The 230,686-nt window shown below is 65.3% G+C and carries 193 protein-coding genes, 5 tRNA genes and 1 pseudogene (1 of these 199 cut by a window edge); 140 read left to right on the top strand and 59 right to left on the bottom strand.

Going from position 1 to position 230,686, the window contains the following annotated elements; translation table 11 throughout:
* From C0541_RS07875 to C0541_RS07865, 3 genes are all read left to right on the top strand, one after another.
* Nucleotides 1–1,432, top strand: partial view of a putative bifunctional diguanylate cyclase/phosphodiesterase gene (locus tag C0541_RS07875; RefSeq protein ID WP_161959944.1) — the 3' portion only. Its footprint begins 974 nt before the window's first position; the window shows 1,432 of its 2,406 coding nt (coding positions 975–2,406); the start codon falls outside the window, past its left edge; the stop codon is at nucleotides 1,430–1,432.
* 48 nt (nucleotides 1,433–1,480) lie between these two features.
* Nucleotides 1,481–2,203: a pseudouridine synthase gene (locus tag C0541_RS07870; RefSeq protein WP_115047211.1), complete on the top strand. Its 723-nt coding sequence runs from the start codon at nucleotides 1,481–1,483 to the stop codon at nucleotides 2,201–2,203.
* A 128-nt stretch (nucleotides 2,204–2,331) separates the two neighbouring features.
* On the top strand, nucleotides 2,332–3,402 hold the full coding sequence (locus C0541_RS07865) for a GGDEF domain-containing protein (protein ID WP_115047210.1): 1,071 nt from the start codon (nucleotides 2,332–2,334) through the stop codon (nucleotides 3,400–3,402).
* A gap of 87 nt (nucleotides 3,403–3,489) precedes the next feature.
* On the opposite strand, the gene C0541_RS07860 is transcribed toward C0541_RS07865, so the two are convergent.
* Entirely contained in the window at nucleotides 3,490–4,437 is a 948-nt protein-coding gene (locus tag C0541_RS07860) for a DMT family transporter (RefSeq protein ID WP_115047208.1), read from the bottom strand.
* A gap of 37 nt (nucleotides 4,438–4,474) precedes the next feature.
* Nucleotides 4,475–5,308, bottom strand: a complete 834-nt coding sequence (locus tag C0541_RS07855; protein WP_115047206.1) for a DUF72 domain-containing protein — start codon at nucleotides 5,306–5,308, stop codon at nucleotides 4,475–4,477.
* Nucleotides 5,309–5,603: 295 nt separating this feature from the next.
* Between C0541_RS07855 and rraA the strand changes: the two genes are divergently transcribed.
* From rraA to C0541_RS07830, 5 genes are all read left to right on the top strand, one after another.
* The gene (gene rraA / locus C0541_RS07850) at nucleotides 5,604–6,104 is read left to right on the top strand and encodes a ribonuclease E activity regulator RraA (protein WP_115047204.1); all 501 of its coding nucleotides are present in this window, start codon (nucleotides 5,604–5,606) and stop codon (nucleotides 6,102–6,104) included.
* 53 nt (nucleotides 6,105–6,157) lie between these two features.
* Nucleotides 6,158–7,723 carry a serine hydrolase gene (locus C0541_RS07845; protein ID WP_115047202.1) on the top strand — a complete coding sequence of 522 codons (1,566 nt, stop codon included), beginning with the start codon at nucleotides 6,158–6,160 and terminating at the stop codon, nucleotides 7,721–7,723.
* Between the two features lie 284 nt (nucleotides 7,724–8,007).
* Entirely contained in the window at nucleotides 8,008–9,273 is a 1,266-nt protein-coding gene (locus C0541_RS07840; protein ID WP_115047200.1) for a cation:proton antiporter, read from the top strand.
* A 50-nt stretch (nucleotides 9,274–9,323) separates the two neighbouring features.
* The gene (locus C0541_RS07835) at nucleotides 9,324–9,926 is read left to right on the top strand and encodes a plasmid pRiA4b ORF-3 family protein (protein ID WP_115047198.1); all 603 of its coding nucleotides are present in this window, start codon (nucleotides 9,324–9,326) and stop codon (nucleotides 9,924–9,926) included.
* Nucleotides 9,927–10,187: 261 nt separating this feature from the next.
* On the top strand, nucleotides 10,188–12,020 hold the full coding sequence (locus tag C0541_RS07830; protein ID WP_115047196.1) for an ABC transporter ATP-binding protein: 1,833 nt from the start codon (nucleotides 10,188–10,190) through the stop codon (nucleotides 12,018–12,020).
* Nucleotides 12,021–12,883: 863 nt separating this feature from the next.
* Here C0541_RS07830 and C0541_RS07825 read toward each other — a convergent pair.
* A complete protein-coding gene (locus C0541_RS07825; protein ID WP_115047194.1) occupies nucleotides 12,884–14,689 on the bottom strand; it encodes a DUF885 domain-containing protein in 1,806 nt (601 codons plus the stop codon).
* 97 nt (nucleotides 14,690–14,786) lie between these two features.
* On the opposite strand from C0541_RS07825, the gene C0541_RS07820 reads away from it, so the two are divergent.
* Together C0541_RS07820 and C0541_RS07815 are read left to right on the top strand one after the other, a co-directional pair.
* Nucleotides 14,787–15,143, top strand: coding sequence for a GFA family protein (locus C0541_RS07820; RefSeq protein ID WP_115047192.1), 357 nt, complete (start codon nucleotides 14,787–14,789; stop codon nucleotides 15,141–15,143).
* Nucleotides 15,140–15,943 (top strand): DUF4349 domain-containing protein, encoded by an 804-nt coding sequence (locus tag C0541_RS07815; RefSeq protein WP_161959943.1) that lies wholly within the window; start codon nucleotides 15,140–15,142, stop codon nucleotides 15,941–15,943. Before C0541_RS07820 ends, C0541_RS07815 begins: the two co-directional genes overlap by 4 nt.
* 203 nt (nucleotides 15,944–16,146) lie before the next feature.
* Here C0541_RS07815 and C0541_RS07810 read toward each other — a convergent pair whose 3' ends face one another.
* Nucleotides 16,147–16,440: a hypothetical protein gene (locus tag C0541_RS07810; protein WP_046964921.1), complete on the bottom strand. Its 294-nt coding sequence runs from the start codon at nucleotides 16,438–16,440 to the stop codon at nucleotides 16,147–16,149.
* A 463-nt stretch (nucleotides 16,441–16,903) separates the two neighbouring features.
* Nucleotides 16,904–17,896, bottom strand: a complete 993-nt coding sequence (locus tag C0541_RS07805) for a LysR substrate-binding domain-containing protein (RefSeq protein WP_115047188.1) — start codon at nucleotides 17,894–17,896, stop codon at nucleotides 16,904–16,906.
* A 170-nt stretch (nucleotides 17,897–18,066) separates the two neighbouring features.
* On the opposite strand from C0541_RS07805, the gene C0541_RS07800 reads away from it, so the two are divergent.
* Complete coding sequence (locus C0541_RS07800; RefSeq protein ID WP_115047186.1) at nucleotides 18,067–18,954, top strand: DMT family transporter; 888 nt, start codon at nucleotides 18,067–18,069, stop codon at nucleotides 18,952–18,954.
* Between the two features lie 67 nt (nucleotides 18,955–19,021).
* Here C0541_RS07800 and C0541_RS07795 read toward each other — a convergent pair whose 3' ends face one another.
* From C0541_RS07795 to trxA, 4 genes are all read right to left on the bottom strand, one after another.
* Nucleotides 19,022–19,927: a peptidylprolyl isomerase gene (locus C0541_RS07795; RefSeq protein WP_115047184.1), complete on the bottom strand. Its 906-nt coding sequence runs from the start codon at nucleotides 19,925–19,927 to the stop codon at nucleotides 19,022–19,024.
* 136 nt (nucleotides 19,928–20,063) lie between these two features.
* Nucleotides 20,064–20,306 (bottom strand): DUF378 domain-containing protein, encoded by a 243-nt coding sequence (locus tag C0541_RS07790; RefSeq protein WP_115047183.1) that lies wholly within the window; start codon nucleotides 20,304–20,306, stop codon nucleotides 20,064–20,066.
* 170 nt (nucleotides 20,307–20,476) lie between these two features.
* Nucleotides 20,477–20,926, bottom strand: coding sequence for a DUF4442 domain-containing protein (locus C0541_RS07785; protein ID WP_115047181.1), 450 nt, complete (start codon nucleotides 20,924–20,926; stop codon nucleotides 20,477–20,479).
* Nucleotides 20,927–21,711: 785 nt separating this feature from the next.
* A complete protein-coding gene (gene trxA / locus C0541_RS07780; RefSeq protein WP_115047179.1) occupies nucleotides 21,712–22,569 on the bottom strand; it encodes a thioredoxin in 858 nt (285 codons plus the stop codon).
* Nucleotides 22,570–22,757: 188 nt separating this feature from the next.
* On the opposite strand from trxA, the gene C0541_RS07775 reads away from it, so the two are divergent.
* The 7 genes from C0541_RS07775 to C0541_RS07745 all read left to right on the top strand — a co-directional run bounded on the left by C0541_RS07775 (nucleotide 22,758) and on the right by C0541_RS07745 (nucleotide 30,798).
* On the top strand, nucleotides 22,758–23,375 hold the full coding sequence (locus tag C0541_RS07775; RefSeq protein WP_115047177.1) for a DUF998 domain-containing protein: 618 nt from the start codon (nucleotides 22,758–22,760) through the stop codon (nucleotides 23,373–23,375).
* 67 nt (nucleotides 23,376–23,442) lie between these two features.
* The gene (gene leuS / locus C0541_RS07770; RefSeq protein WP_115047175.1) at nucleotides 23,443–26,085 is read left to right on the top strand and encodes a leucine--tRNA ligase; all 2,643 of its coding nucleotides are present in this window, start codon (nucleotides 23,443–23,445) and stop codon (nucleotides 26,083–26,085) included.
* A gap of 396 nt (nucleotides 26,086–26,481) precedes the next feature.
* Complete coding sequence (lptE, locus tag C0541_RS07765; protein ID WP_115047173.1) at nucleotides 26,482–27,123, top strand: LPS assembly lipoprotein LptE; 642 nt, start codon at nucleotides 26,482–26,484, stop codon at nucleotides 27,121–27,123.
* 179 nt (nucleotides 27,124–27,302) lie between these two features.
* Nucleotides 27,303–28,331 carry a DNA polymerase III subunit delta gene (gene holA / locus C0541_RS07760; RefSeq protein ID WP_115047171.1) on the top strand — a complete coding sequence of 343 codons (1,029 nt, stop codon included), beginning with the start codon at nucleotides 27,303–27,305 and terminating at the stop codon, nucleotides 28,329–28,331.
* A 179-nt stretch (nucleotides 28,332–28,510) separates the two neighbouring features.
* The gene (nadD, locus tag C0541_RS07755; protein WP_238601284.1) at nucleotides 28,511–29,194 is read left to right on the top strand and encodes a nicotinate-nucleotide adenylyltransferase; all 684 of its coding nucleotides are present in this window, start codon (nucleotides 28,511–28,513) and stop codon (nucleotides 29,192–29,194) included.
* Nucleotides 29,195–29,251: 57 nt separating this feature from the next.
* Nucleotides 29,252–29,662 (top strand): ribosome silencing factor, encoded by a 411-nt coding sequence (gene rsfS, locus C0541_RS07750; protein WP_024939731.1) that lies wholly within the window; start codon nucleotides 29,252–29,254, stop codon nucleotides 29,660–29,662.
* Between the two features lie 11 nt (nucleotides 29,663–29,673).
* Entirely contained in the window at nucleotides 29,674–30,798 is a 1,125-nt protein-coding gene (locus tag C0541_RS07745; RefSeq protein ID WP_115047169.1) for a J domain-containing protein, read from the top strand.
* Nucleotides 30,799–30,996: 198 nt separating this feature from the next.
* Here C0541_RS07745 and C0541_RS07740 read toward each other — a convergent pair whose 3' ends face one another.
* On the bottom strand, nucleotides 30,997–32,538 hold the full coding sequence (locus tag C0541_RS07740) for an alkaline phosphatase PhoX (RefSeq protein WP_115047167.1): 1,542 nt from the start codon (nucleotides 32,536–32,538) through the stop codon (nucleotides 30,997–30,999).
* A gap of 122 nt (nucleotides 32,539–32,660) precedes the next feature.
* On the opposite strand from C0541_RS07740, the gene rlmH reads away from it, so the two are divergent.
* Nucleotides 32,661–33,131, top strand: coding sequence for a 23S rRNA (pseudouridine(1915)-N(3))-methyltransferase RlmH (gene rlmH / locus C0541_RS07735; protein ID WP_115047165.1), 471 nt, complete (start codon nucleotides 32,661–32,663; stop codon nucleotides 33,129–33,131).
* Nucleotides 33,132–33,481: 350 nt separating this feature from the next.
* On the opposite strand, the gene C0541_RS07730 is transcribed toward rlmH, so the two are convergent.
* Both C0541_RS07730 and C0541_RS07725 read right to left on the bottom strand, forming a co-directional pair.
* On the bottom strand, nucleotides 33,482–34,153 hold the full coding sequence (locus C0541_RS07730) for an energy transducer TonB (RefSeq protein ID WP_115047163.1): 672 nt from the start codon (nucleotides 34,151–34,153) through the stop codon (nucleotides 33,482–33,484).
* Nucleotides 34,154–34,453: 300 nt separating this feature from the next.
* Nucleotides 34,454–35,185, bottom strand: coding sequence for an SIMPL domain-containing protein (locus C0541_RS07725; RefSeq protein WP_115047161.1), 732 nt, complete (start codon nucleotides 35,183–35,185; stop codon nucleotides 34,454–34,456).
* Between the two features lie 122 nt (nucleotides 35,186–35,307).
* Between C0541_RS07725 and C0541_RS07720 the strand changes: the two genes are divergently transcribed.
* The 3 genes from C0541_RS07720 to C0541_RS07710 all read left to right on the top strand — a co-directional run bounded on the left by C0541_RS07720 (nucleotide 35,308) and on the right by C0541_RS07710 (nucleotide 41,459).
* On the top strand, nucleotides 35,308–35,880 hold the full coding sequence (locus tag C0541_RS07720) for a Maf-like protein (protein ID WP_115047159.1): 573 nt from the start codon (nucleotides 35,308–35,310) through the stop codon (nucleotides 35,878–35,880).
* A complete protein-coding gene (gene rng / locus C0541_RS07715) occupies nucleotides 35,880–37,379 on the top strand; it encodes a ribonuclease G (RefSeq protein WP_104534149.1) in 1,500 nt (499 codons plus the stop codon). Before C0541_RS07720 ends, rng begins: the two co-directional genes overlap by 1 nt.
* Before the next feature lie 150 nt (nucleotides 37,380–37,529).
* Nucleotides 37,530–41,459, top strand: coding sequence for a YhdP family protein (locus C0541_RS07710; RefSeq protein ID WP_115047157.1), 3,930 nt, complete (start codon nucleotides 37,530–37,532; stop codon nucleotides 41,457–41,459).
* Nucleotides 41,460–41,585: 126 nt separating this feature from the next.
* Here the strand turns inward: C0541_RS07710 and C0541_RS07705 are convergent, their stop codons facing one another.
* Nucleotides 41,586–42,341: a DUF6065 family protein gene (locus C0541_RS07705; RefSeq protein WP_115047155.1), complete on the bottom strand. Its 756-nt coding sequence runs from the start codon at nucleotides 42,339–42,341 to the stop codon at nucleotides 41,586–41,588.
* A 99-nt stretch (nucleotides 42,342–42,440) separates the two neighbouring features.
* On the opposite strand from C0541_RS07705, the gene tldD reads away from it, so the two are divergent.
* A complete protein-coding gene (gene tldD, locus C0541_RS07700; protein ID WP_115047153.1) occupies nucleotides 42,441–43,886 on the top strand; it encodes a metalloprotease TldD in 1,446 nt (481 codons plus the stop codon).
* 169 nt (nucleotides 43,887–44,055) lie between these two features.
* Here the strand turns inward: tldD and yjgA are convergent, their stop codons facing one another.
* Nucleotides 44,056–44,637: a ribosome biogenesis factor YjgA gene (gene yjgA, locus C0541_RS07695; protein WP_115047151.1), complete on the bottom strand. Its 582-nt coding sequence runs from the start codon at nucleotides 44,635–44,637 to the stop codon at nucleotides 44,056–44,058.
* A gap of 199 nt (nucleotides 44,638–44,836) precedes the next feature.
* Between yjgA and pmbA the strand changes: the two genes are divergently transcribed.
* Together pmbA and C0541_RS07685 are read left to right on the top strand one after the other, a co-directional pair.
* The gene (gene pmbA, locus C0541_RS07690; protein WP_115047149.1) at nucleotides 44,837–46,204 is read left to right on the top strand and encodes a metalloprotease PmbA; all 1,368 of its coding nucleotides are present in this window, start codon (nucleotides 44,837–44,839) and stop codon (nucleotides 46,202–46,204) included.
* An 88-nt stretch (nucleotides 46,205–46,292) separates the two neighbouring features.
* Nucleotides 46,293–46,757: a DUF4870 domain-containing protein gene (locus C0541_RS07685; RefSeq protein ID WP_161959941.1), complete on the top strand. Its 465-nt coding sequence runs from the start codon at nucleotides 46,293–46,295 to the stop codon at nucleotides 46,755–46,757.
* 70 nt (nucleotides 46,758–46,827) lie between these two features.
* Here the strand turns inward: C0541_RS07685 and C0541_RS07680 are convergent, their stop codons facing one another.
* The 5 genes from C0541_RS07680 to C0541_RS07660 form a co-directional block, all read right to left on the bottom strand.
* Nucleotides 46,828–47,916, bottom strand: coding sequence for a M35 family metallo-endopeptidase (locus C0541_RS07680; protein ID WP_115047145.1), 1,089 nt, complete (start codon nucleotides 47,914–47,916; stop codon nucleotides 46,828–46,830).
* A gap of 674 nt (nucleotides 47,917–48,590) precedes the next feature.
* Entirely contained in the window at nucleotides 48,591–49,466 is an 876-nt protein-coding gene (locus tag C0541_RS07675) for a polyprenyl synthetase family protein (protein WP_115047143.1), read from the bottom strand.
* The gene (locus tag C0541_RS07670; RefSeq protein ID WP_115047141.1) at nucleotides 49,467–49,730 is read right to left on the bottom strand and encodes an exodeoxyribonuclease VII small subunit; all 264 of its coding nucleotides are present in this window, start codon (nucleotides 49,728–49,730) and stop codon (nucleotides 49,467–49,469) included.
* Between the two features lie 31 nt (nucleotides 49,731–49,761).
* Entirely contained in the window at nucleotides 49,762–51,057 is a 1,296-nt protein-coding gene (gene tilS, locus C0541_RS07665) for a tRNA lysidine(34) synthetase TilS (RefSeq protein ID WP_115047398.1), read from the bottom strand.
* Nucleotides 51,058–51,151: 94 nt separating this feature from the next.
* On the bottom strand, nucleotides 51,152–52,858 hold the full coding sequence (locus C0541_RS07660; protein WP_115047139.1) for an alkaline phosphatase: 1,707 nt from the start codon (nucleotides 52,856–52,858) through the stop codon (nucleotides 51,152–51,154).
* Between the two features lie 142 nt (nucleotides 52,859–53,000).
* Here C0541_RS07660 and C0541_RS07655 point away from each other — a divergent pair, with 142 nt between their 5' ends.
* The 3 genes from C0541_RS07655 (at nucleotide 53,001) to C0541_RS07645 (ending at nucleotide 55,928) form a co-directional block, all read left to right on the top strand.
* Complete coding sequence (locus C0541_RS07655) at nucleotides 53,001–54,341, top strand: dicarboxylate/amino acid:cation symporter (RefSeq protein ID WP_115047137.1); 1,341 nt, start codon at nucleotides 53,001–53,003, stop codon at nucleotides 54,339–54,341.
* 9 nt (nucleotides 54,342–54,350) lie between these two features.
* A complete protein-coding gene (locus tag C0541_RS07650; RefSeq protein ID WP_161959940.1) occupies nucleotides 54,351–55,187 on the top strand; it encodes a class I SAM-dependent methyltransferase in 837 nt (278 codons plus the stop codon).
* 249 nt (nucleotides 55,188–55,436) lie between these two features.
* Complete coding sequence (locus tag C0541_RS07645; RefSeq protein WP_115047135.1) at nucleotides 55,437–55,928, top strand: acyl-CoA thioesterase; 492 nt, start codon at nucleotides 55,437–55,439, stop codon at nucleotides 55,926–55,928.
* Between the two features lie 211 nt (nucleotides 55,929–56,139).
* Here the strand turns inward: C0541_RS07645 and C0541_RS07640 are convergent, their stop codons facing one another.
* Together C0541_RS07640 and C0541_RS07635 are read right to left on the bottom strand one after the other, a co-directional pair.
* Nucleotides 56,140–56,889, bottom strand: coding sequence for a C40 family peptidase (locus C0541_RS07640; protein WP_115047133.1), 750 nt, complete (start codon nucleotides 56,887–56,889; stop codon nucleotides 56,140–56,142).
* Between the two features lie 109 nt (nucleotides 56,890–56,998).
* A complete protein-coding gene (locus C0541_RS07635) occupies nucleotides 56,999–57,607 on the bottom strand; it encodes a C40 family peptidase (RefSeq protein ID WP_193725881.1) in 609 nt (202 codons plus the stop codon).
* A 46-nt stretch (nucleotides 57,608–57,653) separates the two neighbouring features.
* Between C0541_RS07635 and C0541_RS07630 the strand changes: the two genes are divergently transcribed.
* The 6 genes from C0541_RS07630 (at nucleotide 57,654) to C0541_RS07600 (ending at nucleotide 63,671) form a co-directional block, all read left to right on the top strand.
* Entirely contained in the window at nucleotides 57,654–58,133 is a 480-nt protein-coding gene (locus tag C0541_RS07630; protein ID WP_104535809.1) for an FKBP-type peptidyl-prolyl cis-trans isomerase, read from the top strand.
* Nucleotides 58,134–58,340: 207 nt separating this feature from the next.
* A complete protein-coding gene (locus C0541_RS07620) occupies nucleotides 58,341–59,585 on the top strand; it encodes a DUF418 domain-containing protein (protein WP_115047129.1) in 1,245 nt (414 codons plus the stop codon).
* Between the two features lie 7 nt (nucleotides 59,586–59,592).
* Nucleotides 59,593–60,843, top strand: a complete 1,251-nt coding sequence (locus C0541_RS07615; protein ID WP_115047127.1) for an NAD(P)/FAD-dependent oxidoreductase — start codon at nucleotides 59,593–59,595, stop codon at nucleotides 60,841–60,843.
* Nucleotides 60,840–62,210 carry a glutathione-disulfide reductase gene (gorA, locus tag C0541_RS07610; RefSeq protein WP_115047125.1) on the top strand — a complete coding sequence of 457 codons (1,371 nt, stop codon included), beginning with the start codon at nucleotides 60,840–60,842 and terminating at the stop codon, nucleotides 62,208–62,210. The genes C0541_RS07615 and gorA overlap by 4 nt, the downstream gene beginning before the upstream one ends.
* A gap of 314 nt (nucleotides 62,211–62,524) precedes the next feature.
* Nucleotides 62,525–62,932, top strand: a complete 408-nt coding sequence (locus C0541_RS07605; protein ID WP_115047124.1) for an MGMT family protein — start codon at nucleotides 62,525–62,527, stop codon at nucleotides 62,930–62,932.
* A gap of 40 nt (nucleotides 62,933–62,972) precedes the next feature.
* Nucleotides 62,973–63,671 (top strand): rhomboid family intramembrane serine protease, encoded by a 699-nt coding sequence (locus C0541_RS07600; protein WP_115047392.1) that lies wholly within the window; start codon nucleotides 62,973–62,975, stop codon nucleotides 63,669–63,671.
* A 1,504-nt stretch (nucleotides 63,672–65,175) separates the two neighbouring features.
* On the opposite strand, the gene C0541_RS07595 is transcribed toward C0541_RS07600, so the two are convergent.
* The 3 genes from C0541_RS07595 to C0541_RS07585 all read right to left on the bottom strand — a co-directional run bounded on the left by C0541_RS07595 (nucleotide 65,176) and on the right by C0541_RS07585 (nucleotide 71,940).
* Nucleotides 65,176–67,188, bottom strand: coding sequence for a M13 family metallopeptidase (locus C0541_RS07595; RefSeq protein ID WP_115047122.1), 2,013 nt, complete (start codon nucleotides 67,186–67,188; stop codon nucleotides 65,176–65,178).
* Between the two features lie 169 nt (nucleotides 67,189–67,357).
* Nucleotides 67,358–69,457 (bottom strand): M13 family metallopeptidase, encoded by a 2,100-nt coding sequence (locus C0541_RS07590; protein WP_115047119.1) that lies wholly within the window; start codon nucleotides 69,455–69,457, stop codon nucleotides 67,358–67,360.
* Between the two features lie 380 nt (nucleotides 69,458–69,837).
* Nucleotides 69,838–71,940 (bottom strand): M13 family metallopeptidase, encoded by a 2,103-nt coding sequence (locus C0541_RS07585; protein ID WP_161959939.1) that lies wholly within the window; start codon nucleotides 71,938–71,940, stop codon nucleotides 69,838–69,840.
* Nucleotides 71,941–72,287: 347 nt separating this feature from the next.
* On the opposite strand from C0541_RS07585, the gene C0541_RS07580 reads away from it, so the two are divergent.
* Nucleotides 72,288–73,883 carry a phytoene desaturase family protein gene (locus C0541_RS07580; protein WP_115047117.1) on the top strand — a complete coding sequence of 532 codons (1,596 nt, stop codon included), beginning with the start codon at nucleotides 72,288–72,290 and terminating at the stop codon, nucleotides 73,881–73,883.
* A 115-nt stretch (nucleotides 73,884–73,998) separates the two neighbouring features.
* On the opposite strand, the gene C0541_RS07575 is transcribed toward C0541_RS07580, so the two are convergent.
* Together C0541_RS07575 and C0541_RS07570 are read right to left on the bottom strand one after the other, a co-directional pair.
* Nucleotides 73,999–77,076, bottom strand: coding sequence for a TonB-dependent receptor (locus tag C0541_RS07575; RefSeq protein ID WP_115047115.1), 3,078 nt, complete (start codon nucleotides 77,074–77,076; stop codon nucleotides 73,999–74,001).
* 378 nt (nucleotides 77,077–77,454) lie between these two features.
* Nucleotides 77,455–80,445 (bottom strand): TonB-dependent receptor plug domain-containing protein, encoded by a 2,991-nt coding sequence (locus tag C0541_RS07570; RefSeq protein WP_115047113.1) that lies wholly within the window; start codon nucleotides 80,443–80,445, stop codon nucleotides 77,455–77,457.
* Nucleotides 80,446–80,783: 338 nt separating this feature from the next.
* On the opposite strand from C0541_RS07570, the gene apbC reads away from it, so the two are divergent.
* Both apbC and dcd read left to right on the top strand, forming a co-directional pair.
* The gene (gene apbC / locus C0541_RS07565; RefSeq protein WP_115047388.1) at nucleotides 80,784–81,635 is read left to right on the top strand and encodes an iron-sulfur cluster carrier protein ApbC; all 852 of its coding nucleotides are present in this window, start codon (nucleotides 80,784–80,786) and stop codon (nucleotides 81,633–81,635) included.
* Between the two features lie 97 nt (nucleotides 81,636–81,732).
* Complete coding sequence (gene dcd, locus C0541_RS07555) at nucleotides 81,733–82,302, top strand: dCTP deaminase (RefSeq protein WP_010366727.1); 570 nt, start codon at nucleotides 81,733–81,735, stop codon at nucleotides 82,300–82,302.
* A gap of 22 nt (nucleotides 82,303–82,324) precedes the next feature.
* Here the strand turns inward: dcd and C0541_RS07550 are convergent, their stop codons facing one another.
* The 4 genes from C0541_RS07550 to C0541_RS07535 all read right to left on the bottom strand — a co-directional run bounded on the left by C0541_RS07550 (nucleotide 82,325) and on the right by C0541_RS07535 (nucleotide 84,283).
* On the bottom strand, nucleotides 82,325–82,510 hold the full coding sequence (locus C0541_RS07550) for a LiaI-LiaF-like domain-containing protein (protein WP_115047112.1): 186 nt from the start codon (nucleotides 82,508–82,510) through the stop codon (nucleotides 82,325–82,327).
* Between the two features lie 484 nt (nucleotides 82,511–82,994).
* Entirely contained in the window at nucleotides 82,995–83,162 is a 168-nt protein-coding gene (locus C0541_RS21020) for a LiaI-LiaF-like domain-containing protein (protein ID WP_006452352.1), read from the bottom strand.
* A gap of 27 nt (nucleotides 83,163–83,189) precedes the next feature.
* The gene (locus tag C0541_RS07540) at nucleotides 83,190–83,624 is read right to left on the bottom strand and encodes an HIT domain-containing protein (RefSeq protein ID WP_115047110.1); all 435 of its coding nucleotides are present in this window, start codon (nucleotides 83,622–83,624) and stop codon (nucleotides 83,190–83,192) included.
* Nucleotides 83,621–84,283 carry a dienelactone hydrolase family protein gene (locus tag C0541_RS07535; protein WP_115047108.1) on the bottom strand — a complete coding sequence of 221 codons (663 nt, stop codon included), beginning with the start codon at nucleotides 84,281–84,283 and terminating at the stop codon, nucleotides 83,621–83,623. Before C0541_RS07535 ends, C0541_RS07540 begins: the two co-directional genes overlap by 4 nt.
* 181 nt (nucleotides 84,284–84,464) lie before the next feature.
* Between C0541_RS07535 and rimO the strand changes: the two genes are divergently transcribed.
* The gene (rimO, locus tag C0541_RS07530) at nucleotides 84,465–85,838 is read left to right on the top strand and encodes a 30S ribosomal protein S12 methylthiotransferase RimO (RefSeq protein WP_115047106.1); all 1,374 of its coding nucleotides are present in this window, start codon (nucleotides 84,465–84,467) and stop codon (nucleotides 85,836–85,838) included.
* Nucleotides 85,839–85,959: 121 nt separating this feature from the next.
* Here the strand turns inward: rimO and greB are convergent, their stop codons facing one another.
* The gene (greB, locus tag C0541_RS07525) at nucleotides 85,960–86,466 is read right to left on the bottom strand and encodes a transcription elongation factor GreB (protein WP_115047105.1); all 507 of its coding nucleotides are present in this window, start codon (nucleotides 86,464–86,466) and stop codon (nucleotides 85,960–85,962) included.
* Between the two features lie 106 nt (nucleotides 86,467–86,572).
* On the opposite strand from greB, the gene C0541_RS07520 reads away from it, so the two are divergent.
* Nucleotides 86,573–88,039 (top strand): rhomboid family intramembrane serine protease, encoded by a 1,467-nt coding sequence (locus tag C0541_RS07520; protein ID WP_161959938.1) that lies wholly within the window; start codon nucleotides 86,573–86,575, stop codon nucleotides 88,037–88,039.
* A 154-nt stretch (nucleotides 88,040–88,193) separates the two neighbouring features.
* Here the strand turns inward: C0541_RS07520 and C0541_RS07510 are convergent, their stop codons facing one another.
* Entirely contained in the window at nucleotides 88,194–89,468 is a 1,275-nt protein-coding gene (locus C0541_RS07510; protein ID WP_161959937.1) for a DUF4013 domain-containing protein, read from the bottom strand.
* 427 nt (nucleotides 89,469–89,895) lie between these two features.
* On the opposite strand from C0541_RS07510, the gene C0541_RS07505 reads away from it, so the two are divergent.
* Entirely contained in the window at nucleotides 89,896–90,507 is a 612-nt protein-coding gene (locus C0541_RS07505; RefSeq protein WP_115047101.1) for an NUDIX domain-containing protein, read from the top strand.
* Nucleotides 90,508–90,571: 64 nt separating this feature from the next.
* On the opposite strand, the gene C0541_RS07500 is transcribed toward C0541_RS07505, so the two are convergent.
* Together C0541_RS07500 and C0541_RS07495 are read right to left on the bottom strand one after the other, a co-directional pair.
* Nucleotides 90,572–91,180: a hypothetical protein gene (locus tag C0541_RS07500; RefSeq protein ID WP_115047099.1), complete on the bottom strand. Its 609-nt coding sequence runs from the start codon at nucleotides 91,178–91,180 to the stop codon at nucleotides 90,572–90,574.
* A gap of 36 nt (nucleotides 91,181–91,216) precedes the next feature.
* Nucleotides 91,217–92,722, bottom strand: coding sequence for a helicase HerA-like domain-containing protein (locus C0541_RS07495; RefSeq protein ID WP_115047097.1), 1,506 nt, complete (start codon nucleotides 92,720–92,722; stop codon nucleotides 91,217–91,219).
* 283 nt (nucleotides 92,723–93,005) lie between these two features.
* Here C0541_RS07495 and C0541_RS07490 point away from each other — a divergent pair, with 283 nt between their 5' ends.
* The gene (locus tag C0541_RS07490) at nucleotides 93,006–94,589 is read left to right on the top strand and encodes a transglycosylase SLT domain-containing protein (protein ID WP_161959936.1); all 1,584 of its coding nucleotides are present in this window, start codon (nucleotides 93,006–93,008) and stop codon (nucleotides 94,587–94,589) included.
* Nucleotides 94,590–95,561: 972 nt separating this feature from the next.
* On the opposite strand, the gene asd is transcribed toward C0541_RS07490, so the two are convergent.
* Together asd and C0541_RS07480 are read right to left on the bottom strand one after the other, a co-directional pair.
* Nucleotides 95,562–96,410, bottom strand: coding sequence for an archaetidylserine decarboxylase (gene asd, locus C0541_RS07485; protein ID WP_115047095.1), 849 nt, complete (start codon nucleotides 96,408–96,410; stop codon nucleotides 95,562–95,564).
* Nucleotides 96,407–97,057 carry an SCO family protein gene (locus tag C0541_RS07480; protein WP_115047093.1) on the bottom strand — a complete coding sequence of 217 codons (651 nt, stop codon included), beginning with the start codon at nucleotides 97,055–97,057 and terminating at the stop codon, nucleotides 96,407–96,409. The genes asd and C0541_RS07480 overlap by 4 nt, the downstream gene beginning before the upstream one ends.
* 80 nt (nucleotides 97,058–97,137) lie before the next feature.
* Here C0541_RS07480 and prmB point away from each other — a divergent pair, with 80 nt between their 5' ends.
* From prmB to C0541_RS07435, 9 genes and pseudogenes are all read left to right on the top strand, one after another.
* Entirely contained in the window at nucleotides 97,138–98,064 is a 927-nt protein-coding gene (gene prmB, locus C0541_RS07475; protein ID WP_115047091.1) for a 50S ribosomal protein L3 N(5)-glutamine methyltransferase, read from the top strand.
* On the top strand, nucleotides 98,054–98,542 hold the full coding sequence (locus tag C0541_RS07470) for a hypothetical protein (RefSeq protein WP_115047089.1): 489 nt from the start codon (nucleotides 98,054–98,056) through the stop codon (nucleotides 98,540–98,542). The genes prmB and C0541_RS07470 overlap by 11 nt, the downstream gene beginning before the upstream one ends.
* Nucleotides 98,532–99,635, top strand: coding sequence for a chorismate synthase (aroC, locus tag C0541_RS07465; protein ID WP_115047087.1), 1,104 nt, complete (start codon nucleotides 98,532–98,534; stop codon nucleotides 99,633–99,635). Before C0541_RS07470 ends, aroC begins: the two co-directional genes overlap by 11 nt.
* Complete coding sequence (locus C0541_RS07460) at nucleotides 99,628–100,704, top strand: 2-hydroxyacid dehydrogenase (protein WP_115047085.1); 1,077 nt, start codon at nucleotides 99,628–99,630, stop codon at nucleotides 100,702–100,704. Before aroC ends, C0541_RS07460 begins: the two co-directional genes overlap by 8 nt.
* Nucleotides 100,705–100,790: 86 nt before the next feature.
* A pseudogene (locus tag C0541_RS07455) lies at nucleotides 100,791–101,790 on the top strand (aspartate-semialdehyde dehydrogenase).
* A 756-nt stretch (nucleotides 101,791–102,546) separates the two neighbouring features.
* On the top strand, nucleotides 102,547–104,535 hold the full coding sequence (locus C0541_RS07450) for a FimV/HubP family polar landmark protein (RefSeq protein ID WP_161959935.1): 1,989 nt from the start codon (nucleotides 102,547–102,549) through the stop codon (nucleotides 104,533–104,535).
* Nucleotides 104,532–104,918 (top strand): VOC family protein, encoded by a 387-nt coding sequence (locus C0541_RS07445; RefSeq protein ID WP_115047081.1) that lies wholly within the window; start codon nucleotides 104,532–104,534, stop codon nucleotides 104,916–104,918. Before C0541_RS07450 ends, C0541_RS07445 begins: the two co-directional genes overlap by 4 nt.
* 38 nt (nucleotides 104,919–104,956) lie before the next feature.
* Entirely contained in the window at nucleotides 104,957–105,730 is a 774-nt protein-coding gene (truA, locus tag C0541_RS07440) for a tRNA pseudouridine(38-40) synthase TruA (RefSeq protein WP_115047078.1), read from the top strand.
* Nucleotides 105,727–106,395 carry a phosphoribosylanthranilate isomerase gene (locus C0541_RS07435; RefSeq protein WP_115047076.1) on the top strand — a complete coding sequence of 223 codons (669 nt, stop codon included), beginning with the start codon at nucleotides 105,727–105,729 and terminating at the stop codon, nucleotides 106,393–106,395. Before truA ends, C0541_RS07435 begins: the two co-directional genes overlap by 4 nt.
* Before the next feature lie 138 nt (nucleotides 106,396–106,533).
* On the opposite strand, the gene C0541_RS07430 is transcribed toward C0541_RS07435, so the two are convergent.
* Complete coding sequence (locus C0541_RS07430; RefSeq protein ID WP_115047074.1) at nucleotides 106,534–107,454, bottom strand: LysR family transcriptional regulator; 921 nt, start codon at nucleotides 107,452–107,454, stop codon at nucleotides 106,534–106,536.
* A gap of 105 nt (nucleotides 107,455–107,559) precedes the next feature.
* Here C0541_RS07430 and trpB point away from each other — a divergent pair, with 105 nt between their 5' ends.
* From trpB to C0541_RS07380, 10 genes are all read left to right on the top strand, one after another.
* On the top strand, nucleotides 107,560–108,777 hold the full coding sequence (gene trpB, locus C0541_RS07425) for a tryptophan synthase subunit beta (RefSeq protein WP_115047068.1): 1,218 nt from the start codon (nucleotides 107,560–107,562) through the stop codon (nucleotides 108,775–108,777).
* An 11-nt stretch (nucleotides 108,778–108,788) separates the two neighbouring features.
* Entirely contained in the window at nucleotides 108,789–109,289 is a 501-nt protein-coding gene (locus C0541_RS07420) for a hypothetical protein (RefSeq protein WP_429001335.1), read from the top strand.
* Complete coding sequence (gene trpA / locus C0541_RS07415; protein ID WP_115047063.1) at nucleotides 109,286–110,104, top strand: tryptophan synthase subunit alpha; 819 nt, start codon at nucleotides 109,286–109,288, stop codon at nucleotides 110,102–110,104. Before C0541_RS07420 ends, trpA begins: the two co-directional genes overlap by 4 nt.
* 207 nt (nucleotides 110,105–110,311) lie before the next feature.
* A complete protein-coding gene (accD, locus tag C0541_RS07410) occupies nucleotides 110,312–111,196 on the top strand; it encodes an acetyl-CoA carboxylase, carboxyltransferase subunit beta (RefSeq protein WP_046343350.1) in 885 nt (294 codons plus the stop codon).
* Between the two features lie 82 nt (nucleotides 111,197–111,278).
* Nucleotides 111,279–112,628, top strand: coding sequence for a phosphoglucosamine mutase (gene glmM / locus C0541_RS07405; RefSeq protein WP_115047061.1), 1,350 nt, complete (start codon nucleotides 111,279–111,281; stop codon nucleotides 112,626–112,628).
* 124 nt (nucleotides 112,629–112,752) lie between these two features.
* Nucleotides 112,753–113,691, top strand: a complete 939-nt coding sequence (locus tag C0541_RS07400; RefSeq protein ID WP_115047059.1) for an isopenicillin N synthase family dioxygenase — start codon at nucleotides 112,753–112,755, stop codon at nucleotides 113,689–113,691.
* A gap of 200 nt (nucleotides 113,692–113,891) precedes the next feature.
* Nucleotides 113,892–114,590, top strand: a complete 699-nt coding sequence (locus C0541_RS07395) for a methylamine utilization protein (RefSeq protein WP_161959933.1) — start codon at nucleotides 113,892–113,894, stop codon at nucleotides 114,588–114,590.
* Nucleotides 114,587–116,953 (top strand): putative bifunctional diguanylate cyclase/phosphodiesterase, encoded by a 2,367-nt coding sequence (locus tag C0541_RS07390; RefSeq protein ID WP_115047057.1) that lies wholly within the window; start codon nucleotides 114,587–114,589, stop codon nucleotides 116,951–116,953. Before C0541_RS07395 ends, C0541_RS07390 begins: the two co-directional genes overlap by 4 nt.
* Nucleotides 116,950–117,822, top strand: coding sequence for a DUF3034 family protein (locus C0541_RS07385; protein ID WP_115047055.1), 873 nt, complete (start codon nucleotides 116,950–116,952; stop codon nucleotides 117,820–117,822). Before C0541_RS07390 ends, C0541_RS07385 begins: the two co-directional genes overlap by 4 nt.
* Complete coding sequence (locus tag C0541_RS07380; RefSeq protein WP_115047053.1) at nucleotides 117,822–118,250, top strand: group I truncated hemoglobin; 429 nt, start codon at nucleotides 117,822–117,824, stop codon at nucleotides 118,248–118,250. Before C0541_RS07385 ends, C0541_RS07380 begins: the two co-directional genes overlap by 1 nt.
* A 54-nt stretch (nucleotides 118,251–118,304) precedes the next feature.
* Here the strand turns inward: C0541_RS07380 and C0541_RS07375 are convergent, their stop codons facing one another.
* Both C0541_RS07375 and C0541_RS07370 read right to left on the bottom strand, forming a co-directional pair.
* Entirely contained in the window at nucleotides 118,305–119,702 is a 1,398-nt protein-coding gene (locus tag C0541_RS07375) for a hypothetical protein (RefSeq protein ID WP_238601278.1), read from the bottom strand.
* 108 nt (nucleotides 119,703–119,810) lie between these two features.
* Nucleotides 119,811–120,611, bottom strand: coding sequence for an SDR family NAD(P)-dependent oxidoreductase (locus C0541_RS07370; protein WP_115047050.1), 801 nt, complete (start codon nucleotides 120,609–120,611; stop codon nucleotides 119,811–119,813).
* Between the two features lie 113 nt (nucleotides 120,612–120,724).
* On the opposite strand from C0541_RS07370, the gene tpiA reads away from it, so the two are divergent.
* The 25 genes from tpiA (at nucleotide 120,725) to pnp (ending at nucleotide 146,709) form a co-directional block, all read left to right on the top strand.
* Nucleotides 120,725–121,480, top strand: coding sequence for a triose-phosphate isomerase (gene tpiA, locus C0541_RS07365; protein ID WP_115047048.1), 756 nt, complete (start codon nucleotides 120,725–120,727; stop codon nucleotides 121,478–121,480).
* A 33-nt stretch (nucleotides 121,481–121,513) separates the two neighbouring features.
* A complete protein-coding gene (gene secG / locus C0541_RS07360) occupies nucleotides 121,514–121,987 on the top strand; it encodes a preprotein translocase subunit SecG (RefSeq protein ID WP_115047046.1) in 474 nt (157 codons plus the stop codon).
* Between the two features lie 49 nt (nucleotides 121,988–122,036).
* Nucleotides 122,037–122,121, top strand: a tRNA-Leu gene (locus C0541_RS07355).
* Between the two features lie 102 nt (nucleotides 122,122–122,223).
* Complete coding sequence (locus C0541_RS07350) at nucleotides 122,224–122,580, top strand: NADH-quinone oxidoreductase subunit A (RefSeq protein WP_010371162.1); 357 nt, start codon at nucleotides 122,224–122,226, stop codon at nucleotides 122,578–122,580.
* A complete protein-coding gene (locus C0541_RS07345) occupies nucleotides 122,571–123,125 on the top strand; it encodes a NuoB/complex I 20 kDa subunit family protein (RefSeq protein WP_016944318.1) in 555 nt (184 codons plus the stop codon). Before C0541_RS07350 ends, C0541_RS07345 begins: the two co-directional genes overlap by 10 nt.
* Before the next feature lie 36 nt (nucleotides 123,126–123,161).
* On the top strand, nucleotides 123,162–123,914 hold the full coding sequence (locus C0541_RS07340; RefSeq protein WP_024937980.1) for an NADH-quinone oxidoreductase subunit C: 753 nt from the start codon (nucleotides 123,162–123,164) through the stop codon (nucleotides 123,912–123,914).
* Complete coding sequence (locus C0541_RS07335) at nucleotides 123,911–125,218, top strand: NADH-quinone oxidoreductase subunit D (RefSeq protein ID WP_016902995.1); 1,308 nt, start codon at nucleotides 123,911–123,913, stop codon at nucleotides 125,216–125,218. Before C0541_RS07340 ends, C0541_RS07335 begins: the two co-directional genes overlap by 4 nt.
* The gene (gene nuoE, locus C0541_RS07330) at nucleotides 125,215–125,742 is read left to right on the top strand and encodes an NADH-quinone oxidoreductase subunit NuoE (protein WP_115047044.1); all 528 of its coding nucleotides are present in this window, start codon (nucleotides 125,215–125,217) and stop codon (nucleotides 125,740–125,742) included. The genes C0541_RS07335 and nuoE overlap by 4 nt, the downstream gene beginning before the upstream one ends.
* Nucleotides 125,743–125,745: 3 nt before the next feature.
* Entirely contained in the window at nucleotides 125,746–127,080 is a 1,335-nt protein-coding gene (nuoF, locus tag C0541_RS07325; protein WP_115047042.1) for an NADH-quinone oxidoreductase subunit NuoF, read from the top strand.
* A complete protein-coding gene (nuoG, locus tag C0541_RS07320; protein ID WP_115047040.1) occupies nucleotides 127,077–129,311 on the top strand; it encodes an NADH-quinone oxidoreductase subunit NuoG in 2,235 nt (744 codons plus the stop codon). Before nuoF ends, nuoG begins: the two co-directional genes overlap by 4 nt.
* The gene (nuoH, locus tag C0541_RS07315; protein WP_115047038.1) at nucleotides 129,308–130,399 is read left to right on the top strand and encodes an NADH-quinone oxidoreductase subunit NuoH; all 1,092 of its coding nucleotides are present in this window, start codon (nucleotides 129,308–129,310) and stop codon (nucleotides 130,397–130,399) included. The genes nuoG and nuoH overlap by 4 nt, the downstream gene beginning before the upstream one ends.
* A gap of 3 nt (nucleotides 130,400–130,402) precedes the next feature.
* Nucleotides 130,403–130,891: an NADH-quinone oxidoreductase subunit NuoI gene (gene nuoI / locus C0541_RS07310; RefSeq protein ID WP_014508211.1), complete on the top strand. Its 489-nt coding sequence runs from the start codon at nucleotides 130,403–130,405 to the stop codon at nucleotides 130,889–130,891.
* A 4-nt stretch (nucleotides 130,892–130,895) separates the two neighbouring features.
* A complete protein-coding gene (locus C0541_RS07305; RefSeq protein WP_193725894.1) occupies nucleotides 130,896–131,558 on the top strand; it encodes an NADH-quinone oxidoreductase subunit J in 663 nt (220 codons plus the stop codon).
* Nucleotides 131,555–131,860, top strand: a complete 306-nt coding sequence (gene nuoK / locus C0541_RS07300; protein ID WP_006450557.1) for an NADH-quinone oxidoreductase subunit NuoK — start codon at nucleotides 131,555–131,557, stop codon at nucleotides 131,858–131,860. Before C0541_RS07305 ends, nuoK begins: the two co-directional genes overlap by 4 nt.
* A gap of 7 nt (nucleotides 131,861–131,867) precedes the next feature.
* The gene (nuoL, locus tag C0541_RS07295; protein WP_115047036.1) at nucleotides 131,868–134,042 is read left to right on the top strand and encodes an NADH-quinone oxidoreductase subunit L; all 2,175 of its coding nucleotides are present in this window, start codon (nucleotides 131,868–131,870) and stop codon (nucleotides 134,040–134,042) included.
* Nucleotides 134,043–134,062: 20 nt separating this feature from the next.
* Nucleotides 134,063–135,565 carry an NADH-quinone oxidoreductase subunit M gene (locus tag C0541_RS07290; RefSeq protein WP_115047034.1) on the top strand — a complete coding sequence of 501 codons (1,503 nt, stop codon included), beginning with the start codon at nucleotides 134,063–134,065 and terminating at the stop codon, nucleotides 135,563–135,565.
* Nucleotides 135,566–135,601: 36 nt separating this feature from the next.
* Complete coding sequence (gene nuoN, locus C0541_RS07285; RefSeq protein ID WP_115047375.1) at nucleotides 135,602–137,062, top strand: NADH-quinone oxidoreductase subunit NuoN; 1,461 nt, start codon at nucleotides 135,602–135,604, stop codon at nucleotides 137,060–137,062.
* A gap of 204 nt (nucleotides 137,063–137,266) precedes the next feature.
* Nucleotides 137,267–137,343, top strand: a tRNA-Met gene (locus tag C0541_RS07280).
* Between the two features lie 210 nt (nucleotides 137,344–137,553).
* A complete protein-coding gene (gene rimP / locus C0541_RS07275) occupies nucleotides 137,554–138,144 on the top strand; it encodes a ribosome maturation factor RimP (RefSeq protein WP_115047032.1) in 591 nt (196 codons plus the stop codon).
* Nucleotides 138,145–138,148: 4 nt separating this feature from the next.
* Nucleotides 138,149–139,660 carry a transcription termination factor NusA gene (gene nusA, locus C0541_RS07270; RefSeq protein ID WP_016903006.1) on the top strand — a complete coding sequence of 504 codons (1,512 nt, stop codon included), beginning with the start codon at nucleotides 138,149–138,151 and terminating at the stop codon, nucleotides 139,658–139,660.
* Nucleotides 139,661–139,755: 95 nt separating this feature from the next.
* Nucleotides 139,756–142,464, top strand: coding sequence for a translation initiation factor IF-2 (gene infB / locus C0541_RS07265; protein WP_161959932.1), 2,709 nt, complete (start codon nucleotides 139,756–139,758; stop codon nucleotides 142,462–142,464).
* 144 nt (nucleotides 142,465–142,608) lie between these two features.
* Complete coding sequence (rbfA, locus tag C0541_RS07260) at nucleotides 142,609–143,001, top strand: 30S ribosome-binding factor RbfA (protein WP_024937968.1); 393 nt, start codon at nucleotides 142,609–142,611, stop codon at nucleotides 142,999–143,001.
* 80 nt (nucleotides 143,002–143,081) lie between these two features.
* Nucleotides 143,082–144,008, top strand: coding sequence for a tRNA pseudouridine(55) synthase TruB (truB, locus tag C0541_RS07255; RefSeq protein ID WP_115047028.1), 927 nt, complete (start codon nucleotides 143,082–143,084; stop codon nucleotides 144,006–144,008).
* Between the two features lie 156 nt (nucleotides 144,009–144,164).
* Nucleotides 144,165–144,425 (top strand): 30S ribosomal protein S15, encoded by a 261-nt coding sequence (rpsO, locus tag C0541_RS07250; protein ID WP_003485583.1) that lies wholly within the window; start codon nucleotides 144,165–144,167, stop codon nucleotides 144,423–144,425.
* 169 nt (nucleotides 144,426–144,594) lie between these two features.
* Nucleotides 144,595–146,709 carry a polyribonucleotide nucleotidyltransferase gene (gene pnp / locus C0541_RS07245; RefSeq protein ID WP_115047026.1) on the top strand — a complete coding sequence of 705 codons (2,115 nt, stop codon included), beginning with the start codon at nucleotides 144,595–144,597 and terminating at the stop codon, nucleotides 146,707–146,709.
* 352 nt (nucleotides 146,710–147,061) lie between these two features.
* Here the strand turns inward: pnp and C0541_RS07240 are convergent, their stop codons facing one another.
* The 3 genes from C0541_RS07240 to C0541_RS07230 all read right to left on the bottom strand — a co-directional run bounded on the left by C0541_RS07240 (nucleotide 147,062) and on the right by C0541_RS07230 (nucleotide 149,321).
* The gene (locus tag C0541_RS07240; protein WP_115047024.1) at nucleotides 147,062–148,108 is read right to left on the bottom strand and encodes a DUF2272 domain-containing protein; all 1,047 of its coding nucleotides are present in this window, start codon (nucleotides 148,106–148,108) and stop codon (nucleotides 147,062–147,064) included.
* A 62-nt stretch (nucleotides 148,109–148,170) separates the two neighbouring features.
* The gene (nadC, locus tag C0541_RS07235) at nucleotides 148,171–149,055 is read right to left on the bottom strand and encodes a carboxylating nicotinate-nucleotide diphosphorylase (RefSeq protein WP_161959931.1); all 885 of its coding nucleotides are present in this window, start codon (nucleotides 149,053–149,055) and stop codon (nucleotides 148,171–148,173) included.
* Entirely contained in the window at nucleotides 149,052–149,321 is a 270-nt protein-coding gene (locus tag C0541_RS07230; protein ID WP_104648003.1) for a Trm112 family protein, read from the bottom strand. Before C0541_RS07230 ends, nadC begins: the two co-directional genes overlap by 4 nt.
* Before the next feature lie 58 nt (nucleotides 149,322–149,379).
* Here C0541_RS07230 and purE point away from each other — a divergent pair, with 58 nt between their 5' ends.
* Both purE and C0541_RS07220 read left to right on the top strand, forming a co-directional pair.
* Nucleotides 149,380–149,883 (top strand): 5-(carboxyamino)imidazole ribonucleotide mutase, encoded by a 504-nt coding sequence (gene purE, locus C0541_RS07225; RefSeq protein WP_016901088.1) that lies wholly within the window; start codon nucleotides 149,380–149,382, stop codon nucleotides 149,881–149,883.
* Nucleotides 149,880–151,037 carry a 5-(carboxyamino)imidazole ribonucleotide synthase gene (locus C0541_RS07220; RefSeq protein ID WP_115047020.1) on the top strand — a complete coding sequence of 386 codons (1,158 nt, stop codon included), beginning with the start codon at nucleotides 149,880–149,882 and terminating at the stop codon, nucleotides 151,035–151,037. Before purE ends, C0541_RS07220 begins: the two co-directional genes overlap by 4 nt.
* Before the next feature lie 129 nt (nucleotides 151,038–151,166).
* Here the strand turns inward: C0541_RS07220 and C0541_RS07215 are convergent, their stop codons facing one another.
* Nucleotides 151,167–151,745, bottom strand: a complete 579-nt coding sequence (locus C0541_RS07215; protein ID WP_115047018.1) for a superoxide dismutase — start codon at nucleotides 151,743–151,745, stop codon at nucleotides 151,167–151,169.
* Nucleotides 151,746–151,866: 121 nt separating this feature from the next.
* On the opposite strand from C0541_RS07215, the gene grxD reads away from it, so the two are divergent.
* The 12 genes from grxD to C0541_RS07155 all read left to right on the top strand — a co-directional run bounded on the left by grxD (nucleotide 151,867) and on the right by C0541_RS07155 (nucleotide 166,072).
* Nucleotides 151,867–152,187 (top strand): Grx4 family monothiol glutaredoxin, encoded by a 321-nt coding sequence (grxD, locus tag C0541_RS07210; RefSeq protein ID WP_006450539.1) that lies wholly within the window; start codon nucleotides 151,867–151,869, stop codon nucleotides 152,185–152,187.
* On the top strand, nucleotides 152,184–152,927 hold the full coding sequence (locus C0541_RS07205; protein WP_161959930.1) for an SDR family NAD(P)-dependent oxidoreductase: 744 nt from the start codon (nucleotides 152,184–152,186) through the stop codon (nucleotides 152,925–152,927). Before grxD ends, C0541_RS07205 begins: the two co-directional genes overlap by 4 nt.
* On the top strand, nucleotides 152,924–153,523 hold the full coding sequence (locus C0541_RS07200; protein ID WP_064508074.1) for a YhgN family NAAT transporter: 600 nt from the start codon (nucleotides 152,924–152,926) through the stop codon (nucleotides 153,521–153,523). Before C0541_RS07205 ends, C0541_RS07200 begins: the two co-directional genes overlap by 4 nt.
* A gap of 456 nt (nucleotides 153,524–153,979) precedes the next feature.
* Entirely contained in the window at nucleotides 153,980–157,225 is a 3,246-nt protein-coding gene (locus C0541_RS07195) for a TonB-dependent receptor (RefSeq protein WP_115047016.1), read from the top strand.
* A gap of 106 nt (nucleotides 157,226–157,331) precedes the next feature.
* Nucleotides 157,332–158,717 carry a nucleotide 5'-monophosphate nucleosidase PpnN gene (ppnN, locus tag C0541_RS07190; RefSeq protein ID WP_115047014.1) on the top strand — a complete coding sequence of 462 codons (1,386 nt, stop codon included), beginning with the start codon at nucleotides 157,332–157,334 and terminating at the stop codon, nucleotides 158,715–158,717.
* Between the two features lie 181 nt (nucleotides 158,718–158,898).
* Nucleotides 158,899–159,414: a GspH/FimT family pseudopilin gene (locus C0541_RS07185; RefSeq protein WP_115047012.1), complete on the top strand. Its 516-nt coding sequence runs from the start codon at nucleotides 158,899–158,901 to the stop codon at nucleotides 159,412–159,414.
* Nucleotides 159,414–159,887, top strand: coding sequence for a type IV pilus modification protein PilV (gene pilV, locus C0541_RS07180; protein WP_115047373.1), 474 nt, complete (start codon nucleotides 159,414–159,416; stop codon nucleotides 159,885–159,887). The genes C0541_RS07185 and pilV overlap by 1 nt, the downstream gene beginning before the upstream one ends.
* Nucleotides 159,884–161,050: a PilW family protein gene (locus C0541_RS07175; RefSeq protein WP_115047010.1), complete on the top strand. Its 1,167-nt coding sequence runs from the start codon at nucleotides 159,884–159,886 to the stop codon at nucleotides 161,048–161,050. The genes pilV and C0541_RS07175 overlap by 4 nt, the downstream gene beginning before the upstream one ends.
* Before the next feature lie 3 nt (nucleotides 161,051–161,053).
* Nucleotides 161,054–161,563, top strand: coding sequence for a pilus assembly PilX family protein (locus tag C0541_RS07170; RefSeq protein WP_115047008.1), 510 nt, complete (start codon nucleotides 161,054–161,056; stop codon nucleotides 161,561–161,563).
* A 10-nt stretch (nucleotides 161,564–161,573) separates the two neighbouring features.
* Nucleotides 161,574–165,479, top strand: coding sequence for a pilus assembly protein (locus C0541_RS07165; RefSeq protein ID WP_238601277.1), 3,906 nt, complete (start codon nucleotides 161,574–161,576; stop codon nucleotides 165,477–165,479).
* A gap of 6 nt (nucleotides 165,480–165,485) precedes the next feature.
* Nucleotides 165,486–165,941, top strand: coding sequence for a type IV pilin protein (locus C0541_RS07160; RefSeq protein WP_429001334.1), 456 nt, complete (start codon nucleotides 165,486–165,488; stop codon nucleotides 165,939–165,941).
* Between the two features lie 54 nt (nucleotides 165,942–165,995).
* Nucleotides 165,996–166,072: transfer RNA gene (locus tag C0541_RS07155), tRNA-Asn, on the top strand.
* A 51-nt stretch (nucleotides 166,073–166,123) separates the two neighbouring features.
* On the opposite strand, the gene C0541_RS07150 is transcribed toward C0541_RS07155, so the two are convergent.
* Nucleotides 166,124–166,666, bottom strand: a complete 543-nt coding sequence (locus tag C0541_RS07150) for a GspH/FimT family pseudopilin (RefSeq protein ID WP_161959929.1) — start codon at nucleotides 166,664–166,666, stop codon at nucleotides 166,124–166,126.
* Nucleotides 166,667–166,805: 139 nt separating this feature from the next.
* On the opposite strand from C0541_RS07150, the gene uvrB reads away from it, so the two are divergent.
* Both uvrB and C0541_RS07140 read left to right on the top strand, forming a co-directional pair.
* Nucleotides 166,806–168,827 (top strand): excinuclease ABC subunit UvrB, encoded by a 2,022-nt coding sequence (uvrB, locus tag C0541_RS07145; protein ID WP_115046999.1) that lies wholly within the window; start codon nucleotides 166,806–166,808, stop codon nucleotides 168,825–168,827.
* Between the two features lie 104 nt (nucleotides 168,828–168,931).
* A tRNA-Val gene (locus C0541_RS07140) sits at nucleotides 168,932–169,006 on the top strand.
* Nucleotides 169,007–169,108: 102 nt separating this feature from the next.
* On the opposite strand, the gene C0541_RS07135 is transcribed toward C0541_RS07140, so the two are convergent.
* From C0541_RS07135 to C0541_RS07095, 11 genes are all read right to left on the bottom strand, one after another.
* On the bottom strand, nucleotides 169,109–171,382 hold the full coding sequence (locus C0541_RS07135; protein ID WP_153064968.1) for a hypothetical protein: 2,274 nt from the start codon (nucleotides 171,380–171,382) through the stop codon (nucleotides 169,109–169,111).
* A complete protein-coding gene (locus C0541_RS07130) occupies nucleotides 171,382–171,978 on the bottom strand; it encodes a tail assembly protein (protein WP_115046995.1) in 597 nt (198 codons plus the stop codon). Before C0541_RS07130 ends, C0541_RS07135 begins: the two co-directional genes overlap by 1 nt.
* Nucleotides 171,975–173,417 carry a phage portal protein gene (locus C0541_RS07125; RefSeq protein ID WP_161959928.1) on the bottom strand — a complete coding sequence of 481 codons (1,443 nt, stop codon included), beginning with the start codon at nucleotides 173,415–173,417 and terminating at the stop codon, nucleotides 171,975–171,977. The genes C0541_RS07130 and C0541_RS07125 overlap by 4 nt, the downstream gene beginning before the upstream one ends.
* Nucleotides 173,418–173,424: 7 nt before the next feature.
* The gene (locus tag C0541_RS07120; RefSeq protein ID WP_115046991.1) at nucleotides 173,425–173,751 is read right to left on the bottom strand and encodes a hypothetical protein; all 327 of its coding nucleotides are present in this window, start codon (nucleotides 173,749–173,751) and stop codon (nucleotides 173,425–173,427) included.
* Nucleotides 173,748–174,740, bottom strand: coding sequence for a hypothetical protein (locus C0541_RS07115; RefSeq protein ID WP_115046989.1), 993 nt, complete (start codon nucleotides 174,738–174,740; stop codon nucleotides 173,748–173,750). Before C0541_RS07115 ends, C0541_RS07120 begins: the two co-directional genes overlap by 4 nt.
* Before the next feature lie 58 nt (nucleotides 174,741–174,798).
* Complete coding sequence (locus C0541_RS07110) at nucleotides 174,799–175,209, bottom strand: hypothetical protein (protein WP_115046986.1); 411 nt, start codon at nucleotides 175,207–175,209, stop codon at nucleotides 174,799–174,801.
* Nucleotides 175,210–175,347: 138 nt separating this feature from the next.
* The gene (locus tag C0541_RS07105; RefSeq protein WP_153064967.1) at nucleotides 175,348–175,674 is read right to left on the bottom strand and encodes a hypothetical protein; all 327 of its coding nucleotides are present in this window, start codon (nucleotides 175,672–175,674) and stop codon (nucleotides 175,348–175,350) included.
* Nucleotides 175,671–175,952, bottom strand: a complete 282-nt coding sequence (locus tag C0541_RS20690; RefSeq protein ID WP_153064966.1) for a hypothetical protein — start codon at nucleotides 175,950–175,952, stop codon at nucleotides 175,671–175,673. Before C0541_RS20690 ends, C0541_RS07105 begins: the two co-directional genes overlap by 4 nt.
* Nucleotides 175,953–176,156: 204 nt before the next feature.
* Nucleotides 176,157–176,582, bottom strand: coding sequence for a hypothetical protein (locus C0541_RS07100; protein WP_115046982.1), 426 nt, complete (start codon nucleotides 176,580–176,582; stop codon nucleotides 176,157–176,159).
* Between the two features lie 183 nt (nucleotides 176,583–176,765).
* On the bottom strand, nucleotides 176,766–176,927 hold the full coding sequence (locus C0541_RS20875; protein WP_161959927.1) for a hypothetical protein: 162 nt from the start codon (nucleotides 176,925–176,927) through the stop codon (nucleotides 176,766–176,768).
* A gap of 155 nt (nucleotides 176,928–177,082) precedes the next feature.
* Nucleotides 177,083–177,295: a helix-turn-helix domain-containing protein gene (locus C0541_RS07095; RefSeq protein WP_193725879.1), complete on the bottom strand. Its 213-nt coding sequence runs from the start codon at nucleotides 177,293–177,295 to the stop codon at nucleotides 177,083–177,085.
* 76 nt (nucleotides 177,296–177,371) lie between these two features.
* Here C0541_RS07095 and C0541_RS07090 point away from each other — a divergent pair, with 76 nt between their 5' ends.
* On the top strand, nucleotides 177,372–177,980 hold the full coding sequence (locus tag C0541_RS07090) for a hypothetical protein (RefSeq protein ID WP_153064965.1): 609 nt from the start codon (nucleotides 177,372–177,374) through the stop codon (nucleotides 177,978–177,980).
* 309 nt (nucleotides 177,981–178,289) lie between these two features.
* On the opposite strand, the gene C0541_RS07085 is transcribed toward C0541_RS07090, so the two are convergent.
* Nucleotides 178,290–179,435 (bottom strand): site-specific integrase, encoded by a 1,146-nt coding sequence (locus C0541_RS07085; RefSeq protein WP_161959926.1) that lies wholly within the window; start codon nucleotides 179,433–179,435, stop codon nucleotides 178,290–178,292.
* A gap of 702 nt (nucleotides 179,436–180,137) precedes the next feature.
* Here C0541_RS07085 and C0541_RS07080 point away from each other — a divergent pair.
* The 12 genes from C0541_RS07080 to C0541_RS07025 all read left to right on the top strand — a co-directional run bounded on the left by C0541_RS07080 (nucleotide 180,138) and on the right by C0541_RS07025 (nucleotide 193,204).
* Nucleotides 180,138–180,380, top strand: coding sequence for a hypothetical protein (locus C0541_RS07080; protein ID WP_016901079.1), 243 nt, complete (start codon nucleotides 180,138–180,140; stop codon nucleotides 180,378–180,380).
* A gap of 35 nt (nucleotides 180,381–180,415) precedes the next feature.
* Entirely contained in the window at nucleotides 180,416–182,089 is a 1,674-nt protein-coding gene (locus C0541_RS07075; protein ID WP_115046976.1) for a type IV secretory system conjugative DNA transfer family protein, read from the top strand.
* Between the two features lie 348 nt (nucleotides 182,090–182,437).
* Nucleotides 182,438–182,848 (top strand): TcpQ domain-containing protein, encoded by a 411-nt coding sequence (locus C0541_RS07070; protein WP_115046974.1) that lies wholly within the window; start codon nucleotides 182,438–182,440, stop codon nucleotides 182,846–182,848.
* A gap of 126 nt (nucleotides 182,849–182,974) precedes the next feature.
* Nucleotides 182,975–184,000 carry a virB8 family protein gene (locus C0541_RS07065; RefSeq protein WP_161959966.1) on the top strand — a complete coding sequence of 342 codons (1,026 nt, stop codon included), beginning with the start codon at nucleotides 182,975–182,977 and terminating at the stop codon, nucleotides 183,998–184,000.
* Nucleotides 183,997–184,764, top strand: coding sequence for a TrbG/VirB9 family P-type conjugative transfer protein (locus C0541_RS07060; protein WP_115046970.1), 768 nt, complete (start codon nucleotides 183,997–183,999; stop codon nucleotides 184,762–184,764). The genes C0541_RS07065 and C0541_RS07060 overlap by 4 nt, the downstream gene beginning before the upstream one ends.
* Nucleotides 184,761–185,951 carry a TrbI/VirB10 family protein gene (locus tag C0541_RS07055; RefSeq protein ID WP_115046968.1) on the top strand — a complete coding sequence of 397 codons (1,191 nt, stop codon included), beginning with the start codon at nucleotides 184,761–184,763 and terminating at the stop codon, nucleotides 185,949–185,951. The genes C0541_RS07060 and C0541_RS07055 overlap by 4 nt, the downstream gene beginning before the upstream one ends.
* On the top strand, nucleotides 185,948–187,006 hold the full coding sequence (virB11, locus tag C0541_RS07050; RefSeq protein WP_115046966.1) for a P-type DNA transfer ATPase VirB11: 1,059 nt from the start codon (nucleotides 185,948–185,950) through the stop codon (nucleotides 187,004–187,006). Before C0541_RS07055 ends, virB11 begins: the two co-directional genes overlap by 4 nt.
* A gap of 57 nt (nucleotides 187,007–187,063) precedes the next feature.
* Complete coding sequence (locus C0541_RS07045; RefSeq protein ID WP_161959965.1) at nucleotides 187,064–187,888, top strand: lytic transglycosylase domain-containing protein; 825 nt, start codon at nucleotides 187,064–187,066, stop codon at nucleotides 187,886–187,888.
* 61 nt (nucleotides 187,889–187,949) lie between these two features.
* Complete coding sequence (locus tag C0541_RS07040; RefSeq protein WP_115046962.1) at nucleotides 187,950–188,354, top strand: TrbC/VirB2 family protein; 405 nt, start codon at nucleotides 187,950–187,952, stop codon at nucleotides 188,352–188,354.
* Nucleotides 188,347–188,658, top strand: a complete 312-nt coding sequence (locus C0541_RS07035) for a type IV secretion system protein VirB3 (RefSeq protein ID WP_115046960.1) — start codon at nucleotides 188,347–188,349, stop codon at nucleotides 188,656–188,658. The genes C0541_RS07040 and C0541_RS07035 overlap by 8 nt, the downstream gene beginning before the upstream one ends.
* Nucleotides 188,659–188,758: 100 nt before the next feature.
* Nucleotides 188,759–191,215 carry a VirB4 family type IV secretion/conjugal transfer ATPase gene (locus C0541_RS07030; protein ID WP_115046958.1) on the top strand — a complete coding sequence of 819 codons (2,457 nt, stop codon included), beginning with the start codon at nucleotides 188,759–188,761 and terminating at the stop codon, nucleotides 191,213–191,215.
* Between the two features lie 372 nt (nucleotides 191,216–191,587).
* Nucleotides 191,588–193,204 carry an alpha-glucosidase gene (locus tag C0541_RS07025; protein WP_115046956.1) on the top strand — a complete coding sequence of 539 codons (1,617 nt, stop codon included), beginning with the start codon at nucleotides 191,588–191,590 and terminating at the stop codon, nucleotides 193,202–193,204.
* Between the two features lie 973 nt (nucleotides 193,205–194,177).
* Here C0541_RS07025 and C0541_RS07020 read toward each other — a convergent pair.
* Both C0541_RS07020 and C0541_RS07015 read right to left on the bottom strand, forming a co-directional pair.
* Nucleotides 194,178–196,952, bottom strand: a complete 2,775-nt coding sequence (locus C0541_RS07020) for a TonB-dependent receptor (protein WP_115046954.1) — start codon at nucleotides 196,950–196,952, stop codon at nucleotides 194,178–194,180.
* A gap of 314 nt (nucleotides 196,953–197,266) precedes the next feature.
* Nucleotides 197,267–199,345, bottom strand: a complete 2,079-nt coding sequence (locus C0541_RS07015) for a glycoside hydrolase family 97 protein (RefSeq protein ID WP_115046952.1) — start codon at nucleotides 199,343–199,345, stop codon at nucleotides 197,267–197,269.
* Nucleotides 199,346–199,587: 242 nt separating this feature from the next.
* On the opposite strand from C0541_RS07015, the gene C0541_RS07010 reads away from it, so the two are divergent.
* From C0541_RS07010 to C0541_RS07000, 3 genes are read left to right on the top strand one after another with little or no spacing between them, the layout of a single operon-like run.
* Nucleotides 199,588–201,774 (top strand): Six-hairpin glycosidase-like protein, encoded by a 2,187-nt coding sequence (locus C0541_RS07010; protein WP_115046950.1) that lies wholly within the window; start codon nucleotides 199,588–199,590, stop codon nucleotides 201,772–201,774.
* Nucleotides 201,771–203,249 (top strand): MFS transporter, encoded by a 1,479-nt coding sequence (locus tag C0541_RS07005; protein ID WP_115046948.1) that lies wholly within the window; start codon nucleotides 201,771–201,773, stop codon nucleotides 203,247–203,249. Before C0541_RS07010 ends, C0541_RS07005 begins: the two co-directional genes overlap by 4 nt.
* A 26-nt stretch (nucleotides 203,250–203,275) precedes the next feature.
* Nucleotides 203,276–204,919: an alpha-amylase family glycosyl hydrolase gene (locus C0541_RS07000; protein WP_238601275.1), complete on the top strand. Its 1,644-nt coding sequence runs from the start codon at nucleotides 203,276–203,278 to the stop codon at nucleotides 204,917–204,919.
* A gap of 277 nt (nucleotides 204,920–205,196) precedes the next feature.
* On the opposite strand, the gene C0541_RS06995 is transcribed toward C0541_RS07000, so the two are convergent.
* Nucleotides 205,197–206,321: a LacI family DNA-binding transcriptional regulator gene (locus C0541_RS06995; RefSeq protein ID WP_161959925.1), complete on the bottom strand. Its 1,125-nt coding sequence runs from the start codon at nucleotides 206,319–206,321 to the stop codon at nucleotides 205,197–205,199.
* A gap of 325 nt (nucleotides 206,322–206,646) precedes the next feature.
* On the opposite strand from C0541_RS06995, the gene thrS reads away from it, so the two are divergent.
* From thrS to C0541_RS06880, 23 genes are all read left to right on the top strand, one after another.
* Nucleotides 206,647–208,551: a threonine--tRNA ligase gene (gene thrS / locus C0541_RS06990; protein WP_115046946.1), complete on the top strand. Its 1,905-nt coding sequence runs from the start codon at nucleotides 206,647–206,649 to the stop codon at nucleotides 208,549–208,551.
* A 48-nt stretch (nucleotides 208,552–208,599) separates the two neighbouring features.
* Nucleotides 208,600–209,142: a translation initiation factor IF-3 gene (infC, locus tag C0541_RS06985; RefSeq protein WP_080591364.1), complete on the top strand. Its 543-nt coding sequence runs from the start codon at nucleotides 208,600–208,602 to the stop codon at nucleotides 209,140–209,142.
* Nucleotides 209,143–209,381: 239 nt separating this feature from the next.
* Nucleotides 209,382–209,579, top strand: a complete 198-nt coding sequence (rpmI, locus tag C0541_RS06980; protein WP_002811096.1) for a 50S ribosomal protein L35 — start codon at nucleotides 209,382–209,384, stop codon at nucleotides 209,577–209,579.
* 10 nt (nucleotides 209,580–209,589) lie between these two features.
* Nucleotides 209,590–209,949, top strand: a complete 360-nt coding sequence (gene rplT, locus C0541_RS06975) for a 50S ribosomal protein L20 (protein ID WP_003484828.1) — start codon at nucleotides 209,590–209,592, stop codon at nucleotides 209,947–209,949.
* Nucleotides 209,950–210,212: 263 nt separating this feature from the next.
* Nucleotides 210,213–211,208, top strand: a complete 996-nt coding sequence (pheS, locus tag C0541_RS06970) for a phenylalanine--tRNA ligase subunit alpha (protein WP_115046944.1) — start codon at nucleotides 210,213–210,215, stop codon at nucleotides 211,206–211,208.
* A gap of 115 nt (nucleotides 211,209–211,323) precedes the next feature.
* Nucleotides 211,324–213,702 carry a phenylalanine--tRNA ligase subunit beta gene (gene pheT, locus C0541_RS06965; RefSeq protein WP_115046941.1) on the top strand — a complete coding sequence of 793 codons (2,379 nt, stop codon included), beginning with the start codon at nucleotides 211,324–211,326 and terminating at the stop codon, nucleotides 213,700–213,702.
* Nucleotides 213,703–213,723: 21 nt separating this feature from the next.
* A complete protein-coding gene (locus C0541_RS06960; RefSeq protein ID WP_002811076.1) occupies nucleotides 213,724–214,023 on the top strand; it encodes an integration host factor subunit alpha in 300 nt (99 codons plus the stop codon).
* Nucleotides 214,004–214,360 (top strand): MerR family transcriptional regulator, encoded by a 357-nt coding sequence (locus C0541_RS06955; protein ID WP_005995911.1) that lies wholly within the window; start codon nucleotides 214,004–214,006, stop codon nucleotides 214,358–214,360. Before C0541_RS06960 ends, C0541_RS06955 begins: the two co-directional genes overlap by 20 nt.
* Nucleotides 214,361–214,420: 60 nt before the next feature.
* A tRNA-Pro gene (locus C0541_RS06950) sits at nucleotides 214,421–214,497 on the top strand.
* A 472-nt stretch (nucleotides 214,498–214,969) separates the two neighbouring features.
* Complete coding sequence (locus C0541_RS06945; RefSeq protein ID WP_161959924.1) at nucleotides 214,970–215,668, top strand: polysaccharide biosynthesis/export family protein; 699 nt, start codon at nucleotides 214,970–214,972, stop codon at nucleotides 215,666–215,668.
* Nucleotides 215,650–217,089: a GumC family protein gene (locus C0541_RS06940; RefSeq protein WP_193725878.1), complete on the top strand. Its 1,440-nt coding sequence runs from the start codon at nucleotides 215,650–215,652 to the stop codon at nucleotides 217,087–217,089. Before C0541_RS06945 ends, C0541_RS06940 begins: the two co-directional genes overlap by 19 nt.
* 244 nt (nucleotides 217,090–217,333) lie before the next feature.
* Nucleotides 217,334–218,788 carry an undecaprenyl-phosphate glucose phosphotransferase gene (locus tag C0541_RS06935; RefSeq protein ID WP_115047364.1) on the top strand — a complete coding sequence of 485 codons (1,455 nt, stop codon included), beginning with the start codon at nucleotides 217,334–217,336 and terminating at the stop codon, nucleotides 218,786–218,788.
* Between the two features lie 94 nt (nucleotides 218,789–218,882).
* The gene (locus C0541_RS06930; RefSeq protein WP_161959962.1) at nucleotides 218,883–220,169 is read left to right on the top strand and encodes a polysaccharide biosynthesis protein GumE; all 1,287 of its coding nucleotides are present in this window, start codon (nucleotides 218,883–218,885) and stop codon (nucleotides 220,167–220,169) included.
* On the top strand, nucleotides 220,166–221,242 hold the full coding sequence (locus C0541_RS06925; protein ID WP_115046937.1) for an acyltransferase family protein: 1,077 nt from the start codon (nucleotides 220,166–220,168) through the stop codon (nucleotides 221,240–221,242). The genes C0541_RS06930 and C0541_RS06925 overlap by 4 nt, the downstream gene beginning before the upstream one ends.
* A gap of 13 nt (nucleotides 221,243–221,255) precedes the next feature.
* Nucleotides 221,256–222,344 (top strand): acyltransferase family protein, encoded by a 1,089-nt coding sequence (locus C0541_RS06920; RefSeq protein WP_115046935.1) that lies wholly within the window; start codon nucleotides 221,256–221,258, stop codon nucleotides 222,342–222,344.
* A gap of 67 nt (nucleotides 222,345–222,411) precedes the next feature.
* Complete coding sequence (locus C0541_RS06915; protein WP_115046933.1) at nucleotides 222,412–223,554, top strand: glycosyltransferase family 4 protein; 1,143 nt, start codon at nucleotides 222,412–222,414, stop codon at nucleotides 223,552–223,554.
* The gene (locus C0541_RS06910; RefSeq protein WP_115046931.1) at nucleotides 223,551–224,600 is read left to right on the top strand and encodes a glycosyltransferase; all 1,050 of its coding nucleotides are present in this window, start codon (nucleotides 223,551–223,553) and stop codon (nucleotides 224,598–224,600) included. Before C0541_RS06915 ends, C0541_RS06910 begins: the two co-directional genes overlap by 4 nt.
* Before the next feature lie 17 nt (nucleotides 224,601–224,617).
* Nucleotides 224,618–226,102, top strand: a complete 1,485-nt coding sequence (locus C0541_RS06905) for a lipopolysaccharide biosynthesis protein (protein ID WP_161959923.1) — start codon at nucleotides 224,618–224,620, stop codon at nucleotides 226,100–226,102.
* A 64-nt stretch (nucleotides 226,103–226,166) separates the two neighbouring features.
* Complete coding sequence (locus tag C0541_RS06900) at nucleotides 226,167–227,366, top strand: glycosyltransferase (protein ID WP_115046927.1); 1,200 nt, start codon at nucleotides 226,167–226,169, stop codon at nucleotides 227,364–227,366.
* A 36-nt stretch (nucleotides 227,367–227,402) separates the two neighbouring features.
* Nucleotides 227,403–228,197 (top strand): polysaccharide pyruvyl transferase family protein, encoded by a 795-nt coding sequence (locus C0541_RS06895; protein WP_115046924.1) that lies wholly within the window; start codon nucleotides 227,403–227,405, stop codon nucleotides 228,195–228,197.
* A 4-nt stretch (nucleotides 228,198–228,201) separates the two neighbouring features.
* A complete protein-coding gene (locus tag C0541_RS06890; RefSeq protein WP_115046922.1) occupies nucleotides 228,202–228,996 on the top strand; it encodes a WecB/TagA/CpsF family glycosyltransferase in 795 nt (264 codons plus the stop codon).
* 35 nt (nucleotides 228,997–229,031) lie between these two features.
* Nucleotides 229,032–229,493, top strand: a complete 462-nt coding sequence (locus tag C0541_RS06885) for a cupin domain-containing protein (RefSeq protein WP_115046920.1) — start codon at nucleotides 229,032–229,034, stop codon at nucleotides 229,491–229,493.
* 91 nt (nucleotides 229,494–229,584) lie between these two features.
* Nucleotides 229,585–230,604: a TraB/GumN family protein gene (locus C0541_RS06880; RefSeq protein ID WP_161959922.1), complete on the top strand. Its 1,020-nt coding sequence runs from the start codon at nucleotides 229,585–229,587 to the stop codon at nucleotides 230,602–230,604.
* Nucleotides 230,605–230,686: the final 82 nt, after the last annotated feature.

The raw sequence follows: 230,686 nt of genomic DNA, 5'->3' as shown, positions 1-230,686 counted from the left end.
CGACGGCGGGGTGATGTGGGGGCGCTGGAGTGCCTCGCTGGTGGAGCCCGGCCCGGAAGAGCCGTCCCTGGTGCTGGCAGTGATCGAAGACGTCTCGCAGGCGCACGAGCTGGCCGACGAAGTCGCCTTCCATGCGCGCCACGACGCGCTGACCGGCCTGATCAACCGCCGCGAGATCGAACGCCGGCTGCTGCGCCTGATCGAGCCGCCGCAATCGCCGCAGCTCCGCCATGCGCTGTGCTTCGTCGACCTGGATCATTTCAAGCTGGTCAACGACACCTTCGGGCATGCGGTGGGCGACAAGTTCCTGTGCCACTTCGCCGACGTGATCACCATGCAGTTGCGTCCCGGCGACTGGCTGGGGCGACTGGGGGGCGATGAGTTCGCGATCCTGCTGGCCGATACCGACCTGGCGCAGGCGCAAACCGTGCTTGAGCGCATGCACGCGGTGCTGGGCCAGCCGTGGAGCCATCAGGGCGGCCGGCCGCTGACGCCCAGTTGCAGCTTCGGCGTGGTGGAAATCCGCCAGGGCGCCAGCGACGTCAATGCCCTGATGACCGCCGCCGACCTGGCCTGCTATGCGGCCAAGGAAGAGGGGCGCAACCGGATTCGCTGTTTCGGCGAGAACGATCTGGCGCTGGCGCGGCGCCGCCACGACGGCGGCTGGATCAGCGCGGTGCAGCAGGCCATCGCCGAGGACCGCCTGCTGCTGTATGCGCAGAAGATCCAGGTGTTGCGCGATCCGGCACGCCTGCAGTACGAAGTGCTGGTGCGCATGCGCGCGCACGATGGGCGGGTGCTGAGCCCTGGCGAATTCCTGCCTGCGGTGGAGCGCTACGGGCTGGGGCGCATGGTCGATGTGCATGTGCTGGAAACGCTGTGCGCGCAGCTGGCGGCCAACCCGATGCATGTGGCAGCGCTGGACCTGTGCCACGTCAACCTGTCCGCGCAGTCGATCGCGCAACCGGATTTCCTCGATTTCGTGTGGTCCCTGTTCGAGCGCTACCCGAAGCTGGTGCCCAAGCTGTGCATGGAGATCACCGAGACCGCCGTCATCGGCGACCTGGAGCACGCGCGGCGCTTCGTGCAGAGCGTGCGCGCGCGCGGCTGCCATGTGGCGCTGGACGATTTCGGCAGTGGCCTGGCCTCGTTCGGCTATCTCAAGCAGTTCACCGTGGATGTGCTCAAGATCGATTGCGGCTTCGTGCGCAACTACGCGCATGACGCGGTGGACCGTGCGGCGGTGCATTCGATCGCACAGGTCGGCCTGGCACTGGGCATCGAGGTGGTGGCCGAGGGCGTGGAGTCGGAAGCGGACATCCCCGGCCTGCACGAGGCCGGGGTCGGCCAGGTGCAGGGTTTCAGCCTGCACCGTCCGTGCCCGCTGGACGAGTTGCTGCATGCCGGGCAACCGCAGCCGGCGCTGTCCTGATCGCACCTGGATGCACGCGGGCCGCCGCAAATCGCCGATAATCGGCCGATGACGACCCGACTCAACAAATACATCGCCGAAACCGGCTTCTGCTCCCGCCGCGAGGCCGATCGCCTGATCGGCGAACGCCGGGTCACCGTCAATGGCGTGGCCGCCGGCACCGGTGCGGTGGTGGGCGAGGACGACACCGTGCTGGTGGACGGCCAGCCGCTGCGCACGCGCACCGCCAGCAAGCCCGGTGGTCGCACGCATGTCTACATCGCGCTCAACAAGCCGGTGGGCATCACCTGCACCACCGAGAGTTCGGTCAAGGGCAACATCGTCGAATTCGTCGGCCACGAGCAGCGCATCTTTCCGGTCGGCCGGCTCGACAAGGAGTCCGAGGGGCTGATCCTGATGACCAGCAACGGCAACATCGTCAACGAGATCCTGCGCGCGGAGAACCGCCACCAGAAGGAGTATCTGGTCGCAGTCAACAAGCCGGTCACCGACGAGTTCCTGCGTGGCATGGCGCGCGGCGTGCGCATCCACAACGAGACCACGTTGCCGTGCCGCACCGCGCGCATCGCCAAGTTCGGCTTCCGCATCGTGCTGGAGCAGGGCTTGAACCGGCAGATCCGCCTGATGTCTGCCGAATTCGGCTACCGCGTGACCCAGCTGCGCCGTGTGCGCATCGACAACATCAAGCTGGCCGCGCTCAAGCCGGGCCAGTGGCGCAACCTCAGCGATGCGGAACTGCGTGGTTTGCTGCCGCAACGTACCGAGTGGTGAGTTCGTCCGGCGCGCTGGGCTGAACCGCAGCGACACGGTGCGTCGGCTGCCGATGGGCAACCCGATGGTCGCGCATCACCTGCTCGGTCATACTTGCGCAGCTGACAGCCAGCTGGGGAGCGGGCAGGGTGATCAAACCGACATTGCCGGACAACGAAGCCGAACGGCTGGCCGCGCTACGTCAGTACGAGGTGCTGGATTCGCCGCCCGAACGTGCCTTCGACGACCTCACCATGATCGCGTCCACGCTGTGCCAGACGCAGATGGCGGCGGTGGTGCTGGTGGACGAAGACCGGCAATGGTTCAAGTCCGCACACGGCGCGCCGCGCAGCGAGGCATCGCGCGACATCTCGTTCTGCGCGCATGCGATCCTGCGCCCGGACGAGGTGATGATGGTCGACGACACCTTGCTCGACCCGCGCTTCTACGACAATCCGATGGTGACCGGCAGCGCTGCGGTGCGCTTCTATGCCGGCGCGCCGCTGGTGACCAGCGAGGGCATGGCGCTGGGCTCGCTGTGCGTGTTCGACCAGACCCCGGCGCATCTGCGCCAGGAGCAGCGCCAGGCCCTGCAGGCATTGTCGCGGCAGGCCGCGCATCTGCTGGAACTGCGCCTGGCCGGAAAGCGCCTGCGCCAGCAACTGCATGAGCGTGAGTGGTACGAGCAGCAGCTGGCCGGCTACTACGCGCAAATGGATGCATTGAATGCCGATCTGGTCGAGCAGACCCGCACCGATCCATTGACCGGCCTGCCCAACCGGCGAGCATTCGCCGCGGCGCTGGCTGCGGCCATGGAACAGACACGTGCGGCGGGCCAGCCGTTGTCGGTGGCGTTGCTGGACGTGGACCACTTCAAGACCGTCAACGACGTGCACGGGCACGACCAGGGCGATGTGGTGCTGCGCGAGCTGTCGGCGTTGCTGCGCGCGCATGTGGCCGGTGCCGGCACCATTGCCCGTTATGGCGGCGAGGAATTCGTGCTGCTGCTGCCCAATGTGGACCTGCTGCAGGCACGCGTGCAGTGCGAATCCCTGCGCCAGGGCGTGGCGGTGATGACGATCGCGCTGTCGGTGACGGTGAGTATCGGCGTGGCCACGCTGCATGTGCTGGAAAGCGCCGATGCGGTGATCAAGCGCGCCGACCAGGCGCTGTATGCGGCCAAGCGGGGCGGGCGCGACCAGGTGGTGGCGTTGGGGTAGGGGTGTGCGCACGCGGGTGCGTCATCGACAAGGCCGGTCGCGACCTGGACCGCTGCGACGGTGATGTTCGTTGGTTGCGCCGTGCGGTCACTCGACGATGGTCTTCGCCTCGGCGGTGCCGAGCAGTTCCGGATGCACGATCGTGCGTCGGCGTTCCAGCACCGGATGCAGGAACACCGCGCCGAGAATGATCGCCACACCGAGATAGAACTGCACGGTCAGCTCGCGTTGCTCGCCGAGCAGGGCGATCGCCAGCACGATGGCGTAGACCGGTTCCAGGTTGGTCACCAGTTGCACCGAGTACGCGCTGAGATGGCGCAACGCCACCAGCGCCAGCGCAAACGGCAGCAACGTGCAGGCCAGCGACAGCACCAGCAGCAGGACGCCATCGTGCAGGCTGGGGATAATCATCAGGTCGCCATGCAGCGACGGCAGCAACATCGGCATGGCCGGCGCCAGCAAGGTCAAGGTCAGCGTGCCGGCGCCCAGTTCCAGTGCGGTGACCGTGAGCGGGTCGGCATGCGCGACCATGCGCTTGTTGAGCGAGCCGAACAGGCCGACGAACACCGCAGAGATTGCGCCGACCACCACCCCGGCCCGCATGCCATCGGGCACCCCGCCAACCACCAGCGCCACGCCGGGCAGTACCGCCAGGCCGAACAGCAATTCGCGCGGGCGGAACGGGCGCTGCGTCACCCATGGCTCGATCACTGCAGTGAACACCGGCGCCAGCGCGATGCAGGTCGCCGCCACCGAGGCATTGGCCAGCTTGATCGCGCCGTAGAAGGTCAGCCAGTGCAGCGCCACCAACGCACCGATGCCGCAATAGCCCAGCACCACGTGCGCGGACAGGCCGCGCAGCCCGCGCCATACCCGCGGCAACAGCGCCAGTGCCACCACCACGATCACCATGCGCCACCACACCAGCGGCAACGCCGGCAGCGTGATCAGCTTGCCCAGGATCGCGGTGATGCCCCAGAGCAGGACGCAGAAATGGATTTGCAGTTGCGCCTTGCGCAGGTCGGTCGTGGGCATGCGCCATTGTCGCGCAAGACGCGCTGCAACGCCCCTGCTAGCGCGACCCCAGCGCCTGCAATAACGCCATTGCCGCCGCCGGATTGCGCTCCTTGGCGGCGCTGATGAAAAACACGAACACTTCGCGCGGGGTGGACTTGTCTGGCGTGGCCGCATCGATGTGCGGCAGGTCCGCCGGGTCCTCGCCGCGCCGCCAGGCCTGGATGCGTTCGGCCCAGCGTGCCAGTGCCGGTGCCGGATAACCTGCAGTCAGACGCGCCTGGCTGCGCATCAATCGCGCATAGACAAAACCGGTGGACAGATCGGCAAAGGACGGATGCGCGTCCGAGTCGGTGAATACCGTGGCCACTCCATGCCGGCGCACCAAGGCCAGCAACGAGGCATCCACCGCGGCGTGGTCGCGGATTTCCAGCACATGGCGCAGCACGCGCTTGCCGGCGCGTCTGGGCAGCAACGACAGGAACGCGTCCAGGTCGTCGGCCTGCAGCCGGTGCCCCTGTTCGAACTGCCACACCAGCGGCCCCAGCGTGTCGCCGAGCTCGACAATGCCACCGACGAAGTCGTCCACCTGCGCCTGGGTGCCGGCCAGTTTGCGTGACTGGGTGATGCGGCGCGGTGCCTTGGCCGAGAACACGAACCCGGGCGGCACCTGGTCGCGCCACTTCGCGTAGGTGGCCGGTTTCTGCGCCCCGTAGTAAGTGCCGTTGATCTCGATGGCGGTGAGGTGGCGGCTTGCGTAGTCCAGCTCGCGGCGTTGTACCAGCCCTTCCGGATAGAACATTCCCGCCCGCCATGGCGCATACACCCAGCCGCCGATACCGACGTGGATGCCATCGAGCGCGGGCGGGGTGGCGGCGAACAGATCGGTCATGAGGGATTCCACGTTGGCGTGAGCGCGTGCCTGGCATGTCCGGTGCACGCACCTGTGGCAGGCCGCGCCGATGATAGCCCCGCCGGCTCCGCCGTGACGCCCGGCGCTTGCCGCAGCGTCCGCGCGCACGGCCAGGCAGGCGCGGCCGTTGCCCGGGACCGTCTGCAGGCACGCTGTGCACAGCGATCCAGGCGTAGCCCGGCCAGGCGGCGCGGCGATCGGCGGCTCGCTCGGCGGCTTACGCGGACGCGGCCATGCCGCTACCATCGGGACTCGCCACTTGCGGACCGCAGCGATGACCTGGACCACGCCCGATCTGTGCGATCGTTTTGCCGAGGTGAGCATCGCCGAGCCGGTGTTCCGCTCCTACGGCGCACGTACGGCATTTTGCGGGCCGATCACCACGGTGCGCTGTTTCGAGGACAACTCGCGCGTGCGCGAACTGGCCGCCACGCTTGGCGACGGACGGGTGCTGGTGGTGGACGGGCAGGGTTCGCTGAAGCATGCGCTGCTCGGCGACCAGGTCGCCGCACAGGCGGTCGCCAACGGCTGGGCCGGCGTGTTGATCCACGGCTGCGTGCGCGATGTGGAGATCCTGGCCACGCTGTCGCTGGGCGTGCTGGCGTTGGGCGCCTGTCCGCGCCGCACCGAGCGGCGCGATCTGGGCGATGTGGATGTGCCGGTGAATTTTGCCGGCGTGGCCTTCGTGCCCGGCCATTGGCTGTATGCCGATGGCAACGGCGTGTTGGTGGCACCGCTGCCGCTGTCGCTGGACAGCGCCGGCGGATCGACCTGAGCGACATGCGAGGACCTGGGACAGTGACCGTGAACCGATGGCTGAGTGGAGGCATGCTGATGCTGGCAAGCGTGGTGGCGACGACGCAGGCGGCCGAGCTTCCCGCCGGCATGCAGCAGTTCGATGCACAGATGGAGCGCGTACGCGAGCAGTTCGATGTGCCCGGCATTGCGGTGGCCATCGTCAAGGATGGGCAGGTGGTGCTGGAGCGCGGCTACGGCGTGCGCGAGATCGGCAAGCCTGCACCGGTGCAGGCCGAGACGCTGTTCGCGATCGCCTCCAACACCAAGGCCTTCACTGCCGCATCGCTGTCGATCCTGGCCGACGAGGGCAAGCTCTCGCTCGACGACAAGGTCATCGATCACCTGCCGTGGTTCCGCATGTCCGACCCGTACGTCAGCGGCGAGATGCGCCTGCGCGATCTGCTCGCGCACCGCAGCGGCTTGAGCCTGGGGGCGGGCGACCTGCTGTTCTGGCCGGCCACCAGCTACAGCACCGAAGAAGTCGTGCAGCGGCTGGCCAAGGTGCCGTTGAAGGGCGGTTTCCGCGATCGCTACGCCTACGACAATATCCTGTACGCGGTGGCGCAGAAGGTGATCGAGCAGGTCTCCGGGCAGAGCTATGCGGCGTTCCTGCAGCAACGCATCTTCGCCTCGGTCGGCATGCGCGGCACGCGCTTCAATGCCGATCGACTGCAGCCGGGCGACAACGCGGCCGTGGGCCATGCCAAGTACGACTTCAGCGAACTGCGCACGGTCGCGCCGCTGACCTGGTCCAACAACTCCGGTGCCGGCGGCATCTATTCCAGCGCGCACGACATGGCCTTGTGGATGAAGGTGCAACTGGCCGGCGGCCTGCTGCCGGATGGCACGCCGTTGTTCAGTGCCAAGCGGCAGCAGGAGATGTGGTCGATGATCACGCCGATCGCGATTGCCGAACCAGCGGTGCCGGAGCTGGCGGCAGCACGCCCCAATTTTGCCGGCTACGGCGAAGGCTGGAGCCTGAGCGATTACCGCGGCCACCGGCTGGTCTGGCACACCGGCGGCTGGCCGGGCATGGTGTCGCGGCTGACCCTGGTGCCCGACCAGCAGCTGGGCGTGGTGGTGTTGACCAACCAGGAGGTTGGTGCGGCCTTCAATGCGGTGACCCTGCAGGTGCTGGATGCGTTCCTGCAGGTGCCGGCCACCGATTGGACCGCCGCCTATGCCAAGGCGGTGGCCAAGGCCGACGGCGATGCGGACAGCAGCTGGAAGAAGCATCTGGACGCCCGTGCAGCGCACTCCACGCCCTCGCTGCCGTTGCGCGGCTATGCGGCGACCTACCGCGACCCGTGGTACGGCGAAGTGGTGATCCGCCAGGACGGCAAGCGCCTGCGCCTGCAGTTTTCCAGGACCGCGCAGCTGGTCGGCACGCTGGAGCACTGGCAGCACGACAGCTTCATCGTGCGCTGGGACGATCGCAGCCTGAATGCCGATGCCTTCGTCAATTTCGCGCTGACCCCGGACGGCACGGTGCGCGAGATGCGCATGCAGGCGATCTCGCCATTGACCGACTTCAGCTTCGATTTCCAGGACCTGGTGTTGACGCCGGTGGCGGCAGCGCAGCCGCCGCAGAAGTGATGCGTCGCTGATCGCTGCGGCAGGCCGTCGCCATTGCATGCGCGTGCGGTGGCGGTTGCTTGCGGCGCATCGTTGCCATCCGTGCGCTCACCGCACCCTGCGCATGCGCTGCCCAGCGCGGGATCGCGCAACCGGGCCCGGCGCATCTGCCGCGTGGTCCCGGAACATCGCCTCGTTCCATCCAGCCCCGGCCTGCCGAGGCCGGCGAGGCAGCCGCACGATGGCTATCGCCCACCGGCATCGCTCGTTATGATCCGCGCACTTCTCAGGATGTTGCCGAACGCATGACCACTCCGCAGATGTCGGTGTATTTTTTTCTGCAGGCCGCAGCGATTCTGCTGGTATGTCGTCTGGTGGGGCTGCTGGCCAGGCGTCTGGGGCAACCGCAGGTGGTGGGCGAGATGATCGCCGGGGTGATGCTGGGGCCATCGCTGTTCGGCTTGCTGGCACCTGCAACCCAGGCAGCCTTGTTTCCCAGGCAGACCATGGATGTGCTGTACGTGTTCGCGCAGTTTGGCGTGGGCCTGTACATGTTCCTGGTCGGGACCGATTTCCGTGGCGATCACTTCCGCGCGCGCTACCGCAGCGCGATGAGCGTGTCGCTGGCCGGTATCGCGGTGCCGTTCGCGCTCGCCTTTGCGATGTGCCCCTGGTTGCTCACCGTGGATGGCCTGTTTTCCGACAAGGCCAAGCTGATGGAGGCCTCGCTGTTCCTGGGGGCGGCCATCGCGATCACCGCGTTCCCGATGCTGGCGCGCATCATCCACGAGCGCGGTCTGACCAATAGCCCGTTGGGCACGCTGGCGCTGACGGCCGGTGCGTTCGACGATGCAGCGGCGTGGTGCATCCTGGCGGTGGTGCTGGCCAGCTTCGGCGGCAGTTGGGGCAGTGCCTACCTGGCCATCGGCGGTGGCGTGGGCTATGCGTTGTTCATGATCTTCGTCGGCCGGCATCTGCTGCGTCGGCTGGCCGACCACGTGGTGCCGGACCAGCCGCTGGGCAACGGCGTGCTGGCAGTGATCCTGATGCTGTTTTGCGTCAGCGCCTGGGCGATGGATGCGATCGGCATCCATGCGGTATTCGGCGGCTTCCTGCTCGGCGTCTGCCTGCCCAAGGGGCCGCTGACCGAGAAGTTGCGCGAGATGCTGCAGCCGTTCGTGGTGGTGCTGCTGCTGCCGTTGTTCTTTACCTATTCCGGCCTGAAGACCCAGCTCAGCGTGCTGCTGCAGCCGCAGATCATGCTGGCTGGCGTGGCGATCCTGGCCGCCTCGTTCATCGGCAAGGGCGTGGCCTGCTGGGCTGCGGCCCGCGCCACCGGCGAAAACAACCGCGACGCGATGGCGATCGGCTCGCTGATGAATGCACGTGGCCTGATGGAGCTGATCATCATCAACATCGGCCTGCAGGCCGGGGTGATCGAGCAGGGCCTGTTCTCGGTGCTGGTGCTGATGGCGATCCTTTCCACCCTGATGGCCACGCCGCTGTTCAACTGGATCATGCGCCGCCATACCAACATGACCGGTGCGGTGCCGAGTCTGCAGCAGCGCTGAGGCGCTGCCATCGATTCCACCCTTCGGGCACGAGCCATAGCCAGGACACGATGACCAAGATCAAGACCAAGACCAAGGCTGCACAGCCGGTGCTGCCCGCGCCTGCGCCGGTGTATCAGCTGCAGGTTGCGCTGGTGGAGAGCGCGCCGTTGATCTGGCGCCGCGTGCTGGTGGTGGGGTCGCTACGCCTGGCCACGCTGCATCGCGTGCTGCAACCGGTGATGGGCTGGCACGGCGCGCATCCGTACGAATTCGACCTGGGTGGCGGCCGCTACGGCGAGTCCGGGCTGGAGGTGCCGGACCGGCCACGGCTCAAGCATGCCGCGCGCGTCACCATCGCGAGCGCGGTGGGCGAGCTGGAGCGCTTCGACTATGTCTACGGTGCCGGCGCCGGCTGGCAGCACCGCGTCCAGGTCGAGGCGATCCTGCCGCCGGATGCCGGCCTGCGCACGGCCCGTTGCGTGGACGGTGCCAACGCCTGCCCGCCGGAAAACAGCGAAGGGATCGCGGCCTACCAGGCGCTGCTGCAGATCATCGCCGACCCGGATCATGCGCAACATGTGCAGGAGCTGGCCACCCTGGGTGCGCGCTTCGATCCGGGCCATTTCGATCCGGCCGAGGTCAACCGCCTGCTCGCGCGCGTTCGCGAGTAAGCGCCACTGCGCAGGGCGTTGCCCAGCGTGGTCGCGACGCGCGCGCGGCTCGACGCACGGTGGGGCCACTGGCTGACGCCGATGACCTGTCGTGGTCACCAGGCCATGCCTGGCGCAGGCGGCCGCAAGCGATGCGCCGGCGGGCACCTGCAGCGCATGCCCGGACCGCGTGTGTGGATGCAGGCGCCGCGCGCCGGCGCCACTGCAGCTTGACGCGCGATCGGCTAGCCTGCGCTCCCGGTTTTTCCCGAAGTGTCTGCGATGTTCCGCTGGTTCGAATCCCTGATCGATGTCTTCCCGCCCATCGAGCGGGACATGCCACCGCGTAGCGTGTGGCGGTTCTATCTGCATTACCTGCGGCCGTTGTGGCCGATCCTGCTGGCCACGCTGATCGCCGGGTTGCTGCTGGCGCTGGTGGAAGTGGCGATGTTCGACTTCCTCGGGCGCATCGTCGACATGCTGGCCGAGCGACCGGGAGCGGATTTCTTCCGCCGGCATGCCGGCGAGTTGCTGTGGATGGCGGCGATCACGCTGGTGGCGCGGCCGCTGTTCACCGGGCTGCACAACCTGCTGGTCAACCAGGCGATCGTGCCGGGCCTGAGCAACCGCTCGCGCTGGCTGATGCACAACTACGTGGTGCGGCAGAGCCTGGGCTTCTTCAACAACGATTTTGCCGGCCGGATCGCCAACCGGGTGATGCAGACCGGCACCTCGCTGCGCGAATCGGCGGTGCAGATGGTCGATGCACTCTGGTACATCGTGGTCTACACCGGCAGCGCGCTGTGGTTGTTCGCGCAGGCCGACCCGTGGCTGATGCTGCCGTTGCTGATCTGGCTGGTGGTATACGTCGCGCTGATGGCGTTCTTCGTGCCGCGCATGAAGGCGCGTGCGTGGATCGCATCGGATGCACGCTCCAAGGCCACCGGGCGCATCGTCGACGGCTACACCAATATCTCCACGCTCAAGCTGTTCGCCCACGCCGGGCGCGAGCAGGCCTATGTGCGCGATGCGATCGACGAGCTGGCGGTGAAACATCGCGGGCAGACCCGCGTGACCACCACCATGGACACCGCCATTGCGGTGGCCAACGGCTTCCTGATCGTCGGTACCTGCGGGCTGGCGTTGTGGCTGTGGAGCCGCGGCCAGATCAGCGTGGGCGCGATCACGCTGGCGACCGGCCTGGTGATCCGCATCCACAACATGTCCGGCTGGATCATGTGGACGGTCAACGGCATCTTCGAGGACATCGGCAGCGTGCAGGACGGCATGCAGACCATCTCGCAGCCGGTGCTGGTGCAGGACGCGCCCGACGCAGTGCCGTTGCAGGTGACGCAGGGCCGGGTGCAGTTCGAGCACATCCATTTCCATTACGGCAAGCGCGGCGGGGTGATCGCCGGGCTGGACCTGCAGGTGCGTGCCGGCGAGAAGATCGGCCTGGTCGGCCCATCGGGCGCGGGCAAGTCGACCCTGGTCAACGTGCTGCTGCGGCTCTATGACCTGGAGCAGGGACGTATTTTGATCGACGGGCAGGACATCGCACAGGTCACCCAGGAAAGCCTGCGCGGGCAGATCGGCCTGGTCACCCAGGACACCTCGCTGCTGCATCGATCGATCCGCGACAACCTGCTGTATGGCCGGCCGCAGGCCAGCGATGCGCAAATGCTGGAAGCGGTGCGCAAGGCGCGCGCGGAGGGTTTCATCGACACGCTGGTCGATGGCGAAGGCCGGCGCGGATACGATGCGTACGTGGGCGAACGCGGGGTCAAGCTGTCGGGCGGTCAACGGCAGCGCATTGCCATCGCGCGGGTGCTGCTGAAGGATGCGCCGATCCTGATCCTGGACGAGGCCACCTCGGCGCTGGATTCGGAAGTGGAAGCGGCGATCCAGGACAGCCTGGACGCGTTGATGGGCAACAAGACCGTCATCGCGATCGCGCACCGGCTGTCCACCATCGCGCGCATGGACCGGCTGGTGGTGATGGACGCCGGACGCATCGTCGAAACCGGCACGCATGCGCAGCTGATCGCGCAAGGCGGGCTGTACGCACGCCTGTGGGCGCGGCAGACCGGCGGGTTTGTCGCGGCGGATGGGTGAGGGAAACGAGGCGCTTGAGTGTGGCGCGATCTGGACGTTGCAGGTTTGAAGCGCGCCGAATGCAATGGCAACAATCGCGCCGGCAAGTCCCTCTCCCGCGTGCGGGAGAAGGGACATGCGTAAAGCTGCAATAGCCCCTCTCCCGCGTGCGGGAGAGGGGTTGGGGTGAGGGGNATCGCGCCGGCAAGTCCCTCTCCCGCGTGCGGGAGAAGGGACATGCGTAAAGCTGCAATAGCCCCTCTCCCGCGTGCGGGAGAGGGGTTGGGGTGAGGGGCGCGGCTGCGGTGAAGCCAGGTGCGTATGGGTGGCACACCAGGCGTCGCTCGCGCCCTCATCCGCCCCTGCGGGGCACCTTCTCCCGCGAGCGGGAGAAGGGAGATGCGTAAAGCTGCAATAGCCCCTCTCCCGCGTGCGGGAGAGGGGTTGGGGTGAGGGGGGGCGCGGCTGCAGTGAAGCCAGGTGCGTGTGGGTCGCACACCAGGCGTCGCTCGCGCCCTCATCCGCCCCTGCGGGGCACCTTCTCCNCCTTCTCCCGCGTGCGGGAGAAGGGACATGCGTAAAGCTGCAATAGCCCCTCTCCCGCGTGCGGGAGAGGGGTTGGGGTGAGGGGGGGGCGCGACTGCAGTGAAGCCAGGTGCGTATGGGTCGCACACCAGGCGTCGCTCGCGCCCTCATCCGCCCCTGCGGGGCACCCTCTCCCGCACGCGGGAGAAGGGACATGCGTAAAGCTGCAATANTGGGTCGCACACCAGGCGTCGCTCGCGCCCTCATCCGCCCCTGCGGGGCACCCTCTCCCGCACGCGGGAGAAGGGACATGCGTAAAGCTGCAATAGCCCCTCTCCCGCACGCGGGAGAAGGATCGGTCACTCGATCGGCTGGTCCAGCATCAGCTCGCGTGCAAAGCGCACCGGCGGGGCGCCGTAGGACAGCATCTGGTCGTGGTACGCCTTCAGGCTGAACTTTTCGCCCAGCTTGTCCTGCACCGCCTTGCGCGTATCCAGATGTTCCTGCACGCCGACGAAGTAGGTCGGCAGCTGCGCCGACGACAGTTGCGCACGCACCCACTTGCCCGAGGCCTCGCTCTCCTGCTGGAAGGTGTCGTGGGTCATCAGGTGCATCGCCTTGTCGCGCTCCCAGCCATCCACATGCACGCCCTGGTCGAGGATGGCATTGGCAATGGTGCGCAGGTAGAACTTGAGCTGCACCAGGTGGAACAGTGGGTCGTTATCCAGGTAACCCTGTTCCTGCATCATGCGCTCGGTGTACACCGCCCAGCCCTCGGCGAACATGCCCGAGCGCAGCACCGCGCGCAGCGTGGAGGGGAACTTGGCCGAATGCCAGCCTTCCAGGTAGTGGCCCGGGGTGCCTTCGTGGATGCTGAGCAGGTGGATCATGCGGCTGTTGTATTCGCGCAGGAACGAATCGACCTGCTGGTCGTTCCAGTCGTCGGGAATCGGCGAGACCGCGTAGAAGGTCTTGAGATTCTTGTCGAGCGGGCCGGGCGAATCGCAGTACGCCACCGCCACGCCGCGCTGGAATTCCGGCATCAGGATGATGTCCACCGGCGAATCGGGCAGCGTCATCAGGTCCTTCTGGCGCACGAACTCGGTGGACTGCGCCAGTGCGGCCTTGGCGGCGTCCACCACCTTGTCGCGCGCGGGCTTGTCGGCATAGGCCAGTTCCAGCGCCGCCTCGATCGCGGCCTGCTGCTGGGCGTCGTTGGGCGTCTCGGGCAGTGCCGGTGCGCCGGGCTTGTCCTTGAGCACCGTACGCGCGATACCGTACATCTCGCCACGCACGCGCTTGAGCTCGGACTCGGCGCGCTGCTTGATCTCGGCGCGCGACAGCGACGACAGCAGCGCAAATTTCAGTTTCTGATCGTAGAGTTGCGCACCGACGCGGAAATCGCCCTTGGCGTTGGGTACCAGCACGGTGTCCAGCCAGGTCTGCTGCTCGGCCACCGCCTTGCGCAGCGTGTCGATGGCCGCCTGGGCGCGCGCCGCTTCGATCGGGCCAAGCTGGCCGATGTTGGGCGCGATGAAGGTATCGACGATGCTGAGGATGCCCTTGTTCTGCTTGGCCACCGTTTCGGCATGGATCTTCGGCACGCGCGCCGGGTCCAGGTTTGCGCGCGCCTGCGCGAAGATGCCGGGGATCTTCTCCATGCGCTGCGTTGCCGAGGTCAGGCGCTCGGGCAACGGCGCGAATTCGCGCGCCATCAGGCCATACAGCGCGCTGCCGGCCAGGCCGTTGTAGACCTGCGGGTCCCAGGCCCAGCTCTGCAGCACCTCGGTGTTCCAGATTTCCGATTGCAGCTGGTTGCGCAGGATGGCCGCATCGACCTGGTTCTCGCGCGACAGCCTGGCCACCGCGATGGCATCCAGGTCCGCCAGCAGCTGCTTGCCGGCATCCAGGCTGCGCTGGCGGCCGGCGCTGCTCAGATCGTCGATCTGCGTGTCGAAGCGGTGATCGCCGGTCTGGGTGGCGGTCACCGGCGACAGCTGCATCCAGGTGTCGAGCGCGCGCTTGGACAGCGCCGCAAAGCGCGCATCCGGCGTCTGCGCATCCTGGGCGCCGGCATCAGTGGGGCCGGCGCGCGGCGATTCGGGCTGTTGCTGGCAGGCGCCGAGGCCGGCGAGCAGGGCGAGGACGAGCAGACGTTGACGCATGGTGGATCCCGATGGAAGCAATCGGCCAGCATAGGCATCTGCAGGCTTGTCCGCATCCGCCATTGGTTTAGAGTGGCCGCTTCCAAGGAGGATCACCATGCATTACGCCGGTAGCTGTCATTGCGGACGCATCGCGTTCGATCTGGAGACCGAAGCGCCGATCACCGAGGCCTACGACTGCAATTGCTCGTTGTGCCGTCGCCGCGGCGGCCTGCTGTGGTTCGGCACGCGCGTGCAGTTGCGTCTGCAGGGGGAGCCCGAGGCGCTGGGAACCTATCGCTTCAACCAGCAGCACATCGATCACCACCATTGCCCGCAGTGCGGCATCGCGCCCTTCAGCGAGGGGGTGAACTCCAAGACCGGCCAGGCCAGTGTGGCGGTCAACCTGCGCTGTCTGCCGCAGCTGGACCTGGCCGCGCTGACTGTGCACGCGGTCGATGGAGCCAGCCGGTGAGGCGCCGGATGCAGCGGTACGCGGCCGGGTTGCTGCTGGGCTGGGCGCTGAGCGGATGTGCCAGGCCGCCGGCGGAGATGGCGGCAGACGGTGGCGCTCCGGCGCCGGCACCGCCCGCCGCGCAAGGCAACGCGCTGGCCTATGAGCACGATGTGCAGATCACGTTGCCGGCCGACCAGATCGGCCAACGCATCGCGGCGGTCCGCACCGCCTGCCAGTCGGCGCAATTTGGCGATTGCGCGCTGCTGGCCGTGGAGCAGAGCGGTGGGCGCGACCCCAGTGGCAGCGTCAGCGTGCGGATGGCGCCGGACGGCATCGAGCCGCTGGTGCAACTGGCCGGCCAGCAGGGCGAAGTCGCCGCGCGCAGTACGCGTGCCGAGGATCTGGCGCAGCAGATCGCCGATACCGGACTGGCCCAGGCGCGTCTGCAAAAGGAACACGCCCGCCTGCTCGAACTGCAGCAACGCCGCGACCTGGCCGTGACCGATCTGCTGGCGCTGTCCAAGCGGCTGGCCGAAATGGAGGCCGAAGTACAACAGGCCCAGCAGGACGCCGCGCAGCAGCAACGACGCGTGCGCACGCAGCTGCTGACGCTCAACTTCCGTGGCACCGGCGGCGAACAGGGCAGGGGCGAGATTGCCGAGGCGGCCGCCGGGTTCGGCCAGGTCTTCGCATCCAGCGTGGCGTTCGTGATCCGCGCGGTGGCGGCGTTGCTGCCGGTGGCGGTGGTGGGGCTGATCGTCGGCTGGCTGCTGCTGCAGGCGTGGCGCTGGCGTGCGCGGCGGCGCCGGATGTCCTGATCGACCGCGCGGCTGGCTGGCGATGCCGTGCCGGCCGCGCGTGTGTTGGATAGGCGCCTATGTCAGGCAGTTACTCGGCGCGTCGCGCTGTTGTGGATCGCTTTCAGTGATGCCGCTCATCTGCGATGACGGCGCAGCGCCTCGGTGCGACATCGTCACCGACCGACTGCGCACAAGCGCAGCGCAATCGGTACGACGTCCGCTCAGCCTTCGTCGAATTCGTACTCGACGAACACATCCAGCTGCAGCGCCAGTTCCTGCACGGCGTCGCGCACCTTCTGCGCAGTGGCCTCGTTGCCGGCTTCCACTTCGAACTCGTGGCTGCCCGGGCCTTCGTCGTCGGACAGGCCGGCCGAGCTGGAATCGTCGTCGTCCAGATGCGGCATCAGGTCGTCGACTTCTTCCACGTGCTCGATGCCTTCGATGCTCTGCAGCAGGTTGGCGATGGCACGCGCGTCGTCGTCGGTGCCGGTGATACGCATGCGAAGAGTGGGCATGGGAACGTCCTGGGGGTTGGGGAGCTAAAGCCTAGGCATCGGCAGGACAAAACGAGGTGATGGTGTGCGCTGGATGCCCCATCGCGTCTGTCTCCCAGCGAGCGCTTTTGCCGCTCGAGAGAAGGCCCCTTTCCTGCGGGGTGCCAAGGCAGCGCTTGCGCGCCACTGACGCGCGCGTGTCCAGGATCCCGCCGGCGCAACCAGAAGTCCCTCTCTTGCGGGAGAGCGGTTGGGGCGAGGGGACAAGGCGACGCCACACTTGCACGCGCAGTCCGCCAGGCGTCGCTCGTTCCCTCATCCGCCCCTGCGGGGCACCTTCTCCCGCAGGGAGAAGGGACAGCCTCCGGGCTTCGCTGCTACCCCTTCGGACACCTTTTCCCCGGGAAGGGGCAATGTCCCGGAGGCAGAAATGCAGAAGTGATGCTTGCGCCCGGGTGTATGCAAGGACGATTGCTGTGCAACCTCATTCCGTTGCAGACGCCTTGCGCGATCGTCGCCGCGCACGCGGCTCACTCAGCGACTCGCTCGCCGGCAACGCCAGCAGCTCTGCTGGCAATGCGGGCATCGGGGTACGTTCGTCCATGGCTTCGCGCTTGAGCCATTCGATGAACAGCGCCGCCGCGGGGCTGGGCTCGCGGTGGCTGGGGTGCACGATGTAATACGCGTAGCGGGCCTTGAGCGTGGGGCCGGGCAGGCGTACCAGTTCGTAGCGTTGCAGGTAGGGCTGGGCGATGTGCTTGCGCGCCAGCACCGCGCCCAGGCCATAGACCGCTGCGCGCATGGCGTCGGTGCTGTCGTTGAAGGAGTGCATCGGTGGCAACGCGGTGCCGCGCACCTGCGCAGCACGGAACCAGTCGCGCCACCCCTGCGGCGACATGTCGCTCAGCAGCGGCAATTGCGCGATCTGCGCCGGCGTGCGCAGTGCCGCCACTTCCGGCAATGAAGGCGAGGCCACCGGGAACAGTTCATCGTCCATCAAATGGTGCGAGGTCAGTCCGGGCCATGCGCCTTGTCCATAACGGATGCCCAGTTCGGGGCCGCCCTCCTCGAAGCGCGAAAACGCCGGGTCCGATTGCAGATCCAGGCGGATATGCGGATGGGCGCGACAAAAGCGCGGCAGGCGCGGCAACAGCCAGCAGTACGACAGCGAGCGCAGGGTGGTCACGCGCAACGGGATGGCGTCTTCGCGCGGGTGCAGGTTGCCGGCCACCGAGGCGATCTCGGCCAACGCAGCGGTAGCGGCGTCGGCCAGCTGGCGGCCCTCGGCGGTGAGCTTGACCCCGCGCGGCAGCCGCTGGAACAAGGTCACGCCCAGCAGCGCTTCGAGCTTGCGCACGTGATGGCTGACCGCACTGGCGGTCAGATGCAGTTCTTCGGCGGCATGCGCGAAGTTCTGGTGGCGCGCGGCGGCGGCGAACACGCCAAGCGCGGGCAACAGGGTGGGGCGCAGGTTCATCGAGGCATGAGTGAGATTTGTGGCTCGCCTCGATACTACGCGCTTGTCGCGCCTGCGGTTGCAACCGATGCTGCAGGACCCCATCGCGACGATCGTGCCATGTCCACCTGCCTGCCTGCTGTTGTCCTCTGCGGTTCCAGCACATCACGGCAGCCTGCGCAGGTGGGGCAATGAGCGCGCAACCGGCGCCGCAGCCGGTCGTTGCCACCCGCGACTGGCGTACCCCGCTGGAGCTGGGGTTTCTCGGCATCGTGTGGGGCTGCTCGTTCCTGTTCATGCGCGTGGCCGCACCCAGGTTCGGCACCGTGGTGCTGGTGGAAATCCGCCTGGCGCTGGGCGCGGCGGTGCTGCTGCCGTTTTTGTGGCTGGCGCGCGAGCGCTTCCCCTTGCACCGTTGGCCGATGCTGGCCGTGATCGGCGTGTTGAACTCCGCCTTGCCGTTCCTGCTGTTCGCGTGGGGCGCGCAGCACGCGCCGGCCGCGATCGGTGCGATCTGCAATGCGATGACGGTGTTGTTCACCGCCTTGATCGCCTTCCTGTTCTTCGGCGAGAAGATCGGCACGCGGCGCGCGCTGGCCTTGCTGATCGGCTTCATCGGCGTGCTGGTGCTGGCCACCGGCAAGTCGGCCGGGTTGAGCGTGGGGCCGGCGGCACTGGCGGGTGCCACCGCGTCGCTGCTGTACGGCATCGGCTACAACCTGGTGAAGCGCCACATGGGCGACCTGCCACCGGCGGCGTCGGCCGCCTCCACGCTGGGCTGCAGTGCGTTGCTGCTGGCGCCGCTGGCCTGGTGGCAGTGGCCGACCACGCCGGTGCCGGCGGTGGCCTGGGCCTGCGCCACCGCGCTGGGCGTGGTGTGCACCGGGCTGGCGTTCCTGATGTATTACCGCCTGATCCAGCGCATCGGCCCGGCACGCGCCTCCACGGTGACCTACCTGGTGCCAGTGTTCGGCGCGCTGCTGGCCTGGTCGCTGCTGGGCGAGCCGCTGACCTGGACCATGCTGGTGGCCGCGGCGCTGATCCTGGGCAGCGTCGCCTTCAGCCAGCGCGCCCGTTGAGCACGCGCGCCCGAAGTTGCGAAGACGCCCGAGACCGGCCCTGCTTTCCCGAATCCCGATTCCCGAACTAGCCAGCAGGCGGCGCCCGCACCGGCAACGGCACATTGCACAGATCGATATGCCCGGCCGGGCGCTTGTAGAAATCGTCCTTGCGATTGCGGCGCGCTTCGGCCACATCGCGGAAGGTCTGGCTGTCGGTGCGCAGCAACTGCAGTGGCGTGCGTTCGGGCAACGGCACCTCGCTGGCCAGGCGGATGGCGCGGATCGGCGAGCGCTGCGCGGGGTCTTCGTAGAAGCCCATCGGGTCCGGCCCGCGCGGGATCACGCTGAGCAACTCCATGCCCTTGACCACGCGGCCGACCACGGTGATGTTGCGGTCCAGCTGGCGTGGCGACTGCCCGGTGACCACGTACAGCTCGGCACCGATGCTGCTGTCCTCGTCGTTGTTGCGGCCGGCGCCCAGGGTGCCGTAGCAATGCGCCAGCCAGGTCTTGCCGCTGGCGCTGTCGCGCCCGACCGGGAAGCCATCGACAAAGCCCACCTGCGCCGCCCAGCCATCGCTGTCGGGCAGGCGCTGGAAGTCCAGGCCCTGCGAGGCGCGTTCGAATTCGGCCGGCAGGTGCGTCTTCGCCGAACCCAGCGATTTGGCCTTGGCCGGCGTCTCGCCATCCGGGTCGCCGAACTGCACCACGAAGTTGTCCTGCGAGCGATAGATGCTGAGCCCGTCCCAGAAGCGTTCGTGCGCCAGGGTGCGGATGTTGCCGACGTGCGCGGGTGCGAACTGCGGCGCCAGCTCGATGATCACCCGTCCGCCATCCAGTTCCAGGTACAGCGTGCGCGCGGGGTCGAGCACGCGCCATGCACTGGCCGGCGAGGCGTCCAGGATCTGTTGCGGGCTGCGATAAGCCGCGTTGGCGGCAGCGGGCAGCACCAGGGCAAGCAGGCAGGCGGAAGCAACGGTGCGCAGAAGCATGAAGGCAGCCAGCGGGGGAGATGCCCGATTCTTGCCGACCACGCGTCTGGACGCAAAGCGCGTGGTCGCATGGCGGCACGCCGGCCAACCGTGCCGGCGTGCTGCGATGACGCATCTGCCTGCCGCAGCTGCGTGCTTAGGGCGTGTTGCGCACGTGCGGGCTGGTGTGGTGAACCGTGTTGCCGTGGTCGTTGCGGAACAGCGGGACCAGCTGCCACAAGGCGCAGATGCCGACCAGCGTGTAGACCACACGCGACAGCAGGGCATCCTGGCCACCGAACAGGGTGGCGACCAGGTCGAGCTGGAACAGGCCGACCAGGCCCCAGTTCAAGCCGCCGACAATGAGCAGCACCAGGGTGACGACGTTGAGCGTTTTCATGAAGACAGTCCGTGTGGGTAGGAGAACCCAGAGTCCGCATGCCGCGCGCAACACCTCGTGAGCGTGCGCGGGGCGGTGACGGGCGTGCGCACGCCGCGATCACAGCCAGCCGACGCGCATCGGACCGCTGCACTGTTGCCACCATCGGGCAATGCGCAGGCGGCGCAGCGTCAGCGTGCCGGTTTGCGCTTGACGTACAGCTGCTTGCGCACCCGCGCCACCACCTCGCCCTGGCCGTCGTGCACCGCGTTTTCGAACCAGCGCAGATGTTTTTCGCCATTGGCGGTGGCCGCACGCAACTCGGCCAGCACGCTGTCGTCGATGACGAACTCCGCGCTTACCGTGCCGCGCCCGGGCCTGACGAACTCGATGCTGCCGGCCTTGTCCCATACGTAGTAGTCACGCCCCAGGTTCTGCATGGTCAGCAGCATCCAGAACGGATCGGTCATGGCGAACAGGCTGCCGCCGAAATGGGTGCCGACGTAATTGCGGTTCCACGGCCGCTGGCGCAACTCAACGCGGGCGTAACGGTAATCGGCCGACAACACGGTGACATGGATGCCGGCAAACAGGTACGGCGGCCACAGGTTGATACCGAGCTTGAACAGGGTAGCGCGCATGCGGCCGGGTTCCTTGGCGAGGGCAGGTGCGCAGCATAACATTCGCATGCGTATGGTGGCGTGTCGCAGATTGGCATCGCAGCGGTCGTGGTCGTGCTGCAGGCCGGTCCAGCCGGCGCGTCATCGGCGGTCGCGCAGTCGCTCGGAGTGCCTCTCCGCTTGGTGCACACCCGGGCAGCGGCCCGCCGTGGCGGGGCAGCCCTGGTAGGAGCGGACCTGGCCGCGACGGCGCACTACCCGGGACACCCCTGTCAGCGACTGGTGGCAAGGCCTCGTCGCGGCCGGGTCCGCTCCTACGTGTCCATGTGGCGCTGCAGCGCCATCGGCTGCCAGAACACCAGTGGCGGTCGCGCAGTCGTGCGGGGTGCCTCGCCGCTTGGTGCACACCCGGGCAACGACCCGCCGTGGCGGGGCAGCCCTGGTAGGAGCGGACCTGGCCGCGACGGCGCACTACCCTGGGACACCCTTGTCAGCGACTGGTGGCAAGGCCTCGTCGCGGCCGGGTCCGCTCCTACGTGTCCATGTGGAGCCGTTACGTGGACACGTGGCGCCGCAGCGTCATCGGCTGCCAGAACACCAGTGGCGGTGGCGCAGTCGTGCGGAGTGTCTCGCCGCTTGGCGCACACCCGGGCAGCGGCCCGCCGTGGCGGGGCAGCCCTGGTAGGAGCGGACCTGGCCGCGACGGCGCACTACCCGGGAAACCCCTGTCAGCGACTGCTGGCAAGGCCTCGTCGCGGCCGGGTCCGCTCCTACGTGTCCATGTGGCGCTGCAGCGCCTTCGGCTGTCAGAACACCAGCGACGACATCTTGCGGCGGTAGCGACCAACCAGATCTTCGTCTTCGATGACCCGGAACGCGTCGATCAGGCTGCGGCGCGGCAGGTTGTCGTCGAAGCCGCGGTCCTGCCGCAGCATCTCCAGGAACTGTTCCAGCGCCGCCTCGTCGTTGCCCTCGAGCAGGTGGCGCACGCCGAGCAGGTGGCGCGCGCGCAGGTCGGCGCCGTTGGCGGCCACCGTCGCCTGCAATGCGTCGGCATCCGGCGCGTCCTTCAGCACATTGGCAAAGCCCAGCCGCGCCTTGGCGCGCACCGCACGGTCGTCGGTGGCCAGGTTGGCGGGCAGGGCGTCGATCAACTGCTCGGCCTCGGCGGTGTCGCCGGTCTTCAGCAGCGCCAGTGCCAGGTCCAGCCTGAGCTCGTCCTTGTCCGGCTCGGCGGCGATCGCCTCGCGCAGCGCGGCAACCTGGTCCTGCGGCTCAAGCGGCGCCGGCGGCAGGTCTTCCACCACCTGCGCCTCGGCCGGCAGCACGCCGTGCTGGGTCAGGAACTCGCGCACCTGGCCTTCCGGCATCGCACCCGGGAAGCCATCGACCAGCTCGCCGCCCTTGACCAGGAACACCGTCGGCACCGAGCGGATCTGGAACGCGGCGGCGATCTGCTGCTCCTTGTCCACATCGACCTTTGCCAGCGCGAAGGCGCCGTTGTAGTCGGCGGCGAGCTTTTCCAGGATCGGCGTCAACGACTTGCAGGGGCCGCACCAGGTGGCCCAGAAGTCCACCAGTACCGGTGTCGTCAACGATTTCTGCAGGACCTCGGTCTCGAAGGTGTCGGTGGTGGCATCGAATACGTGCGGCTTGTCGGACATGGGCTTCCAGAAGTGAGTGCGGCAACAGTGGGAGGTAATGGTGGCAAACCGGGCCGACACAAGGCTGGCCCGGTGCGGCGCTCCGGCGCGCGGCCGGCCGTCATTGCCGCAGGGGTTCACGCCAGGCGTGCCCGGGCCGACAATGCCGCGTCCTGGTGGCGCACGGCGCCCCGCTCCGGAGCAGCACAATGGGAAGTACCGACGGCGCGCAGCGCTACCTGGGCCTGGTCGCGGCCACCGTGTTCGTGCTGGCGGTGGCCGGTTTCGGCGCCACGCTGCCCGGCTATCTGCAGGCCAGCCACCCGGTCGCCTTGCTGGGCGCGGCGGGAGTGCCGCATGCGCTGGGCTTCAATCTGCTGGCCTTCGTGCTGGTGGGGGCGCTGGGCATGGTGACCGGGGTCAGCCTGCTGGCGCGCATGCCGCCCAGGGCGAGCTGGAGCCTGCGCGTGGGCGGGCAGCTGGTCGTGCTGGCCGGACTGGCCTTCGCCGGCATGGGCATGCTGCCGCTGGACCCTACCGACCTGGATGGCCGCGCCAGCCAGGCGCATGCCACCGCCTGGCTGCTATGGGCGGTGGCCTTCGTGCCGGCCATGCTGCTGATCGCCGCCGCGCTGCTCAACGCCCCCGCAACCCGTGGCCTGGCCTGGCTCAGCCTGGCAGCCGGCCTGCTGGTGGCAGTGCTGGCGTTCGGCCCGCCCGGCCTGCTGCGGCAGGCGATCGCCCAGCGGCTGGCGTTCCTGGCCTGGGTCGGCTGGCTGGCCGTGGCGGCCTGGAGCTGGCCGGCGAAGTCGCCCGCGCTGCGGTAACGGTTTGGAGCACCTGCTGCACTGCGGTACCCTGTGCCGCTTTGCACCGCCCGAGCATCCGCTCCCAATGTCCACCGTCGAACCGAACGCCTACGACCCGCAGCAGGTCGAAACCTCCGCCCAGCAGTTCTGGGATGCCATCCGCGCCTTCCAGGTCGACGAGACTTCGGACAAACCGAAGTTCTATTGCCTGTCGATGCTGCCGTATCCGTCCGGTGCGCTGCACATGGGCCATGTGCGCAACTACACCATCTCCGACGTGGTCAGCCGCTACAAGCGCATGACCGGCCACAACGTGATGCAGCCGATGGGCTGGGACGCGTTCGGGTTGCCGGCCGAAAACGCCGCGATCAAGAACAAGACCGCGCCGGCCAAGTGGACCTACGCCAACATCGAGCACATGCGCGGCCAGCTGAAATCGCTGGGCTATGCCATCGACTGGTCGCGCGAGTTCGCCACCTGCACGCCCGAGTACTACGTGCACGAGCAGCGCATGTTCACCCGGCTGATGCGCAAGGGCCTGGCCTATCGCCGCAACGCGGTGGTGAACTGGGACCCGATCGACCAGACCGTGCTGGCCAACGAGCAGGTCATCGACGGCCGTGGCTGGCGCTCCGGCGCCTTGGTGGAAAAACGCGAGATCCCGCAGTGGTTCCTGCGCATCACCGATTACGCGCAGGAACTGCTCGACGGCCTGGACCAGCTGGACGGCTGGCCGGACTCGGTCAAGACCATGCAGCGCAACTGGATCGGCCGCTCGGAAGGGCTGGAGATCCAGTTCGACGTGCGCGACACCGACGGCACCGCGCTGGATCCGCTGCGCGTGTTCACCACCCGCCCGGACACGCTGATGGGCGTGACCTTCGTATCGATCGCCGCCGAGCATCCGCTGGCGTTGCATGCGGCCAAATCCAATCCGGAACTGGCGGCACTGCTGGAAACACTCAAGCACGGCGGCGTGTCCGAAGCCGAGCTGGAAACCCAGGAAAAACGCGGCATGGCCACCGGCCTGACCGCGGTGCATCCGATCAGCGGCGAGCAGGTGCCGGTGTGGGTGGCCAACTTCGTGCTGATGGGCTACGGCACCGGCGCGGTGATGGCGGTGCCCGGCCACGACCAGCGCGATTTCGAATTCGCCAACAAGTACGCGTTGCCGATCGTGCAGGTGGTCAGGCTGCGCGAGCCGCGCAACGAAGAAGAGCAAACCTGGGACGCCACCCAGTGGCGCGACTGGTATACCGACAAGAGCCGCCCGCTGGAGCTGATCAACTCGGCCGAGTTCGACGGCCTGGATTTCGGCGGCGCCTTCGAGGCATTGGCCGAGCGCTTCGAGCGCAAGGGCCAGGGCCAGCGCCGGGTCAACTACCGCCTGCGCGACTGGGGCGTGAGCCGCCAGCGCTACTGGGGCTGCCCGATCCCGGTGATCTATTGCGCCAAGTGCGGCGCGGTGCCGGTGCCGGAAGACCAGCTGCCGGTGGTGCTGCCGGAAAACGTGGAATTTGCCGGCACCGGTTCGCCGATCAAGACCGACCCGACCTGGCGCCAGACCACCTGCCCGGACTGCGGCGGCCCGGCCGAGCGCGAGACCGACACCTTCGACACCTTCATGGAGTCGAGCTGGTACGTGGCGCGCTACACCAGCCCCAACGCACGCGACATGGTCGACCGCCGCGCCAACTACTGGATGCCGGCCGACCTGTACGTGGGCGGCATCGAGCACGCGATCCTGCACCTGATGTACTTCCGCTTCTATCACAAGCTCATGCGCGACGCGCGGCTGGTGGACAGCGACGAGCCGGTGACCAACCTGCTCACCCAGGGCATGGTCATCGCCGACACCTTCTACCGCGATGCCGACAACGGCGGCAAGGACTGGATCAATCCGGCCGACGTGGAGATCCAGCGCGACGAGCGCGGCCGCGTCACCGGCGCGGTGCTGATCGCCGATGGCCAGCCGGTGCATATCGGCGGCACCGAGAAGATGTCCAAGTCCAAGAACAACGGCGTGGACCCGCAGTCGATGGTGGCCAAGTACGGCGCCGACACCGTGCGGCTGTTCTCGATGTTCGCCGCACCGCCGGAGCAGTCGCTGGAATGGAACGAGGCCGGCGTCGACGGCATGGCGCGCTTCATGCGCCGGCTGTGGGTGCAGGTGCACAAGCATGTGGGCGAGGGCGCTGCCGCTGCACTGGATGCCGCCGCGCTGAACGCCGAGCAGAAGGCGATCCGCCGCAAGACCCACGAAACCATCGGCAAGGTGGACGACGACTACGGCCGCCGCCACAGCTTCAACACCGCCATTGCCGCGGTGATGGAACTGTCCAACGCGCTGGCCAAGTTCGACGATGCCAGCGCGCAGGGCCGTGCAGTGCGCCAGGAGGCCCTGGAAGCGATGGTGTTGCTGCTCAACCCGATCACCCCGCACGCCAGCCATGCGCTGTGGCAGGTGCTGGGCCGCGACGAGACGCTGCTGGAAGATGTCGCGTTTCCGCAGGTCGATGCCGCCGCGCTGGTGCGCGACGCGCTGACCCTGGCGGTGCAGATCAACGGCAAGCTGCGCGGCACCATCGAGGTCGCTGCCGATGCCGGACGCGAGCAGATCGAAGCGCTGGCCCAGGCCGAGCCGAATGCGGCCAAGTTCCTGGAAGGGCTGAGCGTGCGCAAGATCATCATCGTGCCGGGCAAGATCGTGAACATCGTGGCGGGTTGATCGTTGTTGATCGGTCGCGTTGCCATCGCCGTTCCGGGTAGTTCGCCGGCTCGGCGTGGCAATGCGGCTGCAAGGCTGCTGCGGCAATTTGGCGTGTGTTACACAGGCGCGTGGTGGTCGCCGCAGCGGTCCTGGTCAATTCACTGCACCGGCGCGTGACGACACGCCGGTGAGATTGCTGGGTGGCTTCTGGTCATTCATTTCACTGGCGCGTGGCGACGCGTGAGTGGCGTTTGCGCAGTGGTTCCTGGTCATTCGTTGCACCGGCGCGTGGCGACGCGTTTTTCATCCTGGCCGCCGCAGTTTTACTGCGGCGCCTCTCAAGCCCCGTTCACGCGGTGTCGGGCAGGCTAGCCGCCTGTTGCCGCCGCCGGGGCGCTCATCCAGACTGTGCCCATGATTCGATTTCCTACTGCCTTCGCTGCGTCCCTCGTGCTCGTCTCGAGCCTCACCGCCTGCGGCTTCCATCTGCGCAACTCGCTGGCGCTGCCGCCGGACACCCCCGCGGTGAAGGTGCAGTCCGCGGTGCAGTACAGCGAGCTGGCCAAGTTGCTGCGGCGTGGCCTCAAGGCCGCCGGCGCCACCGTGGCCGACGAGGATGCCAAGACCGGCTTTGCGCAACTGCAGGTGCTGTCCGAGCGTTGGGGCGATCTGCCGATCGCCATCGACAGCCAGGGCCGCGCGCAGGAGTACAGCCTGCGCTATGCCGCCATCTTCACCGTCACCACCGCCAACGGCTCGGTGCTGGTGCCGCAGCAGGTGATCGAGCTGTCGCGCGACTACGTGTCGCCACCGGTGGACGCCACCGGTACCGCGACCGAGCGCGAAATCCTCGCCGACGAATTGCGCAAGGACATGTCGGCCTCGATCCTGCGTCGCATCGACAGCGTCGTGCGGGCGCGTGTGGAGCGCGGCGAGACGCTGGAGAGCACACCCAGTGCGCCGCTGCAGCCGGCCACCACACCGCCGGTGCAGCCGTCCACGCCGGAATCGAGCGTGCCGGCATCGCTGCCGCCCGCGTCTTCGTCGAATAACTGAGCCGGTGATCCGCCCGTCCGTGCAGCTGCCGGGCAACCGCGTCCGGTGTCCGGAGCTGGCCTGCGCCAGGCGCCGGTGGCGCTTGCGCGGTAGCCTTGCCGCGACGACCGCTGCCGACGCTGGCTTGTCCGGTATGGTGCAGTCACGCCTGCCTTCGTAGTCATGGAGCTTCCGTAGTCATGGAACTTCGCCCAGAACAGCTGGCCGGCCAGTCCAGCCAGCCGCTGCAGCCGGTCTACCTGATCGCCGGCCCGGAAACCTTGCGGGTGCTGGAAGCGGCCGATGCCGTGCGCGCACGCGCGCGCGCCGAAGGCATCAGCGAGCGCGAAGTCTTCGACGCCGACGGGCGCGAATTCGACTGGAACCAGCTGGATGCGACCTTCAACGCGCCCAGCCTGTTCAGTCCGCGCCGGCTGGTGGAAGTGCGCCTGCCCAGCGGCAAGCCGGGCAAGGACGGCGCCGAGGTGATCACCCGCTTCTGCGCCAACCCACCACCGGACGTGGTGCTGCTGATCACCGCCAACGACTGGAGCAAGGCGCACCAGGGCAAATGGGCCGATGCGGTCGGCCGCATCGGCACCATTGCGGTGGCCTGGGCGATCAAGCCGCATGAGCTCTCCGACTGGATCGAGCGTCGCCTGCGCAGCCACGGCCTGCGTGCGGACGCCGCCGCGGTGCAGCGCCTGAGCGAGCGGGTGGAAGGCAACCTGCTGGCCGCCGCGCAGGAAATCGACAAGCTGGTGCTGCTGGCCGACGGCAAGGTGCTGGACCTGGAGGCGATGGAATCGCTGGTCGCCGATGCCGCGCGCTACGACGTATTCCGCCTGGCCGAAACCACCTTTTCCGGGCAGCCGGCCGCAGCGGTGCGCATGCTCGCCGGCCTGCGTGCCGAAGGCGAGGCGGTGGCCGCACTGATGCCGATCCTGATCAAGGAGCTGCTGCGCACCGCGGCGCTGGCCAGGGTGCAGGCCAACGGCGGCAACCTCGCTGCCGAAATGAAGGCGCAAGGCCTGTGGGAATCGCGCCAGGCGCCGTTCAAGCGCGCGCTGCAACGGCACCCCGAACCACGCCGCTGGGAGCGCTTCGTCGCCGAAGCCTCGCGGGTCGATCGCATGGCCAAGGGCCGCGCCGACGGCGACCCCTGGGTCGGCCTGGAACGCCTGCTGGTGGCCGTGGCCGAAGCCCGCGCGGTGAGATTGCTGGCGTGAACGCCGGCGATGCCGCCCCCGGTGATCGCGCCTGCGCCAAAGATGCGCGACCCGTCTCCTCACGCAGCATCCCCCCCGGCCAGGCCACAGCTGCGGCCACCCCCGGCAGCGCGGCCCGCACCTCGCCGCCCACCAACGCCCACCCGGCAGCGCCGAACCCGCGCTCTTGCGATTCCCCAATCCCGATTCCCGATTCCCGGCCTCACCTCTACTACGGCGGCACCTTCGATCCGGTCCACCTGGGCCACCTCGCCATCGCCTGCGCCGCGCGCGACGAGCTGGGCGCGCTGGTCCACCTGGTGCCCGCCGCCGACCCGCCGCACCGTCCCGCACCCGGCGCCAGCGCCGCACAGCGTGCGCACATGCTGGAGCTGGCGCTGGCCGATACACCAGATCTGGTGCTCGACACCCGCGAACTGCGCCGCGCCAGCCACGGTGGCGCACCGTCCTACACCGTGGAGACCTTGCGCGAACTGCGCGACGAGCTCGGCCCGACGACACCGATCGCCTGGCTTCTCGGTGCCGATGCCTTTATCGGGCTGAGCGGCTGGCACCAGTGGCAGGCCTTGTTCGGGCTGGCGCATTTCGTCATCGCCGCACGTCCGGGCGCCCCCCTGGACCTGGCCGACGCGCCGCAGCTTGCCGCAGCGGTGCAGGGCCGCTGGGCCGACAGGGCCGGCGACCTGGGCACCTCGCCGGCCGGCCGCCTGTGGTCGCTGCAGCAGCCGTTACGCAGCGAATCGGCCAGCGCGGTGCGCTCGCGCATCGCCAGCGGCGGCGCCTGGCAGGCGCTGCTGCCGGCGCCGGTGGCGGCGTTTATCGTGCAGGAAGGCCTCTACGGGCAGGCCCGGCCGACCGGCTGAACACGCGCCCGCCCGGACCGGCCTATAATTCACGCCAATTCCATCGAGTTGCCCGCTTTGACCACCCAAGCCCAAGTCATCAAGACCTCCATTCCGAATCCGCCGCCGTCCGTGCCGGCCCTGTTGGCCACCGTGCGCGAGGCCGTGGAGGAGCTGAAAGCCAAGGACGTGGTCGAGATCGATGTGCGCGGCAAGTCCAGCGTCTGCGACTACATGGTGGTCGCCTCGGGTACCTCGACCCGCCACGTCAAGTCGATCGCCGAAGAAGTGGTCAAGTTCGCCAAGCGGCTGGACGTGATGCCGCTGGGCGTGGAAGGCGAGCGCGAGGCCGAGTGGGTGCTGGTGGACCTGGGCGATGTGGTGGTGCATGTGATGCTGCCGCGCGTGCGCGAGTTCTATGCACTGGAGCGCCTGTGGACAGTAGGCGACCAGCGTCCGGACGACGCGGACGCCGATCCCGAAGAGTGAGTGAGCCGGGCATGCCACGCAATGCCCGACCGCCGACCGATGCGCCTGCCGCGCAGGCGCTGCAACAGCTGCGCAGCCAGCCCGGGCAGCCGGCCGGCGCGCCGCTGTCGCCGGCACGCAAGCGCTTTGACCGCCTGCTGCGCGACCTGGAACGGCATCGCGCCGACCTGCAGGCCTGGCAGCTTGCACGCTCGCAATGGCGCGAGCGTTACCACGCCGAACTGCAGCCCTTGCTCGACCACCGCGGCGCGGCCGACATCGCGCTGGTCGAAGCGCTCGACCGCGCGCATGCCACGGTCAAGTTGGGCAAGGCCGACCGCGCCTTCCTGTCCGAGCTGCTGTGCGATATCGCCGCCCCGCTGATCGAAGCCGGCCACGAGGCACTGCGCGCGATCTACGATCGCCACAGCGCCGTCGGTTACGACCAGGAAGTGGCCGAATCCGATGCGCTGATGAAGCAGATCCTCGGCCAGGCCTACGGACTGGATGCCGACGAGCTGGAGGGCATCGAGTCGCCCGAGGAGCTCTACGCGCGCGTCAGCGAGCGCCTCCAGCACGAACACGCGCAACAGCAGCAGCAACAGCAACGCCGCGCGCAACGGCGCAAGCGTGCCGAGAAACAGGCGGTGGGGGAGAATGCCGAGCCGCCGCCGCTGCGCGAGCTGTATCGCAAGCTGGCCGGTAACCTGCATCCGGACCGCGCCAGGGACGCCGACGACCACGCCGCGCGCACCATCCTGATGCAGCGGCTCAACGCGGCCTACAAGGCCGGCGATCTGCTGGGCCTGCTCGAACTGCAGGCCGAGATCGGCCTGATGGACGCCCGCAGTGTCGACGCGATGAGTGCCGCACGCCTGCAGGAGTACAACCGCGAACTGGATCGGCAGTGCAGGCAGTTGCAGCAGCAGCTGCAGCAGCAAGCGGACGAGTTTTGCGCCGAATACGGGCTGGAGCTGCCGGCGCGGCCCAGGCCCGAGCGACTGGGCCGGTTGATGGCCCAGCTCAAGCGCGAGCTCGAAGACGAGCTGATGGAAACGCGCCGGGAGCTGCGCGAGCTGGAAGATGCGCAATCGCTCAAGCGCTGGTTGAAGCTGCAGCGCGCCATGTCCGACGCGTCCGACCCGCCCTGGTTCTGATCGCGGTTCCGCGCGTCGTGGTCCGGTTGCACACGCGCCACTGCCGGTCAGCGCATGCGCTGCGCAGCCCGGGTGGGACACGCTGCCGGTCATGCAGGCCAGCCGCGTGCATGCACGGCATCGACCAGCGCCAGGGGCAACGCTGCCGAACGGCCGATCCGTTCGGCAGCAGGGGTGGGCCAGCGTGCGGGCACAGGCTTACAACGGCCCGCGCTCCCACGGCCCGGTGATCGCCAGCGTGATGCCCGGTGTCTGGATGTTGACGAACAAGGTGCGCGCCAGCGGGTCCCAGCAGGCGCCGCAGAACTCGGTGTCGCGGTAATCGCCTTCGGCAATGGTCTTGCCGGCATCGGCGATCTGCTGCGAGGTGAGCTGCACGTTGTTCTTGGCCAGGTAGAACGATTCGCCGCCGCGGGTCAGCCCGAGCAGCCGTGCGCCGGGGCCGTAGTCGTCCGGGCTTTCGCCGCCGTCTTCGCACAGCACCACGCCGCCGCGCGCGCTGACGGTGACGTTGTCCGGGTTGTGCGCGGCCAGCTGGTTGCCGCTGACGAACAGCGCGCTCAGGCGCTGCGTGAACAGGTCCAGCACCCACACCGCACCATTGCCGTAACCGCGGCGGCCCTGCGCATCCACGCCGGTGCTGGTGTCGACGATGAAGAGCTTGCCGTAGCTGTACCAGATGCCTTCGCCACGGCTCATGCGCAGCGCGCCGTCTGCCCAGGCCTGCGCAAACGGCCCGCTCAGGGTGTCGTTGGCGCCGATGTCGGCAAAGCCGGCCGGCGCGGCGATGCTGTCCAGATCCGGCTCGTCGATGTCCACCCATTCCAGCTGGAACTGCTGGCCGATGCTGGCCACGGTGAGATCGGCATTGCGCCGTCCGCGCACGCGTGCGGCCTGCAGGCGTCCGCCATTTTCCAGCGAGCCATTCCGGCCACGGCGGTCGTTGGGAATGAAACGATACAGGCCGGCCTTGTTGCGGTCGTCCTCGGTGAGATAGACGATGCCGGTGCGCGGATCGATCGCCACCGCCTCATGGCTGAAGCGGCCCAGCCCCACCAGCGGACGACCGGTGGTGCGGTGGCTGTCCGGGTCGACCTCGAACACGTAGCCGTGCTTGCGGCCGGTGCTGGACACCGCATTGGTCTTGATCTCTTCGCAGCTCAGCCAGGTGCCCCATGGCGTCGGGCCGCCGGCGCAGTTGACCAGCGTGCCGCCCAGGCTCGGCTCCAGGCTGCCCCAGCCGCGGCGGCCGTAACTCAGCGTGGTGGTGCCGCCGCCAGCCAGCTGGGTGCCGCTGACGATGCCGGTGTCGTACATCGCCGGTGCGCGCAACGGCGTGGCCGCACCGCGTTCGTGGTTGCGGATCAGCACATACTCCAGGCCGCGCAGCGGGTCGCTGCCCGGACGCCAGTCCGGCCGACGCAGGCCGACCACGGCCATGCCGTCATGGCGGTCGGGGCAGGGCTGGCCATCGTCCATGCGATCGCCGCTCCAGCCGAACGAGCGGTAGCTGAAACCGCGCGGCAGCTGCAGCAACGGCAAGCCGGTGCTCTGGTCGGCGACCGGCGCGAGCGGGCCATAACGGCTTGGCACCGGGGCCAGTTGCAGCGGCGGCGAGGCGCTGTTGGCGGCCTGGGCCTGGCGCGATTGCAGCGCGCTCAAACTGCCAAGCGCACCGGCGGCCATCACGGCCGCGCTGCCCTTGAGCACCTGGCGGCGGGCGGGATCGAAAATCGGCATCGAAACGACTCCTGCGGGCTGGGTAGTGGGCCGACGCTAGAAGCCCGCTGTAACCGCACCATGACACCGGTGCGATCAATCCCGGTCCGATGCCCGAGCTGTGACGCGGATATCATGTGGGCATGAAATGCCGACTTATCGCCACCGGCGAGCGCGCACCGGCCTGGGTGGCGCAGGGCTTTGCCGAATACCAGAAACGTCTCTCGCACTGGATGCCGCTGGAACTGGTCGAGATCGAACCCGGCCTGCGCGGCAAGGGCCGCGATGGGCAACGCGCGATCGACGACGAAGGCCGCCGCGTGCTTGCCGCGTTGCCAAAGAACGCCTACGTGGTCGCGCTCGACATCCCCGGCCGCCCGCTCAGTTCGGAGCAGCTGGCCCAGCGCATGGAGCACTGGCGCGGGCAGGGCCGCGATCTGGCATTCCTGATCGGCGGACCCGAGGGTCACGCTGCCGAGGTGCTGAAAACCGCCAGCGAAAGCTGGTCGATCGGCCCGTTGACCCTGCCGCACATGCTGGTACGCCTGATCGTCGCCGAGCAGCTGTACCGCGCTGCGGCGATGCTGGCCAATCATCCGTACCACCGCGCGTAAGTGGCAAATACGGTCGCCCGACCCCGCGCGTGGCTGCTTCGGCTCGACGCAGGCCTGCGCCGTGAGGAGCCATGCCGGAAAGCAACCGCTTGGATGCGCGAGTGCATTGGAGCTGATCGCCGCCAGGCGCAGCCGATGGCTGCACGCCGGCCATCGTTCCGCCTACCGCGCCTTGCGACGCGCGCGATTGCGCCGGTTGCCTACGCGACCGGCGATCCTGCGGCGTGACGGTGTAGCCGATGCCACCGTCGGCACCGGAACGGGGCGGTGTGGGCAAGGCGCCAGGGTCTGCGGCGCAACGCTCGACGCTGCGGCGACCGGGCATCCGGGTCGCCGCACGCGATGACGCATCAATCCAACGAAAAACTCACCGGCACCAGGCCATACGCCTGCACGGCCTGGCCGTTCTGCATCGCCGGCTGGAAGCGCCAGCTGCGCAGCACCTGGCTGCGTGCGGCCAGGTCGAGTGCACGATGACCGCTGCTGGTCTGCACGCTCACCTCGGCCGGGCGGCCATCGGTGCCGACCAACACGCGCAGCAGGACCGTGCCCTGCTGCCCGGCACGCAAGGCCGCCACCGGGTAACTGGGCGCCGGCGAGCTCAGGTAGTGCAACTGGCCTGCCTCGACCGGGCCGCTGGGTGCGGCAATCGCCGGCGCGCTGTCGGTGACCGCGTCCGTGACTGCAGGCAAGGCGACCGCTGCGTCCTCGACCACGGCCGGCTGACTGATCAACGGGGTCTGCACCGGCACCGGGACCGTGGTCGGCGGTGTGTGCGGCACCTTCGGCGTGAGCTCCCGCTTGATCTCGACCAGCGGCGGTGGTGGCGTCGCGATGGTGACGGGCATGACCCAGCGCTCTTTCGGCGTGGGCGGCTGCGGAACCGCCCGGTACGAGAGCGGAATCAACAACAGCCCGCCGGCCAGCAGATGCAGGGCCACCGCCGTGCTCATCGCCAGGACGCGCGAGCTGTCGATGCCTGTGGATCGGGAAGAAACCTGGGATTGCGTGCGAACCATCATCCACCTCCTCAACGGAACTGCGGAAAGGACCAGCGCGACCCGGACGCACTACACCATCCGGTAGCGTAGGTTTACCGCGCCCTTTGCACGGGCACAAGTGATTTCGAAGCGCTGGAGGTCGGCTGGCTGACTCGCCCGGTTGCCGCGATCCGCACAGATGAGTCGGCGGCGCAGGCTCGTGCGGTTCGAAGGACCGGCGGCATCGCAAGGCCAGGTGCCGGAACTTGCGGCGTGCCCCCAAAAAAAACTGCCCTCGAGGAGGGCAGTCTGGAAATCACAGCGAACGCGATTGCGGCTGGGTCAGCGACCCAGCTCGAAGGTCACGTCCAGGTTGATCGACAAGGTGCTCTCGCCCGGGGCGACCTGGGTGTCCATCTCGGCCTTGGCCGAGCGCATCGAGGCGGCCATCATCATCGGGCGCACGCCGCCGCCGCTGCGGCCTTCGGAGATGCTGACGATGCGGCGTACCTTCAGGCCGAGCGACTTGGCGTAGGTGTCGGCGCGGGCCTGGGCCTTCTTCAGGGCGGCCACGCGGGCTTCGTCATACGCTGGCTCGGGCTGGTCGACCGAGAAGCTGGGGCCGTTGATGTCGTTGGCACCCTGGGCGACCAGCGCGTCCAGTACCTTGCCCAGGCGCGAGATGTCGCGGACCTTGAGGCTGACCGTGTTGCTGGCCTGGTAGCCGTTGATCCTGGGCGCCTGGTTCTCCTTGTAGATGTATTGCGGGCTGAGGTTGATGCCGGTGGTCTGCACGTCCTTGTCGGCGATGCCGGCCGCCTTGATCGCAGCCATGACCTTGCTCATCTGCTCGGCGTTCTGGCGCATGGCGGCGTTGCCGTCGGCAGCCTGGGTGACCACGCCGGCCGACAGCGTGGCGATGTCCGGGATGCGCTTGGCCTCGGCCTCGGCCGACACGTTGAGCAGCGTGCCATCGTTGGGAATGGTGTAGCTCGGCGTCTGGGCGTGGGCGGTCATGGCGGTTCCGGCAGCGATGGACAGGGCCAGCAACAACGGTTTGAGGATGGTACGCATGCGATCTCCTTGTCTGTGCCGGAAGCGTGTTGCCGCTTCGATGAACATGTTGTGAGTCGAACGCGACCACTGCCGCCTAGATCGGCAAGCGGGCGGGGAGGAGCAACAGGTATGCTGGACGGATGCTCTATCTCGCCTCCCGGTCGCCGCGCCGACAAGAATTGCTGCAACGCCTGGATGTGCCGTTCCAGACCCTGCAACTGGACGTGCCCGAACTGCGCGCCGCCGACGAATCGCCTGCGCAGTACGTGCAGCGCGTTGCGCTGGACAAGGCGCGTGCCGGCCTGGCGCAGGTGCAGGCCGGCGACCCCGACGCGATCGTGCTCGGCTCCGATACCGAAGTGGTGCTGGGCGAGCGGGTGTTCGGCAAGCCGGTCGATGCGGACGATGCGATCGCCATGCTGAGCCTGCTGTCCGGGCGCACCCACCAGGTACTCACGGCCGTGGTTCTAGTCTGCGCACAACGCGCGCCGGTGCAGGCCCTGGTGGTGTCGGAGGTGACTTTCGCGCCACTCGATGCTGCGCAGATCGCCGCCTATGTGGCGTGCGGCGAGCCGATGGGCAAGGCCGGTGCCTATGCGATTCAAGGCCGCGCCGAACGTTTCATCAGCCGTCTGTCCGGCAGCTATTCCGGCGTGATGGGATTGCCGCTGTTTCACACCTCGCAGTTGCTCACAGCCCTCGGAGCGCATTGATGTCGGAAGAGATCCTGGTCAACGTCACCCCGCGCGAGACCCGCGTGGCGGTGATCGAGAACGGCATGCTGCAGGAGCTGCATATCGAGCGCGGCTGGCGCCGGGGCGTGGTCGGCAACATCTACAAGGGCAAGGTGCAGCGGGTGATGCCGGGCATGCAGGCGGCCTTCGTCGAGCTGGGTCTGGAGCGCGCGGCGTTCCTGCACGCCAACGACGTGGTGCGCCCGGCGCCGGCGCCGGCCAGCGTGGTCGATACCGAGGAGACCCCGATCCCGCCGCCGCCGGCGGCGTCGGTGCCGATCGTGGAGCTGCTGCGCGACGGTCAGGACATCGTGGTGCAGGTGGTCAAGGACCCGATCGGCACCAAGGGCGCGCGGCTGACCACCCAGATCAGCATCCCCTCGCGCTACCTGGTGCTGCTGCCGCAATCCAAGATCGTCGGAGTGTCGGCGCGGATCGAGGACGAGGCCGAGCGGCTGCGCCTGAAGACCATCGTCAGCGAGGTTTCGGCCCAGCACGGCGGCTTCGGCTACATCATCCGCACCAATGCCGAAGGGCAGCCGGCCGAGGCGCTGGCCGAGGACATCGCCTACCTGTCGCGGGTGTGGAACGTGGTCGAGCGGCGTGGCCGCGAAGCGCCGCCGTGCAGCATCATCTACGAAGACCTGAGCCTGCCGCTGCGTGCGGTGCGCGACCTGATCCGCCGCGACGTGGAAAAGGTCAAGGTCGACTCCAACGAGACCTTCGTGCAGCTGCAGGCCTTCGTGGCCAAGTACATGCCGGTGCTGGCCGAGCGGCTGGAGCTGTACACCGGCGACCGGCCGATCTTCGACCTGTACGGGGTCGAGGACGAGATCGGGCGCGCGTTGAACAAGCAGGTGCCGCTCAAGTCCGGCGGCTACCTGGTGATCGACCAGACCGAAGCGATGACCACCATCGACGTCAACACCGGTTCGTTCGTCGGCCAGCGCAATCTCGAGGAAACCGTGTTCCGCACCAACCTGGAAGCCGCGCAGGCGGTGGCGCGCCAGCTGCGGCTGCGCAACCTGGGCGGGATCATCATCATCGACTTCATCGACATGGACGATGCCGAGCATCGCCGCCAGGTGCTGCGCACGCTGGAAAAGGCGCTGGCGCGCGACCATGCCAAGACCACCGTGTACGAATTCTCGCCGCTGGGCCTGGTCGAGATGACCCGCAAGCGCACCGTCGAGAGCCTGGAACGGCAGCTGTCGGAAACCTGCGGCCAGTGCAGCGGGCGCGGCACCATCAAGACCGCCGAGACGGTGACCTACGAGATCTTCCGCGAGATCACCCGCGCGGTGCGCCAGTTCGATGCCGCGCGGTTGCTGGTGATCGCCTCGTCGAAAGTCGTCGCCCGCATCACCGACGAAGAGTCGGCCGCGGTGGCCGAGCTGGAGGAATTCCTCGGCAAGAGCATCCGCTTCCAGTCCGACGACCAGTATCTGCAGGAGCAGTTCGATGTGGTGCTGCTGTGAGGCCAGGATTGGGGAGTCGGGATTCGGGATTGGTCAAAGCCGGCTCTGGTAGCGTGGCTTGCTCCGATAATGGCGCTTGACGGCACCGTGCGCGGCTTTGCTTTGACCAATCCCCAATCTCCAATCTCCAATCCCCAATCCCCGCCCCTGATGCCCACCCCGCTGCGCCGCCGTCTCCGTCTGTTTCGCCGCTATGCGATCACCGCCACTGCGCTTGCGCTGGTGGCGATCGCCTTGCTGGTGGGTGTGGCCAGCCAGGCGTTGCCGTTGGCCGAGCAGCGGCCGCAGCAGATCGCCGCGTGGCTGAGCCAGCGCGCCGGCCAACCGATCGCATTTGATCGCCTGCAGACCGAATGGACCCGGCGCGGCCCGCTGTTGCGGCTGGATGGCCTGCGGATCGGCCCGCATGGCGAAGTGCGCGTGGGCCAGGCCGAAATCCTGCTGGCGATGTACGCCGGCCTGTTGCCCGGACACTCGCTGACCGAGGTGCGCCTGCGTGGCCTGGCGCTGACGCTGCAACGTGGCGACGATGGTGCGTGGTCGGTGCAGGGCTTGCCGGCCAGGCGGCATTCGGACCCGTTGGAAGCGCTGCGCCGTCTCGGCGAGATCCAGGTCGCCGAGGCGCGCCTGCGGGTGGCGGCGCCGTCGATCGGGGTGGACACCACGCTGCCGCGCATCGACCTGCGCCTGCGCGTCAGCGGCTCGACCGTGAACGTCGGCAGCCACGCCTGGATCGACCTGCAGCGCGCACCGCTGACCACGGTGATCGCGTTCGACCGCGACAGCGGCGACGGCAGCGCGTATGCGCAAGCCGACCCGGCCGACCTGGCCGCCTGGGCGGCGTTGCTGCAGTTCGGCGGCCTGCGCGTGGACGGCGGCGGCGGACGCCTGCAGGCCTGGGCGCAGCTGCGCGCGCGCCGCATCAGCGCGGTCACCGTGAATGCGGACCTGCGACAGCTGCGACTGTCCGGCGCGGCGTTGCCCGGGGAGACCGCACGCCGCACGCTGCTATGGGAGCGGCTGCAGGCGCGCGCGCGCTGGCAGAGCACCGACGGCGGTTGGCGGCTGGATGCGCCGCTGCTGCGGCTGGGTCCGGCGACCAGGCTGCAGCGGCTCGACGGGCTGGGCATTGCCGGCGGACGGCGGTATGCAGTGGTCGGCAAGCACCTCGATGTTTCCGGCCTGATCGCGGCCGCGGCATTGAGCGAGCAACTCTCGCCTGGCTTGCGGCGCTGGCTGAGCCTGTCCCGACCGCAGGTGCGCCTGGCCGATCTGCAGATTGCAGGCGAGCAGGGCGGCGCGGTGCGGGCGCAGGGGCGGATCGAGGAGCTGGGTTTCCTGCCGGTGGGCAATGCGCCCGGCATCAGCGGCCTGCGTGGGCGGATCGATGGCGACGCACAGGCGATCGCGCTCGACCCCGCGCCCGATGCCACGCTGCGCTTCGACTGGCCGACCGGGTTCGGCGTGGTGCACGAGCTGCGGCTGGCCGGCAGCATCGTGGGCTGGCGCGACGGTGCCGGCTGGCAGGTCGCCACGCCGGCGTTGCGCGTGCAGGCCGAGGACTATGGCGCCAACGTGCGCGGCGGGCTGTGGTTCCAGAACGATGGCAGCCGCCCGCGCATCCAGCTGGCCACGCAGCTGGACGATGTCGCCCTGCCGGTGGCACGCAAGTTCTGGATCCGCTCCAAGATGAGCAAGGCGGCCATCGACTGGCTGGACACGGCGGTGGCCGGTGGCGTGATCACCGGCGGCACCGGCCTGGTCAGCGGCGATCTGGACGACTGGCCGTTCGACAACAACGATGGCCGGTTCGAAGCGTTCGGGCAGATCCGCGACGGCGTGATCCCGTTCAATCCGGACTGGCCGGCGATGGAGCAGGTACAGGCCGACCTGCGCTTCCTCGGCAACGGATTTTCCCTGCAGGGCAGGGGCGCGCTGGCCGGTACGCCGATCGCGTCGCTGGAGGCCGGTATTCCGAGCTTTGCCACCTCCGAGCTGTATGTGCGCGCTTCCACCCAGGCCGACGCTGCGCAATTGCTCGGGATGCTGCGCAAGAGCCCGCTGGAACAGCGCTACGGCGACACCTTGCGCAATCTCACGGTGTCCGGTCCGGCAGCGGTGAGCTTCGATCTGCTGCGCCCGCTGCGCAGCAATGGCGTGGGTGGCCATCTGCAAGGCACGGTCGCGCTGCAGGGCGCCAGGCTGGCCGATGCGCGCTGGAACCTGGCCTTCGACCAGGTCAGCGGGCGGGCCGAGTACCGCGACACCGGCTTTGCCGCCGAGCGCCTGAGCGTGCAGCACCAGGGCCGCAGCGGCGAGTTGTCCTTGCGTGCCGGTGGCTTCGTGCAGGACCCGGCGCAGGCATTCGAGGCGCGCTTGGGCGCCACCCTGGACGCGAAAGAGCTGTTCGATCGCGCGCCGCAGATGGAATGGCTGCGTCCCTACGTGCATGGCAGCGCCCCCTGGCAGGTGGGCGTGGACGTACCGCTGCCGACCCCCGGGCAGGCAGACCCGCAGGCGCTGCTGACGCTGCGCTCGGCACTGGTCGGCACCACCCTGGACCTGCCTGCGCCGCTGGACAAGGCGGCCACGCAACCGCTGGAGACGCAGGTCAAGGTGGCCTTGCCGGTGGGCGACGGCGACATCGACGTGGCCTTCGGCAAGCTGGTCGCGCTCAAGGCCAGCAGCCAGGGCGACCAGACCGGCGTGCGCGTGGTGATGGGCACCGACACGGTCACCGAGCGTCCGCCGGCCAACGGCCTGGTGGTCACCGGCCGTACCGCCTCGCTGGATGCGATCGACTGGATCAGCCTGGCGCGCGGCAGCAGCGCGCCGGACCTGCCGCCGCTGCCGGGCCAGCCGGCAACGCCGAAGAAGGACGCGGTGCCGCTGCAGCAGGTGGATGTGCAGGCCGACCGGTTGCTGATGATCGGCGGCGTGTTTCCGCAGACGCGCCTGCGCCTGCGGCCGACCCGCGATGCGGTGGCGGTGACCCTGGACGGCCCGTCGCTGGCCGGCCAGCTCAGCGTGCCCAATGCCGATGGCGCCGCCGTGCAGGGCAGGCTGAGCACGGTGCACTGGCAGCCGGTGGCCGCGCCGCCCGAACCGGCCGCGCCCGAACCAGGCGATCCGCTGGCCGGTGCCTTGCCGGAGCCGGCACGCCGCGCGGTGGCCGAGTTCGACCCGGTCTCGATCCCGCCCCTGTCGCTGGATATCGACGACCTGCAGGTCGGCAAGATGACCCTGGGCGCGGCCACCCTGCGCAGCAGCCGGCTGACCGACGGCATGCAGGTGGACCAGCTGCAACTGCGCTCCAACGACCAGAACATCGGCCTGACCGGCGCCTGGCGCGGCAAGGGCGATTCCGCCAGCACCCGGCTGTCGGCGCGGGTGGACAGCCGCAATCTCGGCAACCTGCTGCAGAACCTCACCCTGGGCGGCCAGCTGCGCGGCGGCGAAGGCCAGCTGGAGCTCAATGCCGGCTGGCAGGGCTCGCCGACCGGATTTGCGCTCGGTTCGCTGGATGGCGACCTCAAGATCGAGGTGCGCAACGGCCAGCTGCTGGAAGTGGAACCCGGCGCCGGCCGCGTGCTCGGCCTGCTCAGCGTGGCGCAGCTGCCCCGCCGGCTGATGTTCGACTTCCGCGATTTCTTCTCCAAGGGGCTGGCCTTCAACAAGCTGGACGGCCAGGTGCGCTTCGGCGAAGGCTTCGCGCGCACCGATGCGATCCGCATCGAAGGCCCGGCCGCCGACATCGCCATCCGTGGGCAGACCGACCTGCGCGCGCAGACCTTCGACCAGACCGTGGACGTGAACCCCAAGGCCGGCAACCTGCTCACCGTGGTGGGCGCGGTGGCCGGTGGCCCGGTCGGTGCGGCGGTGGGCGCGGCTGCCAATGCGGTGCTCGGCAAACCGCTGGGCGCGATCGGCGCCAAGACCTATCACGTCACCGGTCCGTGGAAGGATCCGCAGGTGGATGTGGTGGAGCGCGAGGTACGCGAGCGCGCGCCGGGCAAGCCGCCCGCACCCGGCGCGCCGACGGCGGCTCCAGCGACGACCCCAGGCCGGTCGCCCCGCTGACGCTCAGTTGCGGGTGCGCCGGCGCGTGGGGCTGTTGAGTGTTCGGACTCTCAAGCCTGCGGCAAGTCGATCCAGGCCGGTACGCGCGCCAGCGGGCGAGGCCCGCGCGCCGAGATGGCGATGCACTCAGTCGACCGGACTGTCGCCGTCGCGCCCGGCGCGCGCGAACATCGGCAGGCGCAGGCGCGAACGGTGGCCCTGCACCGGCGCCTGATCGGCGCCGGCGACACCGCGGAAGTAGCCGCGCTGCCATTTCTCGCGCGCCGCGGCCGATTGCGCATCCGGCAGCTCCTCCAGAAACCGCGTGCGGCTCCGGGTCCAGTCGGCATGCTGCTGCGCCAGGTGCGGCGCCTCGGACAAGGGCTTCCACTGCGGCTGCACCTGCTCGATCAGCTGCCGCGGCAGCGGGAACAGGTGGCAGAACGGCTCGCCGGCCGCGAAGCGCACCCGCCCGGGCCGGGTGAACTTCCAGTTCATGGTGAAGGTGGACGGGCTCCAGTCGGTTTCGACCAGCCCGCTCAGCGCGCCGATGCCGTCCTTGGGCCGGTTCAACGGCCCGGTGACGAACAGATCCACGCCGGTATCGGTACGGAACAGGCAGGGCACGTGGAAGGTCAGCACGCCGTAGCCGAAATGGCTGATCGCCGGTGCCGCGGCGCCGGCGTCGGCACTGATCCGGAGCGCGTCCAGGCCGTCGCGGCCGTCCCAGCTGGCCTCGAATCCGGCCTGGCACAGCAGCTCCCAGCCATGCGCATTGGCGATCGCCAGCGGCAGGCAGCGGTAGGCATAGCGCTGGTCGGTGGCGTCCATCCAGTCGCGCTCGTGCGGGGCGGGGCGGATGTCCAGCGTATGGCCATCCAGGACGTGGGCAATGAGCTTCATGCGCGGGCGTCGGCGTGGCGATGGGCCCGCGATGATAGCGGTGCGGCATGTTCAGCCGGACGACTTGTCTCCCCGGCGCGCGGGCCCCATCCTGACTGCATGACCGATAACGCTCTCACTCTGGCCGAAACCCGGCTGCTGCTTCCTTCCGGCCTGGACACCGGCCACCTCGACCGCACCTTCGGCGCCCTGTTGGGTCCGGGCATCGACTTCGGCGACCTGTACTTCCAGCATTCGCGGCGCGAGAGCTGGAGCGTGGAAGACGGCATCGTCAAGGACGGTGCGCACTCCATCGAACAAGGCGTGGGCGTGCGTGCGATTGCCGGCGAGAAGACCGGCTTCGCCTATTCCGACGACATCCAGCGCGAGGCGCTGCTGGAAGCGGCGCAGTCCGCGCGCGCGATCTCGCGCGACGGCAGCGCACAGTCCACCCGCTCGCTGGTGCGCGGCGGCGGCCGCGCGCTGTACCCGGCCACCGACCCGATCGACGATATGGACAGCGCGACCAAGGTCGAGTTGCTGCGCCGTATCGACCAGTACGTGCGCGCCGCCGATCCGCGCGTCAGGCAGGTGATGGTGAGCCTGTCCGGCGGTGTGGATACGGTATTGATCGCACGCAGCGACGGCGTGCTGGCCGCCGATGTGCGCCCGCTGGTGCGCATGAACGTGCAGGTGATCGTCGAACACGGCGGGCGGCGCGAATCCGGCTATTCCGGTGGCGGCGGCCGTTACGGCTATGCCGAGCTGTTCGCCGACGGCCGCCCGGAAGGCTTCGCGCGTGAGGCCCTGCGTCAGGCGCTGGTCAATCTGGAGGCGATTCCCGCACCGGCCGGCGTGATGCAGGTGGTGCTCGGCCCGGGCTGGCCCGGCGTGCTGCTGCACGAGGCGGTCGGACATGGCCTGGAAGGCGATTTCAATCGCAAGGGCACCAGCGTCTACGCCGGCCGCATCGGCGAGCGCGTGGCCTCGCCGGGCGTGACCATCGTCGATGACGGCACCCTGGATGGCCGGCGCGGCTCGCTCAACATCGACGACGAGGGCACTCCGACCCAGTGCACCACGCTGATCGAGGATGGCGTGCTGGTCGGCTACATGCAGGACAGCCACAACGCGCGCCTGATGGGCGTGGCGCCGACCGGCAACGGCCGTCGCGAATCGTTCGCGCACCTGACCATGCCACGCATGACCAACACCTACATGCGTGCCGGCGCGCACGATCCGCAGGAAATGATCCGCTCGGTCAAGAAGGGCATCTACGCGGTCAACTTCGGCGGCGGCCAGGTCGACATCACCAGCGGCAAGTACGTGTTCTCGGCCACCGAGGCCTACCTGATCGAAGACGGCAAGGTCACCGCGCCGGTCAAGGGCGCCACGCTGATCGGCAATGGCCCGGAGACCATGCAGAAGGTGCGCATGATCGGCAACGACCTGGCGCTGGACGAAGGCGTGGGCGTGTGCGGCAAGGACGGGCAGAGCGTGCCGGTCGGCGTCGGCCAGCCGTCGCTGTTGATCGACGGCATCACCGTTGGCGGAACGCAGGCCTGAGATGCGGGGATTTGGGAATCGGGATTCGGGATTCGCAACAGCAGGGAGCGCCGGGCGCGGTGGGTTCCGCTTGGGTGATCGGCTGTGTGTGCGGGGATCCGGGAGCCCGGATTTGGGATTGGCAACAGCCGGGATGGCTGTTGCGGGTTTTGATGGATCGGGCGGAGCCTTATTCGTCGGTTTCCGACACCGGTTCGTCGTCTTCCAATCCCGAATCCCCACTCCCCACTCCCAGCTCCTGCGACAACTCGCGCAATACCTGGAACAGCTCGCGGTAGGCGCGCGGCGGCTTGTTCTTGGCGCGCTCGTGGATCGCGTTGCGCACCAGCTGGCGCAATTGCTGGCGGTCGGCGGCCGGGTAGGCTTCCAGCAGTTCGGCCAGCGCCACGTCGCCTTCGGCGAGCAGGCGCTCGCGCCAGCGCTCGACGCGGTGGATCGCGGCCACCTCGCGGCGCGCGGTGTCGCTGTTGGCATCCAGCGCATCGCGGATCGCGGCCAGCGTTTCATCGTCCTCGCGGCGCATGTGCTTGGCCAGAAACGCCAGCTGCCGCTTGTGCGCGATATGCGAGGTGATGCGCTTGCTCTCCTCGATATGCGGGATCAGCGACTCGGGCACCGGCAGCTTGGCCAGCTGCGCCGGGGTGAGCGCCACCAGCTTTTCGCCCAGGTCGAAAATTTCCAGCGCCTCGCGCCGCTGCTGGCTGCGGCTGGCGCCGCGAAATTCACCGGTCTCTTCATCGCGTCCGCGCATTGCCACTACATCCCGAAACTTGGTTAGTTAAATGTCCGGCCGTGAACGGCCGGACTCCGGCGGAAGACTCCGCACCAAATTCAGACACTGCGGCCATGGAGGGCCGAGCGTTCTGCGGAAGGATCCGCATCCAAATTCAGACAGTCCGGCCATGATGGCCGGGCTTTCGCGGACGGATCCGCATCCAAAGGATAAAGCATTGAACGCACTCTCCTCCGAAACCCGTGTCACCGATGACAGCCTGCAGCGTCTGGATGCGCTGACCGATATCTCCCAGCGCCTGCTCGAGCGCGCCCGCGCGGCCGGTGCCACCCAGGCCGAAGTGAGCTGCAGCGAAGAGCGCGGCCTGGACGTGAATGTGCGCCTGGGCGATGTGGAAACGGTGGAATCCACCCGCGACCGCGGCATCGCGGTCACCGTGTACTTCGGCAAGCGCAAGGGCAGTGCCAGCACCGCCGATCTGCAGGAGTCCAGCCTGGAATCGACCGTTGCCCAGGCCTGCGCGATCGCCCGTTACACCGAGGACGACGTCGCTGCCGGCCTGGCCGACCCGGAGCTGATGGCGCACGAGTTCCCGGAGCTGGACAGCTGGCACCCCTGGGCGCTGGACGCCGATACCGCGGTGGATCTGGCGCTGGCCTGCGAAACCGCCGGCCGCGATGCCGATGCGCGGATCAGCAACTCCGATGGCGCCTCGGCCAGCACCGGGCTCAGCCTGTCGGTCTATGCCAACTCGCATGGCTTTGTCGGCCGCGAGCGCGGCACCCACCATTCGATCAGCTGCGCGCTGATCGCCGGCCAGGGCGACGGCATGCAGCGCGATGGCTGGTACAGCAGTGCGCTGGCGCGGCAGGACCTGGAGGCACCGGAAGCGATCGGCCGCCACGCCGCCGAACGCACCCTGGCGCGACTGCAGCCACGCTCGCTGCCGACCGGCCAGCTGCCGGTGCTGTTTGCGCCGGAAGTGGCGCGCTCGCTGGTCGGCCATCTGCTTGGCGCGGTCTCCGGCGGCGCGCTGTATCGCCGCGCCAGCTTCCTGCTCGACAGTGTCGGCAGCAAGCTGTTCCCGGATTGGTTCAATATCGAAGAGCTGCCGCACCTGCGCCGCGGCCTGCGCTCGGCCGCCTTCGACGGCGAAGGCGTGGCGACGCGGCGCTCGGCGCTGATCAGCGACGGCGTGCTGCAGCGCTACGTGCTGGGCAGCTACTCGGCGCGCAAGCTGGGCCTGCAGACCACCGCCAATGCCGGCGGCGTGCACAACCTGCAGGTCACCGCCAACGCCGGCGATCTGGCGTCGATGATCTCCGGCATGCAGCGCGGCCTGCTGGTCACCGAGTTGATGGGCAATGGCGTCAACCCGGTCACCGGCGATTATTCGCGCGGTGCCGGTGGCTTCTGGATCGAGAACGGCGCGATCGCCTATCCGGTCGACGGGCTGACCATCGCCGGCAACCTGCGCGAGATGTTCGCCGGCATCGAGGCGGTCGGCAGTGACGTCGATCCACGCTCGCACGTCAAGATCGGTTCGGTGCTGGTCAACCGCATGACGGTGGCAGGCGACAGCTGAGCGCGGCTGGCCAGGCTGCTGCGCCCATCACCCGCCGCGCGCGTCTTGCCGCTGTGCTTTGCGGCAGCCGGCGTGCACCGGCGAGACCATGTCTTCCCGCACTGGTGGCTGGCTGAATCGTTGCTATAGTCCGCCGCACTACAACCATGCATGGGGAGACATGATGAGCGAATTCGAGCCGCACGCCGCATCGCCGCCGCCACCGATTGATAGCAGCACGCCGTCGGAGGAACGCACCCTGGCGCTGGCCGCGCATCTGCTCGGCATCCTGACCTCCTTCATCGGCGCGCTGGTGATCTGGCTGATCAGCAAGGACGCCAGCCCGTCCAAGCCGTTCGCCACCGACCAGGCCAGGGAAGCACTGAATTTCCAGATCACCGTAATCATCGCCTATGTGGCTGCGGTGATCCTGGCCATCGTGTCGTTCGGCATCCTGTTCTTCGTGCCGACGCTGGTATGGATCGCCAATCTGGTGTTCTGCATCCTGGCCGCGGTCAAGGCCAACAACGGCGAGCATTACCGTTATCCGTTCACGCTGCGCCTGATCAAGTAATCCGGCGCAAGGCCAATGACAAAGGCCCGGCAGCGATGCCGGGCCTTTGCCGTTTCAGGCAAGGACGCGATCAGTTCTGCGCCGGGGTGTTCTCGGCGAAGTACTCATGGCTGTCGGCATTGGTGATCGCCTGGGCCGGGTTGCTGATCGCCAGGCTGCGCGCACCGGATTGCCCATACACGCGGTCCTGGGTGCCGGCCACCACGGTGAAGTGGCTCATCTCGTGCACCAGCGTCCCGGCCTTGGAGTCGGTGCCCTGGGTCGGCGCGTTCCAGAACGCGTTGCAGACGTAGATCTCGTAGGGTGCATTCGCATAGACGTATGCAAAGGCGCTGTCGGTGCAATCGCAGTTGATGGTGATCTGGCCGTTGTTCTGGTCCAGCGCGTTGTCGATGTTGACGAAGTTCGAGCTGACCCGGCTGTAGCGCGAGGCGTTGTAGGCGCCGAACCAGCTGGTGTAGCGCGCGCCGGTGCTGCCGGCATTGAGGTAGTTGCGCGCGTTCTGCGAGTAGGCGCGGGCCGCGGTGACCGCACTGCCGATCTGACTGGTGCGCGTGGTGCTGCAGTTGAGGTAATTGATGCCGTTGACCACGGCGGTCGGCCCGATCGCCATCCGGCGCTGCACGCCGCGGTTGACGCCGTCCAGCCACACCGTCAAGGGCGCGCTGCCGGCCACCGCGGTCTTGCCGTCGGCGGTCTTGAGCAGGCTGCCATCGGCCAGCGAGGCGTACTGCAGCGGCGAGCTCACGCGGATGGTGTAGTTGCCGCTGGTGGACAGGTCGTAGGCGGCCGCCAGGTCGACCACGCCCTGCACGGTCTGGCCCGGCTTGAGGATGGTGAAGTCGGCCGCCTTGGGCAGGCCACGCTTGACCAGGCGCCCGGTATAGGCCACCGGCGCGCCATCGCGGCTCACTTCCAGGATGCCGTTGTCCAGCGATTGCAACGGCAGCTGATAGGTCGGCACGCGGGCGATCTGGCTGCCGTTGTTGGTGACGGTCACTGCGATCCTGCCCTGGTGTCGCCCGGCCTGATCGGCGACCGGCGCCAGTTCAATGGTCAACGGGACCGGGCCGCGCACGGACTGCGCCTGCGCCGAACCGAGCACGCCGACAACGGCCAACGTACCTGCTGCAAACGATGCGAGAAAAACGTTCTTCACCAGTGACTCTCCATGTGGTCGGGGGATGTCCGCGAACGCGGGCAGGCCAACCTAGGCAGAGCGAACAGGCCCAACAAGAGAATCGATTGCCGCCGTTTTTGGCGCGTCGATGGCTGTTTGATGACAAATACGGACACCGTTGGCGCCAATTCAGCCGAAAACTGCGGTATCAGCCACACTTTTTCGTGTGGTTGGGGGGCATGCCAATGTGAAAACGTACCGAAAGAAAATTTACATTTTGTGATCCAGCGCATCCCCTGCAGGGTGCCCGCCTTTGCGCACACCGTGCGCCAGCGCACGGTGTGCGCAAAGGCCGGCGCGATCGTTCGATCGCCGCAGCGATTGCGCTGTGCGAGAGGGCGAGTTCGCGTTCGCCGGGATCGCCGCGGCGGCTGCATGCAGGCCACTGGCTGCCCGGAATCCTGACCGCTGCCGTGACCTCAGGCCGCCGGCGGACCGGCGGTCAGGCGGTCGTGTGCGACCAGGGCGCAGCCGCCGGGTCGGTGATCGGTGGTCGGCTGGCCGGCGCGATCACATGCGCGCGTGTCACCGCATGCCGGCCGAGGACTGTCCGTACTGTGCCTGCGGCGATGCCCGTACCTGCCCGGGCACCGGGCAGTTGCGCGCAAGGCGCGGCCTTGCCGCTGCAGGGCCGCTCGAACGAACGGCGCAGCCTAGTGCGCGCGGTCCACCGCAAACCGGCCCAGCGTTGCCAGCGTGTCGCCGGGCGAGCCGTAGGGCTGCAGGACGTCGTGCATGCGCGTGGCCAGTTCGGCCAGCTTGGCCTTGGCGCCGTCCATCCCGAGCAGCGCGGGATAGGTGGACTTGGCTTGCGCGGCGTCCTTGCCGGCAGTCTTGCCCAGCTGCGCCGAGCTCGATTCCACGTCCAGGATGTCGTCGCGGACCTGGAACGCCAGGCCCAGCGCGTCGGCGAACGCATCCAGGCGCTGCTGGTCGTCGGCCGTGGCAGCGCCGGCGAGCGCACCCATGCGCACGGCAGCGCGGATCAGCGCGCCGGTCTTGAGCGCGTGCATGCGCTCGAGGTCGCACAGCGCCTGCAGCTGGCCGGTGGCGTCGATATCCAGCGCCTGGCCGCCGCACATGCCGGCCGCACCTGCGGCAGTGGCCAGACTCTGCAGCCAGCCGACCCGCAGCTCCGCGCTGACCGGGGCCGCAGCCAGCAGCTCGAACGCACGCGTCTGCAAGGCATCGCCGGCCAGGATCGCAGTGGCTTCGTCGAAGGCGATGTGCACGGTGGGCTGGCCGCGACGCAAGGCGTCGTCGTCCATTGCCGGCAAGTCGTCGTGCACCAGCGAGTAGGCGTGGATCAGCTCCACCGCCACCGCGGGCGTGTCCAGGCTGTCCTCGTCGGCGCCGAACAGCGCGCCGGTGGCATACACCAGCAGCGGACGCATGCGCTTGCCGCCGCCCAGCACCGCATGCCGCATCGCCGCGTGCAGTCGTTGCGGCGCCAGCGCCGGGCTGGGCAGACAGGCTTCCAGGCGGCGTTCGGTGCGGCCGATCCAGTGGTCGAACAACGCCGAACTCACTCAGCCGCCGTCCTGCGATGGCGATTCGAAGGCTTCGGCCAGGTCCGGGCGCGCCGGGTCGGTGAGCATGCGCACGCGCAGTTCGGCCTGTTCCAGTGCCTGCTGGCAGTCGCGGTACAGCCCGATGCCGCGCTCGTAGGCCGTGAGCGATTGCTCCAGGCTCTGGTCGCCGGCTTCCATCTTCTGCACCAGGTGCTCGAGTTCTTCCAGCGACTGTTCGAAGCGGGCGACCGGGGAGGTGTCATTCAAGGATTTTTTGACCATCGTCAAAGTGTGCGGCGCGCAGGCAGGCGGGTCAATTCGCATTGGCGGCGTCGCGCCAGTGCAAGGATGCGCCGTTGGCCTGCAGCCACGCGCTCAATGCCGCCGAGACGATGCGGTCGCCGGCCGCCAGCACCTGGCCGTCGCCCCACAGCACCGGCAGGCGCGCGCGTTGCCAGGGCGGTAGATCCAGCGCCTGCAGCAGCTGCTTGAGCCGATGCGAATGCGCGCGCTGCGGCAGCACGATGCGTTCGCCCCCCTGGCGTGCGCGCACCAGCAGCGGTTGCGCGAAGCGCAAGCCGGGCGCGCCATGCAACTGCAGGCAGGCGCCATCCGGCAGTGGCAGCGGGGTTGCGCCATCCCAGCACGCCTGCCATGACGCCGGCCAGGCGGCATGCGGATGCAGCAGGTACAGGCACTGGCGCCAGCGCCGCACCTGCACCTGTTGCCAGGCAAAGCAGGCCTGCCGATCGGGCGCGTCGTCGTCGATCTCCTGCTCCAGGGCGGCCACGCCCTGCGCGGGCAGCGGTGGCGCCTGCGCTGCACTGACCCAGGCGCGCAGCAGCCGTGGCCGACGTGCGGCCGGCTGTGCGCGCAGGACGCGCAGATCCAGTGCGCCGGTGGCGGTCAGCAGGCCCGGCAGTCGCACGCTGTCCTCCTGCAGCAGCAGGTCGCTGGCATCGGCGCTCAGCTGCGCGCTGCGCGCCAGTGCCTCGGCGGCCTGCGGCCAGCGCTGCCGCAGCACGGGCATCAGCTGGGTACGCAGGAAGTTGCGGTCGTGGCGGGCATCGGCATTGCTGGGGTCTTCGATCCACTGCAGGCCCTGCGCCTGGGCATAGGCCAGCACCGCGGCACGTGCGTGCTCCAGCAAGGGACGCCACAGCATGCCGGCCGCGAATGGACGCTGGGCGCGCATCGCGGCCAGCCCGTCCGGGCCGGAAGCGCGCAATGCGCGCAGCAGGAAGGTTTCGGCCTGATCGTCGCGATGGTGGGCCAAGGCCAGCCATTCGCCGGACGCCAGTGCCTGCGCAAACGCGGCGTGGCGTGCCTGGCGTGCTGCCGCCTCCAGACCCAGGCCGCTGTCGCGCGCGACCTGCACGCGCGCGACCTGCAGCGGGACCTGCAGGGCATCGCACTGGCGCTGGCAGTGCGCGGCCCAGGCATCGGCATCGGCGTGCAGGCCATGATGCACATGCACCGCACGCAGCCCTGTCTTGCGATAACCCGGCGACGCTGCCAGCAGATGCAGCAGCGCGCTCGAATCCATGCCGCCGCTGTAGGCGACCAGGACCGGGCCGGGCGGCGATGCCGGTGGCAGCAGTTCGGTCATCGATGCGGGTGGCTCGCTGCGCCGCTGCATCCGGAGGCAGTCGGCGACCGATGCCTCGCCGCCGCCGCCGCTCGCGCTGCGCGCAGCCGGCCCATCAGCGCCTGGCCGCAGTCTCGAACGTGGCCGGTTGCGGCAATGCCACCGGCACGCCGGCGCTGTCGCAGGTGCCGGCCTTGCACAGGCGCGCGCGCAGGCGCGGGGTGGCCTGGACGATGACGTGGTAGATCACGTTCTCCTCCAGCGTGCCGCGGAAGGCCGCGCTGCCCGGGCCGGTGGCCCAGATGCCGACGTCTTCGCCGCCATGGCTTTCGGACCTGGTCGGCACCAGCGATTCCTGCATGTAGCTGGGCGACTCGGTGTCGACGTGGGTCAGGTCCGGGCGGCCGGCGGCCGGCTCGCTGCTGCCGGGGTCGTGCGGGTACGTCTTGGGGCCGGCCGGCTGCGCGTTGCTGGCGCCGGTGTAGCCGGGTCCGTTGGCGTAGCTCAGCGTGGTGTAGGGGTGGCCAGTCAGGTCGGTGGCGAGCTGGCTGCGGTTGCCTTCTTCGCCGCCGGTGCCGCGCACCTTGCCCAGGATCGGGTTGCCGCGCACCGGGTAGCCGACGAAGTTGAGCGTATGCGAATGGTCGGCGGTGACGATGATCAGCGTGTCCGGCGGTGCGGTCTGCACGGCAGTGCGCACCGCATCGGACAGCGACACCGTCTCGTCGAGCGCGCGGTAGGCGTTGCCGGCGTGGTTGGCGTGATCGATGCGGCCGCCTTCGACCATCAGCACGAAGCCGTTCGGATCGCGCGACAGCGCCTGGATCGCGGTGCGGGTCATCTCGGTCAGGCTGGGCTCGCCTTGCGGGCTGCGATTGCGATCGTGGTCGAACTGCATGTGATCCGGCTCGAACAGGCCCAGCAGCGCGGGCGCGCCGGCCGCCGCCTGCAGCTGCTGCTGGTTCCAGACATAGGCACCCTGTGGATGCGCCTGTTTCCATTCGGCGACCAGGTCGCGGCCGTCCAGGCGCCGGCCGACCTTGCCGTCGTATTCCGGGTCGCGTTGCTGCACGGTCTGGAACTGGCTGCGTCCGCCGCCCAGCACCACCTGCGGGCCACGCCCGAAGCGGGCAGTGGACAGCAATTGCCGGGCGATGTCCTGGCACCCGGCAGTACGGGCCGACTCGGGCAGGTCGGTGTCGTTTTCCCAGTTGCGCTCCGGCGAATGCGCATAGGTCGCCGCCGGGGTGGCATGGGTGAGGCGGGCGGTGGTGACGATGCCGGTGGCCATGCCGGCGCTGTCGGCCAGCTGCAGCCAGCTCAGCAGGCCCTTGCCCAGGCTGTCGGCGCAGTCGCTGCGGCTGCCGCTGCTGACGCCGATCGCGCCCATATGCGATTTCACCCCGGTGGTGATCGCGGTCATGGTGCCGGCCGAATCCGGCGTCTGCGAATCGGTGTTGTAGGTCTTGCTGAAGGCGGTGGCCGGGAACTGCTCCCACGACAGCAGGTTCTCCTCGCCCGGCCCGCCCCTGCGCTGGCCATCCAGGATGCGCGCTGCCGCCACCGTGGTCAGGCTCATGCCATCGCCGAGGAACAGGATCACATTGCGCGCGCGCCCGGCCATCGCGCCATTGCCGGCCGCGCGCGCCGCACCCGAGCGGTACCACCATTGCGGCGTCTCGCCGGCCGGATGCGTCACCTGCGGCACCTCCACGCGCACGGTGGCAGGCGCCGAAGCGCTGGTCCCGGCGCTGGAGGCGCAGGCGGCGACACACACGGTGGTCAGGACGGCGAGGGCAGGCAGGCGGTAATGCATCGGCATCGAACTCGTGACTGAATCGGCGCCCATTATGCCGGCATGCCTGGCGTCACACCGATGACACGCCGCTGTTCCAGTCGTGGCCTCGCGGCCAGCGCGGGCGTGGGCTATGGTGCATGCACTCTCCCCCCGGATGATTCGACGCATGACAGTGGTCTCGGCCTGGTTGCGCATTCCGTTCTGGCAACGCGTGGTGGCCGGCTTCGTGCTCGGCGCGCTGGCCGGCTGGGCCATGGGCCCGGCGGCCGATGTGTGGTTCGGCCCACTCGGCGACCTGTATGTCACCCTGATCAAGATGATCGCGATCCCGCTGGTGTTCTTTGCGGTGATCAATGCGATCTCCTCGCTGCACGGGCAAAAATCCGTCGCCGCGCTCGGTGGGCGCACCTTCCTGTGGTTCGTGATCACCGCCGCGCTGGCGGTAGGCGTCGGCCTTGCGGTGGGCACGATCATGCAGCCGGGCGCCGGGCATTTCAGCCTGAGCGTGGATTCGGCCTGGAAACCGCGCGATGTGCCCAGCCCGATCAAGGTGCTGCTGGACGTGGTGCCCTCCAACCCGTTCTACGCACTGACCGGCATCGGCACCAAGACCAATGCGGCCGGCGAAACGGTGCTGGCGGCCGGGCGTGGATCGATCCTGCCGGTGATCTTCTTCGCTGCGCTGCTGGGCTTTGCGATGGTCAAGCTCGGCGAGCGCGTGGCCGAGGCGCGCAAGCTCACCGCGCAGTTGAGCGACATCATGATCCAGGTCACCCGCTTCGTGCTGGAGATGACCCCGCTGGGCACCTTCGGGCTGATCGCCAGCCTGGTCGGTAGCTATGGCTTCGAAAAGCTGCTGCCGTTCGGCAACTTCGTGCTGGCGCTGTATGTGGCCTGCGCAATCCATATCGTGGTGGTCTACAGCGGCCTGTTGTTGCTGCACGGGTTGAATCCGTGGAAGTTCTTCCGCGGTGCCGCGCCGGGCATGCAGGTGGCGTTCGTCAGTTCGTCGAGCTTTGCCGCGATGCCGGTGGCGATGCGCTCGATCACGCACAACCTGGGTGTCAGCAAGGACTACGCCGCATTCGCAGTGCCGCTGGGCGCCAGCATCAAGATGGATGGCTGCGGCGCGATCTTCCCGGCCCTGTGCGCGGTGTTCATTGCGCAGTACACCGGCGTGCCGCTGACCGCAAACCAGTACTTCGTGGTGTTGATCGCCTCGGTGCTCGGCAGCTTCGGCACGGCCGGCGTGCCGGGCACGGCGGTGATCATGGCCACGGTGGTGCTGAGCGCGGCCAACCTGCCGCTGGAAGTGATCGGCTACCTGTATGCGATCGATCGCATCCTCGACATGATGCGCACCATGACCAACGTGACCGGGCAGATGCTGGTGCCGGTCCTGGTGGCCAAGGAAACCGGGTTGTTGGACAAGGCGGTCTACGAGTCGGCATCGACCAACGTGGGGTTGGAAGATCCATTGAACGATCGCACCCCCTCGCAACGCTGACCGCGATCGATGACCGTTGGATTTCCCGCGCTGCGCGATCGGCTGCAGCAGTCGTCCGAGCTGGAGAACATCGACGGCGTGTTCGTGCAGCGCGCGTTGGCCGATGATCCGTTCGAGCAGCAGTACCTGGAGATCCGGCGCAAGGAAGGCCGGCTCTATACCGATGCGCAGGTGCGTAGCCTGCCGCGGCCCGGCGGCAAGCTCGGCGCGAGCCTGGAATGGCAGGTGCGCGCACTGTCCAGCGCCTTGCTGGTGCAGCATCTGCAGGCGCGTGCAGGCGAGGGCGCCATTGCCGAACTGGGGTGCGGCAACGGCTGGCTGTCGCAGCTGCTGGCACAATCGCTGCAACGCGATGTCTGCGGTATCGACGTCAATCGCACCGAACTGACCCAGGCCGCACGCGTGTTCTGCCACGACCAGCGCCTGAGTTTCATCGCCGCCGATATCCAGACCGTGACGCTGCCACGCGAGGCCTTTGACGTTATCGTGCTGCCGGCCTGTATCCAGTATTTCGCCGACCCCGCCGCGCTGGTCATCCGCTTGCTCGCCCAACTGCGCGACGGCGGCGAACTGCACATCCTCGACAGCCCGCTGTATGCGGATGCCCAGGCCGCCGATGCAAGCGCGGCGCGCAGCCTGCGCTATTTCACCGAGCTGGGGGTTCCGGCGCTGGCCGCGCACTACCACCAGCACACCTACGCCAGCTTCGACCGTTTTGTAGTGCAGCCACTGTTCGACCCGCGACGCCCGAGTGCGCGTTTGCGGAAGATGTTCAAGTTGAAACAGCCGCATTTTCCCTGGTTGTGTTTCCGCAAGCAGGACAACATCGAAGCAGTACGTGGTTGAGGAAGTGCACCAGCCATGCCGGATGGGGGTTTCAGCAGTTTTGATTGAATCGATTTTTACGCCGTGGAAAGTGTCCGTTGCTGCTCGGCCTGAAAACGCGCTATCCAAGGCGCGATAGAGGCTTTCCACGCGTGCGCCCACTGGGCCGATGGTGATGTTCTTGCTCTGGCGCAGCACCCGGACATCTCTGCGCACCGACAGCGCACCCGCATGGCACACTTCCAGCTCATCCATTGACGAGGGCGGGCGGTGACTGGCCAACAGCGTGATCTGACATTTCGTTTTCTGGCCGAGCCCAGCGACGTCAATTTCGGCGGCAAGGTGCATGGCGGCGTGGTGATGAAGTGGATCGACCAGGTGGGTTTTGCCGCGGCCAGTGGCTGGAGCGGGCATTACTGCGTCACCGTGGCGGTGGGCGGCATTCGCTTCGTGGCGCCGGTGCGGATCGGCGACCTGGTCGCGGTGTCTGCCAAGCTGGTCTACACCGGGCGCACCAGCATGCATTTCGCCATCGATGTGCGCGCACGCAGCCCGATGGGCGGCGACTCGCGGCTATGCACGCATTGCATCATCGTGTTCGTGGCGATGGACCCGGACGGCATCACCCCGGTGGCAGTGCCGTCCTGGCAGCCGGGTACGCCGGAAGACCAGCGCCTGGCCGAATACGCGCTCAAGGTAATGGAGCTGAGCAAGGGCATCGAGGACACCATGGCGCATTACCAGGCCGACACCGCGCGGTAACCTGCAGCGCACGCTGCGCTGCGCCATGCGCGAGGTGCTGCGTGCCGCTGACGTGCGCTGCCTGCCGCGTAGCCCGGCGATGGATGGCACCCGCTGTCATGCAGCGGTCATCGGGGCTGCGGAACGCCGATGCGCAACGACGACGCAACAAAAAGGCCGCGGGATCGCCGCGGCCTCTGTCATGCAATCGACGCAGTCCCCACGCGGTGGGTCAGAGCACCCGACGTGCCTGGATGAACTTTTCGCTCCAGTAGCCGCTGGCCAGCGAATCCACCCGCACGTCCTTGCCGCGGCTGGGCGCGTGCAGGAACTTGCCGTCGCCGACCACCAGGCCTACATGGTCGATGCGGCCGCGCCGGCCGAAGAACACCAGATCGCCTGCCTTGAGCGCGTTGGGGTCCTTGATCAATTCTGCGGACTCGTCGCGTGCGATGTCGCGCGAGACGCGCGGCAGGTCGATGCCCAGTGCGGTCTTGAACACATAGCCGACCAGGCCGCTGCAGTCGAACCCTTCGGTGGACTCGCCGCCCCAGACGTACGGGGTGCCGAGCAGGGCCATGGCGCGTTGCAGGATCACCTGGACACGGCTGTCGGCCACGGCGTTCTGGGCGGCGTTGGCCGCGCTCTGGGACACGTCGTAATTGGCCAGCAGGCGGCTGAGGTCACCGGCGAACATCGCCGAGCGGTCCATCAGCGGAATGGCATCGTTGGCGGCCAGGTGCGGAAGCAGGGCGGCCAGTGTGGCGGTGGCAGCGGCGTCGGCGCGGCTGCGGGTTGCGGCTTTCTCGGCGGCGACGGTGCTGTCCGGCGGGGTCGTCTGCGGAGCGGAGGCGGTGCCGTTGGCGGTCTGGGCCAGGGCGGGAAGGGCTGCGAGCCAAAGGGCGGTGGCGCATAGCAGGCGGAGCGGTTTCCGGGGCGGAAGCGGTGCGGCGCCAGTGATGATCTGTTCGTCGTTCGTCACGCGGGAATCACAATTCTGCTGTCGATGCGGGATGATGCCTTGGTGAACGAATCGTTACGTTCAAAAAAGGTTAAATTTCCGTTTTGTGAAATGTGATGTGCATCACATATCAAGGCAAAACCCGCTTTGAACCTGAATAATGGTCACGCCAGTAGGCGCCATCCAGGAAATCCAGGCGGACGGTACCGCCGGTGGTGGGGGCATGCACGAAGCGGCCCTCACCGACATAGATGCCGACGTGGGTCACGTTGCCACTGGAGCCGAAGAACACCAGATCGCCGGTGGTCAGTTTCTCCTGCGGGATGCGGGGTCCCTGCACCGCGGCCAGGTCACGCGAGGTGCGTGGCAGCGCCAGCGCCAGCACGTCCTTGTAGACATAGGTGACCAATCCGCTGCAGTCGAAGCCGGTCTCCGGCGTATTGCCGCCGAAGCGGTACGGCGTGCCGACCAGGCCCAGCGCACGCATCAGGATGTTGTTGGCGGCGGCCGGGTTGGACGGCGGCACCTGCGGCCAGACCCGCGGTGCCGGTGGCGGGGTGGCGGCCGGTCGGCGGACCGGCGCCTGTGCGCAACCGCCCAGCAGCACGAGCAGGCCCAGCAACGAACTGGCCGCGACGCGGCGGGCGCGGGCGGCGACAACTGGCGTGATATGCATGGAGCCGGGATAATGGGCGGTTCGAAAGGTCGCCATGATGGCGGCGCACCCGGCGGCCGACAAGCCGTCCTCCACCGTCTGCCACCGGGCAGCCTATCCAGAGCCAGGCATGAAGATCGAAAAAGACAGCGTCGTCCGCTTCCACTACACCGTTTCCGAGCTCGGCCAGGAGCCGATCGAGAGCTCCAAGGAGCGTGACCCGTTGGCGATCATGATCGGCCACGGCAACATCATTCCGGGCCTGGAAGCGGCCATGATGGACAAGCAAGCCGGCGACAGCTTCGGCGTGGACGTCAAGGCCACCGAAGCGTACGGCGAATACCGCGAAGGCCTGAGCCAGCGCGTGCCCAAGAAGCACTTCGGCGCCACCAAGCTGGTACCCGGCACCCAGGTGGTGCTGCAGACCAACTTCGGCCCGCGCGCGGTGACGGTGCAGAAGGTCGGCATGAGTGTGGTCGACGTCGACCTCAATCACCCGATGGCGGGCAAGGACCTGCACTTCGACGTGGAGATCATCGAGGTGCGTGAAGCCACCCAGGAAGAGCGCGACCACGGGCACGTGCATGGCGAAGGCGGCCATCACCACTGAGCACAGCCGTTATACGGTCTGTGAGGCGGGCGGACCGCTGCGGGCAATCGCCAGCATCGGCATGCACCGCGTGCTGATGCCGAGTCGCCTGCGCCGGTCGTGTTCGCCCGGCCAGCGTTCGCTGGATGTGTTTTTGCGGCCCGCCCTCCCGGCGGGCTGCTTGCATGGTGCGCGCCGCGATCGCCGCGCCGTGCTGACCGGGCCGCGATGAGCCCGCGCGATCTTCTGCTGCCCGTTGCCACCAGCGAGCGCATGGTGGTGCTGGACGTGCTGCGCGGTTTCGCGCTGCTGGGCATCCTGCTGATGAATATCGAAGCCTTCGTCGGCCCGCTCGATCTGGCGGTCACCGGCGTGGAGCCGCATTGGCACGGTGCCGACCGGATTGCCGATGCGCTGGTGTACCTGTTCGTGCAGGGCAAGTTCTACACACTGTTCTCGCTGCTGTTCGGCATGGGGTTTGCGGTGATGGCGCAGCGCGCCGCGCAGGCCGGGCGCGGGTTGGTCGGCCCGTATCTGCGTCGCACCGTCGGGCTGCTGGTGATCGGGCTGGCGCATGCGCTGCTGCTGTGGTCCGGCGATGTTCTGCTGACCTACGCCTTGCTCGCGGTGTTGCTGCTGGCCACGCGCGCGGTGCCGACGGTGACGCTGCCGTGGCTTGCCGTGCTGGTCTACTGCTGCGCGCCGGGATTGATGCTGCTGTACGGCATCGCGGGCAGCTTGATGCAGCTCGACCCGGTAGCGTCGGTGGAGTGGAAGGCCGCGGTGGCCGATGCGGCGCAGCAGGCGGCAGCCAACGTGCAGGCGCAGCGCGCGGCCTTCGGTAGCGGCAGCTATGCGCAGGCCACGCTGCAGCGCTGGCATGACCTGCAGCAGGCAATGACCGGGCTGAGCATCAATGGCCCGGCGATGCTCGGCATGTTCCTGCTGGGCAGCTGGTTCGTACGCAGTGGCGCGATCGCCGCGCCCGAGCGTTTCCCGCGCCTGTTCCAGGCCCTGCGCTACGGGGTGCTGCCGCTCGGGCTGGGCGTGATGGGGGTGAGCTACGCGCTGGAACCGTGGATCGATCCGGCGCGCCTGGATCTGCGCCTGTCCGGTGCGTTCGCGTTGTCGCTGGTTGCCGGCCCGCTGATGAGCCTGGGCTATGCGGCGTGGGTGGTGCGCCTGGCGCCGCGCCTGCCATGGCTGGCGCCCGCCGGGCGCATGGCGCTGACCAACTACCTGATGCAGTCGTTGGTGTGCACCTGGATCTTCTACGGGTACGGGCTTGGCTATTTCGAGCAGTTGCCACGCGTGTGGCAGCTGCCGTTCGCGCTGGCGCTGTTTGCGCTGCAGGTGGTGCTGAGCCAGCTGTGGCTGCGCCGGTTCCGCTTCGGGCCGATGGAGTGGCTATGGCGCAGCGTGACCTATCTGCGCGTGCCGCCGATGCGTCGCAGCAGTGCGCGCGCGCGGTAGTGCACCGATGAGCGCCGCGCCTGTCGATGTGGTGGTGGTCGGTGCCGGCGCCGTCGGCCTGGCGACTGCGCTGGCGCTGGTCGAGGCGGGGCGGCAGGTGCACGTGCTCGATGCCGGTGCGGTGGGGGCGGCAACCTCGTACGGCAACTGCGGCACCATCACGCCGAGCCATGCGCCGCCGCTGGCAGCGCCGGGCATGATCGCGCAGGCGCTGAAGTGGATGCTGACGCCGGACGCGCCGCTGTATATCCGGCCACGCCTGGATCCGGCGCTGTGGCGTTGGTTGCTGCGGTTTGCGCAGCGTTGCAATGCGCCGCACTGGCAGGCCAGCGCGCAGGCGCGCGCGGCGTTGCTGGGCGATGCGCGACACCGCTTCGACGACTGGGTCGAGCGCTATGCGCTGGACTGCGAGTTCCGCAGCGATGGGCTGGACTACGTGTTCGGCGATGCGCGCCGCTTTGCGCAGTATCGCGCCGAGTGCAGCGTGCTTGCGCAGTGGGGCATCCAGGCCGAGATCATCGAGGGCGCCGACTACCTGCGCCAGGACCCGGCATTTCGCGCGGGCATTGCCGGCGCGATCCATTTCCCCGGCGATGCGCATCTGCTTCCGGAGCGCTACACCGCAGAGCTGGCGAGGGTGCTGCGCGCGCGCGGTGCGGTGATCCAGGCGCAGTGCCGCGTCGATGCGCTGGTGCCGGATGCACGCGGCGCGTGCGTGCACACCGAGCGCGGGCGATTGCAGGCGCGCGAGGTGGTGATCGCCACCGGCCCATGGTCGCCGGTGCTGGCGGCGCAGCTGGGGGTGCGCTTGCCGGTCCAGGCCGGCAAGGGCTATTCGATCACCTATACCGCTCCGGCATTGATGCCGCGTCGCCCGGTGGTGCTGAAGGACCGTTGGGTGTTCGTGGTGCCGTGGCGCGATCGTCTGCGGATCGGCAGCACGATGGAATTCTCCGGGCGCGACACCCGCCTCAACCCCACGCGCCTGGCGGCGCTGGAGCGCGCAGCGGCCGATTATCTGCATGCGCCGGCCGGTCCGGCCGTGATCGAGCGCTGGTATGGATGGCGGCCGATGACCTGGGACGATGTGCCGGTGCTGGGCGCGGTGCCGGGGCGTCCTCACGTCTGGCTCGCAGCCGGGCATGGCATGCTCGGCATCAGCATGAGCACTGCAAGCGGACAACTGATGGCCGACCTGATCACGGGCCGCGCACCTGCGCTGGACCCGCATCCTTACCGGGCGGAGCGCTTCGCATGAGTGCCCGATACGACTACGACGTGGTGATCCTGGGCGGCGGCTCCGGTGGACTGGCCGCTGCGTTTCGCGCGGCCCGGCACGGCGCGCGCGTGGCGATGATGGAGCCGAACGAATTGGGCGGCACCTGCGTCAATCTCGGCTGCGTGCCGAAGAAGGCGATGTGGTTGGCGGCCGATCTGGCCGGCAAGATCGAGCTGGCCGCTGCGCTGGGTTTCGATGTGCCGCGACCGACCCTGGCCTGGCAGGAACTGGTCACCCACCGGCAGGGCTACATCAATAACATCCACGCCAGTTACCGGCGTCGGCTCAACGAAGATGGCGTGGTGATGATTCCGCAGCGCGGCGTGCTGCAGGACCGCCATACCGTCATGGGCGGCGATGGCGTGCCGGTCACCGCCGAGCACATCGTGATCGCCACCGGTGCGCATCCGCTGCGGCCGGACATCGACGGTGCCGAGCACGGCGAGGTGTCCGACGATTTCTTCAATCTCTGTCATGCGCCGGCGCAGGTGGCGATTGTCGGCGGCGGCTACATCGCGGTGGAGATCGCCGGCCTGCTGCAGGCACTGGGCAGCCGCGTGCATCTGTTCGTGCAGGGCGAGCGGCTGCTGGAGCGCTTCGACGCCGAGCTGACCCTGCAACTGGCCGACAACCTGCGGCACCTGGGCGTGCGCCTGCATTTCGGTTTTTCCACCACCGGCCTGGAGCGCGATGCAGAAGGCAAGTTGCGCGTGCATGGCCACCCCGCGCACCCCGGCGAGCAGGGCAACGACGTCTTCGACCAGGTTTTTTTCGCCACCGGCCGACGTGCCAACACGGCGGGGCTGGGTCTGGAAGCGGTTGGCGTGCGCCTGGGCGACAAAGGCGAGGTGCTGGTGGACGAAGGCCAGACCACCAACGTGCCGAACATCCATGCCATCGGCGATGTCGGCGGCAAGGTCGGGCTGACGCCGGTGGCGATCGCCGCCGGACGCAAGCTGATGGACCGCCTGTTCGGCCAGCAGCCGGATGCGCGCATGGACTACGAAGGCGTGCCGAGCGTGGTGTTCTCGCATCCGCCGCTCGGGCAGGTCGGACTGACCGAGGAGCAGGCGCGCGCGCGGCACGGCAGTGCGGTACGCATCTACTGCAGCAACTTTCGTCCGATGTTGCACGCGCTGGCCGACGCGCCGCAGCGCAGCCTGTTCAAGCTGGTCTGCGTGGGCGAGGAAGAGCGCGTGGTCGGCGTGCACCTGCTGGGCGAGAGCGCCGATGAGATGCTGCAGGGTTTCGCGGTGGCGGTGAAGATGGGGGCGACCAAGCGCGACTTCGACGAGACCGTGGCGATCCATCCCACGTCGTCGGAAGAGATCGTGTTGATGCACTGATGCACTGATGCACTATGCATCGAAGCGGCTGTTGTGGCCGGACCAACGAGGGTATCAGTCCCTTGCCTGATGCAGGTACTGACGTCGGCCCCTGCGTTTCCTAACTTGCTGCAGCCCCGCGCAATACCGCACGCTAGTTCTGCACCCGACGTAAGTGCGCTTGACGCAGGCCAGGGTCCTGCGAGCGAACAGATCAAAGCCCCTCTCCCCTCGGGAGAGGGGTTGGGGTGAGGGTCAGACGCATCCGATGCGTCAATCAACTGCCGATCTGCCGTCCACAGCCGGCCATGCCTCATAGCTGGCATCCTTGCGCGATGTCCAAGCCCCGCAACCCAGCGACGCGTCCACCGGCCGGCCCACCTGCGCGCGCCGGCGCCAGCGGCAAGAGGCCCTCCAGCGAACAGGCGCGATTGCGCATCCTCGCGGCGATCCGCGCAATTCCCTCCGGCCAGGTCGCCGGCTATGGCGAGGTCGCGCTGCACGCCGGCCTGCCCGGGCGGGCGCGGCTGGTCGCCCGCGTGCTCAGCGGCAATGACGATCCGCAACTGCCCTGGCACCGGGTGCTGCGCAGCGATGGCCGGATCGCCTTGCCGGACGGTTCGTCCGGCTACCGTGAGCAATGCCGGCGGTTGCGTGCCGAAGGCGTGGCGGTCGAGCAGGGCCGGGTACGCCGCGCCAGTGCCGCGCAGCGGCTGGATGCGGCCGTGTGGGGACCTTCATAAGCCTGACGTTATGATGGCCGGCATTCCGAAGGATGCCGTCATGCCCCAACTGCCGCCCGTCACCAAAGCGTTGTTGATCGCCAATATTGGCTTGTTCCTGCTGCAATGGGCACTGGGTGACCTGGGCGCCGGTGTGCTGCCCTCCGATGCGACGCTGTCGTGGCTGATGCTGTGGCCAATCTCCAACGGCTTCGATGCATTCTCGCCAGGCGCCAGCTTCATGCCATGGCAGTTGCTGACCTATGCGTTCCTGCATGGCGGCTTCAACCATCTGTTCTTCAACATGCTGGCGCTTTTCATGTTCGGCGCGGCGCTGGAGCAGACCTGGGGCCAGAAGCGCTTTCTGACCTACTACCTGGTGTGCGTGGCCGGTGCCGGCGTGTGCCAGTTGCTGATGGCCTGGTTCACCCAGAGCGGGGCGCCGGTGGTGGGGGCGTCGGGCGGTGTGTTCGGCCTGTTGCTGGCCTACGGCATGCTGTTTCCGAATCAGCGGGTGATGCTGCTGTTTCCGCCGATCCCGATGAAGGCACGCACCTTCGTGATCGTGTTCGGTGCGATCGAGCTGTTCCTGGGCGCCACCGGCTGGCAGCCGGGCGTGGCCCACTTCGCGCATCTGGGCGGCATGCTGTTCGGCTGGCTGATGATTCGCTACTGGCGCGGGCAATCGCCGTTTGGTGGCGGTGGCGGCAAGAAGGGCGGCGGCAAGGGACGCAAGCCGCCGCTGCGGGTGGTGCGCTGATATCGGGCAACCCATCGGCTCGATCGTGCAACCCATCGACTTGATCGCGGAACNAAGGGACGCAAGCCGCCGCTGCGGGTGGTGCGCTGATATCGGGCAACCCATCGGCTCGATCGTGCAACCCATCGACTTGATCGCGGAACCCATCGGCTCGTAGGAGCGGACCTGGCCGCGACGTGGGGTGTCGGTAATGCCCCGGTCGCGGCCGGGTCCGCTCCTACGACAGAGCCATGAATGCCGGAGACAAGCGGCAAGGACGCAAGCCGCCGCTGCGGGCGGTGCGCTGATATCGGGCAACCCATCGGCTCGTAGGAGCGGACCTGGCCGCGACGCGGGGTGTCGGTAACGCCCCGGTCGCGGCCGGGTCCGCTCCTACGACAGAGCCATGANATCGGCTCGTAGGAGCGGACCTGGCCGCGACGCGGGGTGTCGGTAACGCCCCGGTCGCGGCCGGGTCCGCTCCTACGACAGAGCCATGAATGCCGGAGACAAGCGGCAAGGGACGCAAGTCGCCGCTGCGGGCGGTGCGCTGATATCGCGCAACCCATCGGCTCGATCGTGCAACCCATCGGCTCGTAGGAGCGGACCTGGCCGCGACGCGGGGTGTCGGTAACGCCCCGGTCGCGGCCGGGTCCGCTCCTACGACAGAGCCATGANATCGGCTCGTAGGAGCGGACCTGGCCGCGACGCGGGGTGTCGGTAACGCCCCGGTCGCGGCCGGGTCCGCTCCTACGACAGAGCCATGAGTGCCGGAGACAAGCGGTAAGGGACGCAAGTCGCCGCTGCGGGCGGTGCGCTGACATCGGGCAACCCATCGGCTCGATCGTGCAACCCATCGACTTGATCGCGGAACTCATCGGCTCGTAGGAGCGGACCTGGCCGCGACGCGGGGTGNATCGGGCAACCCATCGGCTCGATCGTGCAACCCATCGACTTGATCGCGGAACTCATCGGCTCGTAGGAGCGGACCTGGCCGCGACGCGGGGTGTCGGTACCGCCCCGGTCGCGGCCGGGTCCGCTCCTACGACAGATCCATGAGTGCCGGAGACAAGCGGCAAGGGACGCAAGCCGCCGCTGCGGGTGGTGCGCTGACATGTGGCGACCCATCGGCTTGATCGCGCAACCGCATCGGCTCGATTGCGCAACCCATCGGCTCGTAGGAGCGGACCTGGCCGCGACGCGGGGTGCCGGTACCGCCCCGGTCGCGGCCGGGTCCGCTCCTACGACAGATCCATGAGTGCCGGAGACAAGCGGCAAGGACGCAAGCCACCGCTGCGGGTGGTGCGCTGATATCGGGCAACCCATCGGCTTGATCGCGCAACCCATCGGCTCGTCGGAGCGGACCTGGCCGCGACGCGGGGTGCCGGTACCGCCCCGGTCGCGGCCGGGGCCGCTCCTACGACAGAGCGATGAATGCCGGAGGCAAAAAAAGAGCGCGGATTCCGCGCTCTTTTTCATTGCCTGCCACTGCGTGTTGTTTGCCAGTGACGTCCTGGCGCCTGGATCAGCGCCAGATCTTCAATTGCTCGGCGTCCACGCGCTGCATCGGCTGGCCGGCCTTGCAGCTGAAGGCCGCACCGAATTCCGGCAGGTTGGACAGCGGGCCGTTGGTGCGCCACTGGCCCGGGGCGCGGATGTCGGCGCTGGCGCGCTGCACCGCTTCGTTCGGCGACAGCTGCTGGGCCCACAAGCCGGCCCAGGCAGTGAAGAAGGCCTGCTTGTCGGCCTCGGTGGCCGCCGGCTGTGCCTTGCTGAAGGCCTGCCACGCCAGTTCGATACCGGCCAGATCCGCCAGGTTTTCTTCGGCGGTCTGCGCGCCGTTGACCTTGACGTTGGGCACGCCCGGATACGGGTAGGCGCCAAACTGCTCGGCCACCTTGCCGGTCAGCAGGGTCCAGCTGGTCTTTTCGGCCGGGGTCCACCAGCTGCGCAGCTCGCCCTTGGCATCCACCAGCGAGCCCTTGGCGTCGATGGCGCGGGTGATTTCGTGGGCGACCAGCGCGCCGTAAGCGCCGTACTGCGCGGCCGGCGTGCTGCCGGCAGTGAGCACCGGCGGCTGCAGCACGGCAGCGGTGATGATCAGGCGGTTCTGCGCGATGTCGTAGGCCACCGCCGGCTGCTGCGGCAGCACGTCCCAGCGACGGTCGGCGTTGCCCTTGCCGATGCGCTTCATCTCCTCGCGGTGACGCCAGGTCGAGGCGATCAGCATGTTGCCGCCGAAGCTGCCGCGGCCCATCGGCTGCACGGTGTAATCCAGATCGCGACGCGGTGCGCCGACTTCGATCTTCATCGCCGCCAGCTTGGCCTTGGCTTCGGCCACTACCTCACCGTTGCCCCAGCCGGTGCGCTCCAGCGCGGCCAGCTGCGCGTCGCGGACCTGGTCGGCGATGGCTTCGGCCTGGCGGCGCGTGTCGCTGCTCAGGTAGCGCGCCACGTATTCGCGGCCGAGCATCGGGCCGGCAGCCACGTTGATGGCATCGAGCACCTGCTGCCAGCGCTGCGGCGGCAGGGCGTCGCCACGCAGCAGACGGCCGCGGAACTGGTACTCGGCATCGTGGAAGCTCTTGGACAGGTACGGCGCCATCGCATCGCCCACGCGCCAGCGCAGGTAGGCCTTCCACTGGTCCGGCTTGATGCTGACGATCATGCTGTCGAGCTGCTTGAACATGGCCGGGTCGGCCATCGACACCAGGTCGTCCTTGACGCCCTGGGCTTCCAGGAAGTCGGCCAGGCGCAGGTTCTTGTACTGCTTGGTCAGCTCCTTGGTGGCGATCGGGGCGTAGTTGTTGAACGGGTTGTTGATGCCCTGCACCGACTGCGCGCTACGCGCCAGCGCGGTTTCGATCTGCAGCACCGAGGCGGCATCGGCGTCGAGCCTGTCGGCAGCGGTGCCGGTCAGCGCCAGGATCTGCTTGACGTAGGCGCGGTAACGGCCCATCAGCGCCTGGGTGTCGGCATCGGTCCGGGTGTAGAAGGCCGGGTCGGGCAGGCCCATGCCGCCCTGCATGAAGTAGCCGATGTGGCGGTCGAGCGCCTTCAGGTCCACGTCCGGACCGAAGTTGAAGCCGACCGGGATGCCGACCTGGTGCAACGCAGCGATCGAGGCGGGCACATCCTTGGCCTTCTTGATCGCGTCGATGCGCGACAGCAAGGGGGCGATCGGATTGGAGCCGTCCTTTTCCACGGCGGCCTCATCCAGGCCACTGGCCCAGAAGTCGCCGAGCAGCTTCTGCACGTTGCCCTGCGGTGCCTTCATCGAGGCGTCCAGCAGTTCGCGCTGCTGCTGCAAGGCGCGGTCGGACAGCTGGCCCAGCGCAGTCACGGCGCCAGCCTGCGGGACCGGGTTGGCCTTCAGCCAGCCGGCGTTGGCGTAGTCATAGAAATCGGTGCAGGCCGCGGAGACGGCCGGGGCCTTGGGAGCTGCCTTCTTCTTGCGAGCGGCGTCGGCGTCGGGGGCGGACAGCAGCGTGATCAGGCTGAAGCCAAGAGCGAGGGCAAGCGGGCGAATGGTGGGCATCGAGAAGACAGGTGGCCAGAGTAAAGTCGGCGGAGTTTAGCAAGGCTGCGTGCTGTGCAGGCATGTGCCCGCTGCCGTTTGTCTGCGCTCCTGGCCGTTTGCGTGAACGCGACAGGCCCGTGTGTGCGGGCCTGTGCGGTCGGTGGGAGTTGGAAGCGCTTGCAGCCGGTTACCAGATCACCACGCGGTCCTTGTCCGGGCGCACCATCGCATCGCCGGGCTTGCAGGCGAAGGCTTGGGCGAACTGCGGCATGTTGGACGGCGAGGCGTTCGCGCGCAGGTTGTCGGGGGCATGCAGGTTGCTTGCCAGATCGACCAGTTGCTGCTTCTCACGCTTCTGCCCGCGCCAGCTGAGCGCAAACCCCAGGAAAAAGCGTTGATCCGGAGTGTAGCCATCGATGGCGGCTGCCCGCTCGGGATGCGCCCGCAATGCAACCTGTAGCGCGTCGTAGGCGACATTGGTGCCGCCCAGATCGGCGATGTTTTCGCCAAGGGTGAGCTTGCCATTGACGTGCAGGTCGGGGTGGTCGGGCAGTGGAGCGTAGGCATCGAACTGTCGAACCAGGGCATCGGCCCGCTGCTCGAATACCTTGCGATCCTGTGGCGTCCACCAGTTCACGTTGTTGCCCGCACCATCGAACTGGCTGCCCTGGTCGTCGAAGCCGTGCATGGCTTCATGCCCGATCGTTGCACCGATACCGCCATAGTTGAGGGCATCGTCGGCCTTGGGGTCGAAGAACGGTGGCTGCAGGATGCCTGCCGGGAAGTTGATGGAGTTGGCGCTGGGGTCGTAGTAGGCGTTGACGGTCTGCGGGGTCATCGCCCAACGGGTGCGGTCGGTCGGCTTGCCGATCTGGGCGATGTCGTAGCGATAGTTGAATGTGGCCGCCGCCTGCAGATTGCGGTGGTACGCGCCGGGAACGATCTCCAGCCCGGACCAGTCGCGCCAGGTATCGGGGTAGCCGATCTTCGGCTGGAAGGTTTGCCACTTGGCCAGGGCCTTGGCCTTGGTCTGCGCGCTCATCCAGTCGACGTGTTCGATACGCACCTTGAGCGCAGCGCGAATGTTGTCCACCAGCTCGCTGGCGCGCTGCTTGGCTTCGGGGGTGAACATCCTGGCCACATACAGCTGGCCCAGGCCTTCGCCCATGCTGGTATTGACCCTGCGCAGCACGCGCTTCCAGCGGGGTTCCTGTTCCGGTTGCCCGTGCAGCGTTTTGCCGTAGAACGCAAAGTTGTTGTCGGCGAAGGGCTTGCTGAGGTCGCCGGATGCATCGTCGATGGTATGGAAGCGCAGGTAGGCCTGCCATTGCGCGACCGGAGCGCTGGCGAGCTGATGGTCGAACTCTGCGAAGAAGCGCGGATGCGACAGCGAGAAGCCGGATCCTGCGTCCACGCCCTGGGCGGCGAAGAAGCGCGTCCAGGAGAAGTGCGGCGTCAGTTTGTCCGCTTCGGCCAGGCTGACGAAGTGATACTGATTCTGCGGTTGACGTGCCTCGACCCGGCTCAACGTAGCAGCCGCCAGGCGCGTTTCCAGCGCAAGCACGTCGTTGGCTTGCGCACGCGCTGCGTCTTTGACAATGCCGGTGAGTTCGAGCGACTTGGCGATGTAGTCCAGATACGCCGCACGGATGGGCGCGTACTCGGCGGCGCTGTAGTACTCCTTGGTCGGCAGACCCAGGCCGCCCTCGGTGGCGAAGGCAATCTGCATGTCCGCCGTGTGGAAATCGGCGCCGGCGCCGAAGTAGAAGACCTGCGCGTCGCCCTCTGCGTAGCGGCCGGTGATGTAATCGGCGACCTGCCTGCCGGAGGTCAGCGCGGCGATGGCGTCCAGTTGCCGACGGATCGGTTGGTCACCCGCAGCCTCGATCGCGGCTTCGTCCATGCCCGACGCATACAGCATGCCGATCTTGCGGGCCACCGGATCGGCCTGTGCGCCTGCTTGCCTGGCTGCCGTTTCAGCGATGTCGCGCTGCACGAGTTTGCTTTGTTCAGTCAGGATGTCGCTGACGCCCCAACTGGTGCGATCTGCCGGAATCGGGTTGGCCTTGCGCCATTTTTCGTTGACGAAATTGTCCAGGTCCTGGCATGCGCTTGTTGTCGGATCCAGTTCGCCGATGTCCAGCGCCGACTTGGATGGGGCGACGGTCGCGGCAGGCGCCAGCGTGTCCGGCGTCTTCGTGGCGCTGCCGTCGTCGGATGCGCGCTTGCAGCCGGCCAGTGCGATCAGCAGGCTGAGGGCGAGTGTCGAGGTCTTGATGGCTGACATGGCGGAAACGGGCAGGAAGGAGCGCCGAGGATAGGCCGGCGCTGCCGTGCCGGCACGCAGGCGTGAGCTTTGTTGAGACTTGTTTTTGAAGGCGATGAAGGGTGGGTCACCGATGCCCGACCGCATGGCCCGAAAAAGGAACAAGGGTGCGCCGCAGCAGGCCGCCTGAGCGCGTAAATGGCAGGGGGCAGACGCAAAAAGACGCGGCCTGCAGAAGTTGCGCCACCTGCAGCAAGCCGTGTCCGATGCGCGATGCACGTCTTGGATCTGCCACCTGCAGGCGTAGCGCGCGATCTTGGCGGCATCGCGCTCCACTGCCGCAAAACAAAGGGGCGACGATCCCTCGATCGCCGCCCCCGTTGTTTGCAGCTACCGTGCAGTTACCAGATCACCACCTGCTTGTCGCCCTGGCGCACCATCGGATCGCCGGCCTTGCACGAGAACGCGGCGGCAAACGCCGGCATGTTCGACGGGGCGCCGATGGCGCGGAAGTTGGCCGGTGCGTGCGGATCGGTCTTCAGGCGCACCACCAGTTCTTCCGGAGTGAAGTTGCGGCGCCACACCGTGGCCCAGTTGAGGAAGAAGCGCTGGTCACGGGTGATGCCGTCGGTCTTGGGATCGTCCTTGCCGGCGGTGGCGGTCTTCATCGCGTCGTAGGCGGTGTTGAGGCCGCCCAGGTCGGCGATGTTTTCGCCCAGGGTCAGGTCGCCCTTGACCTTGTCGCCGGCCGGGGTGCGGTAGCCGTCGAACTGCGCGACCAGCTTGCCGGTACGCGCCTTGAACGCGTCCAGGTCCTTCTGCGTCCACCAGCCCGGATCGGCGATGAAGTTGCCGTCGGCACCGAAGCGGCTGCCTTGGTCGTCGTAGCCGTGGGTCATCTCATGCCCGATCACCGCACCGATGCCGCCGTAGTTCATTTCCTCCGGCGCATTCGGGTCGAAGAAAGGCGGCTGCAGGATCGCGGCCGGGAACACGATCTCGTTCTGCAGCGGGTTGTAGTAGGCGTTGACCGTCTGCGGGCTCATGCCCCATTCGGTCTTGTCCACCGGCTTGCCGATCTTGGACAGGTTCCACTTGTAGTTGTATTCGGCCGCGGCCATCACGTTGCCCAGGTAGCTGTCGCGGCTGGTGCTCAAGCCGTTCCACTCGCGCCACTTTTCCGGGTAGCCGATCTTGGGCGTGAAGCTTTCCCACTTGGCGATCGCCTTGGTCTTGGTCTCCGGGCTCATCCAGTCCAGCTTTTCGATGCGGGCCTTCAGCGCGGTGCGCAGGTTGGTCACCAGGGTTTCCATCTTGGCCTTGGAATCGGCCGGGAACGCGACCTTGACGTACATCTGGCCCAGCGCTTCGCCGGTCTGGCCGTTGATGGTGGCCAGCACGCGCTTCCAGCGCGGCTTGATCTGCTTCTGCCCGCGCAGGGTCTGGTTGTAGAACGCGAAGTTCTCATCGACGAACGGCTGGCTGAGGAACGGCGAGGCGCCATCGACGGTGTGGAAGCGCAGGTAGGCGCGCCAGATCGCCGGATCGGTGTCGGCGATCATCTTGCTCACTTCCTGGTGGAAGGCCGGGATCGCCAGCGAGAACATCGCCGGAGTGGGGATGCCCTGCGACTTGAAGAACTCCGTCCACGACCAGTTGGGGGTCAGCTTGTCGGCATCGGCCGGCGAGATCGGGTTGTAGGCCAGCGACGCATCGCGCGACATCTGGGTGCTGGTCTTGGAGACCTTGGCCAGACGGGTCTCGAACGCGACCACCTGCTTGGCCTGCGCGGCGGCATCGGCCGCGGCCACGCCGGACAGTTCCAGCACCTTGGCCACGTGGGCCTGGTAGGCCTCCAGCTTGGCCTTGTTGGCGGCGCTGGTGTAGTACTCCGGATCTGGCAGGCCCAGGCCGCCCTGCATCGCGTAGGCGATGTTCTGGCTGGACTGCTTGAAGTCCGCCTCGGCGCCGAAGCTGAACAGCTCGTTGTTGCCCTTGGCCGCGCTGCTGCGCAGATAGTCGACCAGCTTGGCCTGGTCGCTGATGGCGTCGATCGCGGCCAGTTCCGGCTTCAGCGGCGCGATGCCCTGGGCATTGATCTTGGCCTCGTCCATGCCGGTGGACCACAGGTCGCCGACGATCTTTTCCACGCCGGTGGCGCTGGTGTCGGCCGCCGCCTGTTCGACCAGCTGCTGCTGGATCGCATTGGAGCGCTCGTCGAGCATCTCGAACGCGCCCCAGCTGGTGCGATCGCCCGGCACCGGGTTGGCGGCCAGGAACTTGGCGTTGGCGTAGGCGTTCAGGTCGGTGCAGGCGTTGCCGGTGGGGTCCAGATCGGCGGCGGTGAACTGGTTCACGGCCGGCAGTTTGCTCTGGTCCAGGGTCAGCGTCTTGGGAGCCGCCGGGACGCTTGCGGCGGTGTTGGCCGCGGGCGCGGCCGGCGCGGCGTCTTCGGATTTCTTGCAACCGCTCAGCGCGGCGGCCACGGCCAGGGACAGGGTCAACAAATGAGGTGTACGAATCACAAAGGGCTCCAGGAGCAGATGTGGGAAGCCCCGTCGCCGGAGCTGTGGCCGGCACTCTACGCTTCGCCAGCCGGATGGCATGGTGTCGAAGGTCATGGGTGCAGCGTGTGTAGGTGAACCGGCCTGACGTTGTCCGGATGGGCGGCAGTCCTGCGCAGGACACCCGGCGCAGTGGCAATCCGACGTTTGCGAGTCCTGCGCGCTGTGGCTTCGGACCCCGTTCTTGGTCTCCTGGCCTGACCGTCGATTTCTATAGCCGGACAGCCATCTTGATGGCCGCGAAAGCCCAATGGTCCGGCTGTGCAAGCAGTGCTATATACAAGCGCATGTCTACCGCTTCCGAACCGTTGGATGCCCTGATTATCGGCGCGGGCCACAATGGGCTGGTCTGCGCCGCCTACCTGGCCAAGGCCGGCAAGCGGGTGCTGGTGCTGGAAGCGCGCGACGTTGTTGGCGGCGCAGCGGTCACCGAAGAATTCCATCCGGGGTTTCGCAACTCGGTGGCAGCGTACACGGTGTCGTTGCTGCAACCCAAGGTCATCGCCGATCTTGACCTGGAGCGACATGGCCTGCGCGTGGTGGCGCGCCGCCTCAACAACTTCCTGCCGCTGCCCAATGGCGAGTACCTGCTGGCCGGCGCAGGGCGCACGGCTCTGGAAGTCGGCAAATTCTCCGCACGTGATGCCGCTGCGCTGCCTGCCTACGAAGCGCGTCTGGAGCAACTGGCCGATGTCTTGCGTGCGCTGGCATTGCAGCCGCCGCCCGATGTCACCGATGCTGGATGGCTGCGCGCGTTGCCGCAGCTATGGCGCGCGGGCAAGCTGGGGCTGCAGCTGCAGGAGCTACCGCTCGCGTTGCGGCAGGAGTTGCTCGACCTGTTCACGATTTCGGCTGCCGAGTATCTGGATCGCTGGTTCGAAAGCGCGCCGATCAAGGCGCTATTCGGCTTCGACGGCATCGTCGGCAATTACGCCAGCCCCTACACGCCTGGCACCGCCTACGTGTTGTTGCATCACGTGTTCGGGCAAAGCAATGGCGTCAAGGGCGCCTGGGGACACGCCATCGGCGGCATGGGTGCGATCACCCAGGCGATGGCTGCCAGTGCGCGCGACTCTGGCGTGACGATTCGTACCGGCTGTGCGGTGGAGCGCGTGCTGGTGGAGCAGGGGCGTGCGGTCGGTGTCATCACCGTTCAAGGAGAGACGCTGCGTGCGCGTGCAGTAGTGGCCAATGTCAATCCGAAGCTGCTGTATCAGCGTTTGATGCAGCCAGACGATGTCCCCACGGCGACACGTGAACGCATGGCGCATTACCGCTGCGGATCGGGCACGTTCCGTATGAATGTCGCGCTCTCGCGGCTGCCGGATTTCACCGCCTTGCCCGGCACGGGCGATCATCTGACTGCCGGGATCATCCTGGCGCCGAGCCTGGATTACATGGATCGTGCCTGGCAGGACGCGCGCGCTTCGGGATGGTCACGCGAGCCGGTGGTCGAGTTGCTGATTCCCAGCACGCTGGACGACACGCTGGCACCGCCCGGTCAACACGTGGCCAGCCTGTTCTGCCAGCACGTGGCGCCGCAGCTGCCGGATGGCCGGCATTGGGACGATCATCGTGAGGAAGTTGCCGAGTTGATGATTGCGATGGTCGAGCGCTACGCACCCGGATTCGCGGCCTCGATACTGGGCCGGCAGATCCTCAGCCCGCTCGATCTGGAACGCATCTTCGGGCTGATCGGCGGTGACATCTTCCACGGCGCCCTCAGCCTCAACCAACTCTTCAGCGCACGCCCGATGCTGGGGCAGGGCGCCTATCGCGGTGCGATTCCCGGGCTGTATCTATGCGGGTCCGGCACGCATCCCGGTGGCGGGGTGACCGGAGCGCCTGGGCATAATGCGGCGCGGGTGATGTTGGGTAGCTGATGCTGCCAGCGGTGGCAGCCCAAAAAAAGGCCCCGGAAAGACCGGGGCCAGAGGCAGTACGTCTGCAGGGTGAAGGTGAGTGAACCCACCTTCGCCTTTGCACGCGATCAAACAATCAGAAATCGTAGGACGCAGTCAGACGCATGTAGCGCGGCTGGTTGTAGCTCCAGGCTTCGGTGCCAAGCCCATACGTGTTGGACACGGTTCGGCGAGTGACTTCATTGGTGCTGGAGACGCGATTGACCGAACGGTCATTCAGTACATTGAACACATTCAGCGACAACGCCAACTTGTGATCGGCGAAGCCTGGACGATACGTGACGCCTAGATCGAGATTTTTGATCCATGGAGTCTCGCCAGCGCCGCCCGCAGATACAGGTTGACCGTAGCAGTAGTGATACGAAGAACCATAACCGACCGGATCGTAATTCACCGCTGCAGCGTCAGGGCCGGCGTAATAACCCAGGCATGACTTCGGTGTGCCCGACATCACCCTGACCGTGGCAGATGCCAGCCATTCTGGAGTGAATTGGTAGGCGCCGAACGCCTTCAACTGATGGCGACGATCGTTGGCCAGATTGCCACCGGCGTAGTACATCAGCTGGGCTGCGTCCCAATCCTGGGTTTTGGAAATGTCTGCTTGCCCAAGATCCGACTTCACCTGTCCTTCGGTGTTGCCGTACAGGTGCGACCAGGTGTAGTCGACACGGCCATACCACTTTTCATCGAAGGGATGCTCGATGAATAGATCCACGGCAACGTAGTTGCGCTTGGCCTTGTCGGTGAAGCCCCAATCGGACTGCGACATCCGCAGCTGGGTGTAGCCAGAGCCATCGTTGTTGGCAAGGTTGTAGGTATTGGTTTCGCCAGGATTGAACATTACGCAACCAGGAATGGCCACGCTACTCGGGTCGCCGCCAGCTGCTTCCAACGTATCGGACATGCGTCCTGGATCGCAGACATCGTCGATCGCGGTCTGCAATTTACGGTAGGTGACTTTGGCGCCTGAATTCCACTTCTCGCCAAGCGTCTTTTCGAAGCCGATCAGGAACTCGTCTTGATACTGCGACTTCAGATCGCTTGGCGCGAACGAGTTCGGATCCGGGGCTTGACCATATTCGCCATTGGAGGAGACCGGGCCGGGGCCAAGTGCAGCCAGTCCGGTCGGTTCGCCGTTGGCGTCGATCCCGGTGTAAGTGAAATATTCGTTCGTGAACGTCGAGGCCGATGCCCCGCGAATGGCGACCTGATTGGGCAGCGCCAGATAGTAGCGACCGACATTGGCGAACAACTTGAAGGAGGAGTCGCCAAAGACATCCCAGCTCACCCCGACGCGCGGAGCCCACTGGTCACCACTATCTACGTAAGCCACATGATCGCTGTTGTAGTTGGTGAACTTGTCGTTGCGGATACCCAGCGTGAGGAGCCAGTTATCGTTGACCTGCCACCGATCTTCCAAGTAGTAGGCCTTTTGCTCGACGGCCATGCTGGTGACTGTGGTCAAGATACGGCGGTTCACGAAGTAGCCATTACCTCCGGAGGGGCCGACGCCCAGAGCACCATTGATGGGTTCGCTGGGATCGTCCTGCCTGCCGTAGATCCAGCGATACCCTGGACCACTGGTAAACACGCCTTCGTCGTAAGCATTGAAGTACATATTATCCACGCCGGCGGTCAAATCATGATCGCCCAGGCGATAGTTCAGCTCCAGGCGCAGATTGCGGCTCTTATTGATCGGGTCTGCCGCCTTGACCGTCGTGGTGGCCTGCCCGTTGGTGATGCGCCGACCTCCGGTGATTGCGGGGTCCTGTAGAGTCGAACTGGCGATGTTGGGCAATGCCGATGCGCCGGGATTGAACTGTTGGTTGTGCTGAGTATCGCGTCCCCACGTTGCATTGAGGGTCAGGTCGTCTGTGATGTAACTGGTGAACTTGACGATATCGACACTGTCTTTGAGCTTGTACGTATCCGTGAACAAGCCAGAAGGGCCCTGATCCGTAAGTGTTGCGTAGTCATAGTTGTTGTATACGCCAGAACGTCGGTCGTTATTTTCGATGCGCGTATATTCTAAAATATTGCTGTCATTGATATTCCAGTCCAGTTTGCCGTAGAACTTCGGCGAACTGTTCTCGTAATGGTTACGTCCCTGATCTTTCGCGGCCGTCGCGATATTGGTGGTCGCGCCATCCACTTTGTCGGATTCGCCAGCCACGAACAGGAACAAGCGATCTTCGATCAGGGGACCACCTGCGTAGGCGCTATAGACCGTTCTATTCTGCACATCGCCTTTGCCGCGACGGTAAATCGTCCCTGGCAGTTGATCATCTTCATATCCATAGTCGGCCGGAAGCGTGCTATTCGGATACCAGGCATCGCCACGCGAACTCGCCAGCGACTTGGGTTCCCACACCGCCTGCGCTCCGAAATGCCATTCGTTGGTGCCGCGCTTGCCCACCTGGCTGATGACGCCGCCGGTCGAGCGGCCGTATTTTGCGCTGTAACCGCCTGTATAGGTTTCCTGCTGGTCGATGGCGCCATAAGGTAGGCTGAGCCCGCCTAGGTTATTGAAAGGGTTGGTGACGTTAACGCCGTTGATGTAATAAGCGTTTTCCGTCACACCCGCGCCGCCAAAGGAGATGGTGGAGCGCGACCCGTTGTTGAAAGCACCACTTCCGGAGATGGCACCCGGCGCCAACAACGCAATCGCTTCGGCACTACGGCCCAGCGGCAGGGTTGCCAGCTGTTCGGAGGTGATCACCGAGCGCGAGCTGGTGGAGCTGACGTCGATCTTCGGTGCATTGGCGGCGGTGACGGTGATTGCCCCTAGCGTGGTCGCATCGGCGTTACCGCCAGAGGCAGCTGCGCCAGCAAACGACACCTCGGTGCCGGATCCGACGCGCAACTGCACGTTGTTGCGGGTGTCGACGACCTGATCGCCACGCTTCAAGGTGACGGTGTAGGCGCCGACCGGCAGCGAGCCGAGGTTGTAACGGCCATTGGCGTCGATGGTGATCGTGCGGCTGAGGCCGGTGTCGCTCTGCACAACGATGGTGCTGCCCGCTTCCGAAGGAGCGCTACCGTAGATGCTGCCGGTCGTGCTCTGTGCGTAGACTGCACCGTTGGCGAGACAGGCGCCGAGCACGACTGCCAGGGCAGTGCGCTTGAGGGCGTGGCGACGAAATTGATTGCTCATTCCTAACCTTTCAACTGGGTATCGGGAGAAGTGGCGGTCATCGGACAGTCAGATGGCCTTAACCCGAACGTAATGAATCTGTGGCCCCGGTCGCAAGCGCTTTGAATGATTCGTTAATGAAAAGGGTGAGATCCGCATCGAATGTGCGGATCTGCGCACAAATCCCGGCCCTGCAAATGAGTCCGCACGTTGCATGCACAGCTATTCATTTTTCGCATGCAGCGCAACGCGGCATGAACTTGCGCCGGGATTGCCGAGCGCTACGGTGAGGCTCCATCCATCGCGGATCGCCGAGCCTGCCGGGCTGGTTTCATCTGACACGTGATCCAAAAAAAGACCCCGTCGAGCGGGGTCTTTTCGATGCAGCGTCAACAGGCCTCAGAACCGGACTGTCGTGCCCAGGTAGAAGAACCGCCCGACGTTGTCGTACAGCGCAGAGGTGAAGTCCGAGCCAAAGTAGTTACGCGGCGGATCCTTGTCGAAGGCATTGTCGATGCCCAGGTAGACGTCGATCTTCGAGCCGGGGAACTGATAGCCGAACTGGAAGTTGTGGTAGGTGTACGAGCCGTTCTTGATCGGGCTGGCCGAGCCCGGATTGCTGTTGTAGCTCTCCGGCGTCACGCGCAGGTTGCCGTCCACATAGTTCATGTCCCACGAGGCACGCCATTCGTTCCAGTTGTACTTGGTCTGGAACTGCGCGCGCCAGCGCGGGTCGGTCACGTAGGTCACGTACTCGTCGTATTCGGCCGGGAAGTCCTGGAACACCCATTCGCGCGACTGGATCAGGCGCGTACCGACCAGGCGCAGCACTGTGTTGCCTTCGCCGAGCTGGAAGCGGTAATCCATTTCCAGATCCACGCCCACACGCCGCGAGCGTGACAGGTTTTCATTGAGCGCCTGCCAGCCGATGATGCTGTGCTCGGGATAGATGCGGCCCTGCGGGTCGGTGAATCCGCCCAGCGGGGCGCGCTGCACGAAGCCGCAGAAGCTGTTGTCGATGCCGCCGGGATTGTCCACGCAGCGCGTGGCATTGGTCTCTGCGGTCACCGTGCCGATCGCGTCCTGCAGGTCGATGCGCCAGTAGTCGATCGACATGCCGAAGCCTTCGAAGAACTCCGGTTGCCACACCAGGCCATAGGACAGGCTGCGCGCGCGCTCCGGCTTCAGCTCCGGGTTGCCGCCGCTGACGCCGGGGCGGGTGGAGGTGAAGGTATCGATCCAGCCCACCGGCACGCCCAGCGCACTGCAATTGGCCTGGCGCAATGCCACGTCGCCGGCGGTACCGGGGCGATTGGAATTGGTCGGCAGGTAGTTGCAGGGATCGTTGATGGTCGCGAAGTTTTCGCTCTGCGAGTCGTACAGCTCACCGATGCTGGGCGCGCGCACTGCCTGTGCCACGGTGCCGCGCAGACGCAGCGACGGGATGATGGTCCAGTCCAGGCCCACGTTCCAGGTCTTGGTCGAGCCGATGCTGTCGTAGTCCGAATAGCGGCCTGCCACGTCCAGTGCCAACCGGTCCACGCCGGGCAGGCCGGCGAGCAATGGAATGGTGCTCTCGACGAAGATTTCCTTGACGGTGTACTCGCCACCGCTATTGGGGATGGCATTGAGGAAGGTCGCGCCCGAGGCCGCCAGCGGATCGGTGATCTCTTCGCTCTGCTCCTTGCGGTACTCCACGCCGCCGGCAAAGCCGATGTCGCCGGCCGGCAGCGACAGCAGGTTGCTGTTGGCCACCGAGGCGCTGAACACGGTCTGCTGGATCTTGGCCTGCGAGCGCGCGGTGGTGTTGAACCACGCCGCTGCTTCCGGGGTCACCGCGCCGTTGCCGAACACACTAAACGGCACGCAGCCTTCGCGTGCCAGCGCCGAATAGACGCGGTTGGTGTTCGGATTGATCGCGTTCGGATCCAGCGTGGTGCGGCAGACGATATTGCCGCTGGCATCGCGCGCGGCGTCGATACCGGCCTGCCAGCGCTCGTTGATGCGGTTGTTGAGGTTCAGGCGGTCGACGGTGGTCTTGCCGTAGTTGGCAGACACGTCGTAGCTCCAGTTGTCGGTGAAGTTGCCTTCGGCACCGAGCACTGCGCGATAGGTCTTGCGTTCGATGTTCTCGCCGCGACGGCCGGCATCGACGTTGAAGCGGTTCATCAGGATCTGCGTGGCACCGCGCGAATCCATCAGCGCACCGAGTTCGGGGCTGACATACGGATTCTGGCGACGCACGCGCAGCGAACTGTCGAAGGCCGGCTGGCCGAAGAATTCCGAATCGGTTTCGCTGTACTTGCCTTCGAAGAACAGGCGATGGTTCTCGCTGACCTCGAAGTTGATCATGGTATTGACGCTCTTGCGATCGAAGCCGGGCTGCAGGTCGGCGACCGCATTCAGATCAACGAAATCGCAATTCACGCACGAGGTGTTGCTGACCACCGTGCCGTTGTAGCGGTTGCGGCGGAAGCTGCCGTCCTGGTTGAACAGGTAGCGGTTGCCATAGCTGGCCGGGTTGCGGAAATCGAAGGTGCCCAGGTTGAAGGTGCCGCCGTAGGACGTGGAATGATTGCCGCCCGGGCCGCTGAGCACGTTCTGCGGATTGCGCTCGCTCGGCGGTTGGCTCGGATCGAACCCCGGGTTAGGAACCGACACCAGATACTCGCGGCCGATGGCGCGGTTGCCGCGGCCGAAGCGGTCCTGCTTGCTGTACTCGCCCGAGATCGCGATGTTGCCGCGGCCTTCGGCAAAGTCGGTGCCGGCGGAAAAGCTGGCAAACGAGCGGTTGTAGTTGCCCTCATTGGCCAGGCCGGTCTGCGCGCGCGTCTCGAACCCGGTGAAGTTCTTCTTGAGGATGAAGTTGACCACGCCGGCCACCGCGTCGGCGCCGTACACGGCCGAGGCGCCACCGGTGATGACTTCCACGCGTTCGACCCATTCCACCGGAATCGTGTTGACGTCCACCGCGGTCGAGCCCGGGCTCGAACCCACGTGGCGGCGGCCGTTGACCAGGACCAGGGTGCGGTCCACGCCCATGCCACGCAGGTCGAGCAGGCCCAGCCCGGCAGTGCCGATGAAGCGGGTGGAGTTGCCCAGCGTGTAGCTCGGTGCAAGCGCGGGCATGCGCGCCATCAGGTCGCTGATGGTGGTCGCACCGGTGGCGCGGATTTCCTCGGCACTGATCGCGGTGACCGGCGAGGGCGTGACAAAGCCGGTACGCGCAATACGCGAGCCGGTGACGGTGACCTTGTCCAGGTCGGTGGTGCCGGGCGCGACTCCGCTTTCCGACTGTGCGGCGGCATGGCCGGCAGACGCGGCCAGCACGGCAAACAACGCGGTGCTCAAACGATGACGCTGGGTGTGTTGCGGAAGACGGCTCGACATGACCTTGCGGATTCCTCGCTGGGATTTTTGCGAAACAGCTGTGCTCGCTGAGCGCTGGCTGAACTGGATTCCGCACGTAACAATTACTTAATCATGTGTCTACATTTGTTAAATATGTCGCGACCCGACACATGCGCGCGTCTTCGGTGCGCCTGGCCAATGACGCCCGCAACGTCTCTGCCCCTGGCCGGTTCGGTAAACTTGCGATCTTTCCAGTGTTGCCGCTGGCGATGCAGCCATCGCTGCGGTGGCAGCGCACGAGCAATCAGGCAGGCAATGAAGACGATGGTGCAACGCGCTTCAAGCAACGCGATCGATCTCTTCCGGAGCGCAGGCGCATGACCGGCGAACGCAGAATTCCCGCACATGCGGTACAGGGCGCGCTGGCGCCGCATCCGCGGATCCGCAATGTGATCGCGGTCGGCTCCGGCAAGGGTGGGGTGGGCAAGTCCACCACGGCGGTGAATCTGGCGCTGGCCTTGCGTCAGCAGGGCGCGCGCGTCGGCGTGCTGGATGCGGACATCTACGGGCCGAGCGTGCCGGCGATGCTGGGCCTGAGCGGGCGGCCGGACAGCCCGGACAACAAGTCGATCGAGCCGTTGCGCGCGTTCGGCATCGAGGCGATGTCGATCGGCCTGCTGGTCGATCAGGACACGCCGATGATCTGGCGCGGGCCGATGGCCACCTCGGCGCTGACCCAGCTGTTCAACGACACGCTGTGGGACGACCTGGATTACCTGTTGATCGACCTGCCGCCAGGCACCGGCGACATCCAGCTGACCTTGTCGCAGAAGATCCCGGTGGCCGGTGCGGTGATCGTCACCACGCCACAGGACATCGCCACGCTGGATGCGCGCAAGGCCTTGAAGATGTTCGAAAAGGTGGATGTGCCGGTGCTCGGTATCGTCGAGAACATGGCGGTGCATACCTGCTCCAGCTGTGGTCACCGCGAGCACCTGTTCGGCGAAGGTGGCGGCGAGCGCATGGCCGCGCAGTACGGTGTGCCCCTGCTCGGTTCGTTGCCATTGGCGATCGCGATCCGCGAGCAGGGCGATGCCGGCCAGCCGATCGTGGTGGCCGCGCCGGAGTCGGCGGCAGCGCAGGCCTATCTGGCTGCCGCAGCGCGGCTGTCCGAGGAGCTGGGCAAGCGTCCGCGCGCCAGCATCCCGATTTCGGCGTCGTTGCTGTAGCGCGCAGGCCGGCCGCTGGTGCCGACCGCTTGCTAGAATTCGCTGCCTTTCGCGCGGGCCGCTCGGCCTGCCGCCTTCCGTCTTCAAGGAACACCGCATGAGCATCAAGAGCGACCGCTGGATCAAGCGCATGGCCGAACAGCACGCGATGATCGAGCCGTTCGAACCCGGGCAGATCAAGCACGATGCCGCCGGCCAGCGCATCGTCAGCTTCGGCACCTCCAGCTATGGGTACGACGTGCGCTGCTCGCGCGAGTTCAAGATCTTCACCAACATCAACTCGACCATTGTCGACCCCAAGCACTTCGATCCGGGCAGCTTTGTCGATATCGAATCGGATGTGTGCATCATCCCGCCGAACAGTTTTGCGCTGGCGCGCACGGTGGAATATTTCCGCATTCCGCGCGACACCCTGGTGGTGTGCCTGGGCAAGAGCACCTATGCGCGCTGCGGCATCATCGTCAACGTCACTCCGCTGGAACCGGAGTGGGAAGGCCACGTGACCCTGGAATTCAGCAACACCACGCCGCTGCCGGCGCGCATCTACGCCAACGAAGGCGTGGCGCAGATGCTGTTCTTCCAGTCCGACGAGGTCTGCGAGACCTCGTACAAGGACCGCGGCGGCAAGTACCAGGGCCAGACCGGCGTGACCCTGCCGCGCACCTGATGCCGTGGTGCGGCCGCGACCCTCAGCAGGTGGCGGTCGCCCGCTCGCGGTAGCGCAGCAGGTGGCGCACGCCCGCGGCGATCAGCAACGCCGGCCACCAGGCCGACACCAGGTGGCCCACATCGAGACGGGCCAGCCCGAGGTTGTCCAGCAGGAACAGCGTGCCCAGCGCGATCAGGAACAGGGCGGGAATCAGGCGATAGTGCATGGTGGCCTCCTCGGTAGGTAGGAGGCCATGCTGCGCGCAACACGCCCGTCGATCAGGTGCCGGAAGTCAACACGTGCGGATGACAGACGTCATGTCGGCAAGGCCGCAAGGTCATGGCTGCATTGGTGGCCGTGTCGTGTTCGCCGGCAGTCCCAGGGATACAGGAGCCCTGGCTTTGTCCGGGTGCAGTCGGCTAGCGCATGAGGCTTCGCGCGTCCCCTCATCCGCCCCTTCGGGGCACCTTCTCCCGATGGGAGAAGGGATGTCGGCGCTCTGACCAGGCGCTGGGGCTGATCGACTGCTGGAATCGCTCCATTCCATATTCATGGGAGCTGACGCCGATCATGCGCACAGGCCATAGGGCCGCGCGCCAAGGCGCATTGCCGCGTCCAATCAGTGACAGATCAGCAGCTACGGCCGGATAGTTCGGGAATCAACAGCGCCAGAAGCGCGCTCTTAACGATTCCCGATTCCCGATTCCCGGCTATTTGCCGCGCCCAAACAACATCCCCACGCCGCAGGCGACCAACGCCGCCGGCCACCAGGTGGCGATCAGCCGGCCAAGACTGACATTGGTCCAGCCCAGGTTGTTGGCCAGGAACAGCAGGCCGACGAGGATCAGGATCAGCGCGGCGACGACATTGGATTTCATGCGGGAAGGTGGTTGTGAGGCGGGCGCCTATCGTAGCCGCTGCGCCCACGCAGCGACACGCTGCTGCAGCGTATCGGGGTCGAAGCGCTGCGCGCTGCCGCTGCCCCAGACCGGGCCGGGCCATGCCGCATCGCCCGGATGCCGGCCGATCAGGTGCACATGCAACTGCCGCACGATGTTGCCCAGCGCGCCGATATTGAGCTTGGCGACCCCGGGTTCGACCCGCAGCAGCTGCGAGAGCTGGTTGATCTCGGCCAGCAACAGGCGCTGCTGGCCGCCATCCAGATCGATCCACTCGCTGGCATCGGCCACCCGCGGCACCAGCAGCAGCCACGGGAAGCGGCTGTCGTCCATCAGCCGCACCTGCGACAGCGGTCCGTCGGCGACGAACACGCTGTCTGCGGCCAGCCGCGCATCGGGCTGGAAGCCGCTCTCCCCCGCGGCCGCTACGGTCCCGCTCATCCCAGGTGCGCTTCGAAGAAGCCCAGGGTGCGCTGCAGCGCGCGCTCGGCACTGTCGGCGTCGTAGTGGTTCGGGTCGATGCTGCGGTTGAAGGCGTGGCCGGCGGGATACACGAAGGTCTCCATCTGCGGCAGCTTCTCGCGGTGGGCCTGGATCGCCTCCGGCGGAATGCTGCTGTCCTGCTCGCCGAAGTGGAACATCACCGGTGCGGTCGGAGTTTCGTCCAGCAGCTGGGTGTTGCGGCCGCCGTAATAGCTCACCGAGGGCAGCCCCAGGCGGATCGCCGACAGCAGCGCCACCGAGCCGCCCCAGCAATAGCCCACGGTACCGACCTTGCCGGCGCGGCTGAGCAGGGTTGCAGCGGATTTGACCACCTCCACCGCGCGTTCCAGGCCGACCGCATTGGCCAGTGCCAGGCCGCGCTGCAGGCTTTCCTGGTCGTAGGGCAGCTGCACGTCCTTCTCTTCCAGGTCGAAGAAGGCCGGCGCCAGTACTTCGTAGCCGCGCGCGGCGTAGTCCTCGGCCACCGCGCGGATATGGTCGTTGACGCCGAAGATCTCCTGGATCACCACCAGGCCGCCGCGCGGGCTGGTGGTCGGGGTGGCGTGCCAGGCGGCGACCTGGCCGTCGGGGGTGTCGAGCGTGGTCCAGTGACCCATGGGAACTCCTGCTGCGGTAAGGGGGAAGGCGGCCATTATCGACCGGATCGGCGGCGCTGCAGGTGAGGGACTCGCTAAGATGAGATTGCTTGCCCGGCGCGCGGTTCAGAGCGCTGCCCGCGCGCCGCTATAATTGCTCCACTCAGGCCCCAGGCCGCTCCGTTCCCAGGCTCCTGCTTCCATGTCCCAGCTGAACCCCAAAGTCGGCTTCGTCAGCCTTGGCTGTCCGAAGGCGCTCGTCGACTCCGAACGCATCCTCACCCAGCTGCGCGTGGAGGGCTACGACATCGTGCCCAGCTACGACGCTGCCGACGTGGTGGTGGTCAATACCTGCGGTTTCATCGATTCGGCGGTGACCGAATCGCTGGACGCGATCGGCGAGGCGATGAACGCCAACGGCAAGGTGATCGTCACCGGCTGCCTGGGCAAGCGCCCGGAGCAGATCCGCGAGGCCTACCCGCAGGTGCTGGCGGTGTCCGGCCCGCAGGACTACCAGAGCGTGATGGAGGCGGTGCACGCCGCGTTGCCGCCGCGCCACGACCCGTTCGTGGACCTGGTGCCCGACTACGGCATCAAGCTGACCCCGCGGCATTACGCGTACCTGAAGATTTCCGAAGGCTGCAACCACCGCTGCAGCTTCTGCATCATTCCCTCGATGCGCGGCGACCTGGCCTCGCGTCCCGTGGATGAGGTCCTGCGCGAAGCCGAGCGGCTGGTGCGCGGCGGGGTCAAGGAATTGCTGGTGGTCTCGCAGGACACCTCGGCCTACGGCGTGGATCTGAAATATGCCGAGCGCCCGTGGCGCGACCGCATGTACCAGACCCGCATGAAGGCGCTGTGCGAAGGCCTGTCGGAGCTGGGCGTGTGGACGCGCCTGCACTACGTCTATCCGTACCCGCACGTGGACGATGTGATTCCGCTGATGGCCGAAGGCAAGCTGCTGCCGTATCTGGACATCCCGTTCCAGCACGCCAGCCCGCGCATCCTCAAGCTGATGAAGCGCCCGGGCGCAGTGGAAAAAACCCTCGAGCGCGTGCAGCGCTGGAAGGCGATGTGCCCGGAGATCACGGTGCGCTCCACTTTCATCGTCGGTTTTCCCGGCGAGACCGATGCCGAATTCGAATCCCTGCTCGACTTCCTGGATCAGGCCCAGCTGGACCGCGTCGGTGCGTTTGCCTATTCCCCGGTGGAAGGCGCCAGCGCCAACGCGCTGCCGGATCAGGTGCCGGAAGAGCTCAAGCAGGAGCGCCTGGCGCGCTTCATGGCCCGGCAGGCGGAAATTTCTGCCGCGCGGCTGGAGGCGAAGATCGGCAGCGTGCAGCAATGCCTGGTCGACCTGGTCGAAGACGATATCGCGGTGGCGCGCTCGCGCGCGGACGCACCGGAGATCGATGGCCTGGTGCATATCCAGAACGGCGGCGAGCGCGGCTTGAAGGTCGGCGACCTGGTCGATGTGGAGATCACCGACAGCGACGAGCACGATCTGTTCGGCGATGCATTGCCGGCCAATGTCGCGATCCAGCAAGGACGCTCGTTGAATCTGCAGATGGTGTAACCGGGCCCCGGTTCGTACACATCGGTCCGTAGGAGCGCGCTTGCGCGCGATGGGGCGTTATCGATAACGCTCCATCGCGCACAAGTGCGCTCCTACACCTCAGGCGATTGCAAGCAGGTGGCTACTGGCTGGCGTAATCCACCGACACCACCACGAAGCTGTGCTTGCCCGACGGTAGCTGCGCGTCGAATTCGTCGTCCACGCGTTTTTTCAGCAAGGCGCGCGCCAGCGGCGAGTCGATGCTGATCCAGCCGCGCGCAGCATCGGTTTCGTCAGGGCCGACGATGCGGTAGCGCAGCAGTTCGCCGCTGTCGGCATCTTCCAGCTCCACCTGCGCGCCGAAGAACACCGCCCGCGGATCGGTCGGCGCGGTGTCCACCACGCGCAGCGCTTCCAGCCGTTTGCTCAGGTAGCGCACGCGGCGGTCGATCTCGCCGAGCTGCTTCTTGCGATAGGTGTACTCGGCATTCTCCGAGCGGTCGCCTTCGGCCGCGGCGGCAGCCAGCGCACGCACCACCTCCGGCCGGCGCACGCGCCAGAGCTCTTCCAGCTCGGCCTTGAGCCGGGCGTGGCCGTCGGGCGTGATCAGCGCGGTGCTTTTTTCGGCAGGCGGACGCCAGCGGCTCATGGGCGGTGTGTCGGACGGCGGGGCCGCGATGCTAGCGCGCATGGCCGGCTTGCGCATCTGCCGCCGCACGGCGAAGCTTTGCTCCTTCCCGGACACGGATGTCGTCATGCTGCTGATGCCGCTGCACAAACCCTGGTCGCGCCAGAACATTCCCTGGGTGACGCTGCTGCTGGTGCTGGTCAATGTGGTGGTGTACCTGGGCTATCAGCGCAGGGACGATGCGCTGGTCGAAAACGCGGTGCGGTATTACGTCGAATCCGGTCTGGGTGCCTTGGAGGCGCAAGCGCACCTGCGCTACCTGGAGCAGAGCAACGACGCCAAGCTGCGCGCTGCGCGCCAGGGCAAGCTGGGCAGCGTGCCTGCGCGGCAACGCCTTGCGTATCTGGCGCAGCTGACGATGCACGACCTGGCCTTTATAGAGACATTGCGCAGCGGCGCATTGTTCAAGGACGAGCAGCGTCTGCGCGAATGGCGCACATTGCGCGCCCCCTACGATGCACGCCTGTCCAGGGTGTTCACGCTGCGGCATCTGCAGCGCAGCTCCGAGTGGTCTCCCGCAAGGATGCTGACGGCCACCTTCCTGCATGGCAGCTTCGATCATTTGCTGGGCAACATGCTGTTTCTGCTGGCGCTGGGCACCTTGCTGGAAGGGGCGATCGGCAGCGGCTGGTTCCTGCTGCTGTATCTGCTCGGCGGCTTCGGCGCCAGCGCGGCCAGCCTGTGGTGGCGCTGGGGTGCGCCAGGCGGTGGCCTGGGCGCCTCCGGTGCGATCGCCGCCTTGATGGGGGCGTTCTGCGTGGTCTGGGGCCGGCGCAAGGTGCGCTTCTTCTACTGGTTCTTCGTGGTGTTCGACTACGTGCGCGGGCCGGCGATCCTGCTGCTGCCGCTGTGGCTCGGCTGGGAGCTGTACAGCCTGCTATGGAACGACAATGGCAACGTCGCCTTCGAGGCGCATGCCGGTGGGCTGATCAGTGGCGCGCTGCTCGGCGCCGTCTTGGTGCTGTTGCGACGCACCCGTCCGTCCTTTATGGAAGAGGACGAGGCAGGGCGGGTGGACGATCGCTGGGAGCGCGCGCAGCGGCATCTGGGACGCATGGAAAACGCGGAAGCCGAGCGCCTGTTGGCGGAGCTGGCCAGCGAGCAGCCGCATCGTCTGGACGTGGCGCTCGCGCGCTACCGCACCGCGCGCAATGCCGGTCGCAGCCAGGACAGCGTGCGGCATGCGCAGACGCTATTGCAGCTGCACACCCATTACGACGAACAGACGCGCAGCCAGCTGACGGTGGCTGCCGAGCTGAGCAAGGCCGGAATCGAATACGCGGCATCGGCCCGCATGGCGCTGATCGCCACCTGCCTGCGCACTGGATTGCTGGCCGATGCCGAACGTCTGTTGAAGGAAGGCGGGCTGGGAGTGCCGCGCGACGAGCTGGCGCAGCACTGGTTCGTGCTGGCGTTGCGACACGGTGAGCTACAGGACGGCGCGCAGCGTACCCGCTTGTTACGCCATGTACTGGATCAGTTTCCCGAGCAGGGGCAGGCCGGCAAGGCGCGCTTTCTGCTGGAGAACGGGTGAGTGGTTTCAGCGTGATCCGTGTTGACCCGGTGTCGCGACGGTGGGCGGGCACGGAGCAGTCGAGAGGGTCGGTCTGCACGGCTGCGAGCAGTGCAGGTCGCACGATGAACCGATGATCAGGATCTGCCCTGCACCTTGAATTTTTGCCGGTCGCTCAGGCTGGTTGAATCGCCACCGCTTTCAACACGGCTTCCAGCTTTGCGCGCAGGGCATCATCGTCGCAGTGGGGCAGTGCGTTTTGCAGCACGTCGCGCGCCTGCTCGTCGCGGCCGAACCGTTCGCCCAGCAGCAGGCCTGCATCCAGCGACCAGGCCGGCATCATCCGATCGCGCGGCCATGCGGCGATGGCCGCAAGCAGGCCGTCGGTCGCCAGCTGGAACTGTCCGGCCATCTTGGCGCGTTCGGCCAGGACGGTGGCCTGCTCAGGTGTCAGCGGAGTAAACGTGGCGTCGCCGTCCAGCGCTTCGCGCTGCAAGCCGAGCGCGCGGCGCTCCTGTCTTTCCTGCAGTAGACGGTTGATGTACTGGCGGGTGTGCTCGCGCAGCTCGTCGTTGCGATGGTGTTGACGCAGCAGGCGTTGATACAGCTCGTGCACCGCCAGGCTCACCGTACGCGAACGTACCGCCCCACGCAGCGCCTGGAATGCTTCCTCGGAATGGCCATCGCGCACGTACTGTTCTGCTTCGTCGAGCAGGCGCTGATCCGGGTCGTCGCGCTCGGACGCCGCGCCGCTGCTGGGAACGTAGCCCAGTTCTTCGTGGTACTGGTACACCAGATAACCCATCAGGTGGAAGCTGGCGAACAGGCTCCAGATCGAAGCAATCACGATCGTCGCCTCGCGCACGATCGGCGGCAGGTACTTCACCGCGATGAAGATCGCTGCGGTAGCGCTGCCCTGGATCACGTACAGCAAACCGTATGCGGCCAGATACGGCCAGCCGATGCGCATTGCCATGTCGATCGCCACGGCCGGGTTGAGCGCGCGGCGCAGGCTGCCGTCGATGGCCAGCGCAATCATCATGCCCGGCAGCAGCAACTGCACCACCAGGTACGCGATGGTCAAGCCGGGTTTGCCCGCCAGCCCGCCTGCCGCACCGATGACCATGCCCAGCGCAAACGCCAGCAGGATCAGCCGCGGCACCGCGCTGTCGAAGCTGTTGTAGCCCAGCTGCGGAGCGTCGGCTTGCCCGTCGGCGGTATGGCGCAGGATGTCGAAGGCATAGGTGTAGGTGGCCGTGCCCAGCACGCCGGCAATCACCAGTTTCAGGATGCCCGGCAGCACCAGCAGCGCGCTGCACAGCGTCAGTGCAATCAATGCGTACAGCGCCGAGCCGCGCAGCGGATAGCTCGCGATGGCAGGAATGCGGGTCCAGAACGGTGCCGGCGCGGCCTGCGCGGCCACCTTGCGTGCGCGAAAACGGTCTTCCATGACGCTCCCCAGGCGTGTGATGTGAAGGGATTGTGCGGCGCCGCGTGGCGCCATGCAATTGGGGATTGTCGCCGGGGACGGCTGGGGTGGCGGTGGCGCCCGAGGGGTGGCAGAGGGGCGTGGGCACGGCAGTACCCCCAGCGATTGGAGACCGAGTCGCCCAGTGTGCGGATCAGCTGCGGCACGCTGGCAAAAGGGCGTTTGGCCGATGTCGCAGGCGCATGATCTGGCTGCGGAAACGGGTCTGTCCGTCGAGTCTCCAGTGGTGCCCAGCGCCGGTGGGTCGACTGTCCACGTAAACTTCCTCCTCTGGAGCCGTCCCGCCTCTGCCGGCGATGGCACGTTTCTCTCGACAGTTGTCGCGGGTGGCGCCATCGGCAGCAGTGCCGCGCCGCAGGACACCCGCTTATTCCACAAGGAGCCTGGTTTGGATCCCACCGCCACCGCCACCGCCACCGGCAACCCGCAGGTCCGCCTGCGCAGCATCGATGTGCTGTCTGACAATTGGTACGTGCTGCGCAAGGTGACCTTTGATTTCCAGCGCAAGAACGGCCGCTGGCAGACCCTGTCGCGCGAGGCCTACGACCGCGGCAATGGCGCCACCATCCTGCTGTATAGCCGCGCCAGGCAGACCGTGATGCTCACCCGCCAGTTCCGTTTGCCGACGCTGCTCAACGGCAACCCCGGCGGCATGCTGATCGAAGCCTGCGCCGGGTTGCTGGACCAGGACGATGCGCTGACCTGCATCCGCAAGGAAACCGAAGAGGAAACCGGCTACCGCATCGACAATGTGCGCAAGGTGTTCGAGGCGTTTATGAGCCCGGGCTCGGTGACCGAGCGTCTTTACTTTTTCGTCGGCGAATACTTCGATGGCGACAAGGTCAGCGAGGGCGGCGGGCTCGAGGAAGACGGCGAGGAGATCGAGGTGCTGGAGCTTTCCCTCGATGCAGCGCTGGCGATGATCGCTACCGGCGAAATCGCCGATGCCAAGACCATCATGTTGCTGCAATACGCCAAGTTGCATGGCGTGTTGGGCTGATGTATCGCGCCGCAACTAGCATGTAAGCCAGCCAGTTCGCCGCGCTTTGCCCCTGGGCTCGTGCTTAACGGACGCGTCTCAACATCTTGTCGTGGTGTTCTGGTGGACTGCCGCTATGGCAGTTATGGCCGTCTTGAGCCAATGAGAAGACGGCTTGCTGTCCATTCGGGCCGGTGTCCTGGTTGATCCGAAATCCATACATGTTCGGGTCGAGCGAGAGATCAGAGACGTCGTCGCGCGAGAGAATCAGGCACTCGTCTCCCATTTGATCGAGCCACCAAGGCCCGCGTTCAGTAGTACTTGCTGTGCCGCGTTGCGTCTTGGGTGCGATACATGTCGTCTTCAAAATATAGTGCCGGCTTTGCTTGTTTCCTTTGATGGCTTCAAGCCAAAGTTCTGCGCGGACGGCCTGGCACTGCGTGTTGTTTGGGTGCAGCTTGCCGACATAATGGCCAGCGAGCAGGTGCTGCCTGCTCGCTGGCCACGCGGTGGGTGGGTCGACTTGATGTGCCTTCTGCTCAGCGAGCACTGATCCGGTGCTGGAAAGCAAGATGAATGACGTGATGGCAGCTGCGTATCCTTGCATCTTGCGAGTCTCCTGATTGTGCGGATGTAGCGTTGCAAGAGCATGCTTGCGTGTGATGTCTGGCTCGTATCGCTTGGTGGCAAGCAATCACGCAATCGCCCAAGCAGGGTTGTGTCGTTGCGATCAGCGCTTCCCGCCAAAGATGCTGCCGAAGATGCCGCGCACGATCTGCTGGCCGATCCTGTTGCCGATCGTACGCGAGGTCTGCTTGGCCATCGTTTCGAGCATGCCCTGGCGGCGGCTGGTGCCGAACACCGCGTCCTTGACCGCCTTGCCGAAGCCGCTGTCTTGCGCGTCGTCATCCGCGCGGGTGCGCGCCGGTGGTGCGGCGTTGTGCTCGGCCACCTGTTCGACGCGGCGCGCCAGCAGCTCGGCGGCCGATTCGCGGTTGATCGCGGTGTCGTAGCCGGTGCCCACCGGGCTGGCGGCGCGCACCTGCGCGCGCTCGGTCTCGCTGATGGCGCCCATGCGGCAACGCGGCGGGGCGATCAAGGTCTGCTGCACCGGCGCCGGCACGCCCTTGCCGTGCAGCGGTGACACCAGTGCCTCGCCGGTGCCCAGGCTGGAGATCGCCGTGGCGACATCGAGTTTGGAATTGGCCACGAAGGTCTGCGCCGCGGTCCTGACCGCCTTCTGGTCGCGCGGGGTGAACGCACGCAAGGCATGCTGCACGCGATTGCCCAGCTGGCCGAGGATGGTGTCCGGGATGTCGTCGGGAAACTGCGAACAGAAATACACGCCCACGCCCTTGGAGCGGATCAGCCGGACGACCTGCTCGATCCGCTGCACCAGCGCCGCCGGCGCGTCGTCGAACAGCAGGTGCGCCTCGTCGAACACGAACACCAGCCTGGGCTGTTCCAGGTCGCCCACCTCGGGCAGGCGCTCGAACAGTTCCGACAACAGCCACAGCAGGAAGGTGGAATACAGCTTCGGCTTGAGCACCAATTGGTTGGCCGCCAGAATGCCGATCACGCCGCGGCCGTCCGGCGCTACGCGCATCAGCTCGGCCAGCTCCAGCGCCGGCTCGCCGAAGAAGTGCTCGCCGCCCTCCTGCGCCAGGCGCAGCAGGGCACGCTGGATTGCCGCCACCGACTGGCTGGAAACCAGCCCGTAACTGGTGGACAGTTCCTTGCGTTCTTCCACCACCAATGCGAGCAGTGCGCGCAGGTCGTCCAGGTCCAGCAACAGCAGGCCACGGTCGTCGGCCAGCTTGAACACGATGTCGAGCACGCCGGACTGGGTGTCGTTGAGTTCCAGGATGCGCGCCAGCAGGGTGGGGCCCATCTCGCTGACGGTGGTACGCACCGGGTGGCCGAGCTGGCCGTACAGGTCCCAGAACACCACCGGGCTGGCGGCCGGCGCGTAGTCGGCGATGCCGATCTCCGTGGCGCGCTGCAGCACGCCGGCGGCGCCGTCGCCGGCAACCGCCAGGCCGGCGACATCGCCTTTCACGTCGGCCAGGAATACCGGTACGCCCAGGCGCGAGAAGCCTTCGGCCAGGGTCATCAGGCTCACGGTCTTGCCGGTGCCGGTGGCGCCGGCCACCAGTCCGTGGCGGTTACCGAAGCGTCCTTCCAGCACGACCGGGATGTCGTCGGTGATGCCTTTGCCGAGCAGGAACGAGGCCATTGCGCAGATCCGGTGGGAAAAGCCGGATTCTAGCGGGCAGGAGGCCCGGGCAAACCGCGCGCGGATCGCGCCCGGATGTCGACCGGTCTGGCCGGCTGCCAACCGCCACCAGGCCGTTCGACGACCTCGCCGGCTGCCAGCCGCCGAGCGCCGTTGGCGCGGGCGCTCCAGCCCTGGAGCACTATGGTCAAGCTAACGGCCCACTGACCCTGTCGCCCCCGCCGCCTTGCCCCGGTGTCGCCCCGGCGGCTACCCTGCCTGCCTTTCCGCTGTACTGCCTACGATGCCGCTCGCTCATTTTGGTTTGCGCCCCTGGCCGGTTCTGGTCGTGGTGGCGCTGATGTCTGTCGTCCCCGCTGCCCACGCCATTTCCAAACGCGACACCGAGAAGGCGGCCGTGCTCGATGCGCGCATGGCCGCCGCCGAAAAGCGTTATCGCGATGCGTTGGTGCTGGTGAACAACTCCGACCCCAAGGGCGCCGCCGAAGGCGATGCCGCGCTGGAGGACATGGAAGACGTCATCGACGCCTGCATCAAGCAGCGCGGCTGCCTGGTCACCAATCAGCTGGCCACCTACAAGCGCCTGCTGAAGGCGCGCGCCGATGCCGAAGCGCCGGCCGCCGAGGATCCGGAAGACGACGACACCTTGCTGCAGGCCGACCCGGACCACCTCGGCCCGGCGGCCAACGGCGTGCCCGAGGCGGCGCGTGCGGCCACGCTGCTCAACGACCAGCGCCACGATTTCGACAGGATGGTGCAGTACAACCCGGCGGTGCAGGCCGGCATCCGCCGCTGGCTCACCGACATGCGCCCGGCACTGATGACCAGCTACGAGAACTACAGCAACCTGCGCGGGGTGATGTGGCCGGAATGGCAGAAACGCGGCCTGCCCGAGGCGCTGCTGTTCGGCATCATGGCCAAGGAATCCAATGGCAAGGTGCACGCCAGCTCGCGCGCCGGCGCGGCCGGCTTGATGCAGTTCATGCCCGCCACCGGGCGCCGCTTCGGGCTGGGCCCGGACGGCACCGGCTTCGACACGCGCTTCGATGCACGCAGCGCCGCCGAAGCCAGCGCTGCCTACCTCAACGAGCGCATGGCCGGGCTCAATCGCAACATCGAACTGGCGCTGGCTGCCTATAACGGTGGCGAGGGCAGGGCCGCTCGCGTGTTCACCCAGAGCGGCGGGCGCGGGTTCTGGGAGCAGGACGTGTACAACCAGTTCCCGGCCGAAACCAAGGACTACGTGCCGATGGTGATCGCCGCGGCCTGGATCTTCCTGCATCCGCGGCAGTACGGCGTGGACTTCGCCAAGCTCGACGCGCAGCCGGCCACGCTGAAGCTGGCCAAGTCGACCACCATCTACGAACTCACCATCTGCCTGGGCAGCATGGGCACGCGCGACGGCTACATGCGCGCCTTGCGCAACCTCAACCCGCGCTACGAATCCGATGGCTGGATTCCGGCCGGCACCGTCATCAACGCCACCAACCGCATCGCCAGCCTGTACACGCGCTATTGCGTCAACGGCCCGCGCGCAGACCTGGCGCGCACGCTGATCACCGCCGACCTCAACAGCGCGATCGTGCGCAGCAGCGGCGCTCCCGAGTACGTGCCCAGCGTGGCGGTGGGCGATGTCAGCCCGATGGCCGGCGTGCCGACCACCGTGGCCACCGGCCAGCCCGCGGTCGCCAAGCCCAAGGCCCGGCAGGTGCGCAGCTACACCATCGCCAAGGGCGATACACTGGGGCGCGTGGCGCAGAAGTACCAGTGCGAGATCAAGGAGCTGGCCAAGGCCAATGGCCTGAAGGCGCCCTCGTATGCGCTCAAGCCCGGACAGAGCATCAAGCTGGCCGGCTGCGACCGCTGACTCGCGCGGCGCGCCGCCCCGGCACGCCGCGCCCGGCCGCCCTCCCGTAGGAGCGGCCCCGGCCGCCGCGGGCACACAGCCCCACAAGCTACGCCACACCGCGCATCGTAGGAGCGGACCCGGCCGCGACGAAGCGGTCCCGATAGCTCCCGCGGAGGCGGACGCGCTCTGTAGCTGACGGGTGCGTTCTGCATAGGCGGCAGTAAGCGCGAAACAGCTAACGGGCGGGTTCTACGTAAGCGGCGGTCAGCGCGAAAAACGCCAGCGTTCGAAACGTTGTCGAGAAAGCCCTGTCGCGGTCGGGCCCGCTCCTACGACGGCGTGGTTGTTGCGGGCTGACCAGCGGGGGCGTTGACCAGCGCGGCCACNAAGCCGCAACGAGCACGCCAGGCCGCGCATCGTAGGAGCGGACCCGGCCGCGACGAAGCGGTCCCGATAGCTCCCGCGGAGGCGGACGCGCTCTGCCGTTAAAAGGTGCGTTCTGCATAGATGGCAGTAGGCGCGAAACAGCTAACGGGCGCGTTCTACGTAAGCGGCGGTTAGCGCGAAAAACGCCAGCGTCCGAAACGTTATCGAGAAAGCCCTGTCGCGGTCGGGCCCGCTCCTACGACGGCGTGGTTGTTGCGGGCTGACCAGCGGGGGCGTTGACCAGCGCGGCCACANAAGCCGCAACGAGCACGCCAGGCCGCGCATCGTAGGAGCGGACCCGGCCGCGACGAAGCGGTCCCGATAGCTCCCGCGGAGGCGGACGCGCTCTACCGTTAAAAGGTGCGTTCTGCATAGGCGGCAGTAGGCGCGAAGCAGCTAACGGGCGGGTTCTACGTAAGCGGCGGTTAGCGCGAAAAACGCCAGCGTTCGAAACGTTGTCGAGAAAGCCCGGTCGCGGTCGGGCCCGCTCCTACGACGGCGTCGTCGTCTCCCGCCGATTGCCGCGGGGATGGGGGCGCCGCAGCAAGCGGCGCGCCGCTGCGATCAGCCCACCTGGCAACGTGCGAGCGCCTGTCCCAGGCGAACCGCTGTCTCTGCAGCAAGTCCGCCTTCGAGCTTCGCCACACCCGGCGGCAGCAGCACGATCACCGTCGAGCCGTAGTTGAAGCGCGCCATCTCGGCAAACTTCTCCAGCACGATGCCCCTGCCGCGATAATCGGTGCGCGTGATGCGATCGCCATAGCGGGGGATCTCCACGCCGCTCCACGCCGTTTCCACGCCCGACACCAGCAGCGCGCCCACCATCACCGAGGCCATTGGGCCGAAGTCGGTGTCGAAGTGGCAGACCAGGCGCTCGTTGCGCGCGAACAGCCGCGGCACGTTGCGCACCGCATCCGGTCCCACGCTGAACAGGCGGCCGGGCACGTGCACGGTCTCGCGCAAGGTGCCCGTCCACGGCATATGCACGCGGTGGTAGTCCTTGGGCGAGAGGTAGACGGTGGCGAACAGGCCATCGTTGAACGGCTGCGCGGCGTCGGCGTCGCCGAGCAATTCGGCGGCGGTAAACGACTGCCCCTTGGCCTGGAAGATGCGGCCGTTCTCGATCGGGCCGAGCTGGCTGATGCGGCCGTCGGCAGGCATCAGCAGCGCCGCAGGATCGGCATCGGGCACGCGTGCGCCCGGCTTCAACGCGCGGGTAAAGAACGCATTGAAGGTGGGGTACGCACGCGGGTCCGGTTCCAGTGCCTCGCTCAGATCCACGCCGAACTTGCGCGTGACCGTGTCGATCAGCCATTGCTTGGTGGACGGCGTATCGGAATAGGCCAGCGCGCGCGCCAGCGAAGACAGCAACCGGTGCGGCAGCACGTAGGTCAGGGAAGTGACGAGACTCACGGAGCGGTTACCTTGGTCAGTTGCTGGAGGTCGGCGGCGATCGCCTTGGGGTCGAGCGGGGGACGGATCAGCCCGGCCAGGCGGCCCTGCGGGTCGAGCACGGCAATGCCGGCCGAGTGATCCATGCTGTAGTCGTTGGGATTCTGTTCGAAGCCCTTGCCCGGCACCTTCTGGAACACGAAGCCCAGCGCGGTGGCGAAGCGCTGCAGCGCCGGCACGTCGGCGGTGGCGGCCAGGGTGTCCTTGTGGAAGGCATGCGCGTATTCGCCCAGGCGTGCCGGCGGGTCGCGCTGCGGGTCCACCGACACGAACAGCACGCGCGGGCGCAGGCCGTCGGGGATGGGTTCCCATTGCTGCTGCGCCACCGCCAGGTCGGTCAGCGTGGTCGGGCAGACATCCGGGCAGAAGGTGAAGCCCAAAAACACCAGCGTCCAATGCCCGCGCAACTCGCCGGGCACCAGCTGGGTGCCGTCGGACTGGCGCAGGCTGAATTGCGGCAGCGTGCGTGGTTGCGGATAGAAGGTGATGGTCCGGGTAGGTGGCCACGGCGAGCTGGGCGCGGTGCCGAGGAACTTCTGGCCCAGCAACAGCCCCAGGCCGGCGGCCAGCGCCACCAGCAGCACGATGCCGGTATTGCGATTGAACATGGCGGTTTCCAGTGCAACGGACGCTCATGATACCGATCCGACCTCTATAATCGGGGGCCGATTCCTCTTTAGTTGTTGCCATGACTGCCGCCGCGGCCGACGAACTGCACACCATCATCGACCTGATCCGCTACGGCACCAGCCGTTTCAATGCAGCCGGTCTGACCTTTGGCCATAGCTACGACAATGCGCTGGACGAGGCCACCCAACTGGTCCTGCACAGCCTGCACCTGCCGCACGACCTGGGCCCTGCCTATGGCCAGGCGCGTCTGCTGCGTTCGGAAAAGGAGCAGGTGCTGGGCCTGTTCGAGCGCCGCATCAGCGAGCGCGTGCCGGCGGCGTACCTGACCGGCGAGGCCTGGTTCGCCGGGCTGAGTTTCAAGAGCGATGCGCGCGCGCTGGTGCCGCGTTCGCCGATCGCCGAGTTGATCGAAGCCGGCTTCGAACCCTGGCTGGGCGGCCGCGAAGTCACCCGCGCGCTGGACCTGTGCACCGGTTCGGGCTGCATCGCCATCGCCATGGGCCACTACAACCCGCAGTGGGACGTGGACGGCGTGGACATCAGCGACGACGCGCTGGCACTGGCCGCCGAAAACAAGGCGCGCCTGCATGCCGACAACGTCACCCTGCTCAAGTCCGACCTGTTCGCCGGCCTGGGCGGCCGCCAGTACGACCTGATCGTCACCAATCCGCCGTATGTCACCAACGACGAAACCGACGCGCTGCCGCAGGAGTATTCCTACGAGCCGGAGCTGGGCTTGCGTGCGGGCGACGACGGCCTGGACCTGGTGCTGAAGATCCTGCGCGATGCGCCGCTGCACCTCAGCGAGGACGGTCTGCTGATCTGCGAAGTGGGCGAGTCCGAGCAGCACCTGGTCAAGCTGCTGCCGGAAGTGGATCTGGCCTGGGTCGAGTTCAAGGTCGGGCAGATGGGCATCTTCGCGGTCGAATGCCGCGAGCTGATCGCGCACGGCGCGCGCATCGCCGAGCTGGCCAGTGCGCGCTGAGTCGTCCACGACGCGGCCGCAGCTGGGTGATCTGTTGTTGCTGCTGCCGGTATCCATCTTCGGTGTCGGCATTCCGCTCGGCTTGCTCGACGTGGTGTACCGCCTGTTCGACCCGATGTACGGCGGTCCCTGGCCGCAGCGCTGGTTGAGCGCGGCGGCGGAGATCGGTTTCGGCCTGATGGCGTTTTTCGGCCTGGTCTCGGCCTGGATCGTGGTGGTCAGTCCGGATGCGGCATTGCGCGCGCATCGGCGCCGCACGCTGATCGTGGCGCTTGGCCTGCTGGTCGGCGTCGGCGTGGCGCTGTACCTGCTCGCCGACTGGCTGCTCAGCGGACGCCACGCGCTGGATGGGTTCGTGCTGGTGTTCAGCGGCCTGTTCGCGGCGGCGCCGATGCTGGTGGCGGCACGTCACCTGCCGCGCATCCTGCGCGCCATGCCACCTGCTGCACTGTTGAGAGGATGCCGTCATGGGCAGTAACAGTTTCGGCCGCCTGTTGACGGTCACCACCTTCGGCGAGTCGCACGGGCCGGCGATCGGCTGCGTGGTCGATGGCTGCCCGCCGGGCCTGGAGATCGCGCCGGAAGACTTCACCCACGATCTGCAACGGCGTGCCTCCGGCAAGAGCCGGCACACTTCCGCACGCCGTGAAGCCGACGCCATCGAGATCCTGTCCGGCGTCTACGAAGGCCGCACCACCGGCACGCCGATCGGCCTGCTGATCCGCAATACCGATCAGCGCAGCAAGGACTACAGCAACATCGCCCAGCAGTTCCGTCCCGGGCACGCGGACTACACCTACTGGCAGAAGTACGGCATCCGCGATCCGCGCGGCGGTGGGCGCTCGTCCGCGCGCGAGACCACCATGCGTGTGGCCGCCGGGGTGATCGCCAAGAAGTGGCTCAGGCAGCGCCATGGCGTGCTGGTGCGCGGGTTCCTGTCGCAGCTGGGCGAGATCCGCCCGACCGGGTTCGACTGGAATGCGGTCGAGGACAATCCGTTCTTCTGGCCGCATGCCGAGCAGGTGCCGGAGCTGGAAACCTACATGGACGCGCTGCGCAAGTCCGGCGACTCGGTCGGTGCGCGCGTGGACGTGGTGGCCGGCGGCGTGCCGGCGGGCTGGGGCGAGCCGATCTACGGCAAGCTCGATGCCGAACTGGCCGCCGCCCTGATGAGCATCAACGCGGTCAAGGGCGTGGAGATCGGCGACGGTTTTGCCAGCGCTGCGCAGAAGGGCACCGAGCACCGCGACCTGATCACCCCGGAAGGCTTCCTCAGCAACCATGCCGGCGGCATCCTGGGCGGCATTTCCACCGGCCAGGCGATCACCGCCTCGATGGTGCTCAAGCCGACCTCCAGCCTGCGCCTGCCCGGTGCGACCGTGGATGCGGATGGCAGCGTGGTCGATGTGATCACCACCGGTCGCCACGACCCTTGCGTCGGCATCCGCGCCACCCCGATTGCCGAGGCGATGATGGCACTGGTGCTGATGGACCAGGCCCTGCGTCATCGCGCCCAGTGCGGCGATGTCGGCGAGGTGGCGCCACGTATTCCCGGTCAGGTCGATGTCTGAAGCAAGGCGCCCCAAGGTGTGGGTCAGCCAGCCGCTGTTCGACGATGTCGTCGCGCAGCTGGGCGAACATTTCGAGCTGACCACCACCGCGCGCGTTACCGCGTATTCGCCGGCCGAGCTGGCCGCGCAGCTGGCATCGCTGGACGGTGCCTTGATCACCCTCAACGAGCGTGTCGGTGCGGCGGAAATCGCCGCCGCGCCGCAGCTGCGCGCGATCGCCAATGTCGGGGTCGGCTACAACAACCTGGATCTGGACGCACTCAGTGCAGCCGGCGTCCTGGCCAGCAACACGCCGGATGTGCTGACCGAGACCACGGCCGATCTCGGCTTCGCCTTGCTGATGGCCACCGCGCGCCGCATCACCGAAGCCGAGCGCTGGTTGCGCGACGGGCAGTGGGGGCAGTGGTCGTTCAAGACCATGCTCGGTGCCGATATCCACGGCAGCACGCTGGGCATCCTGGGCATGGGCCGGATCGGGCAGGGCATCGCCCGCCGCGGCGCGCACGGCTTCGGCATGCGCGTGCTGTATCACAACCGCAGCCAGCTGCCGGCCGCCACCGAACAGGCGCTGGGCGCGCGGTACGTGGACTTCGACACGCTGCTGGCGCAGTCCGATCACCTGGTCCTGGTGCTGCCGTACACCAGGCAGTCGCACCACATCATCGATGCCGCCGCGCTGGGCAAGATGCGCGCGAGCGCCACGCTGGTGAACATCGCGCGCGGTGGCCTGGTCGATGAAATCGCGCTGGCCGATGCGCTCGCCACTGGGCGCCTGGCCGCTGCCGGCCTGGATGTCTATGAAGGCGAACCTGCGGTCCGTCCCGAACTGCTGGCCCTGCACAACGTCGTGCTCACCCCGCATATCGGCAGCGCCAGCCTGGCCACGCGCCGCGCAATGGTGCAGCTGGCGGTAGACAATCTGATTGCGGCGCTGGGCAAAGGCCCCAATGCCGGCCATCCGCCGAGCGCGCTGAATGCCGATGCGGTGGCCGCTGCCAAACAGGCCGGCGTGCGCGATGGTAAAGCGATCGGCACCGGCGCCGGCAACACCACCGCGACCAAACGATAGGGAACCTCCGCGGCCAGCGTTGGAGGTTCCCCGAACCCACTGCGCAAGCGCGTTCCTTTCTTCCCTTATTCGATAAAGACAATCTCATGAGCAACGAAAACCGTCGTTTCAACGTCGCGGTCGTGGGCGCCACCGGCGCTGTCGGCGAGACCATGCTGAGCATCCTGGCCGAGCGCAACTTCCCGGTCGCCACCCTGTACGCGCTGGCCTCGGCGCGCTCGGCGGGCGGGCAGGTCGAGTTCAATGGCGGCAAGGTCGATGTGCTGGATCTGGCCGACTTCGACCCGACCGGCGTGGACATTGCGCTGTTCTCCGCAGGTGGCAGCGTGTCCAAGGAATACGGCCCCAAGTTCGCCGCCGCCGGCGCGGTGGTGATCGATAATTCCTCCGCGTTCCGTTACGACGACGACGTGCCGCTGGTGGTGTCGGAGGTCAATCCCGAAGCGCTGAAGCAGCGCCCGCGCGGCATCGTCGCCAACCCCAATTGCTCGACCATGCAGATGCTGGTTGCGCTCGGCCCGATCCACCGCAAGTACGGCATCGGACCTGTCTCTTATACACATNATCTAGATGTGGGTAAGAGACAGGCAGACCAGTGAGTTGCTCAGCTTCCAGGAAATCGACCCGCAGCGCTTCCCGGTGCAGATCGCCTTCAACCTGATCCCGCACATCGACGACTTCCAGGACAACGGCTATACCAAGGAAGAGATGAAGCTGGTCTGGGAGACGCGCAAGATCCTGGGCGACGACAGCATCCAGGTGAACCCCACCGCGGTGCGCGTGCCGGTGTTCTACGGGCACTCCGAGGCGGTGGCGATCGAAACCCGCGACAAGATCACCGTCGACGATGCGCGCGCGCTGCTGGCCGCATCGCCCGGCGTGGAAGTGGTGGACGAGCGCAAGCCCGGCGGCTACCCGACCCCGGTCACGCACGCGTCCGGCAAGGACGCGGTGTTCGTCGGCCGCATCCGTGAGGACTTCTCGCACCCGCGCGGCCTGAATCTGTGGATCGTCTCGGACAACATCCGCAAGGGCGCCGCGCTCAACGCGGTGCAGCTGGCCGAGCTGGTCGCCCAGGAAGGCTGACCACGGTATCCCGTAGGAGCGCGCTGGCGCGCGATGAAGCTTTCCCGATGAAGCCTCCGATGAAGCTTTCCCGGTGAAGCCTCATCGCGCACGAGTGCGCTCCTACCAGTGTGCGTCGGACAACATCCGCAAGGGCGCCGCGCTCAAGGCGGTGCAGCTGGCCGAGCTGGTCGCCCAGGAAGGCTGACCACGGTATCCCGTAGGAGCGCGCTGGCGCGCGATGAAGCTTTCCCGGTGAAGCCTCCGATGGAGCTTTCCCGGTGAAGCCTCATCGCGCACGAGTGCGCTCCTACCAGTGTGCGTCGGACAACATCCGCAAGGGCGCCGCGCTCAAGGCGGTGCAGCTGGCCNAGCTTTCCCGGTGAAGCCTCATCGCGCACGAGTGCGCTCCTACCAGTGTGCGTCGGACAACATCCGCAAGGGCGCCGCGCTCAAGGCGGTGCAGCTGGCCGAGCTGGTCGCCCAGGAAGGCTGACCACGGTATCCCGTAGGAGCGCGCTGGCGCGCGATGGAGCTTTCCCGATGAAGCCTCCGATGGAGCTTTCCCGGTGAAGCCTCATCGCGCACAAGTGCGCTCCTACCCAGTGAAGCCTCGTCGCGCACGAGTGCGCTCCTACCAACGCGTTGCCGGTGGCCTGCTGCATGGATGTCGCATCGCGGTATCGCGACGGCGTGCATGCTCTGCGCGGGGGCGCCGACTTTTTCGTCCATGCAGCGGCTATATTGATGCCCATGAAACATAGGGGCGGGGGCGCGATGCGTCCGATACAAGGGATAGGGACGCTGCTGCTGATGGCCTGCAGCGGCGCTGCGATGGCGTTGGGCCTGGGCGATATCCGGGTGCTGTCCCGGCCGGGGCAGCCATTGGTGGCCGAGATTCCGGTCATCTCCAACGAGCCGGGCGAACTCGACAACGCACGCGTGGCGCTGGCATCGGCGACCACGTTTGCACGGGTCGGCCTGGAGCGCCCGCAGGGCCTGGTCAGCAACCTGCAGTTCCAGTTCGCGCAGGACGCGCGCGGGCGTGCGGTGATTCGCGTCACCAGCAGCCAGGCGGTGGACCAGCCGGCGATCAATTTCCTGATCGAGGTGGAGTGGGGCCAGGGCCGGCTGGTGCGCGAGTATTCCGCGCTGGTCGATGCGCCCAATACCGCGGCCGCGATCGCCGGGCCTGCCATCGAGGCGCCGCGCGCCGGGGCCAGCAACGCCATCGCACGTGAGCCGGCCGCCGCGCCCGCAGCCGTTGCCGAACGCGCCGGGCAGGCTGCCGACGCAGTGCCGCCCGGCACACGTTCCGGCACGCGCGCTGCCGCGCCAGCGCCGGCCGGCGATGCGCTGCCGGCGGTGCGCTCGGGCCAGACCTTGTCCGAGATCGCCGCCGCCGTGGCCCGTTCCAGCGGGTATTCGCTCGACCAGACCATGCTGGCGCTGCTGCGCACCAATCCGGATGCCTTCATCGACGGCAACATCAATCGGTTGAAGCAGGGCGCGGTGCTGCGCACCCCGCAGGAAGATGCACTGGCGCAGGTCGGCGCTGCCGAAGCGGCGGTGATGGTGCGCGAGCAGGCCGCGCAGTGGCGACAGGCGCGCGCGGCGATTCCGCAGCCGGCCGAGGCCGGCGCCGCCGCTGCGACGCCGGCACCGGCTGCCGCCGTTGCAAGGCAGGCCGGCGCCGGCGCGCGGCTCGAGATCGCCCCGGCAGTGGCGAGTCAGACCAACCAGGCCGGCGCCACGTCCGGCACCAGTGCCGAAGGCGAGGGCGATATGGCGGCCAACCAACAGTTGCAACAGGCCAGGGAAGACATCGCCACCCGCGATGCGGAATTGCAGGATCTGCGCACCCGCGTGGCCGATCTGGAAAAGCTCAAGCAGCAACAGCAGGCCCTGATCGCAATGAAGGACACCGACCTGGCAGCCGCGCAGAAGCGCCTGGCGGAAACGCCGGCCGCGGCACAGCAGGGCGGTGGTGTTCCGCTGTGGTTGATCGGCGGGCTGGTGTTGATTGTCGCGGCGGTCGTCGCCTGGCTGGCGGCACGCCGGCGCAAGCCCTCGCCGCTGCCGCCGTTGCCGCAGCGGCAGTTCGACATCGTGCCTGCCGGCGCCGCGGCAGACGCCGTGGCGCTGCAGGACGATGCCCAGGCCACCGTGCCGAGCGAGCACGATGTGCTGCACGAAACTGAATTCGAGCAGGCCGATCTGCGCGAGGAAGAACGCGCCTACGAAGAACGCGCCTACCAGGCGCAGCAACCGCTGTCCGATGTACTGCGCCGCGAGCCGCTGCTGTCCGAGCCTGTCGCGGCGCCGCCGGTGATCGCCAGCGAGGATTGGCGCTCGCTGCGGGCAACGCCGGCGGCGCCCCCGGCCGTGCAGCCGGGGAGCGTTGCGTCTGAGGACCTGGTGCCGGAGCAGGTGCAGTCCGCGCCCGCGGAGCTTCGATACGGCCAGCCGCAGGACGCAGACGCGACGCGTGCCGGCAGCGATTTCGCGCCGGGCGTGCCCCCTGCGGCGGTCGCTACGCAGGACAGCCTGGAGATCGACCCGGCGCCTATCGCCCCGGCCGCTGCGCCCGGCGCGGTGAACACCAGGGGGTTCGTCTCTGCAGGCCGCGATCGTCTGGAGCTGGCCGTGGCCTATATGGATCTCGGCGACACGGACACCGCGCGTGGCCTGTTGCTGGAAGTGGCTGCAACCGGCGATGAGGCCACCCGCGCCGAAGCCGCCGAACTGCTGGAGCGGCTGGCATGAGCCCGGCGCTGGACAGCCTGGCCGCCGCACGCGAGCGCCGCATCGATTACGTGGAGTTCGCCTCGCTCGATCTGGATGCCAGCCGCACCTTTTTCGAAGCCGTGTTCGGCTGGCAGTTTCAGGCCTATGGCCCGGACTATCTGGCCTTCAACGACAGTCGCCTGGACGGTGGTTTCTATCGCGCCACTGCCGCAGTGGCGGCCGACGCCGGTCCGCTGATCGTGCTGTATGCCGACGCGCTGGAGCCCATGAGTGAGCGCATCCGCGCTGCCGGTGGCGAGATCGTCAAGCCGGCGTTCGGTTTTCCCGGCGGCAGCCGGTTTCATTTCCGCGAGCCGGGCGGTAACACGCTGGCGGTGTGGTCCGAGCGCGCGCTGGCCTAGTCCGCGCGCTCCATCGATTCGACAACAGGCAGGTTCCGATGCGTTACGCGCTGGGCGTGGAGTACGACGGCAGCGAGTTCCAGGGCTGGCAGCAGTTGGGTGAGCAGGGTGGGCCGAGCGTGCAGGCCAGCCTGCAGGCGGCGCTGTCGTCGGTGGCCGATGCCCCGGTACAGGTGGTATGCGCAGGCCGCACCGATGCCGGCGTGCATGGCGAGTGCCAGGTGGTGCATTTCGACAGCGACGCGCGCCGTGAGCCGCGTGGCTGGATGCTGGGCACCACCGCGCGCCTGCCGCCCTCGATCGCGGTGCGCTGGTGCGTGCCGGCGGCCGCCGACTTCCATGCGCGGTTTTCCGCACGCGCACGCCGCTACCGGTATCGCCTGCTCAATCGGCAGATACGCCCGGCGCTGTATCGCCAGACCTTGAGCTGGGAACGCCGCCCGCTGGATGCCGATGCCATGCACGCGGCCGCGCAGGCGTTAGTGGGCGAGAACGACTTCAGCGCATTCCGCAGCGTGCAATGCCAGGCCTTGCACGCACGCCGCAACCTGCAGGCCATCAGCGTGCAACGCATCGGTGAGGTGGTGGAGGTGCAGGTCCAGGCCAATGCATTCCTTCATCACATGGTGCGGAATATCGTTGGCTCGCTGATCCTGGTCGGAACCGGAGAACAACCGGGCGACTGGATCGCGACGTTGCTGGCCGGTCGCGACCGCACGGTGGCCGGGCCGACGGCACCGCCACAAGGTCTGGTCTTCATCGGGCCGTTGTATCCCGCAGAGTGGCATCTGCCCGCTGAGGTAACCCAATGAATCGATCGCTGTACCGCACCCGTATCAAGTTCTGTGGCATGACCCGCGCCGGCGATATCCGACTGGCCGGCGAGCTGGGTGTGGACGCGGTGGGCTTTATTTTTGCGCATGGCAGCCCGCGCCGCGTGGCGCCGGCCGAGGCGCGCGCAATGCGCCAGGCCACCGCGCCGATGGTCGATGTGGTGGCCTTGTTCCGCAACAATTCCAAGGAAGAAGTGCGCGAGGTGGTGCGTACCGTGCGCCCGACCTTGCTGCAGTTCCATGGCGAGGAAGACGACGCCTTCTGCCGCAGCTTCAACCTGCCGTATCTCAAGGCCATACCGATGGGCAGCACCGGCATGAACGGCGAGGACGCCAACGCGCGCACCTTGCAGCTCGCCTATCCCAATACGGCCGGGTTCCTGTTCGACAGCCATGCGCCCGGCGCAGGCGGCGGTACCGGCAAGACCTTCGACTGGTCGCGCCTGCCGACCGGCCTGCACCGCCCGTTTCTGCTGGCCGGCGGTATCAACGCCGAGAACGTCTTCGACGCCATCGTGGCGACGCTGCCGTGGGGCGTGGACGTGTCCAGCGGCGTGGAGCTGGCGCCGGGGATCAAGGACGGCCACATGATGCGCAAGTTCGTCGAGGAAGTGCGCCGGGCCGATTGCCACGAGATGGCGTGAGTTGGGGAATCGGGAATCGGGATTGGAGAATCGGAGCAGACAGCCTGCTTCGTGGGTTTGACCGATCTTGAGGTCTTCGATTTCCCGGTGATTGCTTGGCCGCTTGTTTCGTCGATCGCGGCGATTTGAGAGTTCCGATTAGGCGCCTGCGGCACCCGTGGTGTGCTGCTGATCCTCTGAAAGTGCATGACGGAGCCAGCCGGCGAGCTGTTCGATGCGTGGATCGGGGTTGCGCCTTGCGGCGCACAGCACCCAGCGGCCGCGCGTCGGCGTAAAGCCCCAGGGTGCCAGCAGGCGCCCGGCGGCCAGGTCCGCGGCAACCAGCGGTTGCGGTGCGATCGCCACGCCCAGGCCGGCCGCGGCCGCCTCCAGCAGATAGACCAGATGTTCGAATTCGGTGCCGAAGCCCAGCGCCTCGGGTGCCAGGCCGTGGCGTTGTGCCCATTCCGGCCAGGCCTGCGGGCGCGAGCGGGTGTGCAGCAAGGCGTGGTCGAGCAGGGCGGTCGCCGCGCTGCCATCGAGCCGGGTGGCCGATGCCAGCTGCGGACTCAGCACCGGGCCGATCCACTCCACGCCCAGCTCGTGCACCTGCCACTCGCCTGGCCACGGCGGGGTGTCCAGCAGCAAGGCCGCATCCAGGCCATCCAGGTCCGGGCCGGGCGCCTGTTCGTTGGCCGACAGGTGCAGGCGCAGCTGCGGCAGATCCCGCTGCAGCCGGCCCAGCCGCGGGATGACCCAGCGCGCGAGCAGGCTGCCGGAGCAGCCCAGCACCAGCGGCGCCTCGCTGGTGGGGCGCCGCAGCGCTGCCCAGGTGTCGCCGATCAGCGCAAAGCCCTCGCCGGTGGCATCGCGCAGCCGGGCGCCGGCAGGCGTGAGCACCAGGCCGCGGCCCTGGCGGGTGAACAGCGCCGTGCCCAGCGCCTGTTCCAGCGAGCGCACGTGCCGGCTGATGGCGCCATGGGTCACGTGCAGCTCCTGCGCGGCCCGGCTGACGCTCTGCAGACGCGCGGCGGATTCAAACGCGCGCAGCGCCGCGAGCGGCGGAAGCAGTGTGCTCATGTGTGAGTCCAGGTCACAGGTTGCGGCAATCTTATCGATTTATCGTGCGCCGTGGCTGCGCTACAGTAATGCCTCATGTATGACGCATCGCTGCAGAGGATTCCCATGTCGGCCCAGCCCATCAGTGACTTTTACGCCTACCCGGACGCTGCCGGCCACTTCGGCAAGTTCGGTGGCCGGTTTGTCGCCGAGACCTTGATCGGCCCCTTGCAGGAGCTGTCTGCCGCCTACGACCAGGCGCGCCAGGATCCTGCCTTCATTGCCGAATACGACAAGGATCTCAAGCACTACGTCGGCCGGCCCAGCCCGATCTACCACGCCGAGCGCCTGAGCCGCGAAGTGGGCGGCGCGCAGATCCTGCTCAAGCGCGAAGACCTCAACCACACCGGCGCGCACAAGATCAACAACACCATCGGCCAGGCCCTGCTGGCCAGCCGCATGGGCAAGACCCGCATCATTGCCGAGACCGGCGCCGGCCAGCATGGCGTGGCCAGCGCCACGGTGGCCGCGCGGCTGGGCCTGGAGTGCGTGGTCTACATGGGCGCCACCGACATCGAGCGGCAGAAGATCAACGTCTACCGCATGAAGTTGCTCGGTGCGACCGTGATTCCGGTGACCTCCGGCTCGGCCACGCTCAAGGACGCGCTCAACGAAGCGATGCGCGACTGGGTCACCAACGTGCAGGACACCTTCTACATCATCGGCACCGTGGCCGGCCCGGATCCATATCCGCGCATGGTGCGCGACTTCAACGCAATTGTCGGCCGCGAAGCGCGCGCGCAGATGCTGGAAGACTACGGCCGCCTGCCGGATGCGCTCAGCGCCTGCGTCGGCGGCGGCAGCAATGCGATCGGCCTGTTCCATGCCTTCCTCAACGACCCGGGCGTCAGGATCTATGGCGCCGAAGCGGCCGGCGACGGCATCGCAACCGGCCGTCATGCGGCGTCGATCGCGGCAGGACGCCCCGGCGTGCTGCATGGCAATCGCACCTATGTGATCTGCGACGACGACGGCCAGATCACCGAAACCCACTCCATCTCCGCCGGCCTGGATTACCCGGGCGTGGGCCCGGAGCATTCGTTCCTGTCCGACAGTGGCCGCGCGGTCTACCAGGGCATCACCGACGACGAAGCGATGGCCGCCTTTCATCTGCTGGCGCATACCGAAGGCATCATCGCCGCGCTCGAATCCAGCCATGCAGTGGCGCAGTCGATCAAGCTCGCACGCGAGATGCCCAAGGACGCGTTGATCCTGTGCAACCTGTCCGGCCGGGGCGACAAGGACGTGCACACCATCGCCGCGCGCGAGGGTCTGGTGCTGTGATCGAACGGCGCATGCGCAGCCTCGTCGGCGGTGTTGCGCTGCTGTCTGCGTCTGCGCTGGCCGTCGCTGCGGCGGCACCGGCGCTGGACCGCAGTGGCCCGGTGCGCGTAGGCCAGCGTTTTGCCGAGCTCGCGCCGCAAGCGGCCTGGAAGCGGTTCAACGTCGGTCCGATCGAAAGCTGCGACTACGTGGAGGCGGGGCTGCTTCCCGCCGGTGTGTCGATGATGCTGCAGGACGGGCGTGTCGTCCGCTTCGACGTGACCGATGCCGCGACGGTTGGTCCGTTCGGCATTTCCATCGGCGATAGCGAGGCCAGCGCGCGTGCGCGCCTGCCGGCAGGCTATCGCGTCGAGCCGCACCATGATGGCGACGGTGACGGCAACGATCTTTATTTGACCTGGCGCGATCCGCACAGCGGGTTCGCGGTTCGCTATGAAACCGGAGAAGGCAGCGTGAGATTGATGTACTGGGGAACCTGGGACGCCGTGCAGTTGGTGGAGGGGTGCGCATGAGTCGTCTGCCCGACCGCATCGCCGCGCGTTTCGATGCGCTGCGCAACACCGGCCGCAAGGCCCTGATCCCCTTCATCACCGCCGGCGATCCGTCGCTGGAAGCCACGGTGCCGGTGATGCATGCGCTGGTGCGTGCCGGCGCCGACGTCATCGAACTCGGCGTGCCGTTTTCCGATCCGATGGCCGACGGCCCCACCATCCAGCGCAGCTCCGAGCGCGCGCTGGGCCGTGGTGCCGGCCTGGCCTATGTACTGGAAGCGGTGCACGAGTTCCGCCGTGAGGACGCCACCACGCCGGTGGTGCTGATGGGCTACCTCAACCCGATCGAGATCCACGGCACCCGGCGCTTCGCCGAAGCCGCCGTCGCTGCCGGTGTGGATGGCCTGCTCCTGGTCGATCTGCCGCCCGAAGAGGCGGACGAGACCCGCGCGATCTTCACCGAGGTCGGCCTGGCGCTGATCGCACTGGCGTCGCCGACCACCAGCGAGCAGCGCCTGGACATGCTGTGCAGCAGCGCCCAGGGCTATCTGTACTACGTCAGCTTCGCCGGCGTCACCGGCGCCTCGAACCTGCTCGACACCCATGCCGCCAGCGACCGCCTGCGCCAGCTGCGCCGCCGTGCCGGCGCCCCGGTGGTGGCCGGTTTTGGCATCAAGGACGCCGCCAGTGCCGCCGCCATGGCCGTCGACGCCGACGGCGTGGTGGTCGGCAGCGCGCTGGTCGCCGCACTGGCCGAAGCCACCGATGTCCGCAGCGCCCGCGAACGGGCCGAGGCTTTCCTGGCCCCGCTGCGGCAGGCGCTCGACCCGGCCTGACACCACAGCCCTTCTGCGCCCGCGGGCGAGGAGGGGCAAGGCTGGCGCGCCATCGGCACGCCAGCCGTGGGGCGGCCGCACGGCAAGCGTGGGCCGGGCCAGCCAGCCCCTGTTTCGCCTGCGCGCTACCTCGGCTTTCCCGCAGCGCGTTAGACTGTCGCCCCTCTGCGGCCCACATGGCCGCCCTGCATGGATTGTCATACACGCATGAGCTGGCTCAGCAAATTGATGCCCTCCGGCATCCGCACCGAGAACACCCCGGCCAAGAAGCGCAGCGTCCCCGAGGGCCTGTGGGAGAAGTGCAGCAACTGCGGCAGCGCGCTGTACGGCCCCGAGCTCGAGGAGAACCTCGAGGTGTGTCCGAAGTGCGACCACCACATGGCGATCCGCGCGCGTGCGCGCCTGAACTCGCTGTTCGATCCCGACACCGCGACCACCGAGATCGCCGCGCAACTGGGCCCGGTCGACGTGCTCAAGTTCAAGGACCAGAAGCGCTACGGCGAGCGCATCAAGGCCAGCCAGAAGAGCAGCGGCGAGTACGACGCGCTGATCGCCATGCGCGGCACGCTCAAGGGCAACCCGCTGGTCGCCGCGGCCTTCGACTTCGCCTTCATGGGCGGCTCGATGGGGTCGGTGGTCGGCGAGCGCTTTGCGCGTGCGGCCGAAGTGGCGCTGGAAGTGGGCTGCCCGTTCGTGTGCTTTTCCGCCAGCGGCGGGGCGCGCATGCAGGAAGGCCTGTTCTCGCTGATGCAGATGGCCAAGACCTCCGCCGCACTCGGTCGCCTGCGCGAAGCGGGCCTGCCGTACATCTCGGTGCTGACCCATCCCACCACCGGTGGCGTGTCGGCCTCGTTCGCGATGCTGGGCGACATCAATATCGCCGAGCCGCATGCGTTGATCGGCTTCGCCGGCCCGCGGGTGATCGAGCAGACCGTGCGCGAGACCCTGCCGGAAGGCTTCCAGCGGTCGGAGTTCCTGCTCGATCACGGTGCCATCGACCAGATCTGCGACCGCCGCGACATGCGCGACCGCATCGCCGACCTGACCGCGATGATGATGCGTCAGCCGCATCCGCAGGACGCGGCCGCGTGAGGCCAGTGGTCGCGCGCTGGCGCGACACCGTCGCACGCGCCTCCGCGTGTGCGTCCACCCGTAGGCAGGAACACCGCAACGCATGAGCAGTCGCAAGTATTTTGGAACCGACGGCATCCGTGGTCGGGTCGGTCAGGGCGTGATATCGGCCGATTTCGTGCTGCGGCTGGGCAATGCGCTCGGTCGGGTGCTGACCCAGGGCCGCAGCAAGCGCCCGCTGGTGCTGATCGGCAAGGACACCCGGATTTCCGGTTACATGTTCGAAGCCGCACTGGAAGCCGGCCTGGTCGCCGCCGGCGCCGACGTGCAGCTGATCGGTCCGATGCCGACCCCGGCCATCGCCTTCCTGACCAACACGCTGCGCGCCGACGCCGGCGTGGTGATCAGCGCCTCGCACAATCCGCATTACGACAACGGCATCAAGTTCTTCTCCGCCGAAGGCGAGAAGCTCGACGACGCCACCGAAGCGGCGATCGAGGCCGCGCTGGACGAGCCGTTCCACACCGTGGAGTCGGAGCGCCTGGGCAAGGCGATCCGCACCCGCGATGCGATCGGTCGCTACATCGAGTTCTGCAAGGCCAGCGTGGCGCGCGGGTTCACCCTGCAGGGCCTGAAGATGGTGCTGGACTGCGCGCACGGGGCGACGTACCACATCGCGCCGATGCTGTTCCGCGAGCTGGGTGCGGACGTGGTCGTCATCGGTGCCGCACCCGACGGGCTGAACATCAACGCCGGTGTCGGCTCCACCCATATCGACAATCTCGCCGCCAAGGTGCGCGAGAGCGGCGCGCAGCTGGGCATCGCCTTCGACGGCGATGGCGACCGCGTGCTGATGGCCGACGACCAGGGCAACCCGGTCGATGGCGATGACCTGCTTTACCTGCTCGCGTGCTCCTGGCAGGCCAGCGGCCGGCTTACCGGCACCGTGGTCGGCACGCTGATGACCAACTACGGCCTGGAACAGGCGCTGGCTGCACGGAACATCCCGTTCCAGCGCGCCAAGGTCGGCGACCGCTATGTGCACCAGGCGCTGGTCGAAGGCGGCGGCACGCTGGGTGGCGAAACTTCCGGCCATCTGCTGTGCCTGGATCGCGCCACCACCGGCGATGGCATCGTCAGTGCGCTGCAGGTGCTCGAGGCCCTGGGCCGCGATGGACAGAGCCTGCGCCAGGCCCTGGGCAGCCTGAGCAAGGTGCCGCAGAAGACCGTCAACGTGCGGCTGGAGGGCGGTGCGGCCAAGGCGATCGTGGAGGCCGCCGGCGTGCAGCAGGCACTGCAGCAGGCGCAGGCCGCCGTGCACGGCCGGGGGCGTGCGTTCCTGCGTCCGTCCGGCACCGAACCGGTGGTGCGGGTGACCGTGGAAGCCGACGACGCCGGCCTGATGCAGGACACCCTCGACCGCCTCTCCGGGGCCGTGCGTGACGCGGCGTGAGTCGCTGATCATTGGCGTGTGCGTGGTCGTTGCCAAGGCCGCGACGTTCTACCTGTTGTATCGCCTGCTGTCCTGAGCGGCAGGCCTTCCTTTCGACTTCCCGACTTCAACTGCAGATATCCGTATGAGCGCCCGCATCCCGACCCTGGACATCACCCGTTTCGACAGCGACCGCGACGCCTTCGTCGCCGAGCTCGGCGCAGCCTATCGGCAGTGGGGCTTTGCCGGTATCCGCAACCACGGCATCGCGCAGGCCGATATCGATGGCGCCTACGAGGTGTTCAAGGCGTTCTTCGCACTGCCGGAAGAGGTCAAGCAGCGCTACCACGTCAAAGGCAGTGGCGGCGCGCGCGGCTATACCGCGTTCGGCGTGGAAACCGCCAAGGATTCCAAGCATTTCGACCTGAAGGAGTTCTGGCATATCGGCCGCGAAATCCCGGACGATTCGCCGTACCGCGAGGTGATGGCGCCGAATCTGTGGCCGGAAGAAGTGCCCGGGTTCCGTGAGCGCGGCTATCGCCTGTACCAGCAGCTGGACCACCTGGGCTCGCGCGTGCTGTCGGCGCTGGCGCTGCATATCGGCCTGCCGCAGGAGTATTTCGTCGACAAGACCAACAACGGCAACTCGATCCTGCGGCCGATCCACTACCCGCCGATCACCAGCGACGATATCCCCAACGTGCGTGCCGGCGCGCATGGCGACATCAACTTCATCACCCTGCTGGTCGGTGCCAGCGCGGCCGGGCTGGAAGTGCGCTCCAACGATGGCGAGTGGGTCCCGTTCACTGCCGATGCCGACACCATCGTGGTCAACATCGGCGACATGCTGCAACGGCTGACCAACCACGTGTATCCGTCCACCATCCATCGCGTGGTCAACCCGCCGGGCGAACAGGCGCGCCAGCCGCGCTATTCGGTGCCGTTCTTCCTGCATCCCAACCCGGATTTCCTGATCGACGTGCTGCCCTCGTGCATCACCACCGACAATCCGAGCCGGTATCCCGAGCCGATCACCGCGCACGGTTTTCTGGAAGAACGTCTGCGCGAAATCAAGCTGAAGTAGTCCGTTGGCAGCAGTGCGAGCACAGCCAGCAGCCGCGCTCGCACCATCGGCATGACCGCTTGCACAGTTTGATTCATGAACTTCTGCTCGCGACTGGTTAAAGCTTGCAATCCCCTCAGCCGATAACCCAGTCTGATCGCTAGCGCGACGTCGGATTTGCCTGGCGCGCGCTGCCGATTGCACCAGGCCTGGGGGGGCGCATGCAGACGCAGTGGTTCAAACGGATCGGCCCGGTTTCGGGGTTGCTGGCGTACTGCGCCGCAAGCGTTGCATCGGCAACGCCGGTCAACGTCACCGTCGTCGATGCCAATGGCATGTTGGTCGATGCGGTGGTGAGCCTGGAGCCGGCACGTCCGGTGGCCGCCGGCGCGCCCCGGACCGTGGAGATGGACCAGGTCAATTCGCAGTTCGTGCCCGCCGTGCTGGCGGTGCGCACCGGCACCCTGGTGCGGTTTCCCAACAACGACCAGATTCGCCACCAGGTCTATTCGTTCTCCCCCGCCAAGCGCTTCGAATTGCCGCTGTTCCAGGGCAGCACGGCCGCGCCGGTGCGCTTCGACCAAGCTGGCCTGGTGACGGTGGGCTGCAATATCCACGACTGGATGCTGGGCTATATCGTGGTGATGGATACGCCGTACTTTGGCAAGACCGGCGGCGACGGTCGCGTGCAGCTGGAGGCGCCTGCAGGCAACTACACGCTGCGGGTCTGGCATCCACGCCTCAAGGGCGCCGCGCTCACCGAGCCGGTGGCGCTTGCGCGCGAGGCCGTGCAACGCCGCGTGAGCGTGCAGACCACCGGCGCCGCACCTGCGGCCGCGCCACCGGATGCGCGCGTGCGCGCGCTGCAGGACAAGTTCCGCCGCGCCGACCCGAAGACGCCGAAGACGCCGAAGCCATGAAGGCCATGCGCCTGCATACCCGGATCGCGGCCTTGTTGGTGCTGGTCGTGCTCGCCACGCAGGCACTGACCTTCATCGCGGTGCAGGTCGCCACCGAGCGCAGCGTCAAGGCCCAGCTGGGCGAAGAACTGCAGATCGGCGAGCGCGTCTGGCAACGCATCAACCTGCGCCGCGACGAACAGCTGATGCAGTCGGCCTCGGTGCTGGCCGACGACTTCGGTTTTCGCGCGGCCGTGGCCAGTGGCGATGTGCCGACCATGCAGTCGGCATTGCGCAATCACGCCGCGCGCATGTCGGCGCAGACCGCGCTGCTGCTGTCTCCGGACGGCGAATTTCTGACCGGGCTCGCCGATCTGCCGCAGGCCGAACAGCTGCGCGCGGTACAGACCCTGCTGCAGCAGGCCCGGCGCGATGGGCGCGCGGTCGGCGTGGTCGCCTTGGACAGCCGCATCGTCCGGCTGGCGGTGGTGCAGGTGCTGGCACCGAGCCGGGTCGGCTGGATCGCGATCGGCAACGAATCCGGCGACGGCCTGGCGCAGGATTTTCGCTCCACCACCGGGCTGGATGCGACCTTCTTCACCGATGGACCGCCGGTGCGCGTGCTGGCCTCCACCCTGGAGCCGGCCGCGCGTGCCGAGTTCGCGCAGCAGTTGCCGGTGGCCGAACGCGCGCAGGGCGGGGCGATCGCATTGACGCTGGCCCAGTCGCGTTACCTGGTCAAGCTGCAGTCGATCCAGGGCGACAGCCATGTGCGGGTCGCGCTGCAGGCCTCGCTGGATCGCGCGGTGGCACCCTACCGGGTGCTCAAGTTGCGCATCCTGCTGCTGGCGGGTCTGGCAACGGCGGCGGCGCTGGGTGTGGCGATCTTCCTGGCGCGCAGCGTCAGCAGGCCGGTCGCGCAACTGGTGCAGGCCGCACGGCGCATCCAGCGCGGCGACTACCACACCGCGGTCGAAGTGCCATCCGGGCGCGAACTGGCCGAGTTGGCCGACAGCTTCGGGCGCATGCAGCAGCAGATCGCCAGTCGCGAGCAGCACATCCTGCACCAGGCGCGCCACGATGCCTTGACCGGCTTGCCCAATCGCATCTGCCTGCTGGAGCGGCTGACGGAAGTGGTGGACCGGACCGTGGCCTCCGGCGGTACCGCCGCGGTACTGATCCTGGATCTGGAGCGCTTCAAGGAGCTCAACGACAGCCTGGGCCACGACTTCGCCGACCAGGTCCTGGTCGAGGTGGGCCGTCGGCTTGCCGACGTGGTGCAGGAACCCAATCTGGTCGGGCGGCTGGGCAGCGACGAGTTCATGGTGGTGGTGGCGCAGGCCGATGCCGCCACCGTGCAACAGGATGCGCAGCGCCTGCTGCTGCAGTTGCGCCGTCCGCTGGCGCTGCCGCAGGCGCGCATCCAGCTGGAAGCCAGCATCGGCATCGCCCTGGTTCCCGAGCACGGTGCCGATCCTGACACCTTGCTGCGGCGCGCCGACATCGCACGCCGCCAGGGCGGCAACGTGACCACCATCGGTGCCAGCGTGTACCGCCTGGGCCAGGACGAGCAGCATCTGCGTCGGCTGCGGCTGACCGGCGATCTGCGCCAGGCCATTGGCGGCAACGAGCTGACCTTGCGCTTCCAGCCCAAGATCTGCCTGCGCAACGATCGCGTCGAGCAGGTGGAGGTGCTGGTGCGCTGGCACCATCCGGTGCTGGGTGCGATCGGGCCGGAGGAATTCATTCCGCTGGCCGAGCACTCCGGGGTGATCCATCCCTTGACCCGCTTCGTGCTGGACGAGGCGCTGCATTGCCAGGCGCAATGGCGCCGGCAGGGCCTGGAGCTGGGCATGGCGATCAATCTTTCCGCGCTGGACCTGTCCGACCCCGGCTTGCCCGATTACGTGCGCGGCCGTCTGGAGCATCACGCGGTGCCGGCGCAGTCGGTCACGCTGGAACTGACCGAAAGCGCGTTGATGCGCGATGTCGAATTCGCGCTGCACATGCTGCATCAGCTGCGCAGCGTCGGCGTGCGACTGTCCATCGACGACTTCGGTACCGGCTATTCCTCGTTGGCGCAGCTCAAGCGGATGCCGGTGAACGAATTGAAGATCGACAAGAGCTTCGTCATGCAGCTGGCCGAAGGCACCGACGATGCATTCATCGTGCGCAGCACCATCGATCTCGGGCACAACCTGGGCTTGAGCGTGATCGCCGAGGGCGTGGAGAACGGCACCGCCCTGGAGCTGTTGCGCGGTTACGGCTGCGACATGGTGCAGGGCTATCTGTACGCGCCGCCACTGGAAGAAGCACCACTGGTCGCCTGGTGCCTGCGTCAACTCGACCTGGCGCCGGCAGCGCAGGCGGGAGTGCATCGATGACCAGGTGGCGGAGCGCTCCGCTGGCTGCGGCACTGGTCGGGCTGGCCATCGCACCCGCGTCGGCGATCGCGGGCGACGGGCGTCTGCTCGCCACCGGCGGCGTGTCGATGATCGAAGGCAGCAGCGGGGGCGGCATCGTGCCGTGGGCCACGCTGTCGGGCTACGGCACCCGCGACCAACTCGGCACCGTCCTGTTCGCCACGCACGTGGACAGCGGCGATTACCGGCTCGACGTGCAAGGCGCCGCACTCACGGTCGGCAATCGGCTGGAATTGTCGCTGGCGCGGCAGCGGCTGGATCTGGGTACCCTGCAGGATCGGCTGGGATTGCCATGGAATGCGCTCGGCCAGGACGTGTTCGGCGCCAAGCTGCGGGTCCACGGCGACCTGGTCTACGGGCATGCGCCGCAGGTCAGTGTGGGGCTGCAGTACAAGCGCCTGCGCAATGGCACGCTGCCGCTGGCGCTCGGCGCGCGCGACGATCACGGCACCGATGTCCATGTCAGCGCCAGCCGCTTGTTGCTGCAGGGCGCGGGTGGCTACCAGTTGCTGCTCAACGGCACGCTGCGCGCGACCCGCGCCAATCAGACCGGCCTGCTCGGGTTCGGCGGCGATCGTCGCAACAGCTATCGGCTGGTCGGCGAGGCCAGCGCCGCCGTCGTACTGTCGCCGGCCTGGGTGGTCGGCGTGGAGTATCGCGACAAGCCCGACAACCTTGGCTTCGCCCGCGAGCAGGCCTGGGCGGATGGATTCGTGGCCTGGTTTCCGAGCAAGCATGTGTCCCTGACCGCGGCATGGGCCGAGCTTGGCGACATCGCCACGCTCACCGACCAGCGTGGCCCTTATCTTTCCCTGCAGGTGGCGTTGTGATGAAGCGACGGCTGCGCTGGTGCTTGCTGGGCGTGCTGGCGCTGATGGGGGCCTGCGCCACCACGCCACCGCGCGCCACGCTGTATGACGAACTCGGCGGACAGGCCGGCATCGAAGCGCTGGTGGAAACCATGCTGTCGCGCATTGCCGACGACCCACGCATCGTCGACACCTTCGCGCGCGTCAACATCGTGATGCTCAACGAACGCCTCGTGCAGAAGTTCTGCCATGTCGCCGACGGCCCGTGCCCGGATACCGCCAAGTCGATGAGGCAGGCGCATGCGCACCTGGTCATTCGCGACGGCGACTTCAACGCGCTGGTCGAGGACCTCAACTGGGCAATGGACCAGCGCAGGATTCCGCGCCGCACCCAGAACCGCCTGTTGGCGCGGCTGGCCGCGATGCATGGAGAGATCGTCAATCACTGAGTCGCATCCGGTGAGGGGGGCCGGATGTCGCGGCGGCCAGCGATCCTGGTGAGCTTAAGCCGGGCGACTGAGGAGGTAGGACTCAGGCCGTGCGTGAATCGGATGTTTCACCGACTGTGCGACGAAAGAGTAGATGCCTGCAGTCAGGGCCGCGGCCAACCCCAGCTGGATGACGAGCGCCTTCCTGGTGGTGTCTTGAAACGCCAGTGCGCAGTATGCGAGGCAATGGAGGGGGAGGAAGAATCGCGTCTCGATTGCGCCAGGAATGATGGCCACGCAAGGTGCGAGCAAGGTCAGTGCGTACAGGACCCGGGCGCTCACTGGTTGCTGGGATGCGGTGGAAAAGATCGCCCTGCCCAGTTGGGTGATGCCAAAAGTGACGATGACGAGGAAGAGGAGCGAACGAGGATTCTTCTCGGCGGATGGCTGCCTTGTATAGACCTCCCCATCTCGGACGTCCAGCGCTGAGGCAATGTGGCGCAGATAGATCTCAACGAAGGTGATGGGGTGGTCCGCCATCATCGCCAGGATCCTGGGGAACGACTGGTTGGCCGTAAATCCGCCGTTCTTCTCCAGCACCGCGGCACCACGCGTATTGGCGTAGAAGGTCGGGGTTGCCTTTCCGGTGCCGGGGTCAATATAGGTTTCGTACCTGTCAACGACCATGCCCCATGTCAGCTGCCTGGCGAAAAGCGACGCGCCGCGGACATCGGTCACCACGAGCGGCGACACGGTGGCGTGGTGCTTGTAGTTGATCGCCATCTGCGGCAAGGCGCCAAGCAGTGAGCCCATCAGAAAGGTCATGAGCGCAAACGCCCTGCCTCGCATGTCCCTGGCGAAAAAAATCACCACGACGAAGGCGAGGGCGACGAACGAAAATAGGTAGATGGTCCTGATGTTGTATGTCAGATAGCAGATCAGGCCCGCCGCAAACAAACCGTAGAATGACTTTGACCTGATCGATCTCGCCGTGAGGTATGAGGACAATGCCATCAGCCCCAGCGATGGCGCATCGCTCAGAGGGTAGGAGATCAGTCCCGGGAATGCCGATGCAATCAGGAGTGCCGGAATGAGCCTCCTGACGATGGAAAGGGTCCCGCCAAATATCGATCTGTAAAGATCCGGGATCAATATGGAGAATGCGTAGGCATATCCGATCGATTGCCCTATTTTCAGGAAAAATAACCCTGCGGATTGCGAGTGGTCGAAGGCAAGCCTGAAGGGGGTCAGCAGGAGTGGGTAGGCGTAGCCACGGATCGTTTGTGGGAAGCTGCCGTCGATGATGGCTGAGCTTATTGCCCAGTAAGCGCCGGCGTCGCCCGTAAATTCCCTGGCATCAATGCTCAGTTGCACCACGAGGAAGATCGCTGCAGCGACCAGGAACGGAATCGCCCGTGAGTCATTGCGTGTCGCCGGTGCTGCATGCACTGGTGTCGTATCCAACCTGATCATCGCTTTTCGCTCGCGCCCCTGATGGTGATGGCATGCGGCGGCGCTTCGGCCGGACGCACTGCCCAGTGTCTCTCATTCACAAGCCAGGTGCGCATAGGCTGAGTGTGCTCACTGCAGCGGCCGCACCCGGTGCGAGCCGCGCGCCATCAGGCGCAATGCAAGCGCATGCGGCAATACGCGCAACGCGGCGTTGACCAGGCGATAGCGCCAGCCCGGCACGGCCAGCACCTGGCCGCGTTCCAGTGCGGCAATGCCGTACTCGGCCACGTCGTCGGCTTGCAGCCAGGCCCAGCGGGGCAGGGCGGACATCGCCTCACGGGTGCCGGTCACATCGTGGAACTCCGACCAGGCAAAGCCGGGGCACAGCGCGCAGACCTTGACTGCGCAGTCGGCATTTTCCAGCGCCAGCGATTCGCTGAAGCGCAGCATGAAGCTCTTGCTGGCCGCATACAGGGTCTGCCCGTCGGCACTGGGCGTGAGGGCGGCGAACGAGGCCACGTTGAGGATGCGGCCCTGGCCGCTGGCGCGGATCATCGGCAACAGGCGCCAGGTCAGCTCGCACACCGCGCCGACCATCACCTGCAGAAAGCGTGCATGCATGGTCCAGTCGTTGTGCAGATAGCGGCCCGGCACGCCGTAGCCGGCGTTGTTGACCAAGGTGCCGACCGTCCAGCCGTTGCGCCGGATCTGCGCAACCAGCGTTTCCACTGCGTCTGCCTCGGCCAGATCGGCCGGCACGACTTCGACCCGCACCAACGACCGTAATTCCTCGGCCAGTGCCTGCAGCCGGTCGACCCGGCGTGCGGTCAGGATCACGGGCACGCCACGTCTTGCGTAGGCACGCGCAATCTCCCGACCGATGCCGCTGGAGGCACCGGTGACCAGCGCGAAGACAGGCGAAACGGACATGGCAGGTTCCTGTTGGGGGGAGGGAGAGGACAGGCGAAGGACAGGCGTGTGCCGGTTGCCGACCGGGCATGGGCTATTCTGTCGCCTGTCTTCAACTCAGGAACCTGCGCCTGATGCGTCGAAAGATCGTAGCCGGAAACTGGAAGCTGCATGGCAGCCGCGCCTTCGCCACCGAACTGGTGGGCCGGATCGCCACGCACATGCCCCTGGAGGGTGTCGATGTCGTCATCCTGCCGCCACTGCCCTACCTGGGCGACCTGATCGAGGATTTCGAGGAGCACCACCTGTGTTTCGGTGCCCAGGATGTCAGCAGCAACGAGAAGGGGGCCTACACCGGCGAGGTATCGGCCACGATGCTGGTCGATGTCGGCGCCGAGTACGGGCTGGTCGGCCACTCCGAACGTCGTCAGTACCATCGTGAGAGCAGCGAGCTGGTGGCGCGCAAATTCGCCGCCGCCATGCATGCCGGGCTGATCCCGGTGCTGTGCGTGGGCGAGTCGCTGGAGCAACGCGAGGCCGACCAGACCGAGGCGGTGCTGCGCGCCCAGCTCGCACCGGTGCTGGCGCTGGTGGGGAGCACGGGGTTTGCCCGCGCGGTGCTCGCCTACGAGCCGATCTGGGCCATCGGCACCGGCCGCACTGCCAGTCCCGAGCAGGCACAGGCGGTCCACGCGTTCCTGCGTGGCGAAGTCGCGAAGGCGGATGCTAGAATTGCCGATTCTCTGCCCATCCTGTACGGGGGCAGTGTCAAGCCCGATAACGCCAGCGAGCTGTTTGCCCAGCCCGACGTCGATGGCGGGCTGGTCGGAGGCGCCTCGCTGGTCGCCGAGGATTTCCTGGCCATCGCGCGTGCGGCGGCCGCTTGTTAACCCATTAAGTTTTGTCCGGGGACGGATTTCGAGATGCTGATGTTGATCCTCAATGTGGTCTACGTGCTGGTCGCGCTGGCGATGATTGCGCTGATCCTGATGCAGCGCGGTGCAGGTGCGGCGGCCGGTTCCGGCTTCGGCGCCGGCGCCTCGGGCACCGTGTTCGGCTCGCAGGGCGCGTCGAACTTCCTGTCCAAGTCGACCAAGTGGCTGGCGGTGGTGTTCTTCAGCATCAGTCTGTTCATGGCGTGGTATGCCACTCACGGCGCACGGCCGACCGACCAGAACCTGGGCGTGATGTCGCAGTCGGCCACCCCGGCGCCTGCCGCGGCAGGCGAGCTGACTCAGCCGTTGCCGCAGGCGCCGGCTGCAGGCGCGGTGCCGACCGCTCCCGCGCAGCCGGTGCCCGCCGCTCCTGCGGCTGCAGCGCCTGCGCCGTCCGCGCCGGCGCAGCAGGCGCCCGCGGCCCGCGAAGAAAACGCTTCAGAACCAGCACAAAAACGCTGAAGCCGGTTACAATACGCTGCGCACTGGGATGCCCAGCGGCGCAACGTATGCCCAGGTGGCGGAATTGGTAGACGCACTACCTTGAGGTGGTAGCGACTTAGGTCGTAGGGGTTCGAGTCCCCTCTTGGGCACCATTGTTTGGCTGCAGTTCCTGCGCATTGCCTGTCGCGCGCGGGGCCTGCCTATACCCCATGCCGGCACGCGGCGCGTGCGGGCAGAGGCAAGAGAGAATCGCTGTGCTGGCCGAATATTTGCCGAGTCTGCTGTTTCTGATCGTCGCCACCGGTATCGGCATCGTGCTGATGCTGATCGGTCGATTCCTCGCTCCGCGTACCCCGGATGCGCGCAAGCTCTCGCCTTACGAGTGCGGCTTCGAAGCCTTCGAAGACGCGCGCATGAAGTTCGACGTGCGCTACTACCTGATCGCGATCCAGTTCATCGTGTTCGATCTGGAAATCATCTTCATCGTGCCGTGGACGCAGGTGTTCATGGAGATCGGCGCACGTTCGCTGGTCACCATGGGCCTGTTCGTCGGCATGTTGTTCCTCGGCTTTATCTACGTGTGGAAGAAGGGAGCGCTGGAATGGGAGTGATTCAGACCCTGGATCGTCTGATGACCAACCCGATGCCGGAAGGCCGGGTGGAAGACATCCTGCGCCCGGAAGGCGAAAACCCGCTGCTCGAGAAGGGCTACGTGACCACCAGTGTCGATGCGCTGCTGAATTGGGCGCGCACCGGTTCGATGTGGCCGATGACCTTCGGCCTGGCCTGTTGCGCGGTCGAGATGATGCATGCCGGTGCGGCGCGTCTGGATCTGGACCGCTACGGCGTGGTATTCCGCCCGTCGCCGCGCCAGTCCGACGTGATGATCGTGGCCGGCACGCTGGTCAACAAGATGGCCCCGGCGCTGCGCAAGGTCTACGACCAGATGCCGGATCCGAAGTGGGTCATCTCGATGGGCAGCTGCGCCAATGGCGGTGGCTACTACCATTATTCGTATTCGGTGGTGCGCGGTTGCGATCGCATCGTGCCGGTGGACATCTACGTCCCCGGTTGCCCGCCGACCGCCGAGGCGCTGGTTTACGGCATCCTGCAGCTGCAGAAGAAGATCTGGCGTACCCAGACCATCGCGCGCTGACACCCGTCTTCTTCTACTGAGAGCAGCCAAGCCCCCATGGCAGAGCAAGCATCTTCCTTCACTGACCGACTCGCGGCACGTTTCGCCGGTGCGCAGATCGCCGTGGCATTGCCGCGCGGCGAAGTGACGCTGGAAGTCGCTGCGGCCGATTGGCACGCCACCTGCCTGGCCCTGCGCGACGAGCTCGGTTTCGAGCAGCTCAGCGATCTGTGCGGCGTCGATTACCTGGGCTACGGCAGCGACGAGTGGGACACCGCCGACGTGTCGTCGCAGGGTTTCAGCCGCGGCGTCGAGGGCAAGGCCGTCGGCCGTTTCGCCTGGGGCGAATTTCCCAGCCAGGAAAGTTCCGACGGCGCCCATCCGCAGCACATGCCCAAGCAACGCTTTGCGGTGGTCGCGCAGCTGATCTCCTACCAGCACAACCAGCGTCTGCGGGTGCGTTGCTACGCACCGGACGAGCAGGTGCCGGTGGTGGCGTCGCTGACCGACATCTGGCCGGGTGTGAACTGGTTCGAGCGCGAGGCCTTCGACCTGTTCGGCATCGTCTTCGATGGCCACCCGGACCTGCGCCGCATCCTGACCGACTATGGATTTGTCGGCCACCCGTTCCGCAAGGATTTCCCGCTGATCGGCAACGTCGAAGTGCGTTACGACGATGAGCGCAAGCGTGTCGTGTACGAGCCGGTAACCTCGGTCGAGCCGCGCGTCGGTGTGCCGCGCGTGATCCGCGACGATGCCCGTTATGAGACTGCCGCCGGTGAAGTGGGCAAGTCGGAGACCGCCAAGTGAGTGAGTTCCGCCAGGCAACCGATGCCTTCGCGAGCAATCCTGTCGAAAGCAAGCAGGAAATCCGCAACTACACGATGAACTTCGGCCCGCAGCATCCTGCGGCGCACGGCGTGCTGCGCCTGATCCTGGAAATGGACGGCGAGACCGTGGTGCGTGCCGATCCGCATATCGGCCTGCTGCACCGTGGCACCGAGAAGCTGGCCGAGTCCAAGCCGTTCAACCAGTCGGTTCCCTACATGGACCGCCTGGATTACGTGTCGATGATGTGCAACGAGCACGCCTATGTGCGCGCGATCGAATCCCTGATGGGGATCGAAGTGCCCGAGCGCGCGCACTACATCCGCACCATGTTCGACGAGATCACCCGCATCAAGAACCACCTGATGTGGGTCGGTTCCAATGCGCTGGATCTGGGCGCGATGGCGGTGATGCTGTACGCGTTCCGCGAGCGCGAAGAATTGATGGACGTCTACGAGGCGGTCAGCGGCGCGCGCATGCACGCTGCCTACTACCGCCCAGGCGGCGTGTATCGCGATCTGCCCGATCGCATGCCCAAGTACAAGGAATCCCGCTGGCACAAGGGCGGGGCACTGAAGAAGCTCAATGCAGCGCGCGAAGGCTCGATGCTGGACTTCCTCGAGGATTTCACCAATACGTTCCCGTCGCGTGTGGACGAGTACGAGACGCTGCTGACCGACAACCGCATCTGGAAGCAGCGTACCGTCGACGTCGGCATCATCAGCCCCGACCTGGCGCGTGCCTGGGGCATGACCGGTCCGATGCTGCGCGGTTCGGGTATCGAGTGGGACCTGCGCAAGAAGCAGCCGTACGCCAAGTACGACGCGGTGGAATTCGACGTGCCGGTCGGCACCAATGGCGATTGCTACGACCGCTATCTGGTGCGCGTGGCCGAGATGCGTGAATCCAACCGCATCATCAAGCAATGCGTGAAATGGCTGAAGGCCAACCCCGGCCCGGTCATGGTCACCAATTTCAAGGTCGCTCCGCCAAGCCGCGAAGGCATGAAGGACGACATGGAAGCGCTGATCCATCACTTCAAGCTGTTCAGCGAAGGCTACTGCGTGCCGGCCGGCGAAACCTACTGCGCGGTCGAAGCGCCCAAGGGCGAGTTCGGCTGCTACCTGATGTCCGATGGCGCCAACAAGCCGTTCCGCGTGCACCTGCGCGCGCCGGGCTTTGCGCATCTGTCGTCGATGGACGCGGTGGTGCGTGGCTATCTGCTGGCCGACGTCGTGGCGATGATCGGTACTTACGATTTGGTTTTCGGTGAGGTTGACCGATGAAGGCGACGGGTAATTTCGAAGCGGCGCGCGACGTCGATCCGCAGGTGGTGCTGAGCGACAAGACGCGCGCGCACATCGACCATTGGCTGACCAAGTTCCCGCCCGACCGCAAGCGTTCGGCCGTGCTGCAGGGCTTGCACGCTGCGCAGGAGCAGAACCAGGGCTGGCTGACCGACGAGCTGATCGTCGGCGTGGCCAAGTATCTGGAGCTGCCGCCGGTGTGGGCCTATGAGGTCGCCAGCTTCTACTCGATGTTCGAGACCGAAAAGGTCGGCCGCCACAACGTGGCGTTCTGCACCAACATCAGCTGCTGGCTCAATGGCGCCGAAGATCTGCTGGCGCATGCGGAAAATAAACTGGGTTGCAAGCTGGGGCAGTCGACTGCCGATGGCCGCGTCTACCTCAAGCGCGAAGAAGAGTGCCTGGCGGCCTGCTCCGCAGCGCCGATGATGGTCATCAACGGCCATTACCACGAGCACCTGACGAAAGAGAAGGTCGACGCGCTGCTGGACGGGCTGGAGTAAGGCATGGCACATCATCACGCACCCTCAGGCCCGGTCGGTCCGGCGCCGCTGCCGCATCAGGTCGTCTACACGACGCTGCATTACGACACCCCGTGGTCGTACGAGAGCTATCTGAAGACCGGTGGCTACGCCGCGCTGCGCAAGATCCTCGAAGAGAAGATCCCGCCGGCCGACGTCATCGAGATGGTCAAGGCATCCAACCTGCGCGGCCGCGGTGGCGCGGGCTTCCCGACCGGTCTGAAGTGGTCGTTCATGCCCAAGGGCACGATGCAGAAGTACATCCTGTGCAACTCGGACGAATCCGAGCCGGGCACCTGCAAGGACCGCGACATCCTGCGCTACAACCCGCATTCGGTGGTGGAGGGCATGGCGATCGCCTGTTACGCCACCGGTTCGACCGTGGGCTACAACTACCTGCGTGGCGAGTTCCACCACGAGCCGTTCGAGAATTTCGAGCTGGCGCTGGCCGATGCCTATGCCAACGGCTGGCTGGGCAAGGACATCCTCGGCAGCGGCGTGGATATCGACATCTACGGTGCGCTCGGTGCCGGCGCCTACATCTGCGGCGAAGAAACCGCGCTGATGGAATCGCTGGAAGGCAAGAAGGGCCAGCCGCGCTACAAGCCGCCGTTCCCGGCCAACTTCGGCCTGTACGGCAAGCCGACCACCATCAACAACACCGAGACCTACGCGTCGGTGCCGGCGATCATTCGCAACGGCCCGGAGTGGTTCCTCGGCCTGAGCAAGACCAAGAACGGCGGCCCGAAGATCTTCTCGGTGTCCGGCTGCGTGCAGAAGGGCGGCAATTTCGAAGTGCCGCTCGGTACCACCTTCGACGAATTGCTGGAGATGGCCGGCGGCTTGCGTCCGGGCCGCAAGCTCAAGGGCGTGGTGCCTGGCGGCGTGTCGATGCCGGTGCTGAAGGCCGACCAGGTTGCCGGTCTGCAGATGGACTACGACACCTTGCGTGCACTGGGCACCGGTCTGGGATCGGGCGCCATCGTGGTGCTGGACGACAGCGTCTGCTGCGTGCGTTTTGCCTGCCGCATCTCGCAGTTCTTCCACAAGGAATCCTGCGGCCAGTGCACCCCGTGCCGCGAAGGCACCGGCTGGATGCACCGCGTGCTGGAGCGCATCGTCGCCGGCAAGGCCACGATGGAAGACCTGCACCAGCTGCGCACGGTTGCCGGCCAGATCGAAGGACACACCATCTGTGCCTTCGGCGAAGCGGCGGCGTGGCCGATCCAGGGCTTCCTGCGCCAGTTCTGGGACGAGTTCGAGTACTACATCGTCAACGGTCGTTCGATCGTCGACACGCAAGTCGGAGTGGCCGCATGAGCGCCCAACCAGTGAACCCGAACGTGCCGCCGGACCATGTGACCGTCGAGATCGACGGCCAGAGTCTGGTCGTGCCGAAGGGCTCGATGATCATCCAGGCGGCCGACAAGGCCGGCATTCCGATCCCGCGCTTCTGCTACCACGAGAAGCTGCCGATCGCCGCCAACTGCCGCATGTGCCTGGTGGACGTCGAAAAATCCCCGAAGCCGTCGCCTGCCTGCGCCACGCCGGTGATGGACGGCATGAAGGTCACCACGCGTAGCGAGAAGGCGCTGAAGTATCAGCGCAGCGTGATGGAATTCCTGCTGATCAATCACCCGCTGGACTGCCCGATCTGCGATCAGGGCGGCGAGTGCGAATTGCAGGACGTGTCGCTCGGCTACGGCCGTTCGGTCAGTCGCTTCAACGAACGCAAGCGCGTGGTGCAGGACGAGGACATCGGTCCGCTGGTCGCCACCGAAATGACCCGCTGCATCCAGTGCACCCGTTGCGTGCGTTTCACCGCGGACATCGCCGGCACCTACGAGCTGGGTGGCATGTATCGCGGCGAGAACCTGCAGATCGGCACCTACGACGGCAAGCCGTTGACCACCGAGATCTCCGGCAACGTCATCGACGTGTGCCCGGTCGGCGCGCTGACCAACAAGGTGTTCCAGTTCCGCGCGCGTCCGTGGGAACTGATGGCACGCGAGTCGCTCGGCTATCACGATGCGATGGGCTCGAACCTGTTCCTGCACGTGCGTCGCGGCGAAGTGCTGCGCACCGTGCCGCGCGAGAACGAGGCGGTCAACGAGTGCTGGCTGTCCGACCGCGACCGTTATTCGCACCAGGGCCTGTACGCCGAAGACCGTGCGGTCAAGCCGCTGAAGAAGGTCAATGGTGAGTGGACCGAGGTGAGCTGGGCCGAAGGCCTGGCCGCTGCGACGCAGATCCTGCGTGACAACGCCGGCGATCAGCTCGGTGTGCTGGTGCATCCGTCCACCTCCAACGAGGAGGGCGCGCTGCTCGCACGCCTGGCCGAAGGCTTGAACAGCGGCAATCTGGATCACCGTCTGCTCAATCGCGATTTTTCCGACGCTGCAGTGGCCGAACCGTTTGCCGCGCCGCTGGCCGAGATCGAGCACGCCGATGTGGTGGTGCTGTTCGGCACCAACGTGCGTCACGAACTGCCGTTGCTGCATGCGCGCCTGCGCAAGGCCAGCATCCAGAACGGGACGAAGATCCATTCGGTCAATCCGGTCGATTTCGATTTCGCCTTCACCCAGGCAAGCCGTGCGGTCGTTGCGCCGTCGCAGCTGGCGGGAGCGCTGGACGATGCTGCATTGCGCGATGCGGTCAAGGGCGCCACGCGCGCGGTGATCGTGGTCGGCGCACTGGCTGAAAATCATCCGCAGGCCGCCGCACTGCGTGCTGCAGCACGCGACTTTGCGGCTGCAACCGGCGCCTCGCTGTGCCGCATCCCGCAGGGTGCGAACGCGGTCGGTCTGGTGGCGCAAGGTGTGCTGCCGACCGCACGCGATGTCGCCGGCATGCTGGCGCAGCCGCGCCAGGCCTACGTGTTGTATGGCATCGAGCCCGGTCTGGATTTCGCCGATGCCGCCGCCGCACGCAGCGCCTTGGCGGGTGCCAAGGTGGTCGCGTTCAGCCAGTTCGCCTGCGCCTCGACGCGCGACGTGGCCGATGTGATCCTGCCGATCGGCGCACTGCCGGAAATCGACGCATCGCTGACCAATCTGGATGGCCGCGTGCAGACCGCACGTGCCGCCGGTCGCCTGCCTGTCGAAGCGCGTGAAGGCTGGCGTGTATTGCGGGCGCTTGGCGGCGAGCTGGGTCTGGCCGGGTTTGAATTCATCGACCTGGTCGGCCTGCGTGCCGGCATGCAGAACCGTCACGTCAGTCCCGCCGCCTCGGCGCAGCCGGCTGCGAGCAGTGACGGGCTGGAGGTCGCCGCCACCGCGGCGATCTATCGCACCGACGCGGTGGTGCGTCGCGCGGCCGCGTTGCAGTCGCATCCGCTCAACATCGCCCCGTGCGTGGCGATGCACCCGGAGCAGGCCGCGCAGTTGCAGGTCGGCGCCGGTCAGATGGTCAAGGTCGGCACCGATGCCGGTAAGGCAACGTTGCCGGTGGTGCTGGACAAGCGCGTCGCACCGGGCACGGTGTGGATCGAATCCGGCCATGGCGCAACCGCGCCGCTTGGTGCCGGTCGTGTAACGGTGGTGGCTGCATGAACGAATTGCTGTTGAACCTGGTCGATCCCCTGCACCAGTGGTTTGTCGGTCTGGGCGATGGCGGCATCGTGCTGTGGACCGTATTGAAGATCCTGCTGATCGCCGTGCCGGTGATCATATCGGTGGCCTTCTACGTGGTCTGGGAGCGCAAGCTGATCGGCTGGATGCACGTGCGTCACGGGCCGATGTATGTGGGCATGGGCATCTTCCAGGCCTTCGCCGACGTGTTCAAGCTGCTGTTCAAGGAGATCCTGCAGCCGAGCAGCTCGCACAAGGCGATGTTCATCATCGCGCCGCTGCTGACACTGGCACCGGCCTTCGCCGCCTGGTCGGTGGTTCCGTTCGATGCGCAGCTGGTGCTGTCCAATGCCAACGTCGGCCTGCTTTACCTGCTGGCGATGACCTCGCTGGGCGTGTACGGCATCATCCTGGCCGGCTGGGCATCCAACTCCAAGTACGCGTTCCTGGGCGCGATGCGCTCGGCCGCGCAGGTGGTCAGCTACGAGATCGCGATGGGCTTTGCGCTGGTCGGCGTGATGATTGCCTCCGGTAGCGTCAACCTGAGCCAGATCGTGTTTGCCCAGGCGGGTAACTCCGGCTTCTTCGACTGGTTCCTGATTCCGCTGTTCCCGCTGTTCATCGTGTACTGGGTGTCGGGCGTTGCCGAAACCAACCGTGCGCCGTTCGACGTGGTGGAAGGCGAGTCGGAGATCGTTGCCGGCCACATGGTGGAGTACTCGGGCGGTGCGTTCGCACTGTTCTTCCTGGCCGAATACGCCAACATGATCCTGGTCAGCTTCCTGATCTCGATCTTCTTCCTCGGCGGTTGGCTGAGCCCGATCCAGGGTTGGGTCAACGCGGATGTCTCGCCGTGGATCGACTGGCTGTGGAAGGGCGGTTGGCCGTGGCTGCTGATGAAGGTGTTCTTCTTCGCCAGCGCCTACATCTGGTTCCGCGCCAGCTTCCCGCGCTACCGCTACGACCAGATCATGCGTCTGGGCTGGAAGGTGTTCATCCCGCTCACGATCGTGTGGATCGCAGTGACGGCATTGATGGTGTTTTACGGCGTGATCCAGAAGGGCGTGTAACCGATGAACAAGATCACCCATTACTTCAAGAGCCTGCTCCTGCTCGAACTGCTAGGCGGCTTGTGGCTGACGTTGAAATACACGTTCAAGCCCAAGTACACCGTGCTGTATCCGATGGAAAAGTTCCCGCAGTCGCCGCGTTTCCGTGGCCTGCACGCATTGCGTCGCTATCCCAACGGCGAAGAGCGCTGCATCGCCTGCAAGCTGTGCGAAGCGGTGTGCCCGGCGCTGGCGATCACCATCGACTCGGCCAAGCGCGAGGACGGCACGCGCCGCACCACGCGCTACGACATCGACCTGTTCAAGTGCATCTTCTGCGGCTTCTGCGAGGAAAGCTGCCCGGTGGACTCGATCGTCGAGACGCACATCCTCGAATACCACTTCGAGAAGCGTGGCGAGAACATTGTCAACAAGCCGCAGCTGCTGGCGATCGGAGACCGGCTGGAAGCCGAGATCGCCGAACGTCGCGCTGCCGATGCCGCCTTCCGTTGAGGTCATGATGGACTGGGTCACTATTGCTTTTTACGCCTTCTCCGCCGTCGCGGTCGTGTCCGCCGGTGCGGTGATCAGCGTGCGCAACCCGGTGTATGCCGTGTTGTGCCTGATCCTCACCTTCTTCTCGATGGCATGCATCTGGTTGCTGGTCGGTGCCGAGTTCCTCGGCGTGACGCTGGTGCTGGTCTACGTCGGCGCGGTGATGGTGCTGTTCCTGTTCGTGGTGATGATGCTGGACATCGATACCAGCCGCCTGCGCGAAGGCTGGGTCAAGTACATGCCGGTCGGCGTGATCGTGGCGGTCGCCATGCTGGCGCAGATGGTCACCCTGATCGGCGTCAAGGCGCGCAGTGCCGCGCCGTTCCCGGCCGACAATGCCGCTGCGCAGGCTGCCGACGTGTCGAACCTGACCTGGCTGGCCAGGACGCTCTACACCGAGTTCCTGCTGCCGTTCGAGTTTGCCGCGGTGATCCTGACCGTGGCCGTGGTGGCAGCGGTGATGCTGACCCTGCGCAAGCGCACCGGCATCAAGCACCAGAATGCCGGCGAGCAGTCGCGAGTGAAGGCGGGCGATCGTCTGCGCATGGTCAAAATGGCGGTTGAAAAGCCGGTACAGGTCGCGCCGAAGCTCGATGCGGCCGACGGACAGGAGGCGAAGTCTTGATTACCTTGGGCCACCTGCTTGGACTGGGTGCGGTGCTGTTCTGCATCTCCCTGGCCGGCATCTTCCTCAACCGCAAGAACGTCATCGTGTTGCTGATGTCGATCGAGCTGATGCTGCTGTCGGTCAACGTCAACTTCATCGCGTTCTCGCGCGAGCTCGGCGACCCCGCCGGTCAGTTGTTCGTGTTCTTCATCCTGACCGTTGCCGCCGCGGAGGCCGCGATCGGCCTTGCGATCCTGGTGACTCTGTTCCGCACGCGCCGCACGATCAATGTGGCCGAAGTCGATACGTTGAAGGGCTGACCTGTAGATGGAAATCACTCTCTCCAAGAGTCTGCTGATTGCAGTGGTGCTTGCACCGCTGGTCGGCAGCATCATCGCCGGCCTGTTCGGTCGCCAGGTGGGGCGCAAGGGCGCGCAATACGTCACCATCCTCGGCGTGGCGATCAGCTGCGCGCTGTCGTGCCTGACGCTGTATCAACTGGTGGAGCAGGGCGCCAGCCCGTTCAACCAGAACCTGTACACCTTCTTCGACGTCGGTAACTACTCGGCGCATGTCGGCTTCATGGTCGATCGCCTGACTGCGATGATGATGGTGGTGGTGACCTTCGTGTCGCTGCTGGTGCACATCTACACCATCGGCTACATGGAAGAAGACCCGGGTTACCAGCGCTTCTTCAGCTACATCTCGTTGTTCACCTTCTCCATGCTCACGCTGGTGATGAGCAACAACTTCCTGCAGCTGTTCTTCGGCTGGGAAGCGGTGGGCCTGGTGTCGTACCTGCTGATCGGTTTCTGGTTCAAGCGCCCGACTGCGGTGTTCGCCAACATGAAGGCGTTCCTGGTCAATCGCGTCGGCGATTTCGGTTTCATTCTCGGCATCGCCGGCGTGCTGCTGTGGTTCGGCTCGCTGGACTATTCCACCGTGTTCGCCAACGCGACCACCATGGCCGGTGCCAAGGTGCAGCTGTTCGCCGGCCACGAATGGAGCGTGATGACGCTGATCTGCATCTGCCTGTTCATCGGTGCGATGGGCAAGTCGGCGCAGGTGCCGCTGCACGTGTGGCTGCCGGACTCGATGGAAGGACCGACGCCGATTTCGGCACTGATCCATGCCGCGACGATGGTGACGGCCGGCATCTTCATGGTCGCGCGCATGTCGCCGCTGTTCGAACTGTCGGAAACCGCACTGAACTTCATCCTGTTCATCGGTGCGACCACCGCCTTCTTCACCGGCCTGATCGGCATCGTGCAGAACGACATCAAGCGCGTGGTCGCGTATTCGACGCTGTCCCAGCTCGGCTACATGACCGTGGCGCTGGGCGTGTCGGCGTATTCGGCGGCGGTGTTCCACCTGATGACGCATGCTTTCTTCAAGGCGCTGCTGTTCCTGGCGGCCGGCTCGGTCATCATCGGCATGCACCACGAGCAGGACATGCGCAAGATGGGCGGCCTGCGCAAGTACATGAAGGTGACTTACTGGACCAGTGTGATCGGTACGCTGGCCTTGGTTGGTACGCCGTTCTTCTCCGGCTTCTATTCCAAGGACACCATCATCGAAGCGGCGGCCCACCATGCCCACGCGTCGCATAGCTGGATCGCGACCTATGGCTACTGGGCGGTGCTCGGCGGCGTGCTGGTGACCAGCTTCTACAGCTTCCGTCTGCTGTTCCTGACCTTCCACGGCAAGGAGCGCTTCCGCGATGCCCATGCGCACGATGCCCATGGACACCACGACAGTGCGCATGCCGATGCCGAGGCGCAGGTCCACGCGCACGACAGCCATGCGCACGACGCACATGCACCCGAAGCGCACGGGCACGACGACCACGGCCACGGCCACCATGGCGCGCACGAGCCGCACGAGTCGAAGTGGGTGGTGACGCTGCCGTTGATCCTGCTGGCGATCCCGTCGGTGGCGATCGGCTTCTTCACGATCGGCCCGATGCTGTTCGGCACCGACTGGCAGGGCCACCACGCCGCACATGCGATGAGGGGGCAGGCAGTGTCGTTCTTCACCGGCATCGTCGATTTCTACGACCCGGCGCGCGATACCGTTGGCGCGCTGGCCGAAGAATTCCATGGCCCGGTCGCCTTCGCGTTGCACGGCATGATGGCTGCGCCGTTCTTCCTCACCGTTGCCGGCCTGTTGCTCGCTGCACTGTTCTACCTGTGGAAGCCGGAACTGGCGACCAAATCGCGCAAGGCGTTCGCGCCGGTCGTGTGGCTGCTGGAAAACAAGTACGGTTTCGACAAGCTCTGGATCAATGGCTTCGCCGGTGGCGGCGTGGTCCTTGGCAAGGCGTCACGTGCCATCGATACCCATGTGGTCGACGGTGTCGTCGTCAATGGTTCTGCCCGACTGATCGACCTGGCTGCAAATCTGCTGCGTCGCACGCAATCCGGTTTCCTCTATCACTACGCCTTCGCAATGATCATCGGTTTGATCGCCTTGTTGGCGGTACTGATGCATTTCTGGCGTTGACCTGTACGGAATAAGAAAACGTGTCGAACTGGCCTTTACTGTCTATCTTGATCTGGCTGCCGATTATCGGTGGCGCCTTGATCCTCGCGTTGCGCAACGCCGAGACTGCCCGTTGGGCGTCCTTGGCGGTGGCAGTGGCGACCTTTGTGCTGAGTCTGCCGCTGCTGGGCTACGACACGGCCAATGACGCCATGCAGTTCATCGAACTGCATGCCTGGATCCCGGCCTACAACATCGGCTACAACCTGGGCGTGGACGGCATCGCGGTCGCGTTGATCGTGCTGACCACGCTGGTGACGGTGCTGGCCCTGATCGGCGCCTGGCGCTCGATCGACAAGCGCGTCAATCAGTACGTCGCTGCCTTCCTGATCCTGGAAGGCGTCACGGTCGGCATCTTCGCCGCCACCGACGCGATGCTGTTCTATGTCTTCTTCGAAGCCATGCTGATCCCGATGTTCCTGATCATCGGCGTCTGGGGCGGTCCGCGGCGTATCTACGCGGCGATGAAGTTCTTCCTGTACACCTTCCTCGGCTCGGTGCTGATGCTGGTGGGCCTGGTGTACCTGTACCTGAAGGGCGGCAGCTTCCAGCTGGCCGACCTGTACGCGCTGCAGCTGACCGCCAAGGAACAGACCTGGATCTTCTTCGCCTTCCTGATCGCGTTCGCGGTCAAGGTGCCGATGTTCCCGGTGCACACCTGGCTGCCGGATGCGCACGTGGAGGCGCCGACCGCCGGCTCGGTGATCCTGGCTGCGATCGCGTTGAAGATCGGTGGCTACGGCTTCCTGCGCTTCAACCTGCCGATCGTGCCCGATGCCAGCCACGAGTTCGCCTGGCTGGTCATTGCGCTGTCGCTGATCGCGGTCGTCTACGTCGGCCTGGTGGCCCTGGTGCAGGACGACATGAAGAAGCTGGTGGCGTATTCGTCCATCGCGCACATGGGTTTTGTCACCCTTGGCACCTTCATCGCGTTCACCCTGGTGCGTGAGTACGGCAGCACCGATGCCGCCCGTCTGGGCCTGCAGGGCGCGATGGTGCAGATGATTTCGCACGGTTTCGTGTCCGGCGCGATGTTCTCCTGCATCGGCGTGCTGTACGACCGCATGCATACCCGCCGCATCGCCGATTACGGCGGCGTGGTCAACGTGATGCCCTGGTTTGCCACGTTCTCCATGCTGTTCTTCATGGCCAACGCCGGCCTGCCGGGGACCAGTGGCTTCGTCGGTGAGTTCATGGTGATCCTGGCCAGCTTCCAGAAGCATCCGCTGGTTGCCTTCGCCGCGGCCACCACGCTGGTGATCACCGCCGCCTACACGCTGTGGCTCTACAAGCGCGTGTTCTTCGGCGAGGTGGCCAACGCCCACGTGGCCGAGCTGAAGGACATCAATGGCCGTGAGGCGTTCGTGCTGGGGGTGTTCGCCGTTGGCGTGCTGGCCCTGGGCCTGTATCCGAAGCCGCTGACCGATCTGATGGAACCATCGATTGCCAAGCTGGCTACCCAGATTGCCGCGACCAAGCTGTAACAGCTTGCCGTACGTTTTGATTTCCAGGATTTGATGATGACCACGCCAACGCTCGCGCCGTTGACCACCGCTGACCTGGCTCCGCTTGTTCCGGAGCTGGTGCTGATCGGCGGCGCCTTTGCACTGCTGATGCTCGACCTGTTCGTGAGCCAGCGGAACAAGGTCTGGACCCACCTGTTCTCCGTGGCCGTGCTTGCCGTGGTGTTCGCGCTGTTGGCGACCGGCACGGGCGGGCAGGGTGAGATCTTCCACGGCATGTTCGTGCGCGACACCGCGGCCGACGTGATGAAGACGGTGATCGTGCTGGTCAGCGGTCTGAGCCTGGTGTACGGCTGGACCTACCTGCGCGAACGCAATCTCTATCAGGGCGAAATCCCGGTGCTGGTGCTGTTCGCCACCGCCGGCATGATGTTGCTGACCTCGGCCGGCAGCCTGCTGATGGTGTACCTAGGCCTGGAACTGCTCGCGCTGTGCTCGTACGCGCTGGTCGCTTCCAATCGCGACAATGGCCTGGCCACCGAAGCGGCGATGAAGTATTTCGTGCTCGGCTCACTGGCCTCCGGCCTGCTGCTGTACGGCATGTCGCTGGTCTACGGCGCCACCGGCACGCTCAGCCTGGGCGGCATCCATGACGCGATCGAAGGATCCAACGAGCGCACCCTGCTGCTGACCGGCACCATCTTCATGATCGCCGGCGTGGCGTTCAAGCTGGGTGCTGCGCCATTCCATATGTGGTTGCCCGACGTATACCAGGGCGCACCGGCGCCGATCGCCTTGTTCATCAGCTCTGCGCCCAAGCTCGCCGCCTTCGGCATGGCGTATCGCTTGCTGGAAGTCGGCATGGGCCCGCTGTCGCCGCAGTGGCATCTACTGATCGGTGGCCTGTCGGCAGTGTCGCTGGTGATCGGCAACCTGATGGCGATCGCGCAGAGCAATCTCAAGCGCATGCTCGCGTATTCCACCGTCTCGCATATCGGCTTCCTGCTGATGGGCGTGGCCGGTGGCGGCGAGGAAGGCTATGCCGCGGCAATGTTCTACGCAGTGAGCTACACCATCATGTCGACCGCTGCGTTCGGCGCGATCATCGCGTTGTCGCGCAATGGCTTCGAAGCCGAGAACATCGACGACTTCAAGGGGCTCAACGCGCGCAATCCGTGGATGGCCGGCCTGGTGCTGTGCATCATGGCCTCGCTCGCAGGCATTCCGCCATTCCTGGGTTTCTGGACCAAGCTGGCGGTGCTGGGCGCTGCGGTCAATGGCGACATGCTGTGGCTGGCCCTGGTCGGTGTGCTCTGCGCGGTGATCGGCGCCTTCTACTATCTGCGCGTCATCAAGGTCATGTACTTCGACGAGCCGGTGGGCGAGCCGTTGCCTGCCAACAACGATCGTGTGCTCGGCACCGTGCTGGGCGTCAACGCGCTCGCACTGCTCGCACTTGGCCTGGCCTGGAGTCCGATCATGGTGTGGTGCCAACGCGCATTCGCCGGCCTTGCCTGAGTCGGGCGCCCCTGCGAACACTCGGGGCGCGCCCGCTGCGCGCGCCGCTTGATCGGTGTCAGAAAATAAAGTCGTGATTGGTGTTTCGCTTTTGTTGCAATGCGGTTATCATTTGCCGCGACGTTGAAGACCGCCAGGGTTTTCAAACGATGAAAAACTAGGGCTTGCAATTGCCGCTCAAGTTCTTCATAATTCCGCTTCTGCTGCGGGGTGGAGCAGTCTGGCAGCTCGTCGGGCTCATAACCCGAAGGTCGCAGGTTCAAATCCTGCCCCCGCTACCAAGTTTTGAAGTACTGCTTTAATGCAATGCCTTAGGGCAGTACTTCAGCTTCTTGGATCGCAAAGACGCATGTTCCCGTCTTTGCGCCGACCCTGAGAGGTCGGGCTTTTTTCACGCAAGGGGCCCATCGGGCCCCTTGTTTTTTCCGGAACCGGAAAGTTTGCTGCCGGTTGCCGGGGTTCTACTGGCAATCATCTGATCAGGGCAGTCTGTGAGCGAAAAAGCGACCGAAATCGCGAATCTGCTGAGTCCAACGGTTGAGTCCCTGGGCTTGGAACTGCTGGGTGTGGAATATCTTCCCGCTCCAGGTGGCGCCACGCTGCGCCTGTACATCGATGTGCCGCTGGCCGAACAGCCCGAGCGCGTGATCAACGTCGATGACTGCGAGCGCGTGAGCCGCGAAGTATCGGCCCAGCTCGACGTCGAAGATCCCATCACCGGCAACTACACGCTCGAGGTGTCCTCGCCGGGTGTGGACCGTCCGTTGTTCACGCTGGAGCAGTTCGGCCGTCATGCCGGCGAGTCCGCCAAGATCGTGTTGAAGCTGGCGCAGGATGGCCGGCGCCGCTTCCAGGGCCAGATCGTGCGGATCGCGTCCGAGGCGGACGCGGTGGTGTTCGCCGTCGACGGCAAGGACGTGCAGATCGGCTTCGACAACATCGACAAGGCGCGCATTGTGCCGGATTGGGTCGCTCTGGGCCTGGCCCCGCAAAAACCGAACAAGCCCGGCCCGAAAAAACCCGGGCACGAGAAGAAGAAACCATCCAACGAGTCGGCGGCTGGCAAGCCGCGCGCGGAGTGACGAAATGAGCAAGGAACTTTTGCTGGTAGTGGATGCGGTGGCCAACGAAAAGGGCGTGCCGCGCGAAGTGATCTTCGATGCGATCGAGGCCGCGCTGGCGTCCGCAGCGAAGAAGCGCTATCCCGACCAGGACGTGCTGACGCGCGTGACCATCGACCACAAGGACGGTAACTACGAAACCTATCGTCGTTGGGAAGTGGTTGCCGACGATGTCGTGATGGAATCGCCGGATCGCCAGGTGCGCCTGATGGATGCCGTCGACGAGGCTGATGGCGTCGATGTGGGCGACTATATCGAAGAACAGATCGAAAACCCGGACTTCGGCCGCATCGCTGCGCAGGCTGCCAAGCAGGTGATCGTGCAGCGTGTGCGCGAAGCCGAGCGTCAGCAGGTGGTCGATGCCTGGAAGGACCGCGTCGGCGAGTTGATCACCGGTGTGGTCAAGCGCGCCGAGCGCGGCAATATCTTTGTCGATCTGGGTGGCAATGCCGAAGCCTTCATTCCCAAGGACAAGGGCATTCCGCGCGACGTGCTGCGCCCGGGTGACCGCGTGCGCGGCTATCTGGCCGAAGTGCGTTCCGAGCCGCGCGGCCCGCAGCTGTTCATCAGCCGCGCCGCGCCGGAATTCATGATCGAGCTGTTCAAGCTCGAAGTGCCGGAAGTGGGCCAGGGCCTGGTCGAGATCAAGGCCTGCGCCCGCGATCCGGGCGACCGCGCCAAGATCGCAGTGATCGCGCACGACACCCGCACCGATCCGATCGGCGCGTGCATCGGCATGCGTGGTTCGCGCGTGCAGGCAGTGTCCAACGAGCTCAATGGCGAGCGCGTGGACATCGTGCTGTGGAACGAGAACCCGGCCAACTTCGTCATCAATGCGATGGCGCCGGCCGAAGTGCAGTCGATCATCGTCGATGAAGACAAGCACTCGATGGATCTGGCCGTGGCGGAAGACCGCCTGGCGCAGGCGATCGGCAAGGGCGGCCAGAACGTGCGTCTGGCCAGCCGCCTGACCGGTTGGCAGCTCAACGTGATGACCGCCGACCAGGTGGCCGCCAAGTCCGAGGCCGAACAGACCTCCGCGCGCCAGTTGTTCATGGATCGCCTGGAAGTGGACGAGGAAATCGCAGCGATCCTGGTGACCGAGGGCTTCAATACGGTCGAGGAAATCGCCTACGTGCCGGTCGGCGAGTTGCTGGCGGTGGAAGGCTTCGACGAAGACATCGTCGAAGAGTTGCGCGCCCGTGCCCGCGATGCGTTGCTCAACGCCGCACTGGCAGAAGAAGAAGGCCTGGAAGGAACTCAGCCCACCGAGGACCTGCTGGCGCTGGAGGGGATGGACGAGGAAACGGCCTTTGCTCTGGCCGAGCACGGCGTGCGCACCAGCGAGGACTTGTCCGACCTGGCAGCGGACGAGATCGTCGACTTCGGCATCGAGGGTTTGACCCAGGAGCGCGCCGCGGCGCTGATCCTGGCGGCCCGCGCCGAGGAGATCGCCCGTTTGGAGCGCGGCGAATGAGCCGGCAATGAACCGCGCCCTGACCCCATCAGGGCTTAGAATCAGCGTTTCCCTTGCTCTGGGCGAGGGGGCGCCAACCAGATCATAGGATCCGAATGTCGCAGCAAACCACCATCCGCAAGCTTGCCGAACTGGTCAATACGCCGGTCGATAAACTGCTGGTTCAACTGGCCGAGGCCGGAATGAAGTTCAGCGGTCCCGACCAGGTCGTGACCAGCACCGAGAAGATGAAACTGCTTGGCTTCCTGCGTCGTACGCATGGCAAGGCCGACACGCCCGCCGAAGCGGCAAGCGAAGCAGCCAAGAAGATCACGCTCAACCGGCGCAAGCTGCAGGAAGTCACGGTCAGCGCCGGCCGCACCAAGACCACGGTCAACGTGGAAGTGCGGCAGAAGCGCACCTACGTGAAGTCCGAAAACGAAGGCGGCGGCCGTCCCGCGCCGATGACGCCGGACGAGGAGCGCGCCGACATCCTGGCCAAGCTCGCCGCGTCGCGTCAGCGCAATCTCGACGAGCAGCAGGCGCTGGCCGAAAGCGATCGTCTGCGCGATGAAGCAATTCAGCGCAAGCGTGAAGAAGAGCAGGCCGCCAAGGACCGTGCAGAAGCGGAGCGCAAGGCTGCCGAGGAAGCCGCTGCGGCTGCCAGTGCGCCGGCCCCGGTTGCTGCTGCGCCGACGCCGTCGGCGCCTGTCGCGCGTGCACCGTCTTCGCCGTCGTCGGCACCGCGTCCGGCCCGCCCGGCTGGCGCCTCGCCTGCCTCGCGTCCGGCCACGCCGGCACGTCCGGACGACCGCAACAACGCCGCCAAGCACAAGACGCGCGGTTCGCACGTCATGGTGGCTGGTGTCGAAGACGACGATGCGACCAAGCGTTTCGCCGGGCAGCTGCATCTGTCCGCGGCCGATCGTGCGCGCCGTTCCAATGTGCGCGGCAAGCCGACCGGTCGTCCGGGTTCGTCGTCCTCGCGGCGTGGCAACGACAGCGGCCGGGGCGGCAACCAGGGCAATAGCGGCCCGCACGGGTTCGAGCGTCCGACCGCACCGGTGGTGCGCGAAGTGGCGATCGGCGACACCATCACCGTGGCCGACCTGGCGCAGAAGCTCGCGCTCAAGGGCGGCGACGTGGTCAAGGCGCTGTTCAAGATGGGCGTCATGGCGACCATCACCCAGAGCATCGACCACGACACCGCCGCGCTGGTGACCGAAGAACTCGGGCACAAGGCCGTGCGTGCCGACAATGCCGACTTCGAGGATGCGCTGCTGGCGCATGCCGAGGATGCGCAGGGCGAGACCACTTCGCGTCCGCCGGTGGTGACCATCATGGGTCACGTTGATCACGGCAAGACCTCGCTGCTGGACTACATCCGTCGCACCAAGATCGCCTCGGGCGAAGCCGGTGGCATCACCCAGCACATCGGTGCGTACCACGTCGAAACCGGCCGTGGCGTCATCAGCTTCCTGGATACGCCCGGCCATGCCGCGTTTACCTCGATGCGTGCCCGTGGCGCCAAGATCACCGACATCGTGGTGCTGGTGGTCGCGGCCGATGACGGCGTGATGCCGCAGACCAAGGAAGCGGTGGCACATGCCAAGGCGGCGGGCGTTCCGTTGATCGTGGCGGTCAACAAGATCGACAAGACCGGCGCCGATCCGCTGCGGGTCAAGAACGAATTGCTGGCCGAAAACGTGGTGGCCGAAGAGTTCGGTGGCGATACCCAGTTCATCGAGGTGTCGGCCAAGCTCGGTACCGGTGTGGACACGCTGCTGGATGCGATTTCGCTGCAGGCCGAAGTGCTGGAACTCAAGGCAGTGGCCGAAGGCCGCGCCAGCGGTACCGTCATCGAATCGTCGCTGGACAAGGGCCGTGGCCCGGTCGCAACGGTGCTGGTGCAGCAGGGCGCGCTGAAGCGTGGCGATTACCTGGTGTGCGGCATCCAGTACGGCCGCGTGCGTGCGCTGTTCGACGAGACCGGCCACCAGCCGGCCTCGGCGGGTCCATCGATTCCGGTGCAGGTGCTCGGCCTGTCCGGCGTGCCGGAAGCCGGCGACGACTTCGTGGTCGTCGACGACGAGCGTCTGGCCAAGGACGTGGCGCAGCAGCGCGAAACCAAGCGCCGCGAGTCGCGCCTGGTCGCCTCGGCCAGCAACCGCATGGAAGACATCCTGGCCCAGATGGGCAAGGGCGAAGGCCAGCAGGTGCTGAACCTGGTGATCAAGGCCGACGTGCAGGGTTCGGTGGAAGCGCTCAAGCAGTCGCTGGTGGCGTTGTCCAACGATGACATCCGCATCAACGTGATCCACTCCGGCGTGGGCGGCATCACCGAATCGGATGCGAATTCGGCGGCCGCTTCCAAGGCCACGATCATCGGCTTCAACGTGCGTGCCGATGCCTCGGCCCGCAAGATCGTCGAATCCAACGGTATCGATCTGCGTTATTTCTCGATCATCTATGACGTGATCGACCAGGTGAAGCAGGTGGCGTCCGGTCTGCTCGGCGTTGAAATCCGCGAAGAGATCATCGGTATCGCGCAGGTCCGCGACGTGTTCCGCAGCTCCAAGTTCGGTGCGGTTGCAGGCTGCATGATCATCGAAGGCGTGGTGAAGCGCAGCAAGCCGATCCGCGTGCTCCGCGACAGCGTCGTGGTGTTCGAGGGCGAGCTGGAATCGTTGCGCCGCTTCAAGGAAAACGTCGAGGAAGTGCGCAACGGTACCGAGTGCGGTATCGGCGTGAAGGCCTACAACGACGTCAAGGCCGGCGATCAGATCGAGTGCTTCGAGCGTATCGAGGTTGCCCGCACGCTGTAACGGAACTCGGGGCCTGCGGGCCCCGATTTACCGCGCTGGCGCATGGCGTCACGCAAGTTTTGCAAGGCGAGGGCGGCATGGCCGCCCGCGTCCGTTTTTGGCTTCGGTGCCAACTGGCCCTCCGAATCAACCAGGTCCACGACCATGCCAACCAAATCATTCCATCGCACCGACCGCGTGTCGGCACAGGTGCGCCGCGACCTCGGCACCATCGTGCACGCGGCCGTGCGCGACCACGGCCTGCCGTCGGTCAGTGTGTCCGACGTCGAAATCAGCCGCGACCTGGCGCATGCCAAGGTGTTCGTCACCGCGCTGCAGCAGGAGCGCTCGGCCGAAGCGGTCAAGGGGCTCAAGGAAATCGCCGGTCAGCTGCGCACGCAGCTGGCACGCGCGATGAAGCTTCGGCATGTGCCCGAGCTGCATTTCCATTACGACGATTCGGTCGATCGCGGCGAGCGCATCGACAACCTGCTGCGTGACCTGGACGATGTCGGCCCCGAGGCCGCGTCCAGCGACGAGGACGCCGAGCAGCGCTGAGCGCTGCCGACCGGCCGCCTGTTGACCAGCGGCCCTGATTTCAACGGGCGCGCACGGTGCCCGATTCGAGCACTGATCTCTTGAAACCCCGCATCGTCTATCGCCCGTTGCACGGCATCCTGTTGCTCGACAAGCCGGCTGGAGTCAGCTCCAACACGGCATTGCAGTCCGCACGCCGCTTGCTGCGGGCCGAAAAGGGCGGCCACACCGGCAGCCTGGACCCGCTGGCCACCGGCCTGCTGCCGCTGTGTCTGGGCGAGGCGACCAAGATTGCCGGCCTGCTGCTCGGTTCGGCCAAGGCCTACGACGCCGAGGTGGTGCTGGGTGTCACCACCGATACCGACGATGCCGATGGTCAGGTCCTGCGCGAGCGTGCCGTGCCCGCACTGGGCGAAGACGCGCTGCGTGCAGCGCTGGCACCCTTCATCGGGCGCATCCGCCAGCAGGCGCCGATCTATTCCGCGCTCAAGCAGGGCGGCGAGCCGCTGTACGCCAAGGCGCGCCGTGGCGAGGCGATCGAGGCGCCGGTACGCGAGGTCGAGGTACAGGCGATCGAGGTGATCGGCTACGCCGCGCCGCGGCTGCAACTGCGCGTGACCTGCGGCTCGGGCACCTACATCCGCAGCCTGGCGCGCGATCTGGGCGAGGTGCTCGGCTGCGGTGCGCATATCGCCTCGCTGCGCCGGCTCTGGGTCGAGCCATTTCGCGCGCCGCAGATGATCACGCTGGAGGCGCTGTCGGCTGCCCTGGATACGGGTACCGATGCACAGGAGCTGTTGCTGCCGATCGAGGCCGGACTGGCCGATTTTGCGCGGATCGTGCTCGATGCGCCGCACGCGGCACGTTTTCGCATGGGCCAGCGCCTGCGCGATGCGGCGTTTCCGACCGGCCAGGTGGCGGTGTTCGGACCCGACGGAATCCCCTCCGGGCTAGGCCTGGTGGACGCCGAGGGGCGTTTGTCACCGCAGCGATTGTTCAACGGACTGAACGACGCAGTGGCTTGTTAAGGTTTAGTCAACTTGTTCCCCGGCCCGCACGACGTTACAATTTTGCGGCCCTGATCGGGGCACCTCAGCGCCAAGCGCGCACATCCCAAGCAAACGGCGAGTCCGGCGGTGCGTCATGCACGTTCCTGTCGACCACGCATCTATCGAGTAAACATCATGTCCGTCGACACCCAGAAAGTTATTGAAGACAACAAGCGCAGCGCCCAGGACACCGGTTCGCCGGAAGTGCAGGTCGCCCTGCTGACCGCGCGCATCGAGCTGCTGACCGGCCACTTCAAGACCCACAAGAAGGATCACCACAGCCGTCGTGGCCTGCTGCAGATGGTCAACCGCCGCCGCAGCCTGCTCGACTACCTGAAGAAGAAGGACAACGAGCGTTACAAGTCCTTGATCGAGAAGCTCGGCCTGCGCCGCTAATCGAGTCACACCGCCGCGGCGCAGCGATGCGCCGCGGCTTTGTTTTGGTCATTCGCATTACGTTATCTGCAGCATGCAGTTCATGGGCCGGAGCCTCCCGGCCGCCCGTTCTCGGCATGGGTCGACGACGGTCCAACGAAGACAGCAACACCTAAGGGAAAAAACCTCCGTGGCAAAAATCACCAAAACCTTCCAGTACGGCAAGCACACCGTCACCCTGGAGACGGGCGAAATCGCTCGCCAGGCAGGCGGCGCCGTCATCGTCAAGTTCGACGACACCGTACTGCTGGTCACCGCCGTCGCCGCCAAGAGCGCGCGCGAAGGGCAGGACTTCTTTCCTCTGACGGTCGATTATCAGGAGAAGTTCTACGCCGGCGGCCGCATCCCGGGCGGCTTCTTCAAGCGCGAAGGACGTGCGACCGAGAAGGAAACGTTGATCTCGCGCCTGATCGATCGCCCGATCCGTCCGCTGTTCCCGGAGGACTACAAGAACGAAGTGCAGATCATCGCCACCGTGATGTCGATGAACCCGGACATCGACGGCGATATCGCCGCGCTGATCGGCGCATCGGCCGCGCTGTCGCTGGCCGGCACCCCGTTCAACGGCCCGATCGCTGCGGCGAAGGTCGGCTACAAGAATGGCGAATACATCCTCAACCCGACCGTGACCGAGCTGAAGGATTCGCAGCTGGAGCTGGTCGTGGCCGGTACCGCCAACGCGGTGCTGATGGTCGAGTCCGAAGCCGAGCTGCTGTCGGAAGAAGTGATGCTGGGCGCGGTGACGTTCGGCCATCGCGAGATGCAGAAGGTCATCAACATCATCAACGAGCTGACCGTCGAAGCCGGCACCAAGCCGTCCGACTGGGTGGCTCCGGCCAAGAATGACGGCATGATCGCCGCGCTGAAGGAAGCGGTGGGCGATCAGCTCGCCTCGGCATTCCAGGTGCGCGACAAGCTGCAGCGCCGCGATGCGATTTCGGCGATCAAGAAGGACGTGCTGGGTGCGCTGGCACCGCGCGCCACCGTCGAAGGCTGGGCTGCCGGTGATCTGTCCAAGGAATTTGGCGAGCTGGAATACCAGACCATGCGTGGCTCGGTGCTGAGCACCAAGGTGCGCATCGACGGCCGTGCACTGGATACCGTGCGTCCGATCAGCGCCAAGGCTGGCGTGCTGCCGCGTACCCATGGCTCGGCGCTGTTCACCCGCGGCGAGACCCAGGCGATCGTGATCACCACGCTCGGCACCGCACGCGACGGTCAGGTCATCGACGCCGTCTCGGGCGAGTACAAGGAAAACTTCCTGTTCCATTACAACTTCCCTCCGTATTCGGTGGGCGAGTGCGGTCGTTTCGGTGCGCCGAAGCGTCGCGAGATCGGCCACGGCCGTCTGGCCAAGCGCGGCGTGCTGGCGGTGATGCCGAGCCTGGAAGAATTCCCGTACACCATCCGCGTGGTCTCGGAAATCACCGAGTCCAACGGTTCGTCCTCGATGGCCTCGGTCTGCGGCAGCTCGCTGGCGCTGATGGATGCCGGCGTGCCGATCAAGGCGCCGGTCGCGGGTATCGCGATGGGTCTGGTCAAGGAAGGCAGCGACTTCGTCGTGCTGTCGGACATCCTGGGTGACGAAGATCACCTCGGCGACATGGACTTCAAGGTGGCCGGTACTGCCGAAGGCGTGTCCGCGCTGCAGATGGACATCAAGATCGAAGGCATCACCGAAGAGATCATGAAGCAGGCATTGCAGCAGGCCAAGGCCGGCCGTCTGCACATCCTCGGCGAGATGGCGCATGCCCTGACCACTCCGCGTCAGGAATTGAGCGATTACGCCCCGCGCCTGCTGACCATCAAGATCCACCCGGACAAGATCCGCGAAGTGATCGGCAAGGGTGGCTCGACCATCCAGGCCATCACCAAGGAAACCGGTACGCAGATCGACATCCAGGACGACGGCACGATCATCATCGCATCGGTCAATGCCATCGCTGCGCAGGCTGCGAAGTCGCGCATCGAGCAGATCACCTCGGACGTGGAGCCGGGCCGCATTTACGAAGGCAAGGTCGCCAAGATCATGGACTTCGGTGCGTTCGTCACCATCCTGCCGGGCAAGGACGGCCTGGTGCACGTCTCGCAGATCTCCAGCGAGCGCGTGGAGAAGGTCGGCGACAAGCTGAAGGAAGGCGATCTGGTCCGCGTCAAGGTGCTGGAAGTGGACAAGCAGGGCCGTATCCGTCTGTCGATCAAGGCAGTGGAAGAAGGCGAGGGCGTTCCGCCGTCGGCCGAGTAATCGCCACTGTTTGATGCGTCACGAAAAAGCGGGCTTCGGCCCGCTTTTTTGTTGGCTGTTCGGCGAGGGCGGGTGACGTGATCCATCTCCTGCGGGAGAAGGTGCCCCGCAGGGGCGGATGAGGGTGCGAGCGAAGCCTCGTGTGGTTGAACCTTCGCCAGGGCTCCGCTTTCGTACCCTCACCCAACCCTGTCCCGATGGGAGAGGGGCTTGATTCCTTCTCCTGCGGGAGAAGGTGCCCCACAGGGGCAGATGAGGGGACGGGCGAAGCCTAGTGTGGTCGAACCTTGGCCAGGGCTCCGCTTCCGTACCCTCACCCCTCTCCCGACGCGAGAGCGGCTTCGAGCCTTGCTTACCCGGGCTGCTGTGTCGGCGCGGGCTGTGTTTCCGGACGCGGTGGCACGACGCGTGGAAAACCCGGCGGCATCGTTGCGGGCAAGGTGGTTGGCGAAGGCAATGGCTCGACCGGCGGGGGCGCGGTCATCGCCGCATCCGGGCGCAGCTTCAACAAGGCCGCCCAGTCGCGACGATTGAAATCGCACAGTTCCTCGTGTGCCGGCGTGCACTCGCTGGCGATGCCCAGGCCGTCCTCGCTCTGGTCCTGGCTGCCGTCGGACTGCGGTGTCGGCAGTACCACGCGACCGGCGCGGTCCAGCGGCATCTTGCGCATCATCACCGTGTTGAACACATTGCCGCCGATCAGGTACAGGGTGCGATCGCCACCGACATTGGCGGCCACCACCACATCGCAATGCGATTGCCACGGCATCGGCGCGCTGCCGCCAAGTCCGGCCCTGAGGCCGGCGTAGCCAAGCGCGACACTGCGCCCGCGCAACAGGCACAGCAGATCGCCGGGAGCGGGCTTCTCCGCTGCCGGGTCGGTGAACTGGTAAGGCCCGCTGGCGCCATCGTTGTAGGCGTTGCGGATGTAATCCAGATGGCGTGCAGAGCGCTGGAAACCGCTCAGGCCGGCTTGTGTCATCACCCAGGAGATGAAGGCCGCCGACCACGGGTTGTCGACCAGGAACGCACGGCAATCGCTGGCGGTATAGCGCGTGCCATCCAGTGCCGCGCAACTCGACGCGCCCGGGCGGCCGCCCATCGATGCGAGCGTGCCGCTGTCGCGCCAGTAGCCTGCCACGCGTTGCCAGGCGATTACGCCATGGTCGGCGAGATAGCCCGATTCGGCTTCGGTGACGCCCAGGTTGGCCAGGCGACCCTTGGCATCGATAAACGGGTGCTGCCACAGACGATGCTCGTTGCAGGCACCGCGCACGATCGCGATTGCCGCGGGGCTGGTGCCGAAGCGTGGCGGCATGTCGCAGACTTCTGCGGCGGCGGCGGTGCCGCCCCACGCGGCCAACACCAGGCACAGCCACGGCCAAGGTTTTACAGTCATCGCAGATCCTGCATAGAACGATCGCAGCAGGCTGACAGAGCCGGCTGCGGGCACGCGTGAAATCAGTGCGGCGGCGGGCCGAGCTTGAGCGACAGATCGACGGCATGCACATGCTTGGTGAGCCCGCCGATGGAGATGCAATCCACACCATCGGCCGCAATGGCGGCGATGCCGGCCAGATCCACGCTGCCGGAGACTTCCAGCGGAATGCGTTGTTCGCGCGGCAGGGCGGCAACGATGCGCACCGCTTCGCGACGCAGTGCCGGGTCGAAATCGTCGATCAGGATGCGTGTACACCCGACCTGCAAGGCCTCGCGCAGCTGCTCCAGCGTTTCCACCTCCACCACCAGCGGCAGCTGCGGTTGCTGCGCACGTGCGGCATGCACGGCGGCGCTCAGCGAGCCGGCGGCGCGGAGATGGTTTTCCTTGAGCATCACCGTGTCGAACAGGCCGATGCGGTGGTTGTCGCCGCCGCCGCAGCGCACCGCGTATTTCTGCGCGGCGCGCAGGCCCGGCAGCGTCTTGCGCGTATCCAGGATGCGCGTGCCGGTGCCGGCCACGGCAGCGACGTAGGCAGCGGTGGTGGTCGCGGCAGCCGACAGCGTCTGCAGGAAGTTGAGCGAGGTGCGCTCGGCACTGACCAGACTGCGGCTACGGCCCTGCAGCAGCGCCAGCACCGTGCCGGCAGCAACGTGCTGGCCCTCGTGCACCTGCCAGTCGATGCGCACCTGCGGATCGAGCGCGCGGTGCGTGGCGTCGAACCAGGGCCGCCCGGCGATCACCGCATCCTGCTTGCACAGCAGGTACGCGCTGTCGGCCTGATCGGGCAACAGCGCCGCAGTCACATCGCCGCTGCCGATGTCCTCGGCCAGCGCGCGCGCCACATCGGCATCCACCAGCGCGGCCGGCGGCGCCTCCGGCACGGTCGTACCCACGGAAGACGTCACTTCTCGGGGAAGTCGGCGATCTGCGCCGTGCCGATCGCTTCTTCGGCCAGCAGCACCGGAATGCCGTCGTCGACGCGGAAGACCTGCTTGCGGTCGCGCGTGATCAGCGCCTCGCGCAGCGGCTGTGTCTGCGCCGTGCCGTCTGCACGCTGCAGGGTTCCGCCGGCGATGGCGGTATTGAGTGCCTCCAGGCCCTTGCCGTCGAGCAGCGAGAGCGGCTGGCGGGTGTCGGGCGAGCACAGCAGGTCGAGCAGTTTGCGATCCATCGAAGTCTTGTCTTGCGTGGAGATTGGCTAGAATACGTCTTTACCGCAGGGCAGGGCCATGACCTCCAACCACTCCGCGCCGCTGGTCGGCATCGTGATGGGTTCCCGTTCCGACTGGGAAACCATGCAACATGCGGCTCAGAAGCTCGACGCGCTGGGCGTGCCGTACGAAGTCAAGGTGGTCTCGGCGCACCGCACGCCGGATGTGTTGTTCAGCTACGCAGAGCAGGCGGGTGAACGCGGCCTGCGCGCGATCATTGCCGGCGCCGGTGGCGCGGCGCATCTGCCGGGCATGCTGGCGGCCAAGACGGCGGTACCGGTGCTCGGTGTGCCGGTGCAGTCCAAGGCGCTCAACGGCATGGATTCGCTGCTGTCGATCGTGCAGATGCCGGCCGGAATTCCGGTGGCGACGTTTGCGATCGGCAACGCCGGCGCGGCCAATGCGGCCTTGTTCGCCGCTGCGATGCTGGCGCCGGAGCAGGCGCAGATCGGTCAGGCGCTGGCGCAGTTCCGCGCCAGGCAGACCGACGATGTCATGGCCAGCGACGACCCGCGCCAATGACCACGGTCGGTATTCTGGGCGGCGGCCAGCTGGCGCGCATGCTGGTACTGGCCGGCGCGCCACTGGGCTTGCGGTTTGCGGTATTCGACCCGGCGGCCGATGCCTGCGCCGGACAGGTCGCGCCGCTGCAGGTGGGCGCTTTCGACGATGCTGCCGCGCTTGCCGCATTTGCTGCGCAGGTGGATGTGATCACCTTCGATTTCGAAAACGTGCCGGCCGCCAGCGCGCAGCAATTGGCCGCGCAGCTGCCAGTGTTTCCCAGTGCTGCCGCGTTGGCGGTGGCGCAGGACCGGCTCAGCGAAAAGACCCTGTTCCGCGAGCTCGGCATTCCGGTGCCCGCGTTCGCCGCCATCGACGACCGTGCGGGACTCGACGCCGCATTGGCCCGTATCGGCACGCCGTGCGTGCTCAAGACGCGCCGCTTCGGTTACGACGGCAAGGGCCAGTTCCGCATCAAGACGCTGGCCGATGCCGATGCCGCGTGGGACGCGCTCGGTGCGCAGGCCGCAAGGGTGGGCCTGATCGTGGAAGCCTTCGTACCGTTCGAGCGCGAGGTCAGCGTGGTGGCCGTGCGTGGGCGCGATGGCGAGTTCCGTGCCTGGCCGCTGACAGAGAACTGGCATGTGGACGGTGTGCTCTCGGCCAGTCTTGCGCCGGCGCGTGTGGATGCCGGGTTGCAGGCGGTGGCAGAGGCGCATGCGCGCGCGATCGCCGAGCGCGTGGACTACGTGGGCGTCTTCGCGCTCGAGCTGTTCGTGCGCGATGGCCAGTTGCTCGCCAACGAGATGGCGCCGCGCGTGCACAACTCCGGGCACTGGACCATCGAAGGCGCCGAGACCTCGCAATTCGAAAATCACGTGCGTGCGGTGCTCGGTTTGCCGCTCGGCAGCACCGCGATGCGCGGGCATGCCTGCATGCTCAACTGGCTGGGCGCGATGCCCGATGCTGCCGCATTCCTGGCGGTGCCCGGCGGGCACTGGCACGACTACGGCAAGCAATCGCGCGAGGGCCGCAAGGTCGGCCACGCGACGCTGCGCGCCGAGACCCCGCAGGCGCTTGCGCATGCATTGAGCCAAGCTGGCACCGTGCTGCAGCGTGAGGCACAGGTCGGTCCGGTGCTTGCGCGCTTGAGCGAAGCGTCACTCGCAGAATGAGCGTTGGCGCCGCTGCGACCTGGCGCATGTGCCGGGTCGTGGCGGAGCTGGACCGCCGTGCGCGATGCCGCCGGCTGCGCCGCTGCAACCCATCACCCAATCGTCGACCGGTTGCCACGGCGCAAGCGACTAGCCCAGTCGGCTGGCCACGAAGTCCCAGTTGATCAGCTTCCAGAACGCGTCCAGGTACTGCGCGCGATCCTGCCGGTAATCCAGGTAGTACGCATGCTCCCAGAGGTCGCAGGCGAGCAGCGGCGTGTCCGGCCCGGTGAGCGGCGTGGAGGCATTGGGCGTGGCGACGATCGCCAACGTGCCATCCGGCCGCTGCACCAGCCACACCCAGCCCGAGCCGAAGGTGCCCAGGGCGACGCGGTTGAATTCCTGCCTGAAGTGCACGAAGTCGCCGAACGATTCGGCAATGCGGTCGGCCAGCCGACCCAGCGGCTCGCCGCCGCCGCGGGGCCGCAGGCACTGCCAATAGAAGTTGTGGTTCCACACCTGCGCGGCCAGATGGAACAGCGTGCCTTGCGCCCGCGCGATGATGTCTTCCAGCGTCAGCTCGGCGAACTCGCTGCCTTCGATGCGTGCATTGAGCCGATCGACCTCGCTGCGATGACAGATGCCGTGGTGCGCATCGAGGGTGGCGGCGGAGAGATGCGGCTCCAGGGCGGCGCGGGAGTAGGGCAGGGCAAGGTGTTCGATCGGCATGATGGCAAGGGCAGCGAAGGGAGTGCGGCGACAGGTCGCGCCGAGGGCTTACAATGCGCGCCTTTGCGGAAGTCTATCCGACCCGGCGGTCGGGCCTGCCGCTCCCAGTCAGGAGAGTCCAATGCCGGTGATGGAACGGATCCAGGCCGAAGTCGAACAACACCCGATCGTGCTGTTCATGAAAGGCACCCCGCAATTTCCGATGTGCGGTTTTTCCAGTCGCGCCGTGCAGGCCCTGGTCGCCGCCGGCGCCGACCAGCTGCGCACGGTCAACGTGCTCGAAGAGCCCGAAGTGCGCGCCAATCTGCCGCGCTATTCCAACTGGCCGACCTTCCCGCAATTGTTCATCCACGGCGAGCTGATCGGCGGTTGCGACATCACGCTGGAACTGTTCGAAGCCGGCGAGCTCAAGCGCATTGTCAGCGAGGCCTACCAGCCGTGAGCCTGGCGCAGGCCCAGCTCGATGCGCCGGCGCTTGCCGGGCGCGTGGTGCTGATCACCGGCGCAGCCGGCGGTCTCGGTAGCGCTGCGGCGCAGGCATGCGCATCTGCCGGCGCGACCGTGGTGCTGCTCGGTCGCAAGCTGCGCCCGCTGGAGCGCGTCTATGACGCGGTTGCCAAGCTCGGTCCGGAGCCGTTGCTGTATCCGCTGGATCTGGCCGGTGCCACGCCGGACGACTACGCTGCGCTGGCGCAACGGCTGCAGTCCGAACTCGGTGGCCTGCACGGCCTGCTGCACTGCGCTGCCGACTTCACGGGCCTGACCCCGGCCGAACTTGCGGCGCCTGCCGACTTCGCACGCAACCTGCATGTCAACCTCACCGCGCGCGCCTGGTTGACCCAGGCCTGCCTGCCGCTGTTGCGGCAGCAAGCCGATGCGGCGGTGGTCTTCGTCGTCGACGACCCTGCACGCGTTGGTCAGGCCTACTGGGGCGCCTACGGCGCTGCCCAGCATGCGCAGCGTGGCCTGCTCGCCAGCCTGCATCACGAAACCGCCGCCGGCCCGGTCCGCATCAGCGGACTGCAGCCCGGCCCGATGCGCACCGCCTTGCGCGCGCGCGCCTTCACCCATCAGGAAGACAGCGACGCGGTGGACCCCGCGCGCTATGCGTCCGCCTGCATCACCTTGTTGTCCATGGCAGGTGCTTCGCACCGCGGTGCGATCTGGAGCCCTTCCGCATGACCATTCTGTCGGCAGCCCTGCTGCTGTTCCTGATCCTCGACCCGCTGGGCAACATCCCGGTGTTTCTCAGCGTGCTCAAGCCGCTGCCACCGAAGCGGCAGCGCTTCGTGCTCGCGCGCGAGTTGCTGATCGCCCTGTGCGTGCTGATGGCGTTTCTGTGGGGCGGCAAGTACGCGCTGGAGCTGATGCACCTGCGCCAGGAGTCGGTGGCGATCGCCGGCGGCATCGTGCTGTTCCTGATCGGCATCCGCATGATCTTCCCGCGTCCGGAAGGCCTGATGGGCGAGATCCCCGACGGCGAGCCCTTCATCGTGCCGCTGGCGATCCCGCTGGTGGCCGGCCCGTCCGGCATGGCGGCGGTGATGCTGATGGGCAGCAACGAACCCACCCGGCTGTGGGATTGGAGCCTGGCGCTGATGATTGCCTGGATCGGTGCCTCGTCGATCCTGGCTTCGGCCCCGCTGTTGTACAAACTGCTCGGTCATCGCGCACTGACCGCGATCGAGCGCCTGATGGGCATGCTGCTGGTGGCCATTTCGGTGCAGATGTTCCTGGATGGCCTGGGGACGTATTTCAAGCTGCCGGTGTCGATCTGAGCCAGTCGGTGATAGGCGGGCAGGGCGTGGGAGCGACCTGTGACACTGCCTACTGAGAATCTGAAGCCACGCCACTGACGCGTAGCGGTGCAAGCAGCCGGCGGCGCCGGGATGCCCTCTGTAACAAGGGGCCTCCGACAGCCCTCGCCGCGCTTTCGGGCCGGATGAGCCCTGTTTTCGGTAAAACGGCTCAATAGCGCGACGCTGGTCGCAGATGCGGCGCGACCTTGCGCAAGCTGGCGTTTACGCCTTCACATGCGAAATTCATGTTGCACTGCGCGAACTTTGTCACGCCGCCGTCACAATCAGGCCTTAGCGTGTTAATCTGTTGTTAACCGTTGCGGCAGCAACCAGCCGCGCGGCAAGGGACCCCAGATCATCGGCAGCCCACCCCCGGGAACGGTTGGGCTGACTGCGCCTTTTTGTCACTGCCCAACCTGTATCGAGGCTACCGAAATGACCCACCCCCGTTGTCTTCGCATGTCCAAGCTGACGCTTGGCCTTGTTGCCGCGCTCGCTGCCGCCCCCGTGTTCGCTCAGAGCACCTCCGCCGGCGTCGCTGGCCTGGTTACCAGCAGCGGCGGTCAGCCGGTGCCGAATGCCGAAGTGACGATCACCCACGTCGAATCGGGAACCGTCAGCCGCGCCACCACCGATGCCAGTGGACGTTACAACGCGCGCGGCTTGCGCGTAGGTGGGCCGTACACGATCACCATCACCAAGTCGGGCGAAGGCACCAAGACCGAAGAAGGCGTGTATCTGAACCTCAACCAGGTCAACAGCGTCGATGCGTCGCTGGGCGGCGACGTAACCACGCTGGGTGCGGTACAGGCCATCGGTGGCGATTACGGCTCGGCGCTGTTCAGCGCCAACAAGATGGGCACCGGCACCAACGTGACCCGCGAGCAGATCGAATCGCTGCCGTCGATCAACCGCAACCTGCAGGACTACGTACGTCTGGATCCGCGCGTGGCGCAGACCGACAAGGCGCGTAACGAGATTTCCGTGGGCGGCCAGAATCCGCGCTTCAACCTGATCCGTGTCGACGGTATCAGCACCAACGACGCGTTCGGCCTGGAATCCAACGGCTTGCCGACGCCGCGCCAGCCGTTCTCGATGGATGTCATCGACGAAATCTCGGTCGACGTGGCCAACTACGACGTCACCATCACCGGGGCCACCGGCGGCGTGATCAATGCGGTGACCAAGTCCGGTACCAACGAGTTCCACGGTTCGGTGTACGGCACCTACCGTGAGAACGATTGGTCGGGCAAGAACCAGAACGATATCCGCCCGCAGCTGTTCGATAACGAAACCACCTACGGCCTGACCCTGGGCGGCCCGGTCATCAAGGACAAGCTGTTCTTCTTCGCCAACTACGAAAAGTACAAGGGCAAGGGCGTGTTCACCGGAGCCTCCGGCTACGGCCCGATCGGTTCTGGCGCGAGCAACATCGTGGAGATCCCGCAGGCCGACATCGATCGGATCATCGACATCTCGCGTAACGTCTACGGGTTTGACCCGGGAACCCTGGCGCTGCCAGCGCTGGATTCGGATTCGGAAGAAAAGGGCTTCAAGCTTGACTGGAACATCTCCGACAAGCATCGCGCCTCGTTCCGTTATGGCGAGAGCGAGCAGAGCACTGCCAACCTCAACGGTTTCGGCAATCAGGCGCTGTCGCTGAACTCGTTCCACTACGTTCGCGATTTCAGCCTCAAGACGTATACGGCGCAGTTGTTCAGCGACTGGACCGACACCTTCTCGACCGAAGCCAAGGTGTCGTACCGCGATTACTCCGCCGTGCGTACTGCTGCCTCGCAGCTGCCGGCCGTTGCAGTGCGCATCGGTAACAACACCGTCAACCTGGGTACCGAGCAGAGCACCCAGGCCAACGAACTGCGTACCGAAACCTGGAATGCCTTCTTCGCGGGCACGTTGTTCTTGGACGACCACACCGTCAAGTTCGGCTTCGACTACGAAGACAACGATCTGTTCAACCTGTTCGGTCAGCGTGTCTTTGGTTCCTACACGTTCAACTCGGTTGCCGACTACGCGGCCAATCGTCCGTTGAACTACCGTTACTCGCGCTCCAACAGCGGCAACATCGACGACATCGCTGCAGACTGGGGCATGCGCAATGTCGGCGTCTTCCTGCAAGATACCTGGGCCGTCAACAACAACCTGACGCTGACGTTCGGTGTGCGTTACGACGAACCGATGGTCAAGAACAGCCCGGCCTACAACGCAACCGCCTCGACGCTGTTCGGCTTCCGTAACGATCAGACCATCGACGGCAACGGCCTGTTCGAGCCGCGCTTCGGTTTCAACTACACCTTCGACAGCGACCGCCCGACCCAGCTGCGTGGCGGCGTGGGCCTGTTCCAGGGCGCTGCGGCAACCGTGTGGTTGTCCAACCCGTACTCCAACACCGGTCTGGCATATACCGATTACAACTTCTCCAGCCAGACACTGGTGAACACCAATGGCATCCGCTTCACGCCGGACATCAATAACCAGCCGACCGGTAATGGATCGGTGAATGGCGCCACGCAGTCCGTCGATTTCGTCGACAGCAAGTTGGGTCAGCCGTCGGTATGGAAGGCCAATCTGGCATTCGACACCGAGCTGCCCTGGTACGGCATCGTGGCGTCTGCGGAAGCAGTGGTGACTCAAGTCAACGAGGCGATCTACTACCAGCAGCTCAATCTGGGCAACACCAGCCGCGTGGGCCAGGATGGCCGTAACCTTTACTGGAATACTGCAGGCTTGAATCCGGCCTGCTGGCTGGTTGACGGCCGTAACCCGACCGGTGCAGGCGCCCCGGCTGCTTGTGTGCGTGGCACTGCATCCGTGGTCGATGCGCGCGGCTCGCGCGATGCGCGCTTCAACGATGCCATCATCGCGCGTCCCACCGATAAGGGCGGGAGCGAGAGCTTCACCGTCGGTCTGAACAAACCCTTCAACGGCGGCGATTGGTCGTGGGGCCTGTACTACACCTACACCGACGCCGACGAAGTCAGCGGCCTGACAAGTTCGACCTCGGGTTCGCAGCTGGGCAACAACGCGGTCTTCCAGGCCAACGAAAATGTTGCCTCGACCGCTGCGTACGAAGTGAAGAACAGCATCCTCGGCACGTTGAACTGGAAGCATGCGTTCTTCGGCGACTACGAGACCAAGGTGGGCCTGATCTACCAGGGCCGCAATGGTCGCCCGTATAGCTATGCGTTCGACAACGACGCCAATGGCGACGGCCGCCTGAACGACCTGTTGTACATCCCGGCCGGCCGCGGCGACGTGCTGTTCGGTACCGCTCGAGAAGAACAGGCGTTCTGGAACTACATCGAAGGCAACGAGTACCTGGCTGCCCGCCGTGGTCAGGTCGCCGAGCGCAACGGCGCTCGCAACTCCTGGATCAACCAGTTCGACCTGCACATCGAGCAGGAGATTCCCGGCTTCTTCAAGGACAACAAGGCCTCTCTCTGGCTTGACGTCATGAACGTCGGCAACCTGCTGAACAAGAAATGGGGCCGTGTCGAAGAGTACGGCTTCCCGGGCATGCGTGGTGTCGTGGAATACGGTGGTGTCGATGCGGCCAGCGGCAAGTACGTGTACCGCTTCAATACCCCGGACCAGTCCACGGTCTACGACGATCGCGGCATCTCCCGCTGGGCGCTGCAGCTGGGCTTCCGCTACCAGTTCTAAAGCTGGCTAGCGTGTCGAAGCTTGCAAAAACGGCCGGGTTCTCCCGGCCGTTTTCTTTTGTGCGGGTGAGTACGCTAAAGTCCTAAAGATACGACAGGAGCAAGCTATGGAACTCAGCAGTACGGCAGCACGGGCGCTGCCGGTAGTGGATGCGCGGATCTATCCGCGCGGTGGCCTGGATGTGTTGTCCAAGGCGGAAGTGGCGCGTCTGCGCGACGCCTCCAGCGGCGGCATGCACGAGCTGTTGCGCCGTTGCGCGCTGGCCGTGCTCACCAGTGGTAGCGCGTCGGACGACCCGCGCGCCGCGCGCGACCTCTATCCGGATTTCGATATCCAGGTGAACCAGCAGGACCGTGGCATCCGCATCGACCTGAGCAATGCACCGGCGATGGCCTTTGTCGATGGCGAGATCATCCGCGGCGTGGCCGAGCTGCTGTTCGCCGTGGTGCGCGACCTGGCCTACATGGCGATCGAACTGGAAGCCCAGCGCGGTGATCTGGACACCAGCGAAGGCATCACCAACGCCGTTTTCGGCCAGTTGCGCAATGCGCGCATCCTGCAGCCGTCGGACCCGAACCTGGTCGTGTGCTGGGGAGGGCATTCCATCTCGCGCGACGAATATCTGTACACCAAGCAGGTCGGCTACGAGCTCGGCCTGCGCGGCCTGGATATCTGCACCGGCTGTGGCCCGGGCGCGATGAAGGGCCCGATGAAGGGCGCCACCATCGCCCACGCCAAACAGCGCAAGCACCACACCCGCTACATCGGCGTGACCGAGCCGGGCATCATCGCCGCCGAGTCGCCGAATCCGATCGTCAACCACCTGGTGATCATGCCGGACATCGAAAAGCGCCTGGAAGCCTTCGTCCGCATCGGTCACGGCATCCTGGTGTTTCCGGGAGGCGTCGGCACGGCCGAGGAAATCCTCTACCTGCTCGGCATCCTGCTGCGCGAGGAGAACGCCGACCTGCCGTTCCCGCTGATCCTGACCGGCCCGACCATTGCCGCGCCGTATTTCGAGCAGATCGACCGCTTCATCCGGCTCACCCTGGGCGAAGCTGTCGCTTCCCGCTACGAGATCATCGTCGGCGACCCGGTCGCCGTCGCCCGCCGCATGGCCGAAGGCATCCAGCAGGTACGTGCGCACCGCAAGGACCAAAAGGATTCGTACTACTTCAACTGGTCGGTGCACATCCCGCTTGAGTACCAGCAGCCGTTCGAACCCAGCCACGAGGCCATGGCCGCCCTCGACCTGCACCACGGCCGCCCAGCGCCCGCACTGGCCGCCGACCTGCGCCGCGCCTTCTCCGGCATCGTCGCCGGCAACGTGAAGGAAGACGGCATGCGCCGCATCGAGGAATTCGGCCCGTTCGAGATCAATGGCGACCCGGACATCATGCAGGCCCTGGACGAGCTGCTGCGCGGCTTCGTCGAACAGCGCCGGATGAAGATTTCAGGGGATTACCGGCCTTGTTATCGGGTGGTGACCTAAGGCCTGCTGGATGTAGACCACCATTCTGGAGAAGGGAAAAGCCGGGCTGGGTACGAACCCTAGGCCCGGTTCGTCCCCCACGCGCACGCCGACAACCCTAAAACGACCGCTCGTCCCCCCACTGCTTGTTCTTGAGGGGGTGGTCGAAGCATCTTGGTCAGGTCACGCTGGGGAGCGTCCAATGTCTTTTCGCCGATCTACCGGCTTCACACTTGTGGAATTGATCATTGCGATCGCCGTGTTGGCGATTTTGCTTACGATCGCGCTTCCAAGCTTTCGTGGAGTAATACGCTCCAATCGCGTAGCCAGTAGCGCCAATGAGACCCTCGGGCTGCTGTCTCTCGCGCGCAGTGAGGCGATACGCAATCGCCGAGGTGGTGGGGTTTGCGGTAGCGCATCGGGGACCGCATGCGACAACAACTGGGGGAGCGGGATGCTGGCTTGGGCGGATACCGACGTAGATGGAGCCTTCAAGGGTGGCGACACCGTCTTGCGTTTCGTCTCAATTGACCCGTCGCTAAGCAATTCCGGTCCGTCCGGCGCAACGATTGCATTCGATGGACGCGGGCGCAGGGTCGCGTCGACAAATCAACAGATTACGTTGCAACCGATGACGTGCGATGGGCAGGCGCTGCGGCGCACCTTGTTCGTCAATGCCGCCGGCCAGATCACGTCTCAGAAGAGCTCCTGTCAATGATGCGTCTCCGTCCCTTCGTTTCGCCCTCTCGCGCCAAGGGATTCAGTCTGCTTGAGGCGCTGGTCGCCATCGTCGTACTGGCATTTGGCTTGCTTGGCTTTGCGCTGTTGCAGACGGCCAATGTGCGGTTCGTACAGAGTTCCAACTACCGCACCCAGGCAACCAACCTGGCGTATGACCTGATGGACCAGATGCGAAGTAATCGCTTCCAGTCTGCCTGGTATACCGATGCCACCTTTGCCGCAAATAGCGTGACCGCGGCCAGTTGCAGCCGACCTCTCGGAAGCGTGGCCATCGCTGACAATATCGCGCGCTGGAAATGCCAGGTCGTGCGCGCATTGGGCGAAGGTGCCAGCGCAACCGTTCTCAATAACAACGGCCAGGTCACCGTTGGCATTAGTTGGGGAGACCAGCGCTGGGACGCCAATAATCCCAACGCCCAGACCACCTTTACCCTGGTATCGCAGCTATGACGCGGCGGCCTTCTTCCAAGCGTGTCGCTGCGGGCATCAGCTTGATAGAGATGATGATCGCCATGGTGATCGGCCTTGTGCTGATGCTGGGAGTCATCCAGGTCTTTTCTGCCTCGCGTACTGCATCGATGCTGGCTGAAGGCAGTGCGCGCGCACAGGAAAACGGACGTTTCGCCATGGATTTCCTCCAGCGCGACATTCGCATGGCCGGGCATTTCGGTTGCGTCAACGACCAGGCGCATTTTGTGCGCGGGGAGGGCGACCCGGTGGTCACTACCGGCGCGGCCAGCGGCTCGGGTCATCCGCTGGATTTCAGCATCAGCGTGCAAGGCTACGAGGCACCTAATACGACGCCTCCCGGCAGCCTGAAGCTTGGAGATAACTGGGCAGTACCAGCGAATCTCCCAGCATCGATCACCAAGCTCAATCCGCGCGGCGGCAGCGATATCCTGGTTCTGCGTTTCCTTGCTCCGGAAGGCGTGCCAATCACAACGTTGACCACAGGCAGCAACAGCGTCGTGGGCTTCAATGCCTCGGCCGGATTGCGTTTGACAGAGGGGGGGCAGGCGGCTCCGAGCCTGTTCGGGGTTGCGGACTGCGCCCATGCCACGGTGTTTAAGGGTACCTATGCCAGCGGCCAAGTCACTGCCACAGGAACCAATCTGTCCAATTACTCCACCCGTCCCAGCGGCCAGGCAATGCTTTATCGCGCCGAATCGCTGGTTTACTACGTCGGTACATCGACGACCTCGGGCGAGCCTGCGCTGATGCGTGCACGGTCCAATGGTGTCGACGACTATGGCACGCCGGAAGAGTTGGTCGAAGGGATCGAGAACATGCAGCTGCTGTTCGGTCTCGATCAGACCGTGAACATGTCCAATACCTCGCCCCCGTTGGGAAACATCAGCACCCAGGCGATCGCGAGCGACGTATCCACTGCGGTCGATGCCACAGCTGCTGGCCAGTGGAGACGGGTCGGGCAAGTTCAAGTTGGCATCCTGGCGCGCAGTCCCGCACCTTCCACAGCCGAACGCCCGGCAACTGCGTTGAATTATCCCAGTGCATTGGGCGTTTCGTTTGCGCCGCCCGCCCAGACGGATGGCCGCTACCGAATGACCTACGAATCCACGATCGCCTTGCGCAATCGTCTGTTTGGGAATTGATCAATGAATGCAGTCGCTCGCCGCCGCCCAATGCCATCCCGTCCTCGGGGGGCCGTGCTCTATGTTGCCTTGATCATGTTGATCCTGCTGGCGCTGATCGGGATCGCCGGCATGCAAGTGGCAGGCATGCAGGAAAAAATGGCGTCCAATTATCTGGTGACCAATATCGCCTTTCAGAATGCCGAGGGCGTGACGCGCAGGAGCGAGCGGGCGATTGAGGCCATCGCCAATCGCAAGAGTGCTCCCAGCGACGCAACGGTTGCGGACACTGAAATCCAGCAGAACTGCGATACAGCATTCGATCCGATGGCTTGGGCACGTAATAAGGCCGTGTCGGTCAACCAAGCGGTTAATGTGCGTCGCATCGACTCGTGCATCATCGGGGGGGGCTCGCTCGCGATGGGCGATCCGGTCGACCCGGTGACTCCGGTCTATCAAATCACCACCTTCGCCAACGATGCTACGACGGATGCATCTTCGTCGGCGGCGATCGATTCCATCTTCAAGCTCTGAGGCCGTGAGCATGTCTCGTCGCACCGTTCGAACCGCTATCGCCTCCGCCATAGTCCTGATCGCGATGAGCGGTTACTTTGTATACAACCTGATCGCGGCGCAGGGTCAGGAAAAGTTGGCACAGGGTCCACTTAATAATGGCAGTCCGGTCCCGCCGGCATTTATTATGACGGTGGATGATTCGAACTCAATGACGTTTGAGCGCATTTTCAAAGGCGGTGATGGGCGACTGCAATGGAATAGTGTCAATTCCAGCTTCTTTAATGCCGATGGAAGTTTTTTTAATAATGGTTCCGACTGTAATGGTTTTGTCGACTGTTACGTGTATTTATTTCCTTTTCCTTCGTATAATTCGTCATATAGTCCGGGCGTGGCTCTTCCGCCGATTGATCAATTTGGTTTCGCAAGATCGCCAGCATATAACGCAAATTATTTCGATCCGAATATCAAATACGATCCATGGAGTCTATCCAAAGGCGATGAAGTTAATAAGGGCTTATGGCCGCAGGCCGATTTCGACAGTGCTCGAGCGGATTCGCGTGACCCTGATGTTTATTGGGACGATGGCACGATAAACATGAGTCGCTACGGCACTGCGGTTAATCTTGGGGTAAGTAGAGAGGTTAATGGTGATAGTTCATTTCGATTTTTAATTGGAATGACGATTCCTTCTGGGACGCGCTATCGCACGGGCGGTAATGCTAGGGCGTGCAGTACCAACAACTCGAATGGCCTGCCGGGCACGAATGGACTTTGGTCCACTCTTGGCTTTAATGCCCAGGTGGCTGCAACTTGTTCGGTGCAAATCTCCTACGTCCCTGCAACATTCTATTTGCCTGCGGCCGCTCCGGCGCCCATAGGATACCTGACTAGCGACACCAATCGGCCGCTTATCGTAAATGCATGCGGCCCGGGCTGCAATATGCGACGATATCAAATACTTCGCTCCAATTATTCCGCTGCTAATACGTCTGCTTATAATAATGCGAGGCAAAATTTTGCTAATTGGTTTCAATACCATCGGAATCGTATTCTCTCGATCATTGGCTCAGAGTCGCGGGCATTGACCGGCATTGAAAATATGCGGGTCGGTTATTTCACAATCAATAATTTGGCTCAGCCGACCATGTATGATGTCACGAACGATGATTCGCGTGAGGCTTTATTTCAGCAAATTTATCGTCTCAGGCCGAGTGGTGGCACGCCAAATCGGGCGGCCATCGATTATTTGGGTCAACAATTTAGGCGGACGGGGGACGGAGCTCCGGTGGTGCGTGCATGTCAGAAGAATGGCGGCATGCTATTTACTGATGGGTACACGACTAGGAATAATTCGGTCACTGGCTATGGCAATGCCGATTCCACTGGTACGGTAGACTTCCCCATCGTGCCGTTCGCTGATAGTTACAGCGATACAATCGCTGACATCGCTGCGAGCTATTATTCAGGGGCTTCTACGCCACTGGTGACAGGGCCGGGCTTCCCGGCTGGGCGGGTGCCTGTGGACGAAAAGTGCGCTACGCTCGCCAAGACATCTGCGGATTGGAAGCGTTTGGACTGCCAGAAAGATCTGCATATTAACTTCTATGCGATCACTTTAGGTGCGCAGGGGAATATCTATGAGGTCAATCAACCAGCGACAGATGACCCCTACGCCAATGCCCCCAACTGGACTGGCAATGGCAATCCGGTAACCGCTGACGATGGTCGTGTCATTGACGAACTGTGGCACGCCACGATCAATAGTCGTGGTCAGTTTATCAACGCCAAGAGCCCTGATGAAGTGACCAGCGCCATGCGCCGCGTGTTGTCGGCTGCCAGTGCACCCAACTCGCCGTCTGGCACCCTGGCGCTGACAGGTGCGCGTATCGGTGCAGGCTCGTTGACCGTCACTCCTGAGTACCAGATCAGGAACAATGGCACAGATTGGTCCAGTACGCTGAAGGCCAATCAGGTTTCGGTCGATCCGGATACGCGCGAGGCACGCTTTACGCCTCTCTGGGAGGCGTCTGCGCAGATACCAGCCGCCAATACGCGAAATGTATATTTCAATGATGGCAGTAACGTGCGAAAGCTCGATGGCACGACTGTCAGTTTAAGCGGCCTATGCGGTCTGCCTGCGACGTTGTATCCGGCGCAGTCGCTCTGCTCGGAGTCAGATCTGACCAGTCTTGGCGCAACTGCTGCGACCGCGGCCAACTATCTGCTAGGCGACCGCAGCGGCGAAGTTCAGCAGGGTGGCAAGCTACGCGATCGGAGTACTGTGCTCGGCGATATCGTCAATTCCACACCGGTTATCAGTGCCCCGGTCGATGACTACGGATATCGTGGCCTGGGCGGCACGCTTGGGACTAGCTATGCCAACTACCTAAATAGCAAGCGCAACAGGGGCTATATGGTGTATGCAGGAGCCAACGACGGCATGCTGCATGCTGTCGATGGCGGCATCGACAGCACTGGTGCCGTCACCGGAGGTGGTGGTCGGGAGCGCTTTGCTTATGTGCCGGCAACCTCCTATGGCCATATGGGGAATTTGTTGCTACCGTACCAGACCATTAAGTCATCTACGGTGCCCAGTTTTGAGCATCGTTATTTTGTCGATGGTCCGCTTGCCGTAGGAGATACCTACTACAACAATGCCTGGCAGACGACGCTGGTCGGCACCACGGGAGCGGGAGGTCGGGGTGTCTTCGCACTTGACGTTACCAATCCCGCAAGCTTCGGTGCCGGTAGTCGCCTCTGGGAGATCAACGATCTTGCTGGCGATGCCGCTGTGCGCGGGAACATCGGGCATGTGCTCGGCAAGCCCGTCATCGTCCCGGTGCGCGCGTCCAATGGGACGGTCAGCTGGAAGGCGATCTTTGGTAATGGTTACGCTAGCGCCACTGGGAAGGCGGTATTGTTCGTTGTCGATATCGGAACAGCCACCACACCGACGATTCGGATGATCGAGGCAACTGAGTCGGGAACCTCAATCAGTGGCAATAACGGGCTAGGCAATATTATCGTACTGGATCGCATCGACAATCTGACAATCGATCCGACGACCAATAAGCCAGCTCGCACGCGTGATGGATATGCCGATACTGTCTATGCGGCCGATCTCCGCGGCGCAATCTGGAAGTTCGATCTCACTTCGACCGCAACCTCAGTAACCGTTCCCGCGTTCACGACCGGGATCTATTCCGAGGGTGGTCTAAACTACCGTCAGCCAATAACTGGTGGGCTGCAGGCCGCTTCCGGCGAGAATGGAGGGGTGCTGATTTTGTTCGGCACGGGGAGTTTCTCGTTTAGTAAAGACAATCTGGCAAGCTCCTCGCTGCAGACGCAAAGCTTGTATGGCTTCACCGATCAGGTCGATGGAGTGGTTTCCTCAACTCTCACAAGGGCGAACCTGACTCCGTATTCGGTCAGCATTGGCGCCTCCAGTACCACTCGATCCCTGCAGCAAGGGACTGGTCCCGCTCTGGCACTAGGCTGGTACGTGGATCTGCCCGCCGGTGAGCGATTTGTGGGTTATCCGGAACTCGTGTCGGGAATCTTGTTCATGCCCACTTATTCGCCGCTCGCGATCAGCAGCGGGTGCAGCACCGATGGTGTGAACTGGTTGTTCGGACTGAATCCACGGACGGGTAGGGGGGCCCTATCTGGTGTGCGAATGGGCGGCATCGGTGGCTCCACGCTTGCCACCGATTCGGCTGGAATCTCGCTCAATACCGGCGGCAATGCGCCGGTTAAAGACGTGGGCGTGTCAGTCGTGCCCAGGCTCGAGCCCAAGGTCAATCCCAAGGATGGTTCTGCGGCACCCACCGTGCCTGCAGGATCGGGCTGCTGGATGATCGTCAGCGTGGCTGGCGCCCCGCCCATGTATGTCCCTTATCCTTGCGGCCGCCAGTCCTGGCGCCAGCTTCAGTAACGGAGATTGTCAATGCCCTTAGACCTATCGCGGTCCCTGTCCACGCAACTTCGTCAGCGTGCTGGTGCCGGTGGTTTCACCTTGATCGAGTTGATGATCGTCGTCGCGATCGTCGGCATCCTGGCTGCCGTCGCCTATCCTTCCTATGCCGATCATGTTCGCAAGTCTCGCCGAGCGCAGGCCAAGGCCGATCTGGTCGAATACTCGCAGTTGCTGGAACGCTCGCATACGACCAACAACACCTATGCCAGTTTCAAGTTCGGGAACGGCTCGACGACCATCCAGTCGCCGCGCGAAGGTGATACGGCGCAATACAACATTACGCTCGCGACTACGCAGTCGACCTTTACCTTGACTGCTGCGCCCCAGGGCAATCAGGCCAAGGACAAGTGCGGCACGCTGACGTTGAACCAGACAGGGGTGAAGACGCCGAGTGCAACTACCACTCCAGGCTGCTGGTAGCTTCGTTACGAGGTGTTGCGCTGCTGCAAAGTTGCCTATAGAATGTGCCTCCCCGCCCGAATAGCTCAGCCGGTTAGAGCACTTGACTGTTAATCAGGGGGTCGTTGGTTCGAGTCCAACTTCGGGCGCCAAGATGTTGAAGAGGCCGCGACTAGTCGCGGCCTCTTTGTTTTTGCAGTGGCTCACCGGCCGGGGCAGTCAGTTGGTTGCCTGTAGCGGACAGAGCGCGTACGCCCTGAGTTGTTGACGATGACATCCGCCAGGCGTTGCGCGCCCGTGCAGAGGCTGATCGTGATGTTGGTGCCGCTATTGCGGCCGTTCGGAAGAAATCGGACGAGCGATCGGCCGATCGTTCCAGTGATGCTGATGTTGTCGCTCGCAGCATACTGCTCGATCCGCAGGATCGAGCCCGCGTCCGCAGGCTGCCCACTACGCGCTGGATCTTTGAAAAGAATCCATCCCCGGCTCCAGTCCCTGTCTGGTCGGCAATTCGCGCCGTCAACGGATGGGCAGACGCTAACCGGCAGGCGATGCGTGATGGCCATGCTCCTGGCCATCGCCAGATGTACGGTAAGCACGTGAACCCGTGCCTGTGCTCGCTGCCATTCGATCAAAGCATTGAAGCTAGGCAGGCCGATGGCCGCCATGATTCCGATGATCGCCATCACGATCACTAGCTGTACTGCCGTGTACCCTTTTGCGCACGAACGAGTCACTGCTTTCACCGTCCTGCTCCCTGGCTCGGAGCAAGCAGTCTCTACGGCGTCTATGGCCCAGGTAAGGCCGGCTCTCAGTGATGGGGTGTCGGACTTTTACCGAAAGTGGCATCCGCCGTTCGTGCAGTCCTTCCCCGAGACCCGCTCCATGACCGACCGTTTTCAGCTCGTATCCCCGTACTCCCCAGCCGGCGATCAGCCTGCCGCCATCGACAAGCTGGTCGCCAGCTTCGAGGCCGGCTTGGCCAAGCAGACCCTGTTGGGCGTGACCGGCTCCGGCAAGACCTACACCATTGCCAACGTGATCCAGCAGGTGCAGAAGCCGACCCTGGTGATGGCGCCCAACAAGACGCTGGCGGCGCAGTTGTACGGCGAGTTCAAGTCGTTCTTTCCGCACAACGCGGTGGAGTACTTCGTCAGCTACTACGACTACTACCAGCCCGAGGCCTATGTGCCGTCGTCGGACACCTTCATCGAGAAGGACAGTTCGATCAACGAGCACATCGAGCAGATGCGTCTGTCGGCGACCAAGACCCTGCTGTCGCGTCGCGATTCGCTGGTGGTGGCCACGGTGTCGGCGATCTATGGCCTGGGCGCGCCGGAAGACTATCTGTCGCTGCGCCTGATCCTGTCGGTGGGCGAGCACATCGACCAACGCCAGTTGATCCGCCATCTCACCGACCTGCAGTACACCCGCAATGAATTCGAGCTGACCCGCGGCGCGTTCCGCGTGCGTGGCGAGGTGCTGGACGTGTTCCCGGCCGAATCCGACACCGAAGCGTTGCGGATCGAGTTGTTCGATGGCGACATCGAGCGGCTGACCCTGTTCGATCCGCTGACCGGCGAAACGCTGCGCAAGCTGCAGCGCTACACCGTGTACCCCAAGACGCACTACGCGACCACGCGCGAGCGCACGCTGAGTGCGGTGGATACGATCAAGGAGGAATTGAAGGAGCGCCTGGAGCAGCTGTACTCGCAGAACAAGTTGGTTGAAGCGCAGCGCCTGGCGCAGCGCACCCAGTTCGATCTGGAGATGATGGCCGAAGTCGGCTTCTGCAACGGCATCGAGAACTATTCGCGGCATCTCACCGGCAAGGCGCCCGGCGAGCCGCCGCCGACCTTGTTCGACTACCTGCCGCCGGACGCGCTACTGGTCATCGACGAGTCGCATGTGACCATTCCGCAGATCGGCGCGATGTACAAGGGTGACCGCTCGCGCAAGGAGACACTGGTGGAGTTCGGGTTCCGGCTGCCGTCGGCGCTGGACAACCGTCCGCTGCGTTTCGAGGAATGGGAGGCGCGTTCGCCACGCAGCATCTATGTCTCGGCCACGCCAGGCCCCTACGAGCTGCGCGAGTCCGCGGGCGAGATCACTGAACTGGTGGTGCGCCCGACCGGCCTGATCGATCCGGTGGTCGAGATCCGCCCGGTGGGGACGCAGGTCGACGACCTGATGTCCGAGGTGCACGAGCGCATCAAGCTTGGCGACCGCGTGCTGGTCACCACGCTGACCAAGCGCATGGCCGAAAATCTCACCGAATACCTGGGCGAGCATGGCATTCGCGTGCGCTACCTGCACTCGGATATCGACACCGTGGAGCGCGTGGAAATCATCCGCGACCTGCGCCTTGGCAAGTTCGACGTTCTGGTCGGCATCAATCTGTTGCGCGAAGGCCTGGATATGCCGGAGGTGTCGCTGGTGGCGATCCTGGATGCGGACAAGGAAGGCTTCCTGCGTTCGACCGGCTCGCTGATCCAGACCATCGGTCGCGCCGCGCGCAACCTGCGCGGCAAGGCCATTCTGTATGCCGACAAGATGACGCGCTCGATGCAGGCCGCGATCGACGAAACCGACCGCCGCCGCGAGAAGCAGGTCGAGTACAACCTGGAACATGGCATCACGCCCAAGTCGGTGGCGCGTCCGATCTCCGACATCATGGAAGGTGCGCGCGAGGACGCCGCAGAAAAGAAGGCCGGCAAGGGACGCGCGAAGTCGCGCCAGGTGGCAGAGGAGATGCCCGATTACCGTGCGATGGGGCCCGCCCAGATTGCCGGCAAGCTCAAGAGCCTGGAGCAGCAGATGTACCAGCACGCCAAGGACCTGGAGTTCGAGGCGGCCGCGCAGATTCGCGACCAGATCCAGAAACTGAAAGCTGCCAGCCTGGCGTAGGGCAGGGCGACGGCGTTGCACTTAGTGTGCAGGGAGGGCTTGTGGCGATCCAAACCCTGCGCTAGAATGCGCGCCCTGCACAGCGCAATGCTGACGCAGGAAACGGGCGGTTAGCTCAGCGGTAGAGCACTACCTTGACATGGTAGGGGTCACAGGTTCGAACCCTGTACCGCCCACCACTCAAGCCCCTGAAATTCGGGCAAAAAGTGGACGTGAAGAAAGCCGGCCCTGAGCCGGCTTTTTTGTTGTCCTGCAATCGTCCTGCAAACCGCAAAAGCGCGTCATCCGCGAGCGCCGCCGGGCGAGAAGATGCCTCCCGGTCGCATCTGCTGCTGGAGCACGCGCACCACCACCGGCTGAATCATCTGCGTCAGCGCGCGCATCATCGCGTTCTCGTCAGTCTCGGTGGTAGTTGTTGTGGTTCCGTCGCTGTTGATCACATTGGTGATGTTGACCGAAACCCCACCAGCCGCGCCGGCTGTCACGTCGCCGACCGTGCGGCCTGCGGTGATCGGCACCACGCGGCCGCCCTGGTTGCCCGGGATCATGTAGGTCCTGCCGCCGGCTTCGTACATCTCCGGCCTGCCGCCTTCGCCCACCTCGTAGATCGAACCAGCAGCGACAGGGCCGCCGCCCGCGCGGCCGCCGGCGATGGCGCCACCGATCGCAGCTACCCAGCTGTTGCCGGAACTGGCCGCCATGCTGCCGAGTGCTTTCAGCAGCTGCGAAGCCGCGAGATCCGCCATCATCCGCTGTATGGTCTTGGCGAAGCCCTCAACCATGCCACCCAGCCCCTCATCGAACGGGTCGAACAGGAAGTCGGAGAACGCGCCCTGCATGCTGCGGGCGGCCTCCAGACCGAACTCCTTCATCATGTCGCTGCCTTCCTTGGTCTTGGCGATCATGCTTTCGTAGCCCTCGCCGTAGATCGCGGCGAAGTCGTCCATGGCGTCTTTGGTCTGAGCGTAGCTCTCCAGCAGCCGGGCCTGCTCCTCGCTCAGCGCGCCGAACGCGCCGGTGCGGATGTCATAGGCAACCTTGGCCGCCTCGCCGATCTGCCCGTGCAGCGCCAGTTCCCGTTCCAGGCTCGCGAGGTAGCTGTTGACCTTCTCGTCGGTCGCCCCGTAGATCGCCGCGATGTCCTCGTTGACGTCCTTGATCTCTGCCAGCTGCAGCAGGCTCTGCGCCTGCGCGCCGGTGATGCCCTTAAGCGATCCGCTCTGCAGCTCGTACAGCACCTTGGCGTATTCGGTGTTCTGGCCGGTGAGCGCCAGTTGCTTGGCCAGCTCCGCCGACATCGCGGTATAGGTCTTCTGCAGCTCAGCCGCAGCCTTGCCTGCTTCCTTGTCTGTGTATTCGAAGCTCGCTGTCTTGGCGGGTCGCACCAGCGCCGCGTCGTCGGGCAGCGCGCCGTTCTCCAATAGCTTGACCTCGGGCCGATTGCGCCTAGTGATCTCGCGCTGTAGCCGCACGCGCTCGGCGACGAGATCGTTGATTTGCTGCTGCCGCTTTACCTCCTGCCCGTCGGTCAGCGGTAGGCCGAAACTACCGGTAGTTCGGCTGCGGGCATTGTTCAGCCGCTCTTGCACCCGCGCTAACTGGTCGTTCAAACCCTGCGTGCTGGCGTCGCCCAGCGCGCTACCGGTGTCCAGTGCGCGCAGCTCGCTTAGCTTCCCAGTATAGTTCACCAGCATGATGGTGCCGTTTGCCATTTCGGCGGTCAGGCCACCTATCCACATCGTCAGGTTGACGATTGCGGTCTTGGTGCTGTCGCTGCTCATGAATGCCGTCAGCTCCTGGACTTGTGGCAGTAGCTCGGCACCTACCTGATTCTTCAGACCCTGGAAGGCCAGATCCATCTCGGCAGTCTGGGTGCGCAACTCCTTCATGGACTTCATGGTTTGTGCGTCGAGCACGACGCCGAGCCTCTCGGCCTCGTCACCCCACTTGCGAAAGCCATCGCCGTTCTGGGCCAGCAGTGGCGCGAGTAGCGTTGCATCGTTCGCGATCGCCTCAAGGTAGGTCACCATGTCGGCTTGCGGCACGCCGGCCTTTTCGAGCGCGCTGTAATACTTGCCCAGCGCCTCCGGACCGCTGAGGTTACGGAACTCCTTGGCCGTCAGCCCGACCTTGGGCGCGATCTTCGTAAAGAAGTCCTGGAGCTCGCCTCCACCGGTTTGTAGGAACTGCCCGACCTTTTCCTGGGTGTCCTTGAAGATGTCGGCTAGCTTGTCCTGCTGGATGCCGACCGTCGACGCGCCAGCGGCGAGCCGCTGGAACGTCTGCTCGCTGGTGCCGGACAGGCGGGCGAAGCGCTCGATCTCCCCGGAAGCGGTGGCCAGCTGGCGCGTCCAGTTGAGGATCGCAGTACCGGCCACGGCCAGGCCGCCCACCACCGCGCCACCGATCTTGCCGAATGCCGCACCGACGTCGACGGCGGCGTTCTGTGAGTCCTTGCCGAACTTGCGCACCTGCTTGCTCGCGCGATCGGTGTCGGTCTCGAACGAGCCGGTCCGCATGAGTAAATCAACGACAATACTTCCGGCCGTACCCATCAGGTTTGATCCTCTGCGAAGATGCCTCCGCTGATGACAGCCGATCCTATCCAGCACCGGCCGTAAGCGAGTGGCACGGGATTACCTTGCGCCTGCACGTTCACCGGCCCATTGAATGCGTAGCTCGGGCGGTTGTCCGGGCTGTCCTGCGTGCCCAAGCCCTTCTGCGTCGGGGAGAGCATCTGCACCACTCCGCCGATCACCATTGCTGCTCCGGCGTTGACCAGGGGAATACCAATTAACCCGATGCCGTACGCAGTTAGAACTGCTCCGGCGACGACCAAGACCGTCCCGACGATGGTCTGCAGCACGCCACCGCGCTTGGAACCCTGCAGCACCGGCGCGATGCGGATTGCGTCATCTCCAGGCGGGTCATGTAGCTGATCCTCGGCAAGGTTGCGCCGGCCGTTGAACACGGCGAATGTCAGGCCGCGGTCCTTGGCTCCCATCAGGAATGCCTGGAAGCCTGGCAGCTGCACCGACAGCGCGCGGATGGCCTCGGCTGCCGATGCCACTGCCAGCCGGAACTCCTTGCCGAACTTGGCGCGCAGCACGCCGTAGAGGCGGACAGTACGTACCTTTGGAATCTCCATCATCGTGCCGGCTCCGAATTTTCGAATTGAGCGGAGTGGATGCGATGCAGCCAGCGATTGGGAGCAATCTCCACATCCCAGCTACCATCGTCGTGGTTGAACTTGGCGCGTTGCTTGGGCTGGCCTCTCGGCAGCTCCCTGGTGAGGAAGCTGGCAGGGCTCAGGCCGCGCTCACCAGTGCCACCGGTGGCAAACGGATCGGGTGAGCTGTCGCGGCGCGCGAGGGCCTCTAGGCTGTAGTTCTGCTGCTGCAGGTAGACGCTGTCGCCGCCAGTGAGCGGAGAGAGTCCGAAACGGCGGCGTGCTTCGTTGGGCGCTTCGATGCCAGCGCCGGTGAGCGCTGCATGCACTTCTGCCTGCTTGCCGAGATCCATGCGCAGGAGCGGCTCCAGATTGAGCTCCACACCGATCTCATCCCCCAGGCCTAGCGCCTGATCCAGGCAGTCCTCCATCGCCTCGATGCGCGCCTGCAGCGCGTCGGCGTAATACATCTGGTTGAGGTCGTCGACCTTCATGCCGGCGGGGATACTGCCGATGCCCACCTTAAACGGGGGAATGCCGAAGGCATGCGCAATCTGCTCATCGGAATAGCGCAGCTGCTCCACCATCTGCGAGTCGATCGCCTTGAACGCGAAGGCCGTGAACTTCATGTCGGCGCCGATGACCGCGACCTTGCCAGCATTCGCTCCTTGGAAGTTGGTGTTCCAGTATTCCTTGACCGCCTGTGCGTCGGTTTCCGTCATGCCCGCGGGTGCCGTCAGGATGCCGCCCGGGTTCGCTCCGTTCGTGAAAAATTTGGTGGCATCTTGCTGGATGCGGATGTTCTTGTTTGCAGCCAGGGTGGCAGCATCCAACGGGCCCACACCAATCAGCTGATGGAAAAGCGCCATCTCTCGATCGTGGATGATCTCGCTGGCGGGCACGATCAGCTCATCGCCCGAATACTTTGCGGGCAGCAGGTTCTCCGGCCGGCCATATCGCAGCCGGTAGAAGACGTCGCCCTCTGGGGCGATCATCGATTCAACGCGATTGGGATCTAGCACCCACAGATGCGTAACAGCACCGCTGCTGTTCCTGCCTTTCAGCACGTAGGTGTTGCCGTGGCTAAGCTTGGATAGGATCCAGGCCTCGCGGAACTGCGCGGGCGTCTGGTAGGCATTCTGCCGCCGTAGCAACGGGGTGATGGTCTGGTGCCGGTCAGCGCCCCAAAGGCCGTTTGCATCGCGCCGTTTGAGCGTGAAAGGCAGCTTGCCGATATCGCTGGAAATGCGCGACATGCATGCGTAGACCGTGCTGTACGTCTCCAGCTCTCTGGGTGCGGCGATCGACTGGTTGCGCTGCCAAGCGCCGGTGAACGGTTCGAGGATATTCCGCCACCCACCACCGCCAGGAGACTCGACCGCTGTTGCAGCTTCCGGCGCGCGTCGAGTGATCAGCGACATCAGTCGATCAGCGATACCCATCGAGCACCTCACGCATGCACTGACGAACGATGTAAGCAGCACCCTCTTCGATGCTGAGCCGCTGGGAGATCACCGCCCGAGCATCGTGTTCGATGCGCGCGCGCCTTTCATCCGTCCAGGGATCGCCGCCCAAAGCCAGTGGCACCCAACACTCTGTGCCAGTTGCATCGAACGTGGCAGTGACCGCGATCATGGTGTTGCCTTGAATCAGTCCGGCGGACACGTGGAAGCTGCAGCAGTCCTCGCGGTATGCGCGGGCAACCTGCTCAGCCAACGCTTTCAGCGCCTCCTGGTAGGCAGTCCCGATGCTCATGGGTTCGGATCCTCGCCAACAACCACCATGGGCGAAGCGGCCGCCAGGTGGAAATTTCTCTCTGCGAGCAGGCCAATGCTGTTGGTCTGGAACAGCGACACCAATTGCGAGGGGCTGGTGGGCGTATCGACCATGTTGACCGTTGCATGCCCTGCGCTGCGCACCTCGAGCCCCTGATCGCGGACGGCGATACGCGAAGCGGGGATGACGTACATGTCCGAGATTTCGTCCATGGCGACGACTTGAACTCCTGGGATGAAGGTGCCGCCGCGCAGGCCCATGCCGCCGCGATTTTCCAGTCGCGTGGCCAGGTCTATAACCTCGATCGCCGGCGCGGCGACTACGTACCCTTCGGATGGTCCAGCAGCAAACATGCCGGCACGGAGGTTGACCAGAGCGTCGTCGCTCGGCGCGACATACTTCGGCGCGCTGTCCAGCAACTGGGCCAGCACCGATGAATTGACAGCGCGCGTGACGCTCTTGCGGAGCTCGCTCTCGAAAATGGCCTGCCCGCCGATTGCGCGAACAAGCTCCTGCGTCATCACCACGATCGCAGCGGCCTTGTGCAGCTCCACGTCGGTCGTGCTGAGCTCCAAGTTCTTGACGACCTTCGGGTCGCCTTCCTTAGTGACGTTGGCGCTGTAACCGCTGCCGACCAGCACACCGGGGACGTTGAGCGGTAGCAAGGAACCATAGGTGATGATCTGGTCGAGCAGCGAGCCCTCGGCGATGCTACCGATGTAGCTGGCCGCCAGCGCCGCAGCATTTGGGGTCTGCCATACCTCGCCGAAGGTGGATTCCGCCACAGCCTTCTGGACCAGCGCAGATGGATGAGAGGCGATGGCGGCGCGGAAGTTCTTGCCGTTGAGCATCATGCCCAGAGCAATTTCAACGAAAGCCTTCGCCTTAGCAGAGCTGCATTCGTTGGCTATCGCCACGTCGAGAGCAGTGCGGGCGCGGGAAAGTGCAGCATGCTGCATGGGGTCCATCTGGGGCGTCTCCGGTGGTTGATGGGAACACCGTACCGAGACCGCCTAAAATCAATCGCTATCGTGCGATTTTACGGAGCTGCTCGATTTCGTCCGGCACTACGGCCAGTTCCGGCACTGCGGGGCAGCGCTCGCGCAGGTGATCCAGCACAGCGTTGGTCGCCACGTACCAGGTCGCCGCCTGCACACCTGCGAGCCGTTTCTTGTCGATCCCATTGGCGAGGCGCATTGAATTGCATGCCGCGTGCGCGATTACGGTGGGTACCGCGCTGGCGAGCTCAAGGTAAATCTGCTGGCGGGCGCCGGCCTCCCGCCACTGCAGCACCTGTGCGGGATCGACCAGCGCCGCATGGCCGCGCCCGCGGTGGCCCCGGTGGACAACCGGACAGCCTTGCCGCACCCAGCGCCGCAGCGTTCCCGTGGGAATGCCTAGCTCGGCCGCGGCCCGGTCAAGCGGAACCCCATGCATGGTGGGCCTCTCAGGGTCCAAAGTGCCTCCCGATATTTTCAAAAGCTAATTTTGACGGTGCGAAAATTTGGCTGAGCGGCCGGTGTCCGGTGGGGGCGATTTCTATTTTTCGCACGCCCCCCCGGGGCCGCTCGGCTGTCATCGATCAGGTCCGCACGCGGCGACCTTGCCGGCGCGTCGATGGCTGGTCTTCGCGGTGCGGCGCGGTGCTCGCCAATGGCTGGGCTCCGGCTCAGCCAGTCCGGGATGCACCAGCTCGCCGTAGTGCAGCAGGCTCGCCGCGGCCACGATCGAACGCATGGCGCGTGGGAGCCTCAGCAGCACCGTGGCGATGGGTAGCGTTGCGACTTCCTCGCGTGCTTCGCTGTTGGCGCCAGTGCGCTCCAGGTATGCCGTCAGGGCACCGCGTGCGGCCGTGTCCAACCATGCGGCTCTGTCAGTTGGTGTGTGGGTGCTGGTGCTCATGCTCGTCTCCGCAATGCCGTACGTCCGTAGTCCATCGGGGGGACAGGCAGGCAGATGCCGTCCCATCGCTTGCTTGCCAGGCCGGTTGAGTAGAGGTCTGCCAGTGCGCACTGCACGCCGAGTGCATCGGTGCAGCAGTAGGTGGCCAGCCGGTTGTGGTCTGGCGAATGAACCAGGCCCTCGGGATCCGCAATGTCTGCCAGCAGCACCAGCAGCAACTTGGATTCAGGGGTGGGTGCGAGTTGGGTGAATGCCCATGCGAGTGCTTCAGTGCTCATGGCTGTATCCGTGTGTGGGCGCCGACGAAAAGCCAGAGCAGATGCGCTCCGCTTGGTTTAGATCTATAGAGCTGTACACATAGCGACCTCAAACGGCTGTGGATAACCGCTCGACTGGTACACATAGCGACCTCTGAGGTCTGTATGTGGGCTAATTCCTCAGTCGATTGGCCTGCATGGCGACCTGATTGGCCCACATAGCGACTACGCATTGCGTTTTTGCTGCCAGAGATTGAGCGGCACAGTTGTCGGGCGCTCTGTGTGCTTTTCTGACTCATCGATCGCGTAGTAGCTGATGGCGTACAGGCTGCACAGATGCTTCCCGCCTTTGCGCGTTTCGACGACCCAACCAGACTCCAGTAGCTCGAGCTTCGCGGCGTGTACCGTCGCCTTGCTGCGCCACCCACGGTCCTGCAGCAGCGACCACGGGATGCTGAGATCACCGTTCTTGCCCGGCCGGTACTGTCTGGCCAGTTCGAGCAGCAGCTTGACTGCGTTGCCGGAGAGGCGGCCAAACTCCTCGCTGTCAGCGATGCGGTGCTCGATCGCCAGGAACGGTGCACCCTTGCTCCTGCCCTTGAACTTGGCTCGCTTGTTCGCCGCGATTGGCTTGCGGTATTCATCGGGCATCACACTCACTCGTTGGCGTTGCGTTGGCCTGGGCAAGCAGCTGCATCCGCCGCCGCGCGAATGCGCTGCTGGGATCGCTGGCGATCCGCTCCAGCACCGCCACGAGGGCATCGACACGACTGGGGGCAGGGCGGGGTGCTCGGCGGACGATGCGCGCCGGCGGGAAGGTGAGGACAGTCGCGCTCATGCGTCACCGCCGGTCACCGCGCGATAGGCGGCCTTGTAGCGGTAGGCGGTGGCGCGGCTCATGCCCCAGCGTTCCATCATGTCGCTGACGGTCGGCTTCTGCCGGCGCGCCTGCATCCACTGGGTGAAGCGCAGGGCGAACTCGAGGTGTGATTGCATCCCCGGGCATTCGCCAAACCACGCTGCCTTGCGGGTTGCAGCAGCGCGCGGATGATGTACAGTTGTGCTCATGGCTTGGTCGTTCCTTGGTAGGGTTCGGGCTTGTCTTCTACGGCTCGGGCGTTGGCGCGCTCGGGCCGTTTCTATTTGCGGGGTCAAGCGACACTCCGCCGGGATGCTTCGCGCTCCTGCGCCTCGATGAACTGCTGCAGCGCGCGCGCCGACACCATGCGGCGCTTGCCCAGCTTGAAGGTCACCAATCCAGCCTTGCTGATTGCCTTGTAAAACGCGCTGCGGCTCATGCCGGTGGCGCCCATGGCCTGTTCGACGGTATAGCTGAGCTTCTCTACGGGGGCCTGCTGTGACATAGTTCTTCCTGTCTTATGTTGTATGTGTTTGTGTGTAATAAACCCACGAAACACATTGAACTGGAAGAATCTAAGCATGTCAAGCGAAAATTTAGAGGGGCCGAGCAGGTCCAAGGGTGGCCGTCCGCCCCGCGTGGAAGGCGAAAAACTGAAACGAGTTAACTTGTCCTTGAGACCGTCTCTGCTCTATGGCCTGGAGCTACTCGCAAAAGCGCAGCACCGCTCGCTTAGCCAATCGATGGAGTGGGCCTTGCAGGTCGGCCTCAACTCTTTCAACGTCGATAATGGAGGGCTCACTATTGGTGACATGCTCGCTGGCATATCGGGCGATCCGCATGAACCGCGCAATTTGTTCCATGTCTTCATGAGCGCGCCGACACTCCTCGCCTTTGAAGACGCTATGACCTGCGAGGCCGTATGGACCTTCCCAGATGCGAGCGCACTTGAAGGCGAACTAGCGCGCTCGCTTTCACCCGATGAGGCCCATAACGAACTCCAGAGGCTCTATTGGGAGCCTGCATTCGCATGCTGGGAGAAGATCCGAGAAGAGGTTATTGCAGTGACTTCGAGGGGTGGAAAACCGTCGCACGTGCCTATTCGCGAGATTCTCGGAGTTGAGAACAAGGGGCCATTGCTCGCGGCATACCAAAAGGCTGTAGCGGCCAGGTCGGCTGCAAACCGTTGATTTCGTCGGAATCCTGCACCGCAGGAAAGCGGAGCGAGAGGGATCCGAACCCGCTCGGCTTCTCCACCAATGGTGGGTATGTCGGATAGGCTGGGATTCGAACCCGGAACTGCCGGGATTCCGGCAGTTGGTCCATACGCCAGATATGGCGTTTGCCCCCTTCTCCTCACGGTGAGGAAAAGCCCCTGGCGCCGAATCTCCTCAGGTTGAGGAAATTCCACCGACCGCTCCTCAGATGTGAGGAGCGTATGGAGCACGGCTGGCGGAACGGAGCAAGGCGGTTCGTCCGCCGTCGGCGGTTGGATGCGGTCAGAGCCTGGCCACTGCCTCGGCCAGCTTGTCCGGCGCCAGGTGTGCATAGCGCAGCGTCATGCGGATGTCGGAGTGCCCCAGCAGCTCGCGCACGGTGTTGAGGTCGACGCCGGCCATGACCAGGCGGCTGGCGAAGGTGTGCCGCAGGTCGTGGAAGCGGAAGCCGGGCAGGGCGATCGTGTCGCACAGCTCCTCCCAGCTGCTACTGATGTTGTCCATGCGCCGGCCTGTCCTGGGCGAAGGGAACACCAGGCCGGTACCGGCGCCCCCGCCGCCCCAGCGCGCGAGCGTGTCGTGCGCCTCGCTGTTGAGCGGTATGTGGCGGGCCTTGCGGCTCTTGGCGTTGGCCACCGTCACGGTGACGAGCTTGCCTGGCAGGTTGACGTCTGCCCAGTCCAGGCCGAGCAGCTCGCCGCGGCGCATGCCGGTGTTGAGCGCCACCAGCACCATCGGCAGCAGGTGAGGCGCGCGGCGGTCGTGCTCGCGCTGCTGCAGGCCGGCGCGCAGCTGGCGTTCCTCCTCGTGTGTCAGGTAACGCACGCGGCTGTCGTCGGCGCCCTTGGCCTGCTTCACGGTGCGCATCGGGTGCTGCTCGAGCATTCCCCAGTCGACCGCGCGGGACAGCGCGCCGCGGATCCGGGACAGGTCGCGGTTCACCGTCGCCGGCTTGATGCCGGCCTTCAAGCGCTGCGACTTGAACCGCTCCAGGTCGAACGCGCAGATGGCGGCGAGCGGCTTGTCTACGATCTCGGTGAAGTGGGCGGCGAGCGCATCGATGGTGGCCTGGCCGGCCTTCTGGTTGGCCTTGGCCCATGGGCCGTAATGCTCACGCACGAACGAGCCCAGCGTGGCCGGCTTGGGCTTGGCCGCCTCGATCACCGCCAGCGGCGCGCCGTGCGCGGCGATCTCGCCGGCGAGCTTCCTGGCGCGCTCGCGTGCTGCCTCCAGCGGCAGGGCGGGGTAGTCGCCGAAGGTGCGTTCCTGCCCGCGGCCCCAGACGATGGCCCAGCAGCGCGCGCCGGTGGCGGAGACGCGCAGCACCAGGCCGGGGACGGTGGCATCGCGCATCCGGTAGGCTTTGCCTGTCGCCTTCGCGCTATCGACGGAACGCCGCGTTAGCGGCTCGCGGTTGATCTTCGGCATGGCTGTCCTGCAAGGCTCCTGCAAAAAAGCAAACGTATATGGACGCACTCGCATCCAATGAGACGTTTAATCAAGGCTTTGCAGGTTATTCCCTTGCTACAGCTACCCCTAGAATCCCGTTGACATGGTAGGGGTCACAGGTTCGAACCCTGTACCGCCCACCACTCCAAGTCCAGACGGCATGGCGACTTGAGTGGCTTCAACATCGGCAGCGACTGCTGCCGCGGATCCCAGGTTGGCTCATGCATTTGCGCTTGCAGCGTCCGTGCGTCCTTTGCCAGGTCTTCGATGATCGCTTTCGCTTGCATCCTTGGCGTCCCCAAGTGCATTGAATCGAACATCGTGCAGCGGCTAGGCGTCACGCGCGGCTGCACGCCGGCCTGGCAGGCCGGGTGCTTTTGCGCCCGTGCGGCAAGATTCCTAGGTCAGGCTCGGGTCGCTGTTCAACCTTGTTTCGTCGCGGCGCTGGGCACCGCACCCATAGCTGGGCACCTCATCCATAAAGGCGAGTTGTCATCGCCACGCATGTGTGTGGCTTTGAAAGCATTCAAGTGCCAACCGAATTCCGCCAGCACTGACACATCCCGATCCTCGCCTTGCGTCGAATGCAGGCCTTGTTGTGCCGGCTTCGCCGAAACCGCTTTCTCCATCACACGGCATGCTTTAGCATCGCCTCCGCGCTGACGAAAAGGAAGGCTGGCGATGGACGAGTATCAGCACACCGTGCTGACCAGGGGCGGGTACCGTGTCGTGGCAATCACCCGGGAGGACACCTACGCGCCAGACGCCGTGGTGGCCTATGCCGTCGTGACGGACGCTGGTACTCGGATCACGCCGGACCTGTCGCTGGATCAAGCCAGGGTCTGGATCGACTCGCTCGTCGAGAGCGAGAGTGGTGGACGCAAGTCTGATCTGGTTGACCACAAGCCCGTCGTCCGTCGCTAAGTACCGTCGAAAAACAAGCCAGGGAGAAGGGGCGCGTGTCCAAAGCCAAAGTAATCGCAATCGCCACCTTGGTGACATTGCTTGTCGGGTATTTTCTGTCCGGATATCTGACGCTGCTGTTGTTGCGGCTCGATACCGGGCTGTACGCGTGGGATACCTACTACCGCTACGTCAAGGCGCTGGGCTTACCGGAAGTGGCGCCTTACGCAACCAAGATCAAGATGTCCGGCATTCTCGGCTTTGGTCTGCCCGGGATCATCTGGGCCATCACGGTCGTGCTCCTGGTCAAGCCGAAGGCACGGGCGCTGCATGGTGATGCGCGCTTTGCCGGGGCGGCAGACCTTTCCAAGCACGGTCTGTTCAAGCCGAGTGGCAATGGCATTGTCGTGGGCAAGTTCAACGGCAAGCTTGTACGGCTGAGCGGGCAGCAGTTCGTGATCCTCGCCGCGCCGACGCGCTCCGGCAAGGGCGTGGGCGTGGTCATTCCCAACCTGCTCGAGTATCAGGAGTCGGTGGTGGTCCTGGACATCAAGCAGGAGAACTTCGACCTCACCAGCGGTTGGCGCGCCAGTCAGGGGCATGAGGTGTTCCTCTTCAATCCCTTTGCGGAGGATCGTCGTACCCATCGCTGGAATCCGCTGACCTATGTGTCCAGCGATCCGGCGTTCCGGGTGTCGGATCTGATGAGCATCGCCGCCATGCTGTATCCGGATGGATCGGACGACCAGAAATTCTGGGTCAGTCAGGCGCGGAACGCGTTCATGGCGTTTGCCCTGTATCTGTTCGAAAACCAGGACGAAGAGGTGTCGCTCGGCTTCCCGGGTGGGGCAGGGGCTCCCACGCTTGGCGGCATCTACCGCCTCTCGTCCGGAGATGGCACAGACCTCAAGAAGTACCTCAAGTCGCTCTCCGAGCGCCGGTTCCTCAGCGGCAATGCACGCTCGGCATTCGCCAACATGCTGTCACAGGCCGACGAGACGTTTGCGTCCATCATGGGCACCCTGAAGGAGCCGCTCAACGCGTGGATCAATCCGGTCCTGGATGCGGCGACCAGCGCGGATGATTTCCTGCTCACCGATCTGCGCAAGAAGAAGATGACGATCTACATCGGCATCCAGCCCAACAAGCTGGCCGAAAGCCGGCTCATCATCAATCTGCTCTTCAGCCAGATCATCAACCTCAACACGCGCGAGCTGCCGAAGTCCAACCCGGAGCTGAAATACCAGTGCCTGCTGTTGATGGACGAATTCACCTCGATCGGCAAGGTCGACATCATTGCCACCGCAGTCGCCTACATGGCGGGTTACAACCTGCGTCTACTGCCCATCATCCAGAGCATGGCGCAGCTGGACGCGACCTACGGCAAGGACCTGTCGCGCACCATCATCACCAACCATGCGCTGCAGATCCTGTATGCGCCACGAGAGCAGCAGGACGCGAACGACTACTCCGAGATGTTGGGCTACACCACCATCAAGAAGAAGAACGTCACCCGAGGCAGGGAAACGACCCGAAGTATTTCCGAGGAGCGACGTGCGCTGATGCTTCCGCAGGAGCTGAAGGCGATGGGCAACGAAAAGGAGGTGTTCCTGTACGAGGGCATCCCGCACCCGGTCAAATGCGACAAGATCCGCTACTACGAAGATCGATATTTCACCGCGCGTTTGCTGCCAAAGACCGACGTGAAAACGCTCGCTATCATGGTGTGATGACTGTCACATTACGACTTGGCAGAGGGGCGGGTAATTCTTGACTCATGTGCTCGTTAAGGGCAAAGTGGCCGAGAATTTGCGCATTGTTGATTTTTTGTTAAGGGGGCGGCGCCGGACGGGGTCGTACAGGAGTAAGGCTATGGATGGTTCTTCTGCGTATTCATTTTTATCCGTTGCCCGTATGCGGGACGCCCACCGGCCTGTGTGGACTGGTTCGGGCGGGCATGCGTGCTCGACCGAGTCATCGAAGGCAGATTCCCTCCGCCACCCAAAGGTGAGCGGGGTCGTCGTGCTATCTGTCTCAAGCCCGAAATCTCATGAGTTGGAGAAGTCAGAGTGAATCCGATGTATGTGTCCAAGCTGTCGCTGGTCTTGGTAGTCGCTGCCTTGGTCGGGGCCTGCGCGACCAAGCCCGCTCCCGATTTTGGTGGACGTTGGAAGCACGTCAATCACTTTGACGAAGCCCCGACTGAAATTCCGCTCTACACCTCCTACACGTACCAGGCCACGCCGATGGATGGCACGTTGAAGACGATGCTGGAACGGTGGGCCGCCGATTCCAACATGCAGCTGTCCTACAACCTGCCTTCGGATTACACCCTGATCGGCCCGGTTTCCAGTATCAGCACCACCAGTGTGCAGCAAGCTGCCACGGAGCTCAGCGCGGTGTACGCCGCGCAAGGCGTGTCGGTTTCGGTCTCCGCCAACAAGCTGCTGGTACAGCCGGTACCGGTATCGGCTGGAGCCAAGCTCTAAGGGCTGATTGCTGATCCGGTACGCTCAGGTATCCGGGCGGCGAGCCAGTTCACACCTCCCATGTGTCCGCGCTTGTCGCGGCGATAGTTTCAGGCCTGACAAGGCCTCACGGTGACGGATCTCGACATGTTGCGTAAGAAGGTGAGTGAAAAGGACGGTTCCGCCCAGGTTGGTGCGGCCGTCCAGAAAGCGGTGAACTACGAGGTCAGCATCGCCGATCTCGCACGCCGCAGTGAAAAGCGCGCATGGACGGTGGCCAGTTTGTCAATGTTGGTGACTGTCATGACTGCAGGCGGCTATTACTACATGTTGCCGCTGAAGGAGAAGGTGCCGTACCTGGTCATGGCAGATGCTTATTCGGGTACCAGTACCATCGCCAAGCTCGAAGCGAATTACGGCGGACGCACTATCAGTACTAGTGAAGCATTGGCACGCAGCAATATCGCGCGTTTCATTCTGGCGCGCGAGTCATTTGATGCGTCCACGATTGGTGATCGTGATTGGAACACAGTTGCCGCGATGGCAGCGACGAATGTGCTTTCCGAATATCGCACGTTGCATGCCGGCAACAACCCAGCGAGACCTTTCAATACCTATGGCAGATTGCGGGCAATCCGCATCAACATCCTTAGCATTACCCTTATTGGTGGCAAGGGTAAGGCTTATACTGGTGCGACTGTACGCTTTCAGCGGAATGTCTACGACAAGACATCCACTGTAACCACGCTCCTGGACAACAAGATCGCGACGCTGGGGTTTGCTTACCAGGATAATCTTGAGATGAATGACAGCCTCAGGGTGGAGAATCCCCTGGGTTTTCGGGTAACTGATTACCGTGTCGATAACGATTATTCGGCATTGCCCGCCGCGCCGTCCGCGATCAGCACGCAAGCGCAGGCAGCACCACAGGCCCCGGCCTACCAGCAACCGATGACCCCTGGCGTGGTTGATCCCAATGCAGCTGGCGCTGCAGCGCCAGCCGGTGTTCCGTTGCAGCAGGGCACGCCGGCAGCGCCAGGTAGTGTCCCGGTCCAGCAGCAGCCGGGATACCCAGGTCAGGCACAGCCCCAGCCGGCCGGTCAAATTCAAGTCCAGCCCACGATTCAACCCCAAGGGATGCCGAACAATGTCAATGGAGCAAGCGGTCGATGAAACCCTCTAACCCCTACAGGGCGGCATTGGCTGCAGCACTGCCACTTGTACTGTGCGCATTCTCGGCTGCTGCCCAGGTCGTTCAAGAATATGAGTACGCACCCGACCGTATCTATCAGGTGCGTACCGGACTGGGCATCACCACCCAGATCGAACTCAGTCCCAATGAAAAGATTCTTGACTACAGCACGGGTTTCACCGGAGGCTGGGAGCTGACACGTCGTGAAAATGTCTTCTATTTGAAGCCCAAGAATGTCGATGTCGATACGAACATGATGATTCGTACCGCGACGCATTCTTATATTCTCGAGCTAAAGGTCGTTGCGACCGATTGGCAGCGCCTGGAGCAGGCCAAGCAGGCAGGTGTGCAGTATAAAGTCGTATTCAGTTACCCAAAGGATACGAGCTTCAATAATGTCGAGGATGCTGCGGCTGCTAAGGATGGTCCTCTATTGAATGCGAAGATTCTCAAGGATCGTCGCTACTATTATGACTATGACTATGCTACGCGAACCAAGAAGTCCTGGTTGATTCCGAGCCGGGTCTACGATGATGGTAAGTTCACTTACATCAATATGGATTTAACACGATTTCCTACGGGTAACTTTCCGGCGGTGTTTGCTCGTGAGAAAGAGCATAGCGAGGACTTTCTCGTGAATACGACCGTTGAGGGTAATACCTTGATCGTTCATGGAACTTACCCCTTCCTGGTAGTTCGTCATGGCGATAATGTCGTCGGTCTGCGAAGGAACAAGCAAAAGTGAACTCGAATATTCCAAACAGTCCTGATGAGCGCTCCCGGGACAATCGATCGGATGAGCCTGCGACCAACGAGTACGACGAGCGCAGTAATCCGTATTTCGCACGCCAGCAAGCAGCTGCGGAGCCGGATCTGGATTCGAACGAGCCTGTGTTGCGGTCCAGCGACATCAAGCGGTTGAATCGGAAGGCGCTAGTTTTTCTCGCACTGGTTGCCGGCTTGTTGCTTTTGGCCATTTTCTGGTTGGCAAAGCAGGATTCTGACGATTCTGCGCCGGTGAAGCAGCGTGCCGAGACGGTTGTGGCGCCTGCGCTTCCACAAAATATGACAGCACCCGTCGAGACGGCTCCGGTGCCTCTTGTGCAACAACCGAGTTTGCCGCCACTGCCGCCCATGCCTGTCGACGATAACGACAGCATGCCCTCCGCCGCTCCAGAGCGTCCGCGCGCGCCTACCTTGCTGGAACGACGCATTCTTGCTGAGCAGTCCGCTGCAGCTGGCGGTAGCGCTGCGGGCGTTCCCGGGATGGCGGGTCAGACTGGCGCACAGCCTGGAGCACGAGAAGATGAGCAGGTGACGCTGGCAAAGCCGATCAGCAATCCTGACGGTTTGCTCGTGCGCGGTACCTATATCCGCTGCATTCTGGAAACGCGGATCATTTCCGACTTCGGCGGCTATACCTCCTGCATCGTGACCGAACCTGTTTATTCGATTAACGGGCACAATCTGCTGCTGCCGAAGGGTTCGAAGATGCTGGGTCAGTACGGTGCAGGCGAACCAACTACCCGGCGCCTGCAGGTTGTCTGGGATCGCGTGACTACTCCTACCGGGCTCGATGTCACTCTGGTTGGCCCGGGTATCGACACGCTCGGCAGTGCTGGTCATCCTGGCCAGTACGACGCTCACTGGGGTAACAAGATTGCCTCGGCGTTGTTCATCAGCCTTTTAAGCGACGCTTTCAAGTACGCGGCTGCGGAGTACGGTCCGGAGACCACCACCATCGGTGTGGGCTCCGGGATCATCACGCAGCAGCCATTCGAGAGCAATACCGCCCAGAGCGTGCAGCAACTCGCGCAACAGGCGGTGGAAAAATCGGGACGTCGCCCTGCAACGCTGACGATCAATCAAGGAACGGTCCTGAACGTGTATGTTGCGAAGGACGTCGATTTCTCTGCGGTGCTGCCTAAGTGAGCGCGACGACCGCCACGACGATCGACGATTCTCCGACTGCGCGGATCTCGAATGATTTCCTGGATTACCAGTATTCCGTCCTGGGGATCCTGGACTACTTGAATTCGCCCGAAGTCACGGAAATTTGCATCAATCGTCCCGGCGAGCTGTATCTGGAGACAATCAATGGCTGGCAACGCATGGATGTGCCGTCGCTGACCTTTGATCGGGCCAGGCAGTTCTGTACGGCGGTCGTCAACGAAAGCAACACCGGGCAGCGCATCACCGATGCTGATCCGGTGGTCTCTCTGACCTTTCCAACGGGACAGCGCGCGCAGTTCGTCATTCCGCCTGCCTGCGATGCCGGCAAGGTCTCGATCACGATTCGCCTGCCCTCCAAACACACCAAGACCCTCGAGCAGTACACCAGCGACGGATTTTTTGATCAGGTGCTCGAGCAGGCTGCCGATGTCAGCGATCACGATCGCGAACTACTCGAGTTGCGTCGCAACAAGGAGTACTCGGAGTTCTTCAAGAAAGCAGTGCTTTACAAGAAGAACGTTGTGGTTGCCGGTGCAACCGGTAGCGGCAAGACCACCTTCATGAAGGCCTTGGTCAATCACATTCCGAACGAGGAACGCCTGGTCACCATTGAAGACGCACGCGAGCTCTTCATCAGTCAGCCCAATTCGGTGCACCTGCTGTACTCGAAAGGCGGCCAGAGTGCGAGTAATGTGACTGCCAAGAGTTGTATGGAGGCTTGCCTGCGCATGAAGCCGGATCGAATCATCCTGGCCGAGTTGCGTGGCGATGAATCGTTTTATTTCATCCGTAATTGCGCATCTGGCCATCCTGGTTCGATCACCAGCTGCCATGCCGGCAGCGTTGAACAGACCTGGGACCAGCTTGCGCTCATGGTGAAGGCGTCCAACGAAGGCTCCGGGCTGGAATTCGAGGTGATCAAACGCCTGCTGCGTATGACCATCGATATCGTGGTGCACATCAAGGCGCACGCTGGGCGCCGCTTTATTACCGGGATCGATTTCGATCCGGCAAGAACCCTGCGTGGTGGTTGACCGGCCGCCAATGATTGACGTCGATCCAGTTTCAAGGAGACCGTTATGCTGCCCGGCATGGAATTGATGGGATGTACTGGACTTGCTGTCCCCGGCGAGGTCATGCAGCACGTCGTTCGCGTTGAGTCTTCGCGCAATCCGTACGCCATCGGCGTAGTCGGTGGCCGCCTTGCACGCGAACCGCGCGGGCTCGAAGAAGCGGTAGCCACGGCCAAGATGCTGGAACAGAAGGGTTACAATTTCTCCCTGGGACTTGGTCAGGTCAATCGCTACAACCTGCAGAAGTACGGGCTGAGCAGTTATGAAATGGCCTTTGCCAAGTGTCCCAACCTGGTTGCTGCATCCAGGATCCTGGCCGAGTGCCACTCGCGATCCGGCGCCAACTGGGGCAAGTCGTTCAGTTGCTACTACTCTGGCAACTTCGAAACCGGCTTCAAGCATGGGTATGTCCAGAAGATCTATGCCTCCATTCGTCAGTCGGTGGCATCTTCGGGGGCCGAGCCGATCGCCGTGATTCCGAATCGCCCGATCAAGGTCCGTGTCGAAAATCCCTTGCGTCAGGCAGCCGCCGAGCTGGCTGATGCAATCGTGGCGCGTCGAATTCAGGATCTCGCAAGTCCCGGGCGCACAGAAGCTTCACAGCAGGGTCCTATGATTGCATCGCCCACGCCTGCACAGCTGCCACCGCCCCAGGTATCCCAGGCCAGTACGGCCGACAACGAACTATATGTGGTCAAGGCAACTGGACAGGGGCGGGGTGTTGCCCTACCTGCCGGCGGCGTGCCGCAAGCCCCAACGGTGACAAACCAAGCGCCAGCCAGCGCCGTTCCTGCCCGACCGGTGCCTGCGACACAGCAGATAGATACCGCATTCGTTTTTTAACCAGGAAGGAAAACCTGCCACGGATTGGCTATTACACCCCCCCGTTCCCAAGGAGATTGATATGAAGTTTGAAATTAACAAGAAGACGGCCGCTGACGCCAAAATGATTGGAGCCCAGGCCCTGAAAGCGTTGGCATTCACTTCGTTACTACTAGTTGCGGGTGGGGCCTCGGCAGAAGGCGGTCTCGGAGAGACCGGCGAAAAGATGTGCGGCTTCCTTGAAAACGTCAATGGTCTGTTGAACATGGGCTCAGCGCTCGTTGTCACGATCGCTGTGATCATTGCCGGCTACCAGATTGCATTTGCTCACAAGCGAATTTCCGAAGTTTCCCCGATTTTGATCGGTGGTGTTCTGATCGGTGCCGCTGCCCAGATTGCCAACATGGTGATCGGTAAGGAAGGTGGTGGTCAGGATTGCACCACTGCGTCGATCACGCTGCTTCACATCGCTCAGTATTATGCATAAAGACGTTCTCTTCCGTGGGTGTACCCGTCCGGCGATGTTCCTGGGAGTGCCTTATATCCCGTTTTTCATCGGAGCCGGCAGTGGCCTGCTGCTGGGAATGTATTTCGATCTTTGGTACCTGTTGACAATCCCAGTCATCATTTTTGCCATGCAGCAAGTGGCAAAGCGAGACGAGATGATCTTCAGGCTGTTGGGACTGCGATGGTTGTTTCGCATGCGTGTGCGAAATGCCCAGCGTTACTCGGGAATGTGGGTATTCAGTCCCAATGAGTACCGCAAGAACCCCACAGGAAAACGTCAGTAGGCACGTAGGCCGCTAACCAACCCCACGCCCGCAAGTCGCGTGGGGTTGGTGTTTTGCACGACTGCATCACCATGATGCTTCCTCTTAAATTGGTAAGGCCATGTTCAGCCCAGATAGTCCGATCAGCGAATTCGTCTCCGTTTCGACGCACGTCGCACCGTCCGTTCTAAAGACGACCGGTGGTGACTATCTGTTGATCTGGCATCTTGCAGGCCTGCCTTTCGTTGGACGTGACGAGTTTGAGCTGGAGCAGCGGCACAACACGTTCAACCGTCTTGTCCAAACCCTGCGCGCGCCGGATTTCGCAAACGTTGCGTTCTGGGCACATGATGTTCGACGTCGGCGCAAGATCAGCAACTCCGGCCGTTTCAAGCAGGCGTTCAATCAGTCGCTGTCCAATGAGTACTACGCAGCGCTGTCGTCCCAGAAGATCATGCAGAATGAATTGTATTTCAGCATGATTTATCGCCCTGTGGTTACCGGGCGTCGGTTGGTCGAAAAATCCAGTGATCCTGACAGGGTTCGAGTCGAAGAAGAACAGGCGATTGCGAAGGTGATCGAGCTGGCGACCAACGTGGAAGCGGTGCTAAAAGACTATTCGCCCTATCGCCTTGGAATGTACGAGGCAAAGAATGGGATCGTTTTCTCCGAGACGCTGGAATTTCTTGGCTATCTATTGAACCGGATTGACGAGCCGGTTCCTGTGCTGCAGGCGCCGGTTCCAGCGTACCTGCCCGTCAGCAAGCACATGTTCGCCAACAAGACTGGTGACTTTGTCATTCGCACGCCGGACGGCATCAACCATTTCGGGGCCATCCTAAACGTCAAGGAATACGCCGATGGCACCTATCCCGGCATCCTCAATGGCTTGAAGTACCTGGACTTCGAGTATGTGGTCACTCACTCCTTCAGCCCTGTTGGTCGCCACGACGCACTGAAGGTGCTGGAGCGTACCAAAGGCATGATGATTTCATCGGGCGACAAATCTTCCAGCCAGATCCGTGATCTGGATCTGGCGATGGACGACGTGGCCTCAGGCAACTTCGTGCTGGGCGAGTATCACTTCACCGTTGCGGTGTACGCCGACAGCCAGGAAAAACTTGCCCGGCAAATCGCGACCACGCGCGCTGAGCTCTCCAACGCCGGTTTCGTCTCATCAAAGGAAGACCTGGCAATCGCCTCGTCGTTTTACGCGCAGCTGCCTGGCAACTGGCGCTTCCGTACGCGCATTGCCAATCTGAGTTCGCTCAATTTCCTGGGCCTGTCGCCGCTGCACAATTTTGCCCAAGGCAAGCTGCACAACAATCCGTGGGGCGATTGCGTCACCACGTTGCAGACCACCAACGGTCAACCTTACTACTTCAATTTCCATGCCACGCACCCGGCTGAGAACTCGTTGGGCGAGAAGGCGATCGGCAACACCATGGTGATCGGCAAGTCCGGTACCGGCAAGACGGCATTGATCAACTTCCTGTTGAGCCAGGTGCAGAAATTCGACCCCATTCCGACAATTTTCTTTTTCGACAAGGATCGTGGCGCGGAGATCTTCGTGCGTGCCTGCGGCGGCAACTATCTGGCGTTGGAAAACGGCGCGCCGACGGGATTTAATCCGTTCCAGTGCGAACGCAATGAGGCCAACACGCAATTTCTGGCCGAGCTGATCAAGGTGCTGGGCGGCAAGACCGAGTACAGCGCACGCGAGGAAGAAGATATCTATCGCGCGGTGGAAGGCATGCTGGATACGCCGATGCACCTGCGCAGCATGAGCAACTTCCGCAAGAGCCTGCCCAATATGGGCGACGACGGGCTGTATGCACGCCTGCGCCGATGGACCGCCGGCAATTCGCTGGGCTGGGTGTTTGACAACCCAGTGGACACCGTCGACCTGACGCGCGCATCGATCATCGGTTTCGACTATACCGACGTGATCGACAACGCCGAAGTGCGCGTGCCGGTGATCAACTATCTACTGCATCGCCTGGAAGCGCTGATCGACGGCCGCCCATTGATCTATGTCATGGACGAGTTCTGGAAGATCCTGGACGGCAAGGGCGGCCTGAAGGACTTCGCCAAGAACAAGCAGAAGACCATCCGTAAGCAGAATGGCCTGGGAATTTTCGCTACCCAAAGTCCGGAAGACGCACTGGCCAGCGACATCGCAGCGGCGTTGATCGAACAGACTGCAACCATGATCCTGCTGCCCAATCCCAGTGCCAGCCGCGACGACTACATCGAAGGGCTCAAGCTCACTGATGCCGAATACCAAGTGGTGGTATCGCTGGACGAACGCTCGCGTTGCTTCTTGGTCAAGCAGGGCCACGCCTCAGCGGTGTGTCAGCTCAATCTGCGTGGGATGGATGATGCTCTTTCGGTGATTTCATCCTCGACCGATAACATTGAAATCATGCATCAAATTTTGTCGCGCAAAGCCGACAAGTTGGGTGTAAGCGTAGACCAGTTGACGCCAGAGCAGTGGCTGGAAGACTTCTATGCGAACCGAAAAGGCTCAGGTAAGCGCAAGCACGCCAAAGGCGCCGATCTTGAGGATCACGCATAATCTCAAGTCAGTATCCGTAGTGTTTTAAAGCCCGTTGCAGATTACCGGACGGGCGAGGCGGTTGTTACTGGCAGCTTCGTGATGGGTCGCTTTTTAGTGTCGGCTCATCAGCCGCCAGTTTCAGTTGCCGAAAGGAATTTTTACAAGCGATGCTTCGATGCGCTTGAGTCTGAAGTCTTTTTCATGCCGCGCCCTCTTGGCGACCGGTGAGATGCTGCGGATCGTAATGGAGCTTTCTGAGCTATCGCGTCGTCGCCGCCCGGCGACATGAATACGTATGCACAAGTGCGCTGCGTGCTGCGTGCGCCGCTACGCTAACGGCCTTGGTTAGGCGCTTGTTCTAGCGCCCGCAATGGCCCGGGAGGGGCGTACATGTCGCAGACACCATGGTGGCGCGGGGCCGTCATCTATCAGATTTATCCGCGGAGTTTTCTGGATTCCAATGGTGATGGGGTGGGCGATCTGCCCGGTATCATCGCCAAGCTCGACTACATCGCCGGACTCGGCGTGGATGCGATCTGGATTTCGCCGTTCTTCAAGTCGCCGATGGCCGATTTTGGCTACGACATCGCGGACTACCGTGGGGTGGATCCCTTGTTCGGCACTCTGGACGACTTCGATCGTCTGCTCGACAAGGCGCATGGACTCGGCTTGAAGGTGATGATCGATCAGGTGTTGAGTCATACCTCGATCGCGCATGCCTGGTTCCAGGAGAGCCGGCAGGACCGGACCAACGCGAAAGCCGATTGGTACGTGTGGGCCGATCCGCGTGAGGACGGGGCGCCGCCCAACAATTGGTTGTCGCTGTTCGGTGGGGTTGCGTGGCAATGGGAGCCGCGGCGCGAGCAGTACTACCTGCACAACTTCCTCGTTGACCAGCCGGACCTCAATTTCCATAACGTCGAGGTGCAGCAGGCGACGCTGGATAACGTCCGCTTCTGGCTGGATCGCGGGGTGGATGGGTTCCGCCTGGATGCCATCAACTTCTGCTTCCACGATGCGCAGCTGCGCGACAATCCGGCCAAGCCGGCCGACAAGCGGGTGGGGCGCGGGTTCAGTGCGGACAATCCGTACGCGTATCAGTACCACTACTTCAACAATACGCAGCCGGAAAATCTGGCGTTCCTGGAGCGCTTGCGCCGGCTGCTGGATCGGTATCCGAATGCGGTGAGTCTTGGCGAAATCTCGTCGGAAGACTCGTTGGCGACCACTGCCGAGTACACCGCTCACGGCCGTCTGCATATGGGCTACAGTTTCGAGCTGCTGGTGCAGGACTACAGCGCGGCCTATATCCGCGAGACGGTGAGTAGGCTCGAGGCCACGATGTTGGAGGGTTGGCCGTGCTGGGCCATTTCCAACCACGACGTGGTGCGCGCGGTGACGCGCTGGGGCGGTGCCGACGCATCGCCGGCATTCGCGCGGATGGTGGTGGCGATGCTGTGTTCGCTGCGCGGGTCGATCTGTCTGTATCAGGGCGAAGAGCTGGGCCTGGGCGAGGCGGACGTGGCGTACGAGGATCTGCGCGATCCGTACGGCATCACCTTCTGGCCAACCTTCAAGGGGCGCGATGGCTGCCGCACGCCGATGCCGTGGACGGCTGCGCCGTCAGCGGGATTCACGAGTGGCAAGCCGTGGCTGCCGCTGTTTGATGCGCATCGTGCGAACGCGGTGAGTGTGCAGCAGGACGATCCGTTGTCCGTGCTCAGTGCGGTGCGCCAGTTCCTGGCCTGGCGCAAGGGCGAGCCTGCGTTGCGCGAGGGGGCGATCACGTTCTACGACACCGCTGAGCCTGTGCTGATGTTCCGGCGCGAGCATGCCGGCCAGGTGCTGTTGCTTGCATTCAATCTGTCGGCCGACGTAGCCGAACTTGGGCTGCCGGCGGGCACGTGGGAGCAGGTCAGTGTGCCCGGCGTGGAGCATGGAACAATCGCACAGGGACAGCTGCGCCTTGCCGGGCATGCGGTTGTGTGTGCGATCGGGGATGGTTGATGCGGCATCGCGGGCGGTCGTCGTGCTTGCGTGATCGCTTGAAACGTAGCGAGGCATTCCTGACAGGCTGCCTCACTTTTACTACCTCGCCGGTGCTTGATTCGCTGAGTGCCTGCGGTGCGACGCCGGCTGTGCGATATCGCTCGATAGATTACCCGGCTGCTGTGTGGACGCTGCATGCGGTAGTGCCTTGCAGACGTCCGGAGTGTACCCACCGGTAAGTGCAGCTCTATGGTGATCGACTGCGTGGATGGCTGTGTCGTGGGCGGTCTTGGCGCTATCACGATGCGGCAGGCGGATGCCCTGCGCAGCGTGCCGCTTTTATGTCCGGTAATGCCGTGATCGTCTGTTTACCTTGGGCGGTCTCTAGAAGTGGGTGCAGGTTCTGGTGGAAAGCCTGGAAAAAAGAAACCCGCCGACATCACGTCGGCGGGTTTCTTTTGGTTGATGGCGCCGGTCTGATCAGAAAAAGTGTTCGTTGTTTATTGCTCAGCAGGGCTGCCTCCTGAGTGACGGCGCATGGGGCAACGCTGGGCACTGCGTGGGTGCACGCTGCGCTTGCGCCGTACCCTCACCCCAACCCCTCTCCCAGTGGGAGAGGGGCTTTGGTGCTCCTGGTGCAGAGGGCTGGCCGTGGGCGGTCAGCTCACTTGCACGCAGGGAACGCTGCAGCCACAGGCAACTAGTCAGCTACAGGCAGTGAGTCAGCTACAGATAATGATGCAGCCTCAAGTAACGCTGTAGCTAGGGGCCACGATAGCCACAAGTGACGCTGCAGCCACAGGTGACGCTGCAGCCACAGGTGACGCTGTAGCTACAGGTGACGCTGTAGCTACAGGTGACGCTGTAGCTACAGGTAGCGATGCAGCCACAGGTGACGCTGCGGCTACAGGTAACGATGTAGCCAAAGGTAACGATGTAGCCACAACTAAGGATGTAGCCAATCAGCGCATCGCTTGCAGCTCACATCCCGTCAAAACTTGTAATTGACGCCCAGCACGAAGGTGCGGCCCCATTCGATGTATTCCAGTGGACGGTCCCTGGTTTCGGCGTAGGTGCGGTAGGGCGAGTTGCTGAGGTTGCTGGCCTGCAGCAGCAGGGTCAGGCCGGACAGGCTGCTGCCTTCGCTGAAGTTGTAGCTGATCTGCGCGTCGGTGATGTTTTCGCCGACTACGTAGCGCAGCGTGCGGTTGCCGTTGAAGTTGCCGATCTCGCCGATGAAGTCCGAGCGGCGACGCTGGCTGACGCGTGCCTCGAAGCCCTTGTGCTCGTAATAGGCGGTGAGGTTGTAGACGCGTTCGGACAGGCCGGGCAGGCTGATCTCGCCATCGCCGACACTGGAGGCGCTTTCCGGGTCACGGATCTTGACGTCGCTGTCGTTGAAGGTGGCGCTGGCCTGGATGCCGAAGCCTTCCAGTGGCGCAAACAGCAGATCCAGCGGCAGCGATGCAGTGAGTTCGACGCCGCGCAGCGTGCCGCCCTTGCCGTTGAACGGGGCGCTGAAGGTACCGGTGGTCAGCACCGGCGCCGAGCCCGGCGGCGGTACGTAGCCGGCGACCAATGCGGAAAAATCGTAGTTGTCGCGGCTCTGGGTGTAGATGTAGCTCTTCAGGTCCTTGTAGAAGAACGCCGCGGCCACGTAGGCGCGCTCGGCAAAATATTTTTCGTAGGAAAGATCGATGGCGTTCGCGCGCCAGGGATCGAGCATCGGGTTGCCGCCGCTGGCACCGGGGCGGCCGGTGGAGGTGTCGACACCGAATTCCAGCGAGGCGCGCAGCTGATCCACGCGCGGGCGTGCAACCTGCTTTGCCATCGCAAAACGCAAGGTCTGCTCGTACGGGAACTGAAACGCAAGATTCAGGCTGGGCAACCAGTCGCGATAAGTCTTGCCGTCGTCGATCGGGCGCACTTCACTGCCCACCGGTTGCGAGGCATCCCAGTAGTTCGCGCGCGAGGATTGATCGGCGCTCTGCAGCTGCACGCCGAAATTGCCGCGCACGCCCACATCGCCCCATGCGGTATCGAGATTGGCACGCACCCAGGCGGTGGTGATCTTCTCTTCGACCGTCCAGGCCTTGGACACCAGGAACGAGGCGTCGTCGCTAGGGTTGAACAGCATGTAGCGCGACACCACTGCCGGCACGTTCCACGCGGGCAGGGCGCCGATGCCGGCAAAGCCCAGGTTGACCGGCGCGTATTGCAGGTCCGGCGCGATGGTGGATTCACCCTGCGCGCCCAGGGTGATGTTGCCTTCCGGCTGGGTCTTCTGCTTTTCGCGATTGGCGTAGTTGACGCCCACATCCAGATCCGAGAACCAGCTCAGCGCTTCGGGCATCGGAAAGCTGGCCTGCAGGCGCGCACCTTTCAGCACGTCTTCCACGCTGGGCACCTTGCCGTAGCCGGAGCCATAGATGGTGTTGGTCAGGAACAGCTCACCCGGATTGGAATAGTTCATGCCTGGCGCCAGCTGCGAGAAGCCGTTGCCGACGACCGACACGCCCACGGTGTCCAGCTGTGGCATGGGAGCGCGCTGGAGATTGTTCTCCAGGTTCAATTCGTCGCGGGTGGCCTTGGAGTAGTTCAGGTCGGCGACGATCCTGACCGCGCCGGCGGCGATTTCGTTGTTCCAGCCGAATGCGTCGATGGTGTCTTCGCGCTTGTTGTACATGCCCCGCACCAGTGGGTAGACGCCGCTGGCGGTGCCGCCGACGAAGCTGCCGTTGTCGTTGACCCGCACACCGGTGATGTTCAGCCCCGGCGTATAGCCACCGTTGTAGTTGCTCAGGTTGAGCTCGAACTGGTTGGCGGTGTCGATCTGCTCGGCTTCGGTGTGGAAGGCGTCGAGCGTGCTGGTCCAGGCGTTGGACGGGCGGTACTGCAACGTGGCCATGACGCCGTCGCGCTTCTGGTTGCCGGTGCGGCGCAATGCCTTGATGCCATCGGAAAAGTACACGCCATCGGCCACGCCTGGGCGCGGGCGCCGTGCATTGACCGGTTGCCAGGGTTCGTACAGACCCACCTGGTTTTCCTGCAGCGGCATGTCGGTGTGGGCGTAGCCGATGGTCAGGCCGATGGTGCGGTCGGCGAACTGGTCGATGTAGCTGACATTGAAGCGGTTGCCGTATGGATCGACGTTGGCAGCCTTGCCCAGTGAGTTGCGCTGGTAGCGGCCACCGATGGCGATCACACGTTCTTGGTAGCTGAGCGGGCGTGCGGTCTGCATGTCGACGGTGCCGGACAAACCCTGGCCGACCAGGCCGGCATCGGGCGTCTTGTAGACGGTGACGCCGCTGACCAGTTCGGACGGGTATTGGTCGAATTCCACGCTGCGGTTGTCGCCGGTGCTCACCACTTCGCGGCCGTTGAGCAGGGTGGTGGAAAAGTCCGGCGACAGGCCTCGCACGCTGATCACCTGCGCGCGACCGGCGACACGTTGCGCGGCCAGGCCGGGCAGGCGCGCCAGCGATTCGGCAATGCTCACGTCCGGCAGGCGGCCGATGTCTTCGGCGGAGATGGCTTCCACGATCGAGGTGGAATCCCGCTTGACCGAGATGGCGCCCTCGATCGCGCGGCGCAGGCCGGTGACCTGGACCTTGTCCAGCTCGGTCACCGTGCCGGCGGTGTTTTCGGAAGCAGTCTGTTCGGTGTCGGCTGCTTGCGCCGGCGCCGCCGATTGCGCGGCCGCCAACGTCGGTGCCATGGCAACGGCCAGGGCGATACTCAGCGCGGAGCGCTTGTGCTTCAACATTTTCCCCTCCCAGGTACATGTTGTTCTTCGATTTTCGATCCGGCAGACGCCTGGATGCATTGCATCGCACGCCACTACCGGCATCACGACTGCGACGTATGGTAGACACCGCACCTGCATGCAAACGGGCACTGCATACGTATTCAATCCGGCCGATTGCGCTGGAATCGATTCCACGCAAGCTCCGCTGCAGCGCGGTACGACATGCGCCCGGCGTGAGGCAACGTCATTGCGCGATCCGCAGCGGCTGCAGTGCCGCTGCGTGATGCAATCGAGCCCGTTGCAAGCGGCCTGGGCGCGCCGTCGCCAGCAAGTCAGCGCTTCCCATCCATCGGCACGAAGCGAATCGCCTGCCCACCGCCTGGCGCAAGACGCAGTTCCAGCGTGTCAACGCTGCTGACCTGGCGTTGTTCGCGCACAAAGGCGAACGGGTTGCCGACATAGTCCGCATCGTCACCGTCGCGGTAGATCTGCGCGGTGTAACGCACGCCGGGCTCGAGAAACCCGAGCGGCACCTGCAGCAGCCGGCCATGCTCGTCGGTGATGCTGCCCAGGAACCAGTCGCGGCTATGCCGGTCCTTGCGCGCGATGGTGACGTAGTCGCCGACTTCGCCATTCAAGGCACGGGTCTGGTCCCAATCCACCGCCACGTCCTCGATGAAGCGGAAGGCGTCACGGTGCTGCAGGTAATGCTCGGGCAGATCGGCGGCCATCTGGATCGGGCTGTAAAGCGTCACGTACAGCGCCAGCTGGCGTGCGAGCGTGCTGGGAATCGCCTGGCCGTCGCGGCCTTTCAGGCTGACGATGCCCGGCGTGTAATCCATCGGCCCGGCCAGCAGGCGGGTGAACACCAGGTTGACCTCGTGCTCGGGCGGATTCGGTGGCTGGCCCCAGGCGTTGTACTCCATGCCGCGCGCGCCTTCGCGCGAGATCCAGTTGGGATAGGTGCGGCGCAGGCCGGTGTCCTTGATCGGCTCGTGCGCGTTGACGGCGAGATGCCGCTCGGCGGCCTCGCGCACCACGCGCAGATGATGGCGCGCCATCCATTGGCCGTCATGCCATTCGCGCAACGGCGTGCCGCCTGCGGGATTGCGACGCTCCACCTGGCCGTCGTCGCAGACATAACCGGTCTTGACCGAGTCCACGCCGAAGCGGGCGTACAGGTCCATCGCTTCGGCGATCTGGTCTTCGTAATGATCCACTGCGCACCCCGTTTCATGATGGCCGATCAGATGCACGCCCTTGCCGGCGGCGTAGTGGCTCAGTGCGGGCAGGTCGAAATCCGGCGTCGGCCGGGTGAAATCGAAACTGCCGCCGTTGCCGAACCATTCGCCGTTCCAGCCCGGATTCCAGCCTTCCACCAGCACGCCACGAAAGCCGTGCGCCGCGGCAAAATCGATGTAGCGCCTGGTGTTGGCGGTGGTGGCGCCGTGGGTCGGCCCGGTTGCCCAGGTCTGCTGGTTGAGATGCATGGACCACCACACCCCGACATACTTGGACGGCTTGACCCAGCTCACGTCGCCCAAGGCGTTGGGCGCGTTGAGGTTGAGGATCAGGTTGGATTCCACCAGCCCGGTGGCCTGGTCGGCGATCTGCAGCGTGCGCCACGGCGTATCGAACGGCAGCTTGCGCCGCACCTTCCAGCCTTCGGCGGCGGGCGACAGCTGCGCGCGCAGGCGCTGGCCTTCGGTACGGCGCAGCCACATGCCGGCGTAGTCGACTAGCGCCGCCTCATGCAGCGCGACATGCAGTCCGCTCTCGGTGCGCAAGGTGAGCGGCGTATGTGCCAGCGCGACCTGGTTCAACGGCGTGCGCTGATACAGGTATTCGTAGTGGATCGGCTCGCCTGCCGGAATCCACCATGCCTCGGACGGTTGCGCGATGGCGAATTCGGTGACTTCTTCGTCGATGATGGCTTCGCGCAATCCCGCCTGCTCGGGAAAGTGATAGCGCAGGCCGATGCCATCGTCGTACACGCGCAAGATCACATCGAAGCGGCGTTGCGCGCCGCTGCGTTCGCCCAGGCTGACGCTTAGTTCGTTGTAGTGGTTGCGCACCAGGCGCGTCTCGCCCCAGGGTTGTTCCCAGGTATCGTCATGGGCTTGGCGTGCTTGCGAGAGGACGACCAGGCCGCGGTCCAGCCGCCCGTCGCGCAACTGGAAACCCAGGCGCGAGCGTTCCAGCACTGGCTGGCCCAGGCGTTGCACGCGGTAGTAGGGCGTGCCGCCGTTCACTTCCAGCGTGACCTGCAGGATGTTGCCGGGCGAATCGGCACTGATGGCGATGCGCTCGGCCTGCGCGATGCCCGCAAGACTGCCAAGCAACAGGACAAGCAGTCGCGCACTGCATGCGGCGCGCGCTATCGAACGCACGCGATGTGGAACCAGCGGCATATCCCCTCCCAAGGCGGCCGTTGCGTCAGCGGCGACTATGCAGCGCTGTGGCGTGGATGGACCATGCTGCACTGCAGCCATTGCCATGAATACGTATGCATTGATGCGGAACCGCTGAGCGCGCGTCTACCATGGCGTCACGGCACCTGGGAGGGTCCGCGCCCGTGGCACGCCAGTGCCGCGCACTACAACGCGTGCAACGAGGGAGGGAGGCCGACGGTGCAAGCCGTCTGGCCGCTTCGATGCTGAAGATGATCTGCATGGCTGCAACGCTCGGCGTTGCGGCAAGCTCGCCGGTGTTGGCCGATGAGCTGGAATTCCAGGGCCGCCGTGCGCAAGCGCAGGCGCTAGAAGACGGCGGTTTCGTGTTGCGCTGGCCGCAGGGCGAGCGCCGCATCGGGCCGCAGCCGATGCGCACCCATACCGCCAGTCCGTTATTCGACGCCCTGTTCGCCATGGCGCAGCAGGAAATGGCCGACGACCGTGTCGAGGCGATCCGCGATCCGGCTTTCAACGACGGCAAGCCGGTGCCTTGCGCCTGTTTCGAAACCGGTGAGCGCTGGCCTTATGTGTGGACGCGCGATGTCAGCTTCGCCGCCGATCTGGCGTTGGCGCGGTTGGAGCCGGAGCGCACGCGCACTGCGCTGCGCTTCAAGCTGTCGGCGGCGCGCGATGGGCAGACGGCGGGGGGGTTTGTTGCGCAGGACACCGGCTCCGGTGGCAGCTGGCCGATCAGCAGCGACCGCGTGGTGTGGTTTCTTGCCGCGCGCAGCCTGCTGGATGACAAGGCGTTCGCTGAAGACGTCTGGGAGGCGTTGCAGGCCACCCTCGCGCAGGATCGTGACGCGGTCTTCGATGCGCAGATCGGCCTCTACCGCGGCGAAACCTCGTTTCTGGATTGGCGCGAGCAGACTTACCCAGAGTGGACGCGCCAGGATGTGCGCTTCATTGCCGAGTCCTTCGCCCTGTCCACCAACGTATTGCACTACCAGGCCCTGCGTCTGGCCGAGCAACTGGCGCGCCAGCATGGCGATGCGCGCGCAGACCAGTACGCCCAGTGGGCGGATACCTTGCGCCAGGCCATCGCTGCGCGCTTCTGGGATGCGCGCAGCAAGCAGTACGTGAGCTACCTGGGCAATGCCGCACACCCGGTGCGCTACGCCAAGGTCGATCTGCTCGGCGTGTCGCTCGGCGTGCTGGCCGATGTCTTTCCGAAAGACCGCGCGCGTATCGCACTGCGCAGGTATCCGCTGGTTGCCGGCGGCAGCCCGGTGGTGTGGCCGCAGGAAGCCGAGCAGCCGATCTACCACAACCGTGCCGTCTGGCCCTTCGTCAGCGCGTATGCGCTGCGCGCCGCACGCCAGCTGGACGATGCGCCGCGCATTGCGCTGGAGCTGCAGTCGTTGATGCGCGGCAGCGCGTTGGCCGGCTCCAACATGGAAAACTACGAGATGCAGAGCCTGGCCGTGCACGTGGAGGAGGGCGCCCGCAGCGGCCCGGTGGTGAATTCGCCGCGGCAGTTGTGGTCGGTTGCCGGTTATCTCTCCGCCGTGCTGGAAGGCGTGTTCGGCGTGGGCGCCGATGGCAGCGTCGCTCCGAAACTGCCGCGTCCGTTGCTGCCGTCGTTGTTCGGCGAGCGCCAGCAGATCGTGCTTGAACAGGGTGCCCGCCGGTATGTGCTGCAGCGGCCGACGGCGGATGCAGGCGAGTTGCTGGTGGCGGGGCAGGTCGAGCAACAAGGCCAGACCACGCTGGTGCATCTGGTCGGCCGCAACGCCGACACCACGGTTCCACCGCAGCCAGACCAGGTGTTCGCACCCGGCACGCCCGATGCGCCTGTCGTGCAACGGCAGGGCGACGGCTACCGCATCGCGGTTCCGGAAGGGACGACGTTGTACATGGATGGGCAGGCACTGGACGCCACGCGGCACTGGGATCTGCACGACGATGGCCTGGTGCATGTGCTCAGCCTGACCCGTCGTGCCGATGGCCTGGAGTCGCTGCACAGTCCATCGGTGACGCTCGGCCCGTTGCAGGAAGTCGCGGGTAGCCGGGTCTGGGCCTGGACTCCCACGCGCGCGGGCCGGCATCGCGTAACGCTGCGTTATCGCAACGCCAACGGCCCGATCAATACCGGCGTCACTGCGGCGGTCAAGCGGCTGGTGCTGGAATGCCCCGGGCAGGCACTGCAAGCGCAGGTCGTGGTGATGCCGCATAGCGTGGGCGAGCAATTGTCCACGCAGGTCAGCTTTACTGCGGTGGCCGGGCAGCCATGCCGGTTCCGGCTGGAAGATGGCTTCAACATGAGTGCGCTGGCGCATTTTGCGCAGTACAACGGCGGCCGCGGCGGTCGCGATGGCGTGGTCAACACCGCGCAGGTGAGCGCGCTGCTGGTCGGACCTGCGGCGGGCACGGAGGCTGCGCAATGACCGCCAGGCCGCGCCTGAGTTTCTGGCAGATCTGGAACATGTGCTTCGGCTTTCTCGGCATCCAGTTCGGCTTCGCGCTGCAGAACGCCAACGCCAGCCGCATCTTCCAGACCCTGGGTGCCCAGGTCGACGACGTGCCCGGCTTGTGGATCGCCGCACCGCTGACCGGCTTGATCGTGCAGCCCATCATCGGCTACCTGTCGGATCGCACCTGGACCCGCTGGGGCCGCCGGCGCCCGTATTTCATGGTCGGCGCGGTGTTCACCACACTGGCCTTGCTGGTGATGCCCAACGCGCCGATGCTGTGGATTGCCGCCGGCACGTTGTGGGTGCTGGATGCCTCGATCAACATCTCGATGGAGCCATTCCGCGCCCTGGTCGGCGACCAGCTGCCGCCTGCGCAGCGGCCCGTCGGCTATGCGATGCAGAGCTTCTTCATCGGCGTCGGTGCCATCGTGGCGAGCTTCCTGCCATGGTTGCTCACCCACTGGGGCGTGGCCAATACCGCGCCGCCGGGACAGGTGCCCGACAGCGTGCGCTACGCTTTTTACCTTGGTGCGGCGGTGCTGTTTCTGTCGATCAGCTGGACGGTGTTGCGTACGCGCGAATACAGCCCGCAGCAGCTGGCAAGCTTCGACGATGCACATCCGCCTGTCGCCACTGCGGCAATCGCCGGCAGCTTGCCGTCGCCGCGTGCAGGTGTGCTCTGGTGCGGCATTGGTGTGCTGCTTGCCGCTGCGATCGCCTGGCAGCACGGCGACCGCATGCTCTACGTGCTGGCCGGCTTGTGCGTCGCCTACGGTGCGTTGCTTGCATTGGCGCGCGTGCTGCCATCCACCAGCATGTTGGTGACGATCGTGCAGGACGTGCGCAGCATGCCGCTGACGATGCGGCGCCTGGCCTGGGTGCAGTTCTTCTCCTGGTTTGCGCTGTTTGCGATGTGGATCTACACCACCGCAGCGGTGACCCAGGTGCACTTCGGTGCGAACGACACCGCATCGGCCGCCTATAACGACGGCGCGAACTGGGTGGGCGTGCTGTTTGGGGCCTACAACGGGTTTGCGGCGTTGGCGGCCTTGGTCATTCCACTGCTGGTGCGTGCGATCGGCCTGCGCTGGAGTCATCTGTGCAATCTGTGGCTCGGCGCTGCCGGGCTGCTGTCGATGCTGGTGATCCGTGACCCGCAGTGGCTGTTGCTGTCGATGCTGGGCGTGGGCTTTGCCTGGGCCTCGATCCTGTCGCTGCCCTACGCCCTGCTGTCCGACAGCGTGCTCGCGGCCAAGATGGGCGTGTACATGGGCATCTTCAATTTCTTCATCGTGATTCCGCAGCTGGTCGCGGCCAGCGCGCTGGGCTTCGTGTTGCGCGTCTGGCTCGACGGTCAGCCGATCTATGCGCTGGCCATCGGCGGCGCCAGCTTGCTCATTGCCGGCGTGTGCGTGGTGCGGGTTCCAGTGGCCTCGGGAGGGCAGTGATGCGTGTGATGATGGCTGGAGTGATGATGTGTGCAGGCGCGGCGAATGCAGCGGCTGCACCTGGCGATTACTACGGCACGCTGGAGCCGTTTGCCGCCGACGCGGTGTATTTCGTGGTCACCGACCGTTTCGTCAATGGCGACCCCGGCAACGATCAACGTGAGCAGGGCGGTGCGCATCGCAGCTTCGATGTGCCGACGCCGTGTGCCGATGGCGTCGGCGACAACATCGGTTATCTGGGGGGCGATTTCAAGGGCATCGTCGACCATGCCGACTACATCCGCGACATGGGATTCGGCGCGGTCTGGATCACGCCGATTGTCGACAATCCGGATCAGGCCTTCACCGGCGGCAAGCCGATCAGCTGCGGCAGTACGCTCAGCGACCACGGCAAGACCGGCTATCACGGCTACTGGGGCGTGAACTTCTACAAGCTCGATGAGCATCTGCCCAGCCCGGGCCTGGACTTTGCCGGCTTCACCCGCGCCATGCATGCCCACCAGTTGAAAGTGGTACTGGATATCGTGGGCAATCATGGATCGCCGGCCTATACCATGCCGGTGGCGCAGCCTGGCTTCGGCCTGCTGTACGACGCCGCTGGTCGCCTGGTCGCCGACCACCAGAATCTGCCGCCTGCGCAGCTGGATCCGCAGCACACTCCGCTGCATGCGTTCTACAACACCGGCGGCGGCCTGGCCGAGCTGTCCGATCTCAACGAAAACAATCCTGCAGTACTCGATTACCTGGCCGGCGCGTATCTGCAGTGGATGGAGCAGGGCGCCGACGTGTTCCGTATCGACACCATCGGCTGGATGCCTGACCGCTTCTGGCATGCGTTCGTGGCACGCATCCGCGAAAAACGTCCCGGGTTCTTCATGTTCGGCGAGGCCTTCGATTACGACGCCAACACGATTGCCGGGCATACCTGGGCGCGCAATGCCGGCGTCAGCGTGCTGGATTTCCCGTTGAAGCAGCAACTTTCCGCTGTCTTCGGCCATGAGCAGGCCGGGTTCGAAAAGCTCGCCGCGCCGTTGTTTCTGCGCCAGGGGCCGTATGCCAATCCGTACGAGCTGATGAGCTTCTACGACAACCACGACATGGCGCGCCTGGATGCCAGCGACACCGGTTTTATCGACGCGCACAACTGGCTGTTTACCGCGCGCGGCATCCCGGTGATCTACTACGGCTCGGAAACCGGCTTCATGCGCGGGCGCGCCGAACATGCAGGCAACCGCAATTACTTCGGTGCCGAGCGCATCCGTACTGCACCGCACAGCCCGATCTTCGGCCCGCTGCAGCAGATCGCGCGGCTGCGCCGCGATACGCCGGCATTGCAGCGCGGCGTACAGGTGGATGTGCTGCTACGCGGGGATCAGGCGGCGTTTTTGCGGGTCTATCAGCATGCGGGCGCCAACCAGACGGCGTTGGTGCTGCTCAACAAGGGCGATGCAGCGGCGACCATCGCAGTGACGCGGTTTCTGCAGCCCGGCACCTGGCGCGATGCGATCAGCGGCGAGCAGGTGCAGGTGCAACGTCGGCTGCTGGCTGCGGTGCCCGCGCACGGCGTGCGCGTGCTGCTCTCGGATGCGCCGGTGACCGATCCGGCCTTGCGCAAGCAGCTCGATGCGCAGATGGCCGAGCAAGCCGCACGCGACGCCCGCAACCGGTAGGAGCACACCCGGGCGCGACAGGGCTTGCCGGTAATGCTCCGTCGCGCCCGGGTGCGCTCCTACGAAGCGCTTGATGGGGCGGGACCGAGCAAGGCTGCGCGTGACCCTCGCAACCGGTAGGAGCGCGCTGGCGCGCGATGGGGCGTTACCGGTAGTGCTTCATCGCGCGCAAGCGCGCTCCTACAAAGGATTCGGCGGGGCGCGATCCATGCTGCAGGCAGCCATGCATGCTCTAACGATTCCCCATTCCCCATTCCCCATTCTCCAGTCTCCAGTCTCAGCGTCCGGCAACCCCGCTGGCCGCCTGTGCGCACACCACATCGCCGGACGCCGTTGCCGGCGATGGCGTCCAGCCCAACGGCGGTTGCAGGCCGCTGCTACGCGAGGAGTCGCGTACTGCCAGCTTCACCGGGATCGTGCGGCTTTGCGCCGCTTCGCCGCGGATCAGCGCCACCAGGCTTTCCACCAGCAGCGTGCCGGCCTGCTTGGTGTCCTGCTGCACCGTCGACAGCGCCGGCGCCACCGACGCCGCCAGGGCGATATCGTCGAAGCCGCTCACCGCCACATCCTGCGGCACCCGCAGGCCGCGCTCGCGCAAGGCGCGCATGGCGCCGATCGCAATCAGGTCGCTGGCTGCACACACCGCATCGAATGCCTTGCCGCTGTCGAGCAGCTCCAGGCACGCGGCATGGCCGGACGACTCGGTGGTGATCGCGTCGAACTGCAGCGCGCGATCGGCCACCAGACCCTGCTGCTTCAGCGCAGCCACGTAGCCGCGGTAGCGCTCTTCGAATTCGGGATAGTGGTTGGACGCGTGGCCGAGAAAGGCGATGCGGCGACAGCCCTGCGCCAGCAGATGGTCGGTGATATCCAGCCCGCCCTGGTAATTGTCGCTGCCGATCGAAATGCCCGGCTGCCCCGGCAGCGCCGCGCCCCAGCGCACGAAATGCGTGCCTTGCTCGACCAGCAGCTGCAGCCGCTGGCGCGATTGCTGGTAATCGCCGTAGCCGAGCAGGATGATGCCGTCGGCCTTGTTGCTGTCTTCGTAATCGGCCTGCCAGTCCTTGGACAGCTGCTGGAAGGACACCAGCAGGTCGTAGCCCTGCAGCGCGCAGGCGCGGGTGATCGAGCCCAGCATCGAATGGAAGAACGGGTTGATCAGCGAATCGTCGGCGGTGGGGTCTTCGAAGAACAGCAGCGCCAGCGTGCCGGCATTGCGCAGCCGCAGCGACGAGGCGTTCTTGTCGACCTTGTAGTTCAACTCCTTGGCGATGCGCAGGATGCGCTTGCGGGTTTCTTCGTTGACCATCGGGCTGCCGCGCAGGGCGCGCGACACGGTCGGCTGCGAGACGCCGGCCAGGTAGGCGATATCCAGCGAGGTGGCTTTACCCTTGATGGTCATGGTCGGCACTGGCAGCACAGGTGGCCGGCATCATGCCACGCGCCCGCCGGCCCCGTGCCGGCATGCGCAACAGCGGGCTGATTGGTTTACCATTCGCTTCCAAGACCCCTTGCGAGAAGGTGGCCCGCGCCCCGCGCCGGCCCAGCGTGCGACATGAGCACTACCACCGCCCACCGCTGATTCCGGCCGCGCCAGTCCGCAAGGCGCCCGCACGGCGTTCGTTCTGCCCCACCTCTCGCCATACCCTTATCCGAGCCTGTCCCGCCACGGGCAGATCTCCCTTGCAGCCGCCGCGCTGCAGCCAGCACAGACCTCATTCTTGCCCATGATCAACATCACGCTCCCCGACGGCAGCCGCCGCGAATTCGAATCCCCCGTCTCGGTGATGCAGGTCGCCCAGTCGATCGGCGCCGGCCTGGCCAAGGCCACCATCGCCGGCCAGGTCGACGGCCAGCTGGTCGATGCCAGCGACGTCATCGACCACGATGCCAGCCTGCGCATCATCACCGCCAAGGACCCCGAAGGCGTGGAGATCATCCGCCACTCCTGCGCGCATCTGGTCGGGCATGCGGTCAAGCAGCTGTACCCGGAGGTCAAGATGGTGATTGGCCCGGTCATCGCCGAAGGCTTCTACTACGACATCTACAGCGAGCGCCCGTTCACGCCGGACGACATGGCCGCGATCGAGCAGCGCATGCAGGAATTGATCGCGCAGGACTATGACGTGATCAAGAAGGTCACTCCGCGCGCCGAGGTGATCGAGGTATTCACCCAGCGCGGCGAGGAGTACAAGCTGCGCCTGATCGAGGACATGTCCGCCGACATCACCGCGATGGGCCTGTACTACCACCAGGAATACGTGGACATGTGCCGCGGCCCGCACGTGCCCAACACGCGCTTCCTCAAGGCCTTCAAGCTGACCCGCATTTCCGGCGCCTACTGGCGTGGCGATGCCAAGAACGAGCAGCTGCAGCGCATCTACGGCACCGCCTGGGCCGACAAGAAGCAGCTGGACGCCTACATCCTGCGCATGGAAGAGGCCGACAAGCGCGACCATCGCCGCATCGGCAAGCAGCAGGACCTGTTCCATCTGCAGGAAGAGGCGCCCGGCCTGGTGTTCTGGCATCCCAAGGGCTGGTCGCTGTGGCAGGTGGTCGAGCAGTACATGCGCAAGGTCTATCGCGACAGCGGCTACGGCGAGGTGCGTTGCCCGCAGATCCTGGACGTGTCGCTGTGGCAGAAATCCGGCCACTGGGACAACTACCAGGACGCGATGTTCTTCACCGAGTCGGAAAAGCGTACCTACGCGGTCAAGCCGATGAACTGCCCCGGCCACGTGCAGGTGTTCAACCAGGGCCTGCACAGCTACCGCGACCTGCCGATCCGCTACGGCGAGTTCGGCGCCTGTCACCGCAACGAGCCGTCCGGCGCGCTGCACGGCATCCTGCGCGTCCGCGGCTTTACCCAGGACGACGGGCATGTGTTCTGCCTGGAATCGCAGATCGAAGCCGAAGTCACTGCCTTCCATCAGCAGGCACTGGCGGTCTACACCGCGTTCGGCTTCGAGGACATCGAGATCAAGATCGCGCTGCGCCCGGAAAAGCGCCTGGGCGACGACGTGACCTGGGACAAGGCCGAAGCCGCGCTGCGCAGCGCGCTGGGCGTGTGCGGGGTGGAGTGGCAGGAGCTGCCGGGCGAGGGCGCCTTCTACGGTCCCAAGATCGAGTACCACCTCAAGGACGCCATCGGCCGCACCTGGCAGCTGGGCACCATGCAGGTCGATTTCATGATGCCGGGCCGCCTCGGCGCCGAGTACGTGGACGAGCACAGCCAGAAGAAGCATCCGGTCATGCTGCACCGGGCGATCGTCGGTTCGATGGAGCGTTTCATCGGCATTCTGATCGAACACCACGCTGGCGCCTTCCCCTCCTGGCTGGCCCCGGTCCAGGTCGTTGTCGCAAATATCACCGATGCCCAGGCAGACTATGTCGACTCGGTTCGGAAAACCCTTGCAAATCAAGGCTTCCGTGTCAGCGCCGATTTGCGTAACGAGAAGATCGGTTATAAGATTCGCGAGCATACGCTGCAACGCGTGCCCTATTTGCTCGTGGTCGGCGACCGTGAGAAGGAAAATGGCGCGGTTGCCGTGCGGACGCGATCGGGGGAGGATCTTGGAACCATGACGGTTTCGGCCTTCATCGAGCGTCTGCAGGCAGAGCAGGCAGCGTGAGCCAACCCCGGCCGGTCTGGATGATCCGGATGCGCCGGTTCGATTCCCCTGGGAGATTGCAATATCAGTACCCCTGACAACAAACAGAACCGCAAGAACCAAGAAATCCGTGTGCCGCGCGTCCGCGTGATCGGCAGTGACGGTGAGATGGTCGGCGTGTTGTCGCGCGACGAAGCGCTCGCCAAGGCCGAGGAAGAAGGCCTGGATCTGGTCGAAATCCAGCCGCAGGCCGATCCGCCGGTCTGCAAGATCATGGATTTCGGCAAGTTCAAGTTCGAGCAGCAGAAAAAGGCCAACGAGGCCAAGAAGAAGACCAAGCAGGTCGAGATCAAGGAACTCAAGTTCCGTCCGGTCACGGACGAGGGCGACTACCAGATCAAGCTGCGCAACATGCGCCGCTTCCTGGAAGAGGGCGACAAGGTCAAGGTCAACATCCGCTTCCGTGGCCGTGAAATGAGCCACCAGGAGCTGGGGCGCGAGATGGCGTCGCGGATCGAGGCCGACCTGGGCGACGATATCGTCATCGAGTCGCGTCCGCGCCTGGAAGGGCGCCAGATGGTCATGATGATCGCGCCGAAGAAGAAGATCTGATCCCGCGCTGGGACGGGCCCGGTAGGGCCCGCCTGGCCGGAGACGGCATCCATTTGCAAGAATTCCCGGCAACGGGTAGACTGCGCGGCCCGGTTTTGCCGGGGCGCCGCACACGCGGTACAGGACCTGTCCGGATCGTGTTCGATCAAGGACTTACAAGCAGGCAAGGGCAAGGATGGAAAGCGTGGTCGCAAGACTGCCGCCCGGGTCAGTGACAAAACACCATCAAGGACATAGCAATGCCCAAGATCAAGACCAACCGGGCGGCGGCCAAGCGTTTCCGCAAGACCGCCTCCGGCAAGTACAAGTGCGGCCACGCCAACCGTAGCCATATCCTCACGAAGAAAGCGACCAAGCGGAAGCGCAACCTGCGGCAGACGAATCACGTCCGTGCCGAGGACGCTGGCCGTCTCGATCGTATGCTTCCCTACCTCTGAGGACTGACCCATGGCACGAGTAAAGCGTGGCGTACAGGCGCGTCGCCGCCACAAGAAAATTCTGACCCTGGCGAAGGGTTACTACAACGCTCGCCGCAAGGTCTTCCGCGTTGCCAAGCAGGCAGTCATCAAGGCGCAGCAGTACGCCTACATCGGCCGCAAGCAGAAGAAGCGCAATTTCCGTTCGCTGTGGATCACCCGCATCAACGCGGCTGCCCGCATCAACGGCTTGAGCTACAGTCGTTTCATGAACGGCCTGCTCAAGGCGGGTATCACCCTGGACCGCAAGGTGCTGGCCGATATCGCCGTGCACGACGCCGCAGGCTTTGCCGCGCTGGCCGAGAAGGCCAAGGGCGCGCTGGCGGCGTAAATGCAGGTCCCTCTGCAAGAGCCCGCACATCCATGTGCGGACTTTTGAAAGGGTAGTTTCTTGTCGGGGTTTGCGCATTCGTGTGCAGGCCTCTGACGAGGGCAGGCAGATATGCAGGGGGGAAGGGCGCGAGTCCTTCCCCTTTTGCGTTCTAGGTGACCGGCATCGTTGACTGGATGCCTGGTGGCACGAAATTTGGGTGGCAATGCGTTCCGGTGCATCCGGAAACACCGTTCGGTTGACGCAGTTGAGGCGTGAGTGCAATGAGTGAGATTCAATCCCTGACCGAGCGTGCGCTGGCCGATGTCGCCGCCGCGCAGACGCCGGACCAACTGGAAGCCCTGCGCGTCGCCTTGCTGGGCAAGAGCGGCAGCATCACCGCCCAGCTCAAGCAGCTCGGCACGCTGCCGGCCGACCAGCGCAAGGCTGCCGGCGAAGCGATCAACCTGTCGCGCGACGCGCTGACCGCTGCGCTGTCCGAGCGCAAGCACACGCTGGAAAACGCCGCACTGGACGCGCGTCTGGCCGGGGAGCGGATCGATGTGACCTTGCCCGGTCGTCGCAGTGAACGCGGCGGATTGCACCCGGTCACGCGCACGCTCGAGCGCATCGTCGAGATCTTTGCGCGCCTGGGTTATGAGCTGTCCGATGGTCCGGAGATCGAGGACGACTGGCACAACTTCGAAGCCCTGAACTTTCCGCCGCACCATCCGGCGCGCGCGATGCACGACACGTTCTACTTCGGCGATGGGCGCCTGTTGCGTACCCACACCTCCGGCGTGCAGGTGCGCTACATGGATGCACACCAACCGCCGCTGCGCATGATCGCGGCCGGCAAGGTATACCGCTCCGATTCGGACCAGACCCATTCGCCGATGTTCCACCAGGTCGAAGGGCTGCTGGTGGACGAGCATTCCACGTTCGCCGATCTCAAGGGCACCTTGTCCGAGTTCGTGCGGGCGTTCTTCGAGCGCGACTTCGAAATGCGCTTCCGCCCCAGCTATTTCCCGTTCGTGGAACCGGGCGCGGAAGTGGATATCGCCTGGCAGCAGCCGGACGGCAGCACGCGCTGGCTGGAAGTGCTCGGCTGCGGCATGGTGCACCCGAACGTGCTGCGCAGCGTCGGCATCGACCCGGAGCGCTACACCGGCTTCGCGTTCGGCCTGGGCGTGGAGCGCTTTGCGATGCTGCGCTACGGCGTCAACGACCTGCGCGCGTTCTTCGAAAACGATGTGCGTTTTCTCCGGCAGTTCGCCTGACGGCGGGGATTGGGGATTCGGGATTGGGGATTTGCAACAGCGCCCCGGTCCGCCCCGGACTCCGTCGACGCGTTTTTGCTAATCCCCAATCCCGAATCCTGAATCCCGGCTCCTCATGAAATTCTCTGAAAATTGGCTGCGCAGTCACGTTCCCACCCAGGCGAGCCGTGACGAGCTTGCCGCGACGCTGACGGCGATCGGTCTGGAGGTCGAAGAGGTCACGCCGCTGGGCCAGGCGCTGGGGCAGGTGGTGGTGGCGCGTATCGTCGAGGCGGTACGTCATCCGGAAGCCGATCGTCTGCAGGTCTGCAGCGTCGATGCAGGGCAGGGCGAGCTGCTGCAGATCGTGTGTGGCGCGCCCAACGCGCGTGCCGGTCTGGTGGCGCCGTTGGCGCTGGTCGGTGCAAAGATCGGCGAACTGACCATCACCGCGGCCAGGCTGCGCGGGGTCGCGTCCAACGGCATGCTGTGCTCGGCCAAGGAACTGGGTCTGGACAGCGATGCGTCCGGCCTGTTCGAACTGCCCGACGATGCGCCGGTGGGCCAGGCCCTGGCCGAGTATCTGGGGCTGCCCGATGCCAGTATCGAGATCAAGTTGACGCCCAACCGCGCCGACTGTTTCAGCGTGCGCGGCATCGCCTTCGACGTGGCGGCCGCATGCGCCAGCGAAGTGGTGGCCTTCGATGCCGGTGCGGTAGCGCCGGTGTCAACGCGCACGCTGGCGGTGGAATTGCAGGCCGGCAGCGAGGCGCCGCGCTATTGCGGGCGCGTGATCGAAGGTATCGACCCTGCCGCGAAAACGCCGGTGTGGCTGGCCGAGCGGCTGCGCCGCAGCGGCGTGCGTCCGGTCTCGCTGCTGGTGGACATCACCCAGTACGTGATGCTGGAACTCGGCCAGCCGATGCATGCGTTCGATCTGGACACGCTGCAGGGCCCGATCGGCGTGCGCCGTTCGCGCAGCGGCGAGCAGCTGGCGTTGCTGGATGGCCGGCAGGTGACGCTGGACGACAGCTTCCTGGCCATCACCGACGCCGACCGCCCGGTGGCACTGGCCGGCCTGATGGGCGGGCTGGACACGCGCGTCACCGAGACCACGCGCAATGTGTTCCTGGAGTCGGCGTATTTCGATCCGGCTGCGATCATGGGCCGTGGCCGCAAGCTCGGCCTGCATACCGATGCCGGTCATCGCTTCGAGCGCGGCGTGGATCCTGCGCTGCCGCCGCAGGCGATCGAGGTGGCGACGCGGCTGGTGCTGGAGCTGGCCGGTGGCACGCCGGGCCCGGTCGTGCATGCGCAACTGCCGCAGCATCTGCCGCAGCCGGCGCGGATCCTGCTGCGGCGTGCGCGGATCGTGCGCGTGCTCGGTATCCGGATCGACGATGCCGAGGTCGTGCGCATCCTGGGCGCGCTCGGCATGCGGCTGGAGGCGGTTGCCGAAGGCTGGCAGGTGATGGCGCCGAGCCGTCGCTTCGATATCGCCATCGAAGAGGATCTGATCGAAGAGCTGGCGCGTATCCATGGCTACGACCGCGTGCCGACCACGTTGCCGGGCGGGGCAAGCCGGATTGCGATGCCGAGCGAAACCCAGCTTGATGAGCTCAGCGTGCGGCGCCAGCTGGTGGCCCGCGAGCTGCAGGAAACCATCAATTACGCCTTCGTCGACGCCACCTTGCTGGAGCGCTGGCAGCTGACCGACGGCCTGGTGCCGTTGGCCAATCCGCTCAGCGCCGAGCTGGCGATCATGCGTCCGCGCCTGCTGCCGGGCCTGGTGGCGACGCTGGGCCGCAATGCCGCCCGCCAGGCCGGGCGCGTGCGCCTGTTCGAGCTGGGCAAGGTGTTCGCGGCCGCTTCCGATGCCGGCGCTGCCCCGCAGGAGTCGCAGCATGTCGCCGCGGCCGTGTGTGGCGATGCCCTGGCGCTGCAGTGGGGCGAGCCGGCGCGCAAGGTGGACTTCCACGACCTGAAGGGCGACCTGATGGCGCTGGCCGCGGCCAGCGGCGCGGTGCTGGACTTCCAGCCATCCGCCCAGCCCTTCGGGCATCCGGGGCGCTCGGCCGACATCCATCGCGACGGCGTTTGCATCGGCTGGATCGGGCAGGTGCATCCGCGCCTGGCCAAGGCGTTGGACATCGACGTGGACGTGATCGCGTTTGAACTGCAACTGACCGCGTTGGTCCAACGCACGTTGCCGCGTGCCGGCGACCTGTCGCGGTTCCCTTCGGTCCGTCGCGACCTGGCCTTCCTGGTGCCGGATGAGATCAGCTGGGCGGCCCTGTCGGCCAGCGTGCGCACCACCGTCGGGCCGTTGTTGCGCGAGGTGCAGCTGTTCGACCGCTACGTCGGGCAGGGGGTCGAGCCAGGTTTCAAGAGTCTGGCTATGGGCTTGATTTTGCAGGATAACTCGCGCACTCTCACCGACCGGGACGTCGACGCAGTCGTTGCCGATGTGGTGGCCGTGATCGAGCGCGAGCACCGCGCCCGGATCCGGAGTTGAGGCGGTAACCAGGGGATTGGCATGGCATTGACGAAAGCGGAGATGGCCGAACGTCTGTTCGACGAGGTCGGTCTGAACAAGCGCGAGGCGAAGGAATTTGTCGACGCGTTCTTCGATGTGCTGCGCGATGCGCTGGAGCAGGGCCGTCAGGTGAAGCTGTCCGGTTTCGGCAACTTCGATCTGCGGCGCAAGAATCAACGGCCCGGTCGCAATCCCAAGACCGGCGAGGAAATTCCGATCTCGGCGCGCACGGTGGTGACCTTCCGTCCGGGCCAGAAGCTCAAGGAGCGGGTGGAGGCTTATGCTGGATCCGGGCAGTAATCGTGAACTACCGCCAATCCCGGCCAAGCGCTACTTCACCATCGGCGAAGTCAGCGAGCTGTGCGACGTCAAGCCGCATGTGCTGCGCTATTGGGAAACCGAATTTCCCAGCCTGGAACCGGTCAAGCGGCGCGGCAACCGGCGCTACTACCAGCGCCACGACGTATTGATGGTGCGGCAGATCCGCGGCCTGCTGTACGAGCAGGGCTATACCATCGGCGGCGCACGTCTGCGTCTGGAAGGCGATGGCGCCAAGAGCGAGTCGGCACTCAGCAACCAGATCATCAAGCAGGTGCGCATGGAGCTGGAAGAGGTTCTGCAATTGCTGCGCCGCTAGGAAAACGCGTCACAAAGCCGCTATAATCGCAGGCCGCCCTCGTGGCGGATGCAACATCTTCGGGGTATAGCGCAGCCTGGTAGCGCACTAGTCTGGGGGACTAGTGGTCGTCGGTTCGAATCCGGCTACCCCGACCAAACACCGAGCCCATGTCTTCACGGACATGGGCTTTTTTGTTGCGCCGCAACATGCGTTCGGCGGCGCTTCATGGGGGCGTCGCGATATGCACATCGGCATACTGCAGGGCAGCATGGAAGGCCTGGTCGAGTCCGCTCGTTTGCGGTTCCGCTCGTATGGACCTGGATCACGCTATGGTGCTAAGTATCCGAAAATGCTCCGAAACATTAGCGCTGGATCAGTAACTGGATCACGTTTTGTTAACGTCGTAACGACGAACTTGAATCAATAGGCCAACGCCGTCAAAAAAATGGCGAACAGCGTCTTGCGATGCCTTGGTTCTATGCCATAGTGCACTGCAACACGTCACACCTGTCGTGATCCCGAGCGTCTTGGGATGAATTTCTCTGTCGTACGTTCTTGCTGGCGTGTTGGCCGGTTGAATGCTGCGCGAGGTCCTGTCCCACCCAACCGAGGCAGCCAGCCACACGCATGAAAAAACTGATCGGACGATTCTGCCAAGGCCTCAGCCTGGCGTTGATCTGCTCGATGGCACTGGGCGCATGCAGCACCGGTCCGAAGATGGCAGATTCCCTGCCGCTTCCGGATCCGCTCGCAATGTCGGCAGTGCAACCGGAGTATCGACTCGCCCCAGGCGACCTGCTGTTGTTCAAGGTGTTCCAGGTCGACGATCTGGAGCGGCAGGTCCGCATCGATCAGAACGGCCACATCTCGCTGCCGTTGATCGGCGACGTCAAGGCGGCCGGTCTGGGCGTCGGCGAGCTGGAAAAGCTGGTGGCGGAACGCTACGCCGCCGGGTATCTGCAGCATCCGCAGGTGTCGGTGTTCGTGCAGGAGTCCAATGGTCGCCGGGTCACGGTGACCGGTGCGGTTGACGAGCCGGGCATCTATCCGGTGATCGGCGCCAACCTGACCCTGCAGCAGGCCATCGCGCAGGCCAAGGGTGTCAGCACGGTGGCCAGCCGCGGCAACGTCATCGTGTTCCGCACCGTCAACGGGCAAAAGATGATCGCCAGATTCGATCTGACCGAGATCGAGAAGGGGACCAACCCGGACCCGGAGATCTACGGCGGCGACATCGTTGTGGTGTACCGCTCGGACGCACGCGTCTGGCTGCGCACCATGCTGGAACTGACCCCCCTCGTGATGGTGTGGCGCGCTTACCGATGAGTATGAATTCAGACAATCGTTCTTCCCCGTCTCATCGTCATGGGCATCTTGAGCTGGCTGACGTCGGCCTGCTCGACTACTGGCGCGCATTGGTATCGCAGCGCTGGCTGATCATCCTGATCACCATCGCGGCGGTGGCGCTGGCGTTTGGCGTCACCCTGCTGATGCCGGAAAAGTACCGCGCCACCAGCACGCTGCAGATCGAGCGCGACTCGCTCAACGTGGTGAACGTCGACAATCTGATGCCGGTGGAGTCGCCGCAGGATCGCGACTTCTACCAGACCCAGTACCAGCTGCTGCAGAGCCGCTCGCTGGCGCGTGCGGTGATTCGCGAGGCCAGGCTCGACCAGGAGCCTGCCTTCAAGCAGCAGGTCGAGGAAGCACTGGAGAAGGCCGCTGCCAAGAACCCGGAAGCCGGCAAGTCGGTCGACTCGCGCCAGGCCATCATCGAGCGCAGCCTGACCGACACGCTGCTGGCCGGGCTGGTGGTCGAGCCGATCCTCAACTCGCGCCTGGTCTACGTCAATTACGACTCGCCGGACCCGGTGCTGGCTGCCAAGATCGCCAACACCTACACCAAGGTCTTCATCGTCAGCACGCAGGAACGCCGCATCAAGGCGTCTTCGTTTGCGACCAAGTTCCTGGCCGAGCGTCTGGAGCAGTTGCGCGACAAGGTGGAAGATTCGGAAAAGAGTCTGGTGTCGTATTCCACCGACGAGCAGATCGTGTCGGTGGGCGACGACAAGCCGTCGCTTCCGGCGCAGAACCTGAGCGACCTCAATGCAATGCTGGCATCGGCGCAGGACACCCGCATCAAGGCGGAGGCAGCCTGGCGCCAGGTCAGCAGCGGCGACGCGATGGCACTGCCGCAGGTGCTGAGTAACCCGCTGATCCAGAGTCTGCGTGGCGAGCAGATCCGCCTGAACACCGAGTACCAGCAGAAGCTGTCGACCTTCAAGCCGGACTATCCGGAAATGCAGCGCCTGAAGGCGCAGATCGAAGAGTCGCGCCGCCAGATCAACGGCGAGGTCATCAATATCCGCCAGTCGCTGAAGGCGGCGTATGAGGCGTCGGTGCATCAGGAGCAGTTGCTCACCCAGCGCATCGCCGGTTTGCGAAGCGACGAGCTGGATCTGCAGAGCCGCAGCATCCGCTACAACATGCTCAAGCGCGACGTCGATACCAATCGCCAGCTCTACGATGCGCTCCTGCAGCGCTACAAGGAAATCGGCGTGGCGAGCAACGTCGGCGCCAACAACGTGACCATCGTCGACACCGCAGACGTGCCTACGTCGAAGACTTCGCCGAAACTCAAATTGAACCTCGCTTTGGGCTTCATCTTTGGCGTATTCCTGGGCGTGGCTGTGGCTCTGGTGCGCTACTTCCTGCGAGGCGCGCCAGCGCAGACGCGGTTGGACTGACATCGTGGTGTTGCACAACGATGGGTTAATTGAAGTGACAACTGATTCAGCGTGGAAAAGGTTGGATCCCGTATGTTTCGGGCTCCTTCGTTTGAAAGTTTGTCTCTGTTGAAACAAAGGGCTGTCGTGCGATCTGGGGTCGGTAGGTATTACCGCGGTGATCGCTCGACGGAGATGATTGAAAGCTCGCGTGCGATTCGTATGTTCCCCCGCATGCACCGTATCGAGTTTGGAGGACATCCCCATGCTTTTGGCAGACTTGAGTAGCGCGACTTACACGACATCCTCGCCGCGATTGTTGTCCAAGTATTCGGCTGCGGCCGATCTGGTCCTGCGCGTCTTCGACCTGACCATGGTCGTGGTCTCCGGGCTGATCGCCTATCGCATCGTCTTCGGCTCCTGGGTGCCTGCGGCGCCGTACCGGGTTGCCATTGCCACCACGCTGCTGTATTCGGTGATCTGCTTTGCGCTGTTCCCGCTGTATCGCAGCTGGCGCGGGCGCGGGTTGTTGAGCGAGCTGATGGTGCTGGGCGGTGCATTCGGCGGCGTGTTCGCGCTGTTCGCGGTGCACGCACTGATCGTGCAGGTTGGCGAGCAGGTCTCGCGCGGCTGGATCGGGCTGTGGTTCGTCGGTGGCCTGGCCTCGCTGGTGGCGGCGCGCACGGTGCTGCGTGGTTTCCTCAATCACCTGCGCACCCAGGGTGTGGACGTGCAACGCGTGGTGGTGGTGGGTCTGCGCCATCCGGTGATGAAGATCAACCACTACCTCAGCCGCAATCCCTGGGTCGGCATGAACCTGGTCGGCTACTTCCGCACGCCGTACGACATCGCGGTGACCGAGCAGCGCCAGTCGCTGCCGTGCCTGGGCGATCCGGATGCGCTGATCGAATACCTGCAGGACAACCAGGTCGAGCAGGTGTGGATCTCGCTGCCGTTGGGCGAGCGTGACCATATCAAGCAGCTGCTGCAGCGCCTGGACCGCTACCCGATCAACGTGAAGCTGGTGCCGGACCTGTTCGACTTCGGCCTGTTGAACCAGTCCGGCGAGCAGATCGGCAACGTGCCGGTGATCAACCTGCGCCAGGGTGGTGTGGACCGTGACAATTACTTCGTGGTGGCCAAGGCACTGCAGGACAAGATCCTGGCCGTGATCGCGCTGATGGGCCTGTGGCCGCTGATGGCAGCGATTGCGGTCGGCGTGAAGATGAGTTCGCCGGGACCGGTGTTCTTCCGCCAGCGTCGGCATGGCCTGGGCGGTCGCGAGTTCTACATGTTCAAGTTCCGCTCGATGCGTGTGCATGACGACCACGGCACCACCATCCAGCAGGCGACCAGGAACGACAGCCGTATCACCCGTTTCGGTGCGTTCCTGCGTCGCAGCAGCCTGGACGAGTTGCCGCAGATCTTCAACGTGCTCGGCGGCAGCATGTCGATCGTGGGGCCGCGTCCGCATGCCGCGCAGCACAACACCCATTACGAAAAGCTGATCAATCACTACATGCAGCGCCATTACGTCAAGCCGGGCATCACCGGCTGGGCGCAGGTCAATGGATTCCGTGGCGAAACCCCGGAGCTGCGGACGATGAAGAAGCGCATCCAGTACGACCTGGACTACATCCGTCGCTGGTCGCTGTGGCTGGATATCCGCATCATCGTGCTGACCGCAGTACGTGTGCTCGGACAGAAGACCGCGTACTGATGATGGCGGGGAGTGTGCGACCTGGCGCTTCACGCGCCGCGGGCGGCTGCATCGCAGCCGCCCCTCTCAAGCAGGCGTCTGCATGCTGATCCGAATGAGCGACCAGGCCCGCGTTCGCTGGCACAACCTGCTGATCGAACTGACGCTGCTGGTCGGCGTCGGTTACAACCTTGTGCTGGCGCTGATCAACGCGAACGTGTTCACCGTCCGTCCGGTGATCACCTACGCCGTCGAGTTCATGGTCTATGCCGCGTGCTTTCTGCTCGGCCTGGGCTCGATGAGCCGCAAGCGCATTGCGCTGATCATCAGCGGGCTGGGGCTGATCGTCACCCTGATGTTCGTGCGCTTCCTGGTGAACTGGCAGATCGATCCGAAGTTCTTCCGCGATGCGCTGGTGGTGTTCGCGTTCGTGGTGCTCGGTTCGGCCTACACCGGCTCGGTGCCCAAGCTGTTCGTGCGCATGACCATCATCGTCTCGCTGGTGGCGGCATTCGAGTTGGCGATGCCCAGCGCCTATGGCGACCTGGTCAACCCGAAGAGTTTCTTCGTCAACGCACGTGGCATGAGCGCGGAAGGGTTCTGGAACGAAGACAGCAACCTGTTCGTCAGTGCCACGCGACCGGGCGAGCGCAACTTCCTGCCGGGCTCCAATCTGCCGCGCGCCTCCTCGATGTTCATCGAGCCGGTGACGATGGGCAACTACATCTGCTTCTTTACCGCGATCGTGCTGGTGTTCTGGCGCTGGATGCGGCCGGCGATGCTGGTTCTCTCGGTCGGCCTGATCGGGTTCATGGTCGTGGCCTCCGACGGACGACTTGCGGCGGGCACCTGCGTGCTGATGGTGCTGCTGTCGCCGCTGTTGAAACGCCTGGATCAACGCCTGGCCTTCCTGATTTTCCTGGTCGTGATCATGACCGCGTGGCTGCTGGTGTGGATCACCGGGATCACTGCCTATCAGGACAACACCATGGGCCGGGTCTTCTTCACCGTCTACTCGATGAACAACCTGTCCTTCAACTCGTGGATGGGCCTGGATTTCGCGCAGGCCTACCGTTACTTCGACAGCGGCATCGCCTACTTCATCGCCTCGCAGTCGATCGTGGGCGTGCTCGCGTTCCTGCTGTCGTATTCGTTCCTGTTGTTGATGCCGAGCAAGGAAGGGCAGCTGTTCAAGAACCTGGCGATCTTTGCGTTCGCGCTGAGTCTGCTGGTGTCCAACGGCTATTTCTCGATCAAGACATCGGCGTTGTGGTGGTTCGTCTGCGGCTGCATGTGGCACATGCTGCCGACCTGGTCCGCTGCAACCGCTGCGCGGCTGCCCACACAGGCTCCAGCCGGCGACCAGGCGCCATTGCCACTCCCCGCAGGAGGCACGCGGTGAGTGTGGCGGCAACGCCGGCGCCGCCATCGGTCGCGCCGGTTGCCCGCAGCGGGCGCAGCCGCGATCCGCGGATCGATGCCGCCAAGGCGCTGGCGATCCTGCTGGTGGTGTTCTGTCACGCCAAGGGCGTGCCGCATGCGATGACCTTGTTTGCCTACAGCTTTCATGTGCCGCTGTTTTTCATGGTGTCCGGCTGGCTGGCATCCGGCTATGCGTCGCGCACCACCGGGTTGTCGCAGACGATCAGCAAGCAGGCGCGCAGTCTGCTGCTGCCGTATGTGACGTTCTATCTGCTCGGATACGCGTACTGGTTGCTGACGCGCAATATCGGCGAGAAGGCGGCGCGGTGGGGCAGCCACCCGTGGTGGGAGCCGATCGTGGCGATGTTCACCGGTATTGGCCCCGATCTGTACGTGCAGCCGCCGCTGTGGTTCCTGCCGGTGATGCTGGTGACGGTGGTGAGCTATGTGGTGCTGCGCCGCTGGATGTCGCCGGTGGTGATCGCGCTGGTGTCGTTGATCCTGGCCGGGTACTGGATGCACTGGTTCCCGGGCCAGCAGCTGCGACTTTTCTTCGGCCTCGACGTACTACCGGTGTCGCTGTGCTTCTACGCGCTGGGGGCCTTGCTGATCCATGTTTCCGCGCGTCTGCCGACCTCCTTGACGATGAGCGCGCTGGCGACGCTGCTGCTGGCGTTGCCGGTGGCCTGGCTGGCCGATCGTAATGGCCGCATCGACGTCAACATGCTGCAATTCGGTCGCAGCCACGCCGGGTTCGTGGCCAGCGCCGTACTCGGCTCGTTGATGGTGATCTGTGCCGCACGGCTGGTGCAGGGCTGGGCCTGGATACAGTGGATCGGCCGCAATACCTTGCTGATCCTGTGCACCCACATGCTGGTGTTCTTCGTGCTCTCCGGTGTCGCGGCGCTGGCCGGCGGATTCGGTGCCGCGCGCCCTGGCCTGGGGTGGGCGTTGTTCGTGACGGTGTTTGCGCTGCTGGCATGCGTGCCGTTGCGCTGGGTGCTGATGCGGTTTGCGCCGTGGACCCTGGGCGCCCGCGCGGTGGCGGCATGAGCGGTACTGCGCCATGACCGCCGCAGCGTCTTCCGGCGCTGCCGGGCACCGCGACCTGGAAGCCAGGGTCGCCCCGGCGCCGGCCTTGACCCGCGATTGGCAGATCGATGCCGCGAAGGCGCTGGCCATCGTGCTGGTGGTGTTGGGGCATGCCAACGGCATGCCGGCCGCCTACAAATTGTTCGCCTACAGTTTTCATGTGCCGCTGTTTTTCGTGCTGTCCGGCTGGGTGGGCGAGCGTTTCGGCCACCGCACCCTGACGCCGGCGACGATCGGGAAGCTGGCGCGCACCTTGCTGGTTCCCTATCTGGCGTTTTTCCTGGTGGCCTACGCCTGCTGGTTGCTGATGGGAGTGACCAGCCGCGCGCCGCATCCATCGCATGTCCTGCCGTGGTGGGATCCGTTCATCGGTCTGTTCTGGGCCAATGGCACGCGTCTGTACGTGCTGCCGGCGTTGTGGTTCCTGCCGGCCTTGTTCGTCACCACGCTGGCCTACCTGGCCTTGCGTATGCGCCTGACGACCGCGGCCGTGACTGCAGCCAGCCTGTTGCTCGCCTTGGCATGGGCGGGCTGGTTTCCATCAATGCACCTGCGGCTTCCGTTCGCACTGGATGTGCTGCCGGTCGCGCTGTTCTTCATCGCCGTTGGCGGGTGGCTGTCGCGCTACGCCGATGCACTGCGCGCGCTTGGCGCCGCGGTGTGGGCGTTGGCACTGCCGGTGCTGGTGGCCGCGTGGTGGTGGCTGGCCGGCTGGAACGGGCAGGTGGATGTGAACAATCTGCAGTTCGGGCACTCCGCTGTGGTGTTCCTGCTGGTCAGCCTGCTGGGCACCGCGATGACCTTGTGCGTGGCGTATTTCATTCGGCAGTGGCGTTGGCTGCAGTGGATCGGTGGCAATACCTTGCTGATCCTGTGCACGCACACACTGGTGTTTCTGGTGCTCACCAGTGTGGTGGCACGAACGGGCGTGATCGCGCGCAGCCTGATCGGTACACCGCCCTGGGCGATGAGCCTGAGCGCGTTTGCGGTGGCGGCCAGTGTGCCGATGCGTGCTGCGCTGGTGCGCGTTGCGCCGTGGATGTTGGGATTGAAACGTATATGACGAGCTTCCAGAATGAGCAGCCGCGCATGCAGATGCGTCTGCGTCGCTGGCACAGGAGATTGGCGTAATGAAAGTGGTGCATGTCGTCCGCCAATTCCATCCTTCGATCGGAGGCATGGAGGAAGTCGTTCTGAATGTGGCCCGTCAACACCAGGCCACCAGTGCCGATACGGTGGAGGTCGTGACCCTGGACCGGGTGTTCACCGATCCGGGTGCACAGCTCGCGGCGCAGGAGACGCACCAGGGCCTGCCGATCCGGCGCATCGGGTATCGCGGTTCCTCGCGTTATCCGTTGGCGCCGTCCGTGCTGGGCGCGATCCGCTCGGCCGACCTGGTCCACCTGCATGGTATCGATTTTTTCTACGACTATCTGGCGCTGACCAAGCCGCTGCATGGCAAGCCGATGGTGGTGTCCACGCACGGCGGCTTCTTCCACACCGCGTATGCCTCGCGGATGAAGCAGCTATGGTTTCAGACGCTCACGCGCGCCTCTGCGTTGGCGTATGCGCGGGTGATCGCCACCAGCGAGAACGACGGCGAGCTGTTCGCCAAGGTGGTGTCGCCGGCGCGTTTGCGGGTGATCGAAAACGGCGTGGACGTGGAGAAGTACGCAGGGCAGGGCGCAGCGACGCCAGGGCGGACCATGATGTATTTCGGCCGCTGGTCGGTGAACAAGGGCCTGATCGAAACCCTGGAGCTGCTGCAGGCGGCACTGCAGCGCGATCCGCAGTGGCGCTTGATCATTGCCGGGCGCGAATACGACTTGAACGAGGCCGACCTGCGCAAGGCGATCGCCGAGCGGGGCCTGCAGGACAAGGTGCAGCTCAGCATGTCGCCGTCGCAGGAACAGCTGCGCAGCCTGATGCAACAGGCGCAGTTCTTCGTCTGCCTGTCGCGCCACGAAGGCTTCGGCATCGCCGCGGTCGAGGCGATGAGTGCAGGCCTGATTCCCATCCTCAGCGACATCCCGCCGTTCGTGCGCCTTGCCAGCGAATCGGGCCAGGGCGTGATCGTCAACCGCGACAGGATCGATGCGGCCGCAGACCAGGTGCAGGCGCTTGCGCTGCAGGCGGATGCGGACTTCGCTACGCGTCGTGCAGCGTCCATGGCGTACGTGAGCCGCTACGACTGGAAGCATGTGGTCGGGCGCTACGTCGACGAGTATCACGCCGCGTTGGGCACCCGCCGTCCACAGGGGGCAGTGCGATGAGCGCGCCTGCGACGGCAACGGCTGGGCGGGCGGCCGCGCAGCCGCAGGTCACCGTGCTGTTCTCTACCGAGAAGCCCAATGCCAGCACCAATCCGTATCTGACCCAGCTGTATGCGTCGCTGCCCGATGCAGTGCAGCCGCGCTTCTTTTCGATGCGCGATGCGCTGGTGTCGCGCTACGACGTACTGCATCTGCATTGGCCGGAATACCTGCTGCGCCATCCCAGTGCGGTCGGCACCCTGGCAAAACAGGTATGTGCGGCGTTGTTGCTGCTCAAGCTGCAGGCGACCGGCACGCCGGTGGTGCGCACCCTGCACAACCTGGCACCGCACGAGGATCGCGGCTGGCGCGAGCGCGGCCTGTTGCGCTGGATCGATCGGCTGACGCGTCGCTGGATCCGCATCAATGCAACCACGCCGCCGCGACCGCCGTTCACCGACACCATCCTGCACGGCCATTACCGCGAGTGGTTTGCGACGATGCCGCAGGGCACGCCGGTGCCGGGGCGGCTGCTGCACTTCGGCCTGATTCGCCCGTACAAGGGAGTGGAGACGCTGCTGGAGGTGATGCGTCAGGTCGATGATCCGCGCCTGAAGCTGCGCATCGTCGGCAACCCGGCCACGCCGCAGATGCGCAGCCTGGTGGAGGAGGCCTGCACGCAGGATCCGCGCATCAGCGCCTTGCTGGCCTACGTCGAAGAACCGGTGCTGGCACGCGAAGTCAGCGAGGCCGAGCTGGTGGTGCTGCCGTACCGGCAGATGCACAACTCCGGCACCTTGTTGCTGGCGCTGTCGTTGGCGCGTCCGGTGCTGGCGCCGTGGAGCCAGTCCAATGCGGCGATCGCCGAAGAAGTCGGCCCCGGGTGGGTGTTCCTCTACGAGGGCGAATTCGATGCGGCATTGCTGACCGGCATGCTGGACCAGGTGCGCGCCGCGCCCCGCGGCCCGGCGCCGGATCTATCGCAACGCGACTGGCCACGGATCGGACAGCTGCACTACCGCACCTACCTGGAAGCGCTCGGCAAGGATGGAGACGCCGCGCTGTGACCGCAGAGATCCCGACGATGAATTCCCCCACGCCGCCGCCACAGCGCAGCCTCGGTTCGCGCGCCGCCGGTGGTGCAGCGGTGACCATGATCGGCCAGTCGGCCAAGATGGTCGTGCAGTTCGGCGGCATCATCCTGCTGGCGAGGCTGCTGACGCCTTACGACTATGGCCTGATGGCGATGGTCACCGCGATTGTCGGCGCGGCCGAGATCCTGCGCGATTTCGGCCTGTCTGCCGCTGCCGTGCAGGCCAAGCACGTCAGCCGCGAGCAGCGCGACAACCTGTTCTGGATCAACAGCGGCATCGGCTTGTCGCTGTCGGTGGTGGTGTACGCCTGCGCGCATGTGATCGCCAACTTCTACAAGGAACCGGCGCTGGTGACGATCTCGCAGGCGCTGGCAGTGACTTTCCTGATCAACGGCATGACCACGCAATACCGCGCGCACCTGAGCCGCGGGCTGCGTTTTGGCCAGGTTGCGCTCAGCGATGTGGGATCGCAGGTGCTGGGCCTGGGCGCTGCCGTCGCTGCCGCCTTGCTGGGCTGGGGCTATTGGGCGCTGGTGGTGCAGCAGGTGGTGCAGGCGGTGGTCAATTTCATCATCGCTGCGAGCTGTGCGCGCTGGTTGCCGGGTGGGTATCAACGCTCGGCGCCGATGCGCGACTTCATGAGCTTCGGCTGGAACCTGATGGCCGCGCAGTTGCTGGGCTATGCCAGCCGCAACGTCGGCCAGGTCATCATCGGGTGGCGGACCGGCCCGGACGCACTGGGCCTGTACAACCGCGCGTTCCAGTTGCTGATGATGCCGTTGAACCAAATCAACGCGCCTGCCACCAGCGTGGCGTTGCCGGTGCTGTCGCAGCTGCAGGACGACCGCGAACGCTTCAGCGCCTTCCTGCTGCGCGGGCAGACGGTGATGGTGCATCTGATCGTGGCGCTGTTCGCCTTCGCCTGTGCGCTGGCCATGCCGCTGATCGTGCTGGTGCTCGGCGAGCAGTGGCGCGAGGCCGTGCCCTTGTTCCAGGTGCTGACGCTGGGCGGTATCTTCCAGACGGCGTCCTATGCAACCTACTGGGTGTTCCTTGCCAGGGGCCTGATGCGCGCGCAGTTGCTGTTCTCGCTGGTCAGCCGCATCGTGCTGATCGGCTGCATCTTCGTCGGCTCGCGCTGGGGCGCGATGGGCGTGGCAATCGGCTATTCGTTCGGTCTGCTGGTGACCTGGCCGTTGTCGCTGGTCTGGGTCGGCAAGATCTCCGACGCGCCGGTGGGTGCGCTGTTCACCAACGCGGTGCGCGCGATGACTGCGTATGGCGTGGCGGGGGGATGCGCGTACTACGCCTCGATCACCGTCGGTGGCCCGCTATGGCAGCAACTGGCCGTCGGTGCGGCCACGATGGCGGCGGTCTGCCTGCTGGCGTTGGCGATCTGGCCGGCATTCCGTCGCGACGTGATCGCCATCCTCAACATCCGCAAGTTGCTGAAGCAGGCCAAGGCACGCCAATGAGATCGACCTCGTCTTCGCCTGCGTTCCTGCATGCTTTCTCCCACTCATTCATAGGACACGGCCCATGAGCGATACACCCGCCGCCGCTTCCGGCATTCGCCGGCCTTGCTATCTGGTCCTGTCCGCCCACGATTACCGCACGCCACGGCGCGCCAATATCCATTTCATCACCGACCAGCTCGCGCTGCGCGGCACCACGCGGTTTTTCTCGCTGCGCTATAGCCGGCTGTCGCGCATGAAGGGCGACATGCGGCTGCCGCTGGACGACACCGCCAATACCGTGGTCTCGCACAAGGGCGTGGAATGCTATCTGTGGCGCACGACGGTGCATCCGTTCAACACGCGCCGCGCCTGGCTGCGCGCGGTCGAGGATGCGATGTTCCGGTGGTATGCCGCGCACCCGCCGCGCCAGTTGCTGGACTGGATGCGCGAGGCGGACGTGATCGTGTTCGAAAGCGGTATCGCGGTGGCGTTCATCGAGCTGGCCAAGCGCGTCAATCCGGCAGCCAAGCTGGTCTATCGCGCCTCCGATGGCCTGAGCACGATCAATGTCGCGTCCTATATCGAACGCGAGTTCGACCGGGTTGCACCGAGGCTGGATGTGATCGCACTGGTGTCGCCGGCAATGGCGGAAGAAGTGGCAAGCCGCGACAACGTGTACCACGTCGGTCACGGCGTGGACCACAACCTGGATCAGCTGGGCGACCCGTCGCCGTATGGCGAGGGCATCCATGCAGTCGCGGTGGGCTCGATGTTGTTCGATCCGGAGTTCTTCGTGGTGGCCAGCAAGGCGTTCCCGCAGGTCACCTTCCATGTGATCGGCTCGGGCATGGGCCGGCATCCCGGCTACGGCGACAACGTGGTGGTCTATGGCGAGATGAAGCATGCCGAGACCATCGGCTACATCAAGCACGCCCGGTTCGGCATCGCACCCTATGCGTCCGAGCAGGTGCCGGTGTATCTGGCCGATAGTTCGATGAAGTTGCTGCAATACGATTTCTTCGGCCTGCCTGCGGTGTGCCCGAATGCCGTCGTGGGGCCGTATCAATCGCGTTTCGGCTACACTCCCGGCAATGCTGAGTCCGTTGTTGCGGCCATCAGTCGCGCGCTGGAAGCACCGCGGGTGCGCTACCGCCAGTGCCTGAATTGGTCCGACACCACCGACCGCGTACTCAATCCCGGTGCGTATCCGGAAACCCGTTTGTACCCGCAGCAAGATGGTGCAGCCGCACGTGCTTCTTCGGAGGCCGCGCTCTCGCACTGACGCGGCGCACCCAACTTTAGAAGGAGACTGCTCGTTATGGCCAATGCTTTGCTGCAGAAATGGATCGAACATGCGGAACGCCGTGCCTTGTTCTGGTGGCAGCCGAAAAATGCCGGCGTCAACATGGGCGATCATCTGTCCAAGGTGATTGTGTCCTGTGTGCTCTCCCTGCAGGACAAGACGCTGATCGAGAAACGCGATCTCAGCAAGAAGCTGATCGCCATCGGCTCGGTGCTGCATTTTGCCAAGGACGGCGACACCGTCTGGGGCAGCGGCATCAACGGCAAGATTCCCGCCGAGCGCAATACCTTCAGCACGCTCGACGTGCGTGCAGTGCGTGGGCCGAAGACGCGGCAGTTCCTGCTCGATCGCGGGATCGCGGTGCCGGAAGTGTATGGCGATCCCGGCCTGCTGACACCGATGTTCTTCCCCGCCGATGCGCTGGGAACGGCGAACAAGCGCCCCTTCGCCATCGTTCCGCATTTCAACGAGCCGGTCGAGAAGTACAGCGCGTACGCCGATCACCTGGTGTTTCCCAACGTCAAGCCCGCGACGTTCATGGGTGCGCTGCTGGGTGCCGAGCTGGTGATCAGCAGTTCGCTGCACGGGCTGATTCTCGCCGAGGCGTACGGAATACCGGCGGTGTACCTGGACTGGGGCAACGGCGAGGATCGTTTCAAGTACGACGACTACTACAACGGCACCGGACGCATGCAGTGGCACTCGGGCAACAGCGTGGAAGAGTGTCTGCAGCTCGGTGGCAACGGCGACTTCGACCTGGAAAAACTGCAGGCCGGGCTGCTGGCCGCGTTTCCCTACGACCTTTGGTGAATCGATGATGCAGGGCCGGCACGTGGATACGGAGGGGACGGCAACCGCCAGCACCGCGGTGCCGCAAGGCGTGGTGATTCCGCTGGGCGGATTTCCGGTGCTTTCCACCACGCAGGAAGCGTTTGCGCTGGAGTTGTTTCACGCATTGGCCGCCCGGCAACCACGCCGGGTGTTTTTTGCCAATACCAACTTCATCGTGCAGTGCCAGGCATTGCGTCTGCGCATGCGCGAGCCCAGCGTGCGCATCGTCAACGACGGCATCGGCATGGACCTGGCGGCACGCCTGATCCATGGCCGCCGCTTTGCCGGCAACCTCAATGGCACCGACCTGATTCCGTACCTGTGTCGCGAAGCCGCGCAGCCGCTCAAGTTCTTCCTGCTCGGCGGTCGCCCGGGTGTGGGCAAGACCGCTGCCGCGACCTTGACCGGCACGCTGGGCCAGCAGGTGGTGGGCATGTGCGACGGCTACGGCGAATTTGCCGCCGCCGGCGAGGGCCTGGCCGAGCGCATCAATCGCTCGGGCGCCGATGTGCTGCTGGTGGCCTTCGGCAACCCGTTGCAGGAGCGCTGGATCCTGGATCATGGCAAGGCCTTGAACGTGCCGCTGGTGTTCGGCGTCGGCGCGTTGCTGGATTTCCTGTCCGGCACCGCCAAACGTGCGCCGGATTGGGTGCGGCGCGTGCATATGGAATGGATGTACCGGCTGCTCAACGAGCCGCGCCGCCTGCTCAAGCGCTACAGCTGGGACCTGCTGGTGTTCTTCCGCACCTGCCTGCGTGCGGGCAAGCATCTGCCGTGATGCACGCGCGGCGCTGGCTGGCTTAGCATGTCCGCATGCATCCGACCGCCGCCGCCCTGATCCGTTCGCTGGAACTCGCCCCGCATCCCGAGGGTGGGCATTTCCGTCGTGTGTATGCGTCCGCGCGCCAGGTGAGCGATGGCGGCCAGCCGCGGCCGGCGCTGACCGCCATCCGTTTCCTGCTGGCTGCCGGCGAGTCCAGCGCCTGGCATCGCGTGGATGCGGAAGAAAGCTGGCATTGGCAGCAGGGCGATGCGCTGGAGCTGTCGATCTACGACGAAGCCAGCGGGCAGCTGCAACGCCTGATCCTGGATGCCGCCGGGCGTGGCGAGCTGATGCACGTGGTGCCGGCAGGGTGCTGGCAGGCGGCGCGCTCGCTGGGTGATTTCACCCTGGTGGGCTGCACGGTCTCGCCGGGCTTCGTCTGGGAAGGGTTCGCGCTGCTCGACGGCGACTCGCCGCTGGCGGCGCACCTGGCCAGCCTGGAGCCACGCTGAGCCCTTGGCCGCGGCGGCGTCGAACGTTTCCCTAACGCGGCCAGCGCCGGCTTGGCGTAGTGTCCGCGTCTCACACAGGGGGCGAGACGTGATGCGAGGCCAGCGGGCGGTATGCGGCGTGGGAGCGATGCTGGTGTCGTTGCTGGCGGTTGCCGGCGATGGCGTCAAACCGCAGCTGACCGCGGCATCGCCGCCGGCCGTGGTCGAGCTGGAAGCGATGGTGGTGCGTGGCGTGCAGCCCGGCCCGGGCCTGTGGAAGGTCAGCAAGGGCGATCATGTGCTGTGGATCCTGGGCACGGTCTCGCCGCTGCCGAAGCGGCTGCAGTGGCAGTCGGCCGAGGTGGAAGCGATCATCGGCCAGTCGCAGCAGGTGCTGATGGCACCGACCGTCCAGATCGATGCGGACATGGGATTCTTCGGCAAGCTGACCCTGCTGCCCTCGGCGATGAAGGCGATGAAGAACGAGGACGGCCGCGAGCTGCGCGAGCTGCTGCCGGCCGAGTTGTATGCGCGCTGGTCGGTTGCCAAGGCACGCTATCTCGGCAATGACCGTGGGGTGGAGCGCAAGCGCCCGATGCTCGCCGCCGGGGAGTTGTATCAGGCGGCGATCAAGCGTTCCGGCCTGGCGCGCTCGCCGGTGATCTGGTCGGTGGTGGAGCGTGCCGCCAAGCGCGCCGGGATCAAGCCCACTCCCACCGCGCTGGATTACAAGATCGCCGACCCGCGCCAGGCCATCAGGGAGTTCCGCGCCGGCGGCATGGACGACACCGCGTGTTTTCGCAGCATCCTGGTCACCGTCGAGCGCGACCTGCCGACGATGGTCGAACGCGCCAACGCCTGGTCGGTGGGCGACATCGAGGCACTGCGCCAGTTGCCACGCGAGGATCCGCAGGCCGCCTGCATGAGCGCCATGGCCAGTTCCGGCGCCGCCAGGAAGCGCGGCATCGACGATCTGGAACGGCGCATGCGCGAGCATTGGCTGGGCATCGCCACCACCGCGCTGCAACGCAATCGCAGCACCTTCGCGGTGCTGCCGATCAGCCGGCTGACCGCGACCGATGGCTATCTGGCGCGCTTGCAGGCGCTGGGGTACGCGGTGGAAGCGCCCTGAAACGTGGGCGCGCGTGCGTGGCAATCGTCGGCTGGAACGAGGTGGTGAGCGGCTGAGCGCCGCCCTGTCTCTTATACACATC

The sequence above is a fragment of the Xanthomonas arboricola genome (genome assembly GCF_003353015.1).
Lineage (GTDB): Bacteria > Pseudomonadota > Gammaproteobacteria > Xanthomonadales > Xanthomonadaceae > Xanthomonas > Xanthomonas arboricola_E.
This window is presented reverse-complemented; position numbering and strand designations above follow the sequence as displayed.

Coding starts and splice junctions, on each gene's coding strand:
- C0541_RS07870 (WP_115047211.1), top strand. CDS start 1,481: ATGACGACCCGACTCAACAAATACATCGCCGAAACCGGCTTCTGCTCC.
- C0541_RS07860 (WP_115047208.1), bottom strand. CDS start 4,437: ATGCCCACGACCGACCTGCGCAAGGCGCAACTGCAAATCCATTTCTGC.
- C0541_RS07855 (WP_115047206.1), bottom strand. CDS start 5,308: ATGACCGATCTGTTCGCCGCCACCCCGCCCGCGCTCGATGGCATCCAC.
- rraA (WP_115047204.1), top strand. CDS start 5,604: ATGACCTGGACCACGCCCGATCTGTGCGATCGTTTTGCCGAGGTGAGC.
- C0541_RS07845 (WP_115047202.1), top strand. CDS start 6,158: ATGCTGATGCTGGCAAGCGTGGTGGCGACGACGCAGGCGGCCGAGCTT.
- C0541_RS07840 (WP_115047200.1), top strand. CDS start 8,008: ATGACCACTCCGCAGATGTCGGTGTATTTTTTTCTGCAGGCCGCAGCG.
- C0541_RS07835 (WP_115047198.1), top strand. CDS start 9,324: ATGACCAAGATCAAGACCAAGACCAAGGCTGCACAGCCGGTGCTGCCC.
- C0541_RS07830 (WP_115047196.1), top strand. CDS start 10,188: ATGTTCCGCTGGTTCGAATCCCTGATCGATGTCTTCCCGCCCATCGAG.
- C0541_RS07825 (WP_115047194.1), bottom strand. CDS start 14,689: ATGCGTCAACGTCTGCTCGTCCTCGCCCTGCTCGCCGGCCTCGGCGCC.
- C0541_RS07820 (WP_115047192.1), top strand. CDS start 14,787: ATGCATTACGCCGGTAGCTGTCATTGCGGACGCATCGCGTTCGATCTG.
- C0541_RS07810 (WP_046964921.1), bottom strand. CDS start 16,440: ATGCCCACTCTTCGCATGCGTATCACCGGCACCGACGACGACGCGCGT.
- C0541_RS07805 (WP_115047188.1), bottom strand. CDS start 17,896: ATGAACCTGCGCCCCACCCTGTTGCCCGCGCTTGGCGTGTTCGCCGCC.
- C0541_RS07800 (WP_115047186.1), top strand. CDS start 18,067: ATGAGCGCGCAACCGGCGCCGCAGCCGGTCGTTGCCACCCGCGACTGG.
- C0541_RS07795 (WP_115047184.1), bottom strand. CDS start 19,927: ATGCTTCTGCGCACCGTTGCTTCCGCCTGCCTGCTTGCCCTGGTGCTG.
- C0541_RS07790 (WP_115047183.1), bottom strand. CDS start 20,306: ATGAAAACGCTCAACGTCGTCACCCTGGTGCTGCTCATTGTCGGCGGC.
- C0541_RS07785 (WP_115047181.1), bottom strand. CDS start 20,926: ATGCGCGCTACCCTGTTCAAGCTCGGTATCAACCTGTGGCCGCCGTAC.
- trxA (WP_115047179.1), bottom strand. CDS start 22,569: ATGTCCGACAAGCCGCACGTATTCGATGCCACCACCGACACCTTCGAG.
- C0541_RS07775 (WP_115047177.1), top strand. CDS start 22,758: ATGGGAAGTACCGACGGCGCGCAGCGCTACCTGGGCCTGGTCGCGGCC.
- leuS (WP_115047175.1), top strand. CDS start 23,443: ATGTCCACCGTCGAACCGAACGCCTACGACCCGCAGCAGGTCGAAACC.
- lptE (WP_115047173.1), top strand. CDS start 26,482: ATGATTCGATTTCCTACTGCCTTCGCTGCGTCCCTCGTGCTCGTCTCG.
- holA (WP_115047171.1), top strand. CDS start 27,303: ATGGAACTTCGCCCAGAACAGCTGGCCGGCCAGTCCAGCCAGCCGCTG.
- C0541_RS07745 (WP_115047169.1), top strand. CDS start 29,674: ATGCCACGCAATGCCCGACCGCCGACCGATGCGCCTGCCGCGCAGGCG.
- C0541_RS07740 (WP_115047167.1), bottom strand. CDS start 32,538: ATGCCGATTTTCGATCCCGCCCGCCGCCAGGTGCTCAAGGGCAGCGCG.
- rlmH (WP_115047165.1), top strand. CDS start 32,661: ATGAAATGCCGACTTATCGCCACCGGCGAGCGCGCACCGGCCTGGGTG.
- C0541_RS07730 (WP_115047163.1), bottom strand. CDS start 34,153: ATGATGGTTCGCACGCAATCCCAGGTTTCTTCCCGATCCACAGGCATC.
- C0541_RS07725 (WP_115047161.1), bottom strand. CDS start 35,185: ATGCGTACCATCCTCAAACCGTTGTTGCTGGCCCTGTCCATCGCTGCC.
- C0541_RS07720 (WP_115047159.1), top strand. CDS start 35,308: ATGCTCTATCTCGCCTCCCGGTCGCCGCGCCGACAAGAATTGCTGCAA.
- rng (WP_104534149.1), top strand. CDS start 35,880: ATGTCGGAAGAGATCCTGGTCAACGTCACCCCGCGCGAGACCCGCGTG.
- C0541_RS07710 (WP_115047157.1), top strand. CDS start 37,530: ATGCCCACCCCGCTGCGCCGCCGTCTCCGTCTGTTTCGCCGCTATGCG.
- C0541_RS07705 (WP_115047155.1), bottom strand. CDS start 42,341: ATGAAGCTCATTGCCCACGTCCTGGATGGCCATACGCTGGACATCCGC.
- tldD (WP_115047153.1), top strand. CDS start 42,441: ATGACCGATAACGCTCTCACTCTGGCCGAAACCCGGCTGCTGCTTCCT.
- yjgA (WP_115047151.1), bottom strand. CDS start 44,637: ATGCGCGGACGCGATGAAGAGACCGGTGAATTTCGCGGCGCCAGCCGC.
- C0541_RS07685 (WP_161959941.1), top strand. CDS start 46,293: ATGTCTTCCCGCACTGGTGGCTGGCTGAATCGTTGCTATAGTCCGCCG.
- C0541_RS07670 (WP_115047141.1), bottom strand. CDS start 49,730: ATGGTCAAAAAATCCTTGAATGACACCTCCCCGGTCGCCCGCTTCGAA.
- tilS (WP_115047398.1), bottom strand. CDS start 51,057: ATGACCGAACTGCTGCCACCGGCATCGCCGCCCGGCCCGGTCCTGGTC.
- C0541_RS07660 (WP_115047139.1), bottom strand. CDS start 52,858: ATGCCGATGCATTACCGCCTGCCTGCCCTCGCCGTCCTGACCACCGTG.
- C0541_RS07655 (WP_115047137.1), top strand. CDS start 53,001: ATGACAGTGGTCTCGGCCTGGTTGCGCATTCCGTTCTGGCAACGCGTG.
- C0541_RS07650 (WP_161959940.1), top strand. CDS start 54,351: ATGACCGTTGGATTTCCCGCGCTGCGCGATCGGCTGCAGCAGTCGTCC.
- C0541_RS07630 (WP_104535809.1), top strand. CDS start 57,654: ATGAAGATCGAAAAAGACAGCGTCGTCCGCTTCCACTACACCGTTTCC.
- C0541_RS07620 (WP_115047129.1), top strand. CDS start 58,341: ATGAGCCCGCGCGATCTTCTGCTGCCCGTTGCCACCAGCGAGCGCATG.
- C0541_RS07615 (WP_115047127.1), top strand. CDS start 59,593: ATGAGCGCCGCGCCTGTCGATGTGGTGGTGGTCGGTGCCGGCGCCGTC.
- gorA (WP_115047125.1), top strand. CDS start 60,840: ATGAGTGCCCGATACGACTACGACGTGGTGATCCTGGGCGGCGGCTCC.
- C0541_RS07605 (WP_115047124.1), top strand. CDS start 62,525: ATGTCCAAGCCCCGCAACCCAGCGACGCGTCCACCGGCCGGCCCACCT.
- C0541_RS07600 (WP_115047392.1), top strand. CDS start 62,973: ATGCCCCAACTGCCGCCCGTCACCAAAGCGTTGTTGATCGCCAATATT.
- C0541_RS07595 (WP_115047122.1), bottom strand. CDS start 67,188: ATGCCCACCATTCGCCCGCTTGCCCTCGCTCTTGGCTTCAGCCTGATC.
- C0541_RS07590 (WP_115047119.1), bottom strand. CDS start 69,457: ATGTCAGCCATCAAGACCTCGACACTCGCCCTCAGCCTGCTGATCGCA.
- C0541_RS07580 (WP_115047117.1), top strand. CDS start 72,288: ATGTCTACCGCTTCCGAACCGTTGGATGCCCTGATTATCGGCGCGGGC.
- C0541_RS07575 (WP_115047115.1), bottom strand. CDS start 77,076: ATGAGCAATCAATTTCGTCGCCACGCCCTCAAGCGCACTGCCCTGGCA.
- C0541_RS07570 (WP_115047113.1), bottom strand. CDS start 80,445: ATGTCGAGCCGTCTTCCGCAACACACCCAGCGTCATCGTTTGAGCACC.
- apbC (WP_115047388.1), top strand. CDS start 80,784: ATGACCGGCGAACGCAGAATTCCCGCACATGCGGTACAGGGCGCGCTG.
- dcd (WP_010366727.1), top strand. CDS start 81,733: ATGAGCATCAAGAGCGACCGCTGGATCAAGCGCATGGCCGAACAGCAC.
- C0541_RS07550 (WP_115047112.1), bottom strand. CDS start 82,510: ATGCACTATCGCCTGATTCCCGCCCTGTTCCTGATCGCGCTGGGCACG.
- C0541_RS21020 (WP_006452352.1), bottom strand. CDS start 83,162: ATGAAATCCAATGTCGTCGCCGCGCTGATCCTGATCCTCGTCGGCCTG.
- C0541_RS07540 (WP_115047110.1), bottom strand. CDS start 83,624: ATGAGCGGGACCGTAGCGGCCGCGGGGGAGAGCGGCTTCCAGCCCGAT.
- C0541_RS07535 (WP_115047108.1), bottom strand. CDS start 84,283: ATGGGTCACTGGACCACGCTCGACACCCCCGACGGCCAGGTCGCCGCC.
- rimO (WP_115047106.1), top strand. CDS start 84,465: ATGTCCCAGCTGAACCCCAAAGTCGGCTTCGTCAGCCTTGGCTGTCCG.
- greB (WP_115047105.1), bottom strand. CDS start 86,466: ATGAGCCGCTGGCGTCCGCCTGCCGAAAAAAGCACCGCGCTGATCACG.
- C0541_RS07520 (WP_161959938.1), top strand. CDS start 86,573: ATGCTGCTGATGCCGCTGCACAAACCCTGGTCGCGCCAGAACATTCCC.
- C0541_RS07510 (WP_161959937.1), bottom strand. CDS start 89,468: ATGGAAGACCGTTTTCGCGCACGCAAGGTGGCCGCGCAGGCCGCGCCG.
- C0541_RS07495 (WP_115047097.1), bottom strand. CDS start 92,722: ATGGCCTCGTTCCTGCTCGGCAAAGGCATCACCGACGACATCCCGGTC.
- C0541_RS07490 (WP_161959936.1), top strand. CDS start 93,006: ATGCCGCTCGCTCATTTTGGTTTGCGCCCCTGGCCGGTTCTGGTCGTG.
- C0541_RS07480 (WP_115047093.1), bottom strand. CDS start 97,057: ATGTTCAATCGCAATACCGGCATCGTGCTGCTGGTGGCGCTGGCCGCC.
- prmB (WP_115047091.1), top strand. CDS start 97,138: ATGACTGCCGCCGCGGCCGACGAACTGCACACCATCATCGACCTGATC.
- aroC (WP_115047087.1), top strand. CDS start 98,532: ATGGGCAGTAACAGTTTCGGCCGCCTGTTGACGGTCACCACCTTCGGC.
- C0541_RS07460 (WP_115047085.1), top strand. CDS start 99,628: ATGTCTGAAGCAAGGCGCCCCAAGGTGTGGGTCAGCCAGCCGCTGTTC.
- C0541_RS07450 (WP_161959935.1), top strand. CDS start 102,547: ATGCGTCCGATACAAGGGATAGGGACGCTGCTGCTGATGGCCTGCAGC.
- C0541_RS07445 (WP_115047081.1), top strand. CDS start 104,532: ATGAGCCCGGCGCTGGACAGCCTGGCCGCCGCACGCGAGCGCCGCATC.
- truA (WP_115047078.1), top strand. CDS start 104,957: ATGCGTTACGCGCTGGGCGTGGAGTACGACGGCAGCGAGTTCCAGGGC.
- C0541_RS07435 (WP_115047076.1), top strand. CDS start 105,727: ATGAATCGATCGCTGTACCGCACCCGTATCAAGTTCTGTGGCATGACC.
- C0541_RS07430 (WP_115047074.1), bottom strand. CDS start 107,454: ATGAGCACACTGCTTCCGCCGCTCGCGGCGCTGCGCGCGTTTGAATCC.
- trpB (WP_115047068.1), top strand. CDS start 107,560: ATGTCGGCCCAGCCCATCAGTGACTTTTACGCCTACCCGGACGCTGCC.
- C0541_RS07420 (WP_429001335.1), top strand. CDS start 108,789: ATGCGCAGCCTCGTCGGCGGTGTTGCGCTGCTGTCTGCGTCTGCGCTG.
- trpA (WP_115047063.1), top strand. CDS start 109,286: ATGAGTCGTCTGCCCGACCGCATCGCCGCGCGTTTCGATGCGCTGCGC.
- accD (WP_046343350.1), top strand. CDS start 110,312: ATGAGCTGGCTCAGCAAATTGATGCCCTCCGGCATCCGCACCGAGAAC.
- glmM (WP_115047061.1), top strand. CDS start 111,279: ATGAGCAGTCGCAAGTATTTTGGAACCGACGGCATCCGTGGTCGGGTC.
- C0541_RS07400 (WP_115047059.1), top strand. CDS start 112,753: ATGAGCGCCCGCATCCCGACCCTGGACATCACCCGTTTCGACAGCGAC.
- C0541_RS07395 (WP_161959933.1), top strand. CDS start 113,892: ATGCAGACGCAGTGGTTCAAACGGATCGGCCCGGTTTCGGGGTTGCTG.
- C0541_RS07390 (WP_115047057.1), top strand. CDS start 114,587: ATGAAGGCCATGCGCCTGCATACCCGGATCGCGGCCTTGTTGGTGCTG.
- C0541_RS07385 (WP_115047055.1), top strand. CDS start 116,950: ATGACCAGGTGGCGGAGCGCTCCGCTGGCTGCGGCACTGGTCGGGCTG.
- C0541_RS07380 (WP_115047053.1), top strand. CDS start 117,822: ATGAAGCGACGGCTGCGCTGGTGCTTGCTGGGCGTGCTGGCGCTGATG.
- C0541_RS07375 (WP_238601278.1), bottom strand. CDS start 119,702: ATGATCAGGTTGGATACGACACCAGTGCATGCAGCACCGGCGACACGC.
- C0541_RS07370 (WP_115047050.1), bottom strand. CDS start 120,611: ATGTCCGTTTCGCCTGTCTTCGCGCTGGTCACCGGTGCCTCCAGCGGC.
- tpiA (WP_115047048.1), top strand. CDS start 120,725: ATGCGTCGAAAGATCGTAGCCGGAAACTGGAAGCTGCATGGCAGCCGC.
- secG (WP_115047046.1), top strand. CDS start 121,514: ATGCTGATGTTGATCCTCAATGTGGTCTACGTGCTGGTCGCGCTGGCG.
- C0541_RS07345 (WP_016944318.1), top strand. CDS start 122,571: ATGGGAGTGATTCAGACCCTGGATCGTCTGATGACCAACCCGATGCCG.
- C0541_RS07340 (WP_024937980.1), top strand. CDS start 123,162: ATGGCAGAGCAAGCATCTTCCTTCACTGACCGACTCGCGGCACGTTTC.
- nuoE (WP_115047044.1), top strand. CDS start 125,215: ATGAAGGCGACGGGTAATTTCGAAGCGGCGCGCGACGTCGATCCGCAG.
- nuoF (WP_115047042.1), top strand. CDS start 125,746: ATGGCACATCATCACGCACCCTCAGGCCCGGTCGGTCCGGCGCCGCTG.
- nuoG (WP_115047040.1), top strand. CDS start 127,077: ATGAGCGCCCAACCAGTGAACCCGAACGTGCCGCCGGACCATGTGACC.
- nuoH (WP_115047038.1), top strand. CDS start 129,308: ATGAACGAATTGCTGTTGAACCTGGTCGATCCCCTGCACCAGTGGTTT.
- nuoI (WP_014508211.1), top strand. CDS start 130,403: ATGAACAAGATCACCCATTACTTCAAGAGCCTGCTCCTGCTCGAACTG.
- C0541_RS07305 (WP_193725894.1), top strand. CDS start 130,896: ATGATGGACTGGGTCACTATTGCTTTTTACGCCTTCTCCGCCGTCGCG.
- nuoL (WP_115047036.1), top strand. CDS start 131,868: ATGGAAATCACTCTCTCCAAGAGTCTGCTGATTGCAGTGGTGCTTGCA.
- nuoN (WP_115047375.1), top strand. CDS start 135,602: ATGACCACGCCAACGCTCGCGCCGTTGACCACCGCTGACCTGGCTCCG.
- nusA (WP_016903006.1), top strand. CDS start 138,149: ATGAGCAAGGAACTTTTGCTGGTAGTGGATGCGGTGGCCAACGAAAAG.
- infB (WP_161959932.1), top strand. CDS start 139,756: ATGTCGCAGCAAACCACCATCCGCAAGCTTGCCGAACTGGTCAATACG.
- rbfA (WP_024937968.1), top strand. CDS start 142,609: ATGCCAACCAAATCATTCCATCGCACCGACCGCGTGTCGGCACAGGTG.
- rpsO (WP_003485583.1), top strand. CDS start 144,165: ATGTCCGTCGACACCCAGAAAGTTATTGAAGACAACAAGCGCAGCGCC.
- C0541_RS07240 (WP_115047024.1), bottom strand. CDS start 148,108: ATGACTGTAAAACCTTGGCCGTGGCTGTGCCTGGTGTTGGCCGCGTGG.
- C0541_RS07230 (WP_104648003.1), bottom strand. CDS start 149,321: ATGGATCGCAAACTGCTCGACCTGCTGTGCTCGCCCGACACCCGCCAG.
- purE (WP_016901088.1), top strand. CDS start 149,380: ATGACCTCCAACCACTCCGCGCCGCTGGTCGGCATCGTGATGGGTTCC.
- C0541_RS07220 (WP_115047020.1), top strand. CDS start 149,880: ATGACCACGGTCGGTATTCTGGGCGGCGGCCAGCTGGCGCGCATGCTG.
- C0541_RS07215 (WP_115047018.1), bottom strand. CDS start 151,745: ATGCCGATCGAACACCTTGCCCTGCCCTACTCCCGCGCCGCCCTGGAG.
- grxD (WP_006450539.1), top strand. CDS start 151,867: ATGCCGGTGATGGAACGGATCCAGGCCGAAGTCGAACAACACCCGATC.
- C0541_RS07200 (WP_064508074.1), top strand. CDS start 152,924: ATGACCATTCTGTCGGCAGCCCTGCTGCTGTTCCTGATCCTCGACCCG.
- C0541_RS07195 (WP_115047016.1), top strand. CDS start 153,980: ATGACCCACCCCCGTTGTCTTCGCATGTCCAAGCTGACGCTTGGCCTT.
- ppnN (WP_115047014.1), top strand. CDS start 157,332: ATGGAACTCAGCAGTACGGCAGCACGGGCGCTGCCGGTAGTGGATGCG.
- C0541_RS07185 (WP_115047012.1), top strand. CDS start 158,899: ATGTCTTTTCGCCGATCTACCGGCTTCACACTTGTGGAATTGATCATT.
- pilV (WP_115047373.1), top strand. CDS start 159,414: ATGCGTCTCCGTCCCTTCGTTTCGCCCTCTCGCGCCAAGGGATTCAGT.
- C0541_RS07175 (WP_115047010.1), top strand. CDS start 159,884: ATGACGCGGCGGCCTTCTTCCAAGCGTGTCGCTGCGGGCATCAGCTTG.
- C0541_RS07170 (WP_115047008.1), top strand. CDS start 161,054: ATGAATGCAGTCGCTCGCCGCCGCCCAATGCCATCCCGTCCTCGGGGG.
- C0541_RS07165 (WP_238601277.1), top strand. CDS start 161,574: ATGTCTCGTCGCACCGTTCGAACCGCTATCGCCTCCGCCATAGTCCTG.
- uvrB (WP_115046999.1), top strand. CDS start 166,806: ATGACCGACCGTTTTCAGCTCGTATCCCCGTACTCCCCAGCCGGCGAT.
- C0541_RS07135 (WP_153064968.1), bottom strand. CDS start 171,382: ATGGGTACGGCCGGAAGTATTGTCGTTGATTTACTCATGCGGACCGGC.
- C0541_RS07130 (WP_115046995.1), bottom strand. CDS start 171,978: ATGATGGAGATTCCAAAGGTACGTACTGTCCGCCTCTACGGCGTGCTG.
- C0541_RS07125 (WP_161959928.1), bottom strand. CDS start 173,417: ATGTCGCTGATCACTCGACGCGCGCCGGAAGCTGCAACAGCGGTCGAG.
- C0541_RS07120 (WP_115046991.1), bottom strand. CDS start 173,751: ATGAGCATCGGGACTGCCTACCAGGAGGCGCTGAAAGCGTTGGCTGAG.
- C0541_RS07115 (WP_115046989.1), bottom strand. CDS start 174,740: ATGGACCCCATGCAGCATGCTGCACTTTCCCGCGCCCGCACTGCTCTC.
- C0541_RS07110 (WP_115046986.1), bottom strand. CDS start 175,209: ATGCATGGGGTTCCGCTTGACCGGGCCGCGGCCGAGCTAGGCATTCCC.
- C0541_RS07105 (WP_153064967.1), bottom strand. CDS start 175,674: ATGAGCACCAGCACCCACACACCAACTGACAGAGCCGCATGGTTGGAC.
- C0541_RS20690 (WP_153064966.1), bottom strand. CDS start 175,952: ATGAGCACTGAAGCACTCGCATGGGCATTCACCCAACTCGCACCCACC.
- C0541_RS07100 (WP_115046982.1), bottom strand. CDS start 176,582: ATGCCCGATGAATACCGCAAGCCAATCGCGGCGAACAAGCGAGCCAAG.
- C0541_RS20875 (WP_161959927.1), bottom strand. CDS start 176,927: ATGCAATCACACCTCGAGTTCGCCCTGCGCTTCACCCAGTGGATGCAG.
- C0541_RS07095 (WP_193725879.1), bottom strand. CDS start 177,295: ATGTCACAGCAGGCCCCCGTAGAGAAGCTCAGCTATACCGTCGAACAG.
- C0541_RS07090 (WP_153064965.1), top strand. CDS start 177,372: ATGTCAAGCGAAAATTTAGAGGGGCCGAGCAGGTCCAAGGGTGGCCGT.
- C0541_RS07085 (WP_161959926.1), bottom strand. CDS start 179,435: ATGCCGAAGATCAACCGCGAGCCGCTAACGCGGCGTTCCGTCGATAGC.
- C0541_RS07080 (WP_016901079.1), top strand. CDS start 180,138: ATGGACGAGTATCAGCACACCGTGCTGACCAGGGGCGGGTACCGTGTC.
- C0541_RS07070 (WP_115046974.1), top strand. CDS start 182,438: ATGTATGTGTCCAAGCTGTCGCTGGTCTTGGTAGTCGCTGCCTTGGTC.
- C0541_RS07065 (WP_161959966.1), top strand. CDS start 182,975: ATGTTGCGTAAGAAGGTGAGTGAAAAGGACGGTTCCGCCCAGGTTGGT.
- C0541_RS07060 (WP_115046970.1), top strand. CDS start 183,997: ATGAAACCCTCTAACCCCTACAGGGCGGCATTGGCTGCAGCACTGCCA.
- C0541_RS07045 (WP_161959965.1), top strand. CDS start 187,064: ATGGAATTGATGGGATGTACTGGACTTGCTGTCCCCGGCGAGGTCATG.
- C0541_RS07040 (WP_115046962.1), top strand. CDS start 187,950: ATGAAGTTTGAAATTAACAAGAAGACGGCCGCTGACGCCAAAATGATT.
- C0541_RS07035 (WP_115046960.1), top strand. CDS start 188,347: ATGCATAAAGACGTTCTCTTCCGTGGGTGTACCCGTCCGGCGATGTTC.
- C0541_RS07030 (WP_115046958.1), top strand. CDS start 188,759: ATGTTCAGCCCAGATAGTCCGATCAGCGAATTCGTCTCCGTTTCGACG.
- C0541_RS07025 (WP_115046956.1), top strand. CDS start 191,588: ATGTCGCAGACACCATGGTGGCGCGGGGCCGTCATCTATCAGATTTAT.
- C0541_RS07020 (WP_115046954.1), bottom strand. CDS start 196,952: ATGTTGAAGCACAAGCGCTCCGCGCTGAGTATCGCCCTGGCCGTTGCC.
- C0541_RS07015 (WP_115046952.1), bottom strand. CDS start 199,345: ATGCCGCTGGTTCCACATCGCGTGCGTTCGATAGCGCGCGCCGCATGC.
- C0541_RS07010 (WP_115046950.1), top strand. CDS start 199,588: ATGCTGAAGATGATCTGCATGGCTGCAACGCTCGGCGTTGCGGCAAGC.
- C0541_RS07005 (WP_115046948.1), top strand. CDS start 201,771: ATGACCGCCAGGCCGCGCCTGAGTTTCTGGCAGATCTGGAACATGTGC.
- C0541_RS07000 (WP_238601275.1), top strand. CDS start 203,276: ATGTGTGCAGGCGCGGCGAATGCAGCGGCTGCACCTGGCGATTACTAC.
- C0541_RS06995 (WP_161959925.1), bottom strand. CDS start 206,321: ATGACCATCAAGGGTAAAGCCACCTCGCTGGATATCGCCTACCTGGCC.
- thrS (WP_115046946.1), top strand. CDS start 206,647: ATGATCAACATCACGCTCCCCGACGGCAGCCGCCGCGAATTCGAATCC.
- rpmI (WP_002811096.1), top strand. CDS start 209,382: ATGCCCAAGATCAAGACCAACCGGGCGGCGGCCAAGCGTTTCCGCAAG.
- rplT (WP_003484828.1), top strand. CDS start 209,590: ATGGCACGAGTAAAGCGTGGCGTACAGGCGCGTCGCCGCCACAAGAAA.
- pheS (WP_115046944.1), top strand. CDS start 210,213: ATGAGTGAGATTCAATCCCTGACCGAGCGTGCGCTGGCCGATGTCGCC.
- pheT (WP_115046941.1), top strand. CDS start 211,324: ATGAAATTCTCTGAAAATTGGCTGCGCAGTCACGTTCCCACCCAGGCG.
- C0541_RS06960 (WP_002811076.1), top strand. CDS start 213,724: ATGGCATTGACGAAAGCGGAGATGGCCGAACGTCTGTTCGACGAGGTC.
- C0541_RS06955 (WP_005995911.1), top strand. CDS start 214,004: ATGCTGGATCCGGGCAGTAATCGTGAACTACCGCCAATCCCGGCCAAG.
- C0541_RS06945 (WP_161959924.1), top strand. CDS start 214,970: ATGAAAAAACTGATCGGACGATTCTGCCAAGGCCTCAGCCTGGCGTTG.
- C0541_RS06935 (WP_115047364.1), top strand. CDS start 217,334: ATGCTTTTGGCAGACTTGAGTAGCGCGACTTACACGACATCCTCGCCG.
- C0541_RS06930 (WP_161959962.1), top strand. CDS start 218,883: ATGAGCGACCAGGCCCGCGTTCGCTGGCACAACCTGCTGATCGAACTG.
- C0541_RS06920 (WP_115046935.1), top strand. CDS start 221,256: ATGACCGCCGCAGCGTCTTCCGGCGCTGCCGGGCACCGCGACCTGGAA.
- C0541_RS06915 (WP_115046933.1), top strand. CDS start 222,412: ATGAAAGTGGTGCATGTCGTCCGCCAATTCCATCCTTCGATCGGAGGC.
- C0541_RS06910 (WP_115046931.1), top strand. CDS start 223,551: ATGAGCGCGCCTGCGACGGCAACGGCTGGGCGGGCGGCCGCGCAGCCG.
- C0541_RS06905 (WP_161959923.1), top strand. CDS start 224,618: ATGAATTCCCCCACGCCGCCGCCACAGCGCAGCCTCGGTTCGCGCGCC.
- C0541_RS06900 (WP_115046927.1), top strand. CDS start 226,167: ATGAGCGATACACCCGCCGCCGCTTCCGGCATTCGCCGGCCTTGCTAT.
- C0541_RS06895 (WP_115046924.1), top strand. CDS start 227,403: ATGGCCAATGCTTTGCTGCAGAAATGGATCGAACATGCGGAACGCCGT.
- C0541_RS06890 (WP_115046922.1), top strand. CDS start 228,202: ATGATGCAGGGCCGGCACGTGGATACGGAGGGGACGGCAACCGCCAGC.
- C0541_RS06885 (WP_115046920.1), top strand. CDS start 229,032: ATGCATCCGACCGCCGCCGCCCTGATCCGTTCGCTGGAACTCGCCCCG.
- C0541_RS06880 (WP_161959922.1), top strand. CDS start 229,585: ATGCGAGGCCAGCGGGCGGTATGCGGCGTGGGAGCGATGCTGGTGTCG.